Origin of the sequence: Escherichia sp. MOD1-EC6021, from assembly GCF_002965245.1 — a bacterium.
Lineage (GTDB): Bacteria > Pseudomonadota > Gammaproteobacteria > Enterobacterales > Enterobacteriaceae > Escherichia > Escherichia coli_F.
Map to the genome: position 1 here is coordinate 169,781 of NZ_PTRU01000001.1, position 230,686 is coordinate 400,466.

186 protein-coding genes, 1 tRNA gene, 3 pseudogenes and 1 riboswitch (2 of these 191 cut by a window edge) are annotated in these 230,686 nt (G+C 50.5%); of the genes and pseudogenes, 108 read left to right on the forward strand and 82 right to left on the reverse strand.

Annotated elements, in window-relative coordinates:
* Both glpB and glpA read right to left on the reverse strand, forming a co-directional pair.
* Positions 1–1,172 carry the 5' portion of a glycerol-3-phosphate dehydrogenase subunit GlpB gene (gene glpB / locus BEB54_RS00940; protein WP_105276841.1) on the reverse strand. The gene continues 88 nt to the left of window position 1, outside the view, so only the first 1,172 of its 1,260 coding nucleotides appear in the window; its start codon is at positions 1,170–1,172; the stop codon falls past the left edge of the window.
* Entirely contained in the window at positions 1,162–2,790 is a 1,629-nt protein-coding gene (gene glpA, locus BEB54_RS00945) for an anaerobic glycerol-3-phosphate dehydrogenase subunit A (protein ID WP_105276842.1), read from the reverse strand. Before glpA ends, glpB begins: the two co-directional genes overlap by 11 nt.
* A gap of 273 nt (positions 2,791–3,063) precedes the next feature.
* Here glpA and glpT point away from each other — a divergent pair, with 273 nt between their 5' ends.
* Positions 3,064–4,422 carry a glycerol-3-phosphate transporter gene (glpT, locus tag BEB54_RS00950; protein WP_000948724.1) on the forward strand — a complete coding sequence of 453 codons (1,359 nt, stop codon included), beginning with the start codon at positions 3,064–3,066 and terminating at the stop codon, positions 4,420–4,422.
* 4 nt (positions 4,423–4,426) lie between these two features.
* A complete protein-coding gene (glpQ, locus tag BEB54_RS00955; protein ID WP_105276922.1) occupies positions 4,427–5,503 on the forward strand; it encodes a glycerophosphodiester phosphodiesterase in 1,077 nt (358 codons plus the stop codon).
* A 219-nt stretch (positions 5,504–5,722) separates the two neighbouring features.
* Here glpQ and BEB54_RS00960 read toward each other — a convergent pair.
* Together BEB54_RS00960 and BEB54_RS00965 are read right to left on the reverse strand one after the other, a co-directional pair.
* Positions 5,723–6,793, reverse strand: a pseudogene (locus BEB54_RS00960) (hypothetical protein).
* A 465-nt stretch (positions 6,794–7,258) separates the two neighbouring features.
* Positions 7,259–7,507 (reverse strand): annotated as a pseudogene (locus tag BEB54_RS00965) (LysR substrate-binding domain-containing protein); the annotation flags it as partial.
* On the opposite strand from BEB54_RS00965, the pseudogene BEB54_RS29185 reads away from it, so the two are divergent.
* Together BEB54_RS29185 and inaA are read left to right on the forward strand one after the other, a co-directional pair.
* Positions 7,496–7,600 (forward strand): annotated as a pseudogene (locus BEB54_RS29185) (hypothetical protein); the annotation flags it as partial. The pseudogenes BEB54_RS00965 and BEB54_RS29185 sit on opposite strands and share 12 nt — an antisense overlap.
* Positions 7,601–7,680: 80 nt before the next feature.
* Complete coding sequence (gene inaA, locus BEB54_RS00970; protein ID WP_000301053.1) at positions 7,681–8,331, forward strand: lipopolysaccharide kinase InaA; 651 nt, start codon at positions 7,681–7,683, stop codon at positions 8,329–8,331.
* 52 nt (positions 8,332–8,383) lie between these two features.
* Here inaA and yfaE read toward each other — a convergent pair whose 3' ends face one another.
* The 3 genes from yfaE to nrdA all read right to left on the reverse strand — a co-directional run bounded on the left by yfaE (position 8,384) and on the right by nrdA (position 12,200).
* Positions 8,384–8,638 (reverse strand): ferredoxin-like diferric-tyrosyl radical cofactor maintenance protein YfaE, encoded by a 255-nt coding sequence (gene yfaE / locus BEB54_RS00975; protein ID WP_000135039.1) that lies wholly within the window; start codon positions 8,636–8,638, stop codon positions 8,384–8,386.
* A complete protein-coding gene (nrdB, locus tag BEB54_RS00980; protein WP_000332036.1) occupies positions 8,638–9,768 on the reverse strand; it encodes a class Ia ribonucleoside-diphosphate reductase subunit beta in 1,131 nt (376 codons plus the stop codon). Before nrdB ends, yfaE begins: the two co-directional genes overlap by 1 nt.
* Positions 9,769–9,914: 146 nt before the next feature.
* The gene (nrdA, locus tag BEB54_RS00985; protein WP_001075170.1) at positions 9,915–12,200 is read right to left on the reverse strand and encodes a class 1a ribonucleoside-diphosphate reductase subunit alpha; all 2,286 of its coding nucleotides are present in this window, start codon (positions 12,198–12,200) and stop codon (positions 9,915–9,917) included.
* 127 nt (positions 12,201–12,327) lie between these two features.
* On the opposite strand from nrdA, the gene ypaB reads away from it, so the two are divergent.
* Together ypaB and yfaL are read left to right on the forward strand one after the other, a co-directional pair.
* Positions 12,328–12,471 (forward strand): protein YpaB, encoded by a 144-nt coding sequence (ypaB, locus tag BEB54_RS29665; protein WP_001300064.1) that lies wholly within the window; start codon positions 12,328–12,330, stop codon positions 12,469–12,471.
* Between the two features lie 424 nt (positions 12,472–12,895).
* Positions 12,896–16,654 (forward strand): AIDA-I family autotransporter adhesin YfaL/EhaC, encoded by a 3,759-nt coding sequence (yfaL, locus tag BEB54_RS00995; protein WP_105276923.1) that lies wholly within the window; start codon positions 12,896–12,898, stop codon positions 16,652–16,654.
* Between the two features lie 139 nt (positions 16,655–16,793).
* Here the strand turns inward: yfaL and ubiG are convergent, their stop codons facing one another.
* Positions 16,794–17,516 carry a bifunctional 2-polyprenyl-6-hydroxyphenol methylase/3-demethylubiquinol 3-O-methyltransferase UbiG gene (gene ubiG / locus BEB54_RS01000; RefSeq protein WP_105276844.1) on the reverse strand — a complete coding sequence of 241 codons (723 nt, stop codon included), beginning with the start codon at positions 17,514–17,516 and terminating at the stop codon, positions 16,794–16,796.
* Positions 17,517–17,662: 146 nt separating this feature from the next.
* Between ubiG and gyrA the strand changes: the two genes are divergently transcribed.
* From gyrA to BEB54_RS01030, 6 genes are all read left to right on the forward strand, one after another.
* A complete protein-coding gene (gene gyrA, locus BEB54_RS01005; protein WP_001281242.1) occupies positions 17,663–20,290 on the forward strand; it encodes a DNA topoisomerase (ATP-hydrolyzing) subunit A in 2,628 nt (875 codons plus the stop codon).
* A gap of 146 nt (positions 20,291–20,436) precedes the next feature.
* Positions 20,437–22,125, forward strand: coding sequence for a DUF2138 domain-containing protein (locus BEB54_RS01010; protein ID WP_105276845.1), 1,689 nt, complete (start codon positions 20,437–20,439; stop codon positions 22,123–22,125).
* Positions 22,122–22,745 (forward strand): DUF1175 domain-containing protein, encoded by a 624-nt coding sequence (locus BEB54_RS01015; protein ID WP_001328405.1) that lies wholly within the window; start codon positions 22,122–22,124, stop codon positions 22,743–22,745. The genes BEB54_RS01010 and BEB54_RS01015 overlap by 4 nt, the downstream gene beginning before the upstream one ends.
* Positions 22,746–22,768: 23 nt before the next feature.
* On the forward strand, positions 22,769–27,283 hold the full coding sequence (locus BEB54_RS01020) for an alpha-2-macroglobulin family protein (protein ID WP_183083030.1): 4,515 nt from the start codon (positions 22,769–22,771) through the stop codon (positions 27,281–27,283).
* The gene (locus tag BEB54_RS01025; RefSeq protein WP_105276847.1) at positions 27,284–28,933 is read left to right on the forward strand and encodes a YfaQ family protein; all 1,650 of its coding nucleotides are present in this window, start codon (positions 27,284–27,286) and stop codon (positions 28,931–28,933) included.
* A 4-nt stretch (positions 28,934–28,937) separates the two neighbouring features.
* Positions 28,938–29,714 (forward strand): YfaP family protein, encoded by a 777-nt coding sequence (locus BEB54_RS01030; protein ID WP_105276848.1) that lies wholly within the window; start codon positions 28,938–28,940, stop codon positions 29,712–29,714.
* A 73-nt stretch (positions 29,715–29,787) separates the two neighbouring features.
* Here the strand turns inward: BEB54_RS01030 and atoB are convergent, their stop codons facing one another.
* The 6 genes from atoB to atoS all read right to left on the reverse strand — a co-directional run bounded on the left by atoB (position 29,788) and on the right by atoS (position 37,037).
* Positions 29,788–30,972, reverse strand: coding sequence for an acetyl-CoA acetyltransferase (atoB, locus tag BEB54_RS01035; protein ID WP_105276849.1), 1,185 nt, complete (start codon positions 30,970–30,972; stop codon positions 29,788–29,790).
* 30 nt (positions 30,973–31,002) lie between these two features.
* A complete protein-coding gene (locus tag BEB54_RS01040; RefSeq protein ID WP_105276850.1) occupies positions 31,003–32,325 on the reverse strand; it encodes a TIGR00366 family protein in 1,323 nt (440 codons plus the stop codon).
* The gene (gene atoA / locus BEB54_RS01045) at positions 32,322–32,972 is read right to left on the reverse strand and encodes an acetate CoA-transferase subunit beta (RefSeq protein WP_000339050.1); all 651 of its coding nucleotides are present in this window, start codon (positions 32,970–32,972) and stop codon (positions 32,322–32,324) included. The genes BEB54_RS01040 and atoA overlap by 4 nt, the downstream gene beginning before the upstream one ends.
* Positions 32,972–33,634: an acetate CoA-transferase subunit alpha gene (gene atoD / locus BEB54_RS01050; protein ID WP_000850525.1), complete on the reverse strand. Its 663-nt coding sequence runs from the start codon at positions 33,632–33,634 to the stop codon at positions 32,972–32,974. The genes atoA and atoD overlap by 1 nt, the downstream gene beginning before the upstream one ends.
* A gap of 194 nt (positions 33,635–33,828) precedes the next feature.
* On the reverse strand, positions 33,829–35,214 hold the full coding sequence (gene atoC / locus BEB54_RS01055) for an acetoacetate metabolism transcriptional regulator AtoC (RefSeq protein WP_032303396.1): 1,386 nt from the start codon (positions 35,212–35,214) through the stop codon (positions 33,829–33,831).
* Entirely contained in the window at positions 35,211–37,037 is a 1,827-nt protein-coding gene (gene atoS, locus BEB54_RS01060; RefSeq protein WP_105276851.1) for a two-component system sensor histidine kinase AtoS, read from the reverse strand. Before atoS ends, atoC begins: the two co-directional genes overlap by 4 nt.
* Before the next feature lie 166 nt (positions 37,038–37,203).
* On the opposite strand from atoS, the gene rcsC reads away from it, so the two are divergent.
* Positions 37,204–40,053 (forward strand): two-component system sensor histidine kinase RcsC, encoded by a 2,850-nt coding sequence (gene rcsC, locus BEB54_RS01065; protein WP_032303395.1) that lies wholly within the window; start codon positions 37,204–37,206, stop codon positions 40,051–40,053.
* Positions 40,054–40,251: 198 nt separating this feature from the next.
* Here rcsC and rcsB read toward each other — a convergent pair whose 3' ends face one another.
* Entirely contained in the window at positions 40,252–40,902 is a 651-nt protein-coding gene (gene rcsB, locus BEB54_RS01070; RefSeq protein ID WP_001061917.1) for a response regulator transcription factor RcsB, read from the reverse strand.
* A 16-nt stretch (positions 40,903–40,918) separates the two neighbouring features.
* Positions 40,919–43,591: a phosphotransferase RcsD gene (gene rcsD / locus BEB54_RS01075; RefSeq protein WP_105276852.1), complete on the reverse strand. Its 2,673-nt coding sequence runs from the start codon at positions 43,589–43,591 to the stop codon at positions 40,919–40,921.
* Between the two features lie 739 nt (positions 43,592–44,330).
* On the opposite strand from rcsD, the gene ompC reads away from it, so the two are divergent.
* The 6 genes from ompC (at position 44,331) to mqo (ending at position 51,999) form a co-directional block, all read left to right on the forward strand.
* Positions 44,331–45,461: a porin OmpC gene (gene ompC, locus BEB54_RS01085; RefSeq protein WP_000865549.1), complete on the forward strand. Its 1,131-nt coding sequence runs from the start codon at positions 44,331–44,333 to the stop codon at positions 45,459–45,461.
* 111 nt (positions 45,462–45,572) lie between these two features.
* Positions 45,573–46,628, forward strand: coding sequence for an FAD:protein FMN transferase ApbE (gene apbE, locus BEB54_RS01090; RefSeq protein ID WP_105276853.1), 1,056 nt, complete (start codon positions 45,573–45,575; stop codon positions 46,626–46,628).
* Positions 46,629–46,701: 73 nt separating this feature from the next.
* A complete protein-coding gene (gene ada, locus BEB54_RS01095) occupies positions 46,702–47,766 on the forward strand; it encodes a bifunctional DNA-binding transcriptional regulator/O6-methylguanine-DNA methyltransferase Ada (RefSeq protein WP_000786374.1) in 1,065 nt (354 codons plus the stop codon).
* Complete coding sequence (gene alkB, locus BEB54_RS01100) at positions 47,766–48,416, forward strand: DNA oxidative demethylase AlkB (RefSeq protein WP_000884932.1); 651 nt, start codon at positions 47,766–47,768, stop codon at positions 48,414–48,416. Before ada ends, alkB begins: the two co-directional genes overlap by 1 nt.
* 75 nt (positions 48,417–48,491) lie before the next feature.
* Positions 48,492–50,135: a microcin J25 efflux ABC transporter YojI gene (yojI, locus tag BEB54_RS01105; RefSeq protein ID WP_088541292.1), complete on the forward strand. Its 1,644-nt coding sequence runs from the start codon at positions 48,492–48,494 to the stop codon at positions 50,133–50,135.
* A 217-nt stretch (positions 50,136–50,352) separates the two neighbouring features.
* Positions 50,353–51,999: a malate dehydrogenase (quinone) gene (gene mqo / locus BEB54_RS01110; protein WP_032184642.1), complete on the forward strand. Its 1,647-nt coding sequence runs from the start codon at positions 50,353–50,355 to the stop codon at positions 51,997–51,999.
* A gap of 149 nt (positions 52,000–52,148) precedes the next feature.
* Here mqo and eco read toward each other — a convergent pair whose 3' ends face one another.
* Both eco and BEB54_RS28810 read right to left on the reverse strand, forming a co-directional pair.
* A complete protein-coding gene (eco, locus tag BEB54_RS01115; RefSeq protein ID WP_000849212.1) occupies positions 52,149–52,637 on the reverse strand; it encodes a serine protease inhibitor ecotin in 489 nt (162 codons plus the stop codon).
* Positions 52,638–52,770: 133 nt separating this feature from the next.
* Positions 52,771–52,935, reverse strand: a complete 165-nt coding sequence (locus BEB54_RS28810; protein ID WP_032303389.1) for a hypothetical protein — start codon at positions 52,933–52,935, stop codon at positions 52,771–52,773.
* Between the two features lie 108 nt (positions 52,936–53,043).
* Here BEB54_RS28810 and napF point away from each other — a divergent pair, with 108 nt between their 5' ends.
* The 15 genes from napF to ccmH are packed head-to-tail and all read left to right on the forward strand — an operon-like array spanning position 53,044 to position 65,183.
* The gene (gene napF, locus BEB54_RS01125; protein ID WP_105276854.1) at positions 53,044–53,538 is read left to right on the forward strand and encodes a ferredoxin-type protein NapF; all 495 of its coding nucleotides are present in this window, start codon (positions 53,044–53,046) and stop codon (positions 53,536–53,538) included.
* The gene (napD, locus tag BEB54_RS01130; RefSeq protein ID WP_000557378.1) at positions 53,528–53,791 is read left to right on the forward strand and encodes a chaperone NapD; all 264 of its coding nucleotides are present in this window, start codon (positions 53,528–53,530) and stop codon (positions 53,789–53,791) included. The genes napF and napD overlap by 11 nt, the downstream gene beginning before the upstream one ends.
* A complete protein-coding gene (napA, locus tag BEB54_RS01135; RefSeq protein WP_000778067.1) occupies positions 53,788–56,274 on the forward strand; it encodes a periplasmic nitrate reductase subunit alpha in 2,487 nt (828 codons plus the stop codon). Before napD ends, napA begins: the two co-directional genes overlap by 4 nt.
* A gap of 6 nt (positions 56,275–56,280) precedes the next feature.
* The gene (napG, locus tag BEB54_RS01140; protein ID WP_000091291.1) at positions 56,281–56,976 is read left to right on the forward strand and encodes a ferredoxin-type protein NapG; all 696 of its coding nucleotides are present in this window, start codon (positions 56,281–56,283) and stop codon (positions 56,974–56,976) included.
* A complete protein-coding gene (gene napH, locus BEB54_RS01145; RefSeq protein ID WP_000013499.1) occupies positions 56,963–57,826 on the forward strand; it encodes a quinol dehydrogenase ferredoxin subunit NapH in 864 nt (287 codons plus the stop codon). The genes napG and napH overlap by 14 nt, the downstream gene beginning before the upstream one ends.
* Positions 57,823–58,272 (forward strand): nitrate reductase cytochrome c-type subunit, encoded by a 450-nt coding sequence (gene napB, locus BEB54_RS01150; RefSeq protein ID WP_000835174.1) that lies wholly within the window; start codon positions 57,823–57,825, stop codon positions 58,270–58,272. The genes napH and napB overlap by 4 nt, the downstream gene beginning before the upstream one ends.
* Before the next feature lie 9 nt (positions 58,273–58,281).
* The gene (gene napC, locus BEB54_RS01155) at positions 58,282–58,884 is read left to right on the forward strand and encodes a cytochrome c-type protein NapC (protein WP_096967504.1); all 603 of its coding nucleotides are present in this window, start codon (positions 58,282–58,284) and stop codon (positions 58,882–58,884) included.
* A 12-nt stretch (positions 58,885–58,896) separates the two neighbouring features.
* A complete protein-coding gene (gene ccmA / locus BEB54_RS01160) occupies positions 58,897–59,520 on the forward strand; it encodes a cytochrome c biogenesis heme-transporting ATPase CcmA (protein WP_105276855.1) in 624 nt (207 codons plus the stop codon).
* Complete coding sequence (gene ccmB / locus BEB54_RS01165; protein WP_000971730.1) at positions 59,517–60,179, forward strand: heme exporter protein CcmB; 663 nt, start codon at positions 59,517–59,519, stop codon at positions 60,177–60,179. Before ccmA ends, ccmB begins: the two co-directional genes overlap by 4 nt.
* Positions 60,180–60,220: 41 nt before the next feature.
* On the forward strand, positions 60,221–60,958 hold the full coding sequence (gene ccmC / locus BEB54_RS01170; protein WP_001295447.1) for a heme exporter protein CcmC: 738 nt from the start codon (positions 60,221–60,223) through the stop codon (positions 60,956–60,958).
* On the forward strand, positions 60,955–61,164 hold the full coding sequence (gene ccmD, locus BEB54_RS01175) for a heme exporter protein CcmD (protein WP_032184639.1): 210 nt from the start codon (positions 60,955–60,957) through the stop codon (positions 61,162–61,164). The genes ccmC and ccmD overlap by 4 nt, the downstream gene beginning before the upstream one ends.
* A complete protein-coding gene (ccmE, locus tag BEB54_RS01180) occupies positions 61,161–61,640 on the forward strand; it encodes a cytochrome c maturation protein CcmE (RefSeq protein ID WP_001026418.1) in 480 nt (159 codons plus the stop codon). The genes ccmD and ccmE overlap by 4 nt, the downstream gene beginning before the upstream one ends.
* Positions 61,637–63,580 carry a cytochrome c-type biogenesis heme lyase CcmF gene (ccmF, locus tag BEB54_RS01185; RefSeq protein WP_105276856.1) on the forward strand — a complete coding sequence of 648 codons (1,944 nt, stop codon included), beginning with the start codon at positions 61,637–61,639 and terminating at the stop codon, positions 63,578–63,580. Before ccmE ends, ccmF begins: the two co-directional genes overlap by 4 nt.
* On the forward strand, positions 63,577–64,134 hold the full coding sequence (gene dsbE, locus BEB54_RS01190; protein ID WP_000824439.1) for a thiol:disulfide interchange protein DsbE: 558 nt from the start codon (positions 63,577–63,579) through the stop codon (positions 64,132–64,134). The genes ccmF and dsbE overlap by 4 nt, the downstream gene beginning before the upstream one ends.
* Positions 64,131–65,183 (forward strand): cytochrome c-type biogenesis thiol:disulfide oxidoreductase CcmH, encoded by a 1,053-nt coding sequence (gene ccmH / locus BEB54_RS01195; RefSeq protein ID WP_032184637.1) that lies wholly within the window; start codon positions 64,131–64,133, stop codon positions 65,181–65,183. Before dsbE ends, ccmH begins: the two co-directional genes overlap by 4 nt.
* 212 nt (positions 65,184–65,395) lie before the next feature.
* Here ccmH and narP read toward each other — a convergent pair whose 3' ends face one another.
* Entirely contained in the window at positions 65,396–66,043 is a 648-nt protein-coding gene (narP, locus tag BEB54_RS01200) for a nitrate/nitrite response regulator protein NarP (protein ID WP_001113637.1), read from the reverse strand.
* A 318-nt stretch (positions 66,044–66,361) separates the two neighbouring features.
* On the opposite strand from narP, the gene yejO reads away from it, so the two are divergent.
* Complete coding sequence (gene yejO, locus BEB54_RS01210; protein WP_123059724.1) at positions 66,362–68,956, forward strand: autotransporter YejO; 2,595 nt, start codon at positions 66,362–66,364, stop codon at positions 68,954–68,956.
* A gap of 101 nt (positions 68,957–69,057) precedes the next feature.
* Here yejO and BEB54_RS01215 read toward each other — a convergent pair.
* The 3 genes from BEB54_RS01215 to BEB54_RS01225 form a co-directional block, all read right to left on the reverse strand.
* Positions 69,058–69,134, reverse strand: a tRNA-Pro gene (locus tag BEB54_RS01215).
* Positions 69,135–69,208: 74 nt separating this feature from the next.
* Positions 69,209–70,969: an LPS biosynthesis-modulating metalloenzyme YejM gene (yejM, locus tag BEB54_RS01220; protein WP_000256203.1), complete on the reverse strand. Its 1,761-nt coding sequence runs from the start codon at positions 70,967–70,969 to the stop codon at positions 69,209–69,211.
* A gap of 19 nt (positions 70,970–70,988) precedes the next feature.
* The gene (locus BEB54_RS01225) at positions 70,989–71,216 is read right to left on the reverse strand and encodes a YejL family protein (RefSeq protein ID WP_001135667.1); all 228 of its coding nucleotides are present in this window, start codon (positions 71,214–71,216) and stop codon (positions 70,989–70,991) included.
* Between the two features lie 181 nt (positions 71,217–71,397).
* Between BEB54_RS01225 and yejK the strand changes: the two genes are divergently transcribed.
* A complete protein-coding gene (gene yejK, locus BEB54_RS01230; protein ID WP_000050789.1) occupies positions 71,398–72,405 on the forward strand; it encodes a nucleoid-associated protein YejK in 1,008 nt (335 codons plus the stop codon).
* A 140-nt stretch (positions 72,406–72,545) separates the two neighbouring features.
* Here the strand turns inward: yejK and rplY are convergent, their stop codons facing one another.
* Together rplY and BEB54_RS01240 are read right to left on the reverse strand one after the other, a co-directional pair.
* Positions 72,546–72,830: a 50S ribosomal protein L25 gene (rplY, locus tag BEB54_RS01235; RefSeq protein ID WP_000494197.1), complete on the reverse strand. Its 285-nt coding sequence runs from the start codon at positions 72,828–72,830 to the stop codon at positions 72,546–72,548.
* A gap of 124 nt (positions 72,831–72,954) precedes the next feature.
* Positions 72,955–74,715 carry a DEAD/DEAH box helicase gene (locus BEB54_RS01240; protein WP_000578096.1) on the reverse strand — a complete coding sequence of 587 codons (1,761 nt, stop codon included), beginning with the start codon at positions 74,713–74,715 and terminating at the stop codon, positions 72,955–72,957.
* Between the two features lie 148 nt (positions 74,716–74,863).
* On the opposite strand from BEB54_RS01240, the gene rsuA reads away from it, so the two are divergent.
* The 3 genes from rsuA (at position 74,864) to BEB54_RS01265 (ending at position 77,454) form a co-directional block, all read left to right on the forward strand.
* Positions 74,864–75,559, forward strand: coding sequence for a 16S rRNA pseudouridine(516) synthase RsuA (gene rsuA / locus BEB54_RS01250; protein WP_001353088.1), 696 nt, complete (start codon positions 74,864–74,866; stop codon positions 75,557–75,559).
* A 27-nt stretch (positions 75,560–75,586) separates the two neighbouring features.
* The gene (gene bcr, locus BEB54_RS01255) at positions 75,587–76,777 is read left to right on the forward strand and encodes a multidrug efflux MFS transporter Bcr (protein ID WP_000213385.1); all 1,191 of its coding nucleotides are present in this window, start codon (positions 75,587–75,589) and stop codon (positions 76,775–76,777) included.
* Between the two features lie 332 nt (positions 76,778–77,109).
* Complete coding sequence (locus BEB54_RS01265; RefSeq protein ID WP_000202798.1) at positions 77,110–77,454, forward strand: YejG family protein; 345 nt, start codon at positions 77,110–77,112, stop codon at positions 77,452–77,454.
* Between the two features lie 3 nt (positions 77,455–77,457).
* Here the strand turns inward: BEB54_RS01265 and yejF are convergent, their stop codons facing one another.
* The 10 genes from yejF to yeiP form a co-directional block, all read right to left on the reverse strand.
* Positions 77,458–79,047: a microcin C ABC transporter ATP-binding protein YejF gene (gene yejF / locus BEB54_RS01270; protein WP_105276858.1), complete on the reverse strand. Its 1,590-nt coding sequence runs from the start codon at positions 79,045–79,047 to the stop codon at positions 77,458–77,460.
* A gap of 1 nt (position 79,048) precedes the next feature.
* Complete coding sequence (locus BEB54_RS01275) at positions 79,049–80,074, reverse strand: ABC transporter permease (RefSeq protein WP_000088899.1); 1,026 nt, start codon at positions 80,072–80,074, stop codon at positions 79,049–79,051.
* Positions 80,074–81,168 carry a microcin C ABC transporter permease YejB gene (locus BEB54_RS01280; RefSeq protein ID WP_105276859.1) on the reverse strand — a complete coding sequence of 365 codons (1,095 nt, stop codon included), beginning with the start codon at positions 81,166–81,168 and terminating at the stop codon, positions 80,074–80,076. Before BEB54_RS01280 ends, BEB54_RS01275 begins: the two co-directional genes overlap by 1 nt.
* Positions 81,169–82,983: an extracellular solute-binding protein gene (locus BEB54_RS01285; protein ID WP_105276860.1), complete on the reverse strand. Its 1,815-nt coding sequence runs from the start codon at positions 82,981–82,983 to the stop codon at positions 81,169–81,171.
* Between the two features lie 81 nt (positions 82,984–83,064).
* A complete protein-coding gene (locus tag BEB54_RS01290; protein ID WP_105276861.1) occupies positions 83,065–84,621 on the reverse strand; it encodes a cyclic di-GMP phosphodiesterase in 1,557 nt (518 codons plus the stop codon).
* A gap of 180 nt (positions 84,622–84,801) precedes the next feature.
* Complete coding sequence (gene mepS, locus BEB54_RS01295; protein ID WP_000241011.1) at positions 84,802–85,368, reverse strand: bifunctional murein DD-endopeptidase/murein LD-carboxypeptidase; 567 nt, start codon at positions 85,366–85,368, stop codon at positions 84,802–84,804.
* 412 nt (positions 85,369–85,780) lie between these two features.
* A complete protein-coding gene (gene lpxT / locus BEB54_RS01300; protein ID WP_088541306.1) occupies positions 85,781–86,494 on the reverse strand; it encodes a Kdo(2)-lipid A phosphotransferase in 714 nt (237 codons plus the stop codon).
* 38 nt (positions 86,495–86,532) lie between these two features.
* On the reverse strand, positions 86,533–87,519 hold the full coding sequence (gene yeiR / locus BEB54_RS01305; RefSeq protein WP_000198827.1) for a zinc-binding GTPase YeiR: 987 nt from the start codon (positions 87,517–87,519) through the stop codon (positions 86,533–86,535).
* 117 nt (positions 87,520–87,636) lie between these two features.
* The gene (locus BEB54_RS01310) at positions 87,637–89,103 is read right to left on the reverse strand and encodes a mannitol dehydrogenase family protein (RefSeq protein ID WP_105282110.1); all 1,467 of its coding nucleotides are present in this window, start codon (positions 89,101–89,103) and stop codon (positions 87,637–87,639) included.
* Between the two features lie 222 nt (positions 89,104–89,325).
* On the reverse strand, positions 89,326–89,898 hold the full coding sequence (gene yeiP / locus BEB54_RS01315; protein ID WP_001136827.1) for an elongation factor P-like protein YeiP: 573 nt from the start codon (positions 89,896–89,898) through the stop codon (positions 89,326–89,328).
* 154 nt (positions 89,899–90,052) lie between these two features.
* Between yeiP and BEB54_RS01320 the strand changes: the two genes are divergently transcribed.
* Positions 90,053–90,307: a YkgJ family cysteine cluster protein gene (locus tag BEB54_RS01320; RefSeq protein ID WP_001354771.1), complete on the forward strand. Its 255-nt coding sequence runs from the start codon at positions 90,053–90,055 to the stop codon at positions 90,305–90,307.
* On the opposite strand, the gene setB is transcribed toward BEB54_RS01320, so the two are convergent.
* Positions 90,304–91,485, reverse strand: a complete 1,182-nt coding sequence (setB, locus tag BEB54_RS01325; RefSeq protein ID WP_000551973.1) for a sugar efflux transporter SetB — start codon at positions 91,483–91,485, stop codon at positions 90,304–90,306. The genes BEB54_RS01320 and setB overlap by 4 nt on opposite strands.
* 367 nt (positions 91,486–91,852) lie before the next feature.
* On the opposite strand from setB, the gene fruB reads away from it, so the two are divergent.
* The 6 genes from fruB to BEB54_RS01360 all read left to right on the forward strand — a co-directional run bounded on the left by fruB (position 91,853) and on the right by BEB54_RS01360 (position 99,264).
* Positions 91,853–92,983 carry a fused PTS fructose transporter subunit IIA/HPr protein gene (gene fruB / locus BEB54_RS01335; RefSeq protein WP_000487253.1) on the forward strand — a complete coding sequence of 377 codons (1,131 nt, stop codon included), beginning with the start codon at positions 91,853–91,855 and terminating at the stop codon, positions 92,981–92,983.
* Positions 92,983–93,921, forward strand: a complete 939-nt coding sequence (gene fruK / locus BEB54_RS01340; protein ID WP_000091263.1) for a 1-phosphofructokinase — start codon at positions 92,983–92,985, stop codon at positions 93,919–93,921. The genes fruB and fruK overlap by 1 nt, the downstream gene beginning before the upstream one ends.
* Positions 93,922–93,937: 16 nt before the next feature.
* Positions 93,938–95,629, forward strand: coding sequence for a PTS fructose transporter subunit IIBC (gene fruA, locus BEB54_RS01345; protein WP_000854458.1), 1,692 nt, complete (start codon positions 93,938–93,940; stop codon positions 95,627–95,629).
* A gap of 423 nt (positions 95,630–96,052) precedes the next feature.
* Positions 96,053–96,994 carry a pseudouridine kinase gene (locus tag BEB54_RS01350; RefSeq protein ID WP_105276862.1) on the forward strand — a complete coding sequence of 314 codons (942 nt, stop codon included), beginning with the start codon at positions 96,053–96,055 and terminating at the stop codon, positions 96,992–96,994.
* Positions 96,982–97,920 (forward strand): pseudouridine-5'-phosphate glycosidase, encoded by a 939-nt coding sequence (gene psuG, locus BEB54_RS01355; RefSeq protein WP_105276863.1) that lies wholly within the window; start codon positions 96,982–96,984, stop codon positions 97,918–97,920. Before BEB54_RS01350 ends, psuG begins: the two co-directional genes overlap by 13 nt.
* Positions 97,921–98,013: 93 nt before the next feature.
* Entirely contained in the window at positions 98,014–99,264 is a 1,251-nt protein-coding gene (locus tag BEB54_RS01360; protein WP_000353870.1) for a NupC/NupG family nucleoside CNT transporter, read from the forward strand.
* A gap of 68 nt (positions 99,265–99,332) precedes the next feature.
* On the opposite strand, the gene BEB54_RS01365 is transcribed toward BEB54_RS01360, so the two are convergent.
* Positions 99,333–100,031: a transcriptional regulator YeiL gene (locus BEB54_RS01365; RefSeq protein ID WP_105276864.1), complete on the reverse strand. Its 699-nt coding sequence runs from the start codon at positions 100,029–100,031 to the stop codon at positions 99,333–99,335.
* Between the two features lie 129 nt (positions 100,032–100,160).
* On the opposite strand from BEB54_RS01365, the gene rihB reads away from it, so the two are divergent.
* Together rihB and BEB54_RS01375 are read left to right on the forward strand one after the other, a co-directional pair.
* The gene (gene rihB, locus BEB54_RS01370; RefSeq protein WP_105276865.1) at positions 100,161–101,102 is read left to right on the forward strand and encodes a ribosylpyrimidine nucleosidase; all 942 of its coding nucleotides are present in this window, start codon (positions 100,161–100,163) and stop codon (positions 101,100–101,102) included.
* Positions 101,103–101,201: 99 nt separating this feature from the next.
* Positions 101,202–102,452 carry a NupC/NupG family nucleoside CNT transporter gene (locus BEB54_RS01375; RefSeq protein WP_105276866.1) on the forward strand — a complete coding sequence of 417 codons (1,251 nt, stop codon included), beginning with the start codon at positions 101,202–101,204 and terminating at the stop codon, positions 102,450–102,452.
* A 55-nt stretch (positions 102,453–102,507) separates the two neighbouring features.
* On the opposite strand, the gene BEB54_RS01380 is transcribed toward BEB54_RS01375, so the two are convergent.
* The 3 genes from BEB54_RS01380 to BEB54_RS01390 all read right to left on the reverse strand — a co-directional run bounded on the left by BEB54_RS01380 (position 102,508) and on the right by BEB54_RS01390 (position 105,579).
* The gene (locus BEB54_RS01380) at positions 102,508–103,596 is read right to left on the reverse strand and encodes a sugar kinase (protein ID WP_105276867.1); all 1,089 of its coding nucleotides are present in this window, start codon (positions 103,594–103,596) and stop codon (positions 102,508–102,510) included.
* Positions 103,597–103,598: 2 nt separating this feature from the next.
* Positions 103,599–104,456, reverse strand: coding sequence for a deoxyribonuclease IV (gene nfo, locus BEB54_RS01385; protein WP_105282111.1), 858 nt, complete (start codon positions 104,454–104,456; stop codon positions 103,599–103,601).
* Positions 104,457–104,529: 73 nt separating this feature from the next.
* Complete coding sequence (locus BEB54_RS01390; RefSeq protein ID WP_000182053.1) at positions 104,530–105,579, reverse strand: YeiH family protein; 1,050 nt, start codon at positions 105,577–105,579, stop codon at positions 104,530–104,532.
* Positions 105,580–105,677: 98 nt separating this feature from the next.
* Here BEB54_RS01390 and yieE point away from each other — a divergent pair, with 98 nt between their 5' ends.
* From yieE to cirA, 3 genes are all read left to right on the forward strand, one after another.
* Positions 105,678–106,559: a DNA-binding transcriptional regulator YeiE gene (gene yieE / locus BEB54_RS01395; RefSeq protein ID WP_000548294.1), complete on the forward strand. Its 882-nt coding sequence runs from the start codon at positions 105,678–105,680 to the stop codon at positions 106,557–106,559.
* A gap of 204 nt (positions 106,560–106,763) precedes the next feature.
* Positions 106,764–108,233, forward strand: a complete 1,470-nt coding sequence (gene lysP, locus BEB54_RS01405; protein WP_000253276.1) for a lysine-specific permease — start codon at positions 106,764–106,766, stop codon at positions 108,231–108,233.
* A 292-nt stretch (positions 108,234–108,525) separates the two neighbouring features.
* A complete protein-coding gene (cirA, locus tag BEB54_RS01415) occupies positions 108,526–110,505 on the forward strand; it encodes a catecholate siderophore receptor CirA (RefSeq protein WP_105276868.1) in 1,980 nt (659 codons plus the stop codon).
* A gap of 58 nt (positions 110,506–110,563) precedes the next feature.
* Here the strand turns inward: cirA and BEB54_RS01420 are convergent, their stop codons facing one another.
* Together BEB54_RS01420 and serB are read right to left on the reverse strand one after the other, a co-directional pair.
* Complete coding sequence (locus tag BEB54_RS01420) at positions 110,564–111,886, reverse strand: MFS transporter (RefSeq protein WP_000053687.1); 1,323 nt, start codon at positions 111,884–111,886, stop codon at positions 110,564–110,566.
* A 32-nt stretch (positions 111,887–111,918) separates the two neighbouring features.
* Positions 111,919–112,806 carry a phosphoserine phosphatase SerB gene (gene serB / locus BEB54_RS01425; protein WP_105276869.1) on the reverse strand — a complete coding sequence of 296 codons (888 nt, stop codon included), beginning with the start codon at positions 112,804–112,806 and terminating at the stop codon, positions 111,919–111,921.
* A gap of 210 nt (positions 112,807–113,016) precedes the next feature.
* Here serB and BEB54_RS01430 point away from each other — a divergent pair, with 210 nt between their 5' ends.
* Together BEB54_RS01430 and BEB54_RS01435 are read left to right on the forward strand one after the other, a co-directional pair.
* Positions 113,017–114,369, forward strand: a complete 1,353-nt coding sequence (locus BEB54_RS01430; RefSeq protein ID WP_105276870.1) for an L-serine ammonia-lyase — start codon at positions 113,017–113,019, stop codon at positions 114,367–114,369.
* A gap of 1 nt (position 114,370) precedes the next feature.
* Entirely contained in the window at positions 114,371–114,760 is a 390-nt protein-coding gene (locus tag BEB54_RS01435) for a helix-turn-helix domain-containing protein (RefSeq protein WP_001353094.1), read from the forward strand.
* On the opposite strand, the gene yeiG is transcribed toward BEB54_RS01435, so the two are convergent.
* On the reverse strand, positions 114,761–115,597 hold the full coding sequence (gene yeiG / locus BEB54_RS01440) for an S-formylglutathione hydrolase (RefSeq protein WP_105276871.1): 837 nt from the start codon (positions 115,595–115,597) through the stop codon (positions 114,761–114,763). It lies immediately after the preceding gene.
* A gap of 257 nt (positions 115,598–115,854) precedes the next feature.
* Here yeiG and folE point away from each other — a divergent pair, with 257 nt between their 5' ends.
* The 6 genes from folE (at position 115,855) to mglC (ending at position 122,764) form a co-directional block, all read left to right on the forward strand.
* Complete coding sequence (gene folE, locus BEB54_RS01455) at positions 115,855–116,523, forward strand: GTP cyclohydrolase I FolE (protein WP_001139613.1); 669 nt, start codon at positions 115,855–115,857, stop codon at positions 116,521–116,523.
* Between the two features lie 16 nt (positions 116,524–116,539).
* Positions 116,540–117,697: a DUF418 domain-containing protein YeiB gene (gene yeiB / locus BEB54_RS01460; RefSeq protein WP_000440924.1), complete on the forward strand. Its 1,158-nt coding sequence runs from the start codon at positions 116,540–116,542 to the stop codon at positions 117,695–117,697.
* Positions 117,698–117,838: 141 nt separating this feature from the next.
* Positions 117,839–118,879: an HTH-type transcriptional regulator GalS gene (gene galS / locus BEB54_RS01470; RefSeq protein WP_000628667.1), complete on the forward strand. Its 1,041-nt coding sequence runs from the start codon at positions 117,839–117,841 to the stop codon at positions 118,877–118,879.
* Positions 118,880–119,158: 279 nt separating this feature from the next.
* Entirely contained in the window at positions 119,159–120,157 is a 999-nt protein-coding gene (gene mglB, locus BEB54_RS01475; protein ID WP_001036980.1) for a galactose/glucose ABC transporter substrate-binding protein MglB, read from the forward strand.
* 60 nt (positions 120,158–120,217) lie between these two features.
* Positions 120,218–121,738, forward strand: a complete 1,521-nt coding sequence (gene mglA, locus BEB54_RS01480; RefSeq protein WP_000255032.1) for a galactose/methyl galactoside ABC transporter ATP-binding protein MglA — start codon at positions 120,218–120,220, stop codon at positions 121,736–121,738.
* Positions 121,739–121,753: 15 nt separating this feature from the next.
* Positions 121,754–122,764, forward strand: coding sequence for a galactose/methyl galactoside ABC transporter permease MglC (gene mglC, locus BEB54_RS01485; RefSeq protein WP_105276872.1), 1,011 nt, complete (start codon positions 121,754–121,756; stop codon positions 122,762–122,764).
* Between the two features lie 70 nt (positions 122,765–122,834).
* Here mglC and preA read toward each other — a convergent pair whose 3' ends face one another.
* The 8 genes from preA to BEB54_RS01525 all read right to left on the reverse strand — a co-directional run bounded on the left by preA (position 122,835) and on the right by BEB54_RS01525 (position 129,843).
* Positions 122,835–124,070, reverse strand: coding sequence for an NAD-dependent dihydropyrimidine dehydrogenase subunit PreA (gene preA / locus BEB54_RS01490; RefSeq protein ID WP_105276873.1), 1,236 nt, complete (start codon positions 124,068–124,070; stop codon positions 122,835–122,837).
* Positions 124,064–125,302 (reverse strand): NAD-dependent dihydropyrimidine dehydrogenase subunit PreT, encoded by a 1,239-nt coding sequence (preT, locus tag BEB54_RS01495; protein WP_105282112.1) that lies wholly within the window; start codon positions 125,300–125,302, stop codon positions 124,064–124,066. The genes preA and preT overlap by 7 nt, the downstream gene beginning before the upstream one ends.
* Positions 125,303–125,588: 286 nt before the next feature.
* A complete protein-coding gene (locus BEB54_RS01500; protein WP_000383089.1) occupies positions 125,589–125,828 on the reverse strand; it encodes a DUF2542 family protein in 240 nt (79 codons plus the stop codon).
* A gap of 2 nt (positions 125,829–125,830) precedes the next feature.
* Positions 125,831–126,550 (reverse strand): outer membrane permeability protein SanA, encoded by a 720-nt coding sequence (gene sanA, locus BEB54_RS01505; RefSeq protein WP_105276875.1) that lies wholly within the window; start codon positions 126,548–126,550, stop codon positions 125,831–125,833.
* A gap of 149 nt (positions 126,551–126,699) precedes the next feature.
* Positions 126,700–127,584 (reverse strand): cytidine deaminase, encoded by an 885-nt coding sequence (cdd, locus tag BEB54_RS01510; protein WP_000553553.1) that lies wholly within the window; start codon positions 127,582–127,584, stop codon positions 126,700–126,702.
* A gap of 129 nt (positions 127,585–127,713) precedes the next feature.
* Positions 127,714–128,409, reverse strand: a complete 696-nt coding sequence (locus BEB54_RS01515) for a CidB/LrgB family autolysis modulator (protein ID WP_000968208.1) — start codon at positions 128,407–128,409, stop codon at positions 127,714–127,716.
* Entirely contained in the window at positions 128,406–128,804 is a 399-nt protein-coding gene (locus BEB54_RS01520) for a CidA/LrgA family protein (RefSeq protein WP_001353095.1), read from the reverse strand. Before BEB54_RS01520 ends, BEB54_RS01515 begins: the two co-directional genes overlap by 4 nt.
* A gap of 130 nt (positions 128,805–128,934) precedes the next feature.
* Positions 128,935–129,843: a LysR family transcriptional regulator gene (locus tag BEB54_RS01525; RefSeq protein ID WP_032184600.1), complete on the reverse strand. Its 909-nt coding sequence runs from the start codon at positions 129,841–129,843 to the stop codon at positions 128,935–128,937.
* Between the two features lie 126 nt (positions 129,844–129,969).
* Between BEB54_RS01525 and mhbT the strand changes: the two genes are divergently transcribed.
* From mhbT to dusC, 6 genes are all read left to right on the forward strand, one after another.
* Positions 129,970–131,328 carry a 3-hydroxybenzoate transporter MhbT gene (mhbT, locus tag BEB54_RS01530; protein ID WP_105276876.1) on the forward strand — a complete coding sequence of 453 codons (1,359 nt, stop codon included), beginning with the start codon at positions 129,970–129,972 and terminating at the stop codon, positions 131,326–131,328.
* Between the two features lie 11 nt (positions 131,329–131,339).
* On the forward strand, positions 131,340–132,368 hold the full coding sequence (gene gtdA, locus BEB54_RS01535) for a gentisate 1,2-dioxygenase (RefSeq protein ID WP_105282113.1): 1,029 nt from the start codon (positions 131,340–131,342) through the stop codon (positions 132,366–132,368).
* Between the two features lie 15 nt (positions 132,369–132,383).
* The gene (locus tag BEB54_RS01540; protein ID WP_000196040.1) at positions 132,384–133,085 is read left to right on the forward strand and encodes a fumarylacetoacetate hydrolase family protein; all 702 of its coding nucleotides are present in this window, start codon (positions 132,384–132,386) and stop codon (positions 133,083–133,085) included.
* An 8-nt stretch (positions 133,086–133,093) separates the two neighbouring features.
* Complete coding sequence (gene maiA, locus BEB54_RS01545) at positions 133,094–133,738, forward strand: maleylacetoacetate isomerase (protein WP_000781197.1); 645 nt, start codon at positions 133,094–133,096, stop codon at positions 133,736–133,738.
* A 14-nt stretch (positions 133,739–133,752) separates the two neighbouring features.
* Complete coding sequence (locus tag BEB54_RS01550; protein WP_105276878.1) at positions 133,753–134,946, forward strand: 3-hydroxybenzoate 6-monooxygenase; 1,194 nt, start codon at positions 133,753–133,755, stop codon at positions 134,944–134,946.
* Between the two features lie 159 nt (positions 134,947–135,105).
* Complete coding sequence (dusC, locus tag BEB54_RS01555; protein WP_001264873.1) at positions 135,106–136,053, forward strand: tRNA dihydrouridine(16) synthase DusC; 948 nt, start codon at positions 135,106–135,108, stop codon at positions 136,051–136,053.
* Between the two features lie 372 nt (positions 136,054–136,425).
* Here dusC and yohP read toward each other — a convergent pair whose 3' ends face one another.
* Complete coding sequence (gene yohP / locus BEB54_RS29890; protein ID WP_000691708.1) at positions 136,426–136,509, reverse strand: small membrane protein YohP; 84 nt, start codon at positions 136,507–136,509, stop codon at positions 136,426–136,428.
* Between the two features lie 223 nt (positions 136,510–136,732).
* Between yohP and mdtQ the strand changes: the two genes are divergently transcribed.
* Positions 136,733–138,169, forward strand: coding sequence for a multidrug resistance outer membrane protein MdtQ (mdtQ, locus tag BEB54_RS01575; RefSeq protein ID WP_105276879.1), 1,437 nt, complete (start codon positions 136,733–136,735; stop codon positions 138,167–138,169).
* 52 nt (positions 138,170–138,221) lie between these two features.
* Positions 138,222–138,983 (forward strand): SDR family oxidoreductase, encoded by a 762-nt coding sequence (locus BEB54_RS01580; RefSeq protein WP_032184590.1) that lies wholly within the window; start codon positions 138,222–138,224, stop codon positions 138,981–138,983.
* Between the two features lie 128 nt (positions 138,984–139,111).
* Here the strand turns inward: BEB54_RS01580 and BEB54_RS01585 are convergent, their stop codons facing one another.
* On the reverse strand, positions 139,112–139,690 hold the full coding sequence (locus tag BEB54_RS01585; RefSeq protein WP_001353099.1) for a DedA family protein: 579 nt from the start codon (positions 139,688–139,690) through the stop codon (positions 139,112–139,114).
* A gap of 169 nt (positions 139,691–139,859) precedes the next feature.
* On the opposite strand from BEB54_RS01585, the gene BEB54_RS01590 reads away from it, so the two are divergent.
* Together BEB54_RS01590 and pbpG are read left to right on the forward strand one after the other, a co-directional pair.
* The gene (locus BEB54_RS01590; RefSeq protein ID WP_001295454.1) at positions 139,860–140,447 is read left to right on the forward strand and encodes a Yip1 family protein; all 588 of its coding nucleotides are present in this window, start codon (positions 139,860–139,862) and stop codon (positions 140,445–140,447) included.
* 173 nt (positions 140,448–140,620) lie between these two features.
* Positions 140,621–141,553: a D-alanyl-D-alanine endopeptidase gene (gene pbpG / locus BEB54_RS01595; RefSeq protein ID WP_032184587.1), complete on the forward strand. Its 933-nt coding sequence runs from the start codon at positions 140,621–140,623 to the stop codon at positions 141,551–141,553.
* Between the two features lie 308 nt (positions 141,554–141,861).
* On the opposite strand, the gene dld is transcribed toward pbpG, so the two are convergent.
* Positions 141,862–143,577: a D-lactate dehydrogenase gene (gene dld / locus BEB54_RS01600; protein ID WP_000097375.1), complete on the reverse strand. Its 1,716-nt coding sequence runs from the start codon at positions 143,575–143,577 to the stop codon at positions 141,862–141,864.
* A 195-nt stretch (positions 143,578–143,772) separates the two neighbouring features.
* Here dld and bglX point away from each other — a divergent pair, with 195 nt between their 5' ends.
* The 5 genes from bglX (at position 143,773) to yehW (ending at position 150,079) form a co-directional block, all read left to right on the forward strand.
* Positions 143,773–146,070, forward strand: coding sequence for a beta-glucosidase BglX (bglX, locus tag BEB54_RS01605; protein WP_105276881.1), 2,298 nt, complete (start codon positions 143,773–143,775; stop codon positions 146,068–146,070).
* A gap of 272 nt (positions 146,071–146,342) precedes the next feature.
* Positions 146,343–147,260 (forward strand): glycine betaine ABC transporter substrate-binding protein OsmF, encoded by a 918-nt coding sequence (osmF, locus tag BEB54_RS01610; RefSeq protein WP_045145351.1) that lies wholly within the window; start codon positions 146,343–146,345, stop codon positions 147,258–147,260.
* A 6-nt stretch (positions 147,261–147,266) separates the two neighbouring features.
* Positions 147,267–148,424: a glycine betaine ABC transporter permease YehY gene (yehY, locus tag BEB54_RS01615; RefSeq protein WP_105276882.1), complete on the forward strand. Its 1,158-nt coding sequence runs from the start codon at positions 147,267–147,269 to the stop codon at positions 148,422–148,424.
* Positions 148,417–149,343: a glycine betaine ABC transporter ATP binding protein YehX gene (gene yehX / locus BEB54_RS01620; protein WP_105276883.1), complete on the forward strand. Its 927-nt coding sequence runs from the start codon at positions 148,417–148,419 to the stop codon at positions 149,341–149,343. The genes yehY and yehX overlap by 8 nt, the downstream gene beginning before the upstream one ends.
* Positions 149,344–149,347: 4 nt before the next feature.
* The gene (yehW, locus tag BEB54_RS01625) at positions 149,348–150,079 is read left to right on the forward strand and encodes a glycine betaine ABC transporter permease YehW (protein WP_039020542.1); all 732 of its coding nucleotides are present in this window, start codon (positions 149,348–149,350) and stop codon (positions 150,077–150,079) included.
* Here yehW and BEB54_RS01630 read toward each other — a convergent pair.
* Complete coding sequence (locus tag BEB54_RS01630) at positions 150,060–150,167, reverse strand: protein YohO (protein WP_001216963.1); 108 nt, start codon at positions 150,165–150,167, stop codon at positions 150,060–150,062. The genes yehW and BEB54_RS01630 overlap by 20 nt on opposite strands.
* A gap of 59 nt (positions 150,168–150,226) precedes the next feature.
* Positions 150,227–150,958, reverse strand: coding sequence for an HTH-type transcriptional regulator MlrA (gene mlrA / locus BEB54_RS01635; RefSeq protein ID WP_001240401.1), 732 nt, complete (start codon positions 150,956–150,958; stop codon positions 150,227–150,229).
* Between the two features lie 221 nt (positions 150,959–151,179).
* On the opposite strand from mlrA, the gene btsS reads away from it, so the two are divergent.
* From btsS to BEB54_RS01650, 3 genes are read left to right on the forward strand one after another with little or no spacing between them, the layout of a single operon-like run.
* Positions 151,180–152,865: a two-component regulatory system sensor histidine kinase BtsS gene (gene btsS / locus BEB54_RS01640; RefSeq protein ID WP_001353100.1), complete on the forward strand. Its 1,686-nt coding sequence runs from the start codon at positions 151,180–151,182 to the stop codon at positions 152,863–152,865.
* Positions 152,862–153,581, forward strand: coding sequence for a two-component system response regulator BtsR (gene btsR / locus BEB54_RS01645; protein WP_001353101.1), 720 nt, complete (start codon positions 152,862–152,864; stop codon positions 153,579–153,581). The genes btsS and btsR overlap by 4 nt, the downstream gene beginning before the upstream one ends.
* A gap of 46 nt (positions 153,582–153,627) precedes the next feature.
* Complete coding sequence (locus BEB54_RS01650) at positions 153,628–154,098, forward strand: DUF1456 family protein (RefSeq protein WP_001295430.1); 471 nt, start codon at positions 153,628–153,630, stop codon at positions 154,096–154,098.
* Between the two features lie 42 nt (positions 154,099–154,140).
* On the opposite strand, the gene BEB54_RS01655 is transcribed toward BEB54_RS01650, so the two are convergent.
* From BEB54_RS01655 to metG, 10 genes are all read right to left on the reverse strand, one after another.
* Positions 154,141–154,602: a YehR family lipoprotein gene (locus BEB54_RS01655; protein WP_001353103.1), complete on the reverse strand. Its 462-nt coding sequence runs from the start codon at positions 154,600–154,602 to the stop codon at positions 154,141–154,143.
* A gap of 131 nt (positions 154,603–154,733) precedes the next feature.
* Entirely contained in the window at positions 154,734–156,725 is a 1,992-nt protein-coding gene (locus tag BEB54_RS01660) for an SWIM zinc finger family protein (protein WP_105276884.1), read from the reverse strand.
* Positions 156,722–157,858 carry a VWA domain-containing protein gene (locus BEB54_RS01665; RefSeq protein ID WP_002431449.1) on the reverse strand — a complete coding sequence of 379 codons (1,137 nt, stop codon included), beginning with the start codon at positions 157,856–157,858 and terminating at the stop codon, positions 156,722–156,724. The genes BEB54_RS01660 and BEB54_RS01665 overlap by 4 nt, the downstream gene beginning before the upstream one ends.
* On the reverse strand, positions 157,851–160,130 hold the full coding sequence (locus BEB54_RS01670) for a DUF5682 family protein (RefSeq protein ID WP_105276885.1): 2,280 nt from the start codon (positions 160,128–160,130) through the stop codon (positions 157,851–157,853). Before BEB54_RS01670 ends, BEB54_RS01665 begins: the two co-directional genes overlap by 8 nt.
* A gap of 10 nt (positions 160,131–160,140) precedes the next feature.
* Positions 160,141–161,229 (reverse strand): ATP-binding protein, encoded by a 1,089-nt coding sequence (locus BEB54_RS01675; RefSeq protein ID WP_105276886.1) that lies wholly within the window; start codon positions 161,227–161,229, stop codon positions 160,141–160,143.
* 1,185 nt (positions 161,230–162,414) lie between these two features.
* Positions 162,415–162,735 carry a protein YehK gene (gene yehK, locus BEB54_RS01680; RefSeq protein ID WP_105276887.1) on the reverse strand — a complete coding sequence of 107 codons (321 nt, stop codon included), beginning with the start codon at positions 162,733–162,735 and terminating at the stop codon, positions 162,415–162,417.
* A 59-nt stretch (positions 162,736–162,794) separates the two neighbouring features.
* Positions 162,795–166,445, reverse strand: coding sequence for a DUF4132 domain-containing protein (locus BEB54_RS01685; protein WP_105276888.1), 3,651 nt, complete (start codon positions 166,443–166,445; stop codon positions 162,795–162,797).
* A 9-nt stretch (positions 166,446–166,454) separates the two neighbouring features.
* Positions 166,455–170,243: a DUF4132 domain-containing protein gene (locus tag BEB54_RS01690; protein WP_105276889.1), complete on the reverse strand. Its 3,789-nt coding sequence runs from the start codon at positions 170,241–170,243 to the stop codon at positions 166,455–166,457.
* A 12-nt stretch (positions 170,244–170,255) separates the two neighbouring features.
* Positions 170,256–174,065: a DUF4132 domain-containing protein gene (locus tag BEB54_RS01695; RefSeq protein ID WP_105276890.1), complete on the reverse strand. Its 3,810-nt coding sequence runs from the start codon at positions 174,063–174,065 to the stop codon at positions 170,256–170,258.
* A 140-nt stretch (positions 174,066–174,205) separates the two neighbouring features.
* Positions 174,206–176,239: a methionine--tRNA ligase gene (gene metG, locus BEB54_RS01700; RefSeq protein ID WP_001360779.1), complete on the reverse strand. Its 2,034-nt coding sequence runs from the start codon at positions 176,237–176,239 to the stop codon at positions 174,206–174,208.
* Positions 176,240–176,406: 167 nt separating this feature from the next.
* Between metG and apbC the strand changes: the two genes are divergently transcribed.
* The 6 genes from apbC (at position 176,407) to BEB54_RS01735 (ending at position 183,199) form a co-directional block, all read left to right on the forward strand.
* Positions 176,407–177,516, forward strand: coding sequence for an iron-sulfur cluster carrier protein ApbC (apbC, locus tag BEB54_RS01705; protein ID WP_001005448.1), 1,110 nt, complete (start codon positions 176,407–176,409; stop codon positions 177,514–177,516).
* A 262-nt stretch (positions 177,517–177,778) separates the two neighbouring features.
* Positions 177,779–178,060, forward strand: coding sequence for a YehE family protein (locus tag BEB54_RS01710; RefSeq protein ID WP_001046488.1), 282 nt, complete (start codon positions 177,779–177,781; stop codon positions 178,058–178,060).
* A gap of 295 nt (positions 178,061–178,355) precedes the next feature.
* Positions 178,356–178,898 carry a fimbrial protein gene (locus tag BEB54_RS01720; RefSeq protein WP_000830468.1) on the forward strand — a complete coding sequence of 181 codons (543 nt, stop codon included), beginning with the start codon at positions 178,356–178,358 and terminating at the stop codon, positions 178,896–178,898.
* Positions 178,899–178,978: 80 nt separating this feature from the next.
* Positions 178,979–179,653, forward strand: a complete 675-nt coding sequence (locus BEB54_RS01725) for a fimbria/pilus periplasmic chaperone (RefSeq protein ID WP_105282114.1) — start codon at positions 178,979–178,981, stop codon at positions 179,651–179,653.
* A 15-nt stretch (positions 179,654–179,668) separates the two neighbouring features.
* A complete protein-coding gene (locus BEB54_RS01730) occupies positions 179,669–182,149 on the forward strand; it encodes a fimbrial biogenesis outer membrane usher protein (RefSeq protein ID WP_105276893.1) in 2,481 nt (826 codons plus the stop codon).
* Positions 182,150–182,164: 15 nt separating this feature from the next.
* On the forward strand, positions 182,165–183,199 hold the full coding sequence (locus BEB54_RS01735; protein WP_105276894.1) for a putative fimbrial-like adhesin protein: 1,035 nt from the start codon (positions 182,165–182,167) through the stop codon (positions 183,197–183,199).
* An 81-nt stretch (positions 183,200–183,280) separates the two neighbouring features.
* Here BEB54_RS01735 and rcnB read toward each other — a convergent pair whose 3' ends face one another.
* Positions 183,281–183,619 (reverse strand): Ni(II)/Co(II) efflux transporter accessory subunit RcnB, encoded by a 339-nt coding sequence (gene rcnB, locus BEB54_RS01740; RefSeq protein WP_000153074.1) that lies wholly within the window; start codon positions 183,617–183,619, stop codon positions 183,281–183,283.
* Positions 183,620–183,823: 204 nt separating this feature from the next.
* A complete protein-coding gene (rcnA, locus tag BEB54_RS01745; protein ID WP_000134589.1) occupies positions 183,824–184,645 on the reverse strand; it encodes a nickel/cobalt efflux protein RcnA in 822 nt (273 codons plus the stop codon).
* Positions 184,646–184,765: 120 nt separating this feature from the next.
* On the opposite strand from rcnA, the gene rcnR reads away from it, so the two are divergent.
* The 9 genes from rcnR to BEB54_RS01790 all read left to right on the forward strand — a co-directional run bounded on the left by rcnR (position 184,766) and on the right by BEB54_RS01790 (position 195,538).
* Positions 184,766–185,038, forward strand: a complete 273-nt coding sequence (gene rcnR, locus BEB54_RS01750; protein WP_000019944.1) for a Ni(II)/Co(II)-binding transcriptional repressor RcnR — start codon at positions 184,766–184,768, stop codon at positions 185,036–185,038.
* A 91-nt stretch (positions 185,039–185,129) separates the two neighbouring features.
* Positions 185,130–185,226, forward strand: a riboswitch (TPP riboswitch).
* Between the two features lie 34 nt (positions 185,227–185,260).
* Positions 185,261–186,049: a hydroxyethylthiazole kinase gene (gene thiM / locus BEB54_RS01755; protein WP_105276895.1), complete on the forward strand. Its 789-nt coding sequence runs from the start codon at positions 185,261–185,263 to the stop codon at positions 186,047–186,049.
* The gene (thiD, locus tag BEB54_RS01760) at positions 186,046–186,846 is read left to right on the forward strand and encodes a bifunctional hydroxymethylpyrimidine kinase/phosphomethylpyrimidine kinase (protein ID WP_105276896.1); all 801 of its coding nucleotides are present in this window, start codon (positions 186,046–186,048) and stop codon (positions 186,844–186,846) included. The genes thiM and thiD overlap by 4 nt, the downstream gene beginning before the upstream one ends.
* 64 nt (positions 186,847–186,910) lie before the next feature.
* A complete protein-coding gene (locus BEB54_RS01765; RefSeq protein WP_105276897.1) occupies positions 186,911–187,726 on the forward strand; it encodes a glycoside hydrolase family 25 protein in 816 nt (271 codons plus the stop codon).
* Positions 187,727–187,993: 267 nt separating this feature from the next.
* Positions 187,994–190,672: a DUF6493 family protein gene (locus tag BEB54_RS01775; protein ID WP_105276899.1), complete on the forward strand. Its 2,679-nt coding sequence runs from the start codon at positions 187,994–187,996 to the stop codon at positions 190,670–190,672.
* Positions 190,673–190,717: 45 nt separating this feature from the next.
* Complete coding sequence (locus BEB54_RS01780; protein ID WP_032184559.1) at positions 190,718–193,402, forward strand: DUF6493 family protein; 2,685 nt, start codon at positions 190,718–190,720, stop codon at positions 193,400–193,402.
* Positions 193,403–194,620: an SWIM zinc finger family protein gene (locus BEB54_RS01785; RefSeq protein ID WP_236943369.1), complete on the forward strand. Its 1,218-nt coding sequence runs from the start codon at positions 193,403–193,405 to the stop codon at positions 194,618–194,620.
* A gap of 15 nt (positions 194,621–194,635) precedes the next feature.
* Complete coding sequence (locus BEB54_RS29195; RefSeq protein ID WP_236943372.1) at positions 194,636–194,746, forward strand: SWIM zinc finger family protein; 111 nt, start codon at positions 194,636–194,638, stop codon at positions 194,744–194,746.
* Positions 194,747–194,791: 45 nt separating this feature from the next.
* The gene (locus tag BEB54_RS01790; protein WP_105276900.1) at positions 194,792–195,538 is read left to right on the forward strand and encodes a GntR family transcriptional regulator; all 747 of its coding nucleotides are present in this window, start codon (positions 194,792–194,794) and stop codon (positions 195,536–195,538) included.
* Here BEB54_RS01790 and BEB54_RS01795 read toward each other — a convergent pair.
* Genes BEB54_RS01795 through BEB54_RS01805 form a run of 3 tightly spaced genes read right to left on the reverse strand, consistent with a single transcriptional unit; the run spans position 195,512 to position 198,752 of the window.
* Positions 195,512–196,477, reverse strand: a complete 966-nt coding sequence (locus BEB54_RS01795; protein WP_105276901.1) for a carbohydrate kinase family protein — start codon at positions 196,475–196,477, stop codon at positions 195,512–195,514. The two genes, BEB54_RS01790 and BEB54_RS01795, sit on opposite strands and share 27 nt — an antisense overlap.
* The gene (locus BEB54_RS01800) at positions 196,474–197,478 is read right to left on the reverse strand and encodes an ADP-ribosylglycohydrolase family protein (RefSeq protein ID WP_105276902.1); all 1,005 of its coding nucleotides are present in this window, start codon (positions 197,476–197,478) and stop codon (positions 196,474–196,476) included. Before BEB54_RS01800 ends, BEB54_RS01795 begins: the two co-directional genes overlap by 4 nt.
* Positions 197,475–198,752, reverse strand: a complete 1,278-nt coding sequence (locus BEB54_RS01805) for a nucleoside permease (protein WP_105276903.1) — start codon at positions 198,750–198,752, stop codon at positions 197,475–197,477. The genes BEB54_RS01800 and BEB54_RS01805 overlap by 4 nt, the downstream gene beginning before the upstream one ends.
* Before the next feature lie 256 nt (positions 198,753–199,008).
* On the opposite strand from BEB54_RS01805, the gene fbaB reads away from it, so the two are divergent.
* From fbaB to BEB54_RS01850, 8 genes are all read left to right on the forward strand, one after another.
* Positions 199,009–200,061 carry a class I fructose-bisphosphate aldolase gene (fbaB, locus tag BEB54_RS01810; protein WP_000129551.1) on the forward strand — a complete coding sequence of 351 codons (1,053 nt, stop codon included), beginning with the start codon at positions 199,009–199,011 and terminating at the stop codon, positions 200,059–200,061.
* 316 nt (positions 200,062–200,377) lie between these two features.
* A complete protein-coding gene (gene gatY / locus BEB54_RS01820; RefSeq protein ID WP_105276904.1) occupies positions 200,378–201,232 on the forward strand; it encodes a tagatose-bisphosphate aldolase subunit GatY in 855 nt (284 codons plus the stop codon).
* A gap of 28 nt (positions 201,233–201,260) precedes the next feature.
* A complete protein-coding gene (gene gatZ, locus BEB54_RS01825; protein WP_105276905.1) occupies positions 201,261–202,523 on the forward strand; it encodes a tagatose-bisphosphate aldolase subunit GatZ in 1,263 nt (420 codons plus the stop codon).
* 9 nt (positions 202,524–202,532) lie between these two features.
* Complete coding sequence (gene gatA, locus BEB54_RS01830; RefSeq protein WP_105276906.1) at positions 202,533–202,985, forward strand: PTS galactitol transporter subunit IIA; 453 nt, start codon at positions 202,533–202,535, stop codon at positions 202,983–202,985.
* 30 nt (positions 202,986–203,015) lie between these two features.
* On the forward strand, positions 203,016–203,300 hold the full coding sequence (gatB, locus tag BEB54_RS01835) for a PTS galactitol transporter subunit IIB (protein WP_000823282.1): 285 nt from the start codon (positions 203,016–203,018) through the stop codon (positions 203,298–203,300).
* Between the two features lie 3 nt (positions 203,301–203,303).
* A complete protein-coding gene (locus BEB54_RS01840; RefSeq protein WP_105282115.1) occupies positions 203,304–204,659 on the forward strand; it encodes a PTS galactitol transporter subunit IIC in 1,356 nt (451 codons plus the stop codon).
* Positions 204,660–204,706: 47 nt separating this feature from the next.
* Entirely contained in the window at positions 204,707–205,747 is a 1,041-nt protein-coding gene (gatD, locus tag BEB54_RS01845) for a galactitol-1-phosphate 5-dehydrogenase (protein WP_105276908.1), read from the forward strand.
* 105 nt (positions 205,748–205,852) lie between these two features.
* The gene (locus BEB54_RS01850; protein ID WP_001295426.1) at positions 205,853–206,626 is read left to right on the forward strand and encodes a DeoR/GlpR family DNA-binding transcription regulator; all 774 of its coding nucleotides are present in this window, start codon (positions 205,853–205,855) and stop codon (positions 206,624–206,626) included.
* 81 nt (positions 206,627–206,707) lie between these two features.
* Here the strand turns inward: BEB54_RS01850 and yegS are convergent, their stop codons facing one another.
* On the reverse strand, positions 206,708–207,607 hold the full coding sequence (yegS, locus tag BEB54_RS01855) for a lipid kinase YegS (RefSeq protein WP_105276909.1): 900 nt from the start codon (positions 207,605–207,607) through the stop codon (positions 206,708–206,710).
* 482 nt (positions 207,608–208,089) lie between these two features.
* Here yegS and BEB54_RS01860 point away from each other — a divergent pair, with 482 nt between their 5' ends.
* Positions 208,090–208,407 carry a hypothetical protein gene (locus BEB54_RS01860; protein WP_001353116.1) on the forward strand — a complete coding sequence of 106 codons (318 nt, stop codon included), beginning with the start codon at positions 208,090–208,092 and terminating at the stop codon, positions 208,405–208,407.
* A 519-nt stretch (positions 208,408–208,926) separates the two neighbouring features.
* Here the strand turns inward: BEB54_RS01860 and trhP are convergent.
* From trhP to mdtA, 9 genes are all read right to left on the reverse strand, one after another.
* Complete coding sequence (gene trhP / locus BEB54_RS01870) at positions 208,927–210,288, reverse strand: prephenate-dependent tRNA uridine(34) hydroxylase TrhP (RefSeq protein ID WP_000476037.1); 1,362 nt, start codon at positions 210,286–210,288, stop codon at positions 208,927–208,929.
* 205 nt (positions 210,289–210,493) lie between these two features.
* Positions 210,494–211,894 (reverse strand): HEAT repeat domain-containing protein, encoded by a 1,401-nt coding sequence (locus BEB54_RS01875; protein ID WP_088541361.1) that lies wholly within the window; start codon positions 211,892–211,894, stop codon positions 210,494–210,496.
* A gap of 122 nt (positions 211,895–212,016) precedes the next feature.
* Positions 212,017–212,349 carry a YegP family protein gene (locus BEB54_RS01880; protein ID WP_001364219.1) on the reverse strand — a complete coding sequence of 111 codons (333 nt, stop codon included), beginning with the start codon at positions 212,347–212,349 and terminating at the stop codon, positions 212,017–212,019.
* 179 nt (positions 212,350–212,528) lie between these two features.
* On the reverse strand, positions 212,529–213,251 hold the full coding sequence (baeR, locus tag BEB54_RS01885) for a two-component system response regulator BaeR (protein ID WP_000137876.1): 723 nt from the start codon (positions 213,249–213,251) through the stop codon (positions 212,529–212,531).
* Positions 213,248–214,651 carry a two-component system sensor histidine kinase BaeS gene (gene baeS, locus BEB54_RS01890; RefSeq protein WP_105282116.1) on the reverse strand — a complete coding sequence of 468 codons (1,404 nt, stop codon included), beginning with the start codon at positions 214,649–214,651 and terminating at the stop codon, positions 213,248–213,250. Before baeS ends, baeR begins: the two co-directional genes overlap by 4 nt.
* Entirely contained in the window at positions 214,648–216,063 is a 1,416-nt protein-coding gene (locus tag BEB54_RS01895; protein WP_000130875.1) for an MFS transporter, read from the reverse strand. Before BEB54_RS01895 ends, baeS begins: the two co-directional genes overlap by 4 nt.
* On the reverse strand, positions 216,064–219,141 hold the full coding sequence (mdtC, locus tag BEB54_RS01900) for a multidrug efflux RND transporter permease subunit MdtC (RefSeq protein WP_000667541.1): 3,078 nt from the start codon (positions 219,139–219,141) through the stop codon (positions 216,064–216,066). It lies immediately after the preceding gene.
* The gene (gene mdtB, locus BEB54_RS01905) at positions 219,142–222,264 is read right to left on the reverse strand and encodes a multidrug efflux RND transporter permease subunit MdtB (protein WP_001197868.1); all 3,123 of its coding nucleotides are present in this window, start codon (positions 222,262–222,264) and stop codon (positions 219,142–219,144) included.
* Positions 222,264–223,511, reverse strand: coding sequence for a multidrug efflux RND transporter subunit MdtA (gene mdtA, locus BEB54_RS01910; RefSeq protein ID WP_000678953.1), 1,248 nt, complete (start codon positions 223,509–223,511; stop codon positions 222,264–222,266). The genes mdtB and mdtA overlap by 1 nt, the downstream gene beginning before the upstream one ends.
* 278 nt (positions 223,512–223,789) lie before the next feature.
* Between mdtA and BEB54_RS01915 the strand changes: the two genes are divergently transcribed.
* From BEB54_RS01915 to BEB54_RS01935, 5 genes are all read left to right on the forward strand, one after another.
* The gene (locus BEB54_RS01915) at positions 223,790–223,846 is read left to right on the forward strand and encodes a type I toxin-antitoxin system Ibs family toxin (RefSeq protein WP_012767741.1); all 57 of its coding nucleotides are present in this window, start codon (positions 223,790–223,792) and stop codon (positions 223,844–223,846) included.
* Positions 223,847–224,117: 271 nt separating this feature from the next.
* On the forward strand, positions 224,118–224,174 hold the full coding sequence (locus BEB54_RS01920; RefSeq protein ID WP_001386899.1) for a type I toxin-antitoxin system Ibs family toxin: 57 nt from the start codon (positions 224,118–224,120) through the stop codon (positions 224,172–224,174).
* A gap of 272 nt (positions 224,175–224,446) precedes the next feature.
* Positions 224,447–224,506, forward strand: a complete 60-nt coding sequence (gene ibsA / locus BEB54_RS01925; RefSeq protein ID WP_010723109.1) for a type I toxin-antitoxin system toxin IbsA — start codon at positions 224,447–224,449, stop codon at positions 224,504–224,506.
* A 220-nt stretch (positions 224,507–224,726) separates the two neighbouring features.
* Positions 224,727–225,386 carry a vWA domain-containing protein gene (locus BEB54_RS01930; RefSeq protein ID WP_000003176.1) on the forward strand — a complete coding sequence of 220 codons (660 nt, stop codon included), beginning with the start codon at positions 224,727–224,729 and terminating at the stop codon, positions 225,384–225,386.
* On the forward strand, positions 225,383–226,144 hold the full coding sequence (locus tag BEB54_RS01935) for a PP2C family serine/threonine-protein phosphatase (protein WP_105282117.1): 762 nt from the start codon (positions 225,383–225,385) through the stop codon (positions 226,142–226,144). The genes BEB54_RS01930 and BEB54_RS01935 overlap by 4 nt, the downstream gene beginning before the upstream one ends.
* A gap of 64 nt (positions 226,145–226,208) precedes the next feature.
* On the opposite strand, the gene BEB54_RS01940 is transcribed toward BEB54_RS01935, so the two are convergent.
* Positions 226,209–226,670 carry a YegJ family protein gene (locus BEB54_RS01940; protein ID WP_000722348.1) on the reverse strand — a complete coding sequence of 154 codons (462 nt, stop codon included), beginning with the start codon at positions 226,668–226,670 and terminating at the stop codon, positions 226,209–226,211.
* A 197-nt stretch (positions 226,671–226,867) separates the two neighbouring features.
* Here BEB54_RS01940 and yegI point away from each other — a divergent pair, with 197 nt between their 5' ends.
* The gene (gene yegI / locus BEB54_RS01945; RefSeq protein WP_000856114.1) at positions 226,868–228,814 is read left to right on the forward strand and encodes a protein kinase YegI; all 1,947 of its coding nucleotides are present in this window, start codon (positions 226,868–226,870) and stop codon (positions 228,812–228,814) included.
* An 11-nt stretch (positions 228,815–228,825) separates the two neighbouring features.
* Here yegI and yegD read toward each other — a convergent pair whose 3' ends face one another.
* The gene (yegD, locus tag BEB54_RS01950) at positions 228,826–230,178 is read right to left on the reverse strand and encodes a molecular chaperone (RefSeq protein ID WP_000469734.1); all 1,353 of its coding nucleotides are present in this window, start codon (positions 230,176–230,178) and stop codon (positions 228,826–228,828) included.
* A gap of 133 nt (positions 230,179–230,311) precedes the next feature.
* Here yegD and alkA point away from each other — a divergent pair, with 133 nt between their 5' ends.
* Positions 230,312–230,686, forward strand: the 5' portion of a protein-coding gene (alkA, locus tag BEB54_RS01955) for a DNA-3-methyladenine glycosylase 2 (protein ID WP_000288410.1). The gene runs 483 nt beyond the window's last position; the window shows 375 of its 858 coding nt (coding positions 1–375); the start codon lies at positions 230,312–230,314; its stop codon lies beyond the right edge, outside the window.

Genomic DNA, 230,686 nt, shown 5'->3' on the forward strand with positions numbered 1-230,686 from the left:
ATGGGATCAAATCCGCCCAGCACCGAACCGATGGCAAACAGGTTTTCAATGGTTTGCCCTGCCTGCGACGGGCGTAGCGCCTCATCAGTGGTTACACCGAACTGCTGCCACGGTTGCGGCGCAAAAAAATCGCCCTTATACCATTCACCCCGCGTGGCGGTTTGTAGCACATCAAGGCCGAGAATCGGCTCGCGAATGCCGTCACGTTCTGCCACCAGTCCGCCGCTAAAGAAACTGCCGCTGGCGAGCACGGCAAAGCGTGGACGCAGCGGGATATCGGCGTGATTGCGGGTCCAGATTTCATTCACTACGCCATTTTTACAGGTCACTTTTTTCACTTCATCGCCCGGCATCCACACGCCACCCTGGCGCACAAACTGGCGCTGTAACTGGTTTTGCAGACGAATGCCCAGCACGGAAGGTGGTAATGTAGGCAGTAACATTAATGAACAGGGCAATTGCTCGTTCAGCCACCGCCAGAGTTTGTCATCAGCCAGGCCGAAGCAGGCGGGCATCAGGATCATTTCGCTGGTATTGGCGACAGGAATAAGCGCATCAATTAACAGAGGCCAGTTTTCTTCGTTATCAAGGAAGCGGGCGATATTCACCGCGCGGAACTCGGTGGCGTTATTGCGCAGGATATCCAGTTCTGGCAGCTCTATTTCTGCGGTTTCAACATTAAGATCCAGTTCGCGCAATGAAGCCGCCGCAAGATGCGCCTGAAAATCCATCAGGCCGCTAATTCCCACTACACAAATTTTCTTCGCGGGCAGCGGCCAGACGGGGACTTCTGGCGAACTTAGCCAGGTAGAGCGCAGAGTACCGAGCGGCGTAACTCGCTGGTGAGCCAGCTCTACGCTGCCCTGTAATTGCGCACCGCTTTCAGCGATTAATGTCTGTGCCTGACAAGCGAGATCGAGCACGCGTTGTGGCCCGAGAAGAGAGTATGGATGGGCAGGTGCCTGATGACACAAAGATTCCAGTCCACTGTGAATGTCTGTCACCGGCTGACCGTCAGGCAGATGGCTCAGCAAATCCAGCGATCCGGATGAGAAATGCAGCGCGCTTTGACCACGAGTGACAATGGCACAGCGCAGGCCGTGTTTTTGCAGTTGCAGGCCACAGAGTAATCCGGCGAGCCCGCCGCCCATAATGACAGTATCAAAGCGCATCTTTCTGCTCCTTCTCCAGACCACAAAGTCCCTGATAAACCCAACGGGTAAACTCGCTTTCGCGCAATGCGTCTCCCCAGGCGATGGGTTGCACGCCTTTCCAGCGTTCGTTAAGGAAGGTGGAAAGTTGCTCGATAGATTGCGCGGACGTCGTGACGTTAAAACGCTGTAGCAGTCCGGCAGCGCGGCAGGCGCAGAGCTCGCCCTGGCAGGTTCCCATCCCCACACGGGTGCGACGACGTAAATCCAACAGGCTGTTAACGTTTAAATTTTCTACTGCGTACTGCACTTCACCCGCAGTTACCGCTTCGCACTCACATACCAGGCTGCGGTGCAGACGGCCTTCGCTAAGCCAGGCAGGCGTGCGATCGCCATGACGATAAACCGCAGAACCGCGCAGCGGGGCAGGCAGGGAGATCACTTTACGCAAGGTAACTTCAGCGGGTTCCTGTGAGCCAGGAAGTGCCTGATCGGCGGTCGTACAGGGGCGCGTGTTGCCCAGCTTACGACATACCGCGTCGGTAGCCCATTCCGCCATCAGACGATAGGTCATCAGTTTGCCACCGGTGATGGTGATAAATCCGTCCAGACCATCGCGTTCAGCATGATCGAGCAGCACGATACCGCGACTGACGTTACGCCCGCTCGGGTCATCATCGCTGGCAACCAGCGGACGCACGCCAGAGTAGGCCCGTAAAATACGCGTTTTCGCCATCACGGGGGCCAGTTTTTCCCCTTCACGCAGCAGAATATCCACTTCTTCTGCCGTCACTCGATTATCGTCAATCTCGTTGTAATCAATACGTAAAGAGGTGGTGCCAATCAGCGAAATGGTATCGCCTGGCACCAGGATATCGGCGTCGGAAGGTTTACGGCAACGGTTGATCACATGCTGGTTAATGCGATGATCCATGATCAGCAGTGATCCTTTGGCCGGGAACATACGAATGCGCAGATCGGCATATTCGGCAATATGTTGCCCCCAGATCCCGGCGGCGTTCACCACTACAGGCGCATGAAGTGCCTGAATTTCGCCAGTGAGATGGTTACGTACACGAACGCCACACACCGTCGCGCCTTCACGAATCAGACCTGTCACTTCGTGCGCGGTGAGGATAATGGCACCGTGTTCTTTCGCATCGAGCATGTTCGCTGCGGTCAGGCGAAATGGGTCAACAGTGCCATCCGGAACTTTTACCGCGCCAATCAGTGCCGGGTTAACGGAAGGTTCGATAATGCGTGCTTGCTGCGGATCAATGGCTTCAGCACTGATTCCAGCCTCTTCGCAAGCACGAATAAAAGTCGCCTGGAAGGAGAGATCATCTTCCGGCAGGGTGATAAACAGACCGTTGGTTGGTTCGACACAGTGACGCGCAATGCGTTTTAAAATCTGGTTTTCACTAATACATTCGCGGGCCGATTCCGCATCGGTAACCGCATAGCGTGCGCCGCTGTGCAGCAGACCGTGGTTACGCCCGGTGGCTCCCGTTGCGATGTCGTGGCGCTCAACCAAAATCACGCGCAGCCCGCGCAGGGCACAGTCGCGGGCAATCCCGGCTCCCGTTGCGCCGCCGCCAATGATAATCACGTCACTTGATTGCGAGTCGCGAGTTTTCATTGTTATCCCTCTGAAGTTCGTTTTTTTACCATTTAGCCATAGTAAAAACATGAATTGTTTGATTTCGCGCATATTCGCTCATAATTCGAAAGTGAAACGTGATTTCATGCGTCATTTTGAACATTCTGTAAATCTTATTTAATAATGTGTGCGGCAATTCACATTTAATTTCTGAATGTTTTCTTAACATCGCGGCAACTCAAGAAACGGCAGGTTCTCCCACTGAATCAGGCTGTTAATCATAAATAAGACCACGGGCCACGGAGGCTTTCAATGTTGAGTATTTTTAAACCGGCGCCACACAAAGCGCGCTTACCTGCCGCGGAGATCGATCCGACTTATCGTCGATTGCGCTGGCAAATTTTCCTGGGGATATTCTTTGGCTATGCTGCTTACTATTTGGTTCGTAAGAACTTTGCGCTCGCTATGCCTTACCTGGTGGAGCAGGGATTCTCACGCGGTGATTTAGGTTTCGCGCTTTCTGGGATCTCGATCGCCTATGGATTTTCGAAATTCATCATGGGTTCGGTGTCGGATCGCTCGAATCCGCGCGTTTTCCTCCCCGCAGGTTTGATTCTGGCGGCGGCAGTGATGCTGTTTATGGGCTTTGTGCCATGGGCGACATCGAGCATTGCGGTGATGTTTGTACTGTTGTTCCTCTGCGGTTGGTTCCAGGGGATGGGGTGGCCGCCGTGTGGTCGTACTATGGTGCACTGGTGGTCGCAGAAAGAACGTGGCGGCATTGTGTCGGTGTGGAACTGCGCACACAATGTCGGTGGTGGTATTCCGCCGCTGCTGTTCCTGCTGGGGATGGCCTGGTTCAATGACTGGCACGCGGCCCTCTATATGCCCGCTTTCTGCGCCATTCTGGTGGCACTATTCGCCTTTGCGATGATGCGCGATACCCCACAATCCTGTGGCTTGCCGCCGATCGAAGAGTACAAAAACGATTATCCGGACGACTATAACGAAAAAGCGGAACAGGAGCTGACCGCAAAGCAAATTTTCATGCAGTACGTGCTGCCGAACAAACTGCTGTGGTACATCGCCATCGCCAACGTGTTCGTTTATCTGCTGCGTTACGGCATCCTCGACTGGTCACCGACCTACCTGAAAGAAGTTAAGCATTTCGCGCTGGATAAATCCTCCTGGGCCTACTTCTTCTATGAGTATGCGGGCATTCCGGGCACCCTGTTGTGTGGCTGGATGTCGGACAAAGTCTTCCGTGGTAACCGTGGGGCAACCGGCGTCTTCTTTATGACACTGGTGACCATCGCAACTATCGTTTACTGGATGAACCCGGCAGGCAACCCAACCGTAGATATGATTTGTATGATTGTTATCGGCTTCCTGATCTACGGTCCTGTGATGTTGATCGGTCTGCATGCGCTGGAACTGGCACCGAAAAAAGCGGCAGGTACGGCAGCGGGCTTTACTGGTCTGTTTGGTTACCTGGGCGGTTCGGTGGCGGCGAGCGCGATTGTTGGTTACACCGTGGACTTCTTCGGCTGGGATGGCGGTTTTATGGTAATGATTGGCGGCAGCATCCTGGCGGTTATCCTGTTGATAGTTGTGATGATTGGCGAAAAACGTCGCCATCAGGAATTACTGCAAAAACGCAATGGAGGCTAATGGCATGAAATTGACGCTGAAAAACCTTAGCATGGCGATCATGATGAGTGGAATGATCATGGGAAGCAGTGCAATGGCGGCGGATAGCAACGAAAAAATAGTCATCGCCCATCGCGGTGCCAGTGGATATTTACCGGAGCATACGCTGCCAGCAAAAGCGATGGCGTATGCGCAGGGGGCAGATTATCTTGAACAGGATTTGGTGATGACGAAGGATGATCATCTGGTCGTTCTGCATGACCACTATCTTGACCGGGTAACCGATGTCGCCGATCGTTTCCCGGATCGGGCGCGTAAAGATGGCCGTTACTACGCGATAGATTTTACGCTGGATGAAATTAAGTCTTTGAAATTTACGGAAGGCTTCGATATTGAAAACGGTAAAAAAGTGCAGACTTTCCCCGGACGTTTCCCGATGGGTAAATCTGACTTCCGGGTGCACACCTTTGAAGAAGAGATTGAATTTGTTCAGGGGTTAAATCACTCCACTGGGAAAAATATTGGTATCTATCCAGAAATTAAAGCGCCGTGGTTCCATCATCAGGAAGGGAAGGATATTGCAGCAAAAACGCTGGAAGTGCTGAAGAAATATGGCTACACCGGCAAGGACGACAAAGTTTATTTGCAATGTTTTGATGTTGATGAACTGAAGCGCATTAAAAATGAGCTGGAACCCAAAATGGGCATGGACCTCAATCTGGTACAGTTGATTGCCTATACCGACTGGAATGAAACGCAGCAGAAACAGCCAGACGGAAGCTGGGTCAATTACAACTACGACTGGATGTTTAAGCCCGGGGCCATGAAACAGGTGGCGGAATATGCTGATGGTATTGGTCCGGATTATCATATGTTGATTGAGGAGACATCGCAGCCAGGTAATATCAAGCTTAGCGGAATGGTAAAAGATGCACAGCAGAATAAGCTGGTGGTGCATCCTTATACCGTGCGGTCAGATAAGCTGCCTGAATACACTACTGATGTGAATCAGTTATATGATGCTCTGTATAACAAAGCGGGTGTAAATGGGCTGTTTACTGATTTCCCTGATAAGGCAGTAAAATTCCTTAATAAAGAGTAATGCTACTGCAGGATGGCGTTCATGCGCCATCCTCTGCTAAAGCGAAATAATGCTACTACCGGTTATTCTTTTCATTAACGGGTGCATCCTGTAAAAAGATGCCAACATAATTTTCGTAAAACTCATTCGTTAAAAAAGCTAACACTGGGCATTGTTATTCTTTAAACAGTATGAATAGGTCTCAATAATAAATTGTAATGCAGTTTATACTGTAAAGTATTATTCGAATTTCGGAAAGGTAAAGAAAATATTAATGTATCTTATTAATTTATCATATTGTTCTTGGGTGAATGCTGTTTGCACACCTTCAGGGCAATATTTACCAGTAATAACCAGTTGCCCATTGCTGTGTTGTACCATTAAACCTTCTTTTTCCTTTGGATCTACAAACTTAGAATTATCAAATGTGAAGATATTTTTTTCCTGTTTTGAGTAAGCAAAGAAATCTCGTGTATAGCTGAAACTATCATTTATTAATGGTGCTAACTTTTTGTCGGCGATATCGATAAGCTCACCACTTAATTTATTGATGTATTTCATTTGCTTCAATTTTTTCTGCGCTTGCACAATTTGCTTGTAGGTGTTTTCAATTTTTTTAGAAGAATTCTTAAATACATCATAGCGTTCCTCGGAGGATGTGTATTTGTACCATTCTGTATTTTTCTCAGAATGTTGTAGCAGGTCTGTATATTTTTTTTGATCGCTGTAAAGTTGACTTTTAATACTTTCCTCACTGCTGATTTTATAATGTTTATCAGAGTCGTTTGTTTTTGAAATGTCCTTTTCTGTCAGTGTCTGGTCCGTGTTGTGGGTATTTTCTTTTGCAACATGCTCATTGATGATGTTAATTGCAGTTTCATATTCATTTAAATTTATTGTTCTTTGTGAAAGAAACCCTTCTTTGCTTTCGATACTCAAAACACCTTCGTTGTTTTCACCTCTGGTAAAGGTAAGGATATAGGGTTCATAATCTTCTGCAAATTCATTTTTATACGTTATGACATGCTCGACAAAATGTCTTATTGGTACGAAACCATAACTGTGAACGTCAATTTTTTTGGTCTTGACACTATCAATTTCATCTGAGGCTTTCGTGAAAAAAGCCAATAAATTAGCTATGTTGTCTGCTGAGGTTGATAACCCGAATCTACTTTGAGATATTTTTAGAAACTCATTGCAAAAAATCTCAAGTTTCGCGGTTTGTTGTGATTCTTTGTAAATTTCTGCTGTTTGCAATTTATTATTTTGTAAAATATTACAGCGAGATAAGTGAATAGATGTATTTGGCATAAATGATTCCTTGTAGTGTGAGTTAACAAGATACAATTTAATCTTTGCAGAATATATTCACTATCAAATTTAGCTCATTTTATTACGAAGACCTTTACGCATGTTAGAAAGTATCATTATTGTTAATAAATACGGTAATAAGTAACAAACAGATATTGATAACTTCCCTGACTAGTTATTAGGTATCCCACTTGAAGATTGAGAATGGCTCCAGAGTAAACTGTGTACTGTTCGCCGGAGTGTCATTACTCTCAACAATCGGTTTTGACAGTGAGTCGGGCGCTTCATACCGGTTTCTACCTGGAGTCATTGTCACTTCTCCCAACTGGATAAATATATATCGCCAATTCAGAAAGTGGGCCAAAATCAGGTGAAAACGAATTATTACGCCTGGTAAAGGCTATAGTACAACTAAGTGTGGCGAATCAGGCAGTCTTGCATTTGTCATCAATCTCATGTCTTACATCAAATTTTTCCACCCACCACGAGTTGTTCCGTACACGTTTGTAGTAAAAACAGTGGACTGCCTTCTACCGGCTTTTCTTTAGCCAGCAACGAAATCTGTCGATAGAAGGTTGGTTCGAGAGGAACGGAACACAATTCACCTGCAATGGTTTTCAGCGTTAACTCTGGTAATAAGGCGATGCCTAATCCCTGTCGAATAAAACTGATCGCTGTATCCGGGTGATTAAATTCACATTTTATTTGCTGGGTGCACTATTAGTGGTAGTGGCTGGTGGAGTCTATGCGCTGCAAATGAAGGGTAAAAGCGGTGTCGCGCTAGTAGTGGCAAAAGAAATTCATTAATACGACACGTTTCATTAAGATTTTTCGCAGGTAACCACCTATAGTCATTGTCGTTAATAAAAAATGACAGGCGATAGGGTATGGCAGTTTCAGCAAAGTACGACGAATTTAATCACTGGTGGGCAACAGAGGGCGACTGGGTTGAAGAGCCTAACTATCGCCGTAATGGGATGAGCGGGGTGCAATGCGTCGAGCGCAATGGCAAAAAGCTGTATGTGAAGCGCATGACGCATCATCTGTTTCATTCCGTACGTTATCCGTTCGGTCGACCGACGATTGTCCGTGAGGTTGCGGTAATTAAAGAACTGGAACGGGCTGGTGTCATTGTGCCGAAAATCGTTTTTGGTGAAGCGGTGAAAATTGAGGGTGAATGGCGCGCGTTGCTGGTGACGGAAGATATGGCGGGGTTCATAAGTATTGCTGACTGGTATGCCCAGCATGCAGTAACACCTTATTCTGACGATGTTCGGCAAGCCATGTTGAAAGCTGTGGCGATGGCGTTTAAGAAAATGCATAGCGTTAATCGTCAGCATGGCTGTTGTTACGTTCGCCACATCTATGTGAAAACAGAAGGTATGGTAGAAGCTGGTTTTCTTGATCTGGAGAAAAGTCGTCGCCGCTTACGTCGGCATAAAGCGATTAATCATGATTTCCGCCAGCTGGAAAAATATCTGGAGCCGATCCCTAAAGCGGACTGGGAGCAGGTTAAAGCGTATTACTACGCCATGTAATCACGTAGGCCAGACAAGACGCGTAAGCGTCGCATCTGGCACAAGTACCCGATCACAACTCGATTTCAATATCGCCTTTTGCCCGGCAACAACAGGGCAAAATTTCCCCCGGCTGAATAAAGGCTAACGGTTCGGCAATCCAGTCCACCTGGCCTGCAACAAGGCGTGTGCGACAGGAGCCGCAGTAACCTTCGCGGCACTGATACTCAACCGCCACATTGTGGGATTCCAGCGCCGCCAGAAGGGAAGGGTGTTCATCCTGGCACAGCAGCTGTGTGCCAGTGATGCGCAGGGTAACGCGGGCCATCAGAGCTGGAAGTTACTCAAATCGTCGGTGTCCACTTCCGCGTCAATCTGCCCGACCAGATAAGAACTCACTTCCACTTCCTGCGGAGCAACCTGTACGTTATCAGACACCAACCAGGTGTTGATCCACGGGATCGGGTTGGAGCGCGTCTGGAACGGCAGATCCAAACCGACCGCCTGCATACGGATATTGGTGATGTATTCAACGTACTGGCAGAGGATGTCTTTATTCAGACCAATCATCGAACCATCACGGAACAGATAATCCGCCCAGTCTTTCTCTTGCTGTGCCGCCTGGACAAACAGGTCATAACACTCCTGCTTACACTCTTCGGCAATTTCCGCCATCTCCGGATCATCTGCACCGCTGCGCAGCAGATTCAGCATATGCTGCGTACCGGTCAGGTGCAGGGCTTCGTCGCGGGCAATCAGACGAATAATTTTGGCGTTACCTTCCATCAGTTCGCGTTCTGCAAAGGCAAAGGAACAAGCAAAGCTGACGTAGAAGCGGATCGCTTCCAGCGCGTTAACGCTCATCAGGCAGAGATACAGTTTTTTCTTCAGCTCGCGCAGGCTAACGGTTACGGTTTTACCGTTAACGGTGTGGGTACCTTCGCCCAGCAGATGCCAGTAGCTGGTCATTTCGATCAGCTCATCGTAATAGCTGGAGATCCCTTCCGCACGTTTCTGGATCTGCTCGTTGGTGACGATATCGTCAAACACAACAGACGGATCGTTAACGATATTACGGATGATATGGGTATAGGAGCGGGAATGAATCGTTTCTGAGAACGCCCAGGTTTCGACCCAGGTTTCCAGTTCCGGGATCGAGATCAGCGGCAGCAGTGCCACGTTCGGGCTGCGACCCTGAATGGAGTCCAGCAACGTCTGATATTTCAGGTTGCTGATAAAGATGTGTTTTTCGTGTTCAGGCAGTGCCTGGTAATCGATACGGTCACGAGAAACGTCAACTTCTTCCGGACGCCAGAAGAAAGAGAGCTGCTTTTCGATCAGCTTTTCGAAGATGTCATATTTTTGCTGATCGTAGCGAGCCACGTTGACCGGCTGACCAAAGAACATCGGTTCTTTCAGCTGATCATTTTTCGTCTGAGAAAAGGTGGTATATGCCATGAATGTGTCCTGTTGGGAGTTTAATGCCGGATAAGGCATTTTACGCCGCATCCTGTGCCTGATGCGACGCTGGCGCGTCTTATCAGGCCTACAAAACCGAGCCGTAGGCCGGATAAGGCGTTCACGCCGCATCCGGCATCTCAATATCAGATCTTACATGCGCCGCTTTCGCAGCCATCGTCCTGGATTGACGGCACCAGATCGTCTTGTGCGTCTTCAGCACCGTCACGGGTGTTCTGATAATACAGCGTTTTGACCCCGAATTTGTAGGCGGTGAGCAGGTCTTTCAGCAACTGCTGCATCGGCACTTTTCCTGACGGGAAGCGTGATGGATCGTAGTTGGTGTTAGCAGAGATCGACTGATCGATAAATTTCTGCATGATACCCACCAGTTGCAGGTAGCCATCGTTACCCGGCATTTCCCACAGCAGCTCATAGGCGTCGTGCAGATGCTCGTAGTCCGGCACCACCTGGCGCAGAATACCGTCTTTCGACGCTTTGATGCTGACGTAACCACGCGGCGGTTCAATACCGTTAGTAGCGTTAGAGATCTGCGAAGAAGTCTCTGACGGCATCAGAGCAGAAAGCGTGGAGTTACGCAGGCCGTGCGTTTTGATTGACTCACGCAGTGCTTCCCAGTCGTAATGCAGCGGCTCATTAGCGATGGCATCCAGATCTTTCTTATAGGTATCGATCGGCAGGATCCCTTTCGCGTAAGTGGTTTCGTTAAACCACGGGCACGCGCCTTGCTCTTTCGCCAGCTCATTAGAGGCTTTCAGCAGGTAATACTGAATAGCTTCGAAGGTTTTATGCGTCAGGTTGTTGGCGCTGCCGTCGGAGTAGCGTTTACCGTGCTTCGCCAGGTAGTAAGCGAAGTTGATCACACCAATACCCAGCGTACGACGACCCATCGCTCCACGTTTGGCGGCCGGGATCGGGTAATCCTGATAATCCAGCAGCGCGTCGAGTGCGCGTACTGCCAGAATCGCCAGCTCTTCCAGTTCATCCAGGCTATTAATTGCGCCCAGGTTGAAAGCAGACAGCGTACACAGCGCGATTTCACCGTTCTCGTCGTTGACATCATTCAGCGGTTTGGTCGGCAGGGCGATTTCCAGGCACAGGTTAGACTGGCGCACTGGCGCGATGGCCGGATCAAACGGGCTATGGGTATTGCAGTGGTCAACGTTCTGAATATAGATACGACCGGTAGACGCACGTTCCTGCATCATCAGCGAGAACAGCTCAACGGCTTTCACACGCTGCTTGCGGATGCTGTCGTCTTTCTCATATTTGGTGTACAGGCGTTCAAACTCTTCCTGATCGGCGAAGAACGCGTCGTACAGCCCCGGTACGTCGGACGGGCTGAACAGGGTGATATCTTCACCTTTCAGCAGACGGGTATACATCAGTTTGTTGATTTGTACCCCGTAGTCCATATGACGCACGCGGTTGCCTTCAACCCCACGGTTGTTTTTCAACACCAGCAGGCTTTCCACTTCCAGATGCCACATCGGGTAGAACAGTGTTGCCGCACCGCCGCGCACACCGCCCTGAGAGCAGGATTTCACCGCTGTCTGGAAATGTTTGTAAAACGGAATACAGCCGGTGTGGAATGCTTCGCCACCGCGAATCGGGCTACCCAACGCACGAATACGCCCGGCGTTAATGCCGATCCCGGCACGCTGGGAAACGTATTTAACAATCGCGCTGGAGGTGGCGTTAATGGAATCCAGGCTGTCGCCGCACTCGATCAGTACGCAGGAGCTGAACTGACGAGTCGGGGTACGCACGCCGGACATGATTGGCGTCGGCAGCGAAATTTTAAATGTGGAAACCGCGTCGTAAAAACGCTTCACGTATTGCAGGCGCGTTTCACGCGGGTAGTTCGAGAACAGGCACGCAGCAACCAGAATATAAAGGAACTGGGCGCTCTCATAGATTTCGCCGGTCACGCGGTTCTGTACCAGATATTTGCCTTCCAGCTGCTTTACGGCAGCATAAGAGAAGGTCATATCACGGTCGTGATCGATAAACGTGTCCATCTGCTTGAACTCTTCTTCCGTGTAGTCTTCCAGCAGATGATTATCGTATTTGCCCATCTCGACCATTTTCACCACGTGGTCGTACAGCGCAGGCGGCTCAAACTGGCCGTAGGCTTTTTTACGCAGGTGGAAGATCGCCAGGCGCGCGGCGAGATACTGATAATCCGGCGCATCACGGGAGATCAGGTCTGCGGCAGCCTTGATAATAGTTTCGTGGATGTCAGAGGTCTTGATACCGTCATAAAACTGAATGTGGGAGCGCAGTTCGACCTGGGAAATCGAAACGTTATGCAGTCCTTCTGCCGCCCAATCCAGAACGCGATGGATTTTGTCGAGATTGATGCGCTCTGTGCTACCGTCGCGCTTTGTCACCAGCAGATTCTGATTCATGTATGTCGTACCTGTTTTTGGAATTCTTTCCGCAATAGTTTCATGCAGACTACCTGTAGTGAGGGAAGCTGCTTAGAACACTATATATAGGGGGTATGTTTGGGATTCACTGCAAGATAGTGTGAAAATGGCCCTCTTGCAAGTGCATAACTTTGTGGATAACTCAGGAAGGAAAAAGTGGCTTTCGCGCACCTTAGGTCAGACAAGGTGTCCGGGAAAGTCAATGGGAAGAGAAAAATTTGTTAAAAATAACTGTTCGGCGATTTCTTGAACGGCAGAATAGTATGGGTAAATTGATATAGATGGTTTATTAATCTTGTTGCTAATGATTGCCAAAATTGATCTAAGCACGAATCATCACATAATCTGATGTATCAGTTGTGGTCAATATATAAGCGAATGTAAGCGATTGTTGAGTCGGAAATGGTTGTTTTCTATTCGGTTATTGTTAAATATCAAGCCAATTTGTTACTTTTGCATATATTATAAGAATATTATTTATTACTTTAATTCAGTTTAAATATAACCGATTTACCTTAAGGTTATTAATTTGAATTATGACACACTGATATTATTCATCAAATAATAACAAAATAGTCATTGCGCCGGGTTGTACAATTTACAAAAGAAATATACCCCATAGCGCATAATGCGATTAAATACGCCGTCTTATAGAAAATGATGGTTAGATGAATATGCGGATTATCTTTCTACGCAAGGAGTATTTATCTTTACTCCCGTCAATGATTGCATCTCTTTTCTCTGTTAACAGTATCGCGGAGGTTTTGGATTCATGCCAGGGATATGATATCAAAGCGAGCTGTCAGGCCAGCAGGCAAAGCCTTTCAGGCATTACGCAGGACTGGAGCATCGCCGATGGGCAATGGGTGATTTTTTCGGGTATGGCCAATAATGCCAGCGGTGGCGCCGTATTTTTGCAACAAGGAGCGGAGTTTTCTCTATCGCCAGAAAATGAAACTGGAATGACTCTGTTTGCCAATAATACTGTCTCAGGAGAATATAATAATGGCGGGGCAATATTTGCTAAAGAAAACTCAACGCTGAATCTTACTGATGTTATTTTTTCCGGTAACGTCGCAGGCGGCTATGGTGGCGCAATCTATTCTTCTGGTACTAATGATACTGGTGCCGTCGATTTACGTGTCACTAACGCCATGTTTAGCAATAACATCGCTAATGATGGCAAAGGTGGCGCAATTTATACCATCAATAATGATGTCTATTTAAGTGATGATGTTTTTAATAATAACCAGGCATATACATCAACAAGTTACAGTGATGGCGATGGCGGTGCAATCGATGTCACCGATAATAATAGCGATATCACGCATCCGTCAGGTTTCACAATAATAAATAACACCGCATTTACAAATAACACTGCCGAAGGTTATGGCGGGGCAATTTATACCAATAGCGTGACGGCTCCCTATCTTATTGATATTTCTGTTGATGACAGCTACAGCCAGAACGGCGGTGTGTTAATCGATGAGAACAATAGCGCAGCAGGCTATGGGGATGGTCCTTCCACTGCGGCGGGCGGCTTTATGTATCTCGGCTTAAGTGAAGTTACCTTTGATATTGCCGACGGAAAAACGCTGGTTATCGGCAATACAGAGAATGATGGAGCTGTTGACTCTATTGCTGGTACCGGGTTGATCACCAAAACAGGTTCCGGCGATCTAGTACTTAATGCAGATAACAATGACTTTACTGGTGAGATGCAGATTGAAAACGGTGAAGTTACCCTGGGTCGCAGCAACTCCCTGATGAATGTCGGAGATAATCATTGCCAGGACGATCCGCAAGACTGCTACGGTCTGACGATAGGGAGCATTGATAAGTACCAGAATCAGGCAGAGCTAAATGTTGGCTCCACCCAACAAACCTTTGTGCACGCATTGACGGGCTTTCAGAATGGCACTTTAAATATCGATGCTGGTGGCAATGTTACTGTTAATCAAGGCAGTTTTGCTGGCACCATCGAAGGTGCTGGTCAGCTCACCATTGCGCAAAACGGCAGCTACGTGCTGGCAGGGGCGCAGTCGATGGCGCTAACTGGCGATATAGTCGTTGATGATGGCGCGGTGCTTACGCTAGAAGGCGACGCGGCAGATCTCGCCGCTCTCCAGGACGAGCCGCAGTCGATCGTGTTAAACGGCGGTGTGCTCGATCTCTCTGATTTCTCCACCTGGCAGAGCGGCACATCATACAACGATGGCCTTGAAGTCAGCGGCAGCAGCGGAACGGTTATCGGCAGTCAGGATGTGGTAGATCTTGCAGGCGGAAACGATATGCATATCGGCGGCGACGGGAAAGATGGCGTCTACGTGGTGGTCGATGCGGGTGATGGGCAGGTCAGCCTGGCAAATGACAATCAATACCTCGGCACAACGCAAATTGCTTCCGGTACGCTGGTGGTGAGTGACAACTCGCAGCTTGGAGATACCCACTATAACCGCCAGGTTATCTTTACCGATAATCAACAAGAAAGCGTGATGGAGATTACTGCTAATGTCGATACTCGCTCTACAACGGTTGAGCATGGGCGTGATATTGAAATGCGCGCCGACGGTGAAGTGGCAGTTGATGCGGGGGTAGACACGCAGTGGGGCGCACTGATGGCTGACAGCAGCGGGCAGCATCAGGATGAGGGTAGCACATTGACTAAAACGGGTGCTGGCACCCTGGAGCTGACCGCCAGCGGTACTACGCAGTCTGCGGTACGTGTTGAAGAAGGTACCCTGAAAGGCGATGTTGCGGATATTTTTCCTTATGCTTCGTCGCTGTGGATTGGTGACGGAGCAACGTTCGAGACTGGCGCAGATCAGGATATCCAGTCTATTGATGCGACTTCCAGCGGCACTATCGACATCAGTGATGGCACCGTTTTGCGCCTGACGAGTCAGGATACTTCCGCCGCACTGGATGCCTCGCTGTTTAACGGCGACGGTACGTTGGTGAATGCCACCGATGGCGTGACGTTGACAGGCGAGCTTAATACTAACCTGGAAACTGACAGCCTGACCTATCTTTCCGATGTGACGGTTAATGGTGATCTAACCAATATGTCCGGTACAGTCAGTCTGCAAAATGGCGTCGCTGGCGATACGCTCACGGTAAACGGTGATTACACCGGCGGCGGTACGTTGTTTCTCGACAGCGAATTAAACGGCGATGACTCGGTAAGCGACCAACTGGTGTTGAACGGCAATACCTCGGGTAACACGACCGTGGTGGTTAACCCCATTACCGGCACTGGTGAACCGACTTCTACAGGTATTAAAGTGGTTGATTTCACTGCTGATCCCACGCAATTTCAAAACAATGCGCTGTTTAGTCTTGCGGGCAGCGGCTACGTTAATATGGGAGCGTATGACTACACGCTGGTGGAAGATAACAACGACTGGTATCTGCGATCGCAAGAAGTCACTCCGACGCCGCCGCCCGATCCGGACCCGACTCCAGATCCTGATCCCACGCCGGATCCTGATCCAACACCCGACCCGGCTCCAGCCCCTACGCCTGCCTACCAGCCGGTGCTGAACGCCAAAGTTGGTGGCTATCTCAATAACCTACGTGCGGCAAATCAGGCATTTGTGATGGAGCGACGCGATCACGCTGGTGGCGATGGTCAGACGCTGAATTTACGTGTTATCGGCGGAGATTATCATTACACGGCGGCAGGGCAGTTGGCCCAGCATGAAGACACTTCTACGGTACAGCTTAGCGGCAACTTGTTAAGCGGATACTGGGGCGATGATGGCCAGTGGATGCTAGGGGCCGTGGGCGGCTACAGCGATAACCAGGGTGACAGTCGATCAAACATGACCGGAACTCGCGCTGATAGCCAGAACCACGGTTATGCCGTTGGGCTGACCTCAAGCTGGTTTCAGCGCGGTAGCCAAAAACAGGGGGCCTGGCTGGATAGCTGGCTGCAATACGCGTGGTTTAACAATGATGTTTCCGAACATGAAGATGGCGTGGATCATTACCACTCATCGGGGATTATCGCCTCGCTGGAAGCCGGGTATCAGTGGTTACCGGGGCATGGTGTGGTGATTGAACCACAGGTGCAGGTGATTTATCAGGGTGTGCAGCAGGATGATTTTACCGCTGCTAACCATGCGCGGGTATCGCAATCGCAGGGCGATGATCTTCAGACGCGGTTGGGGATACACAGCGAATGGCGTACCGCTGTTCATGTCACACCAACATTAGATCTGAATTATTATCACGATCCCCATTCGACGGAAATTGAAGAAGATGGCAGCACTATCAGTGACGATGCGGTGAAGCAACGGGGTGAAATAAAAGTGGGAGTCACGGGCAATATCAGTCAGCGAGTGTCCCTGCGCGGCAGTGTGGCGTGGCAGAAAGGGAGTGATGATTTTGCCCAGACGACAGGGTTTTTGTCGATGACGGTGAAATGGTAATCGCTGTCTGACCATCACTATTGCCGGATGCGGCGTAAACGCCTTATCTGGCCTACGGGAGCATTTGTAGGCCTGATAAGACGCGGCAAGCGTCGCAACAGGCATTAGCGCGCTTGCCGGATATATCCGACCAACAATCTCACTTATTCTGCGTGTGCAGCATATAGTTCACATCGACGCCGGGGCCGAGCTTAAAAGTATTAGTGATCGGGTTGTAATGTAGCCCGGTTATATGTCGCTCTTTAAGGCTTGTCTGATCTACCCAGCCAAGCAGCTCTGCCGGTTTAATGAACTTCTTCACATCATGCGTGCCTTTGGGCACCATGCGCAAAATATATTCAGCACCAACCACCGCCATCAGCCATGACTTGCCGTTGCGGTTGAGCGTCGAGAAAAAGACATCACCACCTGGTTTCACCAGTTGCGCACAGGCTCTGACCACTGACTGTGGATCGGGAACGTGCTCCAGCATCTCCATGCAGGTCACCACGTCATACTGCCCGGCATGTTTTGCCGCGTGCTCTTCCACGGTTTCCTGCACGTAATTCACCTGAATGCCACTTTCCAGTGCGTGCAGCTTTGCCACCTGCAATGGCTCAAAGCCCATATCCAGACCGGTCACCGTCGCGCCTTCGCGCGCCATACTCTCGGCCAGAATGCCGCCGCCACAACCGACATCGAGCACCTTTTTGCCAAATAAACCGCCAGCACGCTCGGCAATATAGCCCAGACGCAGCGGGTTAATACGGTGCAGCGGTTTGAACTCACCTTCCAGATCCCACCAGCGGGAGGCGACGGCTTCAAATTTAGCGATCTCTTCGTGGTCTACGTTAGGGGTTACCGGCGATTTTTCGGCATTCATTGGCACTTCTACTCCGTAATTGGCAAGACAAACGAGTATATCAGGCATTGGATGTGAATAAAGCGTATAGGTTTACCTCAATCAGCGCGGCTGTGTTATAATTTGCGACCTTTGAATCCGGGATACAGTAGAGGGATAGCGGTTAGATGAGCGACCTTGCGAGAGAAATTACACCGGTCAACATTGAGGAAGAGCTGAAGAGCTCCTATCTGGATTATGCGATGTCGGTCATTGTTGGCCGTGCGCTGCCGGATGTCCGAGATGGCCTGAAGCCGGTACACCGTCGCGTACTTTACGCCATGAACGTACTAGGCAATGACTGGAACAAAGCCTATAAAAAATCTGCCCGTGTCGTTGGTGACGTAATCGGTAAATACCATCCCCATGGTGACTCGGCGGTTTATGACACGATCGTCCGTATGGCGCAGCCATTCTCGCTGCGTTACATGCTGGTAGACGGTCAGGGTAACTTCGGTTCCATCGACGGCGACTCTGCGGCGGCAATGCGTTATACGGAAATCCGTCTGGCGAAAATTGCCCATGAACTGATGGCCGATCTCGAAAAAGAGACGGTCGATTTCGTTGATAACTATGACGGCACGGAAAAAATTCCGGACGTCATGCCGACCAAAATTCCTAACCTGCTGGTGAACGGTTCTTCCGGTATCGCCGTAGGTATGGCAACCAACATCCCGCCACACAACCTGACGGAAGTCATCAACGGTTGTCTGGCGTATATCGATGATGAAGACATCAGCATTGAAGGGCTGATGGAACACATCCCGGGGCCGGACTTCCCGACGGCGGCAATCATTAACGGTCGTCGCGGTATCGAAGAAGCTTACCGTACCGGTCGCGGCAAGGTATATATCCGCGCCCGTGCGGAAGTGGAAGTTGACGCCAAAACCGGGCGTGAAACCATTATCGTCCACGAAATTCCGTATCAGGTGAACAAAGCGCGCCTGATCGAAAAAATTGCGGAACTGGTAAAAGAAAAACGCGTGGAAGGCATCAGCGCGCTGCGTGACGAGTCTGACAAAGACGGTATGCGCATCGTGATTGAAGTCAAACGCGATGCGGTCGGTGAAGTGGTGCTCAACAACCTCTACTCCCAGACCCAGTTGCAGGTTTCTTTCGGTATTAACATGGTGGCATTGCACCATGGTCAGCCGAAGATCATGAACCTGAAAGACATCATCGCTGCGTTTGTTCGTCACCGCCGTGAAGTGGTGACTCGTCGTACTATTTTCGAGCTGCGTAAAGCTCGCGACCGTGCTCATATCCTTGAAGCATTAGCCGTGGCGCTGGCAAACATCGATCCGATTATCGAACTGATCCGTCATGCGCCGACGCCTGCAGAAGCGAAAACGGCGCTGGTTGCTAATCCGTGGCAGCTGGGCAACGTTGCCGCGATGCTCGAACGAGCGGGCGATGATGCTGCGCGTCCGGAATGGCTGGAGCCAGAGTTCGGCGTGCGTGATGGTCTGTACTACCTGACCGAACAGCAAGCTCAGGCGATTCTGGATCTGCGTTTGCAGAAACTGACCGGCCTTGAGCATGAAAAACTGCTCGACGAATACAAAGAGCTGCTGGATCAGATCGCAGAACTGCTGCGTATTCTTGGCAGTGCCGATCGTCTGATGGAAGTGATCCGCGAAGAGCTGGAACTGGTTCGTGAACAGTTCGGTGACAAACGTCGTACTGAAATCACCGCCAACAGCGCAGACATCAACCTGGAAGATCTGATCACCCAGGAAGATGTGGTCGTGACGCTCTCTCACCAGGGCTACGTGAAGTATCAGCCGCTTTCTGAATACGAAGCGCAGCGTCGTGGCGGGAAAGGTAAATCTGCCGCACGTATTAAAGAAGAAGACTTTATTGACCGACTGCTGGTGGCGAACACCCACGACCATATTCTGTGCTTCTCCAGCCGTGGTCGCGTCTATTCGATGAAAGTCTATCAGTTGCCGGAAGCCACTCGTGGCGCGCGCGGTCGTCCGATCGTCAACCTGCTGCCGCTGGAGCAGGACGAACGTATCACCGCGATCCTGCCGGTGACTGAGTTTGAAGAAGGTGTGAAAGTCTTCATGGCGACCGCTAACGGTACTGTGAAGAAAACCGTCCTCACCGAGTTCAACCGTCTGCGTACCGCTGGTAAAGTGGCGATCAAACTGGTTGACGGCGATGAGCTGATCGGCGTTGACCTGACCAGCGGCGAAGACGAAGTAATGCTGTTCTCCGCTGAAGGTAAAGTGGTGCGCTTTAAAGAGTCTTCTGTCCGTGCGATGGGCTGCAACACCACCGGTGTTCGCGGTATTCGCTTAGGTGAAGGCGATAAAGTCGTCTCTCTGATCGTGCCTCGTGGCGATGGTGCAATCCTCACCGCAACGCAAAATGGTTACGGTAAACGTACTGCGGTAGCGGAATACCCGACTAAGTCGCGTGCGACGAAAGGGGTTATCTCCATCAAGGTTACCGAACGTAACGGTTTAGTGGTTGGCGCGGTGCAGGTAGATGACTGCGACCAGATCATGATGATCACCGATGCCGGTACGCTGGTACGTACTCGCGTTTCTGAAATCAGCATCGTGGGCCGTAACACCCAGGGCGTGATCCTTATCCGTACTGCGGAAGATGAAAACGTGGTGGGTCTGCAACGTGTTGCTGAACCGGTTGACGAGGAAGATCTGGATACCATCGACGGCAGTGCTGCGGAAGGGGACGATGAAATCGCTCCGGAAGTGGACGTTGACGACGAGCCAGAAGAAGAATAATTTCATCGCCTCATGCCAAAAGGGAGTTATCTCCCTTTTTTGAATTGAAGTCCAGGCTGCAAAGTCTGGGCTTTTGTCGTATTAGGGCGCGGTAAAGTTTTGCTGTACCCATAAAAAATGGCTGGCTTTACACAAGGAATGTGGCAATGGGTAGTGAAAAAAAGGCGAAAGGCTTGCGGTTCTATGGTCTTGTGGGTTTTGGCGCAATAGTACTGCTTTCCGCTGGTGTCTGGGCATTGCAATATGCTGGTAGTGGGCCAGAAAAAACGTTGTCGCCGCTGGTGGTACACAACAATCTACAAATCGATCTCAATGAGCCGGATCTCTTTCTCGATAGCGACTCTCTGAGCCAGCTTCCCAAAGATCTTCTCACTATTCCTTTTCTTCACGATGTTCTAAGCGAAGATTTCGTTTTTTATTATCAGAACCATGCCGACCGTCTGGGCATTGAAGGCAGCATTCGCCGCATTGTCTACGAACACGATCTCACACTAAAAGATAAGCTCTTTTCGTCACTCTTAGATCAGCCCGCGCAGGCGGCGCTATGGCACGATAAACAAGGGCATCTTTCTCATTATATGGTGCTGATCCAGCGAAGTGGTTTAAGCAAGCTGCTGGAGCCATTGCTGTTTGCCGCTACCAGCGACAGCCAGTTAAGTAAAACGGAAATCAGTAGTATTAAGCTAAATAGTGAAACCATCCCGGTTTATCAGTTGCGCTATAACGGCAATAACGTCCTGATGTTCGCAACTTATCAGGACAAGATGCTGGTGTTTTCCAGCACGGACATGCTGTTTAAAGATGATCAGCAGGATACCGAAGCCACGGCGATCGCAAGTGATTTGTTGAGCGGTAAAAAACGCTGGCAAGCCAGCTTTGGCCTGGAAGAGCGTACTGCCGAAAAAACGCCAGTACGCCAGCGCATCGTGGTCAGTGCAAATTTGCTGGGTTTTGGCTACCAGCGATTAATGCCTTCTTTTGCTGGTGTGCGCTTCGAAATGAGCAATGACGGCTGGCACAGTTTTCTGGCGTTAAATGATGAATCCGCAAGCGTAGATGCCAGTTTCGATTTTACGCCGGTATGGAACAGTATGCCTGCAGGGGCCAGCTTCTGTGTGGCGGTGCCTTATTCACATGGTATTGCTGAAGAGATGCTTTCCCACATCAGCCAGGAAAACGACAAGCTCAACGGGGCGTTAGATGGTGCAGCCGGGCTGTGCTGGTATGAAGATTCAAAATTGCAAACTCCGCTGTTTGTCGGTCAGTTTGATGGCTCTGCCGAACAAGTGCAATTGCCAGGAAAACTGTTTACGCAAAATATTGGTGCGCACGAAAGCAAAGCGGCAGAAGGTATATTGCCAGTAACCCAGACGCAGCAGGGCGAAGCGCAAATCTGGCGTCGCGAAGTGAGTTCCCGATACGGTCAGTATCCGAAAGTGCAGGCAGCGCAACCAGATCAATTAATGTCGGATTATTTTTTCCGCGTGTCGCTGGCGATGCAAAACAAGACGATGCTTTTCTCCCTCGATGACACGCTGGTCAATAACGCGTTGCAAACACTGAATAAAACCCGCCCGGCAATGGTGGATGTGATACCCACTGAAGGCATTGTTCCGGTCTATATCAATCCACAAGGCGTGGCGAAACTGCTGCGCAACGAAACGCTGACCAGTCTGCCGAAGAATCTCGAACCGGTTTTTTATAACGCCGCACAAACTTTATTAATGCCGAAGCTGGACGCTTTATCTCAACAACCGCGTTATGTCATGAAGGTGGCCCAGATGGAACCCGGTGCCGCCTGGCAGTGGCTACCCATTACCTGGCAGCCACTATGAGGCACGGGCTGCTGGCGCTGATTTGCTGGCTGTGTTGTGTTGTTGCTCATAGCGAAATGCTGAATGTCGAACAATCGGGGCTGTTTCGCGCCTGGTTTGTACGTATTGCACAGGAACAGCTTCGCCAGGGGCCAAGTCCGCGCTGGTATCAGCAGGATTGCGCGGGCCTGGTGCGATTTTCGGCGAACGAGGCGCTGAAAGTTCACGACAGCAAATGGCTAAAAAGTAACGGTATAGCAAGTCAGTATTTGCCGCCTGAAATGACGCTAACACCTGAACAGCGTCAACTGGCGCAAAACTGGAATCAGGGGAACGGAAAAACCGGCCCCTATGTGACCGCGATTAATTTGATTCAGTACAACAGCCAATTTATTGGCCAGGACATAAACCAGGCGTTGCCTGGCGATATGATTTTTTTCGATCAGGGCGATGCCCAGCACTTAATGGTCTGGATGGGGCGTTACGTCATCTACCACACCGGAAGCGCCACGAAAACTGACAACGGAATGCGCGCAGTCAGTCTGCAACAACTTATGACATGGAAGGACACCCGATGGATACCCAACGATTCCAATCCCAATTTCATTGGCATTTATCGTTTAAATTTTCTGGCGCGATAGCAGCGTGCTTGTGCCTGTCTCTTGTGGGAACAGGGCTTGCTAATGCTGATGATTCGCTTCCTTCCAGTAACTATGCGCCGCCCGCCGGGGGAACATTCTTTTTGCTCGCTGACAGCAGTTTTAGCAGCAGTGAAGAGGCGAAAGTGCGACTGGAAGCGCCGGGGCGTGATTATCGGCGTTACCAGATGGAAGAGTACGGCGGCGTGGACGTTCGCCTGTATCGTATTCCTGACCCGATGGCATTTTTGCGCCAGCAGAAAAACCTGCATCGCATTGTGGTGCAACCGCAATATCTGGGCGACGGGCTGAACAATACGCTAACCTGGCTGTGGGATAACTGGTATGGCAAATCTCGCCGTGTAATGCAGCGTACTTTCTCTTCTCAGTCACGGCAGAATGTGACTCAGGCGTTACCCGAATTACAGCTCGGTAATGCCATTGTTAAACCTTCCCGTTATGTACAGAACAGCCAGTTTTCACCGCTGAAAAAATATCCACTGGTGGAACAGTTCCGCTATCCACTATGGCAGGCAAAACCGGTCGAGCCGCAGCAAGGGGTAAAACTGGAAGGCGCATCCAGCAATTTCATCTCGCCGCAGCCGGGCAACATCTATATTCCTCTCGGCAAACAAGAGCCAGGACTGTATCTCGTCGAAGCGATGGTCGGTGGGTATCGGGCAACGACGGTGGTGTTTGTTTCCGATACCGTGGCGCTTAGCAAAGTGTCAGGCAACGAACTTCTGGTGTGGACTGCTGGCAAAAAACAGGGTGAAGCGAAGCCAGGCTCAGAGATCCTGTGGACTGACGGTCTTGGCGTGATGACTCGCGGTGTGACCGATGACAGCGGTACCTTACAGTTACAACATATATCGCCGGAACGTTCATACATTCTGGGTAAAGATGCAGAAGGCGGCGTTTTTGTCTCCGAGAATTTTTTCTACGAAAGTGAAATCTACAATACCCGCTTGTATATCTTTACTGATCGCCCGCTATATCGCGCAGGCGATCGTGTCGATGTTAAAGTGATGGGCCGCGAGTTCCACGATCCGTTGCATTCATCCCCTATCGTCAGCGCACCGGCGAAACTTTCAGTGCTGGATGCTAATGGCAGCCTGTTGCAAACCGTCAATGTCACGCTGGATGCGCGTAATGGCGGGCAGGGGAGTTTCCGCCTGCCAGAAAATGCCGTTGCCGGAGGTTATGAATTACGTCTTGCTTACCGCAATCAGGTCTATAGCAGTAGTTTTCGCGTAGCCAACTATATCAAGCCACATTTTGAGATTGGTTTAGCTCTCGACAAAAAAGAGTTCAAAACAGGCGAAGCGGTTAGCGGCAAACTGCAACTGCTTTACCCGGATGGCGAGCCGGTAAAAGATGCCCGCGTGCAGTTAAGTTTGCGCGCTCAGCAATTATCAATGGTCGGTAACGATTTGCGTTATGCCGGACGTTTCCCGGTGTCGCTGGAAGGCAGTGAAACGGTTTCCGACGATAATGGTCATGTGGCGTTAAATCTCCCCGCCGCCGATAAACCAAGCCGTTATTTGTTAACTGTCTCCGCCAGTGACGGCGCGGCGTATCGTGTTACCACCACCAAAGAGATCCTCATTGAACGCGGTCTGGCGCATTACACTTTGAGCACCGCCGCACAATACAGCAATAGCGGTGGATCGGTTGTTTTCCGTTATGCTGCGCTGGAATCTTCAAAACAGGTTCCTGTTACGTATGAGTGGTTGCGTCTGGAAGACCGCACGAGCCACAGCGGAGATCTACCTCCTGGCGGCAAATCCTTTACCGTCAATTTCGATAAACCAGGCAACTACAACCTGACGTTACGCGATAAAGACGGCTTAATTCTCGCCGGGTTAAGCCATGCCGTCAGCGGTAAGGGCAGCACGTCGCATACTGGTACGGTAGATATCGTGGCAGATAAAACGTTGTACCAGCCTGGCGAAACCGCGAAGATGCTGATTACCTTCCCGGAGCCAATTGATGAAGCATTATTGACGCTGGAACGCGATCGCGTGGAACAGCAGTCGCTGCTATCGCATCCGGCAAACTGGCTGACGTTACAACGTTTAAACGATACCCAGTATGAAGCCCGCGTACCGGTGAGCAATTCCTTTGCGCCTAACATCACTTTTTCGGTGCTGTATACCCGTAACGGTCAGTACAGTTTTCAGAACGCCGGAATCAAAGTTGCCGTTCCCCAGTTGGATATTCGGGTGAAAACGGACAAAACCCATTACCAGCCAGGTGAACTGGTCAATGTCGAATTAACCTCGTTGCTGAAAGGTAAACCAGTTTCTGCGCAGTTAACGGTTGGCGTGGTCGATGAAATGATCTACGCGCTGCAACCGGAAATCGCGCCGAATATCGGCAAATTTTTCTATCCGCTGGGGCGTAACAATGTGCGTACCAGCTCCAGCCTGTCATTTATCAGCTACGACCAGGCGCTCTCCAGCGAACCTGTTGCGCCTGGCGCGACTAACCGCAGCGAGCGGCGAGTGAAAATGCTGGAACGTCCACGGCGTGAAGAGGTGGATACTGCGGCATGGATGCCGTCACTCACAACCGATAAACAAGGCAAAGCATATTTCACGTTCCTGATGCCTGATTCATTAACCCGCTGGCGCATCACCGCGCGTGGGATGAACGGCGACGGGCTGGTCGGGCAGGGGCGTGCTTATTTGCGTTCGGAAAAAAATCTCTACATGAAGTGGAGTATGCCAACGGTATATCGCATGGGCGACAAACCGGCGGCAGGACTGTTTATCTTCAGTCAGCAGGATAACGAACCGGTGGCGCTGGTGACTAAATTTTCAGGCGCTGAGGTGCGTCAGACGCTGACGTTGCATAAAGGGGCGAATTATATTTCGCTGACGCAGAATATTCAGCAATCTGGCTTGTTAAGTGCAGAACTCCAACAAAATGGGCAAGTGCAGGACAGTATTAGCACAAAACTGTCTTTTGTGGATAACAGCTGGCCCGTTGAACAGCAGAAAAACGTCATGCTCGGCGGTGGCGATAACGCACTGATGTTGCCCGAGCAGGCGAGCAATATCCGGTTGCAAAGTAGCGAAACGCCGCAGGAGATTTTCCGTAACAATCTTGATGCGTTAGTCGATGAACCGTGGGGTGGCGTGATCAACACCGGTAGCCGTCTGATCCCGCTCAGTTTCGCCTGGCGTTCACTTGCCGATCATCAAAGTGCCGCCGCTAACGACATTCGTCAGAGGATTCAGGATAACCGTCTGCGGCTGATGCAACTGGCGGGGCCCGGAGCGCGCTTTACCTGGTGGGGTGAAGATGGCAATGGCGACGCCTTCCTGACGGCATGGGCATGGTACGCCGACTGGCAGGCCAGCCAGGCGCTCGGCGTAACGCAACAACCGGAATACTGGCAGCATATGCTCGACAGCTACGCGGAGCAGGCGGATAACATGCCGTTATTGCATCGGGCGCTGGTGCTGGCGTGGGCGCAGGAGATGAATCTGCCGTGCAAAACGTTGTTGAAAGGGTTGGATGAAGCTATCGCCCGGCGCGGAACTAAAACTAAAGATTTCTCTGAGGCAGACACCAGCGATATCAATGACAGCCTGATCCTCGATACACCTGAATCTCCACTGGCAGATGCGGTGGCAAACGTCTTAACCATGACGTTGCTGAAAAAAACGCAGTTGAAGTCCACTGTGATGCCACAGGTTCAGCAATATGCGTGGGATAAAGCGGCAAACAGTAACCAGCCGCTGGCGCACACGGTTGTGCTGCTCAATAGCGGAGGCGACGCCACCCAGGCTGCCGCTATTTTAAGTGGTTTAACCGCTGAGCAATCCACCATTGAGCGCGCGCTGGCAATGAACTGGCTGGCGAAATATATGGCGACGATGCCTCCGGTTACGTTACCTGCTCCTGCGGGCGCATGGGCCAAACATAAGTTAACCGGAGGGGGTGAATACTGGCGTTGGGTTGGTCAGGGCGTGCCGGACATTCTCTCTTTTGGTGACGAATTATCGCCGCAAAATGTGCAGGTCCGCTGGCGTGAACCGGCAAAAACGGCCCAACAAAGTAACATTCCGGTGACCGTTGAACGTCAGTTGTATCGGCTTATCCCGGGTGAAGAGGATATGAACTTTACCTTACAGCCTGTCAACAGCAATGAGATTGACGGCGATGCGCTGTATCTCGATGAAATCACACTTACCAGCGAGCAGGATGCAGTTCTGCGCTACGGTCAGGTGGAAGTACCGCTCCCGCCGGGGGCTGACGTTGAGCGGACAACGTGGGGCATTTCGGTCAATAAACCCAACGCCGCGAAACAGCAGGGGCAGTTGCTGGAAAAAGCGCGAAATGAAATGGGCGAACTGGCCTATATGGTGCCGGTGAAAGAACTGACGGGAACGGTCACTTTCCGCCATTTGCTGCGCTTCTCGCAAAAAGGGCAATTCGTTCTGCCTCCTGCTCGTTATGTGCGTTCCTATGCACCTGCACAGCAAAGTGTTGCGGCAGGGAGCGAATGGACCGGGATGCAGGTGAAATAAGTGAACTGGCGCAGAATCGTCTGGCTATTAGCGTTGGTTACTCTGCCAACGCTTGCGGAGGAGACGCCGTTACAACTGGCGCTGCGGGGCGCGCAGCACGATCAACTGTATCAGCTGTCGTCATCAGGCGTGACCAAAGTCTCGGCATTACCTGACACACTCACCACGCCGTTAGGGAGTTTGTGGAAACTGTATGTTTACGCCTGGCTGGAGGATACCCATCAACCAGAGCAGCCCTACCAGTGTCGCGGAAACTCCCCGGAAGAGGTTTATTGTTGTCAGGCTGGGGAGAGCATAACGCGCGATACCGCGCTGGTACGCTCCTGTGGACTCTATTTTGCGCCGCAACGGTTGCATATTGGTGCAGATGTTTGGGGGCAATACTGGCAACAGCGTCAGGCACCTGCGTGGTTAGCGTCTCTTCCTACGCTGAAGCCAGAAACCTCGGTAACGGTTAAATCGCTGCTTGATTCATTAGCGACGTTACCCGCGCAAAACAAAGCTCAGGAAATCTTACTGGATGTGGTGCTGGACGAGGCGAAAATCGGTGTCGCATCCATGCTCGGTAGTCGGGTAAGGGTGAAAACCTGGAGCTGGTTTGCCGATGATAAACAGGAAATCCGTCAGGGTGGTTTTGCCGGCTGGTTAACCGATGGTACACCGCTGTGGGTTACTGGCAGCGGCACCAGCAAAACGGTACTGACCCGTTATGCGACGGTGCTTAATCGGGTATTGCCAGTGCCGACGCAAGTTGCCAGTGGGCAATGTGTTGAGGTGGAGCTGTTTGCCCGTTATCCGCTGAAGAAAATCACGGCGGAAAAGAGTACGACAGCAGTAAATCCCGGCGTACTTAATGGGCGCTATCGTGTGACGTTTGCCAATGGTAACCACATTACGTTTGTCAGCCACGGTGAGACGACCTTACTGACAGAAAAGGGCAAACTGAAATTGCAGTCGCATCTTGATCGTGAAGAGTACGTTGCCAGAGTGCTGGATCGCGAGGCGAAAAGTACGCCTCCGGAGGCAGCGAAAGCTATGACCGTGGCGATTCGCACTTTCTTACAGCAAAACGCCAATCGGGAAGGCGATTGCCTGACCATCCCCGACAGCAGCGCCATGCAGCGTGTTTCTGCTTCGCCAGCCACCACGGGCGCGCGGACGATGACCGCCTGGACGCAGGATCTCATTTACGCTGGCGATCCGGTTCATTATCACGGCAGTCGCGCTACCGAAGGGACACTCTCCTGGCGGCAAGCCACCGCCCAGGCGGGGCAGGGAGAGCGTTACGACCAGATACTCGCGTTTGCTTATCCCGACAACAGCCTTAGCCGCTGGGGAGCGCCACGCTCAACCTGCCAGTTATTACCCAAAGCGAAGGCCTGGCTGGCGAAAAAAATGCCGCAGTGGCGGCGTATGTTACAAGGCGAAACGGGGTACAACGAACCAGACGTGTTTGCGGTCTGCCGTTTAGTCTCAGGTTTCCCCTATACCGAGCGGCAGCAGAAACGGCTGTTTATTCGTAACTTCTTTACGCTTCAGGATCGGCTTGATTTAACCCATGAGTATCTGCACCTGGCCTTTGATGGTTATCCCACCGGGCTTGATGAGAACTATATCGAAACGCTGACCCGACAATTATTAATGGACTAATGCTATGCGAAAGATTTTTCTTCCGTTGTTACTGGTGGCGCTTTCGCCTGTCGCTCACAGTGAAGGTGTACAGGAAGTCGAGATTGATGCACCGCTCTCTGGCTGGCATCCTGCGGATGGTGAAGATGCCAGCTTTTCACAATCGATCAATTACCCCGCGTCGTCCGTCAACATGGCAGATGATCAAAATATCTCAGCGCAGATCCGCGGCAAAATAAAGAATTATGCGGCGGCGGGTAAAGTTCAGCAGGGCCGGTTGGTGGTCAACGGTGCCAGTATGCCGCAGAGAATTGAATCCGATGGTTCATTTGCACGCCCTTATATTTTCACTGAAGGCAGCAACAGCGTGCAGGTCATCAGCCCAGATGGGCAAAGCCGACAAAAAATGCAGTTTTACTCAACGCCGGGCGCTGGAGTGATCCGCGCGCGTTTACGGCTGGTTCTCTCCTGGGATACGGACAATACCGACCTCGATCTTCACGTTGTCACACCTGATGGCGAACACGCCTGGTACGGTAACACCGTGCTGAAAAACAGTGGTGCACTGGATATGGATGTCACGACGGGTTACGGACCGGAGATTTTCGCCATGCCAGCGCCAGTTCACGGGCGCTATCAGGTATATATCAACTACTATGGCGGACGCAGTGAAACGGAATTGACGACCGCCCAACTGACGTTGATCACCGATGAAGGATCGGTTAATGAGAAACAGGAAACATTTATTGTACCGATGCGTAATGCTGGCGAACTGACGCTGGTGAAAAGTTTTGACTGGTGATTACTGAGGTTATCTTTACTGTCAATGTTCAAGAAAACGCCCGATGACTTTCGCTATCGGGCGTTTTTACATGTTAATTCAATCGTTCAATCACCATCGCAATTCCTTGACCGCCGCCAATGCACAACGTTGCCAGACCCAGCGTTTTATCGCGTGCCTGCATTGCATGTAATAGTGTGACCAGAATACGCGCACCGCTGGCGCCGATAGGATGCCCCAGCGCGATGGCCCCACCGTTGACATTCACTTTCTCAGGATCAAAGCCCAGTGTTTTCCCAACGGCAAGGAATTGCGCGGCAAATGCTTCATTGGCTTCGATAAGATCAATGTCTGCCAGCTGCAGCCCCGCCAGTTGTAACGCTTTTTGCGTGGCAGGTACTGGCCCCATACCCATCAATGCGGGGGGCACGCCACCGCTGGCATAACTTTTAATGCGAGCCAAGGGGGTAAGGCCTGCTGCCAGCGCCGTAGATTCTTCCATAATCACCAGAGCGGCAGCACCGTCGTTAATACCTGACGCGTTCCCGGCGGTGACAGTACCTGCTTTATCGAAGGCCGGACGCAATGCAGCCAGAGCTTCTGTAGTAGAATCTGGTTTCGGGAATTCGTCTTGACTGAAGACGAGGGTTTTCTTCCGGGTGACAACATTTACCGGGACGATTTCGGCTGTAAAAGCACCGGACTCAATTGCGGCAACCGCTTTACGCTGTGAATGTAGCGCCAGTTCATCCTGCATTTCGCGGGTAATCCCGTACTCCTTAGCCACGTTTTCGGCGGTAATTCCCATATGATAACCATGGGTGGCGCATATCAGGCCATCGCGCAGGATTACGTCATAAACCTGTTCGTCTCCCAGACGATAACCGGAGCGCGCTTTTGCATCGAGTAAGTAGGGCGCTAAACTCATATTTTCCATACCCCCCGCCACAATGCTCTGCGCCTGACCTGCCTGAATTGCCTGGGCGGCAAGCGCCACGCTTTTCAGACCCGAACCACACACCTTATTGACCGTGAATCCGCACACCGTTTCGGCCAGTCCGCTTTTTAACAGTGCCTGACGCGCCGGATTTTGCCCCAGCCCGGCTTGCAACACGTTACCCATAATCACTTCATCGATATGTTGTGAATCGATTTTTGCGCGTTCAATGGCGGCTTTAATTACTGTCGCCCCCAGGTCGATGGCGCTGGTGGAAGCGAGTGAACCGTTAAAACTACCGATAGCAGTACGTACCGCGCTGACGATGACACAATTTTTCATTTTATATTCCTTCTGTCTGTAGGGTTGCCGTCAGAACAGCGTTAAACCAATGACGAAAATGACGCCGGAGAAAAGCAGAGCAGTGATGCAATAGCCCATGATGTCGCGGACACCGAGTCCAGCGATTGCCAGTGCTGGCAGCGCCCAGAACGGTTGTGCCATATTCATCCACTGTTCACCGTAAGCTATCGCCATTACTGATTTACCGAGATCGGCTCCCAGCGCCTGGGCTGCGGGTATCACGAAAGGTCCCTGAATAACCCAGTGACCGCCGCCAGACGGAACGGCGAAGTTAATCAGTGCAGAACTAAAGAAGGTCATTACCGGGAAGGTGTCTTTGTTCGCAACATTGATGAAGAATTCGGTAATGAGTCCGCCCAGACCGGAGTGCTCCATCATCAGTTGGATCCCCGCGTAGAAGGGGAATTGCACCAGAATTCCGGCGGTACTGCGTGCTGCCGCGCTGATAGCACGCATATAAGCCATTGGCGTTTTATGTAGCAGCAGACCCGCAATCATAAACATCAGGTTGACGGTATTGATGGTGATGTTGAAGCCATGTTCGCTGAAGTACATCGCCAGGTAAGCGATACCGAGTGCGCCGATGATCAACGTCAGAATGCGGCTTTCTTCCAGTCGCTCGGACGGTGGAGCATCTTTCGGTAGTTGCTTTTGAAAATCAGCCTCTTCCATGAGTAGTTTCGGATCGATACTCACCACGTCGGAGGGTTTTGGCATCATCATGCGGGTAATAAATGGCATCACCACAATCAATGCCACAGTGATGAAAATGTTAAAACCACTGAACAGAGTATCGCCCACCGGGATAAGCCCGGCGATATGCTCAACCGGATTGCCCGGTGTGGCAGCCAACAGAGGCATTGAACCAGAGAAACCGCCACCCCAGGTAAGAAAACCAATGTAGGCGCAGGCAATGAGCAACGGATAATCAGAACCGGGTACTCGCCGGGCGACTTCACGGGCGAACATTGCTCCGACAACCAGACCAAATCCCCAGTTGATGACACAAGCGACTGAACCGAAGAAAGTGACCAGCATGACGCCCTGTACGGGCGTCTTTGCGGCGGAAGCGGCAGTACGCAGCAAGTTTTTCACCGGAGCAGAGCTGGCAAGGGCATGACCGGTAACGATGATAAGCGCCATCTGCATACCGAACGCCAGCAAGTTCCAGAAACCGTCCCCCCACATTTTCACCATGCTGATCGGCGTTTGTGGTGTTAACCAAAGCGCGATCACGAACGTTAGCAATGTCAGCAACATGGCAAAGATCAGTGGATCGGGAAGCCACCGGCTGACAAAACGCGTCATAAAACGCGAGATGCGACCAATCATAAATCACCCCGCTGCGTATTCAGATCGGCGGCGACTTCAAACTGAGCTTCGGTTTTGGCACGCACGGTGGCTAAATCACACCCGTCGGCAATTTCGGTGAGCCACATTTTGCCGTCAATGAAACGAAAGACTGCCAGTTCAGTGACCAGCATATGCACCGCGTGTTGCGCAGTGAGCGGCATGGTGCAGCGGCGCAAAATTTTTGCTGAACCATCTTTGGCGCAATGTTCCATGGCAATGATCACTTTGCGTGCCCCGGTCACCAGATCCATCGCGCCACCCATACCGGGCACCATTTTCCCAGGCACTACCCAGTTCGCGAGGTTTGCTTCTTCGTCTACCTGCAAACCACCGAGTACGCAGGCATCAATATGACCACCACGAATCAGCGCAAACGACATTGCGCTGTCGAACATCGCTGCGCCGGGTAAAATGCCGCATGGTTGCCCGCCAGCGTTCACCAGATCTGGATGCGCTGTAGTGACTGGGCCTAAACCGAGGAAGCCATTTTCCGATTGCAGAGTGATATGAATATCCTCCGGTAAATAATTGGCGACCATTGTGGGTAAACCGATCCCTAAGTTAACGATGTCACCATCACGAAGCTCTTGCGCCACACGGCGTGCAATACGTTGTTTCGCATCCATTATTTGCTCTCCTGTGAAACGATGATGTGGTCGATAACGGCACCAGGGGTGACAATATGGTCAGGTTGCAGTTCGCCGGTTTCGACCAGTTCATCTGGCTCCACCAGCGTGATATCAGCCGCAAGGGCAATCAGGGGGTTAAAGTTGCGGGCGCTAAGTTGGTAGGTCAGGTTGCCAAGTGTGTCGCAACGATGGGCGCGAATGAGCGCCAGGTCGGCGCGCAGTGGACGTTCAAGCAGCCAGGTTTTACCGTCGAGTGTCAGCGTCTGTTTGCCTTCCTCTACGACGGTGCCGACACCAGTTGGCGTGAGAAAACCACCAAGTCCAGCTCCACCACAGCGAATTTGCTCAATCAATGTACCTTGCGGTACGAGAACGACCTCCATTTCGCCAGAAATCATGCGCCGTCCGGTTTCCGGGTTGGTGCCGATATGTGAAGCAATTACTTTGCGGACTCGACCATTGACGATGAGCGGACCGATGCCGGTATCAACAAACGCGGTATCATTGGCTATCAATGTCAGGTCGCGAACGCCAGATTCCAGTAATGCTTCCACCAGGCGGGATGGAGTGCCAATTCCCATAAATCCGCCCACCATGATGGTCATGCCGTCACGAAAGAAGCCGGAGGCGTCTTGTAATGTCATCAATTTTGTTTTCATTATTTATCCCTCTTGCATACACCGTTGTGGGTACAGTCAGGGAATAGCAAGGGGAGTGCCAGAATGAAAATGTTTGATATTGTTTTTTAAATTATTGAATAGTAAGAATAAATAAGATGGGGATTAAGAGGTTGAATGAACGGCTATGCAGAAATTTGCGCACTGTGCAAATTTCTGCATAGCAAGTTTTGGTGTTATACATCCGCCGGATCGATACCGTATTCCTGGAGTTTATACATCAATGCCCGGCGACTAATACCTAGCATTAAAGCAGTGCGGGTTCGGTTTCCTTCTTGTTGTTCCAGCACTTCCATAATGATGCGTTTTTCGACGCGTTTTATTTCCTCTTTTAAATTACGCTCACCGGCAGGAGCTGTTTTTGCCTCACCGACATTACAGACTGGCTGACGAATCTGCGGCGGAAGGTCTTCAGAAAAAATGATCGGGCCTGAGTTCATCACGACGGCGCGTTCAATGACGTTGGAAAGTTCTCGAATATTACCCGGCCATGACCAGGCGGTAAGCAGCGACATTGCCATCGGATCGATGTCGATAATATCGCGCTGATTCTCACTACTGAATTTTTGCAAAAAGTGATTAGCTAACAGTGAAATATCTTCCCGGCGATCGCGCAGAGGCGGCAGTATTAAATGAATAACGTTAAGGCGATAAAAGAGATCTTCACGGAAGGTGCCTTCTTTTACCATTGCCTGCAAGTCACGGTTGGTGGCTGCAATGATGCGGATATCAACTTTTATGGTCTGATGACCGCCAATCCGTTCAAATTCCCGTTCCTGCAGAATGCGTAGTAATTTGGCTTGCAGTACCAGCGGCATTTCGCCAATTTCGTCAAGGAGCAGAGTACCTTCGTTGGCACGTTCAAATAATCCCTGACGTAGGGTTTGTGCACCAGTAAATGCGCCTTTTTCATGACCAAACAGTTCACTTTCGAGCAACGATTCCGGCAGTGCCGCGCAGTTGACTTTAATGAACGGCCCCTTTGCCCGCCGCGAATTGTAGTGAATCGCTCTGGCAATCAACTCTTTCCCGGTGCCGCTTTCACCGCTAATCAAGACGCTGGCCTGAGAAAGGGCAATTTTGGCGGTGTCTTTGCAGATGTCCATCATCGCCGGGCTGTTGGTGAGAATGTGCCCCCATTGCCAGCTGGTGCTAAGTGCCTGGTGCAGATGACGGATCTCTTTTTTCATTGACTGGAGTTGTAAAGCGCGCTGAACGATTAAATTCAACTCATCGAGATCAAACGGTTTGATAACATAGTCGAAGGCTCCGCAGCGTAGTGCTTCGACGGCGGTTTCCACTTCAGCATAGGCCGTCATCAGAATAACGGGTGTCCGTGTCTCATGGCTGCGCATCTCCTTTAGTGCCTTGATGCCGTCCATCTCTGGCATGCGGATATCCATCAACACCACGTCAGGGTGAATATCGGCAAACAGGTGTAATGCTGTGCGCCCGTTGTTCGCACAATGTGTTTCGAATCCTTGTAGTGCAAAAGCGGTGCTCAGCATACGGCGAACATTATCTTCATCATCCACAATAAGGATGCGATTAATAGCAGTCATACAGTCTGATTTCCCTGCGGGTTGATCGGTAAAATAAGCGTGAAGGTTGCGCCGTAGCCCGGCAAACTGGCGACGCGAATATCACCCTGATGGGCATTAATGATGCGTTGACTTAACGCCAGACCAAGCCCGGTTCCTGAGGCTTTGGTAGTGAAAAAGGGATCGAAGATCTTTTTTTGCAGCGAGAGATCAATGCCACTGCCGTTGTCCTCTATCGAAATGGCCTGTTGTGAGTCGCTGTACTGCCAGGTTCGAATGCGAATTTTCCCTCGTGCACTGATAGCCTGGACGGCATTGATCAGGATATTCAGTAGTACCTGTTTGAGCAGTTCACGATCGGCGTTAATCGGGCTTAATTCATTATCCAGTTCGCTTATGAAGTCGACCCGCGCTTGTACGCCGGCGGTTTGTACCAGTACCAGAGTTTCTTCAACCAATGCATTGAGGCTGACTTGTTGCCATTGACTGTGGCGTGGGCGTGAAAATTCGAGCAATTGCTGAATAACTTTGTTAATTGAATCGATTTCTTTGAGTACTACGGACAGATATTCCTGATGTATTGGGTCACTGGTTTGTTGGCGCAAGATCTGTACATAACCACGAATAGCCGTTAACGGATTACGTACTTCATGCGCCACGCCAGCCATCAGCTCACCCAGTGTGGCGAGGCGTTCTGCTTGCGCCATGCGGCGCTGGGTTTCTTTGCGGGCAGTTAAATCAGAGAAAATCACCAAAGCACCTATCATTTCACCGTGCGTGTTATGAATACGACTGGTAGTGACACTGAGTTCAATGGTGCGGTCACGGCCTGGAAAACTGATCTCCAGCGCCACATGTTCGGTGCCATGTTCCAGCGTATCCAGTACTGGACTGTAGAACTGAGTATTGTCGAACAACATGGAGTAAGGCTGCCCTACCAGTTCATGACGTTGATAGCCAGTAATGACTTCTGCTGCCGGATTCATGGTGGTTACATCACCCTGGCGGTCAATGGCAATGACGCCATCGGCAGCGTTTTCAATAATCAGATCGTTAAGTGTTCGCGTTTCACGCAGTGCCTGGGCGAGGTTGTTGACACTCTGACTAATTTGCCCCATTTCACCGGGCAATTGTGGTAATCGAGTGGGAATATTTTGCGCCAGAGTCGCGAGACCATCGGTGATGATATCTATATTGGCGCTCAGGCGACGGAAGAAAAGGACAATCAACAGCAGGCTTATCAGCAAACCGGCGGTGAGCACAATGATAATCCTCACATCCATTTTCCAGGCCTGGCGACGAATATCTTCGGTTAATTCATTGGCCCAGATATAACCGAGGATTTCACCATTACGCTCAATGGGGATCATTGAATTCAAAATATCGCCGCGCACCTGCCTGCCTGAATAAATCAAAGGAGTATTTGTACGCATGACTTCGCGACCAGGGTGATCTGCGGCAATAGTAACGCCCACATTATTCTGATACAGCGCTGAAGGCGCGTAAGTGATTATCGCATCCAGCGTTTTGTTGTAATAACCAGCGCCTATGCCAGGAAAGGCGTGAGTGATATTTTCAGTAATGGGAGCAAGTTCTGCATTCAGTGCGTGGATTCGCTCCTCACGTGGTAAGTCGTTGTAGAGATCGTAGCGATCGCCTAGCGCCTGATTAAGCAGGTTGACCACGGCAGAAAGTTTTTTCTCTTTTTCAGATAAGACTGCTGAACGTCCTTCCGTTTCTACGATATAACCAATAGTAAGCGTTGGGACAATGACCATCAGGATTGCCATCAGGATCATTTGATTGCGTAAGCGGCGTGGATAAATCCACTTCATATAATGCATGCTGAATCCCACTAGTCTTGTCCGGTATATGACGATTATCAGAGGTTAAGGTGATGATTTCTCGGCGGTGTATCATATTCCAGAGAAGAGAGAACATTGCGGTAACACGCTTTTACCGCTACCTTAACCACACTCCATCGGTCACCTGAGGCGGAGCTTCGCCCCTTTGAAATACCTTGCTTCTTTTCGTACAACCCTGAAAGCCTCGCGCTACATGTTCAGAGCATTGGCGTTAGTGCTCTGGCTGTTGATTGCTTTTTCATCCGTTTTTTACATCGTTAATGCGTTGCATCAGCGAGAATCGGAAATTCGTCAGGAATTTAATCTGAGTTCCGATCAGGCTCAGCGCTTTATTCAACGCACCTCTGATGTGATGAAAGAGCTGAAGTACATAGCTGAAAATCGCTTATCGGCAGAAAACGGTGTGCTTTCGCCGCGTGGACGAGAAACGCAGGCAGATGTGCCTGTGTTTGAACCACTGTTTGCCGACTCCGATTGTTCCGCAATGAGTAACACCTGGCGAGGTTCTCTGGAGTCATTGGCGTGGTTTATGCGCTACTGGCGCGATAATTTCTCTGCGGCTTACGATCTCAACCGGGTATTTTTAATCGGCAGCGATAACCTCTGCATGGCCAATTTCGGTCTACGTGATATGCCAGTGGAACGCGATACCGCATTGAAAGCTTTGCATGAACGCATCAATAAATATCGAAATGCACCACAAGATGATAGCGGCAGTAACCTCTACTGGATCAGCGAAGGTCCGCGCCCTGGTGTCGGGTATTTTTACGCCTTGACGCCAGTTTATCTGGCGAACCGGTTGCAGGCGCTTTTAGGTGTCGAGCAGACTATCAGGATGGAGAACTTCTTCTTACCTGGTACGTTGCCGATGGGGGTAACCATTCTTGATGAAAATGGTCATACCCTGATTTCGCTTACCGGACCGGAAAGCAAGATTAAGAGCGATCCTCGCTGGATGCAGGAACGTTCCTGGTTTGGCTATACGGAAGGGTTCCGGGAGCTGGTGCTGAAGAAAAATCTGCCACCCTCATCGCTAAGCATCGTCTATTCGGTGCCGGTTGATAAGGTGCTGGAACGCATTCGCATGTTGATCCTTAACGCAATTTTGCTGAATGTGCTTGCCGGAGCTGCATTGTTTACTCTCGCGCGGATGTACGAGCGGCGTATTTTCATTCCGGCGGAAAGCGACGCCCTGCGACTGGAAGAACATGAGCAGTTTAATCGCAAGATTGTCGCCTCCGCGCCAGTGGGTATCTGCATTTTGCGTACCGCTGATGGCGTTAATATTTTAAGTAACGAACTTGCGCATACCTATCTCAATATGCTTACGCATGAGGATCGCCAACGACTGACGCAAATTATTTGTGGGCAGCAGGTCAATTTTGTTGATGTCCTGACCAGCAACAATACCAATCTGCAAATCAGCTTCGTCCATTCGCGCTATCGTAATGAAAACGTGGCTATTTGTGTGCTGGTGGATGTTTCTTCGCGCGTGAAGATGGAAGAGTCGTTGCAGGAGATGGCACAAGCAGCGGAACAGGCGAGTCAGTCAAAATCGATGTTCCTTGCCACCGTCAGTCATGAGCTGCGAACGCCGCTGTATGGCATTATCGGTAACCTGGATCTGTTGCAAACCAAAGAGCTGCCAAAAGGCGTCGATCGTCTGGTGACGGCAATGAACAACTCTTCCAGCCTGTTGTTGAAAATTATCAGCGATATTCTCGATTTCTCGAAGATTGAATCGGAACAGTTGAAGATCGAACCGCGTGAGTTTTCACCGCGTGAAGTGATGAACCACATCACCGCCAACTATTTACCGCTGGTGGTACGCAAGCAGTTAGGCTTGTACTGTTTTATTGAACCGGATGTGCCAGTGGCCTTAAATGGCGACCCGATGCGTTTACAGCAGGTCATCTCCAACCTGTTGAGTAACGCCATAAAATTCACCGATACCGGCTGTATAGTTCTGCATGTTCGCGCTGATGGCGATTATCTCTCTATCCGCGTTCGCGATACCGGCGTAGGGATTCCGGCGAAAGAAGTGGTGCGCTTGTTTGATCCCTTCTTCCAGGTCGGCACGGGCGTACAGCGTAACTTCCAGGGGACTGGTCTGGGTCTGGCGATTTGTGAAAAACTGATCAGCATGATGGACGGCGACATCTCGGTAGATTCAGAACCGGGAATGGGCAGCCAGTTTACCGTGCGTATTCCGTTGTATGGCGCTCAGTACCCGCAGAAAAAAGGCGTGGAAGGGTTGAGCGGGAAACGCTGCTGGCTGGCAGTCCGCAATGCGTCGCTCTGTCAGTTCCTGGAAACCAGTTTGCAGCGCAGCGGCATAGTCGTTACAACATACGAAGGGCAGGAACCGACTCCCGAAGATGTGTTAATCACTGACGAGGTAGTGAGCAAAAAATGGCAGGGTAGAGCGGTAGTGACCTTCTGTCGTCGCCATATTGGTATTCCGCTGGAGAAAGCGCCAGGGGAGTGGGTACACAGTGTGGCTGCACCGCATGAGCTACCGGCATTGTTGGCGCGTATTTATTTGATCGAGATGGAGAGCGATGATCCTGCTAACGCTCTGCCGTCGACGGACAAAGCGGTCAGCGATAACGACGATATGATGATTCTGGTCGTGGATGATCATCCGATTAACCGGCGTCTGCTTGCAGATCAGTTGGGATCGTTGGGCTATCAATGTAAAACCGCGAATGATGGCGTCGATGCGCTTAATGTACTTAGCAAGAATCATATTGATATCGTGCTTAGCGACGTCAACATGCCAAATATGGATGGTTACCGCTTGACGCAACGCATTCGTCAGTTGGGACTGACGTTGCCGGTAATCGGAGTAACTGCTAATGCGTTGGCTGAAGAGAAGCAGCGGTGTCTGGAGTCCGGTATGGACAGCTGCCTGTCGAAGCCGGTAACGCTGGATGTGATAAAACAGACGCTGACGGTATATGCCGAGAGGGTCAGGAAATCGCGGGAATCGTAGGCTTATAAGACATTTACGCCGCATCTGGCATTCAGTGCAAATGCCAGATGCGACGCTGGTGCGTCTTATCTGGCCTACTTTGTTGTAATCCATTGAAATAATGGGAATCGTAGGCCGGATAAGGCGTTTACGCCGCATCCGGCATTCAGTGCAAATGCCAGATGCGACGCTGACGCGTCTTATCTGGCCTACAGATGATTAGTCTTTATCTGCCGGACTTAAGGTCACAGAAGAGAGATAATTCAGCAGAGCAATATCGTTCTCGACACCCAGCTTCATCATCGCAGATTTCTTCTGGCTACTGATGGTTTTGATACTGCGGTTCAGCTTTTTAGCGATCTCGGTCACCAGGAAACCTTCCGCAAACAGGCGCAGAACTTCACTCTCTTTTGGCGAGAGACGCTTGTCACCATAACCGCCAGCACTGATTTTTTCTAACAGGCGAGAAACGCTTTCCGGGGTAAATTTCTTCCCTTTCTGCAGCGCGGCGAGAGCTTTCGGCAGATCGGTCGGTGCACCTTGTTTCAGCACGATCCCTTCGATATCCAGATCCAATACCGCACTAAGAATCGCCGGGTTGTTGTTCATGGTCAGAACGATAATCGACAGGCTTGGGAAATGGCGCTTGATGTACTTGATTAAGGTAATTCCATCGCCGTACTTATCGCCAGGCATGGAGAGATCGGTAATCAACACATGCGCATCCAGTTTCGGCAGGTTGTTGATCAGTGCTGTAGAGTCTTCAAATTCGCCGACAACATTCACCCACTCAATTTGCTCAAGTGATTTGCGAATACCGAACAAGACTATCGGATGGTCATCGGCAATAATTACGTTCATATTGTTCATGTAATAGGCTACCTTGCTACAGCAAGCTCTTGACATAACTGTCAATGTCGCTGATGTATTTTTCTATTCCTGGAACATCCTTCTCACGAATCAGATGTTCCAGCGTTTCACATAACTGCTTGCCGGGTACCAGATTTAGCATGGCAAATACGCCTTTAAGACGATGAGCCGTTTGGGCTAACGCAGCAAAGTCACTGGTTGCTGCTTCAGTATACAGCCTCTTAACATCATCCGGTACTGTGTCTACAAAGAGCGCATAATAGCCGCTGGCATGGAGTTGCGCATTTTCATCTCCGCCCAGAGGCGATTCTGTCACCTCTTCCTGCGCCAGTTGCACTTCAATTAATTGTAAGACCGCTTCCTGCATAGCGTTGCTCATATTGAAGTTGACGCACAATTGACCAGGCCCAATTTCCCGTACGCCAGACTCATCATCGCTTAAAAGCAAGCCAGAGGCAGTAAGATTAGACGGATTATCCGTTAAAAAGATATCATAATCTTGACTAATTAATCTTTCATCGGGTGTGATACAGGTTGCACCCCAATTTTCTAACTGGCGAGTGACAATATTCCGAATTTCTGCCGAAGTAACATCCACCATTATGCAGACATCATCCAGTAATCGTTCTTCTTCCTCTTCAACTTCCGGGTCAGCTGTGAGCATTTTGATATGCACAGAGTAGCGTGTACCAAGCCCATCCCGCGTTTTGATGTTTAAATGACCGCCCAGTTTACGTGCCAGTTGATCGCTCAGCCAGAATGCCAGCGGGTCCGCCTTGCCATAGCGATCGTTTTGGGTCCGGTTGATAAACGGGAAGTGCAAATTATCCATTTCATGAATGCTTACGCCTTCACCGGTGTCCAGAATGCGGAAAGTCAGGCGGTCTTCGGAGGACTCATCCTGATCAACCTCAAGGGTGATTTTTCCCAATTGTGTTGAGGTCACGGCATATTGCATCAATAGCAGCAAAATACGGCGTAAGGCATCGCGATCGCCACGGCGCATATCGTGTGCTTTCAGATGATTGTTAATCAGCAGTTGCAGTCCTTTACGCTTGATGGCGGGCAACACTGAAGGCACGACTTCATCAATCAAATCCTGCACGGAAAACAGCACCGTCTCGCTTTTCCAGCTATCGTCCGCAAGCATGTTCGCTAACTGTATTTCATCGATCAGACGCACCAGTACATCTGCCTGATTCGCCAGTTGTTTGCTTTCCGGGGCGTTGAGTTTAGCTGCACTCTCCGCCAGGGACTGTGCGGGTTCTTTCAGCGCATCACCAATGTTTTTCATAAAGGCCATCCGTCCTTGCTGGTTTTTCTCATACAGACGCTGCGCCTGCTTGAGTTTCTTGTTTACCAGCACTTCGCGATCCTGATCGCGAATAATGAAAATTTGTGTGCGCGGCGCAACCTGGCTGCGGAACATGCGGATTTCATATAGCTCGTTATTGATCGTCGCCTGAATAATCCCCTGATGCTGTTCCGCCATGGTGGTGATGTTTTGCAGATTCAAATGCGGCAGCAAATGATCGGCAATTTTGTTACTTATGACTGTGCGGTTCGATTCCTGATCGTGAACCAGCAGGCCGAGCGGCAGCAGTGAGACTATCTCTTCATTAATTGCCCGTAAAATGCGCAATTCGTTATTGACCGCCGTGCTGGGGACGCTTTCTGTACTGCGGCTGGAGAAATGGCGGAATGTGGTATAGCCAAATAACGCCAGCGCCAGCAAACCGATGTTCAGCAGCAGTGGCAGCAGAATGTTTTGCAACGTATCCAGCAATAAGGTGCCATAAGGAACCTGCCAGACCAGGCGCATATCGGTAGAGTTGAGTGCCGAGGAGATTTCAATCTTCGTACTGTTAAAGTGGATACTGACGCTATCCGTCCCTTCTTTCTCATTTTCATTGTTTCCCGTTGCCGTCGCGTCTGGCTCAAGGCGGAAACTGTCCAGCGGCATACCCGGTGGGATCAAATCATTAATCGGCAGATCAAAAGCAACGACCGTTGCCAGATGTCCCGGCTGGTTGAACGTGGTACGCAAGGTAAAGTAATGACCGTTCTGCCAGGCCAGGCGGCGCAGGTTAGAAAAACTTTCGCGTTCATCGAGCGCGTTGGCCTGTTGCAACATCTCTGCGCGACGTGAATCAACAATGTCGCTGACGGTCGATTCTTTAAATCCGGAGGTGAGATCTTTGAGGGGCAGGGTCGAGATCAGTACCAGACTGTTATCCTGACCATTCAGGTAATACATCGACCACGGTATATTTTCTGCGCCCCATAACGTGTCCAGATAGGTGGACATCCGTTGAGTCATCTCAAGCGTTGAGTTGTCGTGAGAGCCAAAGATTAAGGCTTCCGTTTTGCGGCGCGGTTTTTCCAGATAGTAGACATCCTGTTTCAGGCGCGTCTCTTGTAAACCTTCGCCGGAGGAGGGTGAGGTCGTCGCGGCAATGTTGTCGTAGATCTGCCAGGTCACGTAACGCCAGGTATCGACGCGCTTTTGGATTGCGTGGGTAATGTCGACAATCTGGTAACTTTTATCTTTCAGCCAGGCGTTAACGGCGCTTTGCACCATTACACCCATCGTCACCAGTAACACAATGATCAACAGTAAAAAGAAGCGGGTAATGCTCCCCGGTAGGAGTGAAAAGCGGGTCGTGGCCGTTGTCTCTTTCTGACGCATTCGTGTTTATGACCTGTTAAAACTTCGCGAAGTGATAGGGCAGTATAAAGGGTACAGTGTGAAATTCCAGACTCTTACCTGATTGATGATTCTCTATTCTCCCGTGATATTTATCATCCTGCATTGGGGGAAATAGATGTACAAGCGCCATTTTGCTGTACAAATAACCTACAAAAAGCCTAACGAAATTAATTGCAAATAAACGAAGATTGCTGGAAATTATGCTGATGTTAATTATTTGTGAAATAGTTAACAAGCGTTATAGTTTTTCTGTGGTAGCACAGAATAATGAAAAGTGTGTAAAGAAGGGTAAAAAAAAACCGGATGCGAGGCATCCGGTTGAAATAGGGGTAAACAGACATTCAGAAATGAATGACGGTAATAAATAAAGTTAATGATGATAGCGGGAGATATTCTAGTTGCGAGTGAAGGTTTTGTTTTGACATTCAGTGCTGTCAAATACTTAAGAATAAGTTATTGATTTTAACCTTGAATTATTATTGCTTGATGTTAGGTGCTTATTTCGCCATTCCGCAATAATCTTAAAAAGTTCCCTTGTATTTACATTATGAAACATCTATAGCGATAAATGAAACATCTTAAAAGTTTTAGTATCATATTCGTGTTGGATTATTCTGCATTTTTGGGGAGAATGGACTTGCCGACTGATTAATGAGGGTTAATCAGTATGCAGTGGCATAAAAAAGCAAATAAAGGCATATAACAGAGGGTTAATAACATGAAAGTTAAAGTACTGTCCCTCCTGGTCCCAGCTCTGCTGGTAGCAGGCGCAGCAAACGCTGCTGAAGTTTACAACAAAGACGGCAACAAATTAGATCTGTACGGTAAAGTAGACGGCCTGCACTATTTCTCTGACGACAAGTCTGTAGATGGCGACCAGACCTACATGCGTCTTGGCTTCAAAGGTGAAACTCAGGTTACTGACCAGCTGACCGGTTACGGCCAGTGGGAATATCAGATCCAGGGCAACAGCGCTGAAAACGAAAACAACTCCTGGACCCGTGTGGCATTCGCTGGTCTGAAATTCCAGGACGTTGGTTCTTTCGACTACGGTCGTAACTACGGCGTTGTATATGACGTAACTTCCTGGACCGACGTACTGCCAGAATTCGGTGGCGACACTTACGGTTCTGACAACTTCATGCAGCAGCGTGGTAACGGCTTCGCGACCTACCGTAACACTGACTTCTTCGGTCTGGTTGACGGCCTGAACTTTGCTGTTCAGTACCAGGGTAAAAACGGTAGCGTAGATGGCGAAGGCATGACCAACAACGGTCGTGGTGCTCTGCGTCAGAACGGCGACGGCGTTGGCGGTTCTATCACTTATGATTACGAAGGCTTCGGTATCGGTGCTGCAGTGTCCAGCTCCAAACGTACTGACGCTCAGAATGGTACCTATGTAAGCGACAATAATGTGGTCCGTAACTACATCGGTACTGGCGACCGTGCTGAAACCTACACTGGCGGTCTGAAATACGACGCTAACAACATCTACCTGGCTGCTCAGTACACCCAGACCTACAACGCAACTCGCGTAGGTTCCCTGGGTTGGGCGAACAAAGCACAGAACTTCGAAGCTGTTGCTCAGTACCAGTTCGACTTCGGTCTGCGTCCGTCCCTGGCTTACCTGCAGTCTAAAGGTAAAAACCTGGGTGTCATCAATGGTCGTAACTACGACGACGAAGATATCCTGAAATATGTTGATGTTGGTGCTACTTACTACTTCAACAAAAACATGTCCACCTATGTTGACTACAAAATCAACCTGCTGGACGACAACCAGTTCACTCGTGACGCTGGCATCAACACTGATAACATCGTAGCTCTGGGTCTGGTTTACCAGTTCTAATCTCGATTGATATCGAACAAAGGGCCTGCGGGCCCTTTTTTCATTGTTTTCAGCGTACAAACACAGTTTTTTGGTGTACTCTTGCGACCGTTCGCATGAGGATAATCACGTATGGAAATAAGCTTTACCCGCGTGGCACTGCTGGCTGCCACGCTCTTCTTTGTTGGTTGCGATCAAAAACCACAACCCGCCAAAACCCACGCTATTGAAGTTACCGTTCTCGAAGGCAAAACCATGGGTACCTTCTGGCGTGCCAGCATTCCGGGCATTGACGCCAAACGCAGTGCCGAACTTAAAGAAAAGATTCAGACCCAGCTGGACGCTGACGATCAGCTGCTTTCGACCTATAAAAAAGATTCCGCGCTGATGCGCTTTAACGACTCGCAAAGTTTGTCGCCGTGGCCGGTAAGTGAAGCGATGGCCGATATCGTCACCACCTCGCTGCGCATTGGCGCAAGGACCGATGGTGCGATGGATATAACCGTCGGGCCGCTGGTGAATCTGTGGGGCTTTGGCCCGGAACAACAACCGGTTCAAATTCCGAGCCAGGAACAGATCGATGCGATGAAAGCCAAAACCGGCTTACAGCACCTGACGGTCATTAATCAGTCGCATCAGCAATATCTGCAAAAAGACCTGCCGGATTTATATGTCGATCTCTCCACCGTCGGCGAAGGCTATGCGGCGGATCATCTGGCACGCTTGATGGAGCAGGAAGGGATTTCCCGCTATCTGGTGTCGGTGGGCGGCGCGCTGAACAGCCGTGGTATGAACGGTGAAGGCCAGCCGTGGCGGGTAGCGATTCAAAAACCAACTGATAAAGAAAACGCGGTTCAGGCCGTGGTGGATATCAACGGTCATGGCATTAGCACCTCTGGCAGCTACCGTAACTATTACGAACTGGACGGCAAACGTCTTTCCCATGTTATCGATCCGCAAACCGGGCGTCCCATCGAACACAATCTGGTATCCGTGACGGTGATTGCCCCGACGGCGCTGGAAGCCGACGCCTGGGATACTGGCTTAATGGTACTCGGGCCGGAGAAAGCCAAAGAGGTTGTTCGCCGGGAAGGGCTGGCGGTTTATATGATCACCAAAGAGGGCGATAGCTTTAAAACCTGGATGTCGCCGCAGTTTAAAAGCTTCCTTATCAGCGAAAAAAATTAAAGCGCAAGATTGTTGGTTTTTGTGCGATGGTGACCGGGAAGACTAAAGGCTATCCTTAACCAGGGAGCTGATTATGAAAAACGCCACATGCTTAACTGACGATCAACGCTGGCAATCTGTCTTAGCCCGCGACCCGAACGCCGACGGTGAATTCGTTTTCGCCGTGCGCACCACGGGTATCTTTTGCCGTCCGTCTTGCCGAGCCAGACATGCCTTGCGGGAAAATGTCTCCTTCTACGCAAATGCCAGCGAGGCACTCGCCGCCGGATTTCGCCCCTGCAAACGTTGTCAGCCAGACAAAGCCAATCCCCGGCAACATCGCCTTGATAAAATTACCCACGCCTGCCGACTGCTGGAACAGGAAACGCCTGTAACGCTGGAAGCCTTAGCCGACCAGGTGGCGATGAGTCCGTTCCATCTGCATCGGTTGTTTAAAGCGACTACCGGAATGACGCCTAAAGCCTGGCAACAGGCCTGGCGCGCTCGCCGTTTGCGCGAATCGCTGGCGAAAGGGGAGAGCGTGACGACGTCCATTCTTAACGCCGGATTCCCCGACAGCAGCAGTTACTACCGCAAAGCCGACGAAACGCTGGGCATGACGGCTAAACAATTCCGTCATGGTGGCGAAAATCTGGCGGTGCGTTACGCGCTGGCTGATTGTGAGCTGGGCCGTTGCCTGGTGGCAGAAAGCGAGCGGGGGATTTGCGCGATATTGCTGGGCGATGATGACGCGACGCTAATCAGCGAGTTGCAGCAGATGTTTCCCGCTGCCGACAACGCGCCTGCCGATCTGACGTTTCAGCAACATGTGCGTGAAGTGATCGCCAGCCTCAATCAACGCGATACGCCGCTGACGTTACCGCTGGATATTCGCGGCACTGCTTTTCAGCAACAAGTCTGGCAGGCACTGCGCACGATACCTTGTGGTGAAACCGTCAGTTATCAGCAACTGGCGAACGCCATCGGCAAACCGAAAGCGGTACGGGCCGTTGCCAGCGCCTGTGCAGCCAACAAGCTCGCTATCGTAATACCCTGTCATCGGGTAGTCCGTGGTGATGGCACACTTTCCGGTTACCGCTGGGGCGTGTCGCGCAAAGCGCAACTGCTGCGCCGTGAAGCTGAAAATGAGGAGAGGTAATGTTGGATCTGTTTGCCGATGCTGAACCGTGGCAAGAACCACTGGCGGCTGGAGCGGTGATTTTGCACCGTTTTGCTTTTAACGCTGCGGAGCAACTGATCCGCGATATTAATGACGTTGCCAGCCAGTCGCCGTTTCGCCAGATGGTCACTCCAGGCGGATATACCATGTCGGTGGCGATGACCAACTGTGGGCATCTGGGCTGGACGACCAATCGGCAAGGTTATCTCTATTCGCCCATTGATCCGCAAACAAATAAACCGTGGCCCGCCATGCCGCAGAGTTTTCATAATTTATGTCAACGTGCGGCGACGGCGGCTGGCTATCCAGATTTCCAACCTGATGCTTGCCTCATCAATCGCTATGCCCCGGGCGCGAAACTGTCGCTGCATCAGGATAAAGACGAACCGGATCTGCGTGCGCCAATAGTTTCTGTTTCTCTGGGCTTACCCGCGATTTTTCAATTTGGTGGCCTGAAACGAAATGATCCGCTCAAACGTTTATTGCTGGAACATGGCGATGTGGTGGTATGGGGCGGTGAATCGCGGCTGTTTTATCACGGCATTCAACCGTTGAAAGCGGGCTTTCATCCACTCACCGCCGACTGCCGCTACAACCTGACATTCCGTCAGGCAGGTAAAAAAGAATAAAAATAAGAATTATTATTGCTGTGCGCGCGGAGATGTTTAAACTGCGGGCTGTAATTCATTGTCCGGGTTTTCTGCATGGAACTTCTTGTACTTGTCTGGCGGCAGTATCGCTGGCCATTTATCAGTGTGATGGCGCTAAGCCTCGCCAGTGCAGCATTAGGCATTGGCTTAATTGCTTTTATCAATCAGCGCCTTATCGAAACGGCGGATACCAGTCTGCTGGTATTGCCGGAGTTTCTCGGTTTATTGCTGCTGCTAATGGCGGTGACGCTAGGTTCGCAACTGGCGCTCACCACTCTGGGGCATCATTTCGTTTACCGACTGCGTAGCGAATTTATCAAGCGGATTCTGGATACTCACGTCGAGCGTATCGAACAACTCGGTAGCGCCTCGTTGCTGGCGGGGTTAACCAGCGATGTGCGCAATATCACTATTGCGTTTGTTCGTCTGCCAGAACTGGTGCAGGGGATCATTCTCACTATCGGTTCGGCGGCGTATCTGTGGATGCTGTCGGGCAAGATGTTGCTGGTAACGGCTATCTGGATGGCGGTCACCATCTGGGGCGGTTTTGTACTGGTGGCGCGGGTTTACAAACATATGGCGACCCTGCGTGAAACCGAAGACAAGCTGTACACGGATTTTCAAACCGTACTCGAAGGGCGCAAAGAGCTGACTCTGAACCGTGAACGCGCCGAGTATGTGTTTAACAACCTCTACATTCCTGATGCGCAAGAGTATCGCCATCATATTATCCGCGCAGACACCTTCCATCTTAGTGCTGTGAACTGGTCAAACATCATGATGCTGGGCGCAATCGGTCTGGTGTTCTGGATGGCGAACAGTCTCGGTTGGGCTGATACCAACGTTGCCGCGACCTATTCGTTAACGCTGTTATTTCTGCGTACGCCGCTGCTTTCGGCGGTTGGTGCGTTGCCGACGCTGCTGACGGCGCAGGTGGCGTTTAACAAGCTGAATAAATTCGCACTCGCGCCTTTCAAAGCAGAGTTTCCGCGTCCGCAGACGTTTCCCAACTGGCAAACGCTGGAGCTGCGCAATGTTACGTTTGCTTATCAGGATAACGCGTTTTCCGTTGGGCCGATTAACCTCACCATTAAACGTGGCGAACTGCTGTTTCTGATTGGCGGCAACGGTAGCGGAAAATCGACACTGGCGATGTTGCTGACGGGCTTGTATCAACCACAAAGCGGCGAAATTTTGCTGGATGGCAAACCTGTCAGCGGCGAACAACCGGAAGATTATCGCAAACTGTTTTCGGCAGTGTTTACCGATGTCTGGTTGTTTGATCAACTGCTGGGGCCGGAGGGGAAACCTGCTAACCCGCAACTGGTTGAGAAGTGGCTGGCGCAGCTGAAAATGGCTCATAAGCTTGAGTTAAGCAACGGGCGTATTGTTAACCTGAAGTTATCAAAAGGGCAGAAAAAACGCGTCGCGCTGTTGCTGGCGCTGGCAGAAGAACGCGATATTATCCTGTTGGATGAATGGGCGGCGGATCAGGACCCACACTTCCGTCGTGAGTTTTATCAGGTGCTGCTGCCGCTGATGCAGGAGATGGGTAAAACGATTTTCGCCATCAGTCATGATGATCATTACTTTATCCACGCTGACCGCCTGCTGGAAATGCGCAACGGGCTACTTAGCGAGCTGACAGGTGAAGAGCGCGATGCTGCTTCGCGTGATGCCGTTGCCCGGACGGCGTAATATTTCGACGCTGACCTGGCGGACTGCTGCCGCCAGGTCAATATTCTAAAAAACCCTTCGTTTCTAATAACCCTATAATTAATCAATGAAATTATAATGTTTCTAAAATTGGAATATAATTTATAAACATTATTTAAATGTTGTTACTTAAGTGTTACCGTTGATGCCGCGCAAATCTCACCTGCAATAAAGCGACTAAAAGTAAGGCATTAACAAGATGAAAAAAGTGACTGCCATGCTCTTCTCGATGGCCGTGGGGCTTAATGCCGTTTCGATGACGGCAAAAGCGAAAGCGTCCGAGGAGCAGGAAACTGATGTACTGTTGATTGGCGGCGGCATTATGAGCGCCACGTTGGGGACCTATTTACGCGAGCTGGAGCCTGAATGGTCGATGACCATGGTGGAGCGCCTGGAGGGTGTCGCGCAGGAGAGTTCGAACGGCTGGAACAACGCCGGAACCGGGCATTCTGCACTGATGGAACTCAATTACACCCCGCAAAACGCCGATGGCAGCATCAGTATTGAAAAAGCAGTCGCCATTAACGAAGCATTTCAGATTTCCCGCCAGTTCTGGGCGCACCAGGTCGAGCGCGGTGTACTGCGTACTCCGCGTTCATTTATCAATACCGTTCCGCACATGAGTTTTGTCTGGGGCGAGGATAACGTCAATTTCCTGCGCGCCCGTTACGCCGCATTGCAACAAAGCTCGCTGTTTCGTGGCATGCGTTACTCTGAAGATCACGCGCAGATCAAAGAGTGGGCACCGTTAGTGATGGAAGGGCGCGATCCGCAACAGAAAGTAGCAGCAACACGCACAGAAATTGGCACTGATGTGAACTATGGCGAGATCACCCGCCAGTTGATCGCCTCCTTACAGAAGAAATCTAACTTCTCGCTGCAACTCAGCAGCGAAGTCCGCGCCCTAAAGCGTAATGACGATAATAGCTGGACCGTCACCGTTGCCGATCTGAAAAACGGCACTGCACAGAACATCCGCGCCAAATTTGTCTTTATCGGCGCGGGCGGTGCGGCACTGAAACTGTTACAGGAATCGGGGATTCCGGAGGCGAAAGACTACGCCGGTTTCCCGGTGGGCGGACAGTTCCTTGTTTCGGAAAACCCGGACGTGGTTAATCACCATCTGGCGAAGGTTTACGGTAAAGCATCCGTTGGCGCGCCACCGATGTCGGTTCCGCATATCGATACCCGTGTTCTGGACGGTAAACGCGTCGTGCTGTTTGGGCCATTTGCCACCTTCTCAACCAAATTCCTCAAAAACGGTTCATTGTGGGATCTGCTGAGTTCCACCACCACCTCAAACGTGATGCCGATGATGCACGTTGGGCTGGATAATTTCGATCTGGTGAAATATCTGGTGAGTCAGGTGATGTTGAGTGAAGAGGATCGTTTTGAAGCGTTGAAAGAGTACTATCCGCAGGCGAAAAAAGAGGACTGGCGTTTGTGGCAAGCGGGGCAGCGCGTGCAGATTATCAAGCGTGATGCCGAGAAAGGTGGCGTACTGCGTCTGGGTACCGAAGTGGTCAGCGACCAACAAGGGACTATTGCCGCGCTGCTGGGGGCATCGCCAGGGGCGTCAACCGCCGCGCCGATTATGTTGAATCTGCTGGAAAAAGTATTTGGCGATCGCGTTTCCAGCCCGCAATGGCAGGCTACGTTGAAAGCGATCGTTCCGTCTTATGGACGCAAGCTGAATGGTGATGTGGCGGCAACAGAACGCGAGTTGCAGTACACCAGCGAAGTGCTGGGGCTGAAATACGACAAGCCGCAGGTGGCGGACAGTACGCCAAAACCGCAGTTGAAGCCGCAAACCGTTCAAAAAGAAGTCGCGGATATTGCGTTGTAATGATGTGCCACATCCGGCATGGTATGCCGGATGTGGCGTATGCTGATAAGACGCGTCAGCGTCGCATCAGTCAACCGGCTTGGGCGTTAGATGTCGGATGCGGCGTGACCGCCTTATCCGACCTACGGGGTGCCGCACTTCACGGCAGTTTAGCGGACTACCGCGTTGTCAATTTTCTCTTCCGCCTTCCAGATGCGGTATTTCACATCTACATTGTCTGGCGTATACACCACGATCGGCAGCTTGCTGTTGTAACGCAGCATTCCAGCATCGCCCAGATACGCGGTGACAAATTTCTTCTCTTTCTTGCCATCCGGGCAGGCCATCATCGTGGAAACCGGCGAGCTAACTTTATCAAAGACGTAATAATCATAGCCCCAGCCTTCCAGCGTTTTGCTTTCCAGCTTCCCGCCGAGACGATGCAAATTGCAATCGACTTCCAGCGTCTGACCGATTAACAGTTCTACTTTCAGGGTAGATTCATCTTCTTGCGGGGTTAACTGAATCACCTGACGCTTCATGCCTTTTTCAGCTTGCGGATAAGGCGCGATTTTTTCCAGTGGCTGGACGCTCTCTGCCGCCCAGGCGGAAGTGGTAGCGAAAGCGGCAAACAATACTGCAGGTAGAATGGTCTTCATTGTTGTATTCCCTTCGTCATTTATAGGTTTTCACCGATGATGTCGCTGAAGGTTAACATATTCATCAGATTTATTAATTTGCTTTATGAATAACTAAAAGAACATTCAGACAATTTTACCTTCTCTTTTAGTGTTAAATTCTGAGGAGTGGTAAAGCCTTGAGAAATATCTCTGGCGAATTAATCGCTATATAAATATGTTTATAACCATTTGAAATGTGAGCAAAAGCCCGTTTTTGCCACTCTTCCCACCACTCTTTTGATCCTGCAACAGGTTTTACCCCGATCGGGGTATGCATCTTTGACACATCCTTTAATATCTTAGCGGCTATAAAAATGGCTTATTAATTATGCGGTTTATTTGGTCGCTCTCAATTTTCAGAGCGTATTAATGATGGAAGGTCAATGTGAAGATTGATGCATCCCGTCGGGGCATACTCACTGGTCACTGGCGCAAAGCCAGTAACGGTATCCGTCCGCCCTGGTCCGGTGATGAATCTCATTTTCTGACCCATTGCACCCGCTGTGACGCCTGTATTAATGCTTGTGAAAACAACATTCTGCAACGCGGCGCGGGGGGCTATCCGAGCGTTAATTTCAAAAATAACGAGTGCAGCTTCTGTTATGCCTGCGCGCAAGCTTGCCCCGAATCGCTATTTTCTCCGCGCCACACCAGGGCCTGGGATTTGCAGTTCACCATTGGGGACGCGTGCCTGGCATATCAGTCAGTTGAATGCCGCCGCTGTCAGGATAGCTGTGAGCCAATGGCAATTATCTTTCGCCCGACGCTCTCCGGGATCTACCAGCCGCAACTTAATAGCCAACTTTGCAACGGATGTGGTGCATGTGCAGCCAGCTGTCCGGTATCAGCCATAACTGCGGAGTATCTCCATGCACACTAACTGGCAAGTTTGCAGCCTGGTCGTGCAGGCCAAAAGCGAACGAATTTCAGACATCAGCACCCAACTGAACGCCTTTCCCGGCTGTGAAGTCGCTGTCAGCGACGCGCCGAGCGGTCAGTTGATTGTGGTGGTGGAAGCAGAAGACAGCGAAACGCTGATCCAAACCATTGAGTCAGTACGCAACGTAGAGGGCGTGCTGGCGGTGTCGCTGGTTTATCACCAGCAGGAAGAGCAAGGTGAGGAAACACCATGAAACTCAGTCGTCGTAGCTTTATGAAAGCTAACGCCGTTGCGGCCGCTGCGGCGGCTGCCGGTCTCAGCGTGCCGGGCGTTGCCCGCGCCGTTGTTGGTCAGCAGGAAGCCATTAAATGGGATAAAGCACCATGCCGTTTCTGCGGTACTGGTTGTGGCGTTCTGGTCGGAACGCAGCAGGGGCGTGTGGTGGCCTGTCAGGGCGACCCGGACGCACCGGTTAACCGTGGTCTGAACTGCATTAAGGGCTATTTCCTGCCCAAAATCATGTACGGTAAAGACCGTTTGACGCAGCCGCTTCTGCGTATGAAAAACGGTAAATATGACAAAGAAGGCGAGTTCACCCCAATCACCTGGGATCAAGCCTTCGATGTGATGGAAGAAAAATTCAAAACTGCCCTGAAAGAAAAAGGGCCGGAATCGATCGGTATGTTCGGTTCTGGTCAGTGGACTATCTGGGAAGGTTATGCCGCGTCCAAGCTGTTCAAAGCGGGCTTCCGTTCGAACAACATCGACCCGAACGCGCGTCACTGTATGGCGTCGGCGGTAGTTGGCTTTATGCGTACCTTTGGTATGGATGAGCCGATGGGCTGCTATGACGACATCGAACAGGCTGACGCGTTTGTGCTGTGGGGCGCTAACATGGCGGAGATGCACCCGATTCTCTGGTCGCGCATCACCAACCGTCGTCTCTCTAACCAGAACGTCACCGTGGCGGTGCTTTCTACCTACCAGCATCGTAGCTTCGAGCTGGCGGATAACGGCATCATCTTTACGCCACAGTCTGACCTGGTGATCCTGAACTACATCGCCAACTATATCATTCAAAACAACGCGATAAATCAGGACTTCTTTAGCAAACACGTTAACCTGCGCAAAGGGGCGACGGACATCGGCTACGGTTTACGTCCGACCCATCCGCTGGAAAAAGCAGCGAAGAATCCGGGTTCTGACGCCTCCGAACCGATGAGCTTTGAAGATTACAAAGCCTTCGTTGCTGAATATACGCTGGAAAAAACCGCCGAAATGACCGGCGTGCCGAAAGACCAGTTAGAACAACTGGCGCAGCTGTATGCCGATCCGAACAAGAAAGTCATCTCCTACTGGACGATGGGCTTCAACCAGCATACCCGTGGTGTGTGGGCCAACAACCTGGTCTACAACCTGCACCTGCTGACTGGCAAAATTTCTCAGCCGGGTTGCGGTCCGTTCTCCCTGACCGGGCAGCCTTCCGCGTGTGGTACTGCGCGAGAAGTGGGCACCTTTGCTCACCGTCTGCCTGCGGACATGGTGGTGACCAATGAGAAACACCGTGATATCTGCGAGAAGAAGTGGAATATCCCGAGCGGCACCATTCCGGCGAAAATCGGCCTGCACGCGGTGGCACAGGACCGTGCGCTGAAAGACGGCAAACTGAATGTTTACTGGACCATGTGTACCAACAACATGCAAGCCGGGCCGAACATTAATGAAGAGCGTATGCCGGGCTGGCGCGATCCGCGCAACTTTATCATCGTTTCCGATCCGTATCCGACAGTTAGTGCGCTGGCAGCCGACTTGATCCTGCCGACCGCAATGTGGGTAGAAAAAGAGGGTGCTTACGGTAACGCCGAACGCCGTACTCAATTTTGGCGTCAGCAGGTACAGGCACCGGGCGAAGCGAAATCGGATCTCTGGCAGTTAGTTCAGTTCTCCCGCCGCTTCAAAACTGAAGAAGTGTGGCCGGAAGAGTTGCTGGCGAAGAAACCGGAACTGCGTGGCAAAACGCTGTATGAGGTTCTGTATGCCACCCCGGAAGTGAGCAAATTCCCGGTATCCGAACTGGCAGAAGATCAGTTGAACGATGAATCCCGCGAGCTGGGCTTCTATCTGCAAAAAGGGCTGTTCGAAGAGTATGCATGGTTTGGTCGCGGTCACGGTCACGATCTCGCGCCGTTCGATGACTACCACAAAGCGCGCGGTCTGCGCTGGCCGGTGGTGAACGGTAAAGAAACGCAGTGGCGTTATAGCGAAGGTAACGACCCATACGTGAAAGCGGGCGAAGGCTACAAGTTCTACGGTAAACCGGATGGCAAAGCGGTGATCTTCGCACTGCCGTTCGAACCGGCGGCGGAAGCACCGGATGAAGAGTACGATCTGTGGCTCTCTACCGGGCGTGTCCTGGAGCACTGGCACACCGGCAGTATGACTCGCCGTGTACCGGAACTGCACCGTGCCTTCCCGGAAGCGGTCCTGTTTATTCATCCGCTGGATGCGAAAGCGCGCGATCTGCGTCGTGGCGACAAAGTGAAAGTGGTTTCTCGCCGTGGCGAAGTCATCTCGATTGTTGAAACGCGCGGTCGTAACCGTCCGCCGCAGGGCCTGGTGTATATGCCGTTCTTCGACGCCGCACAGCTGGTTAACAAACTGACGCTGGATGCGACCGATCCGCTCTCGAAAGAGACGGACTTCAAGAAGTGTGCGGTCAAACTGGAGAAGGTGTAAGCCATTATGTCCCGGTCAGCGAAACCTCAAAATGGTCGCCGCCGCTTTCTGCGCGATGTCGTTCGCACAGCTGGCGGGCTGGCTGCCGTGGGTGTGGCGCTGGGGTTACAACAGCAAACCGCACGTGCATCTGGCGTGCGGTTGCGCCCGCCCGGAGCCATAAACGAGAACGCCTTTGCCAGTGCCTGCGTACGTTGCGGTCAGTGTGTTCAGGCTTGCCCTTACGACACCTTAAAACTGGCGACACTGGCCTCTGGCCTGTCGGCAGGTACGCCGTACTTTGTCGCGCGGGATATTCCTTGCGAAATGTGTGAGGACATTCCGTGCGCCAAAGTGTGCCCGAGCGGTGCGCTGGATCGAGAGATCGAATCGATCGACGACGCGCGGATGGGGCTGGCGGTGCTGGTGGATCAGGAGAACTGCCTCAACTTTCAGGGGCTGCGCTGCGATGTTTGCTATCGCGAATGCCCGAAAATTGATGAGGCAATCACCCTGGAGCTGGAGCGTAACACGCGTACCGGTAAGCACGCTCGTTTTCTGCCGACGGTTCACAGCGACGCCTGTACCGGCTGCGGTAAGTGCGAAAAAGTGTGCGTGCTGGAACAACCCGCAATCAAGGTGTTACCGCTGTCACTGGCGAAAGGGGAGTTAGGTCACCATTACCGCTTCGGCTGGCTGGAGGGGAACAATGGCAAATCGTAAACGTGACGCCGGGCGCGAGGCGCTGGAGAAAAAAGGCTGGTGGCGCAGTCACCGTTGGTTAGTGTTACGTCGCCTTTGTCAGTTCTTCGTGCTGGGGATGTTTTTGAGCGGTCCGTGGTTTGGTGTGTGGATCTTGCACGGCAACTACAGCAGTAGCCTGTTATTCGACACCGTTCCGCTGACCGATCCGCTGATGACGCTGCAAAGCCTTGCCAGCGGTCATCTGCCTGCCACGGTAGCGCTGACTGGTGCGGTGATTATCACCGTGCTCTACGCACTGGCAGGAAAGCGATTATTTTGCAGCTGGGTCTGCCCGCTGAACCCGATTACCGACTTAGCAAATTGGTTACGCAGACGATTTGACCTCAATCAGTCTGCGACGATCCCTCGCCACATTCGCTACGTGCTGTTGGTGATCATTCTGGTGGGTTCGGCCTTAACCGGCACGCTCATCTGGGAATGGATCAACCCCGTTTCCCTGATGGGGCGCAGCCTGGTAATGGGCTTCGGCAGCGGCGCGCTGCTTATTCTCGCGCTGTTTTTATTTGATCTACTGGTCGTTGAACACGGCTGGTGCGGGCACATTTGTCCGGTTGGTGCACTGTATGGCGTGCTGGGTAGTAAAGGTGTGATTACCGTTGCGGCCACCGATCGGCAGAAATGTAACCGCTGTATGGATTGTTTTCATGTTTGCCCGGAACCGCATGTGCTACGTGCCCCGGTGCTGGATGAACAAAGCCCGGTGCAGGTCACCAGCCGCGATTGCATGACGTGCGGTCGCTGCGTGGATGTCTGTTCTGAGGATGTTTTTACAATAACTACACGATGGAGTTCGGGAGCGAAATCATGAAAAGCCATGACCTGAAGAAAGCGCTGTGTCAATGGACGGCGATGCTGGCCCTGGTGGTGAGCGGCGCGGTTTGGGCGGCTAATGGCGTCGATTTTAGCCAGTCGCCGGAAGTATCCGGGACGCAGGAAGGGGCCATTCGGATGCCAAAAGAGCAGGATCGGATGCCGCTGAACTATGTGAATCAGCCGCCAATGATCCCGCATAGCGTTGAAGGTTATCAGGTAACGACCAATACCAACCGCTGCTTGCAGTGCCACGGTGTCGAAAGCTATCGCACCACTGGCGCACCGCGCATCAGTCCGACTCACTTTATGGACAGCGACGGCAAAGTGGGCGCGGAAGTGGCTCCACGTCGTTACTTCTGTCTGCAATGCCACGTGCCGCAGGCTGATACCGCGCCAATCGTGGGGAATACCTTTACCCCGTCAAAAGGTTACGGGAAATAAGAGGTTATTATGGGAAATTCTGACCTTAAGCCTGGTCTGATTAAGCGCCTGTGGAAATGGTGGCGTACCCCCAGCCGTCTGGCACTGGGGACGCTGCTGTTGATCGGCTTTGTTGGCGGTATCGTCTTCTGGGGCGGCTTTAACACCGGGATGGAAAAAGCTAACACTGAAGAGTTTTGCATTAGCTGCCACGAAATGCGTAACACGGTGTATCAGGAATACATGGATTCTGTGCACTACAACAACCGTAGCGGCGTCCGTGCGACCTGTCCGGATTGTCACGTTCCACACGAGTTTGTGCCGAAGATGATACGCAAGCTCAAAGCAAGTAAAGAGCTGTATGGTAAAATTTTTGGCGTTATTGACACGCCGCAGAAATTTGAAGCTCATCGCCTGACGATGGCACAGAATGAGTGGCGGCGCATGAAGGACAATAACTCGCAGGAGTGTCGTAACTGTCACAACTTCGAGTATATGGATACAACCGCCCAGAAATCAGTTGCCGCTAAGATGCACGACCAGGCGGTGAAAGATGGGCAAACCTGTATTGATTGCCATAAAGGGATAGCGCACAAGCTGCCCGATATGCGCGAAGTCGAGCCAGGTTTTTAACAGGGTTATTGCGTGGGTATGCTTGAAGCCAGAGAGTTACTTTGCGAGCGGGATGAACGAACCTTATTTAGTGGCTTGTCATTTACGCTGAACGCAGGCGAGTGGGTACAAATCACCGGTAGCAACGGCGCGGGGAAGACAACGCTTCTCCGTTTGCTGACGGGGTTGTCTCGCCCTGACGCAGGCGAGGTTCTCTGGCAAGGGCAGCCCTTGCATCAGGTACGCGACAGCTACCATCAAAACCTGTTATGGATAGGCCATCAGCCGGGGATCAAAACCCGGCTGACGGCGTTAGAAAATCTGCACTTTTATCATCGCGATGGCGATACCGCACAATGTCTGGAAGCCCTGGCGCAGGCCGGGCTTGCCGGATTCGAAGATATTCCGGTAAATCAACTTTCTGCCGGGCAGCAACGCCGCGTCGCTTTAGCACGTCTGTGGTTGACCCGTGCCACGTTGTGGATACTCGACGAACCTTTTACCGCGATTGACGTTAACGGCGTCGATCGTCTGACCCAGCGTATGGCGCAGCATACAGAGCAGGGGGGGATTGTGATTCTGACTACCCACCAGCCGCTCAACGTTGCTGAAAGTAAAATCCGCCGCATTTCACTGACGAAAACGAGGGACGAATAATGTTCTGGCGAATTTTCCGTCTTGAGCTGCGCGTAGCGTTTCGTCATAGCGCCGAAATCGCCAACCCGCTGTGGTTCTTCCTGATTGTTATTACCCTTTTTCCGCTCAGTATCGGTCCGGAGCCGCAACTGCTGGCGCGTATTGCGCCGGGCATTATCTGGGTTGCCGCGCTGCTTTCATCCTTGCTGGCACTCGAGCGACTGTTCCGTGACGATTTGCAGGACGGCAGTCTTGAACAATTGATGTTGTTGCCGTTACCCTTGCCCGCCGTTGTGCTGGCGAAGGTGATGGCACACTGGATGGTAACCGGTCTGCCGTTACTCATCCTTTCGCCCCTGGTAGCAATGCTACTGGGAATGGATGTTTATGGCTGGCAAGTGATGGCGTTAACGCTACTGCTGGGAACCCCTACGCTTGGCTTTCTTGGTGCGCCGGGCGTGGCGCTGACAGTGGGACTTAAGCGCGGTGGTGTGCTGCTCAGCATACTGGTGTTACCGCTGACTATCCCATTACTCATCTTTGCCACCGCCGCGATGGACGCGGCTTCTATGCATTTGCCCGTTGATGGGTATCTGGCAATTTTAGGCGCGTTGCTGGCAGGCACCGCGACATTAAGTCCTTTTGCGACGGCGGCAGCGTTACGAATCAGCATTCAATAACGCTGGATTACTGATTTTTGTTCGAGTCTGGTATCGAAACTATGTGGAAAACACTGCATCAACTGGCGATCCCACCACGGCTGTATCAAATCTGTGGCTGGTTTATACCGTGGCTGGCAATTGCCAGTGTGGTCGTGCTTACCGTCGGCTGGATCTGGGGATTCGGCTTTGCTCCGGCTGATTATCAGCAGGGAAATAGCTACCGCATTATCTACCTGCATGTGCCTGCGGCGATCTGGTCGATGGGCATTTATGCATCAATGGCGGTGGCAGCGTTTATTGGCCTGGTCTGGCAGATGAAAATGGCCAACCTGGCGGTGGCGGCGATGGCCCCGATTGGTGCCGTGTTTACCTTTATTGCCCTGGTTACCGGCTCTGCATGGGGAAAACCGATGTGGGGCACCTGGTGGGTATGGGATGCACGTCTGACTTCTGAACTGGTGCTGCTGTTTCTGTATGTTGGTGTCATTGCCCTGTGGCACGCCTTCGACGACCGTCGTCTGGCGGGCCGTGCGGCAGGTATCCTGGTGCTGATTGGCGTGGTGAACCTGCCGATTATTCATTACTCCGTGGAGTGGTGGAACACCCTGCATCAGGGATCAACGCGGATGCAGCAAAGTATCGATCCGGCGATGCGTTCGCCGCTGCGCTGGTCGATTTTTGGTTTCCTGCTGCTGTCTGCCACGCTGACGCTGATGCGGATGCGTAATTTGATTTTGCTGATGGAAAAACGCCGTCCGTGGGTGAGTGAACTGATACTGAAAAGAGGCCGTAAATGACCCCTGCATTTGCTTCCTGGAATGAATTTTTCGCAATGGGCGGTTACGCCTTTTTTGTCTGGCTGGCGGTGGTGATGACCGTTATTCCGCTGGTGGCTTTGGTCGTGCATTCGGTGATGCAGCATCGCGCAATTCTGCGTGGCGTGGCGCAACAGCGGGCGCGTGAGGCGCGTTTACGTGCTGCGCAACAGCAGGAGGCTGCATGAATATTCGCCGTAAAAACCGCTTGTGGATTGCCTGTGCCGTGCTGGCGGGGCTGGCACTGACTATCGGCCTGGTGTTGTATGCGCTGCGCTCGAATATCGATCTTTTTTATACGCCGGGGGAAATTCTCTACGGCAAGCGTGAAACTCAACAGATGCCGGAAGTCGGTCAGCGTCTGCGCGTTGGCGGGATGGTGATGCCGGGTAGTGTGCAGCGCGATCCCAATTCGCTGAAAGTAACGTTCACCATTTACGACGCTGAAGGTTCAGTAGATGTCTCTTACGAAGGCATTTTGCCGGATCTGTTCCGTGAAGGGCAGGGCGTAGTGGTGCAGGGCGAACTGGAAAAAGGTAATCATATCCTCGCGAAAGAAGTACTGGCGAAACACGATGAAAACTACACGCCGCCAGAAGTCGAGAAAGCGATGGAAGCTAATCACCGTCGCCCGGCGAGTGTTTATAAGGACCCAGCATCATGATGCCAGAAATTGGTAACGGACTGCTGTGCCTGGCGCTAGGAATTGCGCTGTTGCTGTCCGTGTATCCGCTATGGGGCGTGGCGCGCGGGGATGCGCGCATGATGGCTTCTTCGCGCTTGTTTGCATGGCTGCTATTTATGTCTGTGGCTGGCGCATTTCTGGTGCTGGTCAATGCTTTCGTGGTGAATGACTTTACTGTCACCTATGTTGCCAGCAACTCCAATACCCAGCTTCCGGTGTGGTATCGCGTAGCGGCAACCTGGGGTGCGCATGAAGGCTCGCTACTGCTGTGGGTGCTGCTGATGAGCGGCTGGACATTTGCGGTGGCGATTTTTAGTCAGCGTATTCCGCTGGATATTGTGGCCCGTGTACTGGCGATAATGGGGATGGTCAGTGTCGGCTTTTTGCTGTTCATTCTCTTTACCTCTAACCCGTTCTCACGCACGTTGCCGAACTTCCCGATTGAAGGGCGCGATCTTAACCCGCTGTTGCAGGATCCAGGGCTGATCTTCCATCCGCCTCTGCTCTATATGGGGTACGTCGGTTTCTCGGTGGCGTTTGCTTTTGCCATTGCTTCTTTGCTGAGTGGGCGTCTGGACAGCACTTACGCACGCTTTACCCGTCCGTGGACGCTGGCGGCGTGGATCTTCCTGACGCTCGGCATTGTGCTCGGTTCCGCATGGGCCTATTACGAACTCGGCTGGGGCGGCTGGTGGTTCTGGGATCCGGTAGAAAACGCCTCATTTATGCCGTGGCTGGTGGGTACTGCGCTGATGCACTCGCTGGCGGTCACTGAACAGCGTGCCAGCTTCAAAGCGTGGACATTACTGCTGGCAATCAGTGCCTTCTCGCTGTGTCTGCTGGGGACTTTCCTTGTGCGTTCCGGCGTGCTGGTATCGGTACACGCGTTTGCGTCTGATCCGGCGCGCGGTATGTTTATCCTCGCTTTTATGGTGCTGGTGATTGGCGGTTCGCTGCTGCTGTTTGCCGCGCGTGGACACAAAGTTCGCTCACGCGTAAACAATGCGCTGTGGTCGCGGGAATCTCTGCTGTTAGCGAACAACGTTTTGCTGGTCGCCGCAATGCTGGTGGTATTGCTGGGGACGCTGCTGCCGCTGGTGCACAAGCAACTGGGACTGGGCAGCATTTCGATTGGCGAACCGTTCTTCAACACCATGTTTACCTGGCTGATGGTGCCGTTTGCGCTACTGCTGGGTGTCGGTCCTCTGGTGCGCTGGGGGCGCGATCGCCCACGTAAAATCCGCAATTTATTGATTATCGCCTTCATCTCTACGCTGGTGCTGTCTCTGCTGTTGCCGTGGCTGTTCGAAAGCAAAGTTGTGGCGATGACGGTGCTCGGCCTTGCAATGGCCTGCTGGATTGCAGTGCTGGCGATTGCGGAAGCTGCGCTGCGTATTTCACGCGGCACGAAAACCACCTTTAGTTATTGGGGCATGGTGGCGGCTCACCTGGGGCTGGCGGTAACAATTGTTGGTATTGCCTTTAGCCAGAACTATAGCGTTGAGCGTGATGTGCGCATGAAGTCCGGTGATAGCGTCGATATTCATGAATATCGCTTCACCTTCCGTGATGTCAAAGAAGTGACTGGTCCGAACTGGCGTGGCGGTGTGGCGACTATCGGCGTAACGCGAGAGGGTAAACCGGAAACGGTGCTGTATGCGGAAAAACGTTATTACAACACAGCCGGGTCGATGATGACCGAAGCAGCGATTGATGGTGGGATCACGCGTGACCTGTACGCAGCGCTCGGTGAAGAGTTGGAAAACGGCGCGTGGGCTGTGCGTCTTTACTACAAACCGTTTGTTCGCTGGATTTGGGCGGGCGGGCTGATGATGGGGTTGGGCGGGCTGCTGTGCCTGTTTGATCCTCGCTATCGTAAGCGCGTAAGTCCGCAAAAAACTGCGCCGGAGGCTGTATGAAGCGCAAAGTATTGTTAATTCCTTTGATTATCTTCCTGGCGATTGCTGCGGCGTTGCTGTGGCAGCTGGCACGTAATGCCGAAGGGGATGATCCGACCAATCTGGAATCGGCGCTCATTGGCAAGCCGGTGCCGAAGTTTCGCCTCGAATCACTGGACAACCCGGGGCAGTTTTATCAGGCGGATGTGCTGACTCAGGGCAAACCAGTGCTGCTTAACGTCTGGGCGACCTGGTGTCCGACCTGCCGCGCGGAACATCAATATCTGAATCAGCTTTCTGCGCAGGGCATCCGAGTAGTCGGCATGAACTATAAAGACGATCGCCAGAAAGCGATCAGCTGGCTGAAAGAGTTGGGCAATCCTTACGCGTTAAGCCTGTTTGATGGTGACGGCATGTTAGGGCTGGATCTCGGTGTCTATGGTGCGCCAGAAACGTTCCTCATCGACGGCAACGGCATCATTCGCTATCGCCATGCGGGTGATCTCAATCCCCGCGTCTGGGAAGAAGAGATCAAGCCGTTGTGGGAGAAATACAGTAAGGAGGCCGCACAATGAGGTTTTTATTGGGCGTGCTGATGCTGATGATCTCCGGCTCAGCGCTGGCGACCATCGACGTGTTGCAGTTTAAAGATGAAGCACAGGAACAACAGTTTCGTCAGCTTACTGAAGAACTGCGCTGCCCGAAATGCCAGAACAACAGCATTGCTGATTCCAACTCGATGATTGCCACCGACCTGCGCCAGAAAGTGTACGAACTGATGCAGGAAGGTAAAAGTAAGAAAGAGATTGTCGATTATATGGTGGCGCGTTACGGCAACTTCGTCACTTACGACCCGCCGTTAACGCCGCTGACCGTTCTGCTGTGGGTGCTTCCGGTAGTGGCTATTGGCATTGGCGGTTGGGTCATTTACGCCCGTTCGCGGCGTCGGGTACGCGTGGTGCCGGAAGCGTTTCCTGAACAAAGCGTGCCGGAAGGTAAGCGTGCCGGATATGTTGTTTATCTGCCGGGTATTGTGGTGGCATTAATTGTGGCTGGCGTCAGCTACTACCAGACCGGCAATTATCAGCAGGTGAAAATTTGGCAGCAGGCCACGGCTCAGGCGCCGGCGTTATTGGACAGGGCGCTGGATCCGAAAGCTGAGCCGCTCAACGAAGAAGAGATGTCCCGCCTTGCGCTGGGGATGCGTACTCAACTGCAAAAAAATCCGGGAGATATAGAAGGCTGGATTATGTTGGGCCGCGTTGGCATGGCGCTGGGTAACGCCAGTATTGCCACCGATGCATACGCCACTGCGTATCGCCTCGATCCGAAGAACAGCGATGCTGCACTGGGATACGCTGAAGCGTTGACACGTTCATCTGATCCCAACGACAACCGCCTCGGTGGTGAACTGCTACGCCAGTTGGTAAGAACGGACCATAGCAATATCCGTGTGTTAAGCATGTATGCATTTAATGCCTTTGAGCAGCAGCGATTTGGCGAAGCCGTTGCCGCGTGGGAGATGATGTTGAAACTCTTACCTGCCAACGATACTCGCCGTGCGGTGATTGAACGTAGTATCGCGCAGGCGATGCAACACTTATCACCACAGGAGAGTAAATAAGAACAAGCCCGATGGTGATGCCATCGGGCCAGACTGATGGCAAAGTGCGCTTTGTTTATGCCAGATGCGGCGTAAACGCCTTATTCAGCCTACAAAATCGTGCGAACTCAATACATTGCTCGATCCGCGTAGGCCTGATAAGCGTAGCGCATCAGGCAGTTTTGCGTTTGTCATCAATATCAGCCCGAGGGTAAATCCATCGGGCTATTTTTTTATTGTGCCCCACGTTGTTGCAGGAACAGAATGGTGGCCGCCACGCGTGAGCGGACATTGAGTTTACGCAGCAGATTGCGAATGTGTACTTTTACTGTCTGCTCGGAAATATTCAACACCGAGGCAATCTGTTTATTTGACAGTCCCTGTGCCAGCTCGTGCAGAACATCCAGCTCGCGCTCCGTCAGCACGCTGAAGGGATCTTCTTCCGCGCCAAACATTTCACGTTCACGTAAGTACTGATTGACGCGTTCGCTAAAGACTTTGCTGCCTTTCGCTCCGGCACGAATCGCTTCCAGCAACACTTCCGGGTCGCTGTCTTTCAACAGATAACCGTCTGCGCCTGCGTCTATCAGCGCAAAGACATCGCTGGAGGCATCTGATACGGTCAGGATAATAATTTGCGCGGTAACGCCATCCCTGCGCAAGGCATTGAGGGTATCCAGGCCACTCATACCTTTCATATTGAGATCCAGCAAGATCACGTCGATATCCAGTCTATTCGCCAGATCGATAGCACTTGCGCCGTCGCCCGCTTCGGCGACCACTTCAAAGCCAGGATCAAGTTCCAGTAACTGACGAACACCGCGTCGCATAAGTGGATGATCATCCACAATCATCACCTGAAAAGGCGTTGCTTCAGGCATAGTAGTCTCCTGAGGTTTTATTAGAATCATTATGTTTGAGCGTAGCGTTGGAAACGCTACCAGGCGCGTGAATGTTACCCCATTTTATGTATGGACATGTAGTGAAAAGTACAGCTCAGTAGTTCACCCTCGCATCATTTTCATTATAAATATGGAATTTTGCATCAACTTCCCATCAAGAAAAACAACTAAAAAATCAATCACAATACATGTGCATTTCTTTAAACAGTTTTTAAAAACTGACTCCGGGTATGGCGCTATGGGTATTTTCAGTACCCAATGCTTTTACAGCAATTAATTTCATAGGATGAAAGATTAATGCATCACTCTGGTTCTGTTTCTCTTTGTCGTTCCGCAATATCTGTTCTGGTGGCTACAGCGTTATATTCTCCCATAGCATTGGCATCAACTGTTGAGTATGGAACGACTGTTGATGGTGTTGTCCTGGAAAAAGATATCCAGCTGGTTTATGGGACCGCAAATAATACGAAAATCACTCCCAGCGGAGAACAGCATATAAAAGAATGTGGTGTAAGTAATAATGCTGAAATCAACGGAGGGTATCAGTACATTGAAGCATATGGCTCAGCAGAATACTCAGTATTAAATGATGGTTATCAAATTGTTCAATTGGGTGGTGCAGCAAACCAAACTACCCTCAATAATGGTGTGTTACAGGTTTATGGCGCAGCGAATGATCCCACGATTAAAGGCGGGCGCTTAATCGTTGAAACCGAAGGCATTGCCATCTTCGCCGTTATCGAAAAGGGAGGACTACTGGAGATTAAAGATGGCGGATTGGCATTTGCGGTAGATCAAAAAGCAGGCGGTGCAATCAAAACAACCACGCGGGCCATGGAGGTATTCGGAACAAACCGTCTCGGTCAGTTCGATATCAAGGATGGTATTGCTAATAATATGTTGTTGGAAAACGGCGGAAGTTTGCGAGTTGAAGAAAATGACTTCGCTTATAATACTACTGTGGATAACGGCGGTTTACTGGAGGTTATGGATGGCGGGACTGCAACTGGCGTTGATAAAAAAGCAGGCGGAAAATTAATTGTTTCAACGAATGCGCTGGAAGTGAGTGGTACAAACAGTAAAGGCCAATTTAGCATAAAAGATGGCGTGTCTAAAAATTATGAACTAGATGACGGTTCCGGGCTAATTGTTATGGAGGGCACTCAGGCAATTGACACTATCCTTGATGAGCATGCAACCATGCAATCGTTGGGAAGAGATACTGGTACGAGAGTGCAGGCACATGCAGTTTATGATCTTGGTCGGTCAGTGCAGAATGGAAGCATAAAATATTCCTCAAATGCTATATCTGAAAATATGGTTATCGATAATGGTCGCGCTAATGTCTGGACTGGCACAATGGTTAACGTAACAGTCAGAGGAAATGAGGGCATTATTGATGCAATGGCGCTGGAATTAAATTTTTATACACCGGCTACATTATTAGGTGACGTGGTGGTTTCTGATGGTGCATCTTTAAGAACGCATGGCGCAGTGGATACCAGTAAAGCAGATGTTTCTATCGAAGAGAGTTTTTGGGCTATTATTGCCGATATCAATAATATAAACCAAAACACCCGTCTCAATTTAGCAAACCTGGTGATGTCAGACGGAACTGTCGTTATGATGGCTGAGCCAGCAACTCGCTCAACCGTGACGGCAAGTGCGGAAAATTTCACTACGTTGACCACTAATACCCTGTCGGGAAACGGCAATTTTTATATGCGCACCGATATGGCCAATCACCAGAGCGATCAGCTTAACGTCACCGATCAGGCAACAGGTAATTTCAAAATCTTCGTTACGGACACCGGTGCCAGCCCGGCAGCAGGAGATAGCCTTACACTGGTAACAACGGGCGGCGGTGATGCTGCATTTACGTTGGGCAATGCCGGAGGCGTTGTTGATATCGGTACGTATGAATATACCTTGCTGGATAATGGCAACCATAGCTGGAGTCTGGCAGAGAATCGCGCGCAAATTACCCCTTCAACCACTGATGTGCTGAATATGGCGGCAGCACAACCGCTGGTATTTGATGCAGAACTGGACACCGTGCGTGAGCGTCTTGGTAGCGTAAAAGGCGTTAATTACGATACGGCGATGTGGAGTTCGGCAATTAACACCCGCAACAACGTGACCACTGATGCGGGAGCTGGCTTTGAGCAAACATTGACGGGGCTGACGCTCGGTATCGATAGCCGTTTCTCCCGTGAAGAAAGCAGCACAATTCGTGGCTTATTCTTTGGTTACTCTCATTCTGATATTGGTTTTGATCGCGGCGGTAAAGGTAATATCGATAGCTATACTCTGGGTGCTTATGCCGGTTGGGAGCATCAAAACGGTACCTATGTTGACGGGGTGGTGAAAGTTGACCGTTTTGCCAACACCATCCATGGCAAGATGAGTAATGGGGCAATAGCGTTTGGCGATTACAATAGTAACGGCGCGGGTGCTCATGTCGAGAGCGGGGTCCGTTGGGTTGACGGATTGTGGAGTGTTAGACCCTATCTCGCCTTTACCGGCTTTAGCACAGATGGTCAGGACTACACGTTATCAAACGGCATGCGCGCGGATGTGGGAAATACCCGCATATTACGCGCTGAAGCGGGAACGGCGGTAAGCTATCACATGGACCTGCAAAACGGTACGACGCTGGAACCCTGGCTGAAAGCCGCCGTGCGTCAGGAATACGCCGATTCTAACCAGGTGAAAGTTAATGACGACGGCAAATTTAATAATGACGTGGCTGGAACCCGTGGCGTTTATCAGGCTGGGATAAGGTCATCGTTTACCCCGACGTTAAGCGGTCATTTGTCAGTCAGCTATGGCAATGGCGCGGGGGTAGAATCACCGTGGAATACCCAGGCGGGTGTGGTCTGGACGTTCTGATAACAGAAAATAAACAGGCCGTAATGTGTCGCGGTCTGTTTATCAAATTAATCGCAGATATAAAAAAACCAACCGCAATAGGTTGGTTTTCTTGGGATTTTTGGTCGGCACGAGAGGATTTGAACCTCCGACCCCCGACACCCCATGACGGTGCGCTACCAGGCTGCGCTACGTGCCGACTCGTGGCTGCTAATACTACCGTTTTCCACAACGAATGCAAGTAAGATATTTCGCTAACTGATTTATAATTAATCAGTTAGCGATAAAACGCTTCTCGTCTGTCAGTACTTGTAATAACAAACTTAACTGTGGTTTTTCATCTTTCACTCTTTCACCACGTAAGTTGTAAGTACGGTATTTACCGTTATTGTTCAGCACCAGCGTCTTTTTCGGGGTGGTAATTGCCAGCGTATCGTTATCCGCGGCGGTAACCCAGTAATGACGGCGTTGAGGGTTGAACAAATCCTGACCTTGCGAATATTCGCTGGCAGGTGTGCTGACATGTAGCAGGCGTTGCATCAGCGTCGTCATCAGATCGGTATGATCAGTCAGCGCATTAATACGCTGCGCCGGCGTGCCTGGCCAGTGAATCACTAATGGTACCTGCAGATGACCGTGGGACCAGTCAAAGGTTTCTTCCTCTTCGCTCAGCGGAATACCCCGGCCGGCAGTGATAATCACCACCGTATTGTCCAGTTTGCCAGAATCACGCAGTGCATTGAGCACGCGGTTGATCTGGTCATCGACATTGCCTGCCGCCCGGCTATATTTCCGTGCAAATGCCTGCTGATTGCTGTCGTCAATGTTAGTGCCATTGAAAGAGACCCACGAGAACCAGCGGTTATCTTCTTGTGCGTAGCGGCCCAGCCAGTTGATCCACTGCGTGGCGGTCTGCTCGTCGGATTGGGTACGTACGCTCGGCATCGAGAAATCTGACAACAATGCCTGGCGATACAGCGGGCTGGTAAAGCCATCTGACGAGAATAACCCCAGCTGATAGCCTTGCTGATTAAGCGCAGTAATTAACGCCGCAGGCGTACGGGTCGAAAGAATGCCGTCCATATAGCTTGGCGAGATGCCATAGAACAGGCCAAAGATGCCGTTGTCTGTGGTGTTGCCGGAACTCATATGACGTGTGAACGAAATATTTTGCTCAGCAAAACCTGCCAGCGCAGGCATCTGCTTCTCGAAGCGTGAGTAGTTCAGGCCATCGACAGTAATCAACAGCACATTCTGCCCGGTGCCCATATCGCGATAGCGCAGTTCGCTTAACGGATACTGAACGGAAACGGCGTCTGGATTGCCTTGCTCAATAAGACGGCGTTGATACTCCTGCGCATCAAGCAAACCATGCTTCTCAAGAAAACGTCGTGCCGTCATCGGGTACGAAAGCGGCAGGTTAGCGCGCTGCATGGTGATCGGGCGATAGAAGTTGGCATCGGCCCAGATATACACCACATGCGAGGCAATAAAAGCGATAAATAAGAATGCGGCCAGCGGGCGCGCGAAGCGCCGACGACGCGTCAGGCTGCGTAGCTTTTGCCAGCTCCACGTCGCAAACACCAGTTCAAGCAATAAAATAACCGGCACGCTAATGAACATCAGCTGCCAGTCGCGCGCCATCTCATTTTCGTCTGGGTTGATAACCAACTGCCAGACGATGGGATTAAGATGGAGATGGAAACGAGTAAAGACTTCGCTATCGATCAGTAATAGCGTCATTCCCGCCGTTGCTAAAATGACGGACAAAAACCTCATCAGCCTCTGGGAGCCGACGATAAAAGTCAGCGGGAAGAGGATCAGCAAGTAGGTGGCAAACACCAGGAAGCTGAAATGGCCGATAATGCTTACGTAGGAATAAATACGACCAGCAAGCGTTGTCGGCCAGTCGGCGATAAACAGGTAACGGCTGCCAATGACGAGCGAAAGCAGAATATTGAACAGTGCAAACCAGTGCCCCCAACTGACCATCTGGGAGACTTTTTCACGGTAGCGCTGACGATGAGTTACCATAACCTGTTATCTGTTTCCCTTAGTGCGCTTTGTCTTCGTTGATAGAGGACTGTAAGGCGCGGGCAAAAGAGTTGGCAATTGCCTGGCGTTGGGCCGGGGCAATGCTGGTGTTGATAAGGTTAGTGACCATGTTGCCTAACACCATCAGGGAAAGGTCGGTCGGAGCCTTATGTTTTTCCAGTACGTTGAGCAGCTCTGCGAGCAATTGTTCAACCTGTTCATCACTGTAGCGGGAAATTTGTGGCATAAATCGAAATCAGTTAGTTGATGAAAGGGCAACATATTACCGTAGCAACGGTTTTTTTTCTGCTTTTTTATGCGTTAAATCATTCTCGTTACGCCGCCTTCTGTAAAATGACCGCCATCTTTTATTGCGTCGCTTAACCGGCGGTGGTTGAATACCGGCCGGTCTTAAAGGAGAGTTTATCATGAGTCTGGATATCAACCAGATTGCTCTGCACCAGCTTATCAAGCGTGATGAGCAGAACCTTGAGCTGGTGTTGCGCGATTCATTGCTGGAACCGACGGAAACCGTCGTTGAGATGGTGGCAGAACTGCATCGGGTCTATAGCGCCAAAAATAAAGCTTACGGCTTGTTTAGCGAAGAGAGTGAACTGGCGCAGACGCTGCGCTTACAGCGTCAGGGTGAAGAGGACTTTCTGGCATTTAGCCGCGCGGCAACCGGTCGCCTGCGTGACGAATTAGCGAAATATCCTTTTGCTGACGGTGGATTCGTGCTGTTTTGCCACTATCGCTATCTGGCGGTGGAGTATTTGCTGGTGGCGGTTCTGAGCAACCTGAGCAGTATGCGCGTTAACGAAAATCTCGACATCAACCCGACTCATTATCTTGATATCAATCATGCGGATATTGTTGCGCGTATCGATTTAACCGAATGGGAAACCAATCCAGAGTCGACCCGGTATCTCACTTTCCTGAAAGGGCGAGTCGGGCGCAAAGTGGCCGATTTCTTCATGGACTTCCTCGGTGCCAGCGAAGGGTTGAACGCGAAAGCGCAAAACCGCGGATTATTGCAGGCGGTTGATGATTTCACTGCCGAAGCACAACTGGATAAAGCAGAACGGCAGAACGTGCGTCAGCAGGTCTACAGCTACTGTAATGAGCAATTGCAGGCGGGTGAAGAGATCGAGCTTGAATCGCTGTCGAAAGAGCTGGCGGGCGTCAGCGAAGTGAGCTTCACGGAATTTGCGGCTGAAAAAGGCTACGAACTTGAAGAGAGCTTCCCGGCAGACCGTAGCACGTTGCGTCAGTTGACGAAGTTTGCCGGTAGCGGTGGTGGCTTGACCATTAACTTTGATGCGATGCTGTTAGGTGAGCGCATTTTCTGGGACCCGGCGACCGATACCCTGACCATTAAAGGCACGCCGCCGAACCTGCGCGATCAATTGCAGCGCCGGACGTCTGGCGGCAATTAATCGGTTTGGTGTTATGAATGCCAGATGCGGCGTGAACGCCTTATCTGGCCTACAAAAAATAGCAATACCGTAATCAGGCATAATTTGCAGATACAAAAAACCCCGCCGGAGCGGGGTTTTTTTTACAACTTATTCAGCGATTAAGCGCGAACGAAGTCGATGTGCAGCAGCTTAGGTTTGTACGGGTGGCGCTGTACGTCCTGAGCTTTAACTTTGATTTCTTTACCGTCAACAACGATGGTCAGAACTTCGCTGTAGAATTCAGCTTTAACTTGCATGTTCATGACTTTGTCGTGATCCAGAGCAACAGCCAGCGGCGCTTCGTTGCCACCGTAGATGATTGCCGGGAATTTGTTAGCGGTACGCAGGCGGCGGCTCGCACCCTTACCCTGCTCGTTACGTACTTCTGCGTTGATAGTAAACATTTCTTTCTCTCTTAAATTAATCCTGCTACAGGCGACCCAGCAACAGGTAAGTGATCTGCTTTGCATATGCAAAAGCGGGCGAGATTCTATACTCAATCGCCTTGCACATCAATTAAAACTACCATTAACCGCGTAATTCGTGCGCCCGACGAAAACGACCTTCGTAATCAAACACTTTTTCACGCACTTGCCAGTACTGGCCTTTCATTCGTGCGACGACGAAATCCGGATGGCGCAGCAACGCTTGTTGGGCGAGGATATCGGCAGCGGTGATCCAGCGCAGAGGGATGCCCGGTGTGCGCGTATGCGGGCGGATAAAAAGCTGCTCGAAGGCGGTACGCTGGGCGGGCGTTTGAAGACGGAAACGCTCACTCACATCCGCGCCGTCTTCATCGTAATAGGTGATTTTCAGCCATTCGCCTTTCTCGTCGTGCCCATGTTGCAAAGACATGCCGCTACAGCGTAATACCAGCGCGTCTTTCAGTCGTAGCGCCGCTTTTAACATATCGTCCGGATCAACCAGAATGGTGTCACATTCGCGGCAGCGGCGGGCGGCTATATCATTTTCTGCGTTACATTGTGGGCAATTCTTAAAACGGAAGCGGAAGTCACACTGTTCGCGATGACCGTCGTCATCTTCAAACCATCCCTGACAACGACGACCAAAGTGTTCAATCAATGTCCCGTCGGCGGTCGTTTTCCCCCAAAAGGTGTTGGCAAAACCGCAGGCAGGGCAGAAAACCTGTACCGGAACGTTGTCACTTTTGCCTTTAGGTGTACCAACTTCCGGCGCGTAGAGATCGTGAGGATTACCCGCATAATCAAGAATTAAGCAATCAGTCTTGCCGGGAGCCAGACGCAGACCGCGCCCGACAATTTGTTGGTAAAGACTCACTGATTCGGTAGGGCGCAGAATAGCGATAAGATCGACGTGCGGGGCGTCAAATCCGGTGGTCAGTACCGCGACGTTGACCAGATAGCGAAAACGCTGGGCTTTAAAATCTTCAATTAATACATCGCGTTCAGCGCCTGGCGTGTCGCCGGTAATAAGTGCTGCATCCTCAGCGGGCAGCAAGCCGACAATCTCTTTTGCGTGTTCGACTGTCGCAGCGAAAATCATCACCCCTTTGCGCGTTGCGGCGAACTCCATAATCTGGCTGATGATGTGCGGGGTAATACGTTGCTGTTTTTTCAGCTCGCGGTTGAGATCGGCTTCGCTGAACAGCCCGTTACTCTGTGCCTGCAATCGGCTGAAATCGTATTGCACTACTGGCATATCCAGTCGTTCTGGCGGCGTCAGATAGCCGTGTTTAATCATATAACGCAGCGGCAGCTCATAAATACAGTCGCGGAAAAGGGCTTTCTCATCGCCGCGTACCATGCCGTGATAATGAAACTGATAAATCCAGCCTTTGCCCAACCGAAAAGGCGTGGCAGTCAGCCCTAACAGGCGTAAGCGGGGATTCACTTTTGTCAGGTGAGTGAGGATTTGCTGATATTGGCTTTCTTCATCGTCACCAATACGATGGCATTCATCGACAATCAACAGTGAAAATTCACCCTGAAAGGCATCAAGGTTACGGGCGACCGATTGCACGCTGCCAAATACTACTTTACCGTGGCTCTCTTTACGCTTTAGCCCAGCGGCAAAGATATCGGCTTCCAGTCCCAGTGCCTGATATTTTGCATGGTTTTGCGCCACCAGCTCTTTAACGTGTGCCAGCACCAGCACACGACCACGCGCCAGCCGCGCCAGTTCCGCTATCACCAGGCTTTTACCGGCACCGGTGGGCAGCACGATAACGGCAGGGGTTTTATGACGACGAAAATGGTTGAGCGTGGCATCCACGGCTTCTTGCTGATATGGACGGAGTGTAAAAATCATGGTCTCGCGTAGGTAGATTATTCTGCTAATAGTATGCCACGGATCTTTTTCCCTTGAGGGAAGTTATTAGACCGCTATACTGGGCAGACAACAGTTCAGATTTTCGGGTCAATGCCCGACCTCCGTTTTTACAGGCAAAATCACACAAATGCGACTTGATAAATTTATCGCACAGCAACTCGGCGTAAGCCGTGCTATTGCCGGGCGTGAAATCCGCGGCAATCGTGTCACCGTCGATGGCGAAATCGTCCGTAATGCAGCGTTCAAACTGCTCCCTGAACATGATGTCGCTTACGATGGCAACCCGCTGGCGCAGCAACACGGTCCACGTTACTTCATGCTCAATAAGCCTCAGGGCTATGTTTGCTCAACTGATGACCCGGATCACCCAACGGTGCTCTATTTTCTTGATGAACCGGTAGCGTGGAAACTGCACGCCGCAGGGCGTCTGGATATCGATACCACCGGTCTGGTGCTGATGACTGATGATGGTCAGTGGTCGCACCGCATTACTTCTCCGCGCCATCATTGCGAGAAGACCTATCTGGTGACGCTGGAATCACCCGTAGCTGACGATACGGCAGAGCAATTTGCTAAAGGCGTGCAGCTGCATAACGAAAAAGATCTCACTAAGCCGGCGATGCTGGAAGTGATTACCCCAACGCAGGTTCGTCTGACCATCAGCGAAGGGCGTTATCATCAGGTGAAACGCATGTTCGCCGCCGTGGGTAACCACGTGGTTGAGCTGCATCGTGAACGTATTGGCGGCATTACGCTGGATGCTGATTTAGCCCCCGGTGAATATCGTCCGTTAACTGAAGAAGAAATTGCCAGCGTCGTCTAACTTTTTAATGACTTTCAGGAGCCCGTTGTGACTACCCGACAGCATTCGTCGTTTGCTATTGTTTTTATCCTTGGCCTGCTGGCCATGTTGATGCCGCTGTCGATTGATATGTATCTGCCCGCGCTACCGGTAATTTCAGCGCAATTTGGCGTACCTGCGGGCAGTACGCAGATGACCCTCAGTACTTATATTCTGGGCTTTGCGTTGGGGCAGTTAATCTACGGGCCGATGGCAGACAGTTTCGGGCGTAAGCCGGTGGTTCTTGGCGGTACGCTGGTGTTTGCCGCCGCCGCGGTGGCGTGTGCGTTGGCACAAACCATCGATCAGCTGATTGTGATGCGTTTCTTCCACGGTCTGGCTGCGGCTGCGGCCAGCGTGGTTATCAACGCTTTAATGCGTGATATCTACCCGAAGGAAGAGTTCTCACGGATGATGTCGTTTGTCATGCTGGTGACGACCATTGCACCGCTGATGGCACCGATAGTTGGCGGCTGGGTGCTGGTGTGGCTGAGCTGGCATTACATCTTCTGGATCCTCGCCGTAGCGGCGATTCTGGCTTCGGCAATGATCTTCTTTCTGATCAAAGAAACCTTACCACCGGAGCGTCGCCAGCCTTTTCACATTCGTACCACTATTGGTAACTTTGCGGCGCTGTTTCGTCATAAGCGTGTCCTGAGTTATATGCTGGCCAGCGGTTTCAGCTTTGCCGGAATGTTCTCGTTCCTGAGCGCCGGACCGTTTGTCTACATTGAAATTAACCACGTCGCGCCGGAAAACTTTGGTTATTACTTTGCGCTAAACATTGTTTTCCTGTTCGTGATGACCATCTTTAACAGTCGCTTCGTCCGCCGTATTGGCGCGTTAAATATGTTCCGCTCGGGGTTGTGGATACAGTTTATTATGGCGGCGTGGATGGTCATCAGTGCGCTGCTGGGGCTGGGATTCTGGTCGCTGGTAGTTGGCGTTGCGGCGTTTGTGGGCTGCGTGTCGATGGTGTCATCTAATGCGATGGCGGTCATTCTTGATGAGTTTCCCCATATGGCGGGAACGGCATCTTCGCTGGCAGGAACCTTCCGTTTTGGCATAGGGGCAATTGTTGGCGCATTGCTTTCTCTTGCGACCTTTAACTCTGCATGGCCGATGATTTGGTCAATTGCATTCTGCGCAACCAGCTCCATTCTCTTCTGTCTGTACGCCAGTCGGCCGAAAAAACGGTGATCTATTGCACAACGAGGAAGCTAAAAGGCTTCCTTTGTTGATGCATGTCAACCACAAATCCATCATTCCCCCGATATATGTTTATTTTATGTAAAATCAATTTATGTAAAAAGTCACATCATTGTAGTTAAAAAGGTTGAGTTAGATCGCAGAAACGGGTACATATAGCCCCGCAAACGTGACCACGCCCGCAGATATTATTTAAATCAGAGCCATAGAGGCCACGCTGGCGAGGCATCAATCTTTACGATCTGTATAAAGACGGATTGTTGATGATGTGTTAAAATTGATGTAAACAAATTGTGAAGTAAATGTGCTTCCGGGGAAAATAAGTGACTTCATTACAACTCTCAATCGTCCATCGACTGCCGCAGAACTATCGCTGGTCTGCTGGTTTCGCAGGTTCGAAGGTTGAACCGATTCCGCAAAATGGACCGTGCGGTGACAACAGCCTGGTGGCGCTTAAATTGCTTAGCCCGGATGGTGATAATGCATGGTCGGTGATGTACAAACTAAGCCAGGCGTTAAGCGACATCGAAGTTCCATGCTCGGTACTGGAGTGTGAAGGTGAGCCGTGCCTGTTTGTAAATCGCCAGGACGAGTTTGCTGCAACATGCCGATTGAAAAATTTTGGTGTGGCAATTGCCGAACCCTTCTCAAACTACAATCCTTTTTAAGCGTCAGCTCAACGCCAGTAGCTGACGCGTATACTCCTGCTGCGGTGCGGCAAACACGCGCGCGCACGGTCCTTGTTCCACTACTTCCCCTTGTCGCAGTACGATAACCTGATGACATAACGCGCGGACAACGTGCAAATCGTGACTGATAAACAAATAGGCCAATTGATGCTTTTGTTGCAATGATTTCAATAGCGTCAATATTTGCGCCTGTACCGTTTTGTCGAGCGATGATGTTGGTTCATCAAGAATGATCAGCGAGGGCTTAAGAATTAACGCCCTGGCAATCGCAATACGTTGCCGCTGACCACCAGAGAACTCCGCCGGATAACGGTGGCGTGTTTCAGGATCTAATCCCACTTCATGCATCACGGCTATCACTTGTTGTTCGCGTTGCACGGCAGAAAGCATCGGCTGGTGAACCCGTAAACCTTCCTCGATAATTTGCAAAACGTTGAGTCGTGGGTTGAGCGAGGAGTTAGGATCCTGAAATACCACCTGAATGCGATGGCGAATAGGTAATAGCTGACGGCGGTTTAAATTTTGCAATGGCTGACCGTCAAAAATGATGCTGCCCTGAGAGTTAATCAGTCGCAGCAGCGCCAGTCCCGTCGTGCTTTTCCCGGAACCGGACTCGCCCACTAAACCCAGTGTTTCACCCGCCCGTAGCGTAAAACTGATGTTTTTCACCACCACATTATGGTCCACAATACGCTTCAAAAGCCCTTTGCGAATGGGGAAGGCAACCTGTAGCTGTTCAACATCAAGCAACGTTGAGGCAGGTTCTGGCAATGGCACCGGGTCGCCTGACGGTTCGCTGTTGAGCAGTTTTTGCGTGTAAGGATGATCAGGGGAGGCAAATAGCGCAGTGGCTTTATTTTGCTCCACACAGCGACCGTTTTGCATTACTGCCACCCGGTGGGCCAGTTTTCTGACAATACTGAGGTTATGAGTAATAAACAGCATGCCCATATTCAGCTCGCCTTGCAGTTCGCGCAACAGCTGTAAAATCTGCGCCTGGACAGAGACGTCCAGTGCTGTGGTCGGTTCATCAGCAATTAATAATTCCGGTCGCGTTAACAGCGCCATCGCAATCATCACCCGCTGGCGTTCGCCGCCGGAGAGCTGATGCGGGTAATCTGTCAGCCGTTTAGCCGCCTGGCGGATACCGACGCGATCAAGGCAGTTAAGAATTTCGCCACGAGCCGCTTCCCGACGCATCCCGCGGTGGAGTGAAAGCACTTCATAAAGCTGTTTTTCCAGGGTATGCAATGGATTTAACGACACCATCGGTTCCTGAAAAATCATGGCAATCTTATTACCGCGTACACCGCGTAACGTTTGATCGCTGGCATGAAGCAGCGATTCGCCATGAAAACGAATATCGCCGGAGAGATATTCAACCGGCGGGGAAGGGAGCAGGCGTAAAATTGACAGCGCGGTAACGCTCTTACCTGAACCAGACTCACCCACCAGCGCCAGCGTTTCGCCAGCCGCAATCTGTAGTGAAACATCATTGACTACTGTGCGTACGGTTTGCTGATGGCGAAAACCCACCGACAAATTTTCAATCGCTAACAGAGTTTGCGTCATGCTACACCGCCTTATTAGGATCAAATGCGTCGCGGACGGCTTCACCAATAAAGATCAGCAAAGACAACAATATCGCCACCGACAAGAAGGCGGTGATCCCAAGCCACGGGGCCTGAAGGTTATTTTTCCCTTGTAACAGCAGTTCGCCGAGTGACGGTGAACCGAGCGGCAGACCGAAGCCGAGGAAATCGAGTGAGGTCAGGGTGGTGATCGAACTACATAAAATAAACGGTAAAAAGGTGAGGGTAGCGACCATGGCATTTGGCAACATATGACGCAGGATGATACTGCGATCGCTGACGCCAAGCGCCTGCGCCGCACGGATGTAGTCGAAATTACGGGTACGTAAAAACTCCGCCCGCACCACGCCGACCAGACTCATCCAGCCAAACAAGACGGTAATTGCCAACAGCCACCAGAAGTTAGGCTGTACGACGCTGGAAAGTAAAATAATCAAAAACAGCGTCGGCATCCCCGACCATACTTCAATAAAACGTTGCCCCCAGAGATCGACTTTACCGCCGTAATAGCCTTGTAGCGCCCCCGCCAACACGCCCATCACGCTGGAGCAGAGGGTCAGCATCAGGCCAAACAGAACTGAGATCCGCGTGCCATAGAGAATGCGCGCCAGCACATCGCCGCCATTGGCATCCGTTCCCAGCCAGTTTTGCCGGGAGGGTGGAGAAGGGAAGGGCTTATCGGTAGCAAAGTTGATACTGGTAGCACCAAAGCGAATCGGTGCCCACAGTACCCAGCCTTTATCTTCCAACCGCTGTTTCAGCCACGGGTCCTGATAATCAGCCTGGCTTGCCAGCGGGCCGCCAAAATCGCTTTCGCTGTAGTTTTTCAACAACGGGAAATACCAACTGCCGTCATAACGTACCAGCAACGGTTTATCGTTGGCGATAAGTTCAGAACACAAACTCAAACCAAATAAGACGAGGAAAATCCATAACGACCAGTAGCCGCGACGGTTATGACGAAAACGCGCCCAACGGGCCTGATTGACGGGGCTGAGTCGCGACATTAACGTCCCTCAAAATCTATACGCGGATCGACCAGCGTATAGCTGATATCACTGACAATATTCAGCAGCAGGCCAATCAGGGTGAAAATATACAAGGTACCAAACATTACAGGATAATCGCGCGAGACGGTCGCTTCGTAGCCCAGTAAGCCAAGACCATTGAGTGAAAACATCACCTCAATCAGCAGCGAGCCGGTAAAAAACATGCTGATAAACGTCGCCGGAAAACCGGCAATCACCAGCAGCATGGCGTTGCGGAACACATGTTTCCAGAGAATATTTTTTTCACTTACCCCTTTCGCACGGGCGGTCACCACGTATTGCTTGCGCACTTCATCAAGGAATGAGTTTTTTGTCAGCATGGTCAGCGCCGCAAAGCCGCCAATCACCGTCGCCAGCACCGGCAGCGTGATATGCCACAGATAATCGGTGATTTTCTGATACCACGGCAGCGAATCAAAGTTAGCGGAAACCAGGCCGCGCAGAGGGAACAGGTCGAAATAGCTGCCGCCCGCGAAGAAGACAATCAGCAGGATGGCAAACAAAAAGGCCGGAATGGCGTAGCCGATGATGATAAATGCGCTACTCCAGACGTCAAAGCGGCTACCATTATAAACAGCTTTGCGAATGCCTAACGGAATCGACACCAGATAGATAATCAGCGTGCTCCACAATCCGAGGGTGATGGAAACCGGCAGACTGTCTTTAATCAGCGTCAGCACCGAGGCGCTGCGAAACAGGCTATCGCCAAAATCAAAGCGGGTGTAGTCCCAGAGCATTTTGAAGTAACGTTCGTGGATCGGCTTATCGAAACCGTAGCGATGAGTGATCTCGGCGATCACTTCTGGATCTAATCCGCGTCCACCACGGTAATTACTGTCGCTGATATTGCCGACGCCCGTTTGCGCATGGCTGGCGCGAACACCTTCACCGCCTGCGCCGGGTAATACTCCGACATTACCAAACTCAATGGCGGCGATGGCCTGGTCGACCGGACCGCCAGGCGCAATTTGCACGATGAAAAAGTTGATAGTGATAATCGCCCATAACGTTGGGATCACCAGCAACAGACGGCGAATCAGATAAGCGCCCATCTACTCTCCCTGTTGTCTGGCTGACGGCAGTTTCGTCGCTTTATTAACGTCATACCACCATGTATCAATACCCAGGCTGTAAATAGGGCGCACAGCGGGTTGGGAGAATTTATCCCACCAGGCGAGACGGTCTTCCGCCATGTACCACATCGGCAGCATGTAATAATTCCACGTTAATACACGGTCCAGTGCGCGCCCCAACGGCAATAATTTTTCTTTATTTCCCTGGGCGGCAATAATTTGGTTGATCAGTGAATCGATAACCGGACTTTGCACGCCGGGAGCATTATAAGTGGAATTGATATATTCCGATGACCAGGAAATCTGTAAATCAGAACTGGGCCACGGCATCGCCCGCCATACGCGCGGCATCATGTCATAGTCGCGACTGCGCATTCGATTGGTGATTTGCGAGTTATCCACCTTGCGAATGTCCATGTTGATACCCAGCCGTTGCAGGCTGTGCTGGAACGGTAATACCCACTGACTATTGCTGCTTGCGGGAAGCAATAATTCAAAGCTGAGAGGCTGACCCGTTGTGGCATTAACGCGTTGCTGACCCTTCAGCACCCAGCCCGCTTCATTGAGAAGTTTGTCGGCTTTTAACAGGTTGTCACGATCGTAGCCATCGCCTTTCGATACCGGCGGCTGGTAGATTTGTGTGAAGACTTCTGGCGGAAGATCTTTTTTCATTGGTGCCAGAAGCACCAGCTCCGCGGCGTCGGGGTAATTTCTGGCTGCGTATTCGGTATTCTGAAAATAACTGTTCGTGCGACTCCAGGCATTGTAAAACAACGCCTTGTTCATCCATTCAAAGTCAAAGGCGAGAGTGATCGCTTCCCGGACCCGGCGATCGCTGAATACCGGACGTTGGATATTAAACGCCAGCCAGCGCGTATCCTGGGCTGATTCGTTCTTTTGCTCATCTTTGATGATGTATTTCTTATCGAAATTTTTACCAGTGTAGCGCGTGGCCCAGTTTTTGGCGTCGTTTTCCAAACGTAAATCAAAAGCACCGGCTTTAAACGCTTCAAAGGCGACATTATCATCGAGGTAATAATCGTAGCGAATGGTGTCGAAATTCCATCGTCCACGGTTTACCGGTAAGTTTGCGGCCCAGTAATCTTTCACGCGGGAATAAACAATATTTTGCCCCATTTTCCAGGACGTAATGCGGTACGGACCACTGGCAAGTGGAGGCGTGGCGAGCGGGTCGCTAAGTTTGTGATCCTTCCAGTACTTTTCTGGAAAGACCGGCAGCGAAAACAGACTCAACATATCTTCTTTGCCGGGTTTCGCTAACTCAATACGCACGGTTAATGGTGCAATGGCTTTGACGGTGGTGCCTTTGTAGACCAGACGAAATTGCGGTACGCCTTCGGTCATAAATTTTTGAAAAGTGAATTCGACATCGCGGGCAGTAATGGGGGAACCATCATGAAAACGGGCGCGCGGATTAATTGCGACCTCCACCCAGGAATAATCGTCAGCATAGCGCGCACTTTCGGCAATCAGCGGATAATAACTACCTGGCTCGTCATCGGAAGTAGTAAATAGCGTGTCGTACAGCTGCTCGGTGCGTGCGCCCGGGTTGCCGCGCAGTGCATAACGGTTGAAATTATCGAAGGTGCCGAGGGCTGACAACGTTATCTGCCCACCTTTTGGCGCGGCGGGGTTCACATAATCAAAATGGTTGAAATTAAACGCGTACCGGGGTTCGCCCAGTACCGCAAAGGCATAGCTTTCCTTGATAGCCTGCGCCTGCGCACCAAAGGTGAACAGAGCGATAAACAGCAGCAGTATGCGCACAATCATCTGCAACAGATTTCCTTTTACTCATCATTAGCCGCAAACCGGCATGCTTTCACTATGAATAATAAGGGACGTAAGCACGCCTTACCACTGCGGCGTATACGGTTTCTTCAGCCAGCGGACAAAATCGTCCAGCGGTAATGGGCGACTGATCCAGTAGCCTTGCATGAAATTAACGCCGCGTTCGCTTAGCCATCGCGCCTGTTCCGGCGTTTCAACCCCTTCAGCAACCGTCAGCATATTGAGACGTTTCGCCAGCGTCAGCACCGCGTCAAGTACGGGTGAAGTGATCGTTTCCGTACCGATGGCGTTGATAAATCCACGATCAATTTTCAGATAATCGAGCGTAAAACGCTCAAGATAGATAAGCGCGCTGTGCCCGGTGCCAAAGTCATCAATAGCAATTTCAACGCCGACTGAATGCAGCCAGGCGAAGAGTTGCGTGGCTTCTTGCTCTTTCAACATATCGCGCTCGGTAATTTCCAGCACAATCTGGAAATGATGTGCGGGCAGGGAAGTGAGCAATTTTTGGATATCAGCTTTAAAGCTTTCGCTGTGCAGATGGTCCGGCGCAATGTTAATGCCAAATTTGACGCCTACCGGCAGTACTTTTTCTAATTCTGCGGCATCACGGGCAATCAACTCAAACAGATGCTGAGTCAGCGGCACAATCATCTTTTGCGATTCGGCAAAGTTGATGAAGGCATCTGGGGGAATTTCTCCCGCTACAGGATGCCGCCAGCGTAGTAGTACTTCCAGGCCCGTTACCCGCAGAGCTTGTGTATCAACCACCGGTTGATATACCACGTAAAATTGTTCGCGCTTGATGGCGGTCATGATTTCTCTGCCCGGTCGCATACGCACGCTCATCAGGTAATAGCAGAGAAGTCCAACCATTGTTCCACTCATGCCGCCCAGTAAAAATGCGTACCACACATCGTTCCATGTCCAGTCATCCGCATAAAGCCGAACGGTCAGAGGAATGCCCGCAATTTTAGTTTCACGGACCGGCATGTCGGTTAATTCATTAACATTCATCAAACGTGACGAAAAGGTAGATAGAGCAGTATTGCCAATAATGAGCGCGACACCATCGTAATCTTCCTGCCGTGAGCTATAGAAGAGAGAAGGCGTCAGATTGAGATTCAGAGCGGCAAACACGCCGCTATTTTTCAGCAAAGGGTTGCGATACCAGATGACGATTGCGGGTTTGTTCGGCACCATCGGCGTGCCAGGTAAGATCGCCATATCGACGTTTTTATTAATGTCGAGCGCCGGAATCAATTCATTGAGTGGAATGTCCATCTCACCGGTCGCAGATGAACAGAATGTCTTTTTATCTTTCACCAGCACAAACGTACGGACATTCATACTAAACGCCGCACGGGCGGTCAGTTCGGGGTTAGCCTGCTGGCAGGTATCTAAGGTCAGCGGCTGGAGCCGGTCAGTAGTGGATTTCAGGTCGGCAAAATAGGTATCGAGATACTTTTGTACGTCGGTAATCAGTGTGTCGTATTTGACTTCGTGCTTATGCCAGGCCACTAAAAACTGAAGGCAGCTCACCAGTATCGCAATCATCACGCCTGCAACAATGCAGGTAAGCAGGAGCTTACGTCCAGAATTGGGAGCGCGTATGAACATGATTCCGTTAATTTCCTGAAATTACGACAACATTTAAAAGATAACAATGACCGGACTATAGCCTGGATCAAGACGCGGAAACATCATTTTCTCTGATGAATGAAAACAAAAAAGCACTGCCTAAGCAGTGCTTTCAGTTAACTCGTCAGGATAGCCAAGGGATTGCATCCAAACGGTTTATTAGCTGCGGCTGAGAACCCGGCGTGCTTCGTTGTAACGCTTCTTCCAGTACGGTTCATTCATGCTGGAAATAATAACACCACTGCTGGTGGAAGCATGGACAAACTGATTGTTGCCGATATAAATACCGACATGGCGTCCCGTTGAACCGGCGCGGAACAGAACTAAATCACCCGTACGCAAATTACTGCGGGAAACAGATTTACCCATTTCCTGCTGTTCGTAAGTCGAACGTGGAAGTTCTAAGCCAAATTGCTCACGGAATGTACGCTGTACGAAACCAGAACAATCGATACCTTTTTTAGTGCTGCCGCCCAGACGATAGCGTACGCCTTTCCAGTCAGCATACTGATCCATAATTCGCGATTTTACGTCGACATTACGAACCAGGTTTTCAAATTCATCCTGAGAAGCTTGCAGTGATGATGTTTCACTACCCACTGCACGTGTCTCAGGATGCATATTCTTTGCGGTGTTATTTGCACTACATGCAGAAAGCAGAACCGCTACTGCAATCGCGGGGATCCCGCGCAAGATATATCTCAAAATCGGTTGAGATTTGACCATGTTGTTTGTTTTCCCTTGAAGTCCTTAACGACAAATATCGTTATAAAAAAATGCCAAGCGACACGAGACTAATTACCTGGGCATGTTGAAACAATTCCTTAAGGCCAAATCTGTGGACTAACGCACAAAATTATATGCTGTGAGGATAATCTACCGCCGAGGCAAAACGAGTTCGAGATTACCCGATTGGTGCGGTCTTGGCGAGTGGTTTTACATGATTTTTTATAAGAAAAAGTGATACAGAAAGTTAATAAGCGGGATTGGTCAATTAAAGTACGATTGAGTGAAACGCATACAATCCATTCATTTACTTAGGGAATGATTTTTGTGTTCGATGAAAGAAAGCAAAGGCGCACATCATCAGGAATATCCTTACTATAAAAATAAACCTGATGATGTTAATTACCGTGAGTTATTTGTTTTGGAAATGTTTGTTTTTTCCTGGTAGTGATTTGTCAAAAAAGGTGATTAATCGATCACTTAATGGCGTCAGCAACACCCAGGGCAAACCGATCAATATCACGGTCATCGAACCGACAATGATGTCAGTAAACCAGTGTGCACCAATCATTACTCTGGGAAACGCAAAAACCACAAAAATAATAAGGGCGATAAGGCCTGCAACTTTGCCGAAATAACGCCACATGAATGCTGAAAAAATAAGCAGCATCATACCGTGATCGCCGGGAAAGCTATCTCGTGAGGCATCTTTCGTGGGAACAGAGAGCAGTTCGCTGACGCGGTTAATATCGGTAAAACTCAATGTTGGGCTGGCCCGTTTTACAGGAATTAATGCCTGACCCAGCTGGTTTAATACCACTGCAGTTAATAGCATGACGAGGCCAATAATCACGATACGTCGTCTGCCTGGGGCGTTTTCTTTCAGCCAGAAACTCAGCATCAACATTCCCATCGCCAGCAGTGAACAACCGTCGAAAGCGCGATTGTTGGTCAATGCAACCAGCCACAAAAAGGCCTTACTTTCGACCAGTTTCTGATTAAAAAAATAAAAAATATCCGCATCAATCGGCAACCAGAATCCATGATTAACGGGAATATACCAGGAAAGAAACAGCGCGAGGCCGACAATATTCAACAACACTATTTGCGGCAAATTTTTAATCATATTTTCTCTAATTATCTTACTGAAAAACGCAGGCAACCTTACGCGGTAGTCGCTAAACGAAGCTTCAACAGCGCGCTCTGCAAAGCATTCCAGTCAGCTTCGCTGCTGGAAATCAGCTCAATACGACTGTCCGGTGGCGCAACGTTTTGCGTTTCAATGTGCAGGTCATCGCCCTGACGGTTGATTCGTACCAGCCCTTCGGGAATACGCATCACGCCTTTGACGCGTTCCACCGGTGCAAGTCGCGCCCATTCCAGAATGCCAATGGTGTCGAATACCGTATCAGCGTCGAATATCCAGCCACAGGCCTGATGCCCTTGTCCACTGTTCAGACTGCGACGCCAGCGTTGATGCTCTGGCAGGCTTAACGCTGCTAACCCTTTTTTCACGCTATGCTGATGAGAATGCGCCGCGCTGGCGGGCAACTCGGCTAAATTGCGACGTGGCAAATCCAGAAGATGACCGTCAATTTTCCCATGCTCGCTGTGAATTAATTGCCGATCGCCACCATTTTGCTGCCACCAGCTCTGTAGCGCTTGCTCACTTTCGGGCGTCGCACGGTCGGATTTATTGGCGACAATAATGTCTGCGGCAGCCAGCTGGTCACGGAAGTTTTCATTGCTGGCGCTTTTTTCGTCCAGCAGCAGGCGTGGATCGAGAATGCACAACGTGGCGCGCAGATCTATCCACGGTTCATACACGGGCGCGGTTAAGAGATCGAGGATCTGTTTCGGATGGCCCAGCCCGGTCGGCTCTATCAACAAGCGGTCTGGTTTTCCCTGACGCAGTAAGGTATTCAACCCTACCTGCATGGGTAAACCATTAACGCAGCACATACAGCCGCCGGGGATCTCTTTCAACAATGCGCCGCTATCGGCGAGCAAAGCACCATCAATTCCGACTTCCCCAAATTCATTAACCAGTACCGCCCATTTTTCGTTGGGATCTTTATGGGCTAACAGATGAAGAATCGACGTAGTTTTCCCGCTGCCGAGAAAACCGGTGATGAGGTTGGTCCTGGTCACAACGGCTCCGCAATACTCTTAAAAGTTAACTGAGCGTTAATCCTGGCTAAAAAAGGCAGAAAAGAGAAGGGGAGAGCGGACGAAGGCGAGCTTCATCCGCTTTAACCGCAGAAATCGTTAAATTTTGAGGGTGTTTAATAGCGCCTGATGCGCGCCGAATTGTGCGATTTGCTGCCAGGCTTGTTCGATAGCCTGCACAAAATGCGGGTTATCTGGCAGATCATCACCGAAAACTTCACGCAGAGAAAGCAGGGCGGTTACGCGTTGTTCACTGCTACTGCCCGCAACAAGTTCGCAAATTTTATCGCTAAGCGGATCGCGAACATCAATGGCATTTCCGGCATCATCAACGCCGCTGACGTAACGCATCCAGCCTGCAACGCCTAATGCCAGCAACGACCAGTCCGTTTCGCGCGCCAGATGTATGCGAATACCAGCCATCATACGTTGCGGTAATTTCTGGCTACCATCCATTGCGATTTGCCAGGTCTTATGTTTCAGCGCCGGGTTAGCAAAACGTGCAATTAACTTATCTGCATATTGTGTTAAATCGACATCTTTAATTCGCAGTGTCGGCGCTTGCTCATCCAGCATTAATGCTCTGGCGGCATGGCGAAATGCGCGATCCTGCATGCAATCACTGATGTGCGCGAATCCTGAGAGGTAACCCAGATAAGCGAGAAAAGAGTGGCTGCCATTAAGCATACGCAGTTTCATCTCTTCCCATGGCAGGACATCATTCACCATTTGTACACCTGCGACTTCCCAGGCAGGACGCCCAGCGACGAAGTTATCTTCCACCACCCACTGGATAAACGGTTCGCAGCTAATCGCGCAGGGATCATTCACCCCCAGATGTTGGCTGATTTCCGCCAGTGATTCGTCGGTTGCTGCCGGAACAATACGGTCGACCATGGTTCCCGGAAAACTGACGTGTTCTTTTATCCACCCGGCGAGTTCTGGTGAACGTTTTTCCGCCATCCCCTGCACCGCGTTTTTCACCACATGGCCATTGTCGGGAATATTGTCGCAGGAGAGTACGGTAAACGGTGCAAGGCCGCGTTCACGGCGTCGTTTCAGTGCTTCGACGAGAATACCCGGCGCGGAGTGAGGTTCTTCAGGATTTTGAAGATCGTGAATAATCCGCGGATTGCTGGTGTCGAGTGCACCGGTGGCCGGGTCAATACAATAGCCTTTTTCTGTAATCGTCAGGGAAACAATTGCCACCTGTGGCTCGCAAAATTTCTCAATAATTGCCGCTAAGGAATCCAGTTTTGCATTCAGGCATTCGTGAACGGCACCGACAATTATCGCCTGGTTGCCGTCCGCACCTTTCTCCAGCACGGTATATAAATGGTTCTGTGCGCGGAGCTGGCTCATCAGCTGATCGCCGCTGAACAAGCTGATCTCACAGATCCCCCAGTCGCCGCCCTGGGCATTCAGCACACGATCGGTCAGTAACGCCTGATGTGCGCGGTGAAAGGCTCCGAAGCCAAAATGAACGATACGTGATTGCAACTGCTGGCGATCGTAGCGTGGAGCGTGTACCTGAGGCGGGAGCGTAGCGGAGGCGATTGTATTCATAGGAGTCACGTCTTAGTAACGATTGATTAACAATGACAGTGTAAAGTTATATGACAGAAATTGAAATTGGTCTGGATTGTTAATGCGATGAAGTGTGAGGGCGATCAATGAACTGGTGAATATTACGGGAGAACTATATTCAGGAAGCGCAAAATAGAAGATTGGTATAATAAATTAAAAAAGGGACAGCCTGAGCTATCCCTTTTCTGCATGCGGCTGAAGTTAGTCAGCACGCCCCATATAACGGCGTTCTTCGATATGGATACGAATTTTTTCGCCCGGGCTTAAGTATTCTGGTACCTGAATCACCAGACCAGTGCTCAATGTCGCCGGTTTGTTACGGGCGCTGGCAGATGCCCCTTTGATGCCTGGTGCGGTTTCAACGATTTCCAGATCAACGGTCTGCGGCAGCTCAAGCGCCAGCAGTTGACCGTCCCAGGTCAGCACCTGCATGTCCGGCATGCCGCCCTCAGGCATAAACAGCAACTCTTCTTCAATCTGATCTTTGGTGAAGGTATACGGGGTATAGTCTTCTTTATCCATAAAGACATATTCGTTGCCATCGACATAGGAGAAGTCAACGTAACGGCGGGTCAGCGTCACGGTGTCAACGATATCATCTCCTTTGAAACGCTCTTCTACTTTCAGCCCGGTACGGACATCAGAAAAACGCATTTTGTACAGCGTAGCGGCACCACGGGCAGTGGGCGACTGAATATCAATGTCCTTAACCAGCAGCAGTTTGCCGTTGTAATTCAGTACCATACCCTTTTTAATTTCGTTCGCTCTTGGCATCGAAGAATTCCTGTAGTCGAAAATGTCAAAAATATCGCGACAAAGTACTCGCGACGGGCCTTTCGGGCAAGTGGTATTCGCACTTTTGCTGATGCAAAAAAGGTGGTACTGTGCGCGCTCATCAATCCGGTGGTTAACCTTAAGAGAACAATGTATGGAATGCCGTCCGGGTTGCGGGGCGTGTTGCACTGCCCCCTCAATCTCCAGCCCTATTCCCGGTATGCCAGATGGCAAGCCCGCCAATACGCCCTGCATTCAGCTAGATGAGTATCAGCGCTGTAAAATTTTCACCTCGCCACTGCGGCCGAAAGTCTGTGCAGGGTTACAAGCCAGCGCTGAAATGTGCGGTAACTCGCGTCAGCAGGCAATGACCTGGCTTATCGATCTGGAAATGCTGACCGCGCCTTAAACATCTTTAATCCGCAGTAAGCAAAACAGAGTGGCGATAATCATCACCATCGCAAACCAGAACACAGCGTGATAATTCCAGATCTCGGCGACGATGCCCGCCACAGATCCTGCGATGATCCAGCCCACGCGCGACGTGTTGGTATAGAGCGTGGTGGCTGAACCTGCCTGACCGGGCATCAAATCCTGAAAATAGAGCATCCCGATGCCGCCCAGAATGCCAATAAAAATAGCATTTAGCAGCTGCAAGCCCAACAGAATGGCAGGTGAATGCGCCATCAGCATTCCTGCGTAAAAACAGACGCCACCCACGGCAGCAACGCGCATTAAGAAACGCTTACCCAGACGTTTGGCAAAATATCCGGCAATCAACATGGTCGGGATTTCCAGCCCGGCGGCGGTCCCCATCATCACGCCTGCCAGTTTCTCGGGAAGATGCAGTTCGTTGATAATAAATAGCGGCATGTTGATGATGTACAGGCTGTTCGAGCCCCACATCAATGTACAAATGACAAACAGCAGCAGCGTATCGCGACGGTTACGGCGCGGCGCTTCAACCGTGCCGGTCGCCAGCGGAAGCTCTTTTTGCATCGACGGTAAAAACAGCCACACCATCACGCCGCAAACAATAAACGCTACCGCTGCGCTCAGATACATTACCGTAAAGCTGAAACCCATCGCTAAGGCATAAGCCAGCGGCGGGCCAATGACCCATGCCAGTGAAACCTGAGCGCGTAAAAAAGAGCTGAACATCACCGCCTCACGTCCGGTTTTGTCGGCATGTTCACGTGCAAGGGCAAACATTTGCGGGTTAGCGGTCGAGCCAAAGCTGCTAAGAAAGACGCCAACGAATAGCAAAACAAAGTAGTTGCGATTCCAGGCAAAAAGGGTGCAGGCCAGCACGCCTAACAGGCAGCAAAAGACAATCAGCGATTTGCGATCGCCGCGCTTATCAGAGCGCCCGGCGAGAAACTGACTGACCAGAATCCCAATGACAGCGCTGCCGGTAAAGAAGAATCCCACCATCGCCGGACGGGCATGTACTTCATCGGTAAGGAAAATACTGAGTGTCGGGGTTTGCAGAGCGCCCGCAATACCGGTGAGAAAGGCAACGATTAAAAACGCCGTCGAGGTCAGGTCAAACGATTTCGCGCTGGAGACTGCGGGGGAGTTATGCATGCTGGTCGATCACTGGAAGAGGAAGACGCGGAGTTTACGCCGCTTGTTAGAAAATAAACAGACAGCGAAATCAAAAGCGCCACGAATAATCAAAATGCCATTTCACTGTTGCTGATTTGCTGCTGACGCTGCTGAAATGAAATTGCTGATAACGGATTTTCCCATCAGCAATTCGGAAAAATGACAAAAAATTGTGCAGCACATCAAACTTTTGCTCATTACTTTACGGCTTTCCTTGCGTGCTGAAACAGAAGTATTATGCTTTCTTGAAACGTTTCAGCGCGATCTTGTCTTTAACCCTAAGCCAGGTTGGCGCTTTTTTTCTCATAGAAGCTGAATCGTTTCAATTCAGCAAGAGAGGAGAACTATGTTCCAGTTATCCGTACAGGACATCCATCCGGGCGAAAAGGCCGGAGACAAAGAAGAGGCGATTCGCCAGGTCGCTGCGGCGCTGGTGCAGGCCGGTAATGTAGCTGAAGGCTACGTCAATGGCATGCTGGCGCGCGAACAGCAAACCTCTACGTTCCTCGGCAATGGTATTGCTATTCCACACGGCACTACCGACACCCGCGATCAGGTGCTGAAAACCGGCGTTCAGGTATTTCAGTTCCCGGAAGGCGTCACCTGGGGTGACGGCCAGGTAGCGTACGTGGCGATCGGTATTGCTGCCAGCTCGGATGAACATCTGGGTCTGTTACGCCAGCTGACCCACGTACTGAGCGATGATTCCGTTGCTGAACAGCTGAAGTCAGCAACGACAGCAGAAGAACTTCGCGCGTTGCTGATGGGCGAAAAGCAGAGTGAGCAGCTGAAGCTCGATAACGAAATGCTGACGCTGGATATTGTCGCCAGCGATCTGCTGACGCTTCAGGCGCTTAACGCTGCGCGTCTGAAAGAAGCAGGGGCAGTTGACGCCACCTTCGTCACTAAAGCTATCAATGAACAACCGCTGAACCTCGGACAGGGCATCTGGCTGAGCGATAGCGCTGAAGGCAATTTGCGTAGCGCGATTGCGGTAAGCCGTGCGGCAAATGCTTTTGATGTGGACGGCGAAACGGCAGCCATGCTGGTGAGTGTGGCGATGAATGACGATCAGCCCGTCGCGGTTCTTAAGCGTCTCGCTGATTTGTTGCTCGACAATAAAGCTGACCGTTTGCTGAAAGCGGATGCGGCAACGTTGCTGGCGCTGCTGACCAGCGATGATGCGCCGACCGACGACGTGTTAAGCGCGGAGTTTGTGGTGCGCAATGAACACGGCCTGCATGCTCGTCCAGGTACCATGCTGGTCAATACTATTAAACAATTTAACAGTGATATTACCGTGACAAACCTTGATGGCACCGGCAAACCGGCAAACGGACGTAGTCTGATGAAAGTTGTGGCACTTGGCGTTAAGAAAGGTCATCGCCTACGCTTTACCGCCCAGGGTGCAGATGCTGAGCAGGCGCTGAAAGCCATTGGCGACGCTATCGCTGCTGGTCTTGGGGAGGGCGCATAATGAGCAGACGTGTTGCTACTATCACCCTTAATCCGGCTTATGACCTTGTTGGTTTCTGCCCGGAAATTGAACGCGGCGAAGTGAACCTGGTGAAAACCACCGGTCTGCATGCGGCGGGTAAAGGCATCAACGTGGCCAAAGTATTAAAAGACCTGGGGATTGATGTCACCGTTGGCGGCTTCCTCGGTAAAGACAATCAGGATGGTTTTCAGCAACTGTTCAGCGAGCTGGGCATTGCCAACCGTTTCCAGGTTGTACAGGGGCGCACCCGAATTAACGTTAAGCTGACGGAAAAAGACGGCGAAGTGACCGACTTCAACTTCTCGGGTTTTGAAGTTACCCCCGCAGACTGGGAACGCTTTGTGACTGATTCTCTGAGCTGGCTCGGTCAGTTCGATATGGTCTGTGTCAGCGGAAGCTTACCGTCAGGCGTCAGCCCGGAAGCGTTCACCGACTGGATGACTCGCCTGCGTAGTCAGTGTCCTTGCATTATCTTTGATAGTAGCCGTGAAGCATTAGTGGCAGGTTTGAAAGCGGCACCGTGGCTGGTGAAACCTAACCGCCGCGAGCTGGAAATCTGGGCGGGCCGTAAACTGCCTGAAATGAAAGATGTGATTGAAGCTGCGCATGCGCTGCGTGAACAAGGTATCGCGCATGTCGTTATTTCACTGGGTGCCGAAGGCGCGCTTTGGGTTAATGCCTCCGGCGAATGGATCGCCAAACCACCGTCAGTCGATGTCGTAAGCACCGTTGGCGCAGGGGATTCTATGGTTGGTGGCCTGATTTATGGCTTGCTGATGCGTGAATCCAGTGAACACACACTGCGTCTGGCGACAGCTGTTGCAGCCCTGGCGGTAAGTCAAAGCAATGTGGGTATTACCGATCGTCCGCAGTTGGCCGCAATGATGGCGCGCGTCGACTTACAACCTTTTAACTGACAGCAGGAGAGGCATAATGAAAACGCTGCTGATTATTGACGCTAATCTCGGTCAGGCACGCGCCTATATGGCGAAGACCCTGCTGGGCGCGGCGGCGCGAAAAGCAAAACTGGAAATCATCGACAATCCGAACGACGCTGAAATGGCGATTGTTCTCGGTGATTCCATCCCGAACGACAGCGCGCTGAACGGTAAAAATGTCTGGCTGGGCGATATTTCTCGGGCAGTTGCGCACCCTGAGCTGTTCCTGAGTGAAGCCAAAGGCCATGCGAAACCTTACACTGCACCGGTCGCTGCGACAGCACCAGTTGCCACCAGCGGTCCGAAACGCGTAGTTGCGGTGACAGCTTGCCCGACTGGCGTAGCACACACATTTATGGCGGCTGAAGCCATTGAAACCGAAGCGAAAAAACGTGGCTGGTGGGTGAAAGTTGAAACCCGTGGTTCTGTTGGCGCGGGTAATGCGATCACCCCTGAAGAAGTAGCCGCAGCGGATCTGGTGATTGTGGCGGCAGATATCGAAGTGGATCTGGCGAAATTTGCTGGTAAACCGATGTATCGCACCTCTACCGGTCTGGCGCTGAAGAAAACCGCGCAGGAACTGGATAAAGCGGTTGCTGAAGCAACGCCGTATGAACCGGCGGGCAAAGCTCAAACAGCGACCACTGAAGGTAAGAAAGAGGGTGCAGGCGCTTACCGTCACTTGCTGACGGGCGTCTCTTACATGCTGCCGATGGTCGTTGCAGGTGGTCTGTGTATCGCGCTTTCTTTTGCTTTTGGTATCGAAGCGTTTAAAGAGCCGGGTACGTTGGCAGCGGCGCTGATGCAGATTGGTGGTGGTTCAGCCTTTGCGCTGATGGTGCCGGTACTGGCAGGTTACATTGCCTTCTCCATTGCCGATCGTCCGGGTCTCACGCCGGGTCTGATTGGCGGTATGCTGGCGGTCAGCACCGGTTCTGGCTTCATTGGGGGTATTATTGCGGGCTTCCTGGCTGGTTACATTGCGAAGTTAATCAGTACGCAACTGAAACTGCCACAGAGTATGGAGGCGCTGAAACCGATCCTGATCATTCCGCTAATTTCCAGTCTGGTGGTCGGTCTGGCGATGATCTACCTGATCGGTAAACCGGTTGCTGGCATTCTCGAAGGGTTGACTCACTGGCTACAGACCATGGGGACTGCGAATGCGGTTCTGCTGGGGGCGATCCTCGGTGGCATGATGTGTACTGACATGGGCGGTCCGGTAAATAAAGCAGCGTACGCATTCGGTGTGGGTCTGCTGAGTACTCAAACCTATGGCCCGATGGCGGCGATTATGGCGGCAGGTATGGTGCCACCGCTGGCAATGGGTCTGGCAACAATGGTGGCGCGTCGCAAATTCGACAAAGCGCAGCAGGAAGGTGGCAAAGCCGCTCTGGTTCTTGGTCTGTGCTTTATTTCGGAAGGTGCAATTCCGTTTGCTGCTCGTGATCCGATGCGTGTGCTGCCGTGTTGTATCGTTGGTGGGGCGCTGACTGGCGCAATCTCAATGGCGATTGGTGCGAAACTGATGGCACCGCACGGTGGTCTGTTTGTTCTGCTGATCCCTGGCGCTATTACGCCGGTACTGGGTTACCTGGTAGCAATTATTGCCGGTACGCTGGTGGCGGGTTTGGCCTATGCCTTCCTGAAACGTCCGGAAGTGGACGCAGTAGCGAAAGCAGCGTAATAAAAGGTGTGTTACAGGGCAGAAAATTCCTGCCCTGTAACATTTGATGAGCGCAAAGGGAATGACCAGTTTGTGAATGTAATTTTATGAATTTAAATGGTTTTATCTTTCAGTAGAAACCTGAAATGTTCATCAAACACTAAGGTTATTTCCTCAAGGGCAGATTATTTTCTGCCCTTTTTTAGTGTTCCTGTTCTGTGCATCCCGTCACAAATTCCTCACTTTTGTAATTCAGGCATTTAATCGCATTTTGTGAGCCTGCTCAAATCTGCCTATTTTGCCTCTCTGGCGGCAATTTACTTTACGTAAAACATGCATACTATGAGCACATGTTTAAATATGAACACATGTTTAAACCGTCTTTGCAGTATCTATATTCTTGTGGATTGACAGGGTTGGTAATTTTTTACCAGAGGACGTGCTATGCGCGAAAAGGATTATGTCGTAATTATAGGCTCGGCGAATATTGATGTCGCCGGATATTCACATGAATCATTAAATTATGCGGATTCAAATCCAGGTAAAATAAAATTTACGCCTGGTGGGGTAGGGCGCAATATTGCACAAAACCTGGCGTTGCTGGGTAATAAAGCCTGGCTACTGAGCGCCGTAGGCAGTGATTTTTATGGTCAATCGCTGCTAACGCAAACCAATCAATCTGGCGTTTATGTCGATAAATGCCTGATTGTGCCGGGAGAAAATACGTCGAGCTATTTATCATTACTCGATAATACCGGTGAAATGCTGGTTGCTATAAATGACATGAATATTAGCAACGCTATTACAGCTGAATATCTCGCACAGCACCGTGAATTTATTCAGAGGGCAAAGGTCATTGTCGCGGACTGTAATATCAGTGAAGAGGCACTGGCATGGATTCTGGATAATGCCGCCAACGTACCCGTATTTGTCGATCCTGTTTCTGCGTGGAAATGTGTCAAAGTGCGCGACCGTCTAAATCTGATCCACACTCTCAAGCCAAACCGCCTTGAAGCGGAAACCCTGAGTGGAATTGCACTGTCTGGGCGTGAAGATGTCGCAAAGGTCGCCGCCTGGTTTCATCAACACGGCCTGAACCGCCTGGTGCTGAGCATGGGCGGTGATGGTGTTTATTACAGTGATATCGGCGGTGAAAGTGGCTGGTCTGCCCCCATCAAAACCAAAGTCATCAATGTTACCGGAGCAGGCGACGCCATGATGGCGGGGCTGGCCTCCTGTTGGGTAGACGGGATGTCGTTTACCGATTCTGTTCGATTTGCGCAGGGATGTTCGTCAATGGCACTTGCCTGTGAATATACCAACAACCCTGAATTATCAATTGCCAATGTTACATCGTTAGTGGAGAACACCGAATGTCTGAATTAACTCTGTCCCCTGAACTATTACAAATATCTGCCGAAGTACAAGAAGCTTTAAAAAATAAAAAACCGATTGTTGCTCTTGAATCAACCATTATTTCGCATGGTATGCCATTCCCGCAAAATGCTGAGACGGCAATTGAAGTAGAAGACACAATTCGTAAGCACGGTGCTGTACCTGCAACAATCGCCATTATTGGTGGTGTCATGAAAGTAGGTTTGAGCAAAGAAGAAATTGAATTGTTAGGCCGTGAAGGACATAACGTGACGAAAGTCAGTCGCCGTGATTTACCTTTTGTCGTTGCTGCAGGAAAAAATGGCGCGACCACCGTTGCTTCAACGATGATTATCGCGGCACTGGCAGGAATTAAAGTATTTGCAACGGGGGGGATTGGTGGTGTGCATCGCGGTGCGGAACATACATTCGATATTTCTGCCGATTTACAGGAACTGGCAAATACTAATGTCACCGTTGTTTGTGCCGGTGCAAAATCTATTCTCGATTTAGGATTAACAACAGAATATTTAGAAACCTTCGGTGTACCGTTAATTGGCTATCAGACAAAAGCGCTGCCTGCGTTTTTCTGCCGTACCAGCCCATTTGAAGTCAGTATTCGCCTTGATAGTGCCACGGAAATCGCTCGTGCAATGGCAGTGAAATGGCAAACCGGTTTGAACGGCGGCCTGGTAGTGGCGAATCCGATCCCGGAACAGTTTGCGATGCCGGAGGAATCTATCAATGCAGCCATAGATCAAGCCGTCGCCGAAGCCGAAGAGCAGGGCGTTATTGGTAAAGAAAGTACACCGTTCCTGCTGGCTCGTGTTGCTGAACTGACTGGCGGTGACAGCCTGAAATCCAACATCCAACTGGTGTTCAACAACGCCATTCTGGCGAGCGAAATTGCCAAAGAATACCAGCGTCTCGCGGGTTAATTTCTGACGGGCAGAAAGCCGTCGCCCGTACTGATCATACATACCGAAACCTGGCGCTTGCGCCGGGTTTACTGGCATGAAAGGAAAATCATTATGGATATAATGAGAAGTTTGGTGGGTATGGTGGTATTGCTGGCAATTGCATTCTTATTGTCAGTGAATAAAAAGCGTATCAGCGTACGCACGGTCGGAGCTGCATTGCTGCTGCAAATCGCTATTGGTGGCATTATGCTCTACTTCCCACCGGGAAAATGGGCGGTAGAGCAGGCGGCATTAGGCGTACATAAAGTGATGTCTTACAGTGACGCCGGAAGTGCCTTTATTTTTGGTTCGCTGGTCGGGCCGAAAATGGATGTCCTGTTTGATGGCGCAGGCTTTATCTTCGCCTTTCGCGTACTTCCGGCAATTATTTTCGTCACAGCGCTCATCAGCCTGCTGTACTACATTGGCGTGATGGGGCTGCTAATCCGCATTCTTGGCAGTATTTTTCAGAAAGCCCTCAACATCAGCAAAATCGAATCTTTTGTTGCGGTTACCACTATTTTCCTCGGGCAAAATGAGATCCCGGCGATCGTTAAACCGTTTATCGATCGCATGAATCGCAACGAGCTATTTACGGCAATTTGTAGCGGGATGGCGTCCATTGCCGGTTCGATGATGATTGGTTATGCCGGAATGGGCGTACCAATTGACTACCTGTTAGCGGCATCGCTGATGGCGATCCCTGGTGGTATTTTGTTTGCACGTATTCTTAGCCCAGCCACCGAGCCTTCGCAGGTGACATTTGAAAATCTGTCGTTCAGCGAAACGCCGCCAAAAAGCTTTATCGAAGCGGCGGCGAGCGGTGCGATGACCGGGTTGAAAATCGCCGCTGGTGTGGCGACGGTGGTAATGGCGTTTGTGGCAATTATTGCGCTGATCAACGGCATTATCGGCGGAATTGGTGGCTGGTTTGGTTTTTCCAATGCCTCTCTGGAAAGTATTTTTGGCTATGTGCTGGCACCGCTGGCGTGGATCATGGGCGTGGACTGGAGTGATGCCAACCTTGCGGGTAGCCTGATTGGGCAGAAACTGGCGATTAACGAATTCGTCGCTTACCTGAGTTTCTCCCCATACCTGCAAACGGGCGGCACGCTGGAAGTGAAAACCATTGCGATTATCTCCTTTGCGCTTTGTGGTTTTGCTAACTTTGGTTCTATCGGTGTTGTCGTTGGGGCGTTTTCGGCTATTTCGCCAAAACGCGCGCCGGAAATCGCTCAGCTTGGGTTACGGGCGTTGGCAGCAGCAACGCTTTCCAACCTGATGAGCGCGACCATTGCCGGGTTCTTTATTGGTTTAGCTTGAGTTTCATTACCGGATGTACGCGCTTATTAAGCGTTGCATCCGGCAATCGCGCTATTCCAGATTATTTTTTACTGCATCATCCCGGAGAATTTATTCTCCGGATCCATCTCCAGCGCCAGCCCTAACAACTTCTTTCTGTTTTTAATCAGATACCCTTTCTTGCTTTTAATTAATAAACCGTCATGAATGAATTGCGCGAGAACATATAAAAGATGTCGATAAGAAACGCCCAAATACTCTGCCGCTTGCGTATGCTTTTCGTGATAAAGATCACCTTCCTGCGAGAGTAATATAAAAGCTGCCAGGCGATTCACTAACGGAAATGATTGATTCTGAGTTAAAGAAACAATATTGCGATAATTTTTATGGCTTAAAGTAACGCAGAGTTTTCGTAAAAATAGCGTGTCGTTTAATAACAGCGGACGGTAATGTTTCATGGGGAGTGCAAGGCACCAACACTCTTCAATCGCCTGCACCGCACGTGGTTCATGGTCTTTATCGATTAACTCAATCTCACCAATAAAACAGGGGGCGGCAAAGAAATCGATCAGCGACACGCGACCATTTGCAAGCGTGGCGTAAAGCCTGGCGCGGCCTCGCGTCAGGTAAAACAGCCATGACGGCTGTTGCCCTTCCTGCACAATGTAGTCACGCGCTAAAAAATGAAACAGCCGTGTATCGGCTGAAACATCCGTTGAAAAGCAATCCTTATACGCGGACTCACTCATCAATTGCTGCTTAAGATCATTATTGTGGATTTCTTTCACGATGTTTATCCGCTATGAGATTTCTCATATTTAGCATACGTACGCTGTTGTTAAGATTCAATCATCGGCCCGGTCGAATTTTCTTTGCTGTAGAAAAAATAACGCAACTGGAAACAGAGGAAATAAACAATGGAAAAGAGAAAAATTATTCTGGATTGTGATCCGGGTCATGATGATGCTATTGCCATAATGATGGCCGCGAAACATCCGGCGATTGATTTATTAGGTATCACTATTGTGGCGGGGAATCAAACCCTCGATAAAACATTAATTAATGGCCTGAATGTTTGCCAGAAACTGGAGATTAATGTTCCGGTTTATGCGGGGATGCCGCAACCTATTATGCGTCAACAAATCGTTGCCGATAATATTCACGGTGAAACCGGGCTGGATGGCCCGGTATTCGAACCGCTGACTCGTCAGGCAGAAAACACCCATGCGGTGAAATATATCATCGATACCCTGATGGCAAGCGATGGCGATATCACTCTGGTGCCGGTTGGTCCGCTTTCAAATATCGCGGTGGCAATGCGTATGCAGCCCGCAATCCTGCCGAAAATCCGTGAAATTGTACTGATGGGCGGCGCTTACGGTACTGGCAACTTCACCCCATCTGCCGAGTTCAACATTTTTGCTGACCCGGAAGCCGCACGCGTGGTGTTCACCTCCGGCGTTCCATTAGTGATGATGGGCCTCGATCTCACCAACCAGACCGTTTGCACTCCGGACGTGATTGCACGGATGGAAAGAGCAGGCGGCCCTGCCGGAGAGTTGTTCAGCGACATCATGAACTTCACTCTGAAAACCCAGTTCGAAAACTACGGTCTGGCTGGCGGCCCGGTGCACGACGCCACCTGTATCGGCTATCTGATTAACCCTGATGGCATAAAAACCCAGGATATGTACGTCGACGTGGACGTTAACAGTGGCCCTTGTTACGGGCGTACCGTCTGCGACGAGCTGGGCGTTCTTGGCAAGCCCGCCAATACCAAAGTCGGCATCACTATTGATACCGACTGGTTCTGGGGATTAGTCGAAGAGTGCGTGCGCGGCTACATCAAAACCCACTAAGTGGTGATATCAAGCCGGGCCGGTATCGCTGGATGCAAGCCTGGCTATTTCTGATGGGCAGAAAGCCGTCGCCCAAAATGACATGAAGAGATAATAACTATGGATGTCATGAGAAGTGTTCTGGGAATGGTGGTACTGCTGGCAATTGCGTTTTTGCTGTCAGTAAACAAGAAGAAGATCAGCCTGCGTACCGTTGGCGCGGCGTTAGTGTTACAGGTCGTGATTGGCGGCATTATGCTTTGGTTACCGCCAGGGTGTTGGGTCGCAGAAAAAGTCGCTTTTGGCGTGCATAAAGTGATGGCGTACAGCGATGCAGGTAGCGCTTTTATCTTCGGTTCTCTGGTCGGACCGAAAATGGACACCTTATTTGATGGCGCAGGATTTATCTTTGGTTTCAGGGTATTACCGGCAATTATCTTCGTCACTGCACTGGTGAGTATTCTCTACTACATCGGTGTGATGGGGATCTTAATTCGCATTCTCGGCGGTATATTCCAGAAAGCATTGAATATCAGCAAGATCGAGTCATTCGTCGCGGTCACTACCATTTTCCTCGGGCAAAACGAAATTCCGGCGATCGTGAAACCTTTTATCGATCGTCTGAATCGCAATGAGCTGTTTACGGCTATTTGCAGCGGCATGGCCTCAATTGCCGGTTCTACGATGATTGGTTACGCCGCGCTGGGCGTACCAGTGGAGTATTTGCTGGCGGCATCGTTAATGGCGATCCCCGGCGGGATCTTGTTTGCCCGCCTGTTAAGCCCGGCTACCGAATCTTCTCAGGTTTCCTTTAATAACCTCTCTTTCACCGAAACACCGCCAAAAAGCATTATTGAAGCCGCCGCTACAGGGGCAATGACCGGGCTGAAAATCGCCGCAGGTGTGGCGACAGTGGTGATGGCATTTGTTGCAATAATTGCGTTGATTAACGGTATTATCGGCGGCGTTGGCGGCTGGTTTGGTTTTGAACATGCCTCGCTGGAGTCCATTTTAGGTTACCTGTTGGCTCCACTGGCGTGGGTGATGGGGGTTGACTGGAGTGATGCGAATCTTGCCGGGAGTTTGATTGGACAGAAACTGGCGATTAATGAATTTGTCGCTTACCTCAATTTCTCACCTTATCTGCAAACAGCTGGCACTCTGGATGCTAAAACCGTGGCGATTATTTCCTTCGCGTTGTGCGGTTTCGCTAACTTTGGTTCTATCGGGGTGGTGGTTGGCGCATTTTCTGCGGTTGCGCCACACCGTGCGCCGGAAATCGCCCAGCTTGGTTTACGCGCGCTGGCGGCGGCGACACTTTCTAACCTGATGAGTGCCACCATTGCAGGATTCTTTATTGGCTTAGCGTAGTGCGCGAGTTATGAGCCGGATAAGACGCGGTCAAGCGTCGAATCCGGCAAGATTGTTACACCATCGGCACTAATGAAAGCGCGTTATCGGCAGACAGGGTAGGGTTGTTTAAGCTGCCGCTGGCGCGTGAAATTGCCGCGCAGGCCATCGCAAAACGGGCACTATCACGGAAACTGCTTCCTTCCAGAAAGCTATACACCAGGCCCGCCATAAAACCATCGTCAGCACCAAAACTGTCTACCGTCGTATGCGCTGGCGCAGTCAGCAAAAATTGTTCGCCATCCTTTTGGCTGCAATAAACAGACTCATCGGGCAAATAAACAAACAATTGCTGAACGCCTTGTTGATGCAACGCATTCACTGCGGCATTACGATCAGCATCGTGGGTTATCGGCTGGCCCCATAAAATTTCCAGCTCCGGCAAAGTGGGTTTCAGAGTGTGAATATGCGCCAGCCAGTGTTTGATTTTGCCCGCTTTGAATTCTGAAACGGTATCGACAAACACCGGGATTTCATCAGCGAGGGTAAAGACCCACTCCAGCGCCTCGGCTGTCAGGTTGCAATCAGCCAGTACCACGCCCGCATGACGAAGTAAATCGCGCGACCCGTTCAGTAGTTGCGGTGTCAACTGATCCAGCAGATGGGTATCGTTAATCGCCAGCACGGTTTGATCGTCTCGATTGGCAATTGCCAGATACGTCGATGTGCTTTGACCATGTAAACGAACGCAGCCGGAGACATTCACGCCGGCGCGGCGCGTTTCTTCCAGGAGCATTTCGCCATAAAAGTCATCGCCAATCACTGAAAGCAAATGGACGTCGCGGCCTAACAGCGCCAGATTGTGGGCGATATTGCGTCCAACGCCGCCTGCCGAGCAATGAATTGTACCGGGATGAGAAGCCGCTTGCGGGTAACGGATATCCGCCATCCCGCGAATATCCATATTGATTGTCCCCACCACTACGCAGTATTCCTGCTCGGTGAGAATGTAACCTTTGCCTTTAATCCGACCTTTGCGCATTAAATCCATAATATGCGCTGCAACACGCGAACGGCTGATTTGCAGCATATCCGCAATTTCGTTCTGCTGAATCAGCGGGTTACGCCTTAATATTGCAAGGATCTCCTTCTCCCGGTTATTCATCTTCAGGCTACCGCTTTTTCAGTTTGTTGCGCTTTCAGCCAGGCGATCTCTTCTGCCCAGATATCCGGGTTGATGGTTTCAAGGATCAGCGGAATTCCGTCGAAACGGTCGTCCTGCATGATCCAGCGGAACGCATCATGACCGATATTGCCTTCACCGAGGCTATGATGGCGGTCAACGCGGCTGCCAAAGGTGCTTTTCGCATCGTTAAGGTGCATCCCGCGCAGATACTTAAAGCCGACAATACGGGCAAAATCCGCGAACGTTTTCTCGCATTCGGCTGGAGTACGCAAATCATACCCGGCAGCGAAAGCATGGCAGGTATCAATGCAGACGCCGACGCGGGATTTATCTTCCACGCCGTCGATAATCGCCGCGAGATGTTCGAATTTAAACCCTAAGTTGCTGCCCTGACCGGCGGTATTTTCAATCACCGCTGTCACACCTTGAGTTTTATCCAGCGCAATGTTGATGGATTCGGCAATATGCGCAAGGCAATCCTCTTCTGAAATCTGCATCAGATGGCTGCCTGGGTGGAAGTTGAGCAAAGAAAGTCCCAGTTGTTCGCAACGCTGCATTTCATCAATAAACGCATCGCGCGATTTTTCCAGAGCTTCGGTGACTGGATGTCCGAGGTTAATCAGATAACTGTCGTGGGGAAGAATTTGCGCCGATGTGTAGTGATATTTTTCACAGGCGGCTTTGAATTCATCGATGGTTTGCGTCGTGAGCGGTGCGGCACGCCACTGACGTTGGTTTTTGGTGAACAAGGCAAACGCGGTTGCGTCGATTTCGGCGGCGCGAATTGCGGCATTTGCCAGACCGCCAGCAGCACTAACGTGCGCTCCAATGTATTTCATGCGAGGACTCCTGTTAAACCCGCTGGAGGAAAACGGTAATGATAGCGGGTTAACAGGAGCAAGATGTAGTGGTTTATGCGATGACGCTTTGAATCACATAGTTAATCGCACCACCACCAACAATCAGCCAGGCAAACAGTACCAGAGCCATCAGCAGAGGTTTCGCCCCGGCTTTTTTCAGCGCGCTGACGTGAGTGGTCAGACCCAGCGCCGCCATCGCCATTGCCAGCAGGAAGGTATCCAGCGTTACCAGCATATTCACTACGCTCTGCGGTAACAGGTGGAACGAGTTAAAGATGGCAACTACGATGAACAAGATGGCAAACCACGGAATAGTGATTTTGCTTTTCTCGCCGCTGTTCGCCCCAGACAGCTGTTTAACACGCGCCGCCAGCAGGATGAGGAACGGAGCCAGCATCATCACGCGCAGCATTTTGGAAATAACTGCTGCGTTTTCTGCATCCGGGCTGATGGCATGACCTGCCGCCACCACCTGCGCCACTTCGTGCACAGTAGAACCAATGTAGATACCGAAAGTTTCCGGACTAAACCATTGAGACATCAGCGGGTATATCGCCGGGTAGAGGAAAATCGCGACGGTCCCGAAGATAACAACGGTTGCAACAGCCACGGTTACTTTACTGGCTTCCGCTTTCACTACCGGCTCAGTCGCCAGTACCGCGGCAGCACCACAGATACTGCTACCGGCACCGATCAACCAGCTGGTGTGCTTATCCAGACCAAACACTTTCTGCCCCAGGAAACAAGCCAGCAGGAAGGTACTGGACAGCGTCAGCACGTCAATGATGATCCCACTGATACCGACATCGGCAATTTGCGAGAACGTCAGACGGAAGCCATAAAGAATGATACCCAGACGTAATAAATATTGCTTGGCAAACAGCACGCCACCGTCACAGCTTTTCCAGATGTGCGGATAGATGGTGTTGCCTAAAACCATCCCCAACAAGATTGCGAGGGTGAGGGCACTAAACCCGGCACCCGCAACCGCGGGAATGGAACCACCCCACAGGGCGACCCCGGTGATAACTGCACTCAGGGCTAACCCCGGAATAAAATGCCACAGTGTACGATGTTGTTTCTGTAAGGTGATATTCGTCATAACCCTCTCCTTTAACCGGGCATAAGGTTACGACTAACTGGTTTAAAAATAAAATTGATTATATATTTATAATTAATCTTTATAAGTGGTAAGCGACTATGCACATCACCCTCCGGCAGTTGGAAGTTTTTGCAGAAGTATTGAAAAGTGGATCAACCACCCAGGCGTCGGTGATGCTGGCGTTGTCGCAATCAGCAGTGAGCGCAGCCTTGACCGACCTGGAAGGGCAGCTTGGCGTTCAACTGTTTGATCGCGTGGGGAAAAGACTGGTAGTTAATGAACACGGGCGGCTGCTCTATCCGCGAGCGTTGGCACTGCTTGAACAGGCGGTTGAAATCGAACAACTGTTTCGCGAAGACAACGGCGCGATTCGTATCTATGCCAGTAGTACTATCGGTAACTACATTCTGCCTGCAGTCATTGCCCGTTATCGCCATGATTATCCGCAGTTGCCGATTGAACTTAGCGTTGGGAACAGCCAGGACGTGATGCAAGCGGTGCTGGATTTCCGCGTTGATATTGGCTTTATTGAAGGACCGTGCCACAGCACTGAAATCATCTCTGAACCGTGGCTGGAAGACGAACTGGTGGTTTTCGCCGCCCCGACTTCGCCGTTGGCTCGTGGTCCGGTCACCTTAGAGCAGCTGGCCGCCGCGCCGTGGATCCTGCGTGAACGCGGTTCCGGCACGCGGGAGATTGTCGATTATCTGTTGCTGTCACATTTACCGAAGTTTGAGATGGCGATGGAGTTAGGTAACTCCGAGGCAATCAAACATGCGGTGCGTCATGGATTGGGAATTAGTTGCCTGTCGCGACGGGTCATTGAAGATCAATTGCAGGCAGGCACATTAAGTGAAGTTGCGGTCCCTCTGCCGCGCCTGATGCGTACGTTGTGGCGTATACATCATCGGCAAAAACACCTTTCCAACGCGCTACGGCGCTTTCTGGACTATTGCGATCCCGCGAATGTACCGCGTTAAGTTGCTGTACAAGAACATGCTGGTGCTGTGTCGATTTCGTGACGCAGCGCCCGCAGCATGCATTCGCCAGAAAAGAGATTGGCTGCTTTACTTATAATCCCGGGGCGATCATGAAGGTGTCTTATAACCGTGTATTTCTGCCGGAAGGATTGCCAATCGTCTGCTACAATCGCGCCTCATTTTTAAGATGGATAGCATTTTTGTATGGTTTCCGAAACTAAAACCACAGAAGCGCCGGGCTTACGCCGTGAATTAAAGGCGCGTCACCTGACGATGATTGCCATTGGCGGTTCCATCGGTACAGGTCTTTTTGTTGCCTCTGGCGCAACGATTTCTCAGGCAGGTCCGGGCGGGGCATTGCTCTCGTATATGTTGATTGGCCTGATGGTTTACTTCCTGATGACCAGTCTCGGTGAACTGGCCGCATATATGCCGGTTTCCGGTTCGTTTGCCACTTACGGTCAGAACTATGTTGAAGAAGGCTTTGGCTTCGCGCTGGGCTGGAACTACTGGTACAACTGGGCGGTGACTATCGCCGTTGACCTGGTTGCTGCGCAGCTGGTTATGAGCTGGTGGTTCCCGGATACACCCGGTTGGATCTGGAGTGCGCTGTTCCTCGGCGTTATCTTCCTGCTGAACTACATTTCGGTCCGTGGCTTTGGTGAAGCAGAATACTGGTTCTCACTGATCAAGGTTACGACGGTTATTGTCTTTATTGTTGTCGGCGTGCTGATGATTATCGGTATCTTCAAAGGCGCACAGCCTGCGGGCTGGAGCAACTGGACAATCGGCGAAGCACCGTTTGCTGGTGGTTTTGCGGCGATGATCGGCGTAGCTATGATTGTCGGCTTCTCTTTCCAGGGAACCGAGCTGATCGGTATTGCTGCAGGCGAGTCCGAAGATCCGGCGAAAAACATTCCACGCGCGGTACGTCAGGTGTTCTGGCGAATCCTGTTGTTCTATGTGTTCGCGATCCTGATCATCAGCCTGATTATTCCGTACACCGATCCGAGCCTGCTGCGTAATGATGTGAAAGACATCAGCGTCAGTCCGTTCACCCTGGTATTCCAACACGCGGGTCTGCTCTCTGCGGCGGCGGTGATGAACGCTGTTATTCTGACGGCGGTGCTGTCAGCGGGTAACTCCGGTATGTATGCGTCTACTCGTATGTTGTACACCCTGGCGTGTGACGGTAAAGCGCCGCGCATTTTCGCTAAATTGTCGCGTGGTGGCGTGCCGCGTAACGCGCTGTATGCGACGACGGTGATTGCCGGTCTGTGCTTCCTGACCTCGATGTTTGGTAACCAGACGGTATACCTGTGGTTGCTGAACACCTCTGGTATGACAGGCTTTATTGCCTGGCTGGGGATTGCGATTAGTCACTACCGCTTCCGTCGCGGTTACGTATTGCAGGGACACGACATTAACGATCTGCCGTACCGTTCAGGCTTCTTCCCACTGGGGCCGATCTTCGCATTCATTCTGTGTCTGATTATCACACTGGGCCAGAACTACGAAGCGTTCCTGAAAGACACCATTGACTGGGGCGGCGTAGCGGCAACATATATTGGTATCCCGCTGTTCCTAATTATCTGGTTCGGATACAAGCTGATTAAAGGAACTCACTTCGTACGCTACAGCGAAATGAAGTTCCCGCAGAACGATAAGAAATAAGTTTCCTCCCTTCCTTGCTAAGCCCTCTCAACCGAGAGGGCTTTTTCAATTCTATTTCCCTGACGAATCATGCGGATATAAATTTTAACATTTGGATTGATAATTGTTATCGTTTGCATTATCGTTACGCCGAAATCAAAAAAGGCTGACAAATCAGGGGCTGTTCCGGCTTTCTGGGATGATCACCTGCATACAAATAAGTCCACCGCGATGCTGCCGTACGCAAGGGGACGTGAAGAAGATGTGAGCGATAACCCATTTTATTTTCGTAGTTACCTCATGGAGATATGGAATGTTTAGGTTTAACCCCTTCGTACGGGTCGGGCTGTGTTTGTCCGCTATTTCTTGTGCATGGCCTGTGTTAGCGGTCGATGATGATGGCGAAACGATGGTTGTCACCGCATCTTCCGTTGAGCAAAACCTTAAAGATGCACCCGCCAGTATCAGCGTCATTACCCAGGAAGACCTGCAGCGAAAACCGGTACAGAATCTGAAGGATGTCCTCAAAGAAGTGCCTGGCGTACAACTGACGAACGAAGGGGATAACCGTAAGGGCGTTAGTATTCGTGGTCTGGACAGCAGCTACACCCTGATTCTCGTCGACGGTAAACGCGTTAACTCCCGCAATGCCGTCTTCCGCCACAATGATTTCGATCTGAACTGGATCCCGGTCGATTCCATCGAACGTATTGAAGTGGTCCGTGGCCCGATGTCGTCGCTGTACGGTTCCGATGCGCTCGGCGGTGTCGTGAATATCATCACCAAAAAAATCGGTCAGAAATGGTCGGGTACCGTTACTGTCGATACCACCATTCAGGAACATCGCGATCGCGGTGATACCTATAACGGTCAGTTCTTTACCAGCGGACCATTAATTGACGGCGTGCTGGGAATGAAAGCTTACGGCAGCCTGGCAAAACGTGAAAAGGATGACCCACAAAACTCAACGACCACCGATACCGGAGAAACGCCGCGTATTGAAGGATTCTCCAGCCGCGACGGCAATGTGGAATTTGCCTGGACACCGAATCAAAATCACGATTTTACTGCCGGATACGGTTTTGACCGTCAGGATCGTGATTCCGACTCGCTGGACAAAAACCGCCTGGAACGTCAGAACTACTCCGTCAGCCATAATGGGCGTTGGGATTACGGTACCAGCGAACTGAAATACTACGGTGAGAAAGTCGAAAACAAAAATCCTGGCAACAGCAGCCCGATTACTTCCGAAAGCAATACGGTCGATGGTAAATACACGTTGCCACTGACGGCGATTAATCAGTTTGTTACGGTTGGCGGTGAATGGCGTCACGACAAACTTAGCGATGCGGTGAACCTGACCGGGGGAACCAGCTCCAAAACGTCTGCCAGCCAGTACGCGCTGTTTGTGGAAGATGAATGGCGGATCTTCGAGCCGCTGGCGCTGACGACCGGCGTACGTATGGACGATCATGAAACCTACGGTGAACACTGGAGTCCACGTGCCTACCTGGTTTATAACGCCACCGACACCGTAACGGTGAAAGGGGGCTGGGCAACGGCATTTAAAGCGCCTTCTCTGTTGCAACTTAGCCCTGACTGGACGAGCAATTCCTGCCGTGGCGCATGCAAGATTGTGGGTAGCCCGGATCTGAAACCTGAAACCAGCGAAAGTTGGGAGCTGGGGCTTTACTACATGGGTGAAGACGGCTGGCTGGAAGGGGTGGAGTCCAGCGTTACCGTTTTCCGTAACGATGTGAAAGATCGCATCAGCATCAGCCGTACGTCTGACGTCAATGCTGCACCGGGTTACCAAAACTTTGTCGGTTTTACAGCGGACGGTGTGCCAGTATTCAGCTACTACAACGTTAACAAAGCACGTATTCAGGGCGTGGAAACCGAACTGAAAATTCCGTTCAACGATGAATGGAAACTGTCGATCAACTACACCTACAACGATGGTCGTGATGTCAGCAACGGCGAAAACAAACCGTTGTCCGATCTGCCGTTCCATACCGCTAACGGTACGCTGGACTGGAAACCGCTGGCGCTGGAAGACTGGTCATTCTATGTTTCTGGTCACTATACCGGGCAGAAACGCGCCGACAGCGCGACGGCTAAAACTCCGGGCGGTTATACCATCTGGAATACCGGCGCGGCCTGGCAGGTGACCAAAGACGTCAAACTGCGTGCGGGTGTGCTGAACCTTGGCGACAAGGATCTCAGTCGTGACGACTACAGCTATAACGAAGACGGACGTCGTTACTTTATGGCAGTGGATTATCGCTTCTGATGAGAAGATGCCCGGCGTGGATCCCGCCGGGCATAATCCCAGAAATTCGCTTCTGGCTTTATAACCGATGAAATTTTGCCAGTAAGGCCAGTGAAAATGTTGTCAGCAAAATGGTAATGACTGCGTAAATATACACTCCTGACCATTCCCAACTGTTTTTCACCATAATAACTGGAAGCCCTGCCATTGCCGCGCCTAAATAACTAAACAAGCCCCTGAATCCAGTAATGGAACCTGCCGCATCTTTATGCGTAACATCAAGACACCCGACAGCGAATAACATATGCGGTCCATACAATGCAAACCCCATGATTGTAAACAGAATAGCCGTTAATGTGTAGGAGACGTCCTGCACCAGCGGTACGAGAACGATGCAAATACATAAAGCGATGGCAAAGATTAATCCTGTCATCCAGCGGTTACTTTTAAACATGAAATCGGACAAGTACCCCGCCAGTAATCCCCCAGCAAGTCCACCTGCTTCAAACCAGGATATAATGGAGTTCGCTTTAATCAGGCTCCAGTTATGAACCTGAGAATAATAAATTTGTGGCCAGTCATTGAGGATGGTGCGTGCAATATAGACCGACATATCCCCGAGGATAATGAGCCAAACTAATGGGTTGGTAAGAATATATTTAACGAATATTTGCCAAAAACTGAGATCAACCGGACTTGCTTTAACTTGTGCAAGTTCTGTCGGGTCGTTGCGCCACTTACCGACGTTAGGCAAACCGAGCGTGCCGGGACGATCTTTTATCGTAAACAAGGCAACAATCCCCATAATCAGTGAGATTACACCCGGAACATAAAAGCCCATCTTCCAGCTGCCACTAAAAGCAATGGCAAAGCTTGTCAGGAGAGGCGCAAGACTACCGCCAATATTATGCGCAGCTTCAACAACTGCCCACCAGCGTCCGCGTTCATTTTTCGAGAACCACGAGGCCATAATTTTTGCCATTGGCGGAAAACTGGTACCCTGGAGAATAGCATTAAGGCTATACAGGATATAGAACGCAGCAACGCTGTCTGAAAAACCGAAAAGAATGTTAACAATACCGACGCCAATAAGTACGGGGCCAGTCATCGCTCGTGGGTTAATTTTATCGACTAACATGCCACCTACAAACTTCATGGAGCCATAAAGAATGTAAAAGACCGACGACATGATAGCGAAATCTTGTGCGGTTAATGACGTATCCGTTAACATCGCTGGCATGGCCGCAGAGAAATTCTTGCGGGTTAAGTAAAATACGGCATAAGAGATAAATACAGAGGTGATGATTTCAATGCGAAATTTTTTATAAGTATGATCAACTTCTTCTTTTGGTTTGACCACCGGTTGGTCGGCCTGGCTGAAAATAAATTTTTTCAAACTCATTGTGAGTTTCCTTTTCTGTGAACCTTATGGCGCTATAATTTTTCTTCTATAAAAAAGAGAAGCGACTCGAAACCATTAAAATTAATCTGGTCAGCAATTTTTTTCCGGGTTTTAGGTTTTGCTTTCCATGCCACGCCATTTCCGGCATGCAAAAGCATAGGAATATCATTGGCACCATCTCCACAGGCAATGATGTTTTCACGGCAGATAGCTAACTCTGTCGCTAAATTTATCAGGGTTTGCTTTTTCTTTTCTGCATTCATAATAGGTAAGGTAATTGTATCAGTTAACAGATCTTCCTTAATGCGCACAGAGTTAGAAAATGCAAAATCAAGTTGATATTTTTCCTTCAATCGCTCAGTAAAAATATCCAAACCTCCAGATATAATTGCCGTCTTGAATCCTTTTTCTTTTAGTATGGGAAGAATAGTTTCAAGACCTGGTGAAAGAGTCATCTGTTCACAAACTTGATGCAATATATCTTTATGCGTTCCTTTAAGCATGGCAATTCGCCGGGTAAAACTGGTATCAAAATCGATTTTCCCTTCCATCGCTTCACGGGTCAGTGCGGTGATTTTTTCAGAGATGCCGAGTCTACGGGCTATTTCATCGACACCTTCTTCTTCAACAAAGGTGGAATCCATATCAAAGGCAATAATTCCCTGATCCGGTAAGACCCTGGGTTTACGGAAAAAATCGAATTGATGATTATCAGCACGGTGACGTAAACCAGCATAAAAAGCAGGGTTGGTAACATCATCTGGTAATACTAGCTTTAGATACTCTTTATTTATTTGCCCACTGTAATTCGTTGTTAGCGAAAACACCGAGGGGGAAATCTTTAAATGTTGCAGATAATCTTCCAGACATTTTTGGGTGATGTCGATGCCTGTTGGCGACAAGAAATAAATAATCGTCATTTACCGCTCCTTTTTATCTGCGATGATTATAATAAGATTTCGTAGAGGCTGATGTATCTGACAATCACAGTTGTGAATGTTAAATAAAAGATAAAAAAGTACTTTTTTTGATACTTTGAAATAATAAGATACTAAAAGTACCATTTTTGATATCTTTACCAGGATATAAAGAATAACTATTTTTCAACGTTGAAGGAATCATTTACAAATATGGAAAGCTGCATAGATATATTCAAGATAGTTATTGGTCCATCCAGTTCCCGCACAGTCGGGCCAATGCGTGCGGCTTATAATTTTGTGTCACAATTGAAACAGCAAGAAATGTTACCTTTGTTGCGGAAAATTGATGTCGAACTTTATGGTGCGCTGTCATTAAGCCGCAAGTGCCATAATGTTGATGTGGCGATTTATCTCGGTTTGCAAGGACACTTACCTGACAGCGTTGACATTCGCATGGAAATGTCCGCCATCAGGCGTGCAGAAACTGAGGCGACGCTGGAGGTTATGCCTGGTGTCAACGTCAGTGTATCCATTCTTTCTAATCTACAAGCGCATCCGGGGCACCCTTATGCGATGACATTTCGTGCCAGAGATGACTGGTTTACACTTTATGAAGAAACCTGGTTTTCTATCGGCGACGGTCAAGTGCTAAAAGCAGGAGAGGCGATTATTCCTCCATCAGTCACTCCACATCCTTTTGAATTCCAGAACGCAAACGAATTATTAAAACTTTGTCAGCAAAACGGATTATCTGTCGCGGCATTAATGATGAAAAACGAACTGCACTGCCAGACAGCAGCTTTTTTGCATGACGATCTTCATAAAAAATGGGAAGTAATGAAGGATGCGGTTTATCGCGGGATGCATACAGAAGGATTACTTCCAGGTCCGTTTCAGGTTAACCGTCGTGCCTGTGCTTTATATAAATCTTTGCAGTCAAAGGGGTTTTCCAATGACTTCCTGACTGCGCTCAATTGGGTCAATACTTTTGCCATTGCGGTGAGCGAAGAAAATGCTGCGGGTGGACGTGTCGTGACAGCACCCACCAACGGCGCGAGCGGTATTATCCCGGCTGTACTGTGCTGGTATGATAAATTCATTCACGAGCTTGATACATACTCCGTTACCCGCTTTTTACTGACCGCTGGTGCCATCGCCATTCTGTTCAAAAAAAATGCCTCTATTCTGGGTTCTGAAGTTGAATGTCAGGGGGAAATAGGTGTTGCCAGTTCAATGGCGGCAGCAGGATTAGCAGAACTTATGGGCGGGTCAGTGGCTCAGGTACTTAGCGCGGCAGAAATTGCGATGGAGCATCATTTAGGTTTGACCTGTGATCCAGTTGGCGGGCAGGTACAAATTCCTTGTATTGAACGAAATGCTATTTCAGCTGTGAAAGCTATCAACGCAACGACGATGGCGTTGAGTCGCATAAGCGAGCCGTGCATTACGCTGGATGAGATAATTTCCGCGATGTATGAAACCGGAAAGGATATGAGCGCTAAATACCGTGAAACTTATCATGGCTGTCTGAGCAAATTGCAGCCAAGAAAAAAGGATGCGTAAGATGAAATATAATACGATGAATAACAACGAAATTATTTTATCACTGTGCGCTCGCATTAAAGAAACGCGTATCTCATTATCATTGACCCAACAGCAGTTAGCCGAGCGTGCATTGGTGGGCATAGCAACGGTCAAGCGGATTGAAAAGGGGGGAAGTTTAAATCTTGATACTCTCATTTCTCTTCTGCGCGCGCTGAATAAATTGCAAAATCTCGATGCCATATTGTTCGAAGCAGAAATGCGTAATTTCAACGAAAATAGTTCCAGCGGCGAAGGGGCAGGGCGACTACAGGTACGCCAGCAACTGACAGATTTAAACCAGAAGTCTCCAGCCCCGCACGCAGATGACCATAATTTTAGTACGGCGCTGGAAAATACCCTCTGCTGGTGATTATTCCTGTAAATACTGCGCATGGAAGCGCAGATGATCCTCTATATAAGAGGCAATAAAGTAGTAACTGTGATCATATCCCGGCTGAATACGCAGCGTCATCGGCCACGCTTTTTGACGCGCGGCTTCTGCCAGCACTGCGGGTTGTAGCTGGTCGGCAAGAAACTGATCATTATCGCCCTGATCAATCAGTGTCGGGATCGCATCCTGCGCATTACTCGCATACATCAGCGCGCAACTGTCCCATTCCATCCAGTCATTTTTATCCTCACCCAGATAAGTGCTAAACGCTTTGATTCCCCACGGGACGCTGCACGGATTCACAATCGGCGCAAAGGCGGAAACACTGGTGTATTTGCCAGGATTTTTCAGCGCCATAATCAATGCGCCGTGACCCCCCATGGAATGACCGCTAATAGCGCAACGATCGCTGACGTTAAATTGCGATTGAATGAGAGTCGGTAATTCATCGCGCAGATAATCGTACATCCTGTAATGCGTCGCCCACGGTTTTTGTGTGGCGTTGAGATAAAACCCCGCGCCCTGACCTAAATCGTAGCCGTCGTCGTTGGCTACTTGTTCGCCGCGCGGACTGGTGTCTGGCATCACCAGTACAATCCCCAGTTCCGCCGCTACGCGTTGGGCCCCCGCTTTGGTGGTGAAGTTCTCGTCATTGCAGGTTAATCCGGAGAGCCAGTACAGCACCGGCGGCGGGGTGTGATCGCGAGGCGGTGGAAGAAAGATGCTGAACGTCATCGGGCAATTTAAGGTACTGGAGTCGTGCCGCCAGCGTTGTTGCCAGCCTTCAAAACAGCGGTGCTCTTCGAGCATTTCCATGCGTGGCTCCTTGTTGTGTTGTTTGCAATTTCTTCATCATACCGTTTATTCAATGTGCTGTGAGTAACTTTCACTTCCGTATATACATAACGATGTTTTAACATCTGCTGATGAAAGGCAGCGGCAATTACAATAATTATCGCTGTGAATACTGGATTATGTGCGCCGCCTCACGCACAATAATCAGGCTGTAAATCAGCTTAATAACTTTGCCCCCACGCAGGGCGGAGGCGTCACACCTGCAGGAGAAATCATAAATGCCATCACTCAGTAAAGAAGCGGCCCTGGTTCATGAAGCGTTAGTTGCGCGAGGACTGGAAACACCGCTGCGCCCGCCCGTGCATGAAATGGATAACGAAACGCGCAAAAGCCTTATTGCTGGTCATATGACCGAAATCATGCAGCTGCTGAATCTCGACCTGGCTGATGACAGTTTGATGGAAACGCCGCATCGCATCGCTAAAATGTATGTCGATGAAATTTTCTCCGGTCTGGATTACGCCAATTTCCCGAAAATCACCCTCATTGAAAACAAAATGAAGGTTGATGAAATGGTCACCGTGCGCGATATCACCCTGACCAGTACCTGTGAACACCATTTTGTTACCATCGATGGCAAAGCGACGGTGGCTTATATCCCGAAAGATTCGGTGATCGGTCTGTCAAAAATTAACCGTATCGTGCAGTTCTTTGCCCAGCGTCCGCAGGTGCAGGAACGTCTGACGCAGCAAATTCTCATTGCGCTACAAACGCTGCTGGGCACCAATAACGTGGCTGTCTCTATCGATGCGGTACATTACTGCGTGAAGGCGCGCGGCATCCGCGATGCAACCAGTGCCACGACAACGACCTCTCTTGGTGGATTGTTCAAATCCAGTCAGAATACGCGCCACGAGTTTCTGCGCGCTGTGCGTCATCACAACTGATTAAAAGGCAGGAACCATGGAGCGCAACGTCACGCTCGATTTTGTTCGCGGCGTCGCCATTCTGGGGATCCTGCTATTAAACATCAGCGCCTTTGGGTTACCAAAGGCGGCTTATCTCAATCCCGCCTGGTACGGCGCTATTACGCCGCAGGATGCATGGACCTGGGCATTACTCGATCTCATCGGTCAGGTGAAATTCCTCACGCTTTTTGCGTTGCTGTTTGGTGCTGGCCTGCAAATGTTGCTACCCCGTGGCAAACGCTGGATCCAGTCGCGGTTAACACTGTTAGTCTTGTTGGGCTTTATTCACGGTTTATTGTTCTGGGACGGCGATATTCTGTTGGCTTACGGGCTGGTGGGCTTAATCTGTTGGCGGCTGGTGCGCGATGCGCCATCGGTAAAAAGCCTGTTTAATACCGGCGTCATGCTTTATCTGGTGGGGCTTGGCGTTTTGCTGTTGTTGGGGTTGATTTCAGACAGTCAGACCAGCCGCGCCTGGACGCCGGATGCATCGGCTATTTTGTATGAAAAATACTGGAAGCTTCATGGCGGCGTTGAAGCGATCGGTAACCGTGCCGATGGAGTTGGGAACAGTTTACTGGCACTGGGCGCACAGTATGGCTGGCAACTGGCAGGGATGATGCTAATTGGCGCGGCGCTGATGCGCAGTGGCTGGCTGAAAGGGCAGTTTAGCTTGCGCCATTATCGGCGTACCGGTTTTGTGCTGGTGGCGATTGGGGTGATCATTAACCTTCCAGCGATCGCCCTGCAATGGCGGCTGGACTGGGCATATCGCTGGTGCGCCTTCTTACTTCAGATGCCGCGGGAACTGAGTGCGCCGTTTCAGGCGGTTGGCTATGCGTCGCTGTTTTATGGTTTCTGGCCGCAATTGAGCCGCTTTAAGCTGGTGCTCGCGATCGCCTGCGTCGGACGGATGGCGCTGACCAACTATCTATTGCAAACGCTGATTTGTACCACGCTTTTTTATCACCTCGGTTTGTTTATGCAGTTTGACCGTCTGGAATTGCTGGCGTTTGTTATTCCGGTATGGCTGGCGAATATTCTCTTCTCTGTTATCTGGCTGCGTTACTTCCGTCAGGGGCCGGTGGAATGGCTCTGGCGTCAGTTAACTTTGCGTGCTGCCGGACCTGCATTATCTAAAACATCAAGATAACGATCTGGATCACATTCATTAACAAAATGGTTGTAACCGTTTCCATTGCTGTGACTCGATTCACGAAGTCCTGAATTCAGTGCTGACAAAATAGCCGCCAGCAAGCAGGCATTTACTGCAATCTCATAACAGGTAGTGAATATGATCACCATTCGTGATGTAGCGCGTCAGGCTGGCGTCTCTGTGGCAACGGTTTCCCGGGTGCTCAATAACAGCACGCTGGTCAGTGCCGACACGCGTGAAGCAGTAATGAAAGCAGTGAGCGAGCTGGATTATCGGCCAAACGCCAATGCCCAGGCGCTGGCAACTCAGGTTAGCGATACCATTGGCGTGGTGGTAATGGACGTTTCTGATGCGTTTTTCGGCGCGCTGGTAAAAGCGGTGGATCTCGTCGCCCAGCAGCACCAGAAATATGTGCTAATAGGTAATAGCTATCATGAAGCGGAAAAAGAGCGTCATGCCATTGAGGTGTTAATTCGCCAGCGTTGTAACGCGTTGATTGTTCATTCAAAAGCGTTAAGCGATGATGAATTAGCGCAGTTTATGGATAACATTCCCGGTATGGTGTTAATCAACCGCGTTGTGCCAGGTTACGCCCATCGTTGCGTTTGCCTGGATAATCTCAGCGGTGCCCGAATGGCCACGCGCATGTTGCTCAATAATGGTCATCAACGTATTGGTTATCTTTCTTCCAGCCACGGTATTGAAGATGATGCCATGCGCAAAGCAGGCTGGATGAGTGCGTTGAAAGAGCAGGATATTATTCCGTCGGAAAGCTGGATTGGCACTGGCACCCCGGACATGCCAGGCGGTGAGGCGGCGATGGTTGAACTGCTGGGGCGCAATCTACAACTTACCGCTGTATTTGCATACAACGACAATATGGCCGCTGGCGCACTGACGGCATTAAAAGATAATGGTATTGCGATTCCGTTACATCTCTCAATCATCGGTTTCGATGATATTCCCATCGCTCGTTACACCGACCCACAATTAACGACCGTGCGTTATCCTATTGCTTCGATGGCAAAATTAGCTACCGAACTGGCCTTACAAGGGGCAGCAGGCAACATTGATCCTCACGCCAGCCACTGTTTTATGCCGACGTTAGTGCGTCGACATTCTGTCGCAACACGCCAGAATGCGGCGGCGATCACTAACTCAACAAATCAGTCGATGTAACCGCTTTCAATCTGTGAGTGATTTCACAGTATATTAACAATGCGATAGCTATGATTGCACCGTTTTAACGCTGTAACCTGTATGTAACAGTGAATCATCACTTTCACCGAGGTAATAGCGTCATAACAACAATTAAAGCCGTTTTCTGGAGCGTTACCGGGCATGGAAGAACGAATTTTAAAAAGTGAGCTTCGGCGTTCAGTAACACTTCATTAACTCTACTGCCCCGCCGAGCATTTATCTCAAGCACTACCCTGCATAAGAAAAACCGGAGATACCATGAATAAGAAGGTGTTAACCCTGTCTGCTGTAATGGCCAGTATGTTATTCGGTGCCACTGCACACGCTGCTGATACCCGTATTGGTGTAACAATCTATAAGTACGACGATAACTTTATGTCTGTTGTGCGCAAGGCTATCGAACAAGATGCGAAAGCCGCGCCAGATGTTCAGCTGCTGATGAATGATTCTCAGAATGACCAGTCCAAGCAGAACGATCAGATCGATGTATTGCTGGCGAAAGGGGTGAAGGCACTGGCGATCAACCTGGTTGACCCGGCAGCTGCGGGTACGGTGATTGAGAAAGCGCGCGGGCAAAACGTGCCGGTGGTTTTCTTCAACAAAGAACCGTCTCGTAAGGCGCTGGATAGCTACGATAAAGCCTACTATGTCGGCACTGACTCCAAAGAGTCCGGCATTATTCAGGGCGATTTGATTGCTAAGCATTGGGCGGCAAACCAGGATTGGGATCTCAACAAAGACGGTCAGATTCAATTCGTACTGCTGAAAGGTGAACCGGGCCATCCGGATGCAGAAGCACGCACCACTTACGTGATTAAAGAGCTGAACGACAAAGGCATCAAAACTGAACAGTTACAGTTAGATACCGCTATGTGGGATACCGCTCAGGCGAAAGATAAGATGGACGCCTGGCTGTCTGGCCCGAACGCCAACAAAATCGAAGTGGTTATCGCCAACAACGATGCGATGGCAATGGGCGCAGTAGAAGCACTGAAAGCACACAACAAGTCCAGCATTCCAGTGTTTGGTGTCGATGCGCTGCCAGAAGCTCTGGCACTGGTGAAATCCGGTGCACTGGCGGGCACCGTATTGAACGACGCTAACAACCAGGCGAAAGCGACTTTTGATCTGGCGAAAAACCTGGCCGATGGCAAAGGTGCGGCTGATGGTACCAACTGGAAAATCGACAACAAAGTGGTCCGCGTACCTTATGTTGGCGTAGATAAAGACAACCTGGCTGAATTCAGCAAGAAATAAGACTGATTGGGCGCAGTCGTTTACTGCGCCCTTATTGTATGGCCAACAAGGTAAAATTATATGGTCAGCTCAACGACTCCGTCTTCCGGGGAATACTTGTTGGAAATGAGCGGTATCAACAAGTCTTTTCCGGGTGTTAAGGCACTTGATAACGTTAATTTAAAAGTCCGGCCACATTCTATCCATGCATTAATGGGGGAAAACGGCGCAGGAAAATCAACATTATTAAAATGCCTGTTTGGTATTTATCAAAAAGACTCCGGCACCATTTTGTTCCAGGGTAAAGAGATCGATTTTCATTCTGCCAAAGAAGCACTGGAAAATGGTATTTCGATGGTACACCAGGAATTAAACCTGGTATTACAACGTTCGGTGATGGACAACATGTGGCTGGGGCGATATCCCACCAAAGGCATGTTTGTCGATCAGGACAAAATGTACCGCGAAACCAAAGCGATTTTTGATGAGCTGGATATTGATATCGATCCGCGTGCGCGCGTCGGCACATTATCCGTTTCGCAAATGCAGATGATCGAAATCGCCAAAGCGTTTTCCTATAACGCGAAAATTGTGATTATGGATGAACCGACATCTTCGTTAACTGAAAAAGAGGTCAATCATCTTTTCACTATTATTCGTAAATTAAAAGAGCGCGGTTGCGGTATTGTTTATATCTCGCATAAAATGGAAGAAATCTTCCAGTTATGTGATGAAGTCACCGTATTGCGCGACGGTCAGTGGATCGCTACCGAACCGCTGGCAGGGCTAACGATGGACAAGATCATCGCCATGATGGTTGGACGCTCTCTTAACCAGCGTTTCCCTGACAAAGAAAACAAGCCGGGCGAAGTGATTCTGGAAGTGCGTAATCTGACGTCGCTGCGCCAGCCGTCGATTCGCGATGTCTCGTTTGATCTGCATAAAGGGGAGATCCTCGGTATTGCCGGTCTGGTGGGGGCGAAACGTACTGATATTGTTGAGACGTTATTTGGTATTCGCGAGAAATCGGCTGGCACCATTACGTTGCACGGCAAAAAGATCAATAACCATAACGCTAACGAAGCCATAAACCACGGATTTGCACTGGTAACTGAAGAGCGCCGCTCAACGGGAATTTATGCCTATCTGGATATTGGCTTTAACTCGTTAATTTCCAATATCCGCAACTACAAAAATAAAGTTGGCTTGCTGGATAACTCGCGGATGAAAAGCGATACCCAGTGGGTAATTGATTCGATGCGGGTAAAAACGCCGGGACATCGTACGCAAATTGGTTCACTCTCCGGCGGTAATCAGCAAAAGGTAATTATTGGGCGCTGGCTGCTTACGCAACCTGAAATATTAATGCTCGATGAACCAACGCGCGGTATTGATGTCGGAGCGAAGTTTGAAATTTATCAGTTAATTGCCGAACTGGCGAAGAAAGGCAAGGGGATTATTATTATTTCCTCCGAAATGCCAGAGTTGTTAGGGATAACAGACCGTATTCTGGTCATGAGCAATGGTCTCGTTTCCGGAATTGTCGATACAAAAACAACAACGCAAAACGAAATTCTGCGTCTTGCGTCTTTGCACCTTTAAGATTAGGGGCCTCCCATGAGTGCGTTAAATAAGAAAAGTTTTCTTACTTACCTGAAAGAGGGCGGTATTTACGTCGTTCTTTTAGTTTTGCTGGCGATTATTATTTTCCAGGACCCAACTTTTTTAAGTCTGTTGAACTTAAGTAATATTCTCACCCAGTCATCGGTGCGTATTATTATCGCGCTTGGTGTGGCAGGATTAATTGTCACCCAGGGGACCGACCTTTCTGCGGGACGTCAGGTAGGGCTGGCAGCCGTGGTGGCAGCGACGTTATTGCAGTCCATGGATAACGCTAACAAAGTATTCCCGGAAATGGCGACGATGCCGATTGCGCTGGTAATTCTGATTGTCTGTGCCATTGGTGCGGTGATCGGTTTGATCAACGGCCTGATTATCGCTTATCTCAACGTGACGCCATTCATTACCACGCTCGGCACGATGATTATCGTCTACGGCATCAACTCGCTCTATTACGACTTTGTCGGGGCGTCGCCAATTTCTGGTTTTGACAGTGGCTTCTCTACCTTTGCTCAGGGCTTTGTTGCGCTGGGGAGCTTCCGTCTCTCTTACATCACTTTCTACGCGTTGATTGCGGTGGCATTCGTCTGGGTGTTGTGGAACAAAACCCGCTTCGGCAAGAACATTTTTGCCATTGGCGGTAACCCGGAAGCGGCGAAAGTTTCTGGTGTCAACGTTGGCCTGAACCTGCTGATGATCTACGCGTTGTCTGGTGTGTTCTATGCCTTTGGCGGGATGTTAGAAGCCGGACGTATCGGCTCTGCCACCAACAACCTCGGCTTTATGTATGAGCTGGATGCTATCGCAGCGTGCGTGGTGGGCGGCGTATCGTTTAGCGGCGGTGTGGGGACGGTACTTGGTGTAGTGACCGGGGTAATTATCTTTACCGTTATCAACTATGGCCTGACGTACATCGGCGTAAACCCGTACTGGCAGTACATCATCAAAGGGGCGATTATTATCTTCGCCGTGGCGCTGGATTCACTGAAATACGCGCGTAAGAAGTGATGTGAATGTGGGTATTGCCGGATGCGCCGCATCCGGCAATCGGTGCCAAATGCCGGATGCGTCTCTGATTTTACAACGTTACCGGGTGTTCTTTCTCTCCCTTCTTAAACTTCACTTCCCCAAGATCAATACAACCCACCGGGCAGACGTGACCGCAAAGCAGGCAACCCACACATTTCTCGGTATTACAATGCGGTGTGCGGGTTTTCTCGCTCCATTCCATCGCCTGGTGACCGCCGTCGTAACAGGAAATATAACAGCGTCCGCATCCTACACATTTATCGAGATTGATGTTGGGATAGACAATATAACTGCGGTCTAAATCTTCCGCCGGAACAATATTGTGATTCGCCAGACCTACCATCTCCTGCAACGAATCAAACCCCTGATCGGCAAGATAGTGTGACAACCCGCTCGCCATATCTTCCACTATCCGATAGCCGTACTGCATAATGCCGGTGGTCACCTGTAACGTTGCTGCGCCGAGCAATAAAAACTCCGCAGCATCTTCCCAGGTTTCAATACCGCCGATACCGCTAATCGGGAAATCGCGCAGCTCTGGATGGGTGCGCATTTGCTGAATAAAGCGTAGGGCGATCGGTTTTACCGCTTTACCGGAATATCCGGAAATACTCGATTTACCGTTAACGATCGGCATACCAATTTTCTGATTAAGATCGATATTGGTAATGGATTTAACGGTGTTAATCGCCGCAATGCCATCTGCGCCGCCGCGTTTTGCCGCCAGCGCCACTTCGCACATATCACCGATATTCGGCGTCATCTTCGCCAGCATCGGCAGCGTAGAACCGCGTTTCACCGCCCGACAATATTTTTCTACCAGTTCCGGGCTTTGCCCGACATCGCTACCCATCGCATGAGAAGTCATTTGCGGACAGGAGAAGTTACACTCGATCATATCGGCACCAGCTTCTTGCACCAGGCGCGCCAGATCTTCCCAGTGCTGCTCATTTTCCCCCATGATCGAGGCGATCAATACTTTGTCAGGATAATCTTCTTTCAGCCGACGCAGGGCGGCCAGATTCTCTTCCAACGGATGCTCGGCAATCTGCTCCATATTTTTGAAGCCGATAAAACCGGTATCTTCTTTCACCAGATGATCAAAACGCGGCGAGACTTCGTTGGCGATAAAAAAGCCGATCGTTTTAAACACCACGCCACCCCAGCCCGTGTCGTAGGCTTTGGCGCACATCTCATAGCAGTTGCCTACCGGCGAAGAAGAGAGGCAGAACGGGTTGGGAAACTTCACGCCGCAAAAGGTAATCGAAAGATCTTTCGTTAACATGAGCAAGCTCCCTCTAAATAGTGATGAATCGCCTCAGCGGCTTCTTTCCCGGTTTTCACGGCATAAACCACGGTTTTGTCACCCTCAACAATATCGCCAGCAGCAAAGACTTGCGGGTCGCGGGTCTGGTAATTTTGTGTTTTGATGGTGTTACGCTGCGGCTCTAACTCCGCAAAGGCATCCAGTCTGGCATGCTGACCGACGGCGAGAATAATTTTATCTGCCGCCATCGTCAGTTCGCCCGGTAAGCGTACATGCTTAAACGTGACTTTATTGCCTTCCACGGCCACTGGTGTGAATCCATCGATGATCGAAACGCCCAACTCCCGGGCGCTGGCAAACTCTTTTTCGCTTGCCGGAAACTCATCTAACTCTTCACGTGCTACGCAGGTTACCGCCTGACAGCCGAGAACTTTCAGCGTGCTGGCAACGTCCATCGCGACATCACCGCCGCCGATAATTAATGCGCTTTGTGGAATGCTGATATCGCCCTGCGCCTGCCGTGCACGTTGCAAGAAGTCGACGGCAATCTCAACGTCGCTATGCTCAAACAGCGGTAGCCCGGAACCGCCCGACAACCCTACGGTGACAAGTACTGCGCGGTTTTCCGCTTTCAGTTGCTCCAGGGTGAGTACTTTACCGATTTCGTTATTGCACTTAATGGTCACCCCCATTTTTTCGATACGGGCGATCTCTGCATCCAGCACGGTTTGCGGCAAACGAAATTGCGGAATACCGTTACACAGCCAGCCACCGGGTTGCGCTTCTTTTTCATAAATAGTGACGTCGTACCCCATATTTGTCAGCGTCACGCTGGCCTGCAATCCAGCAGGACCTGCGCCAATAATGGCGACTTTGCCGAGCGTTTTAGTACCAGGCTGATAAATTTCCATCCCGGTTTGTTGTTCAAAATCAGTGATAAAACGCTGTAAGCGACCGATATCAATGGGAGCATCAACACCGGCACGGGTACAACCGCTTTGACATAATTTCTCCGTTGGGCAAACTCTGGCGCATACAGCACCTAAGGCATTATTTTCGCGAATTGTCTCGGCAGCGCCTTTAAAATTACGAAAGTAGATTGAGCGTATAAATTTCCCCGGATCGGTTTGTGCCGGGCAAGCCTGACTACAGGGCGCGTCGTGACATAATAAACAGCGAGAGGCTTCTTTAATCGCCAGTAAAGGCGTAAAAGCCGGAGTGAGTTCATCCAGATAATTTTGTTGCGGCATGTGATCTTCCTTAATGCTATGAGTAATTAAGGCGAACGCTAAATATACTCGTCATACTTCAAGTTGCATGTGCTGCGTCTGCGTTAGCTCACCCCAGTCACTTGTCGCCTTCCTGCAACTCGAATTATTTAGAGCATAAATATTGCTTGCTGATATTAAGGCTAAGCGTGTGGGGAAATTTAAACTGTGAAAGAATTCACAAATAGCTGCGGTTCAGAATGTTATATCCGCAGCTTATTGACTGAAGTAATAATTATTCTCAATAATTAACAGGGGAGGGACAATATTAACGATAGAAAATAAGATAAATAATCATACCAATAGATAAAATTCCGAAGCCACTATATGCCACTATATAAGCAAAGAAAAGTCCGGGATTTTTTGCTCGCCAGACATACACCGGTTCCGCTGCATTTTTAACCCGTTTATCAATCGCGCCTGCACGCCAGCCTTTCCATGCTTCGCGAAAACAAAATATCGGGATAAGGAAAAAAACGGCAACCACAAAAAACTGCTGTACATCCATAACTACTTTCCTTGTTTCTTTTGTAATTCAAGTAACTGTTCGGGCGTGACGGCGGGATACCCCTGTGCATCTTCCGGCACCTGGTGCATAGCCGGAATAGGCACAAGCGGCCCTAAAAAGCGCGGTTCACGTTTAAAAATATAAAGGTCAGCCAGCGCACCGAAACGGGCGGCAAATTCGCGAATACGTACTGACAGCATATCTTTCGGTGACGGTACGGCATAACACTGGGCCTGAATCCCCATATGTAGCGCTATAAATAATGCCCGCTCACAGTGGAAACGTTGGGTGATAATAATGAAATCATTAGTATCAAAAACTTTGCGTGTACGGACGATGGAATCCAGCGTACGAAAACCTGCGTAATCGAGGACAATATCTGATGGGTCGACACCTGCGGCGATTAAATCTTTGCGCATGGTCTTTGGCTCATTATAACTTTGCAAAGCATTATCGCCGCTCAGTAATAGATAATTTACCTTGCCGCTGTTATAGGCATTAATCGCTCCTTGAATACGGTAGCGATAATACTGATTAATTACGCCAGTACGATAATATTTTGCTGTGCCGAGCACCACGCCGACCTGGCGGTAGGGGAGATCCTGCAATTCGTCGTAGATATAAGGCGCGGTTTTCCAGCTCATCCAGCGATCGAGGCCGAGCACAGTCAACAGCAGCAAGCCGATCAGGACTAACAGGCTGAGGAACACGCGCTTTAACATGCAGGAGACTCGATCTAAGGAAAATTTCCATCAGGCTACTTTACCCGCTGGTTTTGCGCAAGAAACGGCAAACTGTTTGCCGGGATTTTCGACACCAGGAGAGGACTGTCAAGCCGGATAAGGCGTTCACGCCACATCCGGCACCAGTCTTAAGCGAGAAGCACGCGGTCGATATTGTGACAACCGAGAGCTTTCAGCGTTGCGGAGGTTGCATCCCACTGAATCAACGGCGCATCGGCTTTTTCTGCCAGAACCGCGCGCTGGATATCCGGGTAATCATAACCCTTGAGATTCAACAAAATTAACGCCCCCTGCAACGGTGGTAGAGTCGGGTTAAATGCGGCGTTTTCAGCGTAGCTGCCGCTGAAAATACGACCGTCTTTACATTCCAGCGCGACACCGCTTGGCGACTTACTGTAAGGCATGTGCGAACGGTTTGCCGCCGCAATCGCCGCCTGAGAAAGCGCATCACCAGTCAGCGCATAGCCGTGATCCTGCTCGTCCATCAGCAGCGTTTTAATCTCCAGATCCTTCGGCCCAAAGGCATCCGGCAGATAGTCACGCAGCGCGTGTGCCTCGCGGCCCGGCAGATGAATACGCAGATCCAGACCGCTGTTCAGTTCATTCATAAACTGACGGCAGTGACCACAAGGCGTGTAGTTAACGGTGATGGCTGCGAGCGCTTTTTCACCACTCAACCAGGCGTGGCTGATCGCGCTTTGTTCGGCATGAACGGTTTGCTGCATTGTCGCACCAATAAATTCCATATTGGCACCGAAATACCAGGTTCCGCTCACACCGCGCGCAATTGCGCCAACATTAAAATTCGACAATGGCGTACGCGCACAGGCCGCCGCCAGCGGGAGTAGTGCGAATGCCAGCGCGTCTTCGTCCAGCCCCGTTGCGCTCTTCAGCGATGAGACTTGCTCCCCGGTCAACAAAGCGGGGAAGTACTTGTCTGCCAGAATAGGTTCCAGTGCAGATTGCAAGTTATCCGCAAGTTGGGCAAAAGCGGTTTGAAAACGTGGATGCATGGCGTTGCCTCATAATCATGTAATGGGATAACAGTTTACGAACCCGTTATGGCTTTATATGTGATCTGAATCTCATTAATTGTGCAACGAATGAAACTTACATCAAAAATGCGCGACGCATCGCAAATTTTAGCCCATTACTGCCAGAATAATCGGGAAAAGGAACGGTGCGATCAGCGAAGTAATAATCCCGCATAACACCAGCGCCAGCGAACTAAATGCACCTTCCTGATAATCCAGCTCAGCACAGCGTGCCGTACCGAGGGCGTGCGAGGCTGTCCCCATCGCCAGACCGCGCGCTGCTTTGGTGCGAATACGCATCGCATTAAGTAACGTATGACCAAACACTGCGCCCAGAATACCGACGAAAATCACGCAAACTGCGCTGATTGCCGGAATACCGCCAATACTGCCGCCAACCGCCATTGCAATAGGCGTGGTGACTGATTTCGGCAGGATTGACGCGGCGATTTCCGGTGAAGCGCCCATCAACAATGCCACGGAAGTCCCCGTCACCATCGCAACCACGCTGCCGATAAAACAGATGGTGATGATCGATTTCCAGCGCGCGCGGATCTGGTGCAGCTGCTCATATAAAGGATAGGCCAGTGCGACAACCGCCGGTTGCAGCAGATCGTTTAGCACTTCGCTACCTTTAAAGTAGCTGTCGTAAGAGATGCCGGTCAGCATTAAAAAAGGAATGATCACCACCATTGCAACCAGCAATGGGTTAAGCAAGGGAAACTTATACCGCGCCGCCAGTTTGCGGGCGGCAAAAAAGACAATTAACGTTAGCGGCAATGACCACCAGATATTTGCCATCATTCTTCTGATCCTTTCTGACCTACGACTTTACGTTCACCGTGCACCAGTTGCGAACTCCAGCTCACCACCAGAAAAACCACCAGCGTACTGACTGCACAGGAAACCACTACCGGACCAAACTGTGCGCGGAGCAAATCAAAATATTGCATGACGCCTACGCCTATCGGCACAAACAATAGCGCCATATAGCGAATCAGTACGTAGCACCCCGGATTGACCCACTTTGCCGGAAGAATTTGCAAGGCCAGCAGGACAAACAAGATCAGCATCCCGATGATGCTGCCCGGAATGGTTACCGGTAGCAGGGAAGCAATGAAAATGCCTGCATACAGGCAGGCATAAATCAGGATAAAAGCGCGTAAATATTGCCAGATAATGTTCAGTGTCTTACTCATAATCAACACCCCAGATGAGATGGATTCATCATACAATTAATTCGTAAAACGTGCTACCGATCACATTAAGAATTCTCAGCATAGTTGAATTACAGGGAAGTAACATCGGGCGAGTGCCCAGTTCAGCACACTAATTCTGCTGTAAAAAGTGCAGAAACTGACTTAAAGCATAAGAAGGCGTTTCGTTATTACGCCAAAACACACCGACGCTGCCTTTCTGTTCAATCTTTGGCAGGTTGAGGATCACCAGTTGCCCCTGGCTGGCATAACGTTGCGCCAGGCGTAATGACAAAATAGAGATCATATTGCTGCTTTGTAACAGGTTGGTACTGACGTTCATCGATGCCGACTCAATCGTGTTTTCTGGCAGCATCACGCCGTGGTCTACCAGCGCATTATCAATGCTGATGCGGATGGGGGTACCTGTCGGCCAGACTATCCACCGCCAGTTAGCAAGATCATTCCAGCTGAGGGTGGCGTATTTCGCCAGTGGATGCTCAGGACGGGCGACAAAGCATACCGGCTCGGTGTAGAGCACGCGATAATTCAGCGGCAGCTGCAACGCGCGACCGCCAATTCGCCCAACCACCACATCGACAGAACCTGCCAACAGATCTTGCAGCAATGGGGTCATCACCTTCTCTTCGATATTCAGGTGTAGAGTTGGCATCTCCTTGAGCAAATGCAAAATCGCCTGGGATACGCAGTCAGTGGCGACGGGAGAACAGCCAATTTTCAGACTGCCGACCAGTCCACCTTGTTTAAAGCGAGCCAGTTCATATTGCGATCTTTCCATGTCATTGATTAACCGTTGGGCATGTTGCAATAACAATTTGCCGCCTTCGGTCGGACGAAGCCCTTTGCTGTGCCGCTCAAAAAGTGTGAGTCCGATCTCATCTTCCAGTTGTGACAACCATTTCGAAAGCGCGGGTTGGGTGATATTCATCATCCGTGCGACATGGGTCAGATTACCCTGTTCACCCAGCGCCACCAGCATTTGCAGGTGATGTAGTTTTAGTTTTTGCGCCCAGTTCGCCATTTGCCATAACCTCCAGGTTATCTCTCTGCCCGAAATGCCATTGTACATCTCATCTCTTTAATCACATTATCGCAACATATACAAAACAAAAGAAACATCTACCTTACCTGCACTGAGGCATTTACTATGACTCAACGACGTGATTTACAAGCACTGATCGATGCTGCTCCGGTCGGCAAGATGCAGTGGCGCGTTATCATCTGCTGTTTTCTGGTGGTAATGCTCGATGGTTTTGACACCGCGGCTATCGGCTTTATCGCCCCTGATATCCGTACTTACTGGCAGCTCACCGCAGGCGATCTCGCCCCGCTTTTTGGCGCGGGTCTGCTGGGATTAACCGCAGGCGCACTGCTTTGTGGCCCGTTGTCTGACCGCTTTGGCCGCAAACGGGTGATAGAGCTATGCGTCTTTTTATTTGGCGCGTTAAGTCTCGCCTCTGCGTTTTCACCAGATCTGCAAACGCTGGTATTACTGCGTTTTCTCACAGGGCTTGGGCTTGGCGGGGCGATGCCGAACACCATCACCATGACCTCGGAATATCTGCCTGCCCGTCGCCGAGGCGCGCTGGTGACGCTGATGTTTTGCGGCTTTACGCTGGGTTCGGCGTTTGGCGGGATTGTCAGCGCACAGCTGGTGCCGGTGATTGGCTGGCACGGGATCCTGGTGTTGGGTGGCGTATTACCGCTGATGCTGTTTGTCGCACTGCTTGTGATTCTTCCGGAATCGCCACGCTGGCAGGTGCGCCGCCAGTTACCACAGGCGGTGATTGCAAAAACTGTCAGCGCCATTACCCGCGAGCGTTATGTCGATACCCACTTTTATCTCAATGAATCAGCCTCCGTTACAAAAGGCAGCATTCGTCAACTGTTTATGGGACGTCAGTTACCCATTACGTTGATGTTGTGGGTAGTGTTCTTTATGAGCCTGCTGATTATTTACCTGCTCTCAAGCTGGATGCCAACGCTGTTGAACCATCGCGGCATAGACCTGCAACACGCGTCCTGGGTCACCGCCGCGTTCCAGATTGGCGGTACGTTGGGCGCGCTGGCGCTGGGCGTGCTGATGGATAAGTTCAATCCTTTCCGCGTGCTGGCGCTGAGCTATGCCGTAGGCGCTGTATGCATCGTGATGATTGGCTTAAGCCAGGATGGATTATGGCTGATGGCGCTGGCGATTTTCGGCACCGGCATTGGCATTAGCGGATCTCAGGTGGGGTTGAACGCGTTGACCGCAACGCTCTACCCAACGCAAAGCCGCGCCACGGGCGTGAGCTGGTCAAACGCCGTAGGCCGCTGCGGCGCGATTGTCGGCTCGCTTTCTGGCGGCCTGATGATGGCGATGAATTTCTCTTTCGACACCCTGTTTTTCATTATCGCTGTGCCCGCGGCGATCAGTGCGGTGATGTTAACCCTGCTGATTACCGTGGTTCGCCAGTCGACCTCTGTCCCTGACTCACTGCCTCGCGCAGGCGTTGTGAACGAATAAGGAGCATCCCAATGACTGATAACAATCAAAATAGCCGCGAGCGATTTTATCAGCATATTTCCGGGCAAAACCTGACCCCGCTGTGGGAGTCACTGCACCACCTGGTGCCGAAAACGCCCAACGCCAACTGTGCGCCAGCGTACTGGAATTATCAGGAGATCCGCCCGCTGCTGCTGGAGAGCGGCAGCCTGATTGGCGCGAAAGAAGCTGTGCGTCGTGTGCTGGTACTGGAAAACCCGGCGCTGCGCGGGCAGTCTTCCATCACCGCGACTTTGTATGCTGGTTTGCAACTGATCATGCCGGGCGAAGTGGCACCGAGTCATCGTCATAACCAATCGGCGCTGCGTTTTATTGTTGAAGGCAAAGGGGCATTTACCGCCGTTGATGGCGAACGCACGCCAATGAATGAGGGCGATTTTATCCTGACCCCACAATGGCGCTGGCACGATCACGGTAACCCTGGCGACGAACCGGTTATCTGGCTCGATGGGCTGGATCTGCCATTAGTGAACACTCTGGGCTGCGGTTTTGCCGAAGATTACCCGGAAGAGCAACAACCGGTCACGCGTAAAGAGGGGGATTATCTGCCGCGTTATGCCGCCAATATGTTGCCGCTGCGCCATCAGACGGGGAACTCCTCACCGATCTTTAACTATCGTTATGACCGTAGCCGCGAAGTGCTGCACGATTTAACCCGCCTGGGCGATGCCGACGAGTGGGATGGCTACAAAATGCGCTATGTCAACCCGGTCACCGGCGGCTATCCGATGCCGTCGATGGGCGCCTTCCTGCAACTGCTACCGAAAGGGTTCGCCTCCCGCGTGGCGCGTACCACTGACAGCACTATCTACCATGTAGTGGAAGGTAGCGGACAAGTCACCATCGGCAATGAAATCTTCACCTTTAGTGCAAAAGATATCTTTGTGGTGCCGACCTGGCACGGCGTGTCATTCCAGACTACGCAAGATACCGTTTTATTCAGTTTTTCGGACAGACCGGTACAAGAAGCCCTGGGGCTGTTCCGCGAAGCGCGTTATTAATTTGGGAGAGAGAAAATGACTCAATATGTATTCGAACCACAAGCGCCCGTTACCGTACCGGTTGTTGGCAGTGATGAACAATTCCCCGTGCGCCGCGTTTACTGCGTCGGGCGTAACTATGCTGCCCACGCCCGCGAAATGGGCTTTGATCCGGATCGTGAACCCCCTTTCTTCTTCTGCAAACCAGCAGATGCCGTTGTTCCGGTCGCCGCTGGCGAAACGCTGGCGCTGCCGTATCCGGCGCAGACCGATAACTATCATTACGAAATTGAACTGGTGGTGGCGATTGGTAAAAAGGGCAGCGATATCCCACTGGAAAAGGCCCATGAATATGTCTGGGGTTATGCCACAGGCCTTGATATGACGCGCCGGGACCGTCAAATGGAAATGCGTCAGATGGGCCGCCCGTGGGAAATCGGCAAAGCATTTGATCTCTCGGCCCCCATCGCACCGCTGCACAAAGCCAGCGAAACCGGCGGTATTGATAACGCACCAATCTGGTTACAGGTAAACGGTGAAGATCACCAGCGCAGCGATATTCGCCATCTCATCTGGTCGGTGAATGAAACCATCAGCTACCTGTCAGGCTTCTTTGAACTGCAACCGGGCGATCTAATCTTTACCGGTACGCCGGAAGGGGTTGGCCCAGTAGTCAAAGGTGATGTGATCACGGGCAACGTCGAGGGCTTAACGCCTATCGCGGTGAAGATTGTCTGAGGTGCATGATGAAGCTGTACAGTTTTTTTAATAGTTCAGCATCGTACCGGGTACGCATTGCGCTGGCGCTGAAAGGCATTAATTACCAGACCGAAGGGGTGAATATCCGTATTGGTCAGCAAAATGAACTGGCCTATCGGCGGATGAATCCTGTCGGGCTGGTGCCGACGCTGCTGACTGACGAGGGCGAGTCACTCGGTCAGTCGCTGGCGATTATTGACTGGCTGGATCGTCACTACCCGCAAGTTCCGCTGGTGCCGCAGGAAGAACCGGCCCGCAATAAGGTGCTGGAAATTGTCTATGCCATCGCTTGTGATATTCATCCATTGAATAACCTGCGCGTGCTGCGCTATCTGACCGAAGAGCTGAACGTCAGTGAAGAAGAGAAAAAACGCTGGTATGCGCACTGGATCCAGCAAGGGTTAAGCGCGGTGGAACAGCTACTGCGCCAGAGCCAGTCGGGGCAATTTTGTGTGGGTGAGACGCCGACGCTGGCAGACTGCTGCCTTGTTCCGCAGTGGGCGAACGCGCTACGTATGAACTGCGATCTGAGCGGGTATCCGCGCTGCAAAGCGGTGTACGACGCCTGCACACAACTGCCAGCGTTCATTGCCGCAGCGCCAGAAAATCAACAAGATAAAATTTCAGCCTGACCAGGAGAACCATAATGACTAAAGTGACACGCGCAGTAATTGTGGGAGGCGGGATCGGCGGTGCGGCAACTGCGCTGTCACTGGCCCGCCAGGGGATCAAAGTGGTGCTGCTGGAAAAGGCGCATGAGATCGGTGAGATTGGCGCAGGTATCCAGTTGGGGCCAAATGCGTTTTCGGCGTTGGATAGTCTTGGTGTTGGCGAAATCGCCCGCCAACGTGCGGTATTCACCGATCACATCACCATGATGGACGCGGTGAACGCCGAAGAAGTGGTGCGTATTGAAACCGGGCAGGCCTTTCGTGACCATTTCGGCGGCCCTTACGCGGTGATCCACCGCGTTGATATTCATGCCTCGGTGTGGGAAGCGGTACTGACGCATCCGAACGTGGAGTATCACACCTCCACAAACGTCGTTGATATTCGCGAGACGCCGGACGATGTCACCGTTTTCGACGATCGAGGTAATAGCTGGAGCGGCGATATTTTGATTGGCTGTGATGGCGTGAAGTCAGTGTTGCGCCAGAGCTTATTAGGCGATGCGCCGCGCGTCACCGGACATGTGGTCTACCGTGCGGTTATCGATTGTGCGGATATGCCGGAAGATTTACGTATTAATGCGCCGGTATTGTGGGCGGGGCCGCACTGTCACCTGGTACATTACCCTTTGCGCGGCGGCAAGCAGTATAATCTGGTGGTGACATTCCACAGTCGCCACCAGGAAGAGTGGGGCGTGAAGGATGGCAGTAAAGAGGAAGTGCTTTCCTATTTTGAAGGCATTCACCCGCGTCCTCGCCAGATGCTGGATAAACCGACGTCATGGCGACGCTGGTCAACGGCCGATCGTGAACCGGTAGGGAAATGGGGGACTAACCGCATTACGCTGGTGGGCGATGCGGCCCATCCGGTGGCGCAGTATATGGCACAAGGTGCCTGTATGGCGCTGGAAGATGCAGTAACGCTGGGTAAGGCGCTGGCGCAGTGTGAGGGTAATGCGGCGCAAGCTTTTGCGCTGTATGAGTCGGTACGTATTCCGCGTACCGCGCGCATCGTCTGGTCGACCCGTGAAATGGGGCGGGTTTATCACGCCGCAGGGGTAGAACGTCAGGTACGTAACCTGCTGTGGAAAGGGAAATCGCAGGCAGAGTTTTATCGCGGCATGGAGTGGCTGTACGGCTGGAAAGAAGATAACTGTCTGCAACCACGCTGAGTACTTCTTACCCAATCAGGTGCACGGACGGTCCCCTCGCCCCTTTGGGGAGAGGGTTAGGGTGAGGGGAAAAATCTTGCCCGAATTAATCAGTAAGTCAGTTTGTCTGCAAACACCAGAGGCGCTAACATAGCGCCTCATTTTTTTGCGGGTGATGATATGCGTGTGTTACTGGCGCCGATGGAGGGTGTACTCGACTCTCTGGTGCGTGAATTGCTGACCGAAGTTAACGACTACGATCTGTGCATCACCGAGTTTGTCCGCGTGGTGGATCAACTGCTGCCGGTAAAAGTTTTTCATCGCATTTGCCCGGAGCTACAAAACGCCAGCCGAACGCCATCCGGTACGCTGGTGCGCGTGCAATTGCTGGGTCAGTTCCCACAATGGCTGGCAGAGAACGCCGCCCGTGCGGTGGAGTTAGGTTCCTGGGGCGTGGATCTTAATTGCGGCTGTCCGTCGAAAACGGTTAACGGTAGCGGCGGCGGGGCGACACTACTCAAAGATCCTGAACTCATCTACCAGGGTGCAAAAGCGATGCGTGAAGCTGTACCGGCGCATTTGCCCGTCAGTGTGAAAGTGCGCCTGGGCTGGGACAGCGGTGAGAAGAAATTTGAAATCGCCGATGCGGTTCAACAGGCTGGCGCTACGGAGTTGGTGGTGCATGGGCGGACAAAAGAGCAGGGTTACCGCGCGGAGCATATTGACTGGCAGGCGATTGGCGAGATTCGCCAACGGCTGAATATTCCGGTGATTGCCAACGGTGAAATCTGGGACTGGCAGAGCGCGCAACAGTGTATGGCGATAAGCGGCTGTGACGCGGTGATGATTGGTCGCGGAGCGCTCAATATTCCCAATCTGAGCCGAGTGGTAAAATATAACGAACCGCGAATGCCGTGGCCGGAGGTGGTTGCTTTGCTACAAAAATATACCCGTCTGGAAAAGCAGGGCGATACCGGGTTATATCACGTTGCGCGGATTAAACAGTGGTTGAGTTATTTGCGTAAAGAATACGATGAAGCAACAGAATTATTTCAGCATGTTCGGGTGTTGAATAATTCCCCTGATATTGCAAGGGCTATTCAGGCAATTGATATCGAGAAACTCTAAGAAACCATAGTGATGTTTTTTGACAATGTCTTAGCTCTTTATCAATAGGCCGCACGGTTGTTTGGTGGCGTCAAAATCGCCGAGGCGTTCCCTGAAGGCCGGGGCAGCCCACATGGATGTGGGCTGAGGGCGCGTTTTACAGGGATGTTACCTCGCGCCCGACCCGGTAGCCGTAAGGGATAAGCCGAGGGCACCGCGCAGCGGCGATTTTGTTCGCCAGAGCCCGGGGGTGCAGGGGGCGGCGGCGACTGGTCGCCCCTTGCGCGCTCCTTGCGCTAGTGATTATATGAAGCAATGCACATGACAGGAGCGCAACAGGATGAGAGACTGAAATATTCTCGTTATTTTCGGATCTGATGACGTTAATTAATTTTAAAATATCATCTTAAATACGCCAGTCACCACCAGTAGTCCAATCAGGAAAATAATCAATACAGCCCAGAGTATAATTTTCATTGGCGTTCCTTTATTTGTGAGTGTCGAATAAGTATAGGAAAAAACGAAGCCCTTTGCCGTTACTCATAAGTGATTAAGATAAATCGGAGAATATCATTCACTTACTGTATATTTTTCTGAATATGTCGTTTTATTGCCACTGATGTATTGCCACGCGAAACTAAAAAATATATTGCATCACACGGTAATCTCCGCGCACCTTTTCTTACCTGACTATTCCTCCATGAATCGTGATTCCTTTTACCCAGCCATCGCCTGTTTTCCTCTGTTACTGATGCTGGCCGGGTGTGCGCCTATGCATGAAACCCGCCAGGCGTTAAGCCAGCAAACACCCGCTGCGCAAGTTGACACCGCATTACCCACGGCGCTGAAAAATGGTTGGCCAGACAGCCAATGGTGGCTGGAGTATCACGATAATCAACTCACTTCATTAATTAACAATGCACTGCAGAACGCACCGGATATGCAGGTGGCTGAACAGCGCATTCAGCTGGCTGAAGCCCAGGCGAAGGCAGTTGCCACTCAGGATGGCCCTCAGATCGATTTTTCTGCGGATATGGAGCGGCAAAAAATGTCGGCAGAAGGGCTAATGGGGCCGTTTGCTCTGAACGATCCTGCCGCAGGTACGACCGGTCCGTGGTACACCAATGGTACTTTTGGCTTAACGGCGGGCTGGCATCTTGATATTTGGGGAAAGAATCGGGCGGAGGTTACTGCTCGCCTGGGTACAGTTAAAGCACGGGCGGCGGAACGCGAGCAAACCCGCCAATTGCTGGCTGGCAGCGTTGCCCGCCTTTACTGGGAGTGGCAAACCCAGGCAGCGTTAAACACTGTTTTGCAGCAAATCGAAAAAGAGCAGAACACCATTATCGCGACCGATCGCCAGCTATATCAGAACGGGATTACTTCTTCAGTTGAAGGTGTGGAAACCGATATTAATGCCAGCAAGACCCGGCAGCAGCTCAATGATGTCGTGGGAAAAATGAAAATTATTGAGGCACGGTTAAGCGCACTTACAAATCACCAGATAAAGTCATTGAAGCTTAAACCGGTTGAGTTGCCGAAAGTGGCAAGTCAGCTTCCTGATGAACTGGGGTATTCATTGCTGGCACGGCGGGCAGATTTGCAGGCAGCGCATTGGTACGTTGAGTCATCGTTAAGCACCATTGATGCGGCAAAAGCGGCATTTTATCCTGACATCAACCTGATGGCCTTCCTGCAACAGGATGCGTTGCACTTAAGCGATTTGTTCCGTCATTCCGCGCAGCAAATGGGCGTTACGGCAGGCCTGACGCTACCCATTTTCGATAGTGGTCGTCTTAACGCCAACCTCGATATTGCAAAAGCCGAAAGCAACTTGTCTATCGCCAGCTACAACAAAGCGGTGGTTGAAGCGGTGAATGACGTGGCGCGGGCAGCCAGTCAGGTTCAGACGCTGGCGGAGAAAAAACAGCATCAGGCGCAAATTGAGCGCGATGCCTTGCGTGTGGTAGGTCTTGCGCAGGCCCGCTTTAACGCGGGTATCATTGCTGGTTCCCGCGTCAGCGAAGCCAGGATCCCGGCGCTGCGTGAGCGGGCCAATGGCCTGTTATTGCAAGGGCAGTGGCTGGATGCCTCCATTCAACTCACTGGTGCGTTGGGCGGGGGTTACAAACGCTGATGATATACGCCTTCTATACTTAACGTTTATTCAGCGTTAAGTGGAGAACTCGATGGCACAGGTCGCGATTATTACCGCCTCCGATTCGGGGATCGGCAAAGAGTGCGCGTTATTACTGGCGCAGCAGGGGTTTGATATTGGTATTACCTGGCACTCTGATGAAGAAGGGGCAAAAGATACCGCGCGTGAGGTGGTTAGCCACGGCGTACGTGCGGAGATGGTGCAGCTCGATCTCGGTAAACTGCCAGAGGGGGCACTGGCGCTGGAGAAACTTATTCAACGGCTGGGGCGCATCGATGTGCTCGTGAATAATGCGGGCACAATGACCAAAGCACCGTTTCTTGATATGGCTTTCGATGAGTGGCGCAAGATTTTTACCGTTGATGTTGATGGTGCATTTTTATGCTCGCAAATTGCGGCCCGCCAGATGGTGAAACAAGGGCAGGGCGGTCGCATCATCAACATTACGTCGGTACATGAGCATACGCCGCTGCCGGATGCCAGCGCCTATACAGCCGCTAAACATGCACTCGGTGGGCTAACCAAAGCGATGGCGCTGGAGCTGGTCAGGCATAAGATTTTGGTGAATGCAGTCGCGCCTGGGGCTATCGCCACGCCAATGAATGGCATGGATGACGGCGACGTGAAGCCCGACGAGGAGCCTTCGATTCCCCTGCGGCGTTTCGGCGCAACGCATGAGATTGCCAGCCTGGTGGCGTGGTTATGCTCTGAAGGCGCAAATTACACCACCGGGCAGTCGTTAATTGTCGATGGTGGCTTTATGCTGGCGAATCCGCAGTTCAACCCAGAATAGCGCAGTGAGGTGCGTGGTTGTTTCAATGGGTAATCTTTGGTAGGCATGATAAGACGTGCAAGCGTCGCATCAGGCATGGTGCGACGGATGTCGGATGCGGCGCAAACGCCTTATTCTAGGCAATGGTTTTACGCCTGATCATCCGGCTTTTTCTTCCCGCGTCGTTTCAGCCACCAGCGCACGCCAACCACCAGAACCACGACCAGAATCAACCAGACCCAGTGCTTCAAATGCTGGTCGAGATTGTGCAACCACGGCGCAATCACCTGACCACCAGCATAACCGATAGTGGTAAAAATCAACGCCCAGGCAAATGCGCCGAGAATATTCAGCGGCAGAAAGATTTTCGGCGGCAGCTGGCTGGCACCAATCAGCGTCGGGCCAATGACCCGAAAGCCATACATAAAACGCGTACCAATGACAAACAGATACGGATGGCGCTGGATAAGTTTCTGCGCCCGCTCAATTTTATCCTGATGCTTAGAGAAGCGGCGTAACAGCTTGCCACCAAACCGCCGCCCGCACAGATAAAGCACCTGGTCGCCAATCATGCCGCCAAGCGCTACAGAAAGTACCACCAGCGGGAACTTTAATAACCCCTGATGTGCCGCAACGCCTCCCAGCAACGTCACGGTTTCACCTTCCGCCAGACTTCCGAGCACCAGCGCGGCATAACCATATTGTGAGATGAGTGTATTGAGATCCATAGGCCCGTCTGTCTCCCTTTGGTTGCTTGTAAGCATACACCCTGTGAATCATTCACGCTGAAAAAGGACGCTCATCAGACGGTGCAAATTCTATGAATGCACAAAAAATAATCACAAGCTGACTTATACTTGAACTGTCAGGTTCATGAACTCACAACAAGGGGGCGGTATGAGCCATGTCTGGGGACTGTTTTCCCATCCCGATCGTGAAATGCAGGTGATTAATCGCGAAAACGAAACGATTTCTCATCACTACACCCACCACGTTTTGCTGATGGCGGCAATTCCGGTGATTTGCGCCTTCATTGGCACCACGCAAATTGGCTGGAATTTTGGCGATGGCACTATCCTGAAGTTATCCTGGTTCACCGGACTGGCGCTGGCCGTCTTGTTTTATGGCGTTATGCTGGCTGGGGTCGCGGTGATGGGGCGGGTCATCTGGTGGATGGCGCGCAATTATCCGCAGCGTCCGTCACTTGCGCACTGCATGGTCTTTGCGGGCTACGTTGCGACGCCGCTGTTTTTAAGCGGTCTGGTGGCGCTTTATCCGCTGGTCTGGTTGTGTGCGCTGGTCGGCACGGTGGCGCTGTTTTACACCGGCTACCTGCTTTATCTCGGTATTCCGAGCTTCCTGAATATCAACAAAGAAGAAGGCCTTAGCTTCTCCAGTTCGACGCTGGCGATTGGCGTGCTGGTACTGGAAGTGCTGCTCGCCCTTACCGTTATACTATGGGGTTACGGTTATCGTTTGTTCTAGCAAGTTCTTTTGTGTTGCATTGCTGGCGTAAATGTCAGCAATGCAGCATTTCCTCACGATTCTTCTTTGACGATCGCACTTTTTGCTCGTTATGATGGCGTCGCTAGCCTTAGTAAATCCTTACTCCGGCGGTGCGCAACCCGTGCGCGTGAACCACTATCTGAATGCTCATCATGCCGAAATTTCGAGTTTCTTTATTTAGCCTGGCCCTGATGCTGGCTGTGCCTTTTGCACCGCAGGCCGTTGCGAAAACGGCAGCCGCTACCACCGCTTCACAGCCGGAAATTGCCTCCGGTAGCGCTATGATTGTTGATCTGAATACCAACAAAGTGATCTATTCGAACCACCCGGATTTGGTGCGTCCGATTGCGTCTATCAGTAAATTAATGACCGCGATGGTTGTGCTGGATGCACGATTGCCGCTGGATGAAAAACTGAAAGTGGATATCAGCCAGACGCCGGAGATGAAAGGGGTCTATTCGCGCGTACGACTGAACAGCGAAATCAGCCGTAAAGAGATGCTGTTGCTGGCGCTGATGTCTTCAGAAAACCGCGCGGCGGCAAGCCTTGCGCACCATTATCCCGGTGGTTACAAAGCCTTTATTAAGGCGATGAATGCGAAAGCGAAATCGCTCGGAATGAACAACACGCGCTTTGTTGAACCGACCGGATTGTCGGTGCATAACGTTTCAACTGCCCGTGACTTAACCAAACTGCTCATTGCCAGCAAACAATATCCGTTGATTGGTCAGTTAAGTACTACCAGGGAAGATATGGCAACCTTCTCTAACCCGACGTATACGCTGCCGTTCCGCAATACTAACCATCTGGTGTATCGCGATAACTGGAATATTCAGTTAACCAAAACGGGCTTTACCAATGCGGCGGGCCATTGTCTGGTGATGCGTACGGTTATCAATAATAAACCGGTAGCGTTGGTGGTGATGGACGCGTTTGGCAAATATACCCATTTTGCCGATGCCAGCCGCCTGCGTACCTGGATTGAAACCGGTAAAGTGATGCCTGTTCCGGCAGCAGCGTTGAGCTATAAAAAACAAAAAGCCGCTCAGATGGCGGCGGCGGGGCAGACGGCGCAGAACGATTAAGGGCAGGCAGGATAAGGCGTTTACGCCGCATCAGGCATTCGGAGCACAATGCCTGATGCGTTGCTTGCGCATCTTATCAGGCCTACAAACGTGACGCGTCCGTAGGCCGGATAAGGCATTCACGCCGCATCCGGCATTCTGTGCACGATGCCTGATGCGATGCTTGCGCATCTTATCAGGCCTACAAACGTGACGCGTCCGTAGGCAGGATAAGGCGTTCACGCCGCATCCGGCATTCGGTGCCCGTGCCTGATGCGATGCTTACGCATCTTATCAGGCCTACGTCTGCATCAGGCATCCAGCCGTATTTACTCCACTTCCTGCCAGTTTTTCCGCTTACTGGTTTTACCGATCCCCGGATTCATGCTGTTGGTCGGATCGTTCTCGCGATAGAACTTCTGCAACGTCTCCGGTGCTTTATACAAATGACCGACGTTATGCTCGGCAGGGTATTGCGCGCCGCGCTGCTGTAGCAGTTCCAGCATCTGTTCTTTCAACGCATGCACATCCACGCCTTTTTTAACGATGTAATCCTGATGGAAGACATAGCACATAAAATGGCCGTAATAGAGCTTGTGCACCAGCTGGCAGTCGATCTCCGGCGGTAAATGCTCATACCACTCGGTGTCGTTACGCCGCAGAGCGATATCCAGCGCCAGAATGTCTTCGACTTCATCGGAATGCACGGCCTGATAACGAATTGCTGCGCCCGCAGCGGCGAAACGGTGTAAAAACGCTTTGCTGCCTTCCTCCGGCGTACAGACAAAGAAATCGCCCTCGGCCTGTTTGAAATAATCCACCAGCCACGATTTAGCTTCGCCGACGCCATCGCCCGCCATTTTTAACAGCAGATGATGCTCGTATTTATCGCGCCAGCTTTTCATGCGCGGTGGTAAATGGCTGGGGAACAAGTGACCGAATTTTTGCATCGCACGGTCGGTAAAATGCGGACGGAAGAATTTCACTTTCTCCAGCATCGCATCGGTGCGTCCCTTGAGATTAAAGAAGAACGGCATCTTGTCGGTGCCTAACTTATCAATCATCAGGAAGGTGTCTTTGCCGTATTTTTCCGCAATATCGTAGATATCCCGGTGCATATATTCCCCGGCAACCGGCAGGTTCTCGAAATTAGCCAGGATATGGCGGCGGATTTCGGTCAGTACTTCCGGCTGGTTGGTGCCGATATAAAACACCTGCTGATTTTTTTCTGCTTCGAAGGTATCAAGACGTACCGCAAAGACGGCCAGTTTTCCGGCGCAACCGGAGGATTCAAATAACCGATCCGGATCGGCGTTATAACGTGCGGGCGTGTCGGCTTCAATATCACGAACGCGGTGGACATAGTCATAATCGTGGGCGTGACGACCATCGTGGCGCACATCGTCATCTTTGATGCGATCGTCATCCAGCTTGCTAAGGATCTGCTCTGGCGTTTCGCCGAGATCAATCCCCAGATGGTTCACCAGCGTCAGTTTGCCGTCTTCATTTATACGCGCGAATAACGACATTTCGGTATACGCCGGGCCACGCTGCACCAGCGAGCCGCCGGAGTTGTTACAAATACCGCCGATGACCGATGCGCCTATACACGATGAGCCAATCACCGAGTGCGGTTCGCGTCCCAGCGGTTTGAGGGCTTTTTCCAGCGAATAAAGCGTGGTGCCCGGATAGGCCAGCACCTGTTCGCCCTTGCCAAGAACGTGCAGCTTGTCGAGACGCAGGGTGCTGATGATCACGATATCGCGATCATAGTCGTTACCGTTTGGCGTCGAGCCTTCGGTCAGACCTGTATTGGCAGCCTGCATCAGAATAATTTTGTCGGCGGTGACGCAGGCTTTCAGCACCCGCCACAATTCCAGTAGTGAGCCAGGGAAAACGACAGCCAGCGCGTCGCCCTGACCAGAACGGAAGCCCTTGCGATAGCGGGCCGTTTTTGCGGGATCGGTGAGCAGGTGTGAATGACCGACCAGACGGGCAAGTTCATTCAAAAAGGCTTTATTATCAGTTGTTGTCATGGAAGACATTTTCCACTCCTTGTGGTGGCGAAAAAATATCACAAACTAGCATAGCGCCTTGTATGACAATTCAGCGAGTGAATATTTTGAAAATTCAGACAATAAACTGAGCATTCTTTTTCTCTCTCCATCATGCTTATGGCAAACTACGGTTTTTGCACCATTTTCGCTGCCTCGTCGGGCAACAGAGGAAGAATAATCCATATGAAATGGCTATGTTCAGTAGGTATCGCGGTGAGTCTGGCCCTGCAACCAGCACTGGCGGATGATTTATTCGGTAACCATCCATTAACGCCTGAAGCGCGTGATGCGTTCGTCACCGAACTGCTTAAGAAAATGACAGTTGATGAGAAAATTGGTCAGCTGCGCTTAATCAGCGTCGGCCCGGATAATCCGAAAGAGGCGATCCGCGAGATGATCAAAGACGGGCAGGTTGGGGCGATTTTCAACACCGTAACCCGTCAGGATATCCGCGCCATGCAGGATCAGGTGATGGAACTGAGCCGCCTGAAAATTCCTCTCTTCTTTGCTTACGATGTGCTGCACGGTCAGCGCACGGTGTTCCCGATTAGCCTCGGTCTGGCCTCGTCTTTTAACCTCGATGCGGTGAAAACGGTCGGGCGTGTCTCTGCTTATGAAGCGGCAGATGATGGCCTGAACATGACCTGGGCACCGATGGTCGATGTCTCGCGCGATCCGCGCTGGGGACGTGCTTCCGAAGGTTTTGGGGAAGATACGTATCTCACTTCGATTATGGGTAAGACTATGGTGGAAGCGATGCAGGGTAAAAGCCCGGCAGATCGCTACTCGGTGATGACCAGCGTCAAACACTTTGCCGCTTACGGCGCGGTAGAAGGCGGTAAAGAGTACAACACCGTCGATATGAGTCCGCAGCGCCTGTTTAACGACTATATGCCGCCGTACAAAGCGGGGCTGGATGCAGGCAGCGGTGCGGTAATGGTGGCGCTGAACTCGCTGAATGGCACGCCAGCAACTTCCGACTCCTGGCTGCTGAAAGATGTGCTGCGCGATCAGTGGGGCTTTAAAGGCATTACCGTTTCCGATCATGGCGCAATCAAAGAGCTGATTAAACATGGCACGGCGGCAGACCCGGAAGATGCGGTGCGCGTGGCACTGAAATCCGGCATCAACATGAGTATGAGCGATGAGTATTACTCGAAGTATCTGCCTGGGTTGATCAAATCCGGCAAAGTGACGATGGAAGAGCTGGACGACGCTGCCCGCCACGTGCTGAACGTCAAATATGATATGGGGCTGTTCAACGACCCATACAGCCACCTTGGACCGAAAGAGTCTGACCCGGTGGATACTAATGCTGAAAGCCGCCTGCACCGCAAAGAAGCGCGTGAAGTGGCGCGCGAAAGCCTGGTGTTGCTGAAAAACCGCCTTGAAACGCTGCCGCTGAAAAAAACGGCAACCATTGCGGTGGTAGGGCCACTGGCGGACAGCAAACGTGACGTGATGGGCAGCTGGTCAGCAGCCGGTGTTGCCGATCAATCTGTGACCGTACTGACCGGGATTAAAAACGCCGTCGGTGAAAACGGCAAGGTGCTGTATGCCAAAGGGGCGAACGTTACCAGTGATAAAGGCATTATCGATTTCCTGAATCAGTATGAAGAGGCGGTCAAAGTCGATCCGCGTTCGCCGCAAGAGATGATTGATGAAGCGGTGCAAACCGCGAAACAATCTGATGTGGTGGTGGCTGTGGTCGGTGAAGCTCAGGGGATGGCGCACGAAGCCTCCAGCCGTACCGATATCACTATTCCACAAAGCCAACGTGACTTGATTGCGGCGCTGAAAGCCACCGGTAAACCGCTGGTGCTGGTGCTGATGAACGGACGTCCACTGGCGCTGGTGAAAGAAGATCAGCAGGCTGATGCGATTCTGGAAACCTGGTTTGCGGGTACGGAAGGGGGGAATGCGATTGCCGATGTGTTGTTTGGCGATTACAACCCATCCGGCAAGCTGCCGATGTCCTTCCCGCGTTCTGTCGGGCAGATCCCGGTGTACTACAGCCATCTGAATACCGGTCGGCCGTATAATGCCGACAAGCCGAACAAATACACTTCGCGTTATTTTGATGAAGCTAACGGGGCGCTGTATCCGTTCGGCTATGGTCTGAGCTATACCACCTTCACCGTCTCTGATGTGAAACTTTCTGCGCCGACCATGAAGCGTGACGGCAAAGTGACCGCCAGTGTGCAGGTGACGAACACCGGTAAGCGCGAAGGGGCGACGGTAGTGCAGATGTACTTGCAGGATGTGACGGCTTCCATGAGTCGTCCGGTGAAGCAGCTGAAAGGCTTTGAGAAAATCACCCTGAAACCGGGCGAAATTCAGACCGTCAGCTTCCCTATTGATATCGAGGCGCTGAAGTTCTGGAATCAACAGATGAAATATGACGCCGAGCCTGGCAAGTTCAATGTCTTTATCGGCACTGATTCCGCGCGCGTTAAGAAAGGCGAGTTTGAATTGCTGTAATGCTTTAGTCAGGGCGCGACGTCTGCGCCCTTTGCCTGATGCGTTGCGCTTATCAGGCCTTCAGGGGTTTTTAACCTCTTGAATTTTCGCTGTTTGTAGGCTGGATAAGGCGTTTACGCCGCATCCGGCAAGAAACGACGGGCAAAATATGCCCTTTAAGTATTTATCTGATTCTGCAACTGAATCCTTCCGCTCAGGCTAACCCCGCCATTATCAACTATGCTTTTCTCTTAATTCGCTGAAAACAACAGTAAAAGAATGAGGAAAGCATCATGCCACTCTCAAAGCTCTGGGCAGGTTCACTGGTTTTGTTGGCAGCCGTGAGCCTGCCGCTACAGGCGGCTTCCCCCGTTAAAGTCGGTTCGAAAATCGATACCGAAGGCGCGCTACTCGGCAACATTATTTTGCAAGTGCTGGAAAGCCACGGCGTACCGACGGTGAATAAAGTCCAGTTGGGAACCACGCCGGTGGTGCGCGGGGCGATTACTTCCGGTGAACTGGATATCTATCCGGAATATACCGGCAATGGCGCGTTTTTCTTTAAAGATGAAAACGATGCGGCGTGGAAAAATGCCGGGCAAGGCTACGAGAAAGTCAAAAAGCTCGATGCAGAACAAAACAAGTTAATCTGGCTGACGCCTGCGCCTGCAAATAACACCTGGACCATCGCCGTGCGTCAGGATGTTGCAGAGAAAAACAAACTCACTTCGCTTGCCGACCTGAGTCGTTATCTGAAAGACGGTGGCACCTTCAAACTGGCGGCCTCAGCAGAGTTTATCGAACGCGCCGATGCCTTACCCGCTTTTGAAAAAGCCTATGGCTTTAAGCTCAGTCAGGATCAGTTGCTGTCACTGGCCGGTGGCGACACTGCGGTGACAATCAAAGCTGCTGCCCAGCAAACATCCGGCGTTAATGCGGCGATGGCTTACGGCACTGACGGCCCGGTCGCGGCGCTGGGGCTGCAAACCTTAAGCGATCCGCAAGGCGTGCAACCTATCTACGCGCCTGCACCAGTGGTGCGTGAATCGGTGTTGAAGGAGTATCCGCAAATGGCACAGTGGCTACAGCCAGTCTTCGCCAGCCTCGATGCAAAAACATTGCAGCAACTGAATGCCAGCATTGCTGTGGAAGGTCTGGATGCCAAAAAAGTGGCTGCCGACTACCTGAAACAAAAAGGGTGGACGAAGTAATTTCCCGTGACTTATTTCCGTATTAATCCTGTTCTGGCGCTGCTGCTGTTGCTGACGGCAATCGCAGCGGCGCTGCCGTTTATCAGTTACGCGCCTAATCGTTTAGTCTCGGGTGAGGGGCGTCATCTCTGGCAGCTGTGGCCGCAAACGATCTGGATGCTGGTGGGCGTTGGTTGCGCCTGGTTGACCGCCTGTTTTATTCCCGGTAAAAAAGGCAGCATTTTTGCACTCATTCTGGCGCAATTCGTCTTCATATTGCTGGTGTGGGGCGCGGGAAAGGCGGCGACACAACTGGCGCAAAATGGCAGTGCGCTGGCGCGTACCAGCCTCGGCAGTGGTTTCTGGCTGGCTGCGGCGCTGGCATTGCTGGCCTGTAGCGATGCCATCCGCCGAATCTCCACGCATCCGCTGTGGCGCTGGTTGTTGCATATGCAGATTGCCATTATTCCGCTGTGGTTGCTGTATTCCGGCGCGCTTAACGATCTCTCGCTAATGAAAGAATACGCCAACCGTCAGGATGTGTTTAATGACGCGCTGGCGCAACATCTGACGTTGCTGTTTGGTGCGGTGCTGCCTGCGTTAGTGATTGGTGTGCCGCTGGGCGTCTGGTGCTACTTTTCCACTGCGCGGCAGGGGGCGATTTTTTCTCTGCTGAATGTCATTCAGACCGTGCCTTCGGTGGCGCTCTTTGGCCTGTTGATTGTGCCGCTTGCCGCGCTGGTTACGGCCTTTCCGTGGCTGGGTAAGCTCGGCATAGCAGGAACCGGAATGACACCCGCACTGATTGCGCTGGTGCTCTATGCCTTGCTGCCGCTGGTGCGCGGTGTGGTAGTCGGCTTGAACCAGATCCCGCGCGATATGCTGGAGAGCGCCAGAGCGATGGGCATGAGCGGGGCGCAGCGATTCCTGCATGTTCAGTTACCGCTGGCGTTACCGGTATTTCTGCGCAGCCTGCGGGTGGTGATGGTGCAAACCGTCGGCATGGCGGTGATTGCGGCACTAATTGGCGCAGGCGGTTTTGGTGCGCTGGTTTTCCAGGGGCTGCTAAGCAGTGCCATTGATTTAGTGTTGCTGGGGGTGATCCCGGTAATCGTACTGGCGGTGCTGATCGACGCACTGTTCGATCTGTTTATCGCACTGCTGAAGGTGAAAAGTAATGATTGAATTTAGCCATGTCAGCAAACTGTTCGGCACACAAAAAGCCGTTAACGATCTCAATCTCAATTTTCAGGAAGGGAGTTTTTCGGTGCTGATTGGTACATCAGGCTCCGGTAAATCCACCACATTGAAAATGATCAACCGTCTGGTAGAGCATGACAGCGGAGTGATCCGCTTTGCCGGAGAAGAAATTCGCTCGCTGCCAGTGATGGAGTTACGCCGCCGGATGGGCTATGCCATTCAATCTATTGGCCTGTTTCCCCACTGGAGCGTGGCGCAAAACATTGCTACTGTGCCGCAATTACAAAAATGGCCTCGGGCGCGGATCGACGACCGTATCGACGAATTAATGGCGCTACTGGGGCTGGAGCCAAATTTGCGTGAGCGTTATCCGCATCAGCTTTCCGGTGGTCAGCAGCAACGTGTGGGAGTGGCCCGCGCGTTGGCTGCCGATCCGCAAGTCTTACTGATGGATGAACCTTTTGGCGCACTGGACCCGGTAACGCGCGGCGCGTTGCAACAAGAGATGACGCGTATTCACCGTTTGTTGGGGCGTACCATTGTGCTGGTCACTCATGATATTGATGAGGCGCTACGGCTGGCAGAACATCTGGTATTGATGGATCACGGTGAAGTGGTGCAGCAGGGCAATCCGCTGACGATGCTGACTCGTCCGGCGAATGATTTCGTCCGCCAGTTTTTTGGGCATAGTGAACTGGGGGTCCGCCTGCTTTCGTTACGTAGCGTGGCGGATTACGTGCGTCGCGAAGAACGGGCAGAAGGTGAGGCACTGGCAGAAGAGATGACGCTACGCGATGCGCTCTCCCTGTTTGTCGCGCGGGGTTGTGAAGTGCTGCCGGTGGTGAACACGCAGGGCGAGCCTTGCGGCACGCTGCATTTTCAGGATCTGCTGGTGGAGGCGTAAGCGTATGAAGATGTTGCGCGATCCGCTGTTCTGGCTCATTGCTTTGTTTGTGGCACTGATTTTCTGGCTGCCTTACAGCCAGCCGCTGTTTTCTGCCTTGTTCCCACAACTGCCACGCCCCGTTTATCAGCAAGAAAGTTTTGCTGCTCTGGCACTGGCTCATTTCTGGCTGGTGGGAATTTCGAGTTTGTTTGCGGTGATCATTGGCACAGGTGCCGGAATTATTGTTACTCGCCCGTGGGGCGCGGAATTTCGCCCACTGGTGGAAACTATTGCCGCCGTTGGGCAGACTTTTCCGCCCGTTGCGGTGCTGGCGATTGCCGTTCCGGTGATTGGGTTTGGTCTGCAACCCGCGATTATCGCCTTGATCCTGTACGGTGTGCTGCCCGTCCTGCAGGCGACACTTGCCGGGCTGGGAGCGATTGATGCCAGCGTGACAGAAGTTGCGAAAGGTATGGGAATGAGCCGTGGTCAGCAACTGCGTAAGGTCGAGCTACCGCTGGCGGCTCCGGTGATTCTGGCGGGCGTGCGAACTTCGGTGATTATCAACATTGGTACGGCGACGATCGCCTCAACGGTAGGGGCCAGCACGCTGGGTACGCCCATCATCATCGGGCTTAGCGGATTTAATACCGCGTATGTGATCCAGGGGGCGTTACTGGTGGCACTGGCGGCGATCATCGCAGACCGCCTGTTTGAAAGGCTGGTGCAGGCGCTTAGCCAGCACGCAAAATAAAGGTATAACCTGCGAGCATGACGCCACCAATTCCGCCTAACGCCATAAACAGGAACAGGGCGATGACCCCAATTTTAGCTATGCGCATAATGCACTCCTTATGTTAACGAAAGGATTGTACAGTAAAGCGCATTTGTTAACGAATCATTAAATGCCGAGCGGGAAAATATCATGGCCTTGTTCCTGCCAACTGGTAAGTTGCTGCTGTTGGGCAGAGGTTCGATTTTCACCGCACCACACCAGCAATGTACGGCCTTCGAACAGTTCAGGGCGTAGTTGATTGAGCGAGTGGGCGAGGACATCAATGCGCCATCCTTGTTGACTGGCAATCCAGCCCTCTAGCCACAGACGGGTGGTATCCTGAATATTCCAGCCAACCACCAGCGCATCTTTACCCTGTTTTTTACGTGCCGAAGCCAGACAAATGGCGATGTAGTTGATGAGTACGCCGTCGAGGATCGCCAGCAGCGCCTGGAGAGTCGGTTGTTGGCACTGAAGCCGTCGGCGCAGAGGAATAAACAGGTGCGTGGTGAGTGTCTGGGCGGGGTAATCCTGACCGCGCTCTTTGATCCACGTTCGCAGGCTATGCAGATTGCCGCTTTGCAGGTAAGTCAGTAATGTTTCTTGCTGATCGCGCCAGCCGTTCTGCACATCAACATTTTCATTACTGAGCAGCATTTTAACTTTGCTGACCTGCACGCCATTGTCGATCCAGCGTTTGATCTCGCGGATCCGGTCAATATCGGCATCATTGAACAGCCGATGACCGCCGTCTGTCCGTTGCGGTTTCAGCAATCCGTAACGCCTCTGCCACGCGCGTAACGTGACAGGGTTAATATCACAAAGCAACGCCACTTCACCAATTGTGTAAAGCGCCATCGTCTCACCCTTGCTCGCGAGGTCCCAGTTTAACTTTAGACGCAGTTTTGCGAACCAGGTAGTTTTGCCCGTTTTTTGTTCATCTATAGGGTGATTTTATTTTTGCCAGGCGATTTTGAGTGATCGTACTCACGAATTCTCATTTTTCTGCAAGAGTTCAAAGAAAGTTAAACGCAGGCAATGTATGTTACGCGTTTTAAAGGGAAGTGTGGTTTGCGGGTATGTACGATTTTAATCTGGTGTTGCTGCTGCTTCAGCAGATGTGCGTTTTTTTAGTCATTGCGTGGTTAATGAGTAAAACGCCATTATTCATACCGTTAATGCAGGTCACGGTTCGTCTGCCGCATAAATTTCTCTGCTACATCGTCTTTTCCATCTTCTGCATCATGGGCACCTGGTTTGGGCTGCATATTGACGATTCTATTGCCAATACCCGTGCGATAGGCGCGGTAATGGGCGGCTTACTCGGCGGTCCGGTCGTCGGTGGGCTGGTTGGTCTGACCGGCGGGTTACATCGATATTCGATGGGGGGCATGACCGCGCTAAGTTGCATGATCTCGACCATCGTTGAAGGATTGCTCGGCGGCCTGGTACACAGCATCCTGATCCGTCGCGGGCGCACTGATAAAGTCTTTAACCCCATTACCGCCGGTGCCGTCACGTTCGTCGCTGAAATGGTGCAAATGTTGATCATCCTGGCGATCGCCCGACCTTATGAAGATGCGGTGCGTCTGGTGAGTAATATTGCTGCGCCAATGATGGTCACCAATACCGTCGGCGCGGCGCTGTTTATGCGTATATTGCTCGATAAACGCGCGATGTTTGAAAAATACACTTCGGCTTTTTCTGCTACTGCGCTGAAAGTGGCTGCCTCGACGGAAGGCATTTTGCGCCAGGGGTTTAACGAAGTGAACAGCATGAAAGTGGCACAGGTGCTGTATCAGGAGCTGGATATTGGTGCAGTCGCGATTACCGATCGAGAGAAATTGCTGGCCTTTACCGGAATTGGTGACGACCACCATTTACCTGGTAAACCGATTTCTTCGACTTACACCTTAAAAGCGATTGAAACCGGTGAAGTGGTCTACGCCGATGGCAACGAAGTGCCTTACCGTTGCTCGTTGCATCCGCAATGCAAACTGGGTTCGACGCTGGTGATTCCGTTGCGTGGTGAAAATCAGCGGGTGATGGGTACCATCAAATTGTATGAAGCCAAAAACCGTTTATTCAGTTCAATCAACCGCACGCTGGGCGAGGGGATTGCGCAATTGCTTTCGGCGCAGATCCTCGCTGGGCAATATGAGCGGCAAAAAGCGATGCTCACCCAGTCAGAGATCAAACTACTTCACGCCCAGGTGAACCCCCATTTTCTGTTCAATGCGCTTAACACCATTAAAGCGGTGATCCGACGCGACAGCGAACAGGCCAGTCAGCTGGTGCAGTATCTTTCCACTTTTTTCCGTAAAAACTTAAAGCGGCCTTCGGAGTTTGTTACTCTCGCCGACGAAATTGAACATGTGAATGCTTATCTGCAAATTGAAAAGGCGCGCTTCCAGTCGCGGTTGCAGGTCAACATTGCTATTCCGCAAGAATTATCCCAGCAGCAATTGCCCGCGTTTACCCTGCAACCGATTGTGGAAAACGCCATTAAACATGGGACATCACAACTGCTCGATACAGGGCGAGTGGAAATCAGCGCCCGACGTGAGGGGCAACATTTGATGCTGGAGATCGAAGACAATGCTGGCTTGTATCAACCGGTAACCAATGCCAGCGGGCTGGGGATGAATCTGGTGGATAAGCGTTTACGTGAACGGTTTGGCGATGACTATGGGATAAGCGTCGCCTGTGAACCTGATAATTACACCCGAATAACGTTACGACTGCCATGGAGGGACGAGGCATGATTAAAGTCTTAATTGTCGATGACGAACCGTTAGCACGGGAGAACCTGCGCGTATTTTTGCAGGAGCAGAGTGATATTGAAATTGTCGGCGAGTGTTCAAACGCTGTAGAAGGGATCGGCGCGGTGCATAAACTGCGCCCGGACGTGCTGTTTCTCGATATCCAGATGCCGCGTATTAGCGGTCTGGAAATGGTGGGGATGCTCGACCCGGAACATCGTCCGTATATCGTTTTTCTCACCGCGTTTGACGAATACGCCATTAAAGCCTTTGAAGAACATGCATTTGATTATCTCCTGAAGCCAATTGATGAAGCGCGGCTGGAGAAAACGCTGGCGCGTTTGCGTCAGGAGCGCAGCAAGCAGGATGTTTCGCTGTTACCGGAAAATCAACAGGCGCTGAAATTTATCCCTTGTACGGGGCATAGTCGGATTTATTTGCTGCAAATGAGAGATGTAGCATTTGTCAGCAGTCGGATGAGCGGTGTCTACGTTACCAGCCACGAAGGGAAAGAAGGTTTTACCGAACTGACTTTGCGCACCCTGGAGAGCCGTACACCACTACTGCGCTGCCATCGTCAGTACCTGGTTAACCTCGCGCATTTACAGGAGATTCGTCTGGAAGATAACGGCCAGGCCGAGTTGATTTTACGTAATGGCTTAACTGTTCCGGTCAGCCGCCGCTATCTGAAAAGTTTAAAAGAGGCGATTGGCCTGTAAAAGACTGCTAAAATGGTTTTTTGCCTCATCAACACCTGAAGGCCTCATGCTAAGTAACGATATTCTGCGCAGCGTGCGCTACATTTTGAAAGCCAATAATAACGACCTGGTGCGCATTCTGGCGCTGGGTAATGTCGAAGCCACTGCGGAACAGATTGCCGTCTGGCTACGCAAAGAAGACGAAGAAGGGTTTCAGCGTTGTCCGGACATTGTTCTGTCTTCATTCCTGAATGGCCTGATTTATGAAAAACGTGGCAAGGATGAGTCAGCTCCGGCACTGGAGCCGGAACGTCGCATTAATAACAACATCGTGCTGAAAAAATTACGTATCGCGTTTTCGCTGAAAACTGATGATATTCTGGCGATCCTTACCGAACAGCAGTTCCGCGTTTCGATGCCGGAAATTACGGCGATGATGCGTGCACCGGATCATAAAAACTTCCGCGAATGCGGCGATCAATTTTTACGTTATTTTTTGCGTGGACTGGCAGCGCGCCAGCATGTGAAGAAAAGCTAAGACGGGTATGGCGGCCATGCGAAAAACATGGCCGCCGACAGATTATTTCACTTCTTTAAAACCAGCGGCTTTCATCACCAGTTCCATTTGCGCCATAGTGATACCTTTTTTGGCATCTTCAGCAGAAACGTTGATACCTGAAATACCCTGCAGGGCTTTAAAATCAACTTTTTCCATATCGATAGTCACGTTTTCCTGAGCATAAGTATCGGTAAAGGTTAATTTTTCTTCAACGCCAGGGATGTTTTTATATTTGGCACTTAACGGCTCAAGTGTCTTGGCAGCATCTTCTTTGGTGGTTGCACCAATGGAGGCAAATTGAATTTTGGTTTCAGAAGATTGCTTAAGAACCTTGTCACCTTTGTAGACATAGGTAATAGCAATTTCAGTACCGTTCAGATTAGCGCTAAATTTCTTCGATTCTTCTTTGTCACCGCAGCCAGCAAGAGAGAAAACCAGAACAGATGCAACAACAAGGGAAAACAGCTTATTGAAAGCCTTCATGTAAAACTCCATTTTATTTAATCAAGGAACTGGTGACCACACCAGGGGCCATATAGGATATGCCTAATACCTTGGCGTGAGCAGTCCGGAACTGGAGTAGAACTCTTTGTAAAAACCACTATTTGTCCTTGTTACTCAAGCAAGGTTAATAATTGTTCGCAAAGCAAAACGCAGTTATTCATTGCTTCTCCCCGTGCCTCGCCTTCTGTATTACGAAATTGTCCCAACACATGTGCCAGCCGATAAAAACCCATCGCGGTGAGTTCATTGACCAGCAACTCTGACTGACTAATGGCACTCTGTTCCTGATAGCGCCAGCCATTATGGAGCAGTTGAATAAGCAACGCCTGACAGCGCATCAGTAACTGATGAGTGGTAGACGGTACAGGCAGAACGCTGGCAGAAGGTAGCGGTGCCACAGGCGCAGTTTCTGCGTCCAGTGCCCAGGCGCGGGTTTGCGTCATCATTACTCGTGGTTCCAGTGTCAATTGCCCCTCAGCAAAATTGATAAACCCAGAAACCAGACTCACGGGGTCGTCTGTTTGTTGTAACAGAGCTGCCATGCGTTCAACAGCAAAGGGCGCACTGACTGAAGCTGGCAGTGATAACGTCAGCACATTATCTTCACCTTCGCCACTGATTACCTGTGCATCCAGTGTCTGCCGACTGCTGTCCCAACCGAGTGAAATGCACTCTTCTACTGGCAGAATAAATAAGTTATCGACCTGGTTAAGCGGTCGTATGGCGGCTGGCGGACGTTGGCGTAAATATTCCCGCAAAGCCACAATGCCCGGCTGGCGCAGTGGTGCGCTCAACATTTGCCAGGCATCAGGCGACAGCGGAACAACACTGCTTAAGCGGTTGCGGGTAGCTAATAGCAACTCGCCATCAGCACTGCGTTTTGCTGCTTGTGAAACAATTTGCCCACCCGCCAGCGCGCCAGCCTGAAAACTAAACAGCCGCCGTTTTGCCGCTGGAGAGTTATCCTGTTCACTTCTCGGCCAACTGCGCGAAAGATGCAAAATACTGCCGGTGTCGGGATCGGTGAACCAGATGCGTAAACCATACCGCTCATTATCCTGCCAGCAACGCATACCTAGTGACACCAGCCGCAAATGATCAAGCTTTGCTTCGCCAGCAATGCCTGCGCCAACGACCGTGCGCCACGGTATGGGCGGTACTTCACCGACACTGTCACGTCGCGCTATCTCTTTTGCACTGTTCAAGCGACTGGTTAACGCCGCAAGCTGGCACAAGCATTTTCCGGCATGATAGTGGCTGGCGCGGGCGTGGAAGGCATCAACGCTTGCCCGTAGCTGTCGTAGTGATTCACTTACCCAACGCCAGTTGCAGCGTTCCGCCGCTTGCTGCGCGCGGCTGAAAGCGGCCTCGTAGTGGATTGACGGTTGGCTGATCCCGCCCAGCCATAATGCCTGACTTAATTGCTGAACATATTGACGACATGCTTTACCTCCGTCGCTGGAAAACGGATCGTCAGATGATGTGACGTGTTCACTGTGCATCTGCCAGATCAAATGAGTAAATTCTGCTTGTTGATTTTTGGCCTCGACGAAGGCCTGCACAGCCAGTGCTACGTGTTCACACAGCGTTCCTTCAATACAATCACAACGGGCGAAACGAATGCTGCTGCGGGAATAAAAACGCACATCGCTCATCGGTAAGCGGGCAGAGGGAATTTCGCCCGGGGTGCAGAACAACTCAATGGTGATGCCTTTAGCGACCAGCGCCTGCGCGCGTTTGCGCGTGGTATTGGGCAGGGTAGCCAGTTCTTCCTGCCAGATTGCCGGATCCCACTCTTCTTCTTTTTCCGTAGGCTGGGCGGTGGCACAAAGTCGTTGATAACTTAACACCAGCATCACGCGATGACGGCACATGCCGCTGGCCCCGCAGCTGCATTGAGCCTCTTTCAGCGCCTGACTGTTCGCCAGCCGGGTACGGACACCGTCACTGAACGTGGCGATTAAAGCGCCGTTCTCATGGCAGATTTCCGGGACATTGCCATTTTCCAGTTCCTTAAGGCTGCGCTTAACAAAACCGGCATTGCTTAACGCCGTCAAAGCTTGTGGTGTCAGTTCTAATAATTCCGGACGTAGTGAATTCATGACTGAAGATTCTCCGCAAGCCAGGTCGCCAGTTCGCCTGGCGTCATCGCGGCTATTTGTGCGCCGACATTTACCAGCGCCTGGGCTGTATCGCGGTCGTAGCAAGGTGTTGCGGTGCTATCGAGCGCTGCCAGTCCCAGCACTTTGATGCCGCTCTGGACACACTTTTTCACCTGATGCGTCAGCAATGATGATGAACCCCCTTCATAAAAATCGCTCACGAGGATGATGACGCTTTTCGCTGGTTGTTCAATAAGTTGCCGACCATATTCCACGGCGCTGGCGATATTGGTCCCGCCGCCCAGTTGTACTTTCATTAATAACTCTACCGGATCAGCAACGTCTGCCGTAAGATCAACGACGCTGGTGTCAAACGCCACCAGATGGGTACGAATGCCGGGTAACTGCCATAAACAGGCCGCCATCACCGCTGAGTGGATCACCGAGTCAACCATCGATCCGCTTTGATCAACCAGTAACACCAGTTGCCATTGATCGCTATGGCGCTTAATGCGACTGTTAAAGCGGGGGGATTCGATATACAACTTGCCGTGTTGCGGATGCCAGTGTTGCAGGTTGGCACGCAGGGTACTTTTGAAATCGAAATTACGCGCCAGTGGAATAAATGAGCGGCGACGACGATCGCGGACACCAGAAAAAGCCTGACGAACTTCCTTTGCCAGTCGCGCCATAATTTCTTCAACAACCTGGCGCACTATCCGGCGGGCGGCAGCCAGCACTTCGGGATTCATCAGATGTTTGGTGTGCAAAACGGCGCGTAACAGGCTTTCAGAGGGCTGCATACGTTCCAGCACATCGAGATTTGTCACTACATCTTCAATGCCATAGCGCAGTACAGCATCGCTTTCCAGCCGCTCAATCACCTGTTGCGGAAACAGCGTGTGAATACTGTTGATCCAATCAGGGGTGGTGAGATTTGAGCCACCTAATCCACCGGAGCGTTCACCACGCTGGAGCCGTTCAGGATCGCGCCCGTACAGCCACTCCAGCGCGTGGTCTATCCGCCGGGCGTTGTCATCCAGCCCACAAAGCGTCGTTTCTGCCGCTTCGCCAAGAATTAATCGCCAGCGTTGTAGCTCACGAGTGGTCAGAAGATCGTTCAGTTCAGACATGGAAAACTCCCCAGTGTTGCAGTGATGCCAGTGCCTGCTGTTCGAGTTGTTGATGATGTGCAATGGCTTGCGGTGGGCAATGCAACGGCATTTGCAGCGCCGAAACGGGAAGCTGAGCGAGCTGGTAATGCTCAAGCACCTGATGCGCCAGCGTCCCGCGTTCTCGTGGCGGTAGCCAGGCCATCGCCGCGCGCAAATCGGGCAGGGCGTTAATAAAATCGGCGTCACTCAGTTGATTCAAATGGCTGCTGAAACCGGCGATAAATGCAGGCTGACTGGCCAGTTGATGGCGGGCTAATGCCAGCAAACCGTGCAGCGCCTTGCCAGATTGTGCCGGGGATAATTGTGCCAGCATCGTCAGCGCCGCTTCGGCACTGGCGTTGGGATGTTCCAGACGCATCAGCGCGCCAAGGGCCGCACCGCGATCCAGCGCTGGGGCATGAATCGCCTGACTGCGACGTTCCAGTAAGGCTACCGCCGCAGAAAGCGAAACGCCGGGTAAATTAACGCCGCTATTTAGATCGCGCAGGATATGGCAAAGCGCCTGCCAGCTATGCAGGTGAGCGTGAAACTCCTTCTCATCCGGCCTGCCGTTGGATTCACATAGCCACAGTGTGCGATCGATAGCCGCGTATAACGTCGTCTGTAATATCTGCGCGCCTTGCATACCGCTGATTTCATCGAGCTGCCACAAGGCGTAAAGCACTTCCAGCGCCTGGCCCATTTCGGCAAACTGATTTTCCTGGGCGATTAATAATGTGAGTTGTTCCAGTAATTGCTGACTGAAGGACGCCAGACCCGCTAACGCTGCCTGGCTAAGACATGTGGTGATGCCGCTGATTCCACCCGCGTCCAGCATATCGGCTTCTAATTTATTGCGTGCGGCCTCCTGGAGGGTGGCACCAAAGCATGCGGCCTCAATCAATGCCGCATGTTGGCTAAGTGGCTGGGTTAATGTCCAGCGTTCTTCACCGTTGCCCGCCAGCGTCAGTGTACTTCCGTGCTGGCGCACAATGCCGGGAATCTCCAGTATTGCCAACCGATGTAGCACCTGACTTTGCGCCAGTCCATCGGGGGTAAAGCGATTTAAGGTAAGCTCCGCCGGAAGAGAGATTCCGGTACGTTCCAGTTCGCAGGTGACATCTTTTGGCAGAGGTGGCTGTGGCGTCGAGGGGGCAAGTTTACCGAATCCGTCACCTGCTAATGTGTCTATCAACGTTAGCAGAATCGGATCGGTATCGGGATGAATAACGCCGCGATAGCTCCACGGCAACGGCGCGTTCAGGGCTTCTTTGATCAGCGAGCCTGCTATAGCATCCAGCCAGTCAGTGCGTAACGGTAGTGTATGACCGCGCAACTGTGCCAGTGCCAGCGCATGCAGATGAGCGGCAGCCATATCCGCTGTTGAAGCAGGCAAGTGGTGCTGGCGCAAACGGGTAAGAACCGTTTTCAGTAGTTGTTCACCTGCCTGCTGCAAACCTGACTGCCAGCACCAGTTTTGCCAGACCGGGGCTGGCATTCCGGAAAGGTATCCTGCCAGCACATCAAGGCGCTTTTCACTGTATGGCGTGAGATAGCAACCTGTAACGGCATCATCCTGTGAGAGCAATTCTGGCTTGTTAATTTCTTGAGGGCATTCGCGCCACATTTTTGCCAGTGCCGGAGCGTGCCAGCCTCCGCAGACGACTAATACGTCGCCATTATTTTGCTGCATCGCCCATGCAATCCAGCGGGCCATAAAGGCTTCGCGCTGACGATTGAGTGCATCGCCGGAGGCGTCGCCCCGCAGTTGTGCAAAATAGTGCGCCAGTGCAGAGGGTAATATAGTTTGCTGGCTTTCATCTTCGAACAAGTGATCCCACAAGGTGTCGCTGTTATCCATGCGGGTGGCACGCAGCAGCAAGGCCTGGCTTTCCTCTTGCATATCAGGCGAATCATCCTCTTCTTCACTTTGTGCCCAGCAAGGCAAATCGATGAAGTAAGTTTGTGCCTGAATACGACGTGCGGCTTGTAGCGCCTGCCACTCCGGCGAAAATTCAGCAAATGGCGTCCAGGCACCACGCCCGGGGGCCGCACCGTCCTGATACTGGCAATAACTGTAAATAGCTACCGGAAGCTGGTGGGCTAACAACAGTTCGTCTACCCGGTCATTAAAATCAGCCGGGCCTTCAATCAACACGTATCGTGGCCGCTGGCTTTCGATTAACGATTTCACCAGCCGGGCGCAAGCCGGACTATGATGCCGGATGCCGACAATTAACGGCTCGCTCATGCATCTTTCCTCACGGCAGGCGGTGGCGAGCTTGATAATAAGCCTGCCAGTGAGCTTCTTTATGTGTAGCGACACGTTGTTCAAAGTAACGGCGCAGACGTGCGCGATCTTCTTCGTTATCTTTGACGATGGTTCCGGCAATACAGTCCACCAGGTCGGCTGGCTCCCCCGCGCGATTCGCTAAAAACCAGGCGCGGACGCCCACGGCGTGGGCCACGTTAACGGCTTCAGCGGTGGACATAATCGCTGTAAAGGTATCCATTGAGGTTTTCTTTTCGCCGTTGGCACGCAGATCGCGGAAGGTGCGGACCAGTAACTCCAGTACCGCGTCAGGCACTTTATGCGGAATGCCACTATGGGCCAATAAACGCGCCGAAGCACTGGCGACCAGTTCCAGTTCCTGGGCGAAATCCATAATCGGAAAGACAGTTTCAAAATCGAATCGACGTTTTAGTGCCGCGCTCATTTCATTAACGCCGCGATCGCGGGTATTGGCAGTGGCAATAATATTAAAGCCTTCTCGCGCATAGAGCTGACTGGCTTCACCAGTGAGTTCCGGCACCGTCATAACCCTGTCAGAAAGCATACCTAACAGACAGTCTTGTACTTCCAGTGGTGTACGCGTTATCTCTTCAAAACGGACAATTTTGCCGTCGCGCATTCCCTGGTAGAGCGGGGCAGGGACCAGCGCTTCCGTTGACGGACCATGATTAATAAGCAGGGCGTAGTTCCAGCCGTACTTGATTTGATCTTCGGTGGTAGATGCGCCGCCCTGGATAGTTAACCCAGCATCGCCGCTAATAGCGGTTGCCAGTAATTCAGACAGGAGCGATTTTGCGGTGCCTGGTTCCCCCACCAACATCAAACCGCGCCCGGTAGCAAGAGTGACTAACATGCGTTCGACAGCGGAGGGACTAATCACGACTTTACGGCTGATATTTTGCGCGCTATCGCCAAGAATAAAAGAACGGGCCGCAGGCAAACTTAACTGCCAACCGGGCGGGCAAGGTGCGTGATCATTTTGTTTTAATTTTGCCAGTTCATCGGCGTATAACACAGCGGCAGGTGGACGCTGCAGATGATTATTCTGCGGTGACATATATTCATCCCTGAAATGTATTAATGAAATAAAAGATATTTTACGCGCAATAAATGTTTGGCGCATTAGTTGTTTGAGCGGAAAATATCTGGAAAGCAGATCACAGTAAATAAAAAAACCTGCTGGTGAGGCAGGTTCTTTTATTTACTACTTTCAGGCCTAACACCACGGCCTGTGCAACATCGTGTTCCAACGAACGAATTATAACCACCGCTGGACCCCGTTGCAATTAAGATAATGAGATTTATAATCCTGACAGTTGGGAGGTTGCGCCGGATCGAACCAATTTCAAGTCCTGGCTACCGGACGGGTGGTGCTGCAGGTGGTGCCCTGATCCGGAGTGCAACATCGTGGTCCAACATACGTAAACCAGTATCGACAGGCAGTGTAAGGGTAAGGTGCTGGTGTTGCGCTCCTTAATAAGGAGAGCGGATGGACACGCTGACACAAAAGTTAACCGTGCTCATTGCCGTACTGGAGTTATTAGTGGCTCTGTTACGGTTGATTGATTTGTTGAAGTAACGGGCAAATTGAAACGCATCTAAGGGGGAAAATACCGCTTCCCCCTTTAATAAAATGATTACTGTTTTTAATAATTCATCATATAACTCATTTTTATTTATAAATTCATCGATTTTATATTCAACGCACCATTTGACCGGGATGTAAATATTTATGGTGGGCTATTGGCAAAAAATATCTGGAAAGTAGATCGCAGAAAATAAAAGAACCTGCTGGTGAGGCAGGTTCTTTTATTTACTACAGTGACGCTAACTTGCTGATTGTGCAACATTTCGTACCAACGAATAAATTATAACCATATCCACACTCCATTGCAATTCAGTGAATGAGATTTATAATCCTGCCCGTTGGGAGGTTGTGCCGGATCGGACCAATTTTAAGTCCTGGCTGCCGGACGGGTGGTGCCGCAGGCGGTGCCCTGATCCGGAGAGCAACGTTTCGTACCAACATACGTAAACCAGTATCGACAGGCAGTGTAAGGGTAAGGTGCTGGTGTTGCGCTCCTTAATAAGGAGAGCGGATGGACACGCTGACACAAAAGTTAACCGTGCTCATTGCTGTACTGGAGCTATTAGTGGCTCTGTTACGGTTGATTGATTTGTTGAAGTAACGGGCAAATTGAAACGCATCTAAGGGGGAATACCGTTTCCCCCTTTAATAAAGCTATTTTTCTATTTGTTGGATGAATATATTTTGTAGTTCACGATTAAAAATTGCTATTACAGTTTTAGGTGATTCACCTCGTAATTTACGCTCATCAATAAATTCATCTCTTATATAAATCAACGCATCATTTATTAGCGGGTCGACATCTTCTCGATCACGTTGATGAAATGTTGGATGTAGCCGGAATCGCTCCAACCGGTAGACGGAACCAGTAAATAATTCAGAGCGTTTATGGACCTCAAGTCTGAAGGAAAACGGATCTTCAGGTACAGGGTCCTCATAATCGTAAATAGCGACCAGCTCTTTTTGCACGATCATCGCTTTCCCGTTGGTAAGTCGTGTTGAAAACGGGCAGTCGCATCACTGCCCGTTGTGTTTTAATGGAAAATGACGTCGGGTGCGCTTAACGCCTCACTCAAATCAAACACATCAAGTGCGGCAAAAGTGACAGATTTATTGTCACGGTACACTCGAAGAGAACGGAAGCTCATTAGCGCTTTGCTATCAGCACTGTAGTGGTTAAAACCGGGTGAAAACTTAAGGACCAGCCGATACTCGCCCAGGTCATAGACACATGCGTCCTCAAAACCTGACTCCCAGCCTTTGTATCGCATTCCCATAAGTTGCCCAACGGTTGCGGATTTACCTTCCCAGCGAGTCAGGCTGTTACTGGCTGACTCGTCAGGTGTGAGCAGCACTGTGCGCCGCATCAACTGGCGAAAAGGCGGCATAATTTCGTAATCGGCAAAAACCTGTGCAAATTCACTGCGCATTTCTGCTGTCATTTCTAACGGGTGGGCAATGCCAATCAGATCATCCGCAGGCAGGTCAATTGGCTCATCTTGTGCGTTGCAGAATTCCCCCTCTGCGGCCACACGAAAGGCGTTGAGTAAACGACGCGGTTCATTTGCCGGATAAACCGCCCATATTAATCGCTGAGTAACCAGGCGGGTAAAGGGATGATTAACAAACAGAGAATGAAAATCTGCCAGCGACCAGCGTCGGGTGGTGCGCAGGGCAGTTTCAAGACGTGGGAGCAGGTTTTTGCTCACCTGAGTGGCATCTTTTTTTAGCCCTTTTAGTCGGGCCAGTGCCTCGGGTGCTTTCAGTTGATCGTCATCGGCGCGCAACCGGGGAACGCTTTTCTGGCGAACGTTTTGCTGATCAAAGATAACCGGGTTGAGGTTTTCATCGAAGCGAACGGTAAACTGCCGGGGTCCAAAATCAAATATCAACGCCTGCGGATCATCCAGGCCCAGTGTTGGGACTAATCTGTCCGCTAACTCTTCCTGGCTTAGTCCACGATTTTCTGCGACCACCTGAAGAAATTCCGCCGCGTTATCACGTAAGGGACGGGATTTCGCCCGTTGCGATATATGATGCAGCTGTATCAGCGCCATATCATTATTCATCAGGGTAAGTATGTTCAGGCCACTGACGGCACGGGCAGATTTGCCTTCCTGTGGCCAGGCGAGGATCTGTGTTGTCAGATCCCGAGCCGTGCTTTCGTCACCAAAGAGACTTAACGCCAAAAAAGCCCAGTTGTCTTTTGCGGGGGCGCCAGCCTGTTGCCAGGCGGTGAAGAGATCCCTGGCAAAAGCGGCCAGCGTTTGTGGCTGGCAGAACGTTTTCAGTTGTTCCAGCCCACAATAAAAACGTCCGCCCTGGGTAAAGCGCAGCATTTCGCCGATAATTTCCAGAGCATCATCAGTAACAGGTTGATTATTCGTGATAATTCTCGGTCTGGACCACATTGTCGGATGCCAGAAATCAGGGGCTTTGGGAATGCGTGCCGGGTAAATGTCCATTGGACCCTGTTTAAGTAATTGCTCCAGGGAAGGCCATACATCTGTACGCTGCCAACGATTGGCTACAGTTTGTAGCAATTCGCCATGTCCTTGTTCGTAAAGTAAACGCAGGGCAAGTAATGCAGCTTCGCTATTATCGCTGGATTTGGTGTAGACAAGAGGGATAAGTGCCGTAGCCGTATGCTCCGGCCATTGTAAAATCCACTGGCGAGCCAGATTACGCTGGCCCGCAAAACGATGCCAGACGCGGGCAACGGGCAGAGCCAGTTCTGTTGCGCCAAAATGAATCAGCAGCGGAAATATCTCTTTGGGATGTCGGGCAAAGGCGGTGATTAATCCGGGCAAAGCATCGGTACCCAGGACACTTAACAGATATTCTACCCCGGTGTAATGAAAATCAGCCGCGACAATTTGTTGCCAGCACGATACCGCCATTTCGCGCGGCATCTGCGCGATAAGGTACAGATTCCAAATCCCCCAACGCTTTTCATTACCATAGTAAAATCCGTGCTGAAAAGTTCGCCACCCTCCCATCAACGCAATGCTATCTTGTGCCAGTAATGATTTGGTGGCTTCTTCCCGGTACTGTTTAGATTTGGCCTGATGCGCGTGATAAGTATGCAAAAGTCCTATTGATGTGTATTCTTGCAGTTGCTGAGTATCAAAGGCATCCAGCTGTCCATTAAGAAGACGCTTATTAAATTCCAGGCTATGAACGTCAAAACCTAATTCCCGCAAGAAGGTATCCGCCCCTCTGTTAGCAAGACGTTCGTCAAAAGACATGGCGCTAAAATGGTCAATTGCAGTTTGCTGTTCCGGCGTCCAGTGTTTATTCGGCGACTTGTACGCTTGCGGTACAAGCGTAAGTTCAGGTAGCGAAAAGTGAGTTATGGAAGTCTTTTTCCTGCCACGCCATGGTGGTGAAACGAGGATTTCAGGCAGACTGCTGTTATTGGTGCTATCAATAACCGGTTTTGGCGAAGCCGATAAATAACTATTCACCACTGCCCGGGCTTGAGTACTTAACGACGGGATCACCTCTTCTGCCAGTTGTGGCTGCGATGCCATCAGCGTTTGTAACAGCGTATGCCAGTATTCATCACGTGCTTTTTGCTGTGCAGGCAGCTTTTTGTCTTCGATGATAGGATAACCAGGGCGCGCAGGGGGGGCTTTTAACGCCAGCAGTTCTGCCAGTGCGGCGAGCGTCGCATGGGGGAAGTTTTTACTGTATTTAGCCACACGTTGCAGGCTGGGTTTGTTTTTATCAGCCACCAGTAGCAAGGTGCGGATGACTTGCGGATGGTTAATTTGTACCAGCAGACTGCCGCAATCTTCTTTATGTGCATACATCGCGAGGCGCGGAACGGCTGCCAGTCCTTGTTCGCGCAAAAGGGCAGCGCAGGCCGCGTAGCCGAAGTGGTTTTCATGCGACATGTAGCTGGCTTCGCGATCGCTAAATATATCCTGACTCCAGTAGTGATCGAGTTTTCTGACCGCGCTGGGGTCATTAGCAACAACTTTTAACCACTCCTTAGAATGATAATGAGTCCGTGGGCATTCAAGGCCTATCAACTCATTGGCGATTTCTGGTTTCTCCGGGAGGATGAGTGCAATAAAAGGACGGCGAACTTTGGGTATTCCTGGCAGTGCGGCAATGAGTTTGTCGGCGCAACGCTGCCAGCAGCTTTCCTCTGCCAGAGAGAGATGCTTACGCAGTCGGAGATCGAATTCGTTATAGGTTTCTGAGCGATAACCATAGCCATAGCCATAGTCCTCCTTCTGATACTGCAATGTTACTACCAGAGGATCACTCTCATAACACCGTACAATAAACTGGCGTGCAATCACCACCTCAGTCGCATATTCCAGCCCCTCTTGTTGGACGATTTCGTCGAGTAACTGTTGGCTATCATTTTGCGCGATACAGGCTAGCGCCGCCATTGTCCGGGCCGGAATTGAGGGTTTGTGCTCGCCGATCAAGTTGATGGCTTGCGTAATGGCCGACTGCCACTCCAGTGAAAAATTTTCATAACGCCAGACAATGTTTTTTTTCTTCTCAGCAATGTGTAGCAATTTATCACCCAGTGTCTGGATGAGGCTTTCAGTGATAACAGGCACCGGTTCGCCCGGCCAATTGCGATGGCTGAGTGGTGTTTTGCCTTTTTTATATTTCAGTTCCAGTTGGGCGTTATCCGCCAGCCACGGTAATTCCTTGTCCATGCTCATTCCTTATTCAAACAGGGCTTCGATGTCGTTAATTAACTCGCTAGCGGTGATGTCATCGAGTGCGGAGAACTGCGCTTCCTGTGTTGAATCAATCCCCCAGCCATAGCTTTCTGCTTTGCCTTCCCATAGCCACAGCTTGCTTAAGAGTTGCTCGGCACTGAGTTCGGCTGGCGACATACCAACTGCAAATCCTTCATCGATTTCCATGATTAATGACCAGCGGCCCAGAGGTTTGATCATCCAGCCGATCCAGCCACCGTCCTGCGGTTCACCACGCATCCAGCCTTTATTCGCCAGCCCCATTACCCGACCGCTCGGGCATTTTCTGCCTGCCCAGCGGGTCAATTCGCTGGCATTGCGCTCGGTTTCTGTCAGGGCGTAACTGTTACGGTCGAGCTGGCGGAACGGCGGTAGCAGTTCGTAGTCGGCAAAAAGCTGACCAAAGGCGGCAGCATCCGTGGGTGATATTTCCAGAACGTGAGGAATGCCAACAGAGATATCGCCTTCCGGCAGGGTGAAAAGATCATCGTCAGCGGTGCTGTAGCTGTTATCTTCCGCCACACGGAAGCACGCCAGTAACTGGTTGTCTGCGCTATAAATGCCCCAAATCAGACGGCGGGTTAAGTGGCAGACCAGCGGATGCTCAACCAGAAAGAGCTGAAAGTTTTCTGGCGACCAGCGGCGGCGCAGGCACATGGCGGATTCCAGCCTTGCCACCTGCTGGGCGGCAACGGTACGCGCATCTTTTTTCAGCAGTTTGTAGCGGTTAACTGCATCGTTCGCTTGAGTTTCATCATCGCTTTTGTTCGGTTTAGGCAAGTCTTTCAGGCGGCTGCCGGAAGCATCACGCACAAACGGTTTTAAGGTTTCATCAAAGCTGACGGTGAACTGCCGTGGCCCGAAATCCAGCAGCAGCGAACCGTTATCATCCAGACCGAGATCCGGTGCTAACCGGTCTTCAAGCTCCGCCACCGTGAGTTCGCGGCTCTCGGCAATGTCGGCAATTTTTTCTTTTGCCCGCTCCTGTAATGCTTTGAATTTCAGTTTCTGGGCGATGCCGTTAAGCTGCATCAGGGCGATATCACTACCGATAGCAGCGAGAATATCCAGCCCGACGGTGGCGCGTTTATGCTGGGATTCACCAGGCCAGGCGCGAATCAAAGGCGTCAGTTTGCGGGCGGTATCATCGTTGCCGAGAACACCTAACGCAGTGAACGCCCAGCTTTCTTTCGACGGTGCGCCAGCGGTCTGCCAGGCGGTAAACAGATCCCAGGCAAATTCAGCCAGTGAGTCGGCGGTACAGGCATCTTTCACCTGCAATAATCCCGCATACAGAGCCTCTTCCTGAGGGAAGCGGAGCATTTCACCGAGGTGGAGGAGGGCGTTATCTGGCAGTGATTGGGCGTTTGCTTTTAATACCGGGCGTGTCCAGAGCGATGGCTGATAAAAGGCCGGAAGTGTCGGGATTTTAGTCGGGTGATTATCTAAGGGATCGAGCGCAAGTAGAGCGTTCACCGCATCGGTTACTTCCGGCTGGTTATAACGCTGGGCGATTTCTTGCAGTAATGACGGATAACCACTTTCAATCAACATACGTAAGGCGGCGCGGGCGTTATCCTGGGCTTCACCAGCTTTGCCGAGTGCCGCAGGCAACAGGCCGATAATGGCATGTTCCGGATATTTCAGCAGCCAAGTGCGGGCGTCTTGTCGTAGAGTTTTGAGTTTGTTAAAGGCGCGGGCGACGGCAGGAGCCAGTTCCGTTGCGGCAAAATAATTAGCAACCGCAAAACCTTCTTGAGGGTAGCGTGAAAACGAGTGTAGAAAACCACTCATACCTGCCAGTCGCAAATAAAGCATGACAGGTTTTACCGCGGTATGCGGCTCTTTGCTGAGAAACTCCCATAGTTTAATCGCTTTTTGCATAGGTAAAAAGGGAAGTGAGTTGAGATGCCACTCCCCCTGATACGGTGCATGGTGGGCTTTAAACATTTGGATGAGTGTAGCGAAGTCCTCACGTTCCCATGCGTCAATTGCCGAGTCAGAAGCGCCGATATATTTATATGTGTCAAAATCCCAGCGGCGATACCCCAGCGAGTAAAGGAAATCTTTAGCACCTTCACCTGGCTTATGCGATTCCCAGTCCCAATGAGTTTGAAACTCTTTTGCTTCTGTGTCGGTTATTGTGCATATGGATTTGAGTTTGAGCGGTGCTAAATCCAACACCGGAATCGTCGATTTTTTCTTTTTCGAAAGCCAGGGAGGTAAGACTAATACGGCTGGCAGTAGAGCGGCGCAGGCATGGTTTGACGGTTGTATCAGTTGTTGCTGGCATGATTTCAGCACTTCAACTGCGGCTGTCGAGAGCCAGGGAGTGACCTGTTCTGCCAGTGCCGGTTGCGAGATAAGCATCGTCATTAGCATAATGCGCCAACTATTCTCTTCTTTTTGCGCAAGAAGTTCCGCCAGTGCTGCCAGTGCTGCGTGTGGGAACGCAGCGCAGGCTTTCGTCATTCGATCGTGACAGCGTTTAGTAAGCCCGGCTACACGTATAAGCAGTGTTAATGCGAACGGATGATTGATATGACGCAACACATCGGCGCAGTAGTCACTTGCGGCATAGGGAGCAAATCGGGGCAGGGCTGCAACACCTTGCTCCTGTAATACGGTGGCTGACAATATCGCACCACAATAGTAATCATCAAAAATGGCATATGGCTCGTGATATTTTTCTAATGAGGCAAGAATGTGCTCATCAGTCGCCACTATTTTTAGCCACTCAAGCGAGGGTAATTTTTTTTTCCCCAGTAGACGCTGGGCAATTTCATGTGCAATTTCTGGTTTTTCGGGTAATAACAAAGCAATTAATGGTTGCCGCCATTCTGGAATATGTGGAATTGCGGCAATAAGTTTTTGTGCACATTTTTGCCAGAGAGACTCTTCCGCCAGTGATAAATGTTTCCGTAGGCGTAATTCAAAACTGGAATATTGCTGCAGGTTATCAGGTGCAATACCAGACGGCAGAATAATAATGGTATTATTCGCATAATCCCATTCAATATCAATCTGTTGAAGATGTATTACTACATCAGTAGCATATTCCAGGCCACCTTCCTGAACGAGCTGATCCATAACATCCTCACGCTCTTTATATCTCGTGCACTTCAGTTCAAGTGCCGTGAGTACAGCCATTACTGGTGATGGTAACTGTGTTGTTTTCAGGCAGTCGATCTGACTGAGCGCCTGGGAGATGGCGTTTTGCCATTCTAAAGAACAGGCGCTGAAATCAAATGTGGCTGTTTTATTATCCCGTTGCGACACGCTACAGGCTAAGCGACGTAACTGGGTCAAGTTGTCTGCTTGCTGAACAGGAACTCCGGGAAAGCGGCGATGGCTTAACGTGGTGTGTACAACTTCGGGCGGAAAAACGACAGCAATATCTTTCGCCAGCCACGGTAAAACATCATCTGTATTTTTGTCAGCCACACGGGCTTCTGCTACGCAAAAGGGTTGTTCCTGAATAATGGTGGATAAGGCCGCTACCTTGAGAGAATCCGTTACCGTTTGGGAAGGTTGCAAAGAATTATCCTTCGCTTGCCCCACATACCCCTTCTTCACCTTCTCCGCAATCAGCCTCAGTTCCGCTTTTTCCGCCGCCGCAGCATCAGCAAAGCTTTTTACCTGGCTTTGCCCGTTGGTACTGACTTTGCCCCAACTAATATGCAGCTCGTTTCCCTGTTGCTCCACTGCCCAGAATTTATGTGATTTTTCGTCCTGATAAATATAGGTTTTCATTGCTAATTCCTTTTAATTAAACAGTGATTCAATGTCGTTAATCAGCTCGCTGGCGGTGATGTCGTCGAGTACGGAGAAAGTGGGTGAGGATTGCTTACCATAGCGATCATAAGGGGCGGTGATTTTTACGCTTTCGACAGGCAGCAGGTCGCTATACCCCGTTTCGCCATAAATTAATGAAAAAGGTTCTGTTTCAAGTTCGAGAGCGCCATAAGGGGTAGATTTGCGCATCGCATAGACGCTGCCGCTTTCTTCCAGACGTTGCCAGCCTCGGCGCTCTAGCCCGACAATACGTCCGGCCTGACAGAGCTGTCCTTGCCAGCGTGTCAGGTCGTGGGTATTCCGTTCATTATCAGCAAGACGATAACTACCACGATCGAGCTGTTGGAAGGGGGGAAGCAGTTCGTAATCAGCGTAAATTTGCCTGAATGCAGCGGCAGATTCAGGGGGGATTTCCAGCACATGCGGTATACCGATGTTTCCTGCTGGCAGCGTGAATAACTCATCCTGCATATCGCTGTAAGTGCTGTCTTCTGCGACCCGGAAGCAGGCAATCAGCGTGTTTTCCTCAGTATATACTCCCCATAACAGCCGTCGGGTTAAGTGACGTACCAGCGGATGCTCCACCAGAAACAGGCGGAACTGTTCTGCCGTCCAGCGTCTGCGCTGGCACATAGCCTGCTCCAGACGATCAATCTGCTGACTGGCAATGGCGCGCACATCTTTCTTCAATTGTTTGAAGAGGTTAACGGCGTCAGTTGCCAGTGTTTTATCATCGCTCTGATTTGGTTTGGGTAAATCTTTCAGGACTTTGCCGTTTGCATCGCGCACTACAGGTTTTAAGGTTTCGTCAAAACCAACGGTGAATTGACGTGGGCCGAAATCCAGTATCAGCGAGCCACTGCTATCAAGCCCTAAATCTGAAGCCAGGCGGTCTTCCAGTTCAGCCATTGTCAGTCCGCGATTTTCGGCGACCATATTGATTTTGTCGCGGGCGTGTTCCTGCAATGCTTTGAATTTAATCTTTTGTGCAATGCCATTAAGCAGCATCAGCGCAATATCGCTACCGATACTGGCTAACACATCCAGCCCAGAAACCGCACGTTTATGCTGGGATTCACCCGGCCAGACCCGGATAAGCGGGGTTAGTTTACGCGCGGTGTCGTCATTGCCTAAAATCCCCAGCGAGGTAAATGCCCAGTTTTCTTTTGCGGGCGCGCCAGATTCCATCCATGCCGTGTAGAGATCCCAGCCAAAGTCAGCCAGTGATTCCCGGGTGAAGATTTCTCTAATGATATCCAGTCCAGCGTAGGCGGTAATGTCGCGAGGGAAGCTCAACATAGTGCCCAGGTGGCGCATAGCGTCATCGGACAGAGGCAGATTGTTACTTTTAAGCCGTGGTCTGCGCCATAAGGTGAACTGATAAAAGCCGGGCAGTGGGGCGATTTTTGCGGGATATTCTTCCAGCGGATCGCTATCGAACAATGTTGCCAGCGCAGCTAAAACATCTGGTTGATTATATCCTTGGGCAATTTCCTCAATCGTTTCTCGCTGGTTTAAATTCACCAGCAGGCGAAGCGCCTGGCGGGCACAATCACGATCTTTTCCTTGTTTGCCCAGTGCCACAGGAAGTAGCCCGGCGGTGGCATGGCGTGGGTAATCAGTTAGCCAGTTTCGCGTATCTTCATAAGACATTTTTTTCTGTAATTGTTGCGCCATCGGTAAGGCCAGGTCACTGACACCGAGGAAAAAGGGAAAGAAGCACAGACGTCGTGGATCACGTTGCAGGCAGGTCATAAATGAAGGTATGGCGGCGCTACCAAAAATTGCCAGAATATTTCCCTCATCAGAGTAGTTATCTTCTTTGACTATCTGGTTAAGAAAAGAAATGGCCTGTTGACCAGGCAGGTAACAGAGGGCAATGAGATTCCAGCTTTTGTATGCATTGTTATGGTATTGCACAAATTCAGCATTGAGTGCTGGAAAATCGAAGCGTAGCAGGGCATCAACGGCGCTTTGTGGCGCCGGAATTTTTTCGTAGATTTTTTCTCCGCTTTCCCGCCATTTTTCAAAACCAAGATGCCACAGTATTTGTTGCTCCGGTGTAAGCGGTATTAAGTGTTTCTCCCAGCTTGCTTTTTTTATCGGCGGCAGGTCGGTAAACAATGTTTGTTTTGTCGCCTGCTGTTGGGCTATTTGCTGGAAGCGGGTGACAAGGTAAGTACGGGTTAGTCTTTTGGCAATCTCGGGAGTGACATCAGAAACAGAAGGAACTGGAAGCACTGGAAGATCAAACACAGGCGTATTTTTCTTTTTCTCTTTGGTCATCCAGGGCGGCGAAACAAACAGCTCCGGCAACATATCCACAGTGGCATATTCACATTCTTCAGCTACTGGCTGCGGACGACATTCAGATAAGATGCCTGCCGCTTTAGCATTAACCCAGGGAATGACGTCACATACCAACTCTGGCCTGATGGTAATCAGTTTGATAAGTGCGTTACGCCACTGTGCATCTTCGTGTATTGCAAGCAAAGTAGCATAAGCGGCAATAGCTGCAGCGGGATGTTTTTGACAGGCTTTGCTTAAGTATTCCAGGTGCTTTTTCTTGCCAATCACAGCGAGGATCAGAATTTGAATCGCATCCGGGTGATTCGTTTTCCATAGCCATTTGACAAGATTTTCAGTCTCGCTGTTGCGCTCGAAAAGATAAGTGGGATTGTCAGAATGCTCTTCCGTAAACTCAAGAAGGATCTGGCTTACACCCCGAATTCCATTATTCGCCAGCAACATTGCCAGATAAGCGCGAAAATTACGAAAATCACGATACAACGGTGGGAAGTCGTATTTTTCCACTGTACTCAGAGCAGTATCATCGGTTATCACCAGTCTTAACCAGGTCATCGCCGGAACGTTTTGGTCTGCATAGCGTAGAGCCATAGCATTGGCAATATCCGGGCGTTCAGGGAGCAGTAACGCGGCAAAAGGTTGCCGTGCTGGAGATAGCGAGGGAATAGCCGCGAGTACTTTATCTACACAGCGTTGCCACTCATCTTCTGAAGTGAGTGAAAGATGATGACATAGACGTTGATGCCAACTAGGTAGCGATTCTGCTTCGTGATTAGGTGGAATGATGGTGGTTACTGCGCCTTTTACTGGTTTATATTTGAGTTGAATAGCGAGAAGGGCAATTTCAACGGCACTTTCCAGACCACAGCGAATGACTAAGTCATCGACCAATTCATCTGCAGAGTAAGAGTTCCAAAAACTCCAAAGCAATGCTGCATCAGATTGCGCACTTCCTGTCTGTTGACTACCCAGAATTCGCATTTGTAACTCAGCAAACGCCTGCTGCCAGTTTTCTGGATAAGAACGGTAATTGTTGTCGGGATCATATGCCCTGGTGTTATCTGCAATACGCTTCCATATCTCACCGTCTTTGCGCAGATAATTGATCTCTCTGGGGCGAGAGCGATGTGGAAAAGCAAATCGGTTAATATCGTCGGTTAGCGGAATGGCTGCATCATCAGCCAGCCATGGGCGTTTGTTTTTACTCTCAGGTGAAGTTTCAACTTCAGGAGTGACTTTGGTGACGGGGGGGATATGCACGTTTGCCGAAGCGTCTTCCACATAGCCTTTTTTCGTTTTCTCAGCGATAAGCTTCAGTTCCGCTTTTTCCGCCGCCGCAGCATCCGCAAAGCTTTTTATCTGGCTTTGCCCTTGGGTGCCAACTTTTCCCCAACTGATATGCAACTCGTTACCTTGCTGCCCCACCGCCCAGAATTTATGCGATTTTTCGTCCTGATAGATATAACTCTTCATCCGCGTTCCCTGTATTTATATCCAGTTATAAGCGGATGCTAGCAGTTAATGAAAAAAATTAAGAGCGTTGAACAAACAAGAAAACAACTTTAGGAATTCATAAAGAAAAGGCGCTGTCGATGCAGCGCCTTGAAGGGGGATTATTTCACCTGATGGCCCGGTTTAGCACCGGCATCCGGGCTTAGCAGGAAAATATCTTTCCCGCCAGGACCGGCAGCCATCACCATGCCTTCAGAGATACCGAAGCGCATTTTACGTGGTGCCAGGTTAGCCACCATAATGGTGTGACGACCAATAAGTGCCTGCGGATCCGGGTAAGCAGAACGAATGCCGGAGAAGACATTGCGTTTTTCACCGCCGAGATCCAGTGTCAGGCGCAGCAGTTTGTCAGAACCTTCAACAAACTCTGCGTTTTCAATCAGCGCCACGCGCAGGTCAACTTTAGCGAAGTCGTCAAAGGTGATGGTTTCCTGAATCGGATCATCTGCCAGCGGGCCAGTCACGGGGGCGGCAGTGGCTTTCACTTCTTCTTTAGACGCTTCCACCAGTGCTTCAACCTGCTTCATATCGATGCGGTTATACAGCGCCTTGAACGGATTCACTTTGTGGCCCAGCAGCGGTTGCTGGATGCCATCCCAGGTCAGTTCCGTATTGAGGAATGCTTCTGCACGCTCGGTCAGTTTTGGCAGTACCGGCTTCAGGTAAGTCATCAGTACGCGGAACAGGTTAATGCCCATAGAGCAAATCGCCTGCAGGTCAGCATCGCGACCTTCCTGCTTCGCCACCACCCACGGAGCCTGTTCATCGACATAGCGGTTAGCCAGGTCAGCCAGTGCCATGATTTCGCGCACTGCTTTACCAAATTCACGGCTTTCCCATGCTTCACCAATCACTTCAGCGGCATCCGTGAAGGTTTTGTACAACTGCGGGTCAGCCAGTTCGCTTGCCAGCACGCCGTCAAAACGTTTGTTGATAAAGCCTGCGTTACGGGACGCCAGATTAACCACTTTGTTGACGATATCGGCATTCACACGCTGAACGAAATCTTCCAGGTTGAGATCGATATCATCAATGCGCGAAGAGAGTTTCGCAGTGTAGTAGTAACGCAGGCTGTCAGCGTCAAAATGATTCAGCCAGGTGCTGGCTTTAATAAAGGTGCCGCGAGACTTGGACATCTTCGCGCCGTTCACCGTTACATAGCCGTGAACAAACAGGTTGGTCGGCTTGCGGAAGTTGCTACCTTCCAACATGGCAGGCCAGAACAGGCTGTGGAAGTAAACAATATCTTTACCGATGAAGTGGTACAGCTCGGCGGTGGAGTCTTTCTTCCAGTATTCATCGAAGCTTACGCTGTCGCCGCGCTTGTCACACAGATTCTTGAAAGAACCCATGTAGCCAATCGGTGCGTCCAGCCAGACGTAGAAATATTTGCCCGGCGCGTTCGGAATTTCAAAACCGAAGTACGGTGCATCGCGGGAGATATCCCATTGTTGCAGGCCAGATTCAAACCACTCCTGCATTTTGTTTGCCACCTGCTCCTGCAACGCACCGCTGCGGGTCCATGCCTGCAGCATTTCGCTGAAAGAGGGCAGATCAAAGAAGAAGTGTTCAGAATCACGCATTACCGGGGTAGCGCCAGAAACCACCGATTTCGGCTCGATCAGTTCAGTCGGGCTATATGTTGCGCCGCAGACTTCACAGTTATCGCCGTATTGATCCGGTGATTTACATTTCGGGCAGGTGCCTTTCACAAAACGGTCCGGCAGGAACATGCCTTTTTCCGGATCGTACAGTTGAGAGATGGTGCGGTTTTTAATAAAACCGTTTTCCTTCAGGCGAGTATAGATAAGCTCAGACAACTGACGGTTCTCTTCACTGTGCGTCGAGTGATAGTTGTCATAGCTGATGTTAAAGCCTGCGAAATCAGTCTGATGCTCCTGACTCATTTCGCCAATCATCTGCTCCGGAGTGATACCAAGCTGCTGAGCTTTCAGCATGATTGGTGTACCGTGGGCATCGTCGGCGCAGATGAAGTTGACCTCGTGGCCGCGCATTCGCTGGTAACGGACCCAGACATCAGCCTGGATGTGCTCCAGCATATGGCCGAGGTGGATTGAGCCGTTAGCGTACGGCAGTGCGCACGTCACCAGAATTTTCTTCGCGACTTGAGTCATAGTAGGCATTACTTCTTTGTAGTGAAAAGGGCTTAGATAGTACCAAATGGGGCATGGTTACGTAAGTCCTGTGCAAGCATCTTATGATGCATTATTAGGTAAGTACTTAGCTGTTAACTTCAGGTAAACTAATAGCGATAAGTTATCTTTATAAATAAGGAGTCGGGATGAACGAACAATCCCAGGCCAAATCACCAGAAGCCCTGCGCGCAATGGTCGCCGGGACACTGGCCAATTTTCAGCACCCAACCCTCAAGCATAACCTCACCACGCTGAAAGCGTTGCACCATGTCGCCTGGATGGACGACACGCTGCATGTGGAACTGGTTATGCCGTTCGTATGGCATAGCGCGTTCGAAGAGTTAAAAGAGCAATGTAGCGCCGAACTGCTGCGCATTACCGGGGCGAAAGCTATCGACTGGAAACTGTCGCACAATATCGCCACCTTAAAACGCGTGAAGAATCAGCCGGGAATTAACGGCGTGAAGAACATCATTGCGGTCAGCTCCGGTAAAGGCGGCGTGGGTAAATCCTCCACGGCGGTAAATCTGGCGCTGGCACTGGCGGCGGAAGGGGCGAAAGTCGGCATTCTGGACGCCGATATCTACGGCCCATCAATACCCACCATGCTGGGCGCAGAAAATCAGCGTCCAACTTCGCCGGACGGTACCCATATGGCACCGATTATGTCTCATGGACTGGCAACCAATTCAATTGGTTATCTGGTCACTGACGACAATGCGATGGTGTGGCGTGGTCCGATGGCGAGCAAGGCGTTAATGCAGATGTTGCAGGAAACCTTGTGGCCGGATCTCGACTATCTGGTGCTTGATATGCCGCCAGGCACCGGTGACATTCAATTGACACTGGCACAAAACATTCCAGTAACTGGCGCGGTAGTGGTCACCACCCCGCAGGACATTGCGTTGATCGATGCGAAAAAAGGCATTGTGATGTTCGAGAAAGTCGAGGTTCCGGTGCTCGGTATTGTCGAGAACATGAGTGTGCATATTTGCAGTAACTGTGGTCACCATGAACCGATTTTCGGTACCGGTGGTGCAGAGAAACTGGCCGAGAAATACCACACGCAGTTGCTGGGGCAGATGCCGTTACACATTTCCTTACGTGAAGATCTCGATAAAGGCACGCCAACAGTTATCAGCCGTCCGGAGAGCGAATTTACTGCTATCTACCGCCAGCTGGCTGACCGCGTTGCAGCCCAGCTTTATTGGCAGGGAGAAGTCATTCCTGGCGAGATTTCCTTCCGCGCGGTCTGACGCGCATTAACCTTTTTGGTTGTTTTTTATACACCGCAGAGATGTTACATTGATGCGGTGTATTTGTTTTTGCCGCATTAATGAACACTTATTTAATGCTGCGAATATTCTGCGGACCTTCGTCCGAAACTCTATAAAGTCGATTGATCGTACAGGCAATGCATCATTATCATCCTTCGTGGCTGTGTAGTGGATGTACAGCTATAGTTTGTTATGCACTCATTCTATCCAGGCATAACCTTTACTACAGGGATAACGTTCAATGAATAAGTACTGGCTGTCAGGAATTATTTTTCTTGCCTATGGAATGGCTTCTCCCGCGTTCTCTTCACAGACTGCCACATTAACGATTAATGGCAGGATCAGTCCCCCAACATGCAGTATGGCTATGGTTAATGGTCAACCTCAACAGCATTGTGGTCAGTTAACGTATGATGTTGATACCCGTCATCAGGTTTCTTCGCCAGTCAAAGGTGTGACGACAGAAGTGGTTGTTGCAGGTAGCGATAGCAAACGTCGAATCGTGTTAAATCGCTACGATTAATTTGCCACCCTGGTTTTTTAAGCGGATTTAGAAAGCTGAAATCATTCGTGTGAATGATTTCAGCTTTTTTATTGATATTAATAATACCATTTAAAAAAATCTGCATTAATTAATAGATGTGATAAATATTTAATATGCTTAAGTATTTGTTGTATTTATATTGCAATAGTTAATTTGTTTTAAATCAATAAAACAATATGTTTACATTGCGGCAACTTTTTTGATGTGAGAAATTTGTTTCCAAGAGATACAGACTCTTAACAACCAAAAAATAAATTTTATTAAGGAACATATTATGAAACGTTCAATTATTGCTGCCGCTGTCTTTTCTTCTTTTTTTATGAGCGCTGGGGTATTTGCCGCAGACGTTGATACCGGAACATTAACCATTAAAGGGAATATTGCAGAATCTCCGTGTAAATTCGAAGCGGGTGGCGATTCAGTAAGTATTAATATGCCAACTGTACCAACCACTGTCTTTGAAGGTAAAGCTAAATACTCGACCTATGATGATGCAGTCGGTGTAACCAGCAGCATGTTAAAAATTAGCTGTCCGAAAGAAGTTGCTGGTGTAAAACTCTCGTTGATTACCAACGATAAAATAACCGGAAACGATAAGGCGATAGCCAGTAGCAACGATACCGTGGGGTACTATCTCTATTTAGGTGATAACAGCGATGTCCTGGATGTTTCTGCACCTTTTAACATTGAAAGTTATAAAACAGCGGAAGGTCAATATGCTATTCCGTTTAAAGCAAAATACCTGAAGCTGACAGATAATTCAGTGCAATCAGGTGATGTGTTATCTTCTCTGGTTATGCGTGTGGCGCAGGATTAATAAATAAAATTTCAAATTTCTCCAGGTAATAAACATGGCCGCTATCCCCATGGCGGCCTTTTACTTTAAGAGGCATTAAGATGAAAGGATTATTAGCTTTACTCATTTCTTCTATGGTCCTTCCTGCACATGCCGGTATTGTCATCTACGGGACGCGTATTATTTACCCGGCAGAAAACAAAGAAGTGACGGTGCAGTTGATGAATCAGGGAAACCGTTCTTCGCTGCTGCAGGCGTGGATTGATGATGGCGATACGTCGTTACCACCAGAAAAAATTCAGGTTCCTTTCATGTTAACGCCACCAGTGGCAAAAATAGGGGCAAATTCCGGGCAGCAAGTAAAAATCAAAATTATGTCGAATAAACTGCCCACTAATAAAGAGAGCATTTTTTATCTGAATGTTCTGGATATTCCACCAAATAGTCCAGAGCAAGAGGGCAAGAATGCACTGAAATTTGCAATGCAAAACAGAATCAAATTGTTTTACCGGCCTGCGGGTATTGCACCGGTAAATAAAGCGACATTTAAAAAGTTACTGGTAAATCGCAGTGGCAATGGATTGGTGATAAAAAATGACTCAGCAAATTGGGTAACGATTTCGGATGTCAAAGCTAATAATGTCAAAGTCAATTATGAAACTATTATGATTGCCCCCTTAGAAAGTCAGAGTATTAATGTCAAAAGTAATAATGCGAATAACTGGTATCTGACCATTATCGATGACCATGGCAACTATATTAGTGACAAAATTTAATTGCAGGAGCTGCCTATGTTGAGAATGACCCCACTTGCATCAGCAATCGTAGCGTTATTGCTCGGCATTGAAGCTTATGCAGCTGAAGAAACCTTTGATACCCATTTTATGATAGGTGGAATGAAAGACCAGCAGGTTGCAAATATTCGTCTTGATGATAATCAACCCTTGCCGGGGCAGTATGACATCGATATTTATGTCAATAAGCAATGGCGCGGGAAATATGAGATTATTGTTAAAGACAACCCGCAAGAAACATGTTTATCAAGGGAAATTATCAAGCGGTTAGGCATTAATACCGATAACTTTGCCAGCGGTAAGCAATGTTTAACATTTGAGCAACTTGTTCACGGTGGGAGATATACCTGGGATATCGGAGTTTTTCGTCTCGATTTCAGTGTACCGCAGGCGTGGGTGGAAGAACTGGAAAGTGGCTATGTTCCACCGGAAAACTGGGAGCGGGGTATTAATGCGTTTTATACCTCTTATTATGTGAGTCAGTATTACAGCGACTATAAAGCGTCGGGTAATAGCAAGAGTACATATGTACGTTTTAACAGCGGGTTAAACTTACTGGGGTGGCAACTGCATTCTGATGCCAGTTTAAGTAAAACAAATCGCAATCCAGGGGTGTGGAAAAGCAATACCCTGTATCTGGAACGTGGATTTGCCCAACTTCTCGGCACGCTTCGCGTGGGTGATATGTACACATCAAGCGATATTTTTGATTCTGTTCGCTTCAGCGGTGTGCGGTTGTTTCGTGATATGCAGATGTTGCCTAACTCGAAACAAAATTTTACTCCACGGGTGCAGGGGATTGCTCAGAGTAACGCGCTGGTAACTATTGAACAGAACGGTTTTGTGGTTTATCAGAAAGAGGTTCCTCCTGGCCCGTTTGCGATTACAGATTTGCAGTTGGCCGGTGGTGGAGCAGATCTTGATGTCAGCGTGAAAGAGGCGGACGGTTCGGTAACCACCTATCTGGTGCCTTATGCAGCAGTGCCGAATATGCTGCAACCCGGCGTGTCGAAATATGATTTTGCGGCAGGTCGTAGCCATATTGAAGGGGCGAGCAAACAAAGTGATTTTGTTCAGGCGGGTTATCAGTATGGTTTTAATAACTTATTGACGCTGTATGGCGGATCGATGGTCGCGAATAATTATTACGCGTTTACTTTGGGCACAGGCTGGAATACACGCATTGGTGCCATTTCCGTCGATGCCACGAAGTCGCATAGTAAACAAGACAACGGCGATGTGTTTGACGGGCAAAGTTATCAAATTGCCTACAACAAATTTGTGAGCCAAACGTCGACGCGTTTTGGTCTGGCGGCCTGGCGTTATTCGTCGCGTGATTACCGGACATTTAACGATCACGTTTGGGCAAACAATAAAGATAATTATCGCCGTGATGAAAACGATATCTATGACATTGCCGATTATTACCAGAACGATTTTGGCCGTAAAAATAGCTTTTCTGCCAATATGAGCCAGTCATTGCCAGAAGGCTGGGGTTCTGTGTCCTTAAGTACGTTATGGCGAGATTACTGGGGGCGTAGCGGCAGCAGTAAGGATTATCAGTTGAGTTATTCCAACAACCTGCGACGGATAAGCTATACCCTCGCGGCAAGCCAGGCTTATGACGAGAATCATCATGAAGAGAAACGTTTTAATATTTTTATATCGATTCCCTTTGATTGGGGTGATGACGTTACGACGCCTCGCCGGCAAATATATATGTCTAACTCAACGACGTTTGATGATCAGGGTTTTGCCTCAAATAATACGGGATTATCGGGAACCGTAGGAAGCCGGGATCAATTTAACTATGGGGTCAACCTGAGTCATCAGCATCAGGGAAATGAAACGACAGCTGGAGCGAATTTAACCTGGAACGCGCCGGTGGCAACGGTGAATGGCAGTTATAGTCAGTCGAGTACTTATCGACAGGCTGGAGCCAGTCTTTCAGGGGGCATTGTCGCCTGGTCGGGTGGCGTTAATCTGGCGAACCGTCTTTCCGAAACGTTTGCTGTGATGAATGCGCCAGGAATTAAAGATGCTTATGTCAATGGGCAAAAATATCGCACAACAAACCGTAATGGAGTGGTGGTATACGACGGAATGACACCTTATCGGGAAAATCACCTGATGCTGGATGTGTCGCAAAGCGATAGCGAAGCAGAATTACGTGGCAACCGGAACATTGCCGCCCCTTTTCGCGGCGCGGTTGTACTGGTTAATTTTGATACCGATCAGCGCAAGCCCTGGTTTATAAAAGCGTTAAGAACGGATGGGCAACCATTAACGTTTGGTTATGAAGTCAATGATATCCATGGTCATAATATTGGCGTTGTCGGCCAGGGAAGCCAGTTATTTATTCGCACCAATGAAGTACCGCCATCGGTTAATGTGGCAATTGATAAGCAACAAGGGCTTTCATGCACAATCACCTTCGGTAAAGAGATTGATGAAAGTAGAAATTATATTTGCCAGTAATAGTCAGGTGGTTCTATGAAAATTCGCATAATGCTATTTATATTAACGATGATGGTTATGCCTGTGAGCTATGCAGCATGTTATAGTGAGTTATCTGTTCAGCACAATTTGATTGTTCAGGGGGATTTTGCACTTACTCAAACACAAACGGCGACATATGAGCATAATTTCAACGATTCATCATGTGTGAGTACAAATACCATCACTCCCATGAATTCATCGGATATTATTGTTGGGCTGTATAACGATACTATTAAATTAAATTTACATTTTGAATGGATCAATAAAAACAACATCACGTTGTCAAATAATCAGACCAGTTTCACCAATGGTTATTCGGTAACGGTGACACCTGCGGCCAGTAATGCAAAAGTGAATGTTTCTGCGGGGGGCGGCGGTTCAGTGATGATTAATGGTGTTGCGACATTATCCAGTGCTTCATCATCGACACGCGGGAGTGCTGCAGTACAATTTTTACTGTGTTTATTCGGTGGCAAGTCATGGGATGCATGTGTAAATAGCTACAGAAATGCATTGGCACAAAATGCAGGTGTCTATTCCTTTAATCTGACATTGTCATACAACCCGATAACCACAACCTGCAAACCGGACGATTTATTAATTACTTTAGAGAGTATTCCCGTTTCACAATTACCAGCTACAGGTAACAAAGCAACAATAAATAGTAACAAAGGGGATATTGTTCTGCGTTGTAAAAACTTATTAGGTCAACAAAATCAAACATCACGGAAAATGCAGGTGTATTTATCAAGTTCTGACTTGTTAACCAACAGCAACACAATACTGAAAGGTGCGGAAGATAATGGCGTAGGATTTATTCTTGAAAGTAATGGTTCTCCAGTCACACTTTTAAATATCACTAACAGCAGTAAAGAATACACAAATTTAAAAGAAATTGCGGCAAAGTCAAAACTTACAGATGCAACGGTTTCAATTCCGATAACTGCCAGTTACTACGTCTACGATACAAATAAAATTAAATCTGGCGCACTGGAGGCAACCGCATTAATCAACGTGAAATACGACTAATAACAAGCAAGACGAGCAAGTGGCTAATAATAAAAAATAACAAGGTGTCTGCATTTCCCCCTCATGATGAGGGGGCTTTTTTTAGCGATGATAAAAAATCTCACCATCGTAGGCTTTAATGATTTTACCGTCGGTGTCGCTGATCAACACATACGCGCCACCCATATAGGTCCAGTGCGTCCCGGCATCAGGCGCGGGCAGGTTACGTAACTGCCACTGCTTAATGTTGTACTCATCGGTGCGGTACATCTCTGGGACGGTATCGCCTGGTTTGAAATGCTTAAAGTCAGCAATGAAACTGCTTAACTCATACTTAGAAATTCCCGAGGTATTGGTCGAACCCGCGGTGGCTGGTGCGGCCCAGGCGGCACTGGTAACCAGCAAAAGCACACCCAGCAACATCTTATTTTTAATGGTCATAAACTCTCCACTTTGGGGATCTATAATATCAGTCGCATATCTTTCCTGCCATACAATATAACTGACAAGCGATATTTTGTTAGTGATCCCATGATTTCGTAAAAAGTGTAAATGAAAGGATGCCCTAAAAGCATCCTTAGCGAGCAGAGAGCCAGCGGAAATAGCTGATTTAAGAATCATCCTGGGCTGAAGATAACATGCAGCCTATCGCATAATGCCCATAAAGCCATGCACGCCCATATACACCCCAACTAAGCCAATCAACAGACTGGAAAAATAGGGGGCACGTTTAGCGAGAGTGTTAAATCCGCTCCAGCGTTTTGCGACCTGCTGAACGCTGATTGCTGCGCCAACGCCTACGGTGACTAGCGTTAACGCCAGGCCAATGCTGAAACTGACGACCAGTGTTGCGCCTAGTGTCAGGGCTTTCAACTGAATACAAATCAACAGCACGGTAATTGCTGCCGGGCAGGGGATCAGTCCACCTGTTAACCCAAACAATAAAATTTGCCAGTTGGTCACTTCTCTGCCATTGAAGCGTCGTTTGATGTCATTGGCATGGGCTCGTGCATGAGCATCCTGATACTCCCCATGTTCGTGATGGTGATGATGTCCATGGTCGTGGTGATCTTCGTGATCGTGATGATACTCATGATCATGCCCGTGCATATTCTCCAGCCAGTTGCGTTCGCCGCGCCAGGTACGCCAGAACATCCAGAACGCGGTGCCAATAATGATCACCGCGGAAATCAACTGGAGCCACGGTTCTGCAGATTGAGCAGTAAAACGTTTGCTGATCACCATCCCGCCAAAGGCAATCAACCAGACCACCGCGGTATGCGAAATGGTTGCTGCCAGTCCGAGCATCACCGCCTGTTTAATGGTGCCTTTGATGGCGATGATAAACGCCGCCATCATCGTTTTTGAGTGCCCTGGTTCCAGGCCATGAAGCGCACCAAGTAAGATGGCGCTGGGGATGAAGAACCAGGCATTTCCTTGCTGAAGAAGAGTGGTAAATTCGGTCATGATAATAATTCTTAGTATTAATTCGGCAATCCGATTCTACTCCCCCCCAGTACCTGATACTACCCCCCAGTAGAATAATAGTGCTATGATTTTTCATGTTCTTGTTAACCAGGTGTTGCCATGTCTCATACAATCCGTGATAAACAGAAACTGAAAGCGCGTGCCAGTAAGATTCAGGGTCAGGTCGTGGCGCTCAAGAAAATGCTCGACGAGCCGCACGAATGCGCAGCTGTTCTACAACAGATTGCTGCTATCCGTGGCGCGGTAAACGGTCTGATGCGGGAAGTGATTAAAGGTCATCTGACGGAACACATCGTTCACCAGGGGGATGAGCTAAAACGTGAAGAAGATCTGGATGTCGTTCTGAAGGTGCTGGATTCATATATCAAATAATTTCACAACGTTATTGTAATCCCGCCGTTTTTCCTCGTTTACAACGTGTGCGCGGGACATTACCATCCATCTCTGCGATTCATCATCGCAACCAAACGACTCGGGGTGCCCTTCTGCGTGAAGGCTGAGAAATACCCGTATCACCTGATCTGGATAATGCCAGCGTAGGGAAGTCACAGACCACCAGGTCATTGCTTCTTCACGTTATGGCAGGAGCAAACTATGCAAGTCGACCTGCTGAGTTCCGCGCAATCAGCGCACGCGTTAAACCTCTTTTACCAACACTCTCCTCTTGTGCATTGCATGACCAATGATGTGGTGCAAACCTTTACTGCCAATACCTTGCTGGCGCTCGGTGCATCGCCAGCGATGGTTATCGAAGCAGAAGAGGCCAGTCAGTTTGCGGCTATCGCCAGTGCGTTGCTGATTAACGTTGGCACACTGACACAGCCACGCGCACAGGCAATGCGTGCTGCCGTTGAACAGGCAACACACTCCCAAACGCCCTGGACGCTTGATCCGGTCGCGGTTGGCGCACTCGATTATCGTCGCCGTTTTTGTCATGAACTTTTATCTTTTAAACCGGCAGCGATACGTGGTAATGCTTCGGAAATCATGGCATTAGCTGGCGTTGCTAATGGTGGACGGGGAGTGGACACCACTGACGCCGCGGCTAACGCGATACCCGCTGCACAAACACTGGCACGGGAAACTGGCGCAATCGTCGTGGTCACAGGCGAGGTGGATTATATTACCGATGGTCGTCGCACCGTTGGCATTCACGGCGGCAATCCGTTAATGACCAAAGTGGTAGGAACTGGCTGTGCATTATCGGCAGTTGTCGCTGCCTGTTGTGCGCTACCAGGCGATACGCTGGAAAATATCGCATCTGCCTGTCACTGGATGAAACAAGCCGGAGAACGCGCAGTCGCCAGTAGCGAGGGGCCTGGCAGTTTTGTTCCCCATTTTCTTGATGCGCTCTGGCAATTGACGCAGGAGGTGCAGGCATGAAACGGATTAACGCTCTGACAATTGCAGGCACTGATCCCAGTGGTGGCGCAGGAATTCAGGCAGATCTCAAAACGTTCTCTGCACTTGGTGCTTATGGTTGTTCAGTAATAACCGCCCTGGTAGCGCAAAACACCCGAGGCGTGCAATCGGTGTATCGCATAGATCCTGATTTTGTCGCCGCGCAGTTGGATTCGGTGTTCACTGATGTGCGAATCGACACCACTAAAATCGGTATGTTGGCGGAAACCGATATTGTTGAAGCGGTGGCAGAACGGTTGCAACGTTATCAGATCCAAAACGTGGTACTCGACACCGTTATGCTGGCAAAAAGCGGCGACCCTCTGCTTTCACCTTCGGCGGTTGCCACGCTGCGCAGTCGATTATTGCCACAGGTTTCATTAATAACGCCAAACTTGCCCGAAGCTGCCGCCTTGCTCGACGCGCCACACGCGCGCAACGAACAGGAAATGCTGGAACAAGGGCGATCGCTGTTGGCGATGGGCTGTGGCGCAGTGCTAATGAAAGGTGGTCATCTGGATGATGAGCAAAGCCCGGACTGGCTGTTTACCCGAGAGGGGGAACAACGGTTTACTGCACCGCGCATTATGACCAAAAACACCCACGGCACTGGTTGTACGCTCTCTGCGGCGTTGGCTGCACTACGCCCGCGCCATACAAACTGGGCTGACACCGTACAGGAGGCAAAAAGCTGGCTTTCATCGGCGTTAGCCCAGGCCGACACGCTGGAAGTTGGCGACGGTATTGGTCCGGTTCACCACTTCCACGCCTGGTGGTGAGCACCGTACTATAGCTGCTTTGGTTATTGTCAGTCTTTGGCGCTGACATTCAGGGATGAAACCAATGCAACTGAGAATCACCAGTCGAAAAAAATTCACCGCTTTATTATGCGCTCTGGGGCTCATTTCTATCGTTGCGATTTATCCGCGTCAGACGGTGAATTTTTTCTATTCGACAGCAATTCAGATTAAAGACTACATCCACTTCTACGGTTATCGCCCGGTCAAATCTTTTTCTATTCGCATTCCTGCCACTTATACCATTCATGGTATTGATGTTTCACGCTGGCAGGAGCGAATCGACTGGCTGCGGGTGGCAAAAATGCGCGATAACGGTATTCGCTTGCAATTTGCCTTTATCAAGACGACGGAAGGCGAAAAGCTGGTGGACCCCTATTTTTCGCGTAACTGGCAACTAAGCCGCGAAAATGGCCTGCTGCGCGGGGCGTATCATTATTTCTCCCCGTCGGTATCCGCTTCAGTTCAGGCGCGATTATTTCTGCAAACGGTGGATTTCTCACAAGGCGATTTACCTGCCGTGCTGGACGTAGAAGAGCGGGGAAAATTATCGGCAAAAGAATTACGCAAGCGGGTAAGTCAGTGGCTAAAAATGGTCGAAAAAAGCACAGGAAAAAAGCCGATTATTTACTCAGGAGCCGTTTTTTATCACACCAATCTGGCGGGCTATTTCAATGAATATCCGTGGTGGGTGGCTCACTATTATCAACGTCGTCCGGACAATGACGGAATGGCCTGGCGCTTCTGGCAGCATTCCGACCGTGGACAGGTCGATGGCATCAATGGTCCGGTGGATTTTAATGTGTTTAATGGCACGGTGGAGGAGTTGCAGGCATTCGTGGGAAGCACATTCACGAAGTAAACATCAAAAATCAGAATTTCGGGGGCTGATAAAACAGGTGTTCAACCCGGTATCATTGGGAAAACTTCATGGATGAGGCTCGCCAATGATATCGGTTAATAGATTCATAGAATATCTTGATAACCACAACAGGGCTCCAGCAGTACGAAAATTCCAAAAACAAATGCGGGAGAATTGCATCACACTGGCTGGTGAAAAAGACCTTCTCATTAATTATAAAAAATCAATGAATTACCCGAATGAATTTACAGCGCAAGGATATGGGAAATGATCGATTTTAAAGAAAAATACAGTAATATTATTGAATCGGGAAATTCGGAGCAATTAATAGCTTTATTAAAAGTACTGAATGAACAGTCTCGAAAAGAGTTAGCTCCATTAATCAAGAAAGATGTGAAAAGATTAACCGGTCACAAGGAGATATCACGGAATAGATGGAGAGTTATTGGTAGTGAAAATCAGTTCAAAATGTTAGGTGTAGCAATATTATGCTGTTACAATAAAAAAGATTGTAAAAACATAAAATCTGTCATGTTTAAGAATAATAATTATCTGGATATAGCTCTGGGGTTATTTTCTCCTGACTGGTTTACCGATTATGTCAATATCTTCGCAGATAAAGATGGTTGTCCTTTTAATTACGAACAAATTAGTGACTGGATTGCGGCAGGTTATCTATCTAATGTGTCGCCAATGCTTATCGTAAAAAAAATAATACATAGTAAAATGCTACAGAAGCACTCATTCACTTTAGATGTTCATCTCTGGGAAATATTTAATTACCCTTGTAATATATCATGGGCTGAAAGTTGGCATCATACACAAGAGAAACCAGAAGACGCCGATGAACATAGATGGATATACTTGTTCAAAAAATACACTCAAGAAAAAAGGTTAGACAGAATGCGGGTTTTAAAAGAAAGCCTTCTTGCTGTCAATCGCGGATTCAATAAAAATCAAACTAACTGGTATGTGGACTTGTTGACTGCTCTGGAACCTGCTGAAAATGAATGTTTGCAACTACAAAATGAGTTATTTTCAGTATTTCATTGCCCGCAAAATAAACCTATTTCCTATGTATTAAAAATTATTAACAGCCTTAGTACAAATCCTGAATTTGATTATGATGCATTTATTAATCATCTGCCTTTCCTTTTTTCCTCAACAATTAAGAGTACTTTGAATAGTACTTTAATACTGGCCGATAAACTGGCAAGTAAATATCATGATAAACGAATGACAATTTGTTATAACCTCACCGGTGTCTTTATAAATAAAGATGCCAGCCTTCAGGAGAAAGCTGCAAAACTAATTGTTAAGTATGGCGATCCGACAGATTCTGAGTTGAGTGCACTGTTGGATAGTTATATTAATAATTTGCTTGCTGGCACTAAACAATTATTAACAGATTTTCTTGATAGCAAACCCCCGGTTGCTGATGAAGCGTTGCTATTGCACCCAGTTATATCATTAATTCGTGATGATAACCGTATCCCAGAAATTGAAAGCTGGGATGATTTTGTCTTCCTGGCAGGTAGAGCGTGTCTTAACCTGGAATCGTATCATTTTGACCTGTTTCCCGCAGCGTTGTTACGTTTTGCGCCTGAGATTAATAAAGATAATCTTAGTCAACTGGAGCCTGCTTTTGGTCTGGCGCTGAAAACATTGCAATCTGGTTCTTCATCAGTTGGCGCATTCGATCAAATCCTTGCAACATTTATCCTTGAGTTTGCTGGTTATTTACTTAATAAATTACCTAACGAAAATATACTTAAAAAGTATAATCAATATCTTGAATTAATTAATAATGAAAATAAGAACTTAAAACTTAACTGGGGGTTTCATGAGTGGCAAAAATCTACCAAAGCAAAATTTCAGCCATGGATTGATATATTAATAAATGTCCTGCATTCGTTACAAAAATCAAACCACCTGCCACTTCTTTCAACTCCGACGCATTTGCCGTGTTTTATTGATCCCTGTACTCTTGTGCAAAGGTTAAGAAAATATCAAAAGGTAACTCAGGTTCCTGATAATTTAGATTTACAACTTGCTATTCAACGTTGCGTGATACCTGAAAATGAAATTAATTTAGCCGGATTAAACCAAAATGATACTGCGCTATTAAAATATTTCTTCCATGGTGATGTGAAGTCACTTAAATGTGTTGAAAATGATGATTTAGCATTGTCAGCCATTATTACACGTAATACCAGTCACTATGATTTAGCGTCATTCGAATACGGTTTGATTTTGCTAAGCAAAAACAATTTACCTGCAAATATCATCTCTAATGAGTTTTCATGGTGCCTTGAGACAAAAACACAGACAGTACCTTATTCAAAGGAGATAGTTTGTTACAAACAATTGAACTTTGATATTTCTCGATACTGGCAGCAGGAAAAGACCAGACTTTTTTATGCCTTTAGTTTTATGAAAACATCGAATGGTTGGGAAACAGATAAGCAACGACTGTTATTTTCTTTTCCCGCTGCTCACGATCTTTTTTTAGTGCGGTTTATCGAATACCACTTTAAAACAGAATATAACGAGCCACGTGACACGATCCACTTGTTGCAGGCAATGCTTGAATTGCCTTTGCCGTTAACACCCATGGGACATCTACTTACCGCTTTTTGCATGCTTCACGCCGACAAAACTGTCCGTGCTCTTGCCGGAGAATTATGGATTGAAAAGCTGCGTTATCCACAAGGTGTGAATTCCGCCCATATCGGCGACATCCTGGGCCGGTTGGAAAAAGAGAGCTGGTCACCACTAAAGCGCTTTACCGATCTCGCCATGCAGTCGCTTATCAATATCAGTTCCCGCCACAATCAGGCATTACTTGAGATGATAAGTGCAATGGACAGCCATTTGAGCACGGTAAAAATCACCAACTACAAAAAGCTGACTGGGCTACGGCAGGAACTTGAAGCAGCATTGTAAAAGCTAATTTAGCACGTATAAAAATTGATATTCAGGGAAAGAGTAATGGATACGACTCAAGAACAATACAGCAAAATTATTGAATCAGGGAATTCAGAGCAGTTATTAGCATTTCTGAAGTCGCTGGATGATAAGCAGCGGAAAAATTTGGTGCCGCTTATAAAGAAAGACGTGAAACGATTAGGTGCCTATCAATGGTATGAAGTAAGCATCGGCGGTCTTCGTGGAGGAAGTTACAAGCAAAACGGTACAAAAAATCAGTTACAGATGCTTAGTGTTGCGATCATCGGTTGCTATGCACGAAAAGACTGTAAAAATATTGAACGTAACTTATTGAATTCTAATAATGCAGTTAAAGAAACACTCAAATGGCGCAGCCCGGAATGGCTTACTGATTATATTAATGGTGATATTAAAGGTGGAAATTTTTCAATAAGTTATGCCACTCTCTGCGACTGGATTGCCGAAGGATATGTTGGTAATATTACACCGCAGGTTATTGTTAATAAAATTACTTCTGCATCAAATCTTGAAAAACATCGTTTTTCTTTAGACGATCATATCTGGATGGTGTTTAATTATCCGTGCGGTGTTTCATTGTCAGATCAGTGGTATCCGAAAGAAAGTAAACCTGAGGGTGCCGATGATCATAAATGGATATATTTCTTCAAAAAATATACTATGGACAAACGCATCGACAGAATAAGAGTATTAAAAGAAAGCTTACTTGCGGTCAATCGTAACTTTAATCGCGAACAAACATGTTGGTACGCCACGCTATTTACTTCGCTGCAACCGACAGCGGACGAATGTTTGCAACTTCAGGAAGCACTTTTTTCGACATTTTATTGCCCGCACAGTAAACCTGGCACTACGGCATTACAGGCAATCAAAAAAATATCCGAACATCCGGAGTTTCACCGTGATGAGTTTATTTCCTGCCTTCCTCAGTTATTTTCTTTCACCACTAAAGGTATTGTCGATAGCGCATTAACGATTGCTGATAAACTGGCGAAACAGCACCCTGATAAAAGATTTGAAATCTGCCAACACCTCACCTCGGTATTCCTTAATAAAGATGTCGGGCTACAAAATAAAGCAGCAAAGTTAATTGCAAAATATGCCAGTCCATTAGATCCAGAAATAAGCACGTTATTAAGCAGTTATGGCGATAATCTGCTTACAAGCGCTCGTGAGTTATTAACCGACTTTCTTGATATTACTCCGCTTACGCCCGATAACTCTGCTAAACTTTCTCCCGTATTGCCACTGATTCGTGATGATAACCGTATCCCCGAAATTGAAACCTGGGATGATTTTATCTTCCTGGCAGGACAGGCATTTCATAACGTCGAGTCGTATCACTTTGACCTGTTGCCGGCTGCATTGTTACGTTTTGCTCCTGAAATTAATGAAGAGAATGTGAATCAACTGGAACCTGCGTTTATGCAGGCGCTGGAAACATCTGAACATATTTCTTTCTTGGACGGGATGTTGGGCTTTTTCTTTATGGAATATGCGGCAGAGCTTATCTCACGTTTTCCACTACAGACAGCAAAAATTAAAATAATGTATGAAGATTTTCAGGGTTTAAAAAATACAACTGACAAATGGAAAAAGATAGACTGGGGGTTTCAATCCTATGATGAAGAGGACAAAAAACGAAGCCGCTCATGGATTGCGTTTTTCAAAAACATTCTGTTGTTATTAAAAAACAACGTTAATCTGTCTTTGCTTTCAACACCCACGCATCTGCCTTGCTTTATTGACCCGGCGGTGTTTGTCCACCGCCTTTTGCAATACCAAAATGCGGGTGTAGAACCTTGTAGTCAGGATATGCAACTTGCGATTCAACGATGTGTATTTATTGGCACTCAGCCTGATATTTCACAACTTAACTCCGAATATGCTGCATTAGTGCGATATATATTTTCCGGCGAGCAGGACGCATTAGCACAGGTCGCGCAGGATGATTGGAAACTAGCGGCCATTATTACCCGCAGTGCGGTTAACCCTGACACGACGTCTTTTGATGTCGGGTATGCGTTGCTGGAAAAACATGCGTTACCGATGGAGTTATTAAGCAATATGTTCCCGTGGTTTATCAGGGAAAACAAAACTCGCTTCCCTGCCCGAACATTCAATTTTGACGTCTCAACGGCTGTTCAAAATCTGGAGATGACTTTGTTCTATGCTGACAGTTTCATGCCTTGCTGTAAATACAGTTACTTTGGCGGAGGGTATAAGCGGCGAACGATGTATGCTTTTCCCTGGCAGGGTGATGTCACACTCATGCGTTATATAGAAATGAATTTTCATGATCCAAACATTTCATCAACGAAGTCTAATCTGGAAATCCTTCAGGCACTTTACGATCTCCCGTTGCCACTTTCACCCATGGGCCATTTACTCACCGCTTTTTGCATGCTTCATGCCGACAAAACGGTGCGTGCTCTTGCCGGAGAATTATGGATTGAAAAGCTGCGTTATCCACAAGGTGTGAATTCTGCCCATATTGGCGACATCCTTGGTCGGCTGGAAAAAGAGGGCTGGTCGCCACTCAAACGCTTTACCGATCTTGCCATGCAGGCGCTTATCAATATCAGTTCCCGCCACAATCAGGCATTACTTGAGATGATAAGTGCAATGGACAGCCATTTGAGCACGGTAAAAATCACCAATTACAAAAAGCTCAATGAGCTGCAACTCGAACTTACAAGGAAGTCATAAATGGAAGAGACACTCACTTATAGTTACAACATCCCATCCGCTTTGCACAAAACAAACGGAAAAGATGAATTACGCCTGGCGAAATACAGCGAGATCCAAAAGGCGTCTGACGCTCCCTGTTTTTTTGTCGGTCAGGTCAGGCAACCTTTTTTGATGGCGCGTTGTTTAATTGCCCTTTCCAACGTGGTGAAGTCGAGCTTTAACCTTTCGCCCGCGCAACTGGCGCTACTGAAAGATCCCATTGTCAGCGCAGGAAATGAGCGGGTGCGTTTTGAAGGATTTTCCCACTGTGCCGGGGTCTATGCGCGGCTTGATATTTTGCCCGATGGCTTAAACGGAGAGTTTTTACAAAGCGGCACGACCAATGTCGATTTTAACCAGCCTATGCTCTCGGCATTAGCAGGGGTAAGCAATAGTGAAGCTGTTACCTTATCCGTCGGTCAGAAATCGGTGGGGTTACATCTGGAAAATCACCAGGTTATTGAACGCAAAGTGCCACTTCCGGTGAAATGGATCAAAGGTCTGAGTAGCGTACAGGTCTACCTTGCTCAGTCGGCAAAAGGCCACCAGTTTACTAAAGTCCAGGCGCAGCAACTGTTTCGTTCCTTACCCAAAGGACAGGTGAAAACCGATTACTATTTACAGGTACGCGGTACGACGCCACAGTTTTCGCCAGTAAAATCAGTTAACGCGATTTGTATCGGCGGGCTGCATCGTCTGCGCTTACTGGAACCCTTGTTACCTTTTGTTGACTGCTTGCAAGTTTTTGCGCAACCGGATATGCAATCCACCACCTGGCAACTGTGGTTTGGCGATTTGCGTTTTACGCTTTCGTTATCTCGTGATTGCTGGCGTGGATTTTCTGGTGAGGGAGCGACGCTGGATGCGCTAAATGAAGGGATTGACGAGAGCTGGCTGACTATTTTTGACGAACAGGCACAGGCCAACCAGACTATTAGTCCGGCATTTTTTGCTTCTGGTGGCAGTCAGTGGCTGGGAAAAACCGACACACTGGCCGCGCAACTGGCGGCAATGGGATTACTGGGTTACGACCTTACCGATAATGCCTATTTTTATCGCCAGTTGCCGTTCAAACTCTCCCGCATAATGAGTCTGAATCCCCGTCTGAAAGGGGCTGAGAAATTACTGCAAGAGAACAAAGTTGAAATTATTAGCCAGCAGCCAGCCAGAACAGAGGCGCGAGTTGAAGGGAGTTGAGTACGGCATACCGTCATTCTCGATGCAAATGGTGAACGCTGTACCTGCGAATGGTTCAGTAAATATCAGGGACAAAGAGGGCCATGCAAACATGTTCTGGCGGTGAAGAAACTGCTAAGGCAATAGGTGCGTGATATACTCCCTCCAGACTCATCGCCTGGAAAAAGACAAATGGAACAAGCGCATACCCAGCTGATTGCCCAACTGAACGAACGTATTTTAGCGGCGGATAACACGCCGCTTTATATTAAGTTTGCCGAAACGGTGAAAAATGCCGTGCGCAGCGGGGTGCTGGAACATGGCAATATTTTACCCGGCGAGCGCGATTTAAGTCAGTTAACCGGCGTTTCGCGTATTACGGTGCGCAAGGCGATGCAGGCGCTGGAAGAAGAGGGCGTGGTGACACGTTCGCGCGGCTACGGCACGCAGATTAATAACATCTTTGAATACTCGTTAAAAGAAGCGCGAGGATTTTCTCAGCAGGTGGTGTTGCGCGGGAAAAAACCAGATACGCTATGGGTTAACAAGCGAATGGTTAAATGCCCTGAAGAGGTGGCGCAGCAATTGGCGGTCGAAGCGGGTAGTGATGTCTTTTTGCTTAAGCGTATTCGCTATGTTGATGAAGAAGCGGTCTCTATTGAGGAGTCGTGGGTTCCGGCGCATTTAATTCATGATGTTGATGCCATCGGAATCTCTCTTTATGACTACTTCCGCAGTCAGCATATTTTTCCAAAGCGTACCCGTTCCCGCGTTAGCGCCCGGATGCCGGATGCCGAGTTTCAGTCACATATTCAATTAGATAGTAAAATACCGGTGCTGGTGATCAAGCAAGTGGCGCTTGACCAACAGCAACGGCCTATTGAGTACAGCATCAGCCACTGTCGCAGTGATCTATACGTTTTTGTGTGTGAGGAGTAGTTCCTCGCGGGTTGGCGCGCAATCACCGCCGCGATGCCCGACAACCCACGACGCCACTGCATTGCCCAGCAATACGGCATCCGCCAGTGGCAAACCAGAGGCCAGTCCAGCTAATACGCCACCTGCATGACTGTCGCCCGCCCCAATGGTGTCTACAACTTGCGTTGGAAATGCCGGGATGCAGCCAGAAGCGTTATTGCTGAAATACCATGCGCCTTCTTTATCCAGACGGACGATCAACGACGCGGCAAATTTCTCCTGCCATTGTTTGCCAAGTGTTGTTATCTCTGCGGATAAAGCAAAACGTTCGGCGGCAATCTCACCCTCCTGACGATTGAGTGACACTAAAGGTCGACAGGCCATGATTCGCGCCAGTAATGCATCCGGGATATCGCCAATACGTGGGCCAAAATCGATGAACGGCGTCACGTCTTGCAGACTCTCCAGCCATTCCACTAACAATTCACCGCAGGGCGAGGCCAGTTGATAACCGGAAAAATAGAGCAGGCTGCCAGGCGCAACGGTTAATCGCGCCAACCATTCGCGATTCCACTGATTTTCCACACCACTGAACGACATAAACGTGCGTTCACCATCAGGCTCAACCAGCGCCAGACACCAGCCGTTATCGCCTTCGGCGTTATCGATGAGGCTGATTAATCCTTCTTTCGCCATCCGGTTACGAATAATTTCCGCCCACACACCCTGGCCGAGCGGCAGGGCATTACCCGCTTCGATACCGAGGCGCTTTAACGCCACGGCAATATTCAATGCACAGCCGCCAACGTTAACGCTCTGCTGTTTCAGTTCGATATCGCACCCACGCCAGGGTAGGGCATAAGCGTCGGCGATCACATCAATGACCGCTGCGCCGACGACCATCACCGGCTGACGCGTGGTTAATTCAGGCAGCAGCGTGTGTAATCGAGCGCCGCTCATACCGCCTCCCGTTGTTGACGATATTTCGCCAGCGCCGTGGCATAGCGGTTGAAATCAAGCTGATTTACCGCATCCAGTTCTCTCTTTAACGCAGGATCGATTGCGTTAACGCCATGCAACGCGCCGCAAATCGCCGTCGCCATGGCGCCGATGGTGTCAGTGTCGCCGCCAAGGTTAGCGCAAAGGACGGCGCAACGGTTCGGGTCGGTTTGTGCCAGTTCAACCAGCGCAATGGCGCACGGAACGGACTCAATAGTACTGGTACCTGCCCCAACCACCTGATACAGCTGTTCGCTGGCGGATTCGGTGCCGTCGGCATTGCGCACAATTTTCAGCGCAATCTCCAGACGTGCTGCCAGTGAGGCGCTGAAGGTAGTGATGCGTTTTTGCTGTGCATGTCGCGCAATCGAGGGTAGAGAATCAACAATCGCTGACCAGCTTTCTCCGTCAATGGCACGGGAAATCGCCCATGCGATGACTACCGCACCTGCCACCGCCAGATCGGATTTATGGGTCGGGCTGGACGCCAGCGCCACATCATCAATAAAGGAATCAACATCGCGCGCCGGAAGCAAACAACCTAATGGCGAGACGCGCATCGCTGCGCCGTTGGTCACGCCATTGTTTTCCAGTTCAGCAACGGGTTTACCGTCGCGAATGGCGTTAAGCGCAATCTTCGAAGTTGGGCCAAGCACGTTTTTGTTAAAGGCGTTGAAACGCAGCGCCCAGTCGAGAATATTACGCCCAATCAGATCCGGGTCTATCTCACCTTCACGTTCCAGTAACGCATCAGCCAGGCAAAGAGCCATTGAGGTATCGTCGGTAAATTCGGCGCGGTTAAAATAACAGGCCGCGTTATTCTCCTTTGGTCCAGGCAGAAAACGGTCAATCCAGCCAAAGTGTGCTTTAACGCGGCTGCGTGGCCAAAGCTCGGAGGGCATCCCCATCGCATCCCCTAACGCCTGCCCATAAAGAGCACCGAGAATACGTTCTGTTTTCATTTAACTTCCCCTTGTGTCAACGCAATATCGCGATCATCGACCTTGATAGCCGTAATTTCGTTGTCGGATTCGCGGAAAAAAATCATGAACAGCACGGCGATAATGGCAATCATCACCGCGCCGAAAGTCCACATCCCGGACCAGTTGAAAGTCAGTCCGTTTACCGGTTCCGGATAAGCGAACATCTTTTCCATCATCACACCGCCAAGACGATAGCCGAGCAAACTGCCGAATCCCTGGCAGCAGAGCGTGATCAGCCCCTGCGCAGCGGTACGCATATGCACGGGGGCTTTTTTATCGACATAGATGTAAGCGGTAACGTAGTAAAAATCGTAACTTACTCCATGCAGCAAAATGCCGAGGAACAGTAACGCGTAGGTGAAATATTCATCCGCACTACCGTAAATAAAGAAGCCATAGCGGATCGCAGCGGTGACCAGACCAAGTAATAATACCTTTTTGATACCAAAGCGTTTGGTAAAAAACGGCAATGCCAGCATAAAGAAGATTTCAGAGAACTGGCCGAGCGTCATCCAGCCGGTGGCGTTTTTCATGCCGACTTCTGTCAGATAACCGTTGGCAAAGATGTAATAGAACGCCAGTGGCATCGCAAACAGGAATGAACAGAAGAAAAAGACGAGGAAGTTTTTATCGCGCAGCAGGATCAGCGCATCCAGGCCGAGCATGACTTTAATGTCCATTTTGCCGGTGCTTTTTGGCGGCGTGTCGGGCAGGAAAAACGCAAACACACCGAGCAGAGCAGAACTTCCGGCGGTAATCAGCAGCGGGATGTTAGTCGGAGAGATATCGGCATAACCCAGCATTTGCGGCAAAAATCCACATGCCAGACCGGAGGCAATCCAGCCGATAGTGCCCATCACACGAATGCGTGGGAAGTCACGCTCCACATCCGGCACGTTAGCAAACGCGATACTGTTAGTCAGCGCAATGGTCGGCATATAGGTCAATGAGTAGGCCAGCAGTAACGGGAAGAACCCGGCAAAAGTAGTCTGTTGCGCAGCGAAATACATCAGCACCGCACCAGCGAACATCAATACCGCCAGCACTTTCTGCGCCGAGAAAAAGCGGTCAGTGATGGAGCCAACCAGAATTGGCGACAGGATCGCCGCAATGGCGGTACAGGCATACGACCAGCCAATTTCTCCGGCACTAAAACCGCTTTTACTTAACCACAACCACAATGGCACAAACCACGCGCCCCAGATAAACCATTCAACAAACATCATGAACGACAGCTTTGCTGTTGTTTTCATCTTTTAATTCCTTCATGACAGGTAATGTAAGGTACGCGATGACAATACCATTTAATAATACCTTTTAAATACCTTTGCGGTGAAAACTTGACCGCGGTAACATTTTTTCTGATGAATCGAGCCAACAGAAAACGCTGAAAAAACATCCAAAAGATGGAAAAGCTCGCCTGTAACGACCAGGATTATGATTGCCCGCAAAAGGCGGGCCAGGACAATCCATAGCCGATATCCAATCGGAATTTACGGGAGCATAGTAATGACAGATATTGCGCAGTTGCTTGGCAAAGACGCCGACAACCTTTTACAGCACCGTTGTATGACTATTCCTTCTGACCAGCTTTATCTCCCCGGACATGACTACGTAGACCGCGTGATGATTGACAATAATCGCCCGCCAGCGGTGTTACGTAATATGCAGACGTTGTACAACACTGGGCGTCTGGCTGGCACAGGATATCTTTCTATTCTGCCGGTTGACCAGGGCGTTGAGCACTCTGCCGGAGCTTCATTTGCCGCTAACCCGCTCTACTTTGATCCAAAAAACATTGTTGAACTGGCGATCGAAGCGGGTTGTAACTGTGTGGCGTCAACTTACGGCGTGCTGGCATCGGTATCGCGGCGTTACGCGCATCGCATTCCATTCCTTGTCAAACTTAATCACAACGAGACGCTAAGTTACCCGAACACTTACGATCAAACGCTGTATGCCAGCGTGGAGCAGGCGTTCAACATGGGCGCGGTGGCGGTTGGCGCGACCATCTATTTTGGCTCGGAAGAGTCACGTCGCCAGATTGAAGAAATTTCTGCGGCTTTTGAACGTGCGCACGAGCTGGGCATGGTGACCGTGCTGTGGGCCTATTTGCGTAACTCCGCCTTTAAGAAAGATGGCGTCGATTATCACGTTTCGGCTGACCTGACCGGCCAGGCTAACCATCTGGCGGCAACCATAGGCGCAGATATCGTCAAACAAAAAATGGCGGAAAATAACGGCGGCTATAAAGCGATTAATTACGGTTATACCGACGATCGCGTGTACAGCAAGTTGACCAGCGAAAACCCGATTGATCTGGTGCGTTATCAGTTAGCTAACTGCTATATGGGCCGGGCAGGGTTGATAAACTCCGGCGGTGCTGCAGGCGGTGAAACTGACCTCAGCGATGCAGTGCGTACTGCGGTCATCAACAAACGCGCTGGTGGAATGGGGCTGATTCTTGGACGTAAGGCGTTCAAGAAATCGATGGCTGACGGCGTGAAACTGATTAACGCCGTGCAGGACGTTTATCTCGATAGCAAAATTACTATCGCCTGATACGCCTCATACGAACAGCACTACCCCGTAGGGCGGATAAGGCGTTCACACCGCATCCGGCAACCTATGCCTGATGCGACGCTGAAGCGTCTTATCATGCCTACACAGCGCTGCCACGTATGCCGGATAAGGCGTTTACGTTGCATCCGGCATAAAAACACGCGCACTTCGTTACGGCTTCCCCCGGGAGGCCGTTTTTTTTTCCTGTCATTCTGATTAATTTTCATATTGTCGTTTTTGTGATCGTTATCTCGACATTTGAAAACAAATAATTTCATTATATTTTGAAATCGAAAACAAATGACAGGATGTGAAAATGTACGTGGTATCGACAAAGCAGATGCTGAACAACGCGCAGCGCGGCGGTTATGCGGTTCCGGCATTCAATATTCACAATCTCGAAACGATGCAAGTGGTGGTGGAAACCGCTGCCAGCATGCATGCGCCGGTCATCATCGCCGGAACGCCCGGTACATTTACTCATGCTGGTACAGAAAATCTGGTGGCGCTGGTCAGCGCTATGGCGAAGCACTATCACCATCCATTGGCGATTCACCTCGACCATCACACGAAATTTGACGATATCGCTCAGAAAGTTCGTTCAGGTGTGCGCTCGGTAATGATCGACGCCTCGCATTTGCCTTATGCGCAAAATATTGCACGGGTAAAAGAGGTGGTGGATTTTTGCCATCGCTTTGATGTCAGCGTCGAAGCGGAGCTGGGGCAGCTTGGGGGCCAGGAAGATGATGTACAAGTCAATGAAGCTGATGCGTTGTATACCAACCCCATTCAGGCGCGTGAATTTGCCGAGACAACCGGGATTGATTCCCTGGCGGTCGCCATCGGCACGGCTCACGGTATGTATGCCAGCGCACCGGCGCTTGATTTTTCTCGACTGGAGAACATTCGCCAGTGGGTGAACTTACCGCTGGTGCTGCATGGCGCGTCAGGGTTATCGACTAAGGATATTCAGCAAACCATCAAACTGGGGATATGCAAAATCAACGTTGCAACGGAGCTGAAAAATGCATTCTCGCAGGTGTTAAAAAATTACCTGACCGAGCACCCTGAAGCGACTGACCCCCGGGATTATTTGCAGTCGGCTAAATCCGCAATGCGCGATGTGGTGAGCAAAGTGATTGCCGATTGTGGCTGCGAGGGCAGGGCATAACGCACCTGCCATTTAACAAGGAAAAAACATGAAAACGTTAATTGCCCGGCATAAAGCTGGTGAACATATCGGCATATGTTCAGTCTGTTCTGCCCATCCGTTGGTTATCGAAGCGGCGCTGGCATTCGATCACAACAGCACGCGCAAAGTGCTGATTGAAGCAACGTCAAACCAGGTCAATCAATTTGGCGGTTATACCGGAATGACACCGGCGGACTTTCGCGAATTTGTGTTTGCAATTGCCGATAAAGTCGGATTTGCTCGTGAGCGTATCATTCTCGGCGGCGACCATCTGGGACCGAACTGCTGGCAGCAAGAAAATGCGGATACGGCGATGGAAAAATCCGTCGAGCTGGTAAAAGCATATGTTCGAGCGGGGTTCAGTAAAATTCACCTTGATGCGTCAATGTCATGTGCGGGGGATCCAATACCATTAGCGCCAGAAACGGTTGCTGAACGTGCTGCCGTGCTTTGCCACGCAGCGGAGAGTGTGGCGACAGATTACCAGCGTGAGCAACTGAGCTATGTCATTGGCACAGAAGTTCCGGTTCCAGGCGGTGAGGCCAGCGCCATTCAGTCAGTACACATCACCCAGGTAGAAGATGCCGCCAATACTTTACGTACGCATCAAAAGGCCTTTATTGCTCGTGGGCTGACAGAGGCGTTAACACGCGTGATTGCCATCGTGGTACAGCCGGGTGTGGAATTTGATCACAGCAATATTATCCATTATCAGCCGCAAGAAGCGCAGGCGCTGGCGCAATGGATAGAAAACACCCGAATGGTTTATGAAGCACATTCTACCGATTACCAGACCCGGACGGCTTATTGGGAATTAGTCCGCGATCACTTTGCAATATTGAAAGTCGGCCCCGCATTAACCTTTGCTTTACGCGAGGCGATATTTGCGTTGGCACAAATTGAGCAGGAGCTTATCGGCCCCGAAAATCGTAGCAGTTGCCTGGCGGTGATTGAAGAAGTGATGCTCGATGAACCGCAGTACTGGAAAAAATATTATCGCACTGGTTTTAACGATTCATTACTGGATATTCGTTACAGCCTGTCGGATCGTATTCGTTATTACTGGCCGCATAGTCGAATTAAAAATAGCGTTGAAACGATGATGGCGAATCTGGAAGACGTGGACATCCCACTGGGCATGATTAGTCAGTATCTACCCAAACAATTTGAACGCATACAGTCCGGGGAATTATCGGCAATACCGTATCAGTTGATTATGGATAAAATTTATGATGTTTTGCGTGCCTATCGCTACGGCTGTGCGGAATAAGGACGGTATATGACTAACCTGTTTGTTCGTAGCGGAATTTCTTTTGTCGATCGTAGCGAAGTTTTAACTCATATCGGTAATGAGATGATCGCGAAAGGTGTGGTTCATGAAACCTGGCCACAGGCATTAATTGCCAGAGAAGCAGAATTCCCCACCGGGATAATGCTTGAACAGCACGCCATTGCAATACCGCATTGTGAGGCGATTCATGCTAAGTCGTCAGCCATTTATCTGTTAAGGCCAACAAATAAAGTTCATTTTCAGCAAGCGGATGATGATAGCGACGTGGCGGTATCGTTGGTTATTGCGTTGATTGTGGAAAATCCGCAGCAGCAATTGAAACTTTTACGCTGTTTATTTGGCAAGTTACAACAGCCCGAGATCGTCGAGATACTAATCACTCTTCCTGAAACCCAGTTAAAGGAATACTTCACAAAGTATGTTTTAGATTCAGACGAATAAATCCCTCTGTAACAATAAAAAGGACTATTTATGAAACGCAAGATTATTGTCGCTTGCGGAGGCGCGGTTGCGACCTCTACGATGGCGGCGGAAGAAATTAAAGAGTTGTGTCAGAGTCATAATATTCCTGTTGAATTAATCCAGTGTCGGGTTAATGAAATAGAGACCTATATGGATGGCGTGCATTTGATATGTACTACCGCCAAAGTTGACCGTAGTTTTGGCGATATTCCGTTAGTTCACGGCATGCCTTTTGTTTCTGGTGTCGGTATCGAAGCATTACAAAATAAAATTCTGACTATCTTACAGGGGTGACCTATGTTTTCAGAAGTCATGCGTTATATTCTCGACCTCGGCCCTACGGTCATGTTGCCGATTGTCATCATTATTTTTTCTAAGATATTAGGCATGAAGGCAGGCGATTGCTTTAAAGCGGGTCTGCATATCGGGATTGGCTTTGTTGGTATCGGCCTGGTGATTGGCTTAATGCTGGATTCCATTGGCCCGGCGGCGAAAGCGATGGCGGAAAATTTCGACCTGAATCTGCATGTGGTCGATGTCGGCTGGCCGGGCTCTTCACCAATGACCTGGGCGTCGCAAATTGCGCTGGTGGCGATTCCGATTGCGATTCTGGTTAACGTGGCGATGCTACTGACCCGTATGACGCGGGTGGTAAATGTTGATATATGGAATATCTGGCATATGACCTTCACCGGCGCATTGCTGCATCTGGCAACCGGTTCATGGATGATAGGGATGGCGGGTGTGGTAATTCACGCGGCGTTTGTTTATAAGCTCGGCGACTGGTTTGCCCGCGATACCCGAAATTTCTTTGAGCTGGAAGGCATTGCTATTCCTCACGGTACGTCGGCCTATCTGGGGCCAATTGCGGTGCTGGTGGATGCTATCATCGAGAAAATCCCAGGCGTTAACCGTATTAAATTTAGCGCCGACGATATTCAGCGCAAATTTGGCCCATTTGGCGAACCTGTCACCGTGGGCTTTGTGATGGGGCTGATTATCGGCATCCTCGCGGGTTACGATGTCAAAGGTGTATTGCAGCTGGCGGTAAAAACGGCGGCAGTTATGCTGCTGATGCCACGGGTGATTAAACCCATCATGGATGGTTTAACGCCCATCGCTAAGCAGGCTCGTAGTCGTTTACAGGCGAAGTTCGGCGGTCAGGAGTTCCTGATTGGCCTTGATCCGGCGTTGCTGCTGGGGCATACGGCGGTGGTATCGGCAAGCCTGATTTTTATCCCGCTCACCATTTTAATTGCTGTTTGTGTTCCGGGTAATCAGGTACTGCCGTTTGGCGACCTTGCCACCATCGGCTTCTTTGTTGCGATGGCAGTTGCCGTGCATCGTGGAAATCTGTTCCGCACCTTAATCTCGGGTGTCATCATTATGAGCATCACCCTGTGGATCGCGACGCAAACTATTGGTTTGCACACCCAACTGGCAGCTAATGCTGGGGCGTTAAAAGCCGGGGGCATGGTGGCTTCAATGGATCAGGGCGGTTCTCCCATTACCTGGTTACTGATTCAGGTTTTCTCCCCGCAAAATATTTCCGGTTTCATTATTATCGGTGCCATTTATCTTACCGGTATTTTCATGACCTGGCGTAGAGCGCGCGGCTTTATTAAACAAGGGAAAGCCGTTCTCGCAGAATAATTTTTACCTGAGGGGGAGTTTATCCCCCTTAATAATCAGGAGTTTTTATGAAATCAGTGGTGAATGATACTGATGGTATCGTACGCGTTGCCCAACGAGTCATTCCTGAAATTAAACATCAGGATGAGGTGCGGGTAAAAATTGCCAGCTCGGGATTATGTGGTTCCGATTTACCCAGAATTTTTAAAAATGGTGCACATTATTATCCAATAACGTTAGGCCATGAATTTAGCGGCTATATTGATGCTGTGGGATCCGGTGTTGATGATTTACATCCTGGCGATGCGGTTGCCTGTGTGCCGTTATTACCCTGTTTTACTTGTCCAGAGTGTCTGAAAGGGTTTTATTCCCAGTGCGCAAAATATGATTTTATTGGCTCACGGCGTGATGGTGGGTTTGCCGAATATATTGTCGTTAAGCGGAAAAATGTCTTTGCTCTACCTGCGCATATGCCTATTGAGGATGGGGCTTTTATTGAACCGATTACCGTTGGCCTGCATGCTTTCCATTTAGCGCAAGGTTGTGAGAATAAAAACGTTATTATTATTGGTGCCGGAACCATTGGCCTGCTGGCCATTCAGTGCGCTGTCGCGCTGGGAGCAAAGAGTGTGACGGCTATCGACATTAGCTCAGAAAAACTGGCACTGGCAAAATCTTTCGGTGCGATGCAAACATTTAACAGCCTTGAAATAAGCGCGCCGCAAATGCAGGGCGTTTTACGCGAGCTGCGCTTTAATCAGCTTATCCTCGAGACGGCTGGCGTCCCGCAAACCGTCGAACTGGCGGTAGAGATTGCCGGGCCTCATGCCCAGCTGGCGCTGGTGGGCACGTTGCATCAGGATCTGCATTTAACATCGACAACGTTTGGCAAAATATTACGTAAAGAGCTGACGGTTATCGGCAGTTGGATGAACTACTCCAGCCCTTGGCCGGGGCAGGAGTGGGAAACGGCGAGCCGGTTGCTGACAGAACGTAAGTTAAGCCTGGAGCCATTAATCGCTCACCGTGGAAGCTTTGAAAGCTTCGCCCAGGCGGTGCGTGACATCGCTCGTAATGCTATGCCGGGCAAAGTGTTGCTTGTTCCCTGAAACCGCGGGCCAGCGTGATGCTGGCCCGGTATTGTGCAAAACAGATCATTCACCAATGGTCCCCCTTCGTTTACACTAGCCACAATTGAATATGGGTAAATGACGATGAATTCATTCGAGCGAAGGAATAAGATCATCCAATTAGTGAATGAACAGGGAACCGTGCTTGTTCAGGATCTGGCGGGAGTATTTGCTGCCTCGGAAGCGACAATCCGTGCCGATTTGCGCTTTCTCGAACAAAAAGGCGTGGTTACGCGCTTTCATGGCGGTGCGGCGAAAATAATGTCCGGTAATAGTGAAACCGAGACCCAGGAAGTCGGGTTTAAAGAGCGATTTCAGCTCGCCAGCGCGCCGAAAAACAGAATAGCGCAGGCGGCAGTCAAAATGATCCACGAAGGGATGACCGTTATTCTCGACAGCGGAAGTACGACAATGCTTATCGCCGAAGGTTTAATGACCGCCAAAAATATCACGGTGATTACCAACAGTCTCCCGGCGGCGTTTGCCCTTTCCGAAAATAAAGACATTACTCTGGTCGTCTGTGGTGGCACGGTCCGCCATAAAACGCGCTCGATGCATGGCTCCATTGCCGAGCGTTCATTGCAGGATATTAATGCCGATTTAATGTTTGTCGGTGCTGATGGTATTGATGCGGTTAATGGTATTACGACCTTTAATGAAGGTTATTCGATTAGCGGTGCGATGGTCACAGCCGCTAATAAAGTGATTGCCGTTCTCGATTCATCGAAATTTAACCGTCGCGGTTTTAATCAGGTACTACCGATTGAAAAAATTGACATTATTATTACTGATGATGCCGTGTCAGAGGTGGATAAACTGGCATTGCAGAAAACACGGGTGAAATTAATTACGGTGTAGCATTGTTCTTTATGCCGGATAAGGTGTGTACACCGAATCCGGCATCACTGATACTCCCTGAATTAAGAAAGGGAAATTTGATTAACGCAATAATGGACAATCCGGTGGTAATCGACAGCGCAATGCTGCCGGAAGTATTTCAATATGGAAGTTTTGCCCACTCAACGGTTCGCCATCAAGATTAAAGGTAATTTCGTGTGGCGCTTGTATATCGAACCACGCCGAAGCACCTTCGATAATATTCGGGTTATCTTCGTCAGATTTTAAGGTTGATACGAGAGCCGGAAGAATTTCATCGCCGGTGAAAATGCGCAGTTGCAGTAAGCCGTCGTTAATTAATGCGTTCGGGCACAATTGCTGACCGCCACCTGCCTGACGGCCGTTACCAATACCAATGACTAGTGCGTCACCTTGCCAGTGAAAGTTTTCACCGCGGATTTCACAACGGTCCGGTTGCAGTGTATCCATGCGCATTAAGCCGTGAATGATGTAAGAGACGCCACCCAGCGCTGCTTTTAATTTTTCCGGCGTTTCTGTGGTAATACGTGTCCCAAACCCACCCGTTGCCATATTAATAAAACAGGTTTTTTTGTTGACCTGCGCCATATCAATCGCAATAGCGTCACCAGCAATTGCTAGTTTCAGCGCCTTATCCAGTGCCTCAGGTATACCCACGCTGGTCGCGAAATCGTTCGCTGTACCTAGTGGCAAAATCCCCAGCGCGGGTATGTCATCGCCCTCACACTGAATCAGCGCCGAGGAAACTTCATTAATAGTGCCATCGCCACCACCGGCAATTACCGTTGCGACGCCCAGCCTCCGGGCCTCTTCTACAAATCGGGCGGCATCGCCTTTCTCCCAGGTGACCCGCACATGGATCGTCATTCCTTCCTCGCGCAACAGCATAATTGCTTCGCGCAAGGGTTGATTGTCAGTACTTTTGCCGTTAAGAATCAGTAAGCTGGCGGGAAATTCTGCCATAATCGTATGCCTTTATGATTGGTCTGTAGATAGTGTAGAGCAGAAAAGAAAAGGCGGAGTCAGAACAGGATGAAAATCGGAGGATAAAAAATCAGTTCAAGGATAGGGAATTCAGTGGTTACCAGTAAGGGGGGCAACGGTACACTCGGTTTTTATCGACATAAATGATCACTCAAAGCACTTAAGCATTATTTTACTGTGGATTCAGCGTGGCAGCGAACATTAACGGTAGTCAGGGACAAACTTCAAAAGAGCATATGCATCATATTCAACAAAGCAATGGCATCCTCAATGTACGATTCCAATTATATTAAATAATTCCTATGAGGTTATCTGTGATAGGCCTCCATGTCTGTATTTCCTACTTATGTAGGAAATTCTGCACAAAACATTTATTATAATCCTATTCAATAATGACAATGATGTCATTATTATATTTCAACACTAGAGAGTGTCGTTGGTGTTTAATGGGGGAAGGTGAGATGAAAAAGACAGCTGCTATATCATTAATTAGTGTTTTTCTTATGTCTGGTTGTGCTGTGCATAATGATGAGACAAGTATCGGTAAATTCGGTCTTGCCTATAAAAGTAATATCCAGCGTAAACTCGATAACCAATACTACACTGAAGCCGAAGCATCTTTAGCCAGGGGCAGAATATCTGGTGCGGAAAATATAGTGAAAAATGATGCAGCTAATTTCTGTGTTACTCAGGGCAAAAAAATGCAGATAGTTAACCTGAAGACTGAAGGGGCAGGATTACATGGCGTCGCGCGTCTGACATTCAAATGTGGAGAGTGAGAATAGATTCAAGACTACCATGGACACATCCATTTTTATCTCTGATAAGGTATTCTTCAACACCATTATTGAATGTGAGTAATAATGACAAGCAGATAGATGAAACTACAGCAGAATTTTTATTTTATGCGGCTATCAGAAAATGATGGCATAAATATTCCTATGCTTTAGCTTCATTTTTTGTAAGCGTCAAACATGCGCGTTCTGGCTGTGCGTAGCCGGACCCTGTGCGAGCACGATGCCGTTAAGTGAAAGGCATCGTGCTATGATGGGGAATTCTATCGATATGGTCAATGGAAGGAGGTAACCAGGTATGAATCCTTCCTTCTGTTTCATTGAATTACGCATAAAAAATAAGCCCGTGTAAGGGAGATTACACAGGCTAAGGAGGTGGTTCCTGGTACAGCTAGCATTTTATGGGTTATGTTTTTCAGCGAAACGGATGATAACCTTAATAAATGCAGCTGTATGTGATCGGTTTCTAAGAATTTTCCATCCGGGAAAAATAATCGAAATTAATCACTTACCGTGGGGGTTACGCGTGGTTTCCCCGGAGAAATTACGCATCAGCAGCGCGTAATTTAGCTCAAGATCCTGCGGGACCGGGATCCACACAGTATAACCATCGCCCGGTGCGACCGGCATTGCTTCGCCTTTGGCGTTTTCCATATGCTCAAGGGTAAAGTTAATGTTCCCTTGCGGCGTCATCAGCTCAAGGCTGTCGCCAACGGAGAATTTATTTTTCACCGCTACCGCCGCGAGGTCGCCCTTGCGCTCACCGGTAAACTCACCAACAAACTGCTGGCGGTCAGAAACTGAATAACCGTATTCGTAGTTCTGATAATCGTCGTGAGTATGACGACGCAGGAAACCTTCGGTATAGCCACGATGCGCCAGACCTTCCAGAGTTTCCAGCAGGCTGGTATCGAATGGTTTTCCCGCAGCTGCGTCATCGATAGCTTTACGGTAAACCTGCGCGGTGCGTGCGCAATAGTAGAAAGATTTTGTACGACCTTCGATTTTCAGCGAATGCACGCCCATTTTGGTCAGGCGTTCAACGTGGGCGATAGCGCGCAGATCTTTCGAGTTCATGATGTAAGTGCCGTGCTCATCTTCAAACGCGGTCATATACTCGCCCGGACGCTGAGCTTCTTCGATCATAAACACTTTGTCGGTTGGCGCGCCGATACCCAGCGTCGGCTCAACATTTTGCACCGGAATCGGCTCGTACTTGTGCACGATGTTGCCAACGTCATCTTCTTTCCCTTCCTGGACGTTGTACTCCCAGCGGCAGGCGTTGGTGCAGGTGCCCTGGTTCGGGTCGCGCTTGTTGATATAGCCAGAGAGCAGGCAGCGACCGGAGTAGGCCATGCACAGCGCGCCGTGAACGAAGATCTCTACCTCCATATCCGGCACCTGATTGCGGATCTCTTCAATCTCTTCCAGCGACAGCTCGCGAGAGAGGATCACGCGGGTCAGGCCCATTTGCTGCCAGAATTTCACCGTCGCCCAGTTCACGGCGTTAGCCTGTACCGAGAGATGGATCGGCATTTCAGGGAAGTGCTCACGCACCAGCATAATCAGCCCTGGATCGGACATAATCAGCGCATCCGGCCCCATTTCAACCACCGGTTTCAGGTCACGGATAAAGGTTTTCAGCTTGGCATTGTGCGGTGCAATGTTGACCACGACATAAAACTTTTTCCCCAACGCATGGGCTTCGTTAATGCCGAGCTGGAGATTTTCGTGGTTGAATTCGTTGTTGCGCACACGCAGGGAGTAACGCGGCTGGCCCGCATAAACAGCATCTGCGCCATAAGCGAAAGCGTAACGCATATTTTTCAGCGTTCCCGCCGGGGAAAGGAGTTCCGGTTTAAACATAATTCTCTCGTTCTGATGACAGGTCAGATCCGCTTCACCTGATGAAGCGGTTAGGGGAGTGCCCCCACTTTAAGGGCGGGCATTGTAGCGCAATCGGTGGGGTTGACTCCAGTGACAATGTTAAGGGAAAGACTGAGCGCATTTATTTCGTTTTGATTCCGATAGTCGTCAGGTTCAATTGTTATCAGTTGACCTTAATTTGGTGTTAAAGAAAGGGAATATAACCCCATAACTTGTTGTGAAGTTCCGGATTGCAGGTAAAAAGCGCCTGAAGTTGCTGACGCTGAGGAGCATTTGGTTGAATGCCCGAAAGATTGAAATTGCGTTGCCATATCGCGAGCTGTTTACCTGCAAATTCTTCAGTTAGCTTGTGTTGCGATTGCAGAAGAAGAATTAAACAGGCCCATTTGTTCAAGTTATGATACAGCCGACAATATGCGCAAGCATGTTTAACTGACGGTGCGTTTTCCTGCAACTGACGTATTTCCTCGAACGTGAGCGGAACTCGACACCATACACAGATGTTAACCATAAATCGAAGCCCGGAGGCGTCCGGGTTAGCCAGTGTGGTCAGAATAATCCCTTTGACACCACCATCAGGATTGGCTTTCGCAAGAATATACATAGCGGCTAATCGCAGTGGGAATACATCCTGTGATAATCCCCATTCTGCCAGTTTTAAAATATTGGCATCATGAATGGAGTCCAGCCCGTATAAAGCTGCCCGGCGCTGTGAGGGAGTATATTCAGTCGAGGTGACAACATGACGCCAGAATTGCACAACATCCATGACGTCATTAAGCATGTTTTTAGCGCGTAGACGGATCAACATATTGTTATCCAGCAGTAATGCTCTGTACAACTCCGGAGGAATTTCTATAGCTCGGTCAGTAAGGCTAAACAACGTTGCTTGTCGAATACGCGGCCAGCGGTCTTTTAACAGACGAGTTAATACCGCTTCGCTTAACGGTAATTGTTGACGCAGCCAGTGGGTGACCGCCAGCATTCGTAAACCTTCGTCGGGCTGCTTGAGTATTAAAAGCAGCGAAGATTCATCATTAAAGTAGCCATATTCAATCAGCGTTTGTAATACTGCGCGGGAGAGTTTTTTATCAGGGCAAGTAAGCCAACACGTTAATTGTGGACGGCTATTTTCTGTCAATAAAAATCTAAGTATCTCGTCTACAAATGCACGGTGATCGTAACGCTGGCATTGGAGAAGGTTACGTATCAAGGGAAGATTAACGGCAAATGCCGCTGCATTCTTATCCTTCTTTAAATGACGTAACGCTATGGTTGCAGCAAGGCGAACCTCTTTTACCCAGTCATTAGCTGCAAGTAATAATTCTTCTATAGCTGCAACATCCTCTTTTTGTCCCAGACATTGCACGGCCTTTTCTCGTATATATCCATTGTGGTGATGGGTAAGCTGGCAAAGAACCAGAGTATCGTTGAGATCACAATCATGCGCTATATAATTGCCTGGATCGGCTATCATCGACTGGAGTTGTTGCTGGATAAGAAATAATTCACAGTCAACAGAATTATTCATTTCGACGTTAAACAAAACCCTGCGTGTAAATAATGTACGCAATCCTTTGAGCATAATTTTCCTTATCAGTTATGAGGAGAAAACTCATTTCATGATTAATAATTTCCTGAGGGATAGTAACTCTGTGATGAGAGAAAATAAAGCCGGACGCCAACAACCTACGCCCGGCATCGTAATTACGTATTGTCTTTCACCGTCTGGCTTGTGCCATTGGCTTTAACGGAGGCAATTCCGGTTTCACGAGATTGCGCGGTGGCGTACATCTGGCTGGAGCCGATAATTTGATGATTGGCGGCTTTCAGATTGAAATAGAATTTGCCGTTGCTTGCTGTTTTTTTCTCATAGCGTTCTTCTTGTGGGCTGTTGCTACGCACTGACGCGATGCCCTTTTCCGCAGAGGCTTTTGAGGTATACAGCTCGCTGGTGAGGATAGTCTCACCATTGCCCGCTTTTAGCACAAACCGGAATTGATTATCACTGCTCCTACTGAGTTCAAACCAACCAGCCATAATGACTCCTTGATTGAAATTGCGTATCGAAAACAGCATCTAAAAGGACTGTTTGCCGATTAAAGTATGAGCGATTTTCAGGTGCTTGCCAGGGCGGAGAGATAATGTCAGATAGCCGACAATGCGCGGGATAATGTTGCCGGATGCGGCGTGAATGCCTTCTCCGGCAGGTAAAAATGTTAAACGATGCGGCAGGCGTCGGCTTCCCAGCGATAACCGACACCGTAGACGGCGCGGATAAAAGACTGCTCTTCGTCCAGAGCTTCCAGCTTGCGACGCAGGTTTTTAATGTGGCTGTCGATGGTGCGGTCAGTTACTACGCGGTAGTCGTCATAAAGATGATTGAGCAATTGCTCGCGGGAGAACACTTTTCCTGGTTCATGAGAGAGTGTTTTCAGCAGACGAAATTCCGCAGGCGTCAGGTCAAGCATTTTACCGCGCCATGAAGCCTGAAAACGACCTTCGTCGATAATCAACGGGCTTTCGGCATCCTGTTGCTGCAACTCGCGCTGCGGTTTGCAACGGCGCAAAATGGTTTTGACGCGCGCTACCACTTCCCGTGGGCTGTACGGCTTACAGATATAATCATCTGCGCCAATCTCCAGCCCCAGCAGGCGATCGATCTCTTCGATTTTTGCCGTCACCATCACGATCGGAATGTCAGAAAAACGACGAATTTCCCGGCACAGCGTCAGGCCATCGGTGCCAGGGAGCATCAGATCTAACAGGATCAGATCCGGTGGTGTCTGGCGCACATACGGCAGTACCTGATCGCCGTGGCTGATAAGCGTCGGCGCATAGCTCGCAGCACGCAGATAATCAATGAGCAACTGCCCCAGCTTCGGTTCATCTTCCACGATCAAAATACGCGGTGTGTTTTCGTCGATTGGTAACTCGGTCATACTTCTCTCTGTAAATCCCGTTCCAGCGGTAACTCTACTGTAATGCTTACCCCGCCAAAAGGCGAATGGGCAGCAATAATGCGGCCATTATGTGCTTCAACAATGTTCAGGCAAATCGCCAGCCCCAGCCCGGAACCACCGCTGGCGCGGTTGCGGGAACCTTCGGTGCGATAAAAACGTTCAAATAATTTTTGTAGCTGCTCGTCACTGACACCTGGCGCACTGTCGGCAAAGGTCAGGCGCACCGTTTTGTCGTGCTGCTCGGCAGAGATATGCAGGCTGCCGCCGCTATCAGTGTAGCGCAGGCTGTTTTCGAGTAAGTTATTGAATAACTGCATTAAACGGTCGCGATCGCCAAATACGGTAATACTGTCTGGCAGGGAAAACTGCAGTTTCAGGCCACGGCTGGCAAATCGTTCGCGAAATGCGCCGCCCGCCACTTCCAGCAGTGGGATCAAATCTACCGGTGCTTTTTGATAGGCGAGAGCGCCTTCATCAGACATCGACAACTGATGAAGATCGTCAACCAGTTTAGTCAGTGTACCGACTTCCGCCTGTAAAGACGCCACCGTCTCCGGCGTGAATTTGCGCACGCCATCTTGAATGGCTTCCAGTTCACCGCGCAGCACCGCTAATGGCGTACGCAGTTCGTGTGAAATATCGGCCATAAAATCGCGCCGCATTTGCTGGTTTTTCTCCAGCGTGCTGGCAAGCTGGTTGAAGTCTTGCGCCAGTTTGCCCAGTTCATCTTCACTGGTGGGCGTTACGCGGGTAGTGAAATCGCCCGCCGCCAGTTTGTGCGTGCCATCGACAAGTCGTTTTACCGGTGCCAGCAAACCGCGCGCCAGCAGAAAGGTGGCGAGCGCCGCGAGTAACGTTGCCAGGGCGACGATCAGCCAGCTGGTTTGCCGCTGTTGTTTATCGAAATTGATATCAGTATTGCGCGTTAACCGCTCAACGGGGGAGGCGATCACCGCGCCAACTTCCGCACCGTTGACCAGAATGGGTCGCCGTGTACCGTCAGGTGGAATCGGCGCTCGCGGACCAACCAGCACTTTGTTGTTTTGATCAACCACCCAGAACTGGGTACGCCAGCCGTGCGGTGGCATACCCGGGCCGGGTTTATCTTCCGAATTATCGTGTTCAAATGAACGCAGGATCTGAAAGACAAAGCGATCATTGTTGCGCAGGAAGCGCCAGTTGCCATGCTGCGCATACTGCTCGCCAAGCGCATCACTTAACAGTTGTAATCGTTGTTCATTACCATGCTTGATGTAATCAATAAAGCCACGCTCAAAACTGATACGCACCGCCCAGTGCATACTGATCAGCAAGACAATGCAGGTGGCGAAAATCGCCAGAAACAGTTTGCCGGTAATACCGGGTCGCCAGAACTTCATTGCGCGCTCCTTTTTCGCCGCGAAATAGCTACATTTTGATGCGTATCGTTCGGCACTCTGGCAAAGATGAACGCCGGAAGGGCGATGATCAACGCCATGCTAAGCCAGGTGTACATAAAGACGGTTTGTGTGGTGCCGCTGTCGACGCTGACATGCTGCGAACCAAAAAGTCCCAGCAACAGCCCGGCGATGGTGACGCCGATACTCATCGACAATTGCATAATCATCGACAGCAGGCTGTTTCCGCTGCTCGCCAGATTGTCCGGGAGATCTTTCAGCGTCAGGGTGTTCATGGAGGAGAAACGCGTTGAGTTGACCATTCCTTGTAAAAACAGGACGAACGGCAAAACGTAGTACCAGCCCAACAGAGCGGTAGTCATAAACAACAGGGTGACCAGCGACAGACCCAGCGTGGTCGCTACCAGTACCCGACGATAACCAAAGCGATTCACCACCTGAACCACAATTCGCTTCATTCCCATGCTGCCAAGCACCATCGGGATCATCATCAGTCCGGCATGAAACGGCGAGAAACCGAGGCCAATTTGCAGGAAAACCGGTGTCATAAAGGGCAACATGCCACTGCCAATACGTCCGGCAAAGCTCCCCGCCAGGCCCAGCGAAAAGGTACGAGTGCGGAACAGTTTCAGACTGAACAGGGCGCGGTTGTTATTTCTGGCGTGCAGCAGATAAAGCACCAGTGCCACCACGCCAACTGCGACCAGGCCAGCAATCGCCAGCGGCGATAAACCTGTACCTTTACTGCCGTCCAGCGCCAGGGTTAATACCGCCATGCCAACCGCCAGCAATAAAAAGCCGGAAAGATCAAAGCGCCGCGTCTGCATGGTGTAGTTCGGCATTAACATCAATGTGGCGATCGCACCGATAATCCCCACCGGAATGTTGATCAAAAAGATCCAGTGCCACGACGCGTACTCCACCAGCAGACCGCCGAGCGCCGGACCGAGCAGCGGACCGACCTGACCGGGTAACGTGACAAAGGTCATCGCCGCCATATATTGCTCGCGCGGTACGATTTTCATCACCGTCAATCTGCCGACCGGCACCATCATCGCGCCGCCAACGCCCTGTAACGCGCGTGCCAGCAACAGTTCGTTCAGCGTGCCGGAAAGCGCGCAAAACAGTGAACCGAGAGTAAACAGCACGATGGCGGTAAAGAAAATATTGCGCACGCCGACTTTGTCCGCCAGCCAGCCGCTGGCGGGCAGCATCACCGCCACGGTCAGCACATAAGAGACAATGACCATGTGCATATGCAACGGACTTTCCCCGAGGCTTTGCGCCATTGAGGGAAGGGCGGTGTTTACGATGGTGGTGTCCAGCGACTGCATAAAGAAGCCGAAAGCCACAATCCACAATTGCCAACGGGTGCTGTCGGGAAGATCTGTCATTTACTCGGTTACCGTTTGTTTAGGTTTACGCGAAAAACGCAGCCGCAGACGGTCGAAAAAGAGATACACCACCGGCGTGGTATACAGCGTAAGGAGCTGGCTCATTACCAGTCCGCCGACAATGGTGATCCCCAGGGGTTGCCGCAGCTCCGAGCCGTCGCCGCCCGACAATACCAGCGGCAGCGCACCAAACAGCGCCGCCAGGGTGGTCATCATAATCGGGCGAAAACGCAGCAGACAGGCCTGGAAAATAGCTTCCTGCGGCGTCAGGTTACCGTGCCGTTGGGCTTCAAGCGCAAAATCGACCATCATAATGGCGTTTTTCTTCACGATGCCGATTAATAGCATGATCCCTATCAGGGCGATTAGGCTGAACGGGGCATTGAACAGCTCCAGCGCCAACAGCGCTCCAACGCCCGCCGAGGGCAGGGTGGAGAGAATCGTCAGCGGATGTACGTAACTCTCGTAAAGGATACCCAGCACGATATACACCGTGGCGATGGCGGCGATAATCAGGATCACCTGCGAGTTCATCGTCTCCTGGAACACCTGCGCCGTGCCGGCAAAACTGCCGCGCACCGTCGAAGGCACCCCAAGCTGGGTCATTGCGCGATCGATCGCCGCACTGGCGTCCGAGAGCGATTTTCCGGTCGGCAGGTTAAACGAAATGGTCGAGGCCGCCGATAATCCCTGATGATTCACCGATAGTGGGGCATTCGCCGGTTGCCATTTAGCGAAATACGACAGCGGGATCGCTTTGCCTTCGTTATTGATAACGAACATTTTTTCCAGCGCACTGATGTCCTGGGTATAGCGCGGATCCACTTCCATCACCACTTTATACTGGTTCATCGGCTGGTAAATGGTCGAGATTTGCCGCTGACCGAAGGCGTTATTTAACAGACTGTTGGCGGCTTGTACGTCGATTCCCAGCCGTGCCATGGTGTCGCGGTCGTAAACCAGATTCATCTCCGCGCCGTTATCCTGCTGATCGGAGTTCACGTCCGCCAGTTCCGGCAACGTCGCCAGTTTTTTGCGGATTTTCGGCTCCCATTCTCGCAGTGCCGCCAGGTCGTCGGATAACAACGTGTACTGGTAGCTGGCGTTCGACTGACGCCCACCAACGCGAATATCCTGTACCGCCATCAGGAACAGATTCGCCCCCGGTTCTTTCGCCAGTTTTACGCGCAGACGGTCGATAATTTGCTGCGCCGTTTCGCTGCGTTCGTCGCGTGGCTTGAGGGTGATAAACATCATCCCACTGTTAACTCGTGAACCGCCGGTAAAGCCGGTGACATTATCCACTGCCGGATCGTCACGGATAATTTTCATGAAATCCTGCAATTTGCCGCGCATCGCCTGAAACGAAATGCTCTGATCCGCCTGTATCCCGCCCATCAGCACGCCGGTGTCCTGCTCCGGGAAGAAGGTTTTCGGGATCGAGATATACAGCCAGATATTCAGCGCAATGGTGCCAAGCAGCACCACACCCACCAGACGGGTATGATTGAGCACCCATTTCAGCGACTTGCCGTAGCCTTGTTGCAGGGCTACCAACATGCGGCCAAAACCACGCAGTCGCTTTTGCTCACGCGGCTTGCTGGCTTTCAGCATCCAGCCACACATCATTGGCGTTAATGTCAGAGAAACCAGCAACGATATAACAATGGCGACAGAAAGCGTCACGGCAAATTCGCGTAACAGTCGGCCCGGCAATCCGCCCATCAACAGCAGCGGCAGGAACACCGCCACCAGTGACAGACTCATCGACAGCACCGTAAAGCCGACTTCGCGAGTACCTTGTAGCGCGGCCTGTAGCGGTTTCATCCCCGCTTCCAGATGACGGGCAATGTTTTCCAGCACCACGATGGCGTCATCCACCACGAAACCAGTAGCGATGGTGAGCGCCATTAACGAAAGGTTATTGAGACTGAATCCGCACAGGTACATCGCCGCAAACGTACCAATCAGCGAAACCGGCACCGCAACGGCGGGAATAATAGTGGCGCGACCCGAGCGCAGGAATAAAAACACCACCAGAATCACCAGCGCCACCGAGATAATCAGCGTTTGCTCGACTTCTTCCAGCGAGGCGCGAATGGTGGGGGAGCGATCCTGAGCAATTTGCAGATCAATCGCCGCCGGAATGGTTTCCTGCAACTCCGGTAATTTTGCCCGGATGCTGTCTACCGTCTGGATAATATTGGCTTCCGGCAGCTTGCGGATCATCAGCAAAATAGCCGGTTTGGCGTTGGTCATCCCGGCGTTGCGCACATCCTGCACCGAGTCGGTCACCGTCGCCACATCGCCCAGACGAACCGCGCCGCCGTTGTTGTAATGAATAATCAACGGCTGATATTCGGCGGCGGTTTTTAGCTCATCATTGGTCTGGATCTGCCAGCGGTGAGTGCCATCTTCCAGCGCCCCCTGCGGTTTACGCACGTTGGCATTGCTGATGGCGGTGCGTACGTCGTCCAGCGAGACGCCCTGATTAAACAGCGCCTGCGGATTCAGCCCGACGCGTACGGCGGGCAGCGAGCTGCCGCCAACATCGACATCACCGACACCGTCGATTTGCGAAATCGTCGGAGCCAGCTGCGTCGAGGCAAAATCGTACAGTTCACCCTGCGAATAAGTATCGGATGTCAGCGTGAGGATCATAATTGGCGCATCCGACGGGTTAGCTTTGCGATAGGTCGGACGGCTGGGCATCCCGCTGGGCAGCAAACTTTGTGCAGCGTTGATCGCCGCCTGCACATCGCGCGCCGCGCCGTTGATATCCCGGTCAAAATCAAACTGCAAAATAATACGCGTGCTGCCGAGCGAACTGCTGGAGGTCATTTCACTGACTCCGGCAATGCGCCCAAGTGAGCGCTCCAGCGGCGTGGCAACGGAAGACGCCATTGTTTCTGGTGACGCACCGGGCAGCGAGGCGCTGACCATAATCACCGGAAAATCGACCTGCGGCAGCGGGGCGACCGGCAGCATACGGAAGCCCAGTATGCCGCACAGGGTAATGGCGACCGACAGTAAAATCGTCGCCACCGGGCGGTAAATGAAGAGGGCAAAAAACTTCACTTACGCCTCCTCTTCATGGCGAGCAAAGCGACTTTTGGTCCACAATGCCAGGCGGTCGAACAGCAGATAAATCACCGGCGTGGTGAACAGCGTCAGCACCTGGCTGACAATCAGACCGCCGACCATGCCGATACCTAACGGACGACGCAGTTCCGCGCCGACCCCGGTACTCAACATCAGCGGCAGCGCGCCAAGCAGAGCCGCCAGGGTGGTCATCAGGATCGGACGAAAACGCAACAGACAAGCCTGGTAGATTGCATCGCGCGGCGACATGCCTTGCTCGCGCTCAGCAGCCAGCGCGAAGTCGATCATCATGATGGCGTTCTTCTTCACAATACCGATCAGCAAAATAATGCCGATAATCGCAATCACATCCAGTTCGCTACCGGCAATCATTAATGCCAGCAGCGCGCCGACCCCTGCGGTGGGTAGCGTCGAGAGAATGGTGATCGGGTGAATAAAGCTCTCGTACAGAATGCCGAGCACGATATACATCGCCACCACCGCCGCGACAATCAGCCAGACAGTGCTGCCCAGCGCCGACTGGAAGGCGAGGGTGCTGCCCTGAAATTGCGTGGTGATATCCACCGGCAGATTCAGCGTCTTTTCGGTGTCCATAATCGCCTGCACCGCATCGCCCAGCGAATAGTTATCCGGCACGTTAAAGGAGATGGTCGTTACCGGGAACTGATCCAGATGGTTGATGGAAAGCGGCGCAAAACGCTGTTCAACTTTGGCAATTGAGCTTAACGGCACCACGCCGCCGTCGCTACTGGTCAGGCGAATGGTATCCAGCGCCGCGAGGCCCGGGGTAATTTCGGTGTTGTGCTCCAGCACTACGCGATACTGGTTAGCCTGAGTATAAATAGTGGAAATCAGTCGCTGACCAAACGCGTTGTACAGGGCGTTATCGACATCCGCCATGCTGATCCCCAGACGGCTGGCGCTGTCGCGATCAACATTGACATACGCCACCAGCCCTTTGTCCTGCCAGTCGCTGGAGACATCAGAAAGCTGTGGCAGTTGCTGGAGTTTTTCCATCAACTGTGGCACCCAAGTACTGAGCGCATCCAGTGACGTGGCCTGCAAGGTAAACTGGTACTGGGTGCGGCTGACCTGAGTATCGATGGTCAGGTCCTGCGTTGGTTGCAGGAAGAGATCGACGCCCGGCACTTTATCTACCGCCGTTTGCAGACGGGCGATGACTTTTTGCACCCGATCATCACGTTCATCCAACGGTTTGAGGTTGATCTGCAAACGCGCACTGTTCAGCGACGGGTTAGTGCCATCAACGCCAACAAATGAGGTCAGGCTTTGCACCGCCGGATCCTGCAAAATCACGTCCGCGACCTGGCGTTGTCGCTGGGCCATATTGGCAAAGGAGCTGGATTGCGGTGCCTGCAAAGTGCCCTGAATAATGCCGTTGTCCTGTACCGGGAAGAAACCTTTCGGAATGAACACCCATAAGAGAACGCTAAGCAGCAGCGTGCTGAGCGCCACGCTTAAGGTCAGCCACGGATGATTCAGCACCTTCGCCAGTCCACGACCATAGGCGGCGATTATCCTGTCGAACATTTTTTCCGAGGCACGGGAGAATCGGTTCTGTTTACGCAGCGACTCCTGGCTGAGCATCCGCGCGCACATCATCGGTGTCAGGGTCAGCGACACCACCGCTGAGATCAAAATCGCTACCGCCAGGGTAATAGCAAATTCGCGGAACAGTCGCCCGACGATATCGCCCATAAACAGCAGTGGGATCAACACCGCAATCAGTGAGAAGGTCAGCGAGATAATGGTAAAGCCGATTTCACCTGCGCCCTTGAGCGCCGCCGCCAACGGTTTTTCGCCTTTTTCGATATAGCGGGAAATGTTTTCGATCACCACGATGGCGTCATCGACCACGAATCCGGTGGCGATAGTTAACGCCATCAGTGTCAGGTTATTGATTGAAAAATCGAGAAACACCATAACCGCAAAAGTGCCGATTAATGACAGCGGCACGGCAACACCGGGAATGATGGTCGCCGGAATATTGCGCAAAAACAGGTAGATAATCATGACTACCAGCGCGATAGCCATCATCAATTCAAACTGAGTATCATCGACGGATGCGCGGATATTGGTGGTGCGATCGGAAAGCACTGTCACCTTCACCGATTTCGGCAGACTCTCAGTGAGCTGTGGCAGCATCTGCCGAATGCTGTCGGCGGTGGAGATAATGTTAGCACCAGGCTGGCGCTGAACATTCATCACAATGGCCTGTTCTTTGTTCGCCCACGCGCCGAGCCAGCTGTTTTCTGCACCTTGCTCTACAGTTGCGACATCGCCCAGACGAATTGGCGCGCCGTTCTGGTAGGCGATGATTAGCTGGCGATACTCTTCGGCGGATTGCATCTGGTCGTTCGCGGAAAGCGTGACCGCACGGGAAGGGCCGTCGAGGCTACCTTTTGCCGAGTTAACGTTAGCGCCGGTAATGGCGGTGCGCACGGTTTCGCTGGTCAGGCCGAGGGCGGCAATCGCCTGAGCGTTAAGTTTGACGCGAACAGCCGGACGCTGACCGCCGGAAAGCGTCACCAGGCCGACGCCGGAAATCTGCGAGATTTTCTGCGCGACGCGGGTTTCCACCATATCTTCCACTTGCGTCATCGGCATGGCGGTTGAGGTGACGGCGAGCGTCATGATCGGCGGATCTGCCGGGTTCACTTTGCTGTAAACCGGCGGGTTAGGCAGATCGCTCGGCAACAAGTTGGTCGCAGCGTTAATCGCGGCCTGCACTTCCTGCTCGGCGACATCGAGCGGTAATGTTAGCTGGAACTGCAAAGTGATAACTGACGCACCGCCGGAACTTTGCGACGACATCTGTTTCAGGCCAGACATCTGCCCGAACTGGCGTTCGAGCGGCGCGGTAACGGCAGAGGTCATGACATCCGGGCTGGCACCTGGGTAGAGCGTGACCACCTGAATGGTCGGATAGTCCACTTCCGGCAGCGCCGAAACGGGCAGGGCGCGATAACCGATAATCCCGGCGAGTAAGATCGCCACCATCAGCAGCGTGGTGGCGACAGGACGCATAATAAACAGGCGCGACGGGCCGCCTGTGCTGCTCGGGGGTAACACCTGCATCAGGAGCGTGCTCCTTTTTTCGCGTATTCGCGGCTGGTGGCTTTCTCTTCCGGAGTGGTGGCGCTCTGGGCTTCCACCACTTCCACTTTCGCCCCTTCGGTCAGGCGATCAATGCCGTCTGTCACCACGCGATCGCCCGCAGAAATACCTGCACGGATCACCACTTTCTGACTGTCCTGAATGCCCGGCGTCACCAGATGTTTGCTGACCTTGTTTTCACTATTCAGCACCCAGACAAAATGGCCTTCATTGCCCATTTGCAGGGCGGCTGATGGGATCACTACGGCGTTTTGTTCGGTGTCGACTAACATGCGCGCGTTAACAAACTGATTGGGAAACAGCGCATCATCCTGATTATTAAAGCGTGCTTTCACTTTAATCGTACCGGTTGTGGCATCGATTTGGTTATCGAGGCTTAACAGCGTGCCTTCACTTAATTTCTTCGAGTTGGTGCGATCCCAGGCTTCTACCACCAGCGGTTTTCCGGCTTTCTGCGCCTGCACGACGGTAGCGATATCGCTTTCCGGCAGGGTAAAGAGCAAATCGATAGGATGCGTCTGGGTGATCACCACGATCCCGGTGGTATCACCACTGGAGATTTGGTTACCAACATCAACCTGCTTGAGACCAACGCGACCATCGACTGGTGCGGTGATGCGGCTCCAGTCGAGTTGCAACTGCGCGCTGGCGACGCTTGCTTCATCAGCCTTAATGGTGCCTTCGGTTTCACTGACCAGCGCCTGTTGGGCATCCAGCTCCTGACGGGAGACGAGATTGGTTTTTGCCAGTTGCTGATAACGCGCCAGATCACGGCGGGCGTTAGCAAGCGTGGCTTTATCTTTTGCCAGTTGGCCCTGGGTTTGTGCTAATGCAACTTTGAACTGGCTGGGGTCAATTTCTGCCAGTAAATCGCCTGCTTTGACCTGCTGGCCTTCCTGGAAATGTAACGCCATCAGTTGACCGTCCACGCGGCTGCGCACCGTAACAGTATTAGCGGCGATAATGGTGCCAAGCCCGGTGAGGTAACGCGGAACTGCCTGTTCTACGGCGGTCGCCGCCTGAACCGGGGCTAATGGGCCGGAACGCATACCACGGCGACCACCCGCTGGCGATTGCTGCGCTTGTTTCGTCGCCCCTGGGGCTGCACTCTGGGAGTCATTGCGGCCTTGCCAGAACCAGAATGCGGCGATGGCGGCGATAACCACCACGATTACGATTACCCAACGGGATTTATAACTGCCTTTCATCGTTAAGAGTTTCTCTTCCTGAAACGTTTCGCGGAATGATACTAGTGTAGCCAGCCAATAAGGGAGAAAAATGGAGGAATTATGAAACACTATCGGGAATCGTCTGAATGGCGGGCACATTTGCGAGCACGCATCCAGTAATAACACATGAAACTATTTTATCTACGCGTTAGCGATAGACTGCTTGCATGGCGAAAGGAGGTAAGCCGACGATTTCAGCGGGACGCTGAAACGGGAAAGCCCCTCCCGAGGAAGGGGCCATAAATAAGGAAAGGGTCATGATGAAGTGGATCATCATCGTGGTGCTCTTAGTCATAAGCTTCCCGGCTTACTAAGACTACCAGGGCGGGGGAAACCCCGCTCAACCCTCACTCCTGAAAGTATGCCTTCACGGTCAGATTGTCAATCTGCAGGCTTTGCAGTCTGCGATCCTGCCAGCAAATATTCTTTGCGAGACGTTACGCAATAATCACACTGGAAACTATTTTATCTGCAAGTCAGCGATAGACTAAGTGCATGGCGAAAGGAGGTAAGCCGACGATTTCAGCGGGACGCTGAAACGGGAAAGCCCCTCCCGAGGAAGGGGCCTTAAATAAGGAAAGGGTCATGATGAAGCTACTCATCATCGTGGTGCTCTTAGTCATAAGCTTCCCCGCTTACTAAGACTACCAGGGCGGGGGAAACCCCGCTCTACCCTCACTCCTGAAAGTATGCCTTCACGATAAGATTGTCAATCCGCAGGCTTTGTAGTCTGCGATCCTGCCAGCAAATATTCTTTGCGAGTCGTTACGCAATAATCACAGAGGAAACTATTTTATTCACGCGTTAGCGATAGACTGCATTCAGGGCGAAAGGAGGTAAGCCGATGATTTCAGCGGGACGCTGAAACGGGAAAGCCTCTCCCGAAGAAGAGGGCTTTTAATAAGGAAAGGGTTATGATGAAGCATGTCATCATACTGGTGATACTCTTAGTGATTAGCTTCCAGGCTTACTAAGAACACCAGGGGGAGGGGGAAACCTCTCCCTAACCCTCACTCCTGAAATTATGTCACTCCGCCCTTAGTGTCAATCGACGGCTCTCCGTTCTTGCGAGGCGAATAGCAAAATTATCTACGCCGCCGGGCCTAATTCTGAAAGTTTCTTCGTTTGTTCTTATTTCATTATTGCAGTCGGTATGATACCGGACCTCAATAATTCTCTAAGAAAGGATTTCTTATGAGCGAACAAATCACGTTTGCCACCAGCGATTTTGCCAGTAACCCGGAACCACGTTGCCCCTGCATTTTGCTGCTGGATGTTTCTGGCTCGATGAGCGGCAGACCTATTAATGAACTTAACGCCGGATTGGTGACCTTTCGTGATGAACTGCTTGCCGATCCGCTGGCTTTAAAAAGAGTGGAACTCGGCATTGTGACGTTCGGCCCGGTGCATGTGGAACAACCCTTTACCAGCGCCGCTAACTTTTTCCCGCCCATCCTGTTTGCCCAGGGGGATACGCCAATGGGGGCCGCCATTACCAAAGCCCTGGATATGGTTGAAGAGAGGAAACGTGAGTACCGCGCAAATGGTATTTCGTATTATCGCCCGTGGATTTTCCTGATCACCGATGGCGCTCCAACCGATGAGTGGCAGGCTGCCGCCAACAAAGTGTTTCAGGGGGAAGAAGATAAGAAGTTTGCCTTCTTTTCCATCGGTGTTCAGGGGGCGGATATGAAGACGCTGGCACAAATCAGCGTTCGTCAGCCTTTGCCTCTGCAAGGATTACAATTCCGTGAACTGTTTAGCTGGTTATCCAGTTCGCTGCGTTCGGTTTCCCGCTCCACGCCGGGAACGGAAGTTGTGCTGGAAGCGCCAAAAGGCTGGACGTCAGTGTGAGCTGGCGTCTGGTTTATGCATCCGCTGTTGGAACGTCGCACATTAGCGCTGATTTACCTTGTCAGGATGCCTGCCAGATGCAGGTTGCCTGGTTAAACGATCAGCAACCATTACTGGTGATGTTTCTTGCTGATGGTGCAGGCAGCGTCTCGCAGGGTGGCGAAGGCGCGATGCTCGCCGTCAATGAAGCGATGGCTTATATGTCGCAAAAAGTGCAGGGTGGGGAATTGGGGCTTAATGATTTCCTCGCCACGGATATTGTGCTGACTATTCGTCAGCGACTTTTTGCCGAGGCAGAGGCCAAAGAATTAGCGGTTCGCGATTTTGCCTGCACGTTTATGGGATTGATTTCATCGGCTAATGGCACCTTGATTATGCAGATTGGCGATGGCGGCGTGGTGGTAGATTTCGGTCATGGTCTGCAATTGCCGCTTACGCCGATGGTGGGTGAATATGCCAATATGACGCACTTCATTACCGATGAAGATGCCGTTTCCAGACTGGAAACTTTCACCAGCACTGAGCGTGTGCATAAAGTTGCAGCATTTACGGATGGTATCCAGCGACTGGCGTTAAATATGTTGGATAATTCTCCACATGTGCCTTTCTTTACCCCGTTTTTCAATGGACTGGCGTCAGCAACGCAGGAACAACTCGATTTATTACCTGAATTGTTAAAGCAGTTTTTGTCCAGCCCAGCGGTAAACGAGCGTACCGATGATGATAAAACGTTAGCACTGGCGCTGTGGGCAGAGTGAGTTTCTCATGGCGGTTGAAGACAACAATTCAACCGCCAGTTTAAACAATAAATATAACGGCTGATTAGCGAACTAATTTTGCTCTAAGCTCGTCGGCTTCTTCTTTTGGATAGGTGACCAATAAAGGATCAATGGTATAACCGCCGTAAATTTTATCCCCGCGCGTATACATCCAGTCTGAAATATCTTCTTTCTTGATTTTCCACTCCTGGCCATATTCTACGTTTGTAACAATACCAGGGTCATTGCTGATTACGCCAATAAACATGCCGTTAGAATAAGTGACATCCGTGAGCCAGAAATGCTCGGTTCTTCCGTGATCGGTTATCGGGGCTTTGACTGCGAAAGTATCGGCATCTTTTTTATTCATAACCTCGATGAATTTATCGGTTTCTTTCCGCGCATGTTTAATCGCGTCAGACATCGCTTGTTTATCATAACCTCCTGTCACTAACGTATCCGAAACTTCACTAAAGCCCGCGGTAGTAAAAAATAGCAGGCTCAACATGAGTAATATCTTTTTCATTTTTTCTCCAGAATCTCTGTGTAGTAAAAGTTAGCAAAACCTGTGGAAGTGAATCATTATCAGGTTGGAATTGAATTGTATCCTGATGAAATTACATTATCATTTTTATTCTTGAGTGGGCTCTTCCCATATAGAAATAATTATAATGGGCAGTGTTATTATTCATTGAAATATAATATTGCTGCCCTTGAAACATTATGAAGACAAATATAAAAGTATTTACATCAACAGGTGAAATGACCACTCTCGGTCTTGAACTGGGCAAAGGCGGTGAAGGCGCGGTTTATGATATCAATGAGTTTGTCGATAGCGTCGCCAAGATTTATCACACGCCGCCACCCGCCTTAAAACAGGACAAACTTGCCTTTATGGCTGCGACAGCTGACGCGCAATTGTTGAATTATGTCGCCTGGCCGCAGGCAACGCTTCACGGTGGACGAGGCGGAAAAGTTATCGGTTTTATGATGCCAAAAGTTTCTGGTAAAGAACCGATTCATATGATCTATAGCCCGGCACATCGTCGTCAACGTTACCCTCATTGGGCGTGGGATTTTCTACTCTATGTTGCGCGCAATATTGCTTCATCTTTTGCTACGGTTCACGAGCACGGGCACGTCGTGGGTGACGTAAACCAGAACAGTTTTATGGTAGGTCGCGACAGCAAAGTGGTGTTGATTGATAGCGACTCCTTTCAGATTAACGCCAATGGCACACTGCATTTATGCGAAGTCGGCGTGTCGCATTTTACGCCGCCAGAGCTACAAACCTTGTCGTCATTTGTCGGCTTTGAACGCACAGAAAATCACGATAATTTTGGCCTTGCGTTGCTGATTTTTCACGTCTTGTTTGGTGGCCGGCATCCTTATTCTGGTGTGCCGCTTATCTCTGATGCGGGTAATGCGCTGGAGACGGATATTACCCATTTCCGTTATGCCTACGCGTCAGATAATCAGCGACGTGGTTTAAAACCGCCGCCACGATCGATTCCGCTATCGATGTTACCGAGTGATGTTGAAGCCATGTTTCAGCAGGCATTCACGGAAAGTGGCGTGGCAACCGGGCGTCCGACGGCTAAAGCGTGGGTAGCGGCACTTGATTCTCTGCGCCAACAGTTAAAGAAATGTACCGTTTCGGCAATGCATGTTTATCCCGGTCATTTGGCTGACTGCCCATGGTGTGCGCTGGATAATCAAGGTGTTATCTATTTTATTGATCTCGGCGAAGAGGTCATTACCACCGGCGGGGATTTTGTGCTGGCAAAAGTCTGGGCGATGGTGATGGCGTCAGTAGCACCGCCAGCATTGCAACTGCCATTACCCGATCATTTCCAACCGACTGGCAGGCCGCTTCCTTTAGGCCTGTTACGGCGCGAATACATCATTCTGCTTGAGATCGCACTGTCAGCATTATCGCTGCTGCTTTGCGGCCTTCAGGCAGAACCGCGTTATATTATTTTGGTTCCTGTGCTGGCGGCTATCTGGATTATTGGCAGTCTGACAAGCAAAGCGTACAAAGCAGAAGTTCAGCAACGCCGTGAGGCATTTAATCGTGCGAAAATGGACTATGACCATTTAGTCCGCCAGATCCAGCAGGTAGGCGGCCTGGAAGGTTTTATCGCCAAACGGACGATGCTCGAAAAAATGAAGGACGAAATTCTCGGGTTACCGGAAGAAGAGAAACGCGCTCTGGCAGCACTTCATGACACTGCAAGGGAACGGCAGAAGCAGAAGTTTCTGGAGGGATTTTTTATTGATGTTGCCTCTATTCCCGGCGTTGGCCCTGCGCGTAAAGCGGCGTTACGGTCTTTTGGTATTGAAACAGCCGCAGATGTTACCCGTCGTGGCGTTAAGCAAGTGAAAGGGTTTGGCGACCATCTGACCCAGGCGGTTATCGACTGGAAAGCGAGCTGTGAACGCCGTTTTGTGTTCAGGCCGAATGAAGCGATAACGCCAGCAGACAGACAAGCGGTAATGGCGAAAATGACCGCCAAACGACATCGGCTGGAATCGACGTTGACTGTCGGCGCGACAGAGTTGCAGCGATTCCGCCTTCATGCTCCAGCACGGACCATGCCGTTGATGGAACCTTTACGTCAGGCGGCAGAAAAACTGGCTCAGGCGCAGGCAGATTTAAGCCGCTGCTGAGCCATTTTCTTTTAACGAAACACCACTTCCGCCCAGCGTGCCAGCCCGGCGGTGACGGAGCCAAAGTCATCGCCGCCTGCAATCGGAATTCCCGGCAACTGTTCTGCCAGCGCTTTTTTAATCAGCGGCGAACGGGCGCTACCGCCGGTCAGGTAGATAACGTCCGGTTTTTCCTGGGCGTTATCCAGGGCCAGTTGCACCTGTTCCAGAATCCGCGCCAGTGGCTGGCTGAGGGCGCTTTCCAGCCCTTGCTGGCTAATCAGCGTAGCCAGTTCATCGCTGATAAACGGCAGTGAGGCGCGGGTTTCCGCTACGCTTGAAAGAGCAATTTTGCACTCTTCTGCGCTACGCACCAGGCGATAGCTTAAACGCTGACGCCAGACTTTCTGTAGCAGGGCCACTTTTTCCGGTTCGCGGGCATCGCGTACCAGATCGTTAAGCAGACGACCGTTGGCACTACTGTAGAAATCACTCTGCGCAGGTACGTCGTTGATGGCAACCGCATTCCACCACGGCAGAATCGGCAGGGCGATGCCTTTTTCGGTTTCGCCACCCATGCCCAGTAACGGCATCAGGTTTTTAAACGCCAGTGCGATGTCCAGATCGTTACCGCCAATACGGCAACCACTGTGACCCAGCAGGCTGGCTTCACGATCGAGACGCGAACGCCACTGCGGCCCCATCAGCAGCAATGAACAGTCAGTCGTACCACCGCCGATATCCACCACCAGCACCCGTTTTTCTTCCTGCAAGGTGGCTTCGTAATCCAGCCCAGCCGCGACCGGCTCGTACTGGAATACCACGTCCCTGAATCCGGCACGCTTCGCCGCGCGTTCCAGAATCCCTTGCGCCTGGGCGTTTGCTTCATCGCCGCCCAGCCCCTGGAAGTTGATCGGGCGACCAATCACCGCCTGAGTAATCGCTTCTGGCAGCTGCGCCTGCGCCTGCTGGCGAATGTGCAACATCATTGCGCAGACCAGATCCTCAAACAGCGCTACCTGCTGCGGTTTTAAGCCGCTGGCACCGAGGAACGATTTTGGTGATTTCACAAACCACACTTCTTCTGGATCATCAATGTACTGTGCCAGTGAGGAAAGACCGAACTGCACGCTTTTCGCCGTAACATCGATATCTTCTTCGCGGTTATAACGAATCGCCCGACGTAACAGCGCCTGCGTTTCATCGTCGTCTGCCGGAACATCATGATGGCGGTACAGCCATTCACTTACTGCTTCACGCGTTGGCGCGCAAAGCATTGAAGGCAGCAGCGTGCTGTCGTTTTCCATTTTCAGTAATTGCGGTTTACCGTCACGCATGACCGCCACTGAACAGTTTGCTGTACCGTAATCAAAACCAATAAACACGAATTAATCCCCATGCCGGTGAAGAAGGGGCGTGACTTTAGCGAAATGTTGCCGTCGCGACAACCGGAATATGAAAGCAAAGCGTAGCGTCTGAATAACGTTTATGCTGAAAGCGGATGAATAAGGAGATGCGATGTATACCCTGAACTGGCAGCCGCCGTATGACTGGTCGTGGATGTTGGGATTTCTCGCCGCCCGTGCGGTGAGTGGTGTGGAAACGGTCGCTGAGGATTATTATGCCCGTAGTCTGGCGGTGGGCGAATATCGCGGCGTGGTGACTGCTATTCCGGATATAGCCCGCCATACTCTGCACATAAATTTAAGTGCAGGTTTAGAACCCGTTGCCGCTGAGTGTCTGGCGAAAATGAGCCGCCTGTTTGATCTGCAATGTAACCCGCAGATTGTTAACGGTGCGTTGGGCAAGTTAGGCGCGGCGCGGCCCGGATTGCGTTTACCCGGCTGTATTGATGCTTTTGAGCAGGGTGTGCGGGCGATTTTAGGCCAACTG

Excerpts from the sequence above, each read along its gene's own strand:
- BEB54_RS01225 (WP_001135667.1), bottom strand. The coding sequence starts at position 71,216 with ATGCCACAAATTTCCCGCTACAGTGATGAACAGGTTGAACAATTGCTC.
- apbE (WP_105276853.1), top strand. The coding sequence starts at position 45,573 with ATGGAAATAAGCTTTACCCGCGTGGCACTGCTGGCTGCCACGCTCTTC.
- baeS (WP_105282116.1), bottom strand. The coding sequence starts at position 214,651 with ATGAAGTTCTGGCGACCCGGTATTACCGGCAAACTGTTTCTGGCGATT.
- serB (WP_105276869.1), bottom strand. The coding sequence starts at position 112,806 with ATGACGATTATTTATTTCTTGTCGCCAACAGGCATCGACATCACCCAA.
- BEB54_RS01940 (WP_000722348.1), bottom strand. The coding sequence starts at position 226,670 with ATGAAAAAGATATTACTCATGTTGAGCCTGCTATTTTTTACTACCGCG.
- thiD (WP_105276896.1), top strand. The coding sequence starts at position 186,046 with ATGAAACGGATTAACGCTCTGACAATTGCAGGCACTGATCCCAGTGGT.
- glpT (WP_000948724.1), top strand. The coding sequence starts at position 3,064 with ATGTTGAGTATTTTTAAACCGGCGCCACACAAAGCGCGCTTACCTGCC.
- glpA (WP_105276842.1), bottom strand. The coding sequence starts at position 2,790 with ATGAAAACTCGCGACTCGCAATCAAGTGACGTGATTATCATTGGCGGC.
- BEB54_RS01580 (WP_032184590.1), top strand. The coding sequence starts at position 138,222 with ATGGCACAGGTCGCGATTATTACCGCCTCCGATTCGGGGATCGGCAAA.
- BEB54_RS01930 (WP_000003176.1), top strand. The coding sequence starts at position 224,727 with ATGAGCGAACAAATCACGTTTGCCACCAGCGATTTTGCCAGTAACCCG.
- baeR (WP_000137876.1), bottom strand. The coding sequence starts at position 213,251 with ATGACCGAGTTACCAATCGACGAAAACACACCGCGTATTTTGATCGTG.
- BEB54_RS01030 (WP_105276848.1), top strand. The coding sequence starts at position 28,938 with ATGCGAAAGATTTTTCTTCCGTTGTTACTGGTGGCGCTTTCGCCTGTC.
- BEB54_RS01880 (WP_001364219.1), bottom strand. The coding sequence starts at position 212,349 with ATGGCTGGTTGGTTTGAACTCAGTAGGAGCAGTGATAATCAATTCCGG.
- BEB54_RS01785 (WP_236943369.1), top strand. The coding sequence starts at position 193,403 with ATGGAAGAGACACTCACTTATAGTTACAACATCCCATCCGCTTTGCAC.
- BEB54_RS01710 (WP_001046488.1), top strand. The coding sequence starts at position 177,779 with ATGAATAAGTACTGGCTGTCAGGAATTATTTTTCTTGCCTATGGAATG.
- ccmH (WP_032184637.1), top strand. The coding sequence starts at position 64,131 with ATGAGGTTTTTATTGGGCGTGCTGATGCTGATGATCTCCGGCTCAGCG.
- BEB54_RS01730 (WP_105276893.1), top strand. The coding sequence starts at position 179,669 with ATGTTGAGAATGACCCCACTTGCATCAGCAATCGTAGCGTTATTGCTC.
- BEB54_RS01790 (WP_105276900.1), top strand. The coding sequence starts at position 194,792 with ATGGAACAAGCGCATACCCAGCTGATTGCCCAACTGAACGAACGTATT.
- yohP (WP_000691708.1), bottom strand. The coding sequence starts at position 136,509 with ATGAAAATTATACTCTGGGCTGTATTGATTATTTTCCTGATTGGACTA.
- rplY (WP_000494197.1), bottom strand. The coding sequence starts at position 72,830 with ATGTTTACTATCAACGCAGAAGTACGTAACGAGCAGGGTAAGGGTGCG.
- BEB54_RS01525 (WP_032184600.1), bottom strand. The coding sequence starts at position 129,843 with ATGGCGAACTGGGCGCAAAAACTAAAACTACATCACCTGCAAATGCTG.
- setB (WP_000551973.1), bottom strand. The coding sequence starts at position 91,485 with ATGCATAACTCCCCCGCAGTCTCCAGCGCGAAATCGTTTGACCTGACC.
- yegS (WP_105276909.1), bottom strand. The coding sequence starts at position 207,607 with ATGGCAGAATTTCCCGCCAGCTTACTGATTCTTAACGGCAAAAGTACT.
- BEB54_RS01685 (WP_105276888.1), bottom strand. The coding sequence starts at position 166,445 with ATGGACAAGGAATTACCGTGGCTGGCGGATAACGCCCAACTGGAACTG.
- BEB54_RS01430 (WP_105276870.1), top strand. The coding sequence starts at position 113,017 with ATGGAAAGCTGCATAGATATATTCAAGATAGTTATTGGTCCATCCAGT.
- yieE (WP_000548294.1), top strand. The coding sequence starts at position 105,678 with ATGCACATCACCCTCCGGCAGTTGGAAGTTTTTGCAGAAGTATTGAAA.
- rcnA (WP_000134589.1), bottom strand. The coding sequence starts at position 184,645 with ATGACCGAATTTACCACTCTTCTTCAGCAAGGAAATGCCTGGTTCTTC.
- maiA (WP_000781197.1), top strand. The coding sequence starts at position 133,094 with ATGAAGCTGTACAGTTTTTTTAATAGTTCAGCATCGTACCGGGTACGC.
- rihB (WP_105276865.1), top strand. The coding sequence starts at position 100,161 with ATGGAAAAGAGAAAAATTATTCTGGATTGTGATCCGGGTCATGATGAT.
- rsuA (WP_001353088.1), top strand. The coding sequence starts at position 74,864 with ATGCGACTTGATAAATTTATCGCACAGCAACTCGGCGTAAGCCGTGCT.
- mepS (WP_000241011.1), bottom strand. The coding sequence starts at position 85,368 with ATGGTCAAATCTCAACCGATTTTGAGATATATCTTGCGCGGGATCCCC.
- BEB54_RS01420 (WP_000053687.1), bottom strand. The coding sequence starts at position 111,886 with ATGAGTTTGAAAAAATTTATTTTCAGCCAGGCCGACCAACCGGTGGTC.
- BEB54_RS01795 (WP_105276901.1), bottom strand. The coding sequence starts at position 196,477 with ATGAGCGGCGCTCGATTACACACGCTGCTGCCTGAATTAACCACGCGT.
- BEB54_RS01630 (WP_001216963.1), bottom strand. The coding sequence starts at position 150,167 with ATGCGCATAGCTAAAATTGGGGTCATCGCCCTGTTCCTGTTTATGGCG.
- BEB54_RS01240 (WP_000578096.1), bottom strand. The coding sequence starts at position 74,715 with ATGATTTTTACACTCCGTCCATATCAGCAAGAAGCCGTGGATGCCACG.
- dsbE (WP_000824439.1), top strand. The coding sequence starts at position 63,577 with ATGAAGCGCAAAGTATTGTTAATTCCTTTGATTATCTTCCTGGCGATT.
- BEB54_RS01735 (WP_105276894.1), top strand. The coding sequence starts at position 182,165 with ATGAAAATTCGCATAATGCTATTTATATTAACGATGATGGTTATGCCT.
- BEB54_RS01725 (WP_105282114.1), top strand. The coding sequence starts at position 178,979 with ATGAAAGGATTATTAGCTTTACTCATTTCTTCTATGGTCCTTCCTGCA.
- nrdA (WP_001075170.1), bottom strand. The coding sequence starts at position 12,200 with ATGAATCAGAATCTGCTGGTGACAAAGCGCGACGGTAGCACAGAGCGC.
- BEB54_RS01775 (WP_105276899.1), top strand. The coding sequence starts at position 187,994 with ATGATCGATTTTAAAGAAAAATACAGTAATATTATTGAATCGGGAAAT.
- btsS (WP_001353100.1), top strand. The coding sequence starts at position 151,180 with ATGTACGATTTTAATCTGGTGTTGCTGCTGCTTCAGCAGATGTGCGTT.
- yehX (WP_105276883.1), top strand. The coding sequence starts at position 148,417 with ATGATTGAATTTAGCCATGTCAGCAAACTGTTCGGCACACAAAAAGCC.
- ccmE (WP_001026418.1), top strand. The coding sequence starts at position 61,161 with ATGAATATTCGCCGTAAAAACCGCTTGTGGATTGCCTGTGCCGTGCTG.
- rcsD (WP_105276852.1), bottom strand. The coding sequence starts at position 43,591 with ATGCGTCAGAAAGAGACAACGGCCACGACCCGCTTTTCACTCCTACCG.
- yejM (WP_000256203.1), bottom strand. The coding sequence starts at position 70,969 with ATGGTAACTCATCGTCAGCGCTACCGTGAAAAAGTCTCCCAGATGGTC.
- ccmC (WP_001295447.1), top strand. The coding sequence starts at position 60,221 with ATGTGGAAAACACTGCATCAACTGGCGATCCCACCACGGCTGTATCAA.
- BEB54_RS01675 (WP_105276886.1), bottom strand. The coding sequence starts at position 161,229 with ATGTCACCGCAGAATAATCATCTGCAGCGTCCACCTGCCGCTGTGTTA.
- BEB54_RS01860 (WP_001353116.1), top strand. The coding sequence starts at position 208,090 with ATGAAAAAGACAGCTGCTATATCATTAATTAGTGTTTTTCTTATGTCT.
- mglB (WP_001036980.1), top strand. The coding sequence starts at position 119,159 with ATGAATAAGAAGGTGTTAACCCTGTCTGCTGTAATGGCCAGTATGTTA.
- BEB54_RS01015 (WP_001328405.1), top strand. The coding sequence starts at position 22,122 with ATGAGGCACGGGCTGCTGGCGCTGATTTGCTGGCTGTGTTGTGTTGTT.
- btsR (WP_001353101.1), top strand. The coding sequence starts at position 152,862 with ATGATTAAAGTCTTAATTGTCGATGACGAACCGTTAGCACGGGAGAAC.
- yejF (WP_105276858.1), bottom strand. The coding sequence starts at position 79,047 with ATGACGCAAACTCTGTTAGCGATTGAAAATTTGTCGGTGGGTTTTCGC.
- BEB54_RS01500 (WP_000383089.1), bottom strand. The coding sequence starts at position 125,828 with ATGGATGTACAGCAGTTTTTTGTGGTTGCCGTTTTTTTCCTTATCCCG.
- ompC (WP_000865549.1), top strand. The coding sequence starts at position 44,331 with ATGAAAGTTAAAGTACTGTCCCTCCTGGTCCCAGCTCTGCTGGTAGCA.
- fbaB (WP_000129551.1), top strand. The coding sequence starts at position 199,009 with ATGACAGATATTGCGCAGTTGCTTGGCAAAGACGCCGACAACCTTTTA.
- apbC (WP_001005448.1), top strand. The coding sequence starts at position 176,407 with ATGAACGAACAATCCCAGGCCAAATCACCAGAAGCCCTGCGCGCAATG.
- ada (WP_000786374.1), top strand. The coding sequence starts at position 46,702 with ATGAAAAACGCCACATGCTTAACTGACGATCAACGCTGGCAATCTGTC.
- folE (WP_001139613.1), top strand. The coding sequence starts at position 115,855 with ATGCCATCACTCAGTAAAGAAGCGGCCCTGGTTCATGAAGCGTTAGTT.
- ubiG (WP_105276844.1), bottom strand. The coding sequence starts at position 17,516 with ATGAATGCCGAAAAATCGCCGGTAACCCCTAACGTAGACCACGAAGAG.
- yojI (WP_088541292.1), top strand. The coding sequence starts at position 48,492 with ATGGAACTTCTTGTACTTGTCTGGCGGCAGTATCGCTGGCCATTTATC.
- rcnB (WP_000153074.1), bottom strand. The coding sequence starts at position 183,619 with ATGACCATTAAAAATAAGATGTTGCTGGGTGTGCTTTTGCTGGTTACC.
- atoS (WP_105276851.1), bottom strand. The coding sequence starts at position 37,037 with ATGCATTATATGAAGTGGATTTATCCACGCCGCTTACGCAATCAAATG.
- atoA (WP_000339050.1), bottom strand. The coding sequence starts at position 32,972 with ATGGATGCGAAACAACGTATTGCACGCCGTGTGGCGCAAGAGCTTCGT.
- BEB54_RS01435 (WP_001353094.1), top strand. The coding sequence starts at position 114,371 with ATGAAATATAATACGATGAATAACAACGAAATTATTTTATCACTGTGC.
- yeiP (WP_001136827.1), bottom strand. The coding sequence starts at position 89,898 with ATGCCAAGAGCGAACGAAATTAAAAAGGGTATGGTACTGAATTACAAC.
- rcsB (WP_001061917.1), bottom strand. The coding sequence starts at position 40,902 with ATGAACAATATGAACGTAATTATTGCCGATGACCATCCGATAGTCTTG.
- ypaB (WP_001300064.1), top strand. The coding sequence starts at position 12,328 with ATGGCCCTCTTGCAAGTGCATAACTTTGTGGATAACTCAGGAAGGAAA.
- preA (WP_105276873.1), bottom strand. The coding sequence starts at position 124,070 with ATGTTAACGAAAGATCTTTCGATTACCTTTTGCGGCGTGAAGTTTCCC.
- napD (WP_000557378.1), top strand. The coding sequence starts at position 53,528 with ATGCACACTAACTGGCAAGTTTGCAGCCTGGTCGTGCAGGCCAAAAGC.
- lpxT (WP_088541306.1), bottom strand. The coding sequence starts at position 86,494 with ATGATTAAAAATTTGCCGCAAATAGTGTTGTTGAATATTGTCGGCCTC.
- fruB (WP_000487253.1), top strand. The coding sequence starts at position 91,853 with ATGTTCCAGTTATCCGTACAGGACATCCATCCGGGCGAAAAGGCCGGA.
- yehW (WP_039020542.1), top strand. The coding sequence starts at position 149,348 with ATGAAGATGTTGCGCGATCCGCTGTTCTGGCTCATTGCTTTGTTTGTG.
- yeiB (WP_000440924.1), top strand. The coding sequence starts at position 116,540 with ATGGAGCGCAACGTCACGCTCGATTTTGTTCGCGGCGTCGCCATTCTG.
- napC (WP_096967504.1), top strand. The coding sequence starts at position 58,282 with ATGGGAAATTCTGACCTTAAGCCTGGTCTGATTAAGCGCCTGTGGAAA.
- trhP (WP_000476037.1), bottom strand. The coding sequence starts at position 210,288 with ATGTTTAAACCGGAACTCCTTTCCCCGGCGGGAACGCTGAAAAATATG.
- BEB54_RS01895 (WP_000130875.1), bottom strand. The coding sequence starts at position 216,063 with ATGACAGATCTTCCCGACAGCACCCGTTGGCAATTGTGGATTGTGGCT.
- napH (WP_000013499.1), top strand. The coding sequence starts at position 56,963 with ATGGCAAATCGTAAACGTGACGCCGGGCGCGAGGCGCTGGAGAAAAAA.
- fruK (WP_000091263.1), top strand. The coding sequence starts at position 92,983 with ATGAGCAGACGTGTTGCTACTATCACCCTTAATCCGGCTTATGACCTT.
- BEB54_RS01010 (WP_105276845.1), top strand. The coding sequence starts at position 20,437 with ATGGGTAGTGAAAAAAAGGCGAAAGGCTTGCGGTTCTATGGTCTTGTG.
- atoB (WP_105276849.1), bottom strand. The coding sequence starts at position 30,972 with ATGAAAAATTGTGTCATCGTCAGCGCGGTACGTACTGCTATCGGTAGT.
- psuG (WP_105276863.1), top strand. The coding sequence starts at position 96,982 with ATGTCTGAATTAACTCTGTCCCCTGAACTATTACAAATATCTGCCGAA.
- dusC (WP_001264873.1), top strand. The coding sequence starts at position 135,106 with ATGCGTGTGTTACTGGCGCCGATGGAGGGTGTACTCGACTCTCTGGTG.
- eco (WP_000849212.1), bottom strand. The coding sequence starts at position 52,637 with ATGAAGACCATTCTACCTGCAGTATTGTTTGCCGCTTTCGCTACCACT.
- BEB54_RS28810 (WP_032303389.1), bottom strand. The coding sequence starts at position 52,935 with ATGCATACCCCGATCGGGGTAAAACCTGTTGCAGGATCAAAAGAGTGG.
- mhbT (WP_105276876.1), top strand. The coding sequence starts at position 129,970 with ATGACTCAACGACGTGATTTACAAGCACTGATCGATGCTGCTCCGGTC.
- gatB (WP_000823282.1), top strand. The coding sequence starts at position 203,016 with ATGAAACGCAAGATTATTGTCGCTTGCGGAGGCGCGGTTGCGACCTCT.
- BEB54_RS01670 (WP_105276885.1), bottom strand. The coding sequence starts at position 160,130 with ATGAGCGAGCCGTTAATTGTCGGCATCCGGCATCATAGTCCGGCTTGC.
- lysP (WP_000253276.1), top strand. The coding sequence starts at position 106,764 with ATGGTTTCCGAAACTAAAACCACAGAAGCGCCGGGCTTACGCCGTGAA.
- BEB54_RS01285 (WP_105276860.1), bottom strand. The coding sequence starts at position 82,983 with ATGATTGTGCGCATACTGCTGCTGTTTATCGCTCTGTTCACCTTTGGT.
- BEB54_RS01310 (WP_105282110.1), bottom strand. The coding sequence starts at position 89,103 with ATGAATACAATCGCCTCCGCTACGCTCCCGCCTCAGGTACACGCTCCA.
- rcnR (WP_000019944.1), top strand. The coding sequence starts at position 184,766 with ATGTCTCATACAATCCGTGATAAACAGAAACTGAAAGCGCGTGCCAGT.
- BEB54_RS01720 (WP_000830468.1), top strand. The coding sequence starts at position 178,356 with ATGAAACGTTCAATTATTGCTGCCGCTGTCTTTTCTTCTTTTTTTATG.
- atoD (WP_000850525.1), bottom strand. The coding sequence starts at position 33,634 with ATGAAAACAAAATTGATGACATTACAAGACGCCTCCGGCTTCTTTCGT.
- ccmD (WP_032184639.1), top strand. The coding sequence starts at position 60,955 with ATGACCCCTGCATTTGCTTCCTGGAATGAATTTTTCGCAATGGGCGGT.
- narP (WP_001113637.1), bottom strand. The coding sequence starts at position 66,043 with ATGCCTGAAGCAACGCCTTTTCAGGTGATGATTGTGGATGATCATCCA.
- BEB54_RS01275 (WP_000088899.1), bottom strand. The coding sequence starts at position 80,074 with ATGTCGCGACTCAGCCCCGTCAATCAGGCCCGTTGGGCGCGTTTTCGT.
- pbpG (WP_032184587.1), top strand. The coding sequence starts at position 140,621 with ATGCCGAAATTTCGAGTTTCTTTATTTAGCCTGGCCCTGATGCTGGCT.
- BEB54_RS01320 (WP_001354771.1), top strand. The coding sequence starts at position 90,053 with ATGGAATGCCGTCCGGGTTGCGGGGCGTGTTGCACTGCCCCCTCAATC.
- mglC (WP_105276872.1), top strand. The coding sequence starts at position 121,754 with ATGAGTGCGTTAAATAAGAAAAGTTTTCTTACTTACCTGAAAGAGGGC.
- BEB54_RS01380 (WP_105276867.1), bottom strand. The coding sequence starts at position 103,596 with ATGAATAACCGGGAGAAGGAGATCCTTGCAATATTAAGGCGTAACCCG.
- BEB54_RS01290 (WP_105276861.1), bottom strand. The coding sequence starts at position 84,621 with ATGTTCATACGCGCTCCCAATTCTGGACGTAAGCTCCTGCTTACCTGC.
- BEB54_RS01590 (WP_001295454.1), top strand. The coding sequence starts at position 139,860 with ATGAGCCATGTCTGGGGACTGTTTTCCCATCCCGATCGTGAAATGCAG.
- sanA (WP_105276875.1), bottom strand. The coding sequence starts at position 126,550 with ATGTTAAAGCGCGTGTTCCTCAGCCTGTTAGTCCTGATCGGCTTGCTG.
- inaA (WP_000301053.1), top strand. The coding sequence starts at position 7,681 with ATGGCAGTTTCAGCAAAGTACGACGAATTTAATCACTGGTGGGCAACA.
- mqo (WP_032184642.1), top strand. The coding sequence starts at position 50,353 with ATGAAAAAAGTGACTGCCATGCTCTTCTCGATGGCCGTGGGGCTTAAT.
- mlrA (WP_001240401.1), bottom strand. The coding sequence starts at position 150,958 with ATGGCGCTTTACACAATTGGTGAAGTGGCGTTGCTTTGTGATATTAAC.
- thiM (WP_105276895.1), top strand. The coding sequence starts at position 185,261 with ATGCAAGTCGACCTGCTGAGTTCCGCGCAATCAGCGCACGCGTTAAAC.
- BEB54_RS01585 (WP_001353099.1), bottom strand. The coding sequence starts at position 139,690 with ATGGATCTCAATACACTCATCTCACAATATGGTTATGCCGCGCTGGTG.
- preT (WP_105282112.1), bottom strand. The coding sequence starts at position 125,302 with ATGCCGCAACAAAATTATCTGGATGAACTCACTCCGGCTTTTACGCCT.
- BEB54_RS01665 (WP_002431449.1), bottom strand. The coding sequence starts at position 157,858 with ATGTCTGAACTGAACGATCTTCTGACCACTCGTGAGCTACAACGCTGG.
- BEB54_RS01515 (WP_000968208.1), bottom strand. The coding sequence starts at position 128,409 with ATGATGGCAAATATCTGGTGGTCATTGCCGCTAACGTTAATTGTCTTT.
- bglX (WP_105276881.1), top strand. The coding sequence starts at position 143,773 with ATGAAATGGCTATGTTCAGTAGGTATCGCGGTGAGTCTGGCCCTGCAA.
- BEB54_RS01800 (WP_105276902.1), bottom strand. The coding sequence starts at position 197,478 with ATGAAAACAGAACGTATTCTCGGTGCTCTTTATGGGCAGGCGTTAGGG.
- fruA (WP_000854458.1), top strand. The coding sequence starts at position 93,938 with ATGAAAACGCTGCTGATTATTGACGCTAATCTCGGTCAGGCACGCGCC.
- gtdA (WP_105282113.1), top strand. The coding sequence starts at position 131,340 with ATGACTGATAACAATCAAAATAGCCGCGAGCGATTTTATCAGCATATT.
- BEB54_RS01390 (WP_000182053.1), bottom strand. The coding sequence starts at position 105,579 with ATGACGAATATCACCTTACAGAAACAACATCGTACACTGTGGCATTTT.
- yehK (WP_105276887.1), bottom strand. The coding sequence starts at position 162,735 with ATGATCGTGCAAAAAGAGCTGGTCGCTATTTACGATTATGAGGACCCT.
- BEB54_RS01360 (WP_000353870.1), top strand. The coding sequence starts at position 98,014 with ATGGATATAATGAGAAGTTTGGTGGGTATGGTGGTATTGCTGGCAATT.
- mdtQ (WP_105276879.1), top strand. The coding sequence starts at position 136,733 with ATGAATCGTGATTCCTTTTACCCAGCCATCGCCTGTTTTCCTCTGTTA.
- yejO (WP_123059724.1), top strand. The coding sequence starts at position 66,362 with ATGCATCACTCTGGTTCTGTTTCTCTTTGTCGTTCCGCAATATCTGTT.
- BEB54_RS01375 (WP_105276866.1), top strand. The coding sequence starts at position 101,202 with ATGGATGTCATGAGAAGTGTTCTGGGAATGGTGGTACTGCTGGCAATT.
- napA (WP_000778067.1), top strand. The coding sequence starts at position 53,788 with ATGAAACTCAGTCGTCGTAGCTTTATGAAAGCTAACGCCGTTGCGGCC.
- BEB54_RS01850 (WP_001295426.1), top strand. The coding sequence starts at position 205,853 with ATGAATTCATTCGAGCGAAGGAATAAGATCATCCAATTAGTGAATGAA.
- ccmF (WP_105276856.1), top strand. The coding sequence starts at position 61,637 with ATGATGCCAGAAATTGGTAACGGACTGCTGTGCCTGGCGCTAGGAATT.
- BEB54_RS01350 (WP_105276862.1), top strand. The coding sequence starts at position 96,053 with ATGCGCGAAAAGGATTATGTCGTAATTATAGGCTCGGCGAATATTGAT.
- BEB54_RS01650 (WP_001295430.1), top strand. The coding sequence starts at position 153,628 with ATGCTAAGTAACGATATTCTGCGCAGCGTGCGCTACATTTTGAAAGCC.
- yejK (WP_000050789.1), top strand. The coding sequence starts at position 71,398 with ATGAGTCTGGATATCAACCAGATTGCTCTGCACCAGCTTATCAAGCGT.
- gyrA (WP_001281242.1), top strand. The coding sequence starts at position 17,663 with ATGAGCGACCTTGCGAGAGAAATTACACCGGTCAACATTGAGGAAGAG.
- yeiG (WP_105276871.1), bottom strand. The coding sequence starts at position 115,597 with ATGGAAATGCTCGAAGAGCACCGCTGTTTTGAAGGCTGGCAACAACGC.
- mdtB (WP_001197868.1), bottom strand. The coding sequence starts at position 222,264 with ATGCAGGTGTTACCCCCGAGCAGCACAGGCGGCCCGTCGCGCCTGTTT.
- BEB54_RS01660 (WP_105276884.1), bottom strand. The coding sequence starts at position 156,725 with ATGAATTCACTACGTCCGGAATTATTAGAACTGACACCACAAGCTTTG.
- mglA (WP_000255032.1), top strand. The coding sequence starts at position 120,218 with ATGGTCAGCTCAACGACTCCGTCTTCCGGGGAATACTTGTTGGAAATG.
- BEB54_RS01840 (WP_105282115.1), top strand. The coding sequence starts at position 203,304 with ATGTTTTCAGAAGTCATGCGTTATATTCTCGACCTCGGCCCTACGGTC.
- gatD (WP_105276908.1), top strand. The coding sequence starts at position 204,707 with ATGAAATCAGTGGTGAATGATACTGATGGTATCGTACGCGTTGCCCAA.
- BEB54_RS01765 (WP_105276897.1), top strand. The coding sequence starts at position 186,911 with ATGCAACTGAGAATCACCAGTCGAAAAAAATTCACCGCTTTATTATGC.
- yegI (WP_000856114.1), top strand. The coding sequence starts at position 226,868 with ATGAAGACAAATATAAAAGTATTTACATCAACAGGTGAAATGACCACT.
- atoC (WP_032303396.1), bottom strand. The coding sequence starts at position 35,214 with ATGACTGCTATTAATCGCATCCTTATTGTGGATGATGAAGATAATGTT.
- glpQ (WP_105276922.1), top strand. The coding sequence starts at position 4,427 with ATGAAATTGACGCTGAAAAACCTTAGCATGGCGATCATGATGAGTGGA.
- BEB54_RS01805 (WP_105276903.1), bottom strand. The coding sequence starts at position 198,752 with ATGAAAACAACAGCAAAGCTGTCGTTCATGATGTTTGTTGAATGGTTT.
- BEB54_RS01690 (WP_105276889.1), bottom strand. The coding sequence starts at position 170,243 with ATGAAAACCTATATTTATCAGGACGAAAAATCACATAAATTCTGGGCA.
- dld (WP_000097375.1), bottom strand. The coding sequence starts at position 143,577 with ATGTCTTCCATGACAACAACTGATAATAAAGCCTTTTTGAATGAACTT.
- galS (WP_000628667.1), top strand. The coding sequence starts at position 117,839 with ATGATCACCATTCGTGATGTAGCGCGTCAGGCTGGCGTCTCTGTGGCA.
- BEB54_RS01040 (WP_105276850.1), bottom strand. The coding sequence starts at position 32,325 with ATGATTGGTCGCATCTCGCGTTTTATGACGCGTTTTGTCAGCCGGTGG.
- BEB54_RS01280 (WP_105276859.1), bottom strand. The coding sequence starts at position 81,168 with ATGGGCGCTTATCTGATTCGCCGTCTGTTGCTGGTGATCCCAACGTTA.
- gatY (WP_105276904.1), top strand. The coding sequence starts at position 200,378 with ATGTACGTGGTATCGACAAAGCAGATGCTGAACAACGCGCAGCGCGGC.
- BEB54_RS01695 (WP_105276890.1), bottom strand. The coding sequence starts at position 174,065 with ATGAAGAGTTATATCTATCAGGACGAAAAATCGCATAAATTCTGGGCG.
- mdtA (WP_000678953.1), bottom strand. The coding sequence starts at position 223,511 with ATGAAAGGCAGTTATAAATCCCGTTGGGTAATCGTAATCGTGGTGGTT.
- osmF (WP_045145351.1), top strand. The coding sequence starts at position 146,343 with ATGCCACTCTCAAAGCTCTGGGCAGGTTCACTGGTTTTGTTGGCAGCC.
- metG (WP_001360779.1), bottom strand. The coding sequence starts at position 176,239 with ATGACTCAAGTCGCGAAGAAAATTCTGGTGACGTGCGCACTGCCGTAC.
- yfaL (WP_105276923.1), top strand. The coding sequence starts at position 12,896 with ATGCGGATTATCTTTCTACGCAAGGAGTATTTATCTTTACTCCCGTCA.
- napB (WP_000835174.1), top strand. The coding sequence starts at position 57,823 with ATGAAAAGCCATGACCTGAAGAAAGCGCTGTGTCAATGGACGGCGATG.
- yfaE (WP_000135039.1), bottom strand. The coding sequence starts at position 8,638 with ATGGCCCGCGTTACCCTGCGCATCACTGGCACACAGCTGCTGTGCCAG.
- nrdB (WP_000332036.1), bottom strand. The coding sequence starts at position 9,768 with ATGGCATATACCACCTTTTCTCAGACGAAAAATGATCAGCTGAAAGAA.
- cirA (WP_105276868.1), top strand. The coding sequence starts at position 108,526 with ATGTTTAGGTTTAACCCCTTCGTACGGGTCGGGCTGTGTTTGTCCGCT.
- BEB54_RS01520 (WP_001353095.1), bottom strand. The coding sequence starts at position 128,804 with ATGAGTAAGACACTGAACATTATCTGGCAATATTTACGCGCTTTTATC.
- BEB54_RS01540 (WP_000196040.1), top strand. The coding sequence starts at position 132,384 with ATGACTCAATATGTATTCGAACCACAAGCGCCCGTTACCGTACCGGTT.
- nfo (WP_105282111.1), bottom strand. The coding sequence starts at position 104,456 with ATGAAATACATTGGAGCGCACGTTAGTGCTGCTGGCGGTCTGGCAAAT.
- napG (WP_000091291.1), top strand. The coding sequence starts at position 56,281 with ATGTCCCGGTCAGCGAAACCTCAAAATGGTCGCCGCCGCTTTCTGCGC.
- gatZ (WP_105276905.1), top strand. The coding sequence starts at position 201,261 with ATGAAAACGTTAATTGCCCGGCATAAAGCTGGTGAACATATCGGCATA.
- alkB (WP_000884932.1), top strand. The coding sequence starts at position 47,766 with ATGTTGGATCTGTTTGCCGATGCTGAACCGTGGCAAGAACCACTGGCG.
- BEB54_RS01655 (WP_001353103.1), bottom strand. The coding sequence starts at position 154,602 with ATGAAGGCTTTCAATAAGCTGTTTTCCCTTGTTGTTGCATCTGTTCTG.
- cdd (WP_000553553.1), bottom strand. The coding sequence starts at position 127,584 with ATGCATCCACGTTTTCAAACCGCTTTTGCCCAACTTGCGGATAACTTG.
- BEB54_RS01875 (WP_088541361.1), bottom strand. The coding sequence starts at position 211,894 with ATGCTCAAAGGATTGCGTACATTATTTACACGCAGGGTTTTGTTTAAC.
- gatA (WP_105276906.1), top strand. The coding sequence starts at position 202,533 with ATGACTAACCTGTTTGTTCGTAGCGGAATTTCTTTTGTCGATCGTAGC.
- BEB54_RS01780 (WP_032184559.1), top strand. The coding sequence starts at position 190,718 with ATGGATACGACTCAAGAACAATACAGCAAAATTATTGAATCAGGGAAT.
- BEB54_RS01550 (WP_105276878.1), top strand. The coding sequence starts at position 133,753 with ATGACTAAAGTGACACGCGCAGTAATTGTGGGAGGCGGGATCGGCGGT.